Raw genomic sequence first — 230,214 nt, forward strand, 5'->3', positions numbered from 1 at the left:
GCCCGCTGCCGCACCACCAGCGCCCGTCGCCGGTGCGACGGCCGCCGGCTGCAGGGGCTGGCCACCCAGCCCGCCGCCACCGCCGCCGGATCCCCCGCCCGCGCCGCCGCCGGCTGACGCCGGGCTCACGCTCGGGCCGTCGGGCAGGCTCGGCATCTCCGGTTTGTCGCCGCCCAAGCCGCCGGGCATGCCTCCGCTCGGCGAACCCTGTCCTGAACCACCCGACGGCGAGCCGCCGCCGGAAGGCGAACCGCCAGAAGGTGATCCACCGCTCTCAGGCTTCTGGGCTCCGGCGCTCGCGGGACTGACGCTCGGCGATTCCGGCATCGACGGTTGTCCGCCACTCGGTGTCCCGCCGCCGCCTCCGGACGGCGAACCGCCGCCAGGTGTCTGACCGCGGCCGTCGCCGTTGTTCTTGTCGTCTTTCTTCGCCACATCCCCCGGCTTTACGGCCGGCGACTTGTAGCCCAGGTCGGGCGGGTGCGGCGGATTGATCGGTTGGAAGCTGGCCTGGGTGGCGTACGCCTTGCGGACATTGTCCGACCGCTCCTGGAACTCGGACATGCCGAGCCACTGGGCCCCGGTCTCCCACATGTCGTTGAGCAGTTGCTCGAAGTGGGCCACGTCCGCCAAGCTCGGATGTTCGTCGCGCTTGCCGCCGTGAATTTCGATGAGCGTGCTCGCCTGCTTGGCGACTTGCCCGGCGGTCTCGGACATGCCGTGCAGCCAGGTCCCGTAGTCCCGCATTGCCTTCTCTGCGGCCTCGGCAGCGTCGCCCTCCCAGTCGGTGCCTGCCATCGTGTACTTGTCTGCCATAGCAGCCAATTGCGTTGCGGTGGTATTCATCTGGGTGACGAAACTGCCGAGGGAGATGCCCTGATCGGTGGAGTTGATCTGCCGCGCGGCGTCCTGCCAATCCATCCCGTCGTCACCAGGCCCGTTAGGGCCGCACTTGCGATCTTCCGGAGCCGGAACGGCGACCGGCAGGTTGGCGCTGACCGGCGCCGGCGCGCTGTTGCCGCCCTCGATGTTTGCTTTGCCGCTGGCATCGGCGGCGTCGTACGCGTCGGCGGCGGCCCGTAGCATCGCGGCCAGCCGCTGATTCTGGCTGCGTCCGGCGGCGAGCATCTCGGACAGGTGGTTCAAGTTCTCTTTGATCAGATTGGTCGCGTCTTGCGAGATCTTCAGCGCGGACGGGGCCTGCGGGCCGGGCGGCAGCGTCGGCAGCGCCACGTCGACCTCGCTGGCCTTGGTCCTTAGGGTCTCCGAGGAGACTTTGACTTTTCCGGACATCTCCCTGCTCCCCCCTACTTCTCCAACGCCATCTGGAACCGGCTCTCTTCGCGCGGGTTGATCAGCTGGATGGGCAGCTGACGGTGACGCGGAGTGTCGATAAAGTTGTGGCGCAACAGAATTCGTGAAATTCCCGGATGTGGCCCCAGGTAGGTGGTGGCATTCGGCCACGCCACCTTGGGGACGTTCCCGATCCGGGCATTGATGAACCCCGCGAATTCCTTGAACTGCGGTGCCAGGGTGACGACGGCGCCCGCTGCCGCCGAGCGGACCACGAACTGCGTGAACAGGTGCGCGTCACCGAGGTTGATCGTGGAATCGACGTTGTCGAACGGCATGTACACCGGGTAGCGGTCGGCGGTCTCCCCCACCAGCACGCCGGCCGAGCCGATCGGCAGCTCGTAGTGCCGGTCGGTGATCGGGCTCAGCCCCTCCAGCGCGGCGCGCTGTCCACCGAACAGGCACGAGAACCCGCGGGGCGTCGTCGGCGTGGCCAGCGTCGTCAGCAGCACCGTCGCTGTCGGGGCCTGACCCGGCTTGACCCGCACTCGGGTGATCGTGTGGTCGGCCCGGGGCGGCCCCCGATCGCGGTCGCCCGATCGAATTCCTCGAAGCTGCGGGCCGGGCGGGCGTCGATGCCGTGACTCGCCAATTGGTCGGCGATCCGGGTCGTGGTCGCCACCAGGTAACTGGCCAGGCCGGACACCCCGGTGCCGCGGCGCATTGCCGAGCGGCGGGTCTCGTCGGGATTGGCTCGCAACACGATCCAGGTTCGACGGTTCGCCGGCGCGGCGTAGGGCCCGACCACCTGTTCGTACAGCGCGACGACGCTCGACGGGGCGGTCTTGCCGACGCGGTAGCCGGCCGAGACGATGTCGGCCTCCAGGTCGGGCGCATGCGCCGCGAGCAACTGCTCCACCAGCCGGGTGTTCAGGTTGTCGTCGGTGAAGGCCTCGCCGTTGACGATCACCGTCGGGGTGAACGACCGCGGTACCAACTCGACCACCGAGATCAGGTGATCTCCCAGCCAGCGCACGGCCACGTGATCGCCGGGCATGACCGTCGCGCCGACGGCCGGCTCGGACGGTGCGGGCAGGGCCACCTTGCGCCGGCGCTGCCACGCGAACATCGCGGCGATCCAGCCCGTCAGCCGTCGCCCGCGGATGGCGAGGACGGAGAACAGCGCGATCAGCACGCCCAGCGTGATGCCCAGCCACAGCAGGTCGAAATGCATGCACAGCAGCACGACGGCGGGCACGAGCGTCGCCGCCCACAGCAGGTGCCCCGTGGTGAAGCGGAACCCGAAGTGCCTCATCGGCGCCTCAGCGCCCGACGGGTCACCGCGCCCAGGCCGAGCAGCACGACCAGTGCGGCACCGGCCACCACGACCATCGTGATGGGTCCGCGGTCCGGCGGCGGGATGTATACCGGCGGCGGAATGCTCTTGACCTGGTAGGGCGCCTGCTTGGGGCCGGCGGGCACATCCCAGGTCAGCGCCGCCACCGGGTCGACGACGCCGGCCCCGACGTAGTTGTCTACCCCCCCACCGGGATGCCGCGCGGTCGCGGTGATCCGAGTGACGATCTGCGCGGCGGTCAGGTCAGGGAAACGCTGCCGTAGCAGGGCGGCCAGCCCCGAGACGTACGCCGCGGCGAACGAGGTGCCGTTGATGGGGATGGGGCCGTCCTGCCCGGTCAGTGCGTTGACCGGATTGCCGTCATAGCCCAGCGCGGTGGCGCCTTCGGCCGGCGCGGCGGCACCGACCCATGGGCCCGACATCGAGAAGGTGCTCGGCTGGCCCTGTGGCCCGACGCCGCCGACGGTCAGCACCAACGGCGAATACCAGGCCGGCGAGACGATGGTCTGCACCTGCTTCCAGCCCCGCGGGTCCGACGGCGTCGCGGCGTCCGGCGGCGGATTCTGGTTGCAGTCCTGGCCGGTGTTGCCGGCGGCCACGATGACCACGGCGTTCTTGACGTTCACCGCATAGGCGATGGCCGAACCCACAGTGGTCTCGTTGATGGCGCGGGTCACCTTGTAGCAGGCGGCCTCTGAGATGTTGATTACCTGGGCACCGAGATTCGCCGCGTGCACGATGGCGCGCGCCAGGCTGCGCAGCGACCCGGCGGTCTGGGTGGTGTTGGGGTCGTTCGGATCGCTGCGTGAGTCCTTCGGCTGGAAGGCCTCCGAGGTCTGGCGCAGCGACAGGATGCGGGCCTCGGGGGCGACGCCGATGAATGCGTCCGTCGGCGCCGGGCGGCCGGCGATGATCGAGGCCGTCAGGGTGCCGTGGGCATCGCAGTCCGACAGGCCGTTGCCGCCCTTGTCGACGAAGTCGCCGCCGGGTTCGGCGGGCACGCGCGGCGAGGCGTTCACGCCCGTGTCGATGACCGCGACGGTGACGCCCGCCCCGGTGGCGAATTTCTGCGCCTCCGCGAGGTGCAGATAGTCGGCCGCCCACGGCTTGTCGGCGAAGTTCGAGTTCGGCAGCACAGCCGGCGCGGAGCAGATCTTGCGCTGCTCCATCGCTTGATCGGGGCCGGTGTCGTCGGGAGGGACGGCGCCAGGGTCGATGGCCGGCGGTTCGATGGCCAGTGCGGGCGGCGCGCTGGCGACAGCCAGCAGCAACGCCGCAGCGACGGCGGCTAGACGACGCACGAGCTACCGCCCCCACCATGGGGACGACCGCTCGTGAACTTCCGAGTCCCCCGTGACATTTTCCCTGCTACGACATCTGCGTGAACCGCGATGCCTTCCCCGTAACCATGTAGCACGAATTCATACTAGTGGTGTGTAGCGGGGGCTCAGTGCGCTTTCTGTGGCCGCTGGGAGTGGCCCCGAGCGGTGCGCGTCAGGCGTCGAGGTCCTGCGACACCAGGTCGGCGACCACCGCGAGCGCGGTTTCGTCGTCCGAAGCCACCGTCACCTGGGCGCCGTTGCCGGCCCCGAGCGTCATGATCATGAGCGCCGAGCCGGCGTCCACGGGTTCGCCGCCGTCGACCGCGAGGGTTACCTGCGCGCCGGAGTTGACGACGGCCTCGGAGATGACGGCCGCCGGACGGGCGTGCAGGCCGATGGCGGATCCGACGGTGACGGTCTTGCTGGGCATGGCTTCTCCTTTGTGGGGTTGGGTTGGTTGTCTGATCTGGAAGTTGTTCAGCTGCCGGTGGGCTGCAGGGATGCGGTGGCTTCGGCCGTTGGGACTGCCCTGCCCGCGCTCTTGGCGACGATGACCGCCAGTGCGCTGCAGACGGCTCCGACGAGCACCGCCACGACGAACCAGATGAGGTGGTCGATGGCGAAGAAGACGAAGATGCCGCCGTGCGGCGCCTTGGAGGTCACGTCGAACGTCATCACCAGGGCCCCTGTGACGGCGCCGCCGAACATCATCGACGGGATGACCCGCAGCGGGTCGGCCGCGGCGAACGGGATGGCGCCCTCGGTGATGAAGCACGCGCCGAGAAGCCAAGCGGCCCTGCCGTTTTCGCGCTCAGGTTCGGTGAAGAGCCGGGGCCGGACGGCCGAGGCCAACGCCATGGCCAGCGGCGGCACCATCCCGGCGGCCATGACGGCGGCCATGATCCGCAGCGACGCGACGTCGCTCATGTTCAGTCCGGCGGCGGCGAAGGCGTAGGCCGCCTTGTTGACCGGGCCACCCAGGTCGAAGCACATCATCAGGCCGAGGATGACGCCCAGCAGGACCAGTGAGCTGCCGGTCATGCTGCCGAGCCAGTGGGTCAGGCCCGAGGTGACGGCGGCCAAGGGGCGGCCCAGCAGCAGGAACATCGACAGGCCGACGATCAGTGAGGCGCCCAGCGGGATCACCACCACCGGCATCAGGCCGCGGAACCACTGGGGCACTTTGAACGATCCGATCCACAGTGCGGAGAACCCGGCGATCAGCCCGCCGACGATGCCGCCGATGAATCCGCCCCCGACGGCGACGGCCACCGCACCGGCGGTGAAACCCGGTGCGATACCGGGACGGTCGGCGATGGCGAACGAGATGTAGCCCGCGAGGGCCGGGACGAGGAATCCGAAGGCCAGCCCGCCGAGTGTGAACAGCACCGCACCGAGGTACTGCGGGAGTCCGCCGGTCGGCAGGTTGGTCAGTGAATTGGTGGTCGCGATGATGTGCGCGAGTGAATCAGTTTGCCCGGCAGGCTTGTTGGCGATCTCGTAGCCCGCGAACAGGAACCCCAACGCGATCAGCAGGCCGCCGGCCGCGACGAACGGAATCATGTAGCTGACACCTGTCAGCAGGATCTGGCGCAGCCGCGTGCCCCAACCCAGCCCGCTGCGGGCATCGGTGGGCGCGGCGGCCGCTGCATCGCCCTGCACTCGGGCGGCCCGCGGATCCTTGGCCGCGGCAACGGCTTCGGCGATCATGGTGTCGGGTTCGTTGATGGCCCGCTTCACGCCCGAGGCGACGACGGGCTTGCCGGCGAACCGCTGCTTGTCCTTGACCCCGACATCGGTGGCGAAGATGACGGCGTCGGCTGCGGCGATGGTCTCGGCCGACAGTGGGGTCGAGCCGGACGACCCTTGGGTTTCGACGCTGAAGCGCACTCCCGCGCGGTCGGCGGCCAGTTTCAGGGCATCGGCGGCCATGTAGGTGTGCGCAATTCCGGTGGGACAGGCGGTGATTGCGACGAGTGAGGCGGCGGGCGCCGATTCGGGCGCAGGGGCCGGGGTCGGCGGTGCGACTGGGGCTGCGGGTGCCGGGCTGACGACGCCCTCGACGAGAGCGACCACCTCGGCGTCCGTGCCCGCGGCACGGAGCTGTTCGACGAAGTCCTTGCGCACCAGCGCCCGGGCCAGGCTGGACAGCAGCTTCATGTGCTCGGCACCGCCCGATTCCGGGGCCGCGATGAGGAACGCCAGGTCAGCGGGACCGTCGGGCGCGCCGAACGGGACCGCGGGTGCCAGCCGGGCGAAAGCGATGGTCGGGTCGTCGACATGGGGCGATCGGCAGTGCGGGATCGCGATGCCGCCGGGAAGGCCGGTGGCGGACTGGGATTCGCGCGCCAGTGCGGCCTCGATGAGTCCGTCGCGGTTGGTGGCGCGGCCGGCCGCGGCCATCCGGCCGGCCAGCAGTTCGATCACATTCTGCTTGTCTGGACCGGCGTCGACGTCGAGTGCGACGAGGTCCGAGGTGATGATCGGCATGGGTGTTCCTTTGATTAGAACGGGATCAGAGAATGGCTGAGGCAGAGGTGACTGCCTGTACGCGAACGGTTTTCACATCGATCTGCTCCGGGTTGGGCAGTGCGGAACCTGGCAACGAGGCAGCTGCGCTGCCGTAGGCAACGGCCGTCTGGAGCCGCTGCGCGGGCGGAGCGCCGGCGATGGTGGCGGCGAGATATCCCGCCAGCGATGCGTCACCCGCGCCGACAGTGCTGCGCGGCACGATGGACGGGGCCGTTGCCGCCCACACGCCGTCGTGGTCGACCAGGACCGCGCCGGCGCCGCCGAGGGTGACGAGCACGGTGTGCGCCCCGCGCGTGACGAGTTGCTGGGCGGCGGCGATCACCGGCAGTGGATCACCTTGTGCGGCAGCCTCTTCCAGCTCGTGTGCTGAGCGTCCGGTCAACCACGCGAGTTCCTCGGAGTTGGGCTTGATCAGATCGGGCGCCGCGGTCGCGAAGCCGTCGGCCAGTGCGGTGAGCGGCCGTTCGGAGGTGTCCACCGCGACGCGGCACGGCAGCGCCGCCAGCTGGGCGACGATGTCGGCGTACCAGCCGTCCGGAACGCCCGGCGGCAGCGATCCGGACAGCACCACCCAGGTGGCCCGCGCCGCGTGATCACGGACGACTGCGGTCAGCGCCGCCAGGGCGGCGTCATCCAGATGTGCCCCGGGCTCGTTGAGTTTGGTTGTGGTGCCGTCATTTTCGGTGATCGTCAGATTGCTGCGCACGGTGCCGGGGATGTCGATGTTGTGAAACGGCACCCCGCGGGTCCGCAGCTCCGCCAGGATCGGATCGTGGTCGGCGGCCGGCAGCAGGGCGACGGTGTCGACACCGTTCTGCGTCAGCGCGCGAGATACGTTGACGCCCTTGCCCCCTGGCTCGGTGGAGACGGGGATCAGGCGGTGTACCGCTCCCCTGGTCAGCGGTTCGTCGAGGGAGAGGGTGCGGTCCAGGCTGGGGTTGAGGGTGACGGTGACGATCACGAGCCGGCCTCCGCGCAGATGACGTCGACTCCGGCGTCGACGAGTTGGCGGCGCTCGTGATCGCGGATCTCGTTGTCGGTGACGACGGTCCGTACGGCCGACAGCGGTGCGAAACTGACCAGGTCCTCGCGGCCGAACTTGCTCGAATCAGCCGTCACCACAACGTGATTGGCGCACTTGACCATGGCGCGCTTGATGGCGGCCTCGTCACTGTCGGGGGTGGAGAAGCCGTGCCGGACGGTGATGCCGTTGGTGCCGAGGAAGGCGACGTCGACGCGCAGGGAGTCGAGGGTTCGCAGCGCCTGCTCCCCCACCACGGCCTGGGTCAGGCTGCGGACCCGGCCGCCCAGCAGTTGCAGGGAGATTGTCGGGTTGGACGTCAGCTTCGCGGCCGCGGGAATCGAGTTCGTGATGATGACCAGGTCGCGGTCGGTGGGGATGAGCTCGGCGATGCGCGCGGTGGTGGTGCCGGCGTCGATCAGCACCGTCCCGCCGGTGGCGGGCAGCAGGGCAACCGCCGCGGCGGCGATCGCGGCCTTCTGTTGGGTCTGGGTGGAATCGCGCTGGACCACGCCCTGCTCCACCAGGTGCAGTGTGCGGGCCGGCACCGCTCCCCCGTGCACGCGGCGGATGACCCCCGCTTTGTCGAGGACGTCGAGGTCGCGGCGCACCGTTTCTGTGGTGACGTCGTAGGCGTCTGCCAGTTCGTTGACCGAGGCGCGGCCGTCGGCGAGCACTCGCGAGGCGATGGCCTGCTGCCGTTCTTCCGCGTACATGACCCTCCAAGATTGTGGGAACACATCCGATTCGATCTTTGTATTGTTTGTTTTACGCTTGGATATGTTGACTTGTCAACGGTTCGGAGTAATCTACATCACATGAGCCAGACATCTGTGAGCCCGGCCCCGACGCCACAGCCAATGCCAGTCGACGTGGAAACCGGCGGCCCACCGGTGGTGCTGCGCGGAGTTCCCGCAGTCGGCGGAGTGCGTTACGCGCCGGTGCTGTGGCCAGGGGCGCGACCCACGCCCGAGGCCGACGCCGCGCCCGTTGAACTGGGGGAGCCGGAGCGCGCGGGGGAGCGGGATCGCTTCGCGGCCGCTTCGGTCACCGTCGCGGACCGCCTTCGGACCCGGGCGGCCAAGGCGACTGGAGCGGCCGCGGAGGTGTTGGCCACGACGGCGACGCTGGCGCAGGACCGGGCCTGGGCGGCGGCGACGGACAAGCGCATCGCCGACGGCATGTCCGCGGTGCGGGCCGTCGTCGCGACGGCAGACCAGTTCGTCGAGATGTTCACCCGGATGGGCGGATTGATGGCCGAACGGGTCGCCGACCTCAGGGATATCCGGGATCGCGTGATCGCCGAACTGCGCGGACTTCCCGAGCCGGGGGTGCCGGTGCCGGACGTGCCGTCGGTGCTGTGCGCCGAGGACCTGGCGCCCGCGGACACGGCCGGGCTGGACCCGCAGCTGGTGGTGGCGTTGGTGACCAGCCTGGGCGGGCCGACCAGTCACACCGCGATCATCGCCCGCCAGCTGGGCATTCCGTGCGTGGTAGCCGTTTCCGGTCTCGAGCAGGTGCGGTCGGGCGCGATGGTGCTGGTGGACGGCACCAACGGGACGGTGGCGATCGAGCCCGACGCGACCGCGGCTGCCGAGGCCGTGGCGCAGGCGCGGCGTGAGTCCGACCTTGCCGACAGCTGGCGTGGCCCCGGATCCACCGCTGACGGGCATCGGGTAGCGGTGCTCGCCAACGTGCAGGACGGCGCCGCCGCGCACGCGGCCGCCGCGACCCCGGCGGAGGGCATCGGGCTGTTCCGGACCGAATTGTGCTTCCTGAATCGGGATCTCGAACCGACCGTCGACGAGCAGGCGCAAATCTACGGAGACGTGCTGGCGGCGTTCCCGGAGCGAAAAGTGGTAGTGCGCACCCTCGACGCGGGTTCGGACAAGCCGCTGCGATTCGCCGGGCATGCCGATGAGGCCAACCCGGCGCTGGGGGTGCGCGGCATCCGCATCGCCCAGGGCAATCCGGAGCTGCTGACCCGACAGCTCCAGGCGATCGCGGCTGCGGCCGCGGCGACTGGACAGCGTCCGTGGGTGATGGCCCCGATGATCGCGACGCCGGCGGAAGCGAAAGCCTTTGCGGTGCAGGTGCGGTCTTTCGGTCTGACGCCCGGTGTGATGATCGAGGTGCCCGCCGCCGCGCTCCTGGCCGACCGGATCTTGCGGTACGTCGACTTCCTGTCGATCGGCACCAATGATCTGACGCAGTACACGATGGCGGCCGACCGGATGTCGGCCGACCTGGCGACGTTGAGCGACCCGTGGCAGCCGGCGGTGCTGGCGCTGGTGCACGCGGCGGCCAAGGCGGGCGAGGAGCAGGGCAAGCCGGTCGGCGTGTGTGGAGAGGCCGCGGCTGATCCGGCGCTGGCGTGCGTGCTGGTCGGGCTGGGCGTGACGTCACTGTCGACGGCGGCTGCCGCGGTCCGCGCGGTCGGTGCGGCGCTGTCGGGGGTGACGCTCGATCAGTGCCGGGCGGCCGCCGATGCCGCGCTGGCGGCGGAGTCGTCGGACGAGGCGCGCAGTGTCGCGATTGCGGCGCTGGCTGGGCGTTGACCTGCGCTGTTGCCATCCGGAATTAATCGGACTATGGTCCGGTTATAGGTGACATGCCTGCTATCACTGCTGACACGATCAGCTTGCCGCGTATTGCTCCCGCCGCACCGAGTGAGACAGAACGTCCGGTGCGGTCCATCACCACCGGCCCGCGTGGTTACGAGGGCGAGGGCTTCCCGGTGGTCCGCGCCTTCGCCGGGGTGAGCCCGGCCGACCTCGATCCGTTCGTCCACATGGACCAGATGGGTGAGGTCGAGTACGAGCCCGGCGAACCGACGGGCACCGACTGGCACCCGCACCGCGGCTTCGAGACCGTGACGTACATGATCGACGGCCGCTTCGCGCACCAGGATTCACACGGTGGCGGCGGCCTGATCACCGACGGCGCCACGCAGTGGATGACCGCCGGATCGGGCATCCTGCACATCGAGACGCCGCCTGCCGAACTCGTCGAGAGCGGTGGCCTGTTCCACGGCCTGCAGCTGTGGGTGAACCTGCCCAAGAAGGACAAGTTCGCCGCCCCCCGGTACCAGGCCATCGAGGGCACCGACGTGACCCTGTTGTCCTCCGACGACGGCGGCGCACTTGTGCGCGTCATCGCCGGTGAGATCGGCGACGCCACGGGCCCGGGTGGGACGCACACGCCAATCACCATGGCGCACGCCACAATTGCGCCCGGAGCTCGACTGGACGTGCCGTGGAACCGCAAGTTCAACGCGCTCGTCTACATCCTCTCCGGACGCGGCACGGTCGGACCCGTCGGGCACCCCATCCACCAGGGCCAGCTGGCCGTGCTGGGACCGGGGGACCGCATCACCGTCGCTGCCGATGCGGGCCAGGACTCCAACCGGCCCGCGCTCGAGGTGCTGTTGCTCGGGGGCCAGCCGATCCGGGAACCGGTCTTCCACTACGGCCCGTTCGTGATGAACTCCAAGTCGGAGCTCATCGAGGCGTTCGAGGACTTCCAGTCCGGCAAGTTCGGCCAGATTCCGCCGAATGCGTTGAAGCCGCACCGGCCCGGCCGCTGATCAAGAGGGCGCGGGGTAGAGCAGCTCCAACTCACCGAGGCTGGCCGCGACGGTCACCAGAGGCAGCGCGGCCTCGACCGACAAGGTTCCGCCTCCGGACTCGGCGCGCAGAGCCAGCACGAAGTCGTCACTGATCGGGCTGCGCTCTGCGGCGCCGGGATCTTCGGTGCCCGAGATTCGGGCGCAGATCGAGGCGGTGTGCTCTTCCAGTACGGCACGGGCAGCCGGGTACGGGGCCAGGGGCGGCGGCACGACGTCAGCGATGAGGTCGGCCGCCGCCCGCAACCGGACCGTCTGATTGGCGGCCCGGACCACCGGCGCCCGCAACTCCGTGGCCCCACTGCTCTCCGAAAGAAAGTGGCGCACAGCATCATCCACGGTGCGAGAGGCGGTCAGGGCGTCATGGCTCAGTGCGTGCACCCGGTCGGTGGCTGCCTCGGATGCGCCGCGGGTCACCCGCCGCACGGCGGCGATCAGGTACCGCGTGCCGGCGGTGCGCGCCGAGTCCAGCGTGCGCTGCACCACCGCCGCTGAACCTCGCGGCCACAGCAGCAGCGACACCACGACGCCCACCGCGGCGCCGACCAGGACGTTCTCGAGCCTGATCAGCCCGACCCGCCAGCCCGCCGGACTGAGCAGGTTGTAGATCGTGAGCACCAACATCGTGAACATCGCCTGGCCCGCGACGAACGAAAACACGTCGGGCACATAGGCGGAACCAAACGCCACGATCGGCAGGAGCAACCACAGCAGGACGGGATTCGCTCCGATCAGGTGGATCACCACGGTGCCGAGCAGGAACCCGATCGCGGTGCCGCCGACCGCACGCACGACGCGCGTCCCGGTGGTCAGCGCACTGCTGCGCAGCACGGACAGGGACGCCATGGCGATCCAGAATCCGTGCTGCAGGGGAAACAGATGAACGACCGCCACCGCCACGGCCAACCCGATGCCGGTGCGCAGGCTGTTCTGCACCACCACAGCCCGGGTCGCGACGAACCCCGACGGGATGGCGGACACGGCCTGGGATTCGGACAACACTCGGTCGAAGTTCCCGGATACCGGCAATCGCCGACCCAGGACGCGGGCCCACACCGGGCGGGCGTCGGCGTCGGCCGCCAACCCGATGACCCGGCCGGTGGCCCCCACACATGCCGAGAAGGTCCGTAGCCGCAACAGTTTTCGGCCGGCCGCGACGGCCAGGAGGTCGTCGGGCTCGCCCCGGATCAATTCGATGTCCTCGCGGTAGCGCCCGCGGGTCGCGGCCCGATGGGCGGTCAGCGCCTCGGCCAGATCGGCGCGGTAGCGATCGCGGCCCTCGGCCTGCGGCGTGCTCAGCACCCGGGCGCAGTCGTTCAATACCCGAATGGCCGGCCCACGGGTCTCCGCCAGCAGTGAGCCGGTGGCGTCGGTGGCACGGTCGCACAGCCAGCGCAGATCGTCGACCACCCGCACCAGGGCGCGACTGCCGGCGGTCAAACCGACCGGGCGGAAATCGGCGCCAAGGAAGTTGTCACCCAGCGCCTCCATCGCATCGGAGAGCTCCTGAGCCGTCGCCGACCCCTCCAGCCGGGCCGCCAGCAGCCGGCACACCTGCGCCGCGTGCTTGCGCAGGTCGTCGTGATGCGTGGGCGGCAGCAGGAACAGGGCGGCGGGGACGGCAATGGTCCAGGCCACCGCCCAGCCGAGCAGTCGATCGGGGACCGGGCCGGCCGGCGTGCACACCGGCAGCACGAACGTCATCAAGGTGGAGCGCTGGCCGGCGGCGATGATCTCGCTGAGGACACCGGAGAACGTCACCAGCACGCCGATGGCGAACATCGCCGGTACGGCGAGCCACGGATGCGGGGACAGCAGCGTGCCCAGGGTGATCAGGACCGCACCGTTGAAGCCGAGCCCGGCGTAGGCCAGCGCCCGCGCCGGCCGGTTGCCGGGAAAATCCACCACCACCAACAGCGCGACCGCGCCGAAGATGGCGAACAGCGTCGTCTGCGAACCGCTGCCGACGGCGGTACCGACCGCCAGTCCGACGACCGCGACGACCGGCAGCACCAATCCCGCACGGGTCGCCCGGCGCAGCGCGTCATGTTCGGGATCACCGTCGTGCGGCCGCGCACGCAGCTGCTGCCAGCGCACCGCCAGCGACTCTCGCGACACCACGCCCGCCATGGCGCCCAACATTAATTTGGCTGACGTCGTCGTGCGCCGGCAACGACACGCCACCGGGCCGGCTTTCTCCCGGCCGCCGCCGGTGCGGGGTCGTTCCTGGCCGGGCTACCGATCGGGACCGGCCGGCGGCCGCGAACCTGGCGCTGTGCAGCAATCGGTCATTGACATAACTGCAAGTTTGCTGGAAGAAGTAATTTTGGCGGCTGTGCTTCGCATACGAGCAGGGCCGGGCCGAGATCTGTGGCACAATTTGACGATGCCGTACATCGCCACCCGAGGCCCGGGTCGCCCTCCCGCGGCGAAGGCGGCCGAAACCCGTGAGCGCATCCTGCGCGCTGCCCGCGAGGTTTTCAGTGAACTCGGTTACGACGCAGCAACATTCCAAGCCATCGCCATCCGCGCGGATTTGACGCGCCCAGCGATCAATCATTACTTCGCGAACAAGCGGGTGCTGTACGGCGAGGTCCTCGATCAGACCAACGCCTTGGTGGTCGCTGCGGGCCGTCGCCGGGCCGAGGAGGAGACCACCTTCATCAGGCGCTTGTCGTCCTTCTTCGTCGCCGCCATCCAGGGTGACTCCGAGGACCGATCCGCCGCGGCGTTTCTGGTGACCTCGATTCTCGAGGCTCAGCGACATCCCGAATTGCGCCAGGAGGAGCACGACGCGCTCGTGGCCTCCCGTGACTTCGTGACCTGGGCTGTCACCGACGCCATCGAGCGCGGTGAGCTGGCCGTCGACACCGAGGTGCCCACCGTGGTGGAGATGCTGATCGCCGTCATGTGGGGGATGGGCTTCTACGCCGGATATGTCGGCAGCCATCAGGAGCTGACGGCCGTCATCGAGCGGCTCGAACTATTGCTCGCCAACAAGTTGTGGCGGGTCACCGAATAGGTCGGCGTCAGCTGGTACATCTAGTACATGGGCAGCGAACGCTCCGACGACGACACCTGGGATATCGCTAGCAGCGTCGGCGCGACGGCGGTGATGGTTGCCGCAGCGCGGGCCGGGGAATCCGAACGTGACGACGCGTTGATCCGCGACCCGTTCGCCAAGATCCTGGTCGCCGGCGCCGGCACCGGTGTGTGGGAGACGATCCTGGACGCCGACTTCAACAACCGGATGGCCGGTGCCGATCCTGAGGTCGCCGCGGTGCTCGAGCACATGGGCAACTACCAGGCTGTGCGCACGCATTTCTTCGACGCGTACTTCGCCGACGCCGCGGCCGCCGGCATTCGGCAGGTCGTGATCCTGGCGTCCGGGCTGGATTCGCGGGCCTACCGATTGGCTTGGCCGGCCGGCACGACGGTCTTCGAGATCGACCAGCCGAAGGTGCTGGAGTACAAGGACCAGACCTTGAAGGCGCACGGTGCGACGCCGGTCGCGGTATTGCACCAGCTGCCGATCGACCTGCGCAACGACTGGCCGAAAGCGTTGCGGGACGCGGGATTTGACGATTCGGCGCCGACCGCCTGGCTGGCCGAAGGGCTGCTGATGTACCTGCCGGCCGACGCGCAGGACCGCCTCTTCGACAACGTCACCGCGCTGAGTGCACCGGGCAGCCGCATCTCGGTCGAGACGGTCGGCGAGCACGCCGCCGAACGCCGCCAGCGGATGCGCGATCGGTTCGACAAGCTCGCCGGGCAGTTCGGCATGGGACAGGTCATGAACGTGCAGGACCTGATGTACGAAGACCCCGATCGCGCCGACGTGGCCCAATGGCTCGACTCGCACGGCTGGTCGTCCACGTCCGTCACCTCCCAGGATGAGATGCGCCGGCTGAATCGCTGGGTGCAGGTTGATGCCACCGATGACAAGGCGTTTTCTACGTTCGTGACCGCACTCAAGCGCTGATCCGGAGCGGCTGGCCCTTCTAACCAACCGGCCGGTTGGCTAGGATTCGAATGTTGCCTGGCTCACGTAAGGACGTTCGTCATGACCCTTGATTCAGCTGTATCCGTCGGCCCAACAGCTGCTGATATCCCGGCGGTTGTCGCCGGCCTACGCAAGACCTACGCCACCGGGCGCACCCGTGACCTGCAGTGGCGCAAGAAGCAATTGCTCGCGCTGGCCCAGGCGATGGAAGAGAACGAGACCGCCATCGCCAAGGCGCTCGAGGCCGATCTCGGCCGCAAGCCCTTCGAGGCCTGGCTCGCGGACAGCGTCGGCACCATCGCCGAGGCCAAGGACGCGGCCAAGAACTTGCACAAGTGGGCGAAACGTCGCTATCGCCTCTTGGAGCGCTCGCAACTGCCCGGCCGTGGCTGGGTGGAATACGAGCCTTACGGCACGGTGCTGATCATCGGCGCCTGGAACTTCCCGTTCTACCTCACGCTGGGCCCGCTCGTCGGTGCCATCGCCGCGGGAAACACCGTGGTGCTCAAGCCATCTGAGTTCGCTCCGGCCTCGTCGCGGCTGATGGTGGAGTTGGTCGAGAAGTACCTGGACACCTCGGCCGTCGCCGTGGTCGAGGGCGACGGCGTGGTCAGCCAGGAACTCATCGCGCAGGGCCTGGACCGCATCATGTTCACCGGTGGCACCGAGATCGGCAAGAAGATCATGGCGGCCGCAGCCGAGCACCTGACCCCGGTCACGCTGGAACTCGGTGGCAAGAGCCCGGTGATCGTCGCCGCTGACGCCGACATCGATGTCGCCGCCAAGCGCATCGCATTCGCCAAGGTGGTCAACTCGGGCCAGATCTGTGTGGCGCCGGACTACGTGGTGGCCGAGAAGCCGATCCGCGACGAGCTGGTCGCCAAGATCCGCGACGCCATCGTGGCTTTCACCGCCGACGACGTCGACGGCCTGCCGATCGTCAGCGAGCGGCAGTTCAACCGACTCAGCAGCTACCTGGGCACCGGCGGGGACGTCGTCACCGGCGGCGGAACCAACCCGGCGCGGCTCACCATGCAGCCGACTGTCGTGGTCGACCCGCCGCTGGACGCACCGGTGATGACCGAGGAGATTTTCGGGCCTATCCTGCCGGTGATCACCGTCGATTCGCTCGACCACGCCATCGCCTTCGTCAACGCCCGGCCCAAGCCGCTGGCCGCGTACCTGTTCACCAAGGCCAAGGCCGTCCGCGAGCGCTTCATCCGTGAGGTGCCTGCCGGCGGCATGCTGGTCAACCACCTGATCTTCCAGGTCTCCACGGCCCGGCTGCCGTTCGGTGGCGTCGGACCGTCCGGCATGGGTGCCTACCACGGTCGGTACGGCTTCCTGGAGTTCAGCCACGCGAAGTCGGTGATGACCAAGCCGACGCGGCCCGACCTGGGCAAGCTGATCTACCCGCCGTACACCGACAAGGCGTGGAAGATCGCGCGCAAGTTCTTCTAGGCCGGTCGACGTCAGACCGGACCCACCGATGCGGCGGCCAATCGGTCGCCGTATACACAAGGGGACGCCCACCGCGGTGTCCCGCTGACCTTCCATGAGAGGAAACCCATGCCCGGAGTGCAGGATCGCGTCATTGTCGTCACCGGTGCCGGTGGCGGCCTGGGTCGCGAATACGCGCTGACGCTGGCCCGTGAAGGCGCCTGTGTCGTGGTCAACGACCTCGGCGGCGCGCGTGACGGCACCGGTGCCGGCCACAACATGGCCGACCAGGTTGTCGAGGAGATCAAGGCCGCCGGCGGCCGCGCCGCCGCCAACTACGACAGCGTCGCCGAGGCCGAGGGCGCCGAGAACATCGTCAACACCGCGATCGAAGCCTTCGGCAAGATCGACGGCGTGGTGTCCAACGCGGGCATCCTGCGGGACGGCACCTTCCACAAGATGACCGCCGACCAGTGGGACATTGTGCTCAAGGTGCACCTGTACGGCGGGTACAACGTGATCCGTGCCGCCTGGCCGCACTTCCGCGAGAACGCCTACGGCCGCGTCGTGGTCGCCACCTCGACCAGCGGCCTGTTCGGCAACTTCGGTCAGGCCAACTACAGCGCCGCGAAGCTGGGTCTGGTCGGTCTGATCAACACGCTGGCCCAGGAAGGCGCCAAGTACAACATCAAGCTCAACGCCGTCGCGCCGATCGCCGCCACCCGGATGACCGAGGACATCGTGCCGCCGGAGGTCTTCGCGAAGCTGTCGCCGGAGTACGTGGCGCCGGTCGTGGCGCAGCTGTGCAGCGAAGAGCTGCCGGAGACCGGGTCGATCTTTATCGTCGGTGGTGGCAAGGTGCAGCGCACCGCGCTGTTCCAGAACGACGGTGTCACCTTTGACGACGTGCCCAGTGTCGACGAGGTCGCCGCGCGGTGGGGCGAGATCACCGATCTGTCTGCCGCCAAGGCCGCGTCGTTTGCGCTCGGCTGATAGGTGAAGGCGCTTGTTGCGCAGTCGCTGACCGGCCCCTCGGGCCTTGCCTACGCCGATATCGATGATGCCGGTGACCCTTCGGGCAATGCGGTGGTCATCGATGTCGGCGCGGCCGGCGTCTGCTTCCCCGATCTGCTGCTGATCCGCGGCGAGTACCAGCTCAAGCTGCCGCCGGGATTCACCCCGGGCATGGAGGTGGCCGGTACCGTCCGGTCGGCGCCGGATGGTTCCGGTTTCGTTGCCGGTCAACGGGTTTCGGCCTTCACGATGATGGGCGGCTATGCCGAACGGGCATTGGCTCTGCCGTCGTCGGTGATCCCCACGCCCGACGGCCTGGATGACGCCTCGGCGGTCTGCCTGCTCGGCAACTACTACACGATGTACTTCGCTTTGGCCCGCCGCGGCGGGCTGTTGGCGGGGGAGACGGTGCTGGTGCTCGGTTCGGCCGGCGGCGTCGGGGTCGCGGCCATCCAGATCGCAAAGGCCATGGGCGCCAAGGTGATCGCCATGGTGCACCGGGTCGAGGCGATGGATTTCGTGGCCTCACTCGGCGCTGACGTGGTGCTGCCGCTCACCGACGGCTGGCGCGACGCGGCACTGGCGGCCACCGACGGCCGGGGAGCGGACCTGGTGGTCGACCCGGTCGGCGGCGACGCCTTCGACGACGCGATTCGGGTACTGGCCACCGAGGGCCGGCTGCTGGTGCTGGGTTTCGCTGCCGGACAAGGTATTCCGTCGGTCAAGGTGAACCGGCTGCTGCTGCGCAACATCAGCGTGGTGGGCGTCGGGTACGGCGAGTTCATCAACCGGGTGCCCGGCTCGGCTGCCGAGATCGGCGCCGGCCTGGCGAAGCTGGTCGAGGCCGGGCTGCGACCGCCGGAGCCGACGCGCTTTCCGCTGGCCGACGGTGCTGCGGCACTACAGGCATTGGCCGACGGGAAGATTCACGGCAAGGCAGTCCTGGAGCCCTAGTCGTGAATACCTTGGGAACAGTGCTGGTTGCGCTGGCCATCGCGATCGGCCTGGTCGGCATCGTGGTGCCGGTGCTACCCGGCGGTTTGGTCGTATTCCTCGCGATCGCGGTGTGGGCGGTAGTCGTCCACACCGCGACGTCGTGGGTGGTGCTCGGGGTCGCGGCGGCGTTGTTCCTGGCCGGCGAGGTGATCAAGTACCTCTGGCCGATGCGCCGGATGCGGCGGGCCGACGTGGCCACCCGCAGCCTCGTTGTCGGCGGAATCCTCGGTGTCATCGGGTTTTTCGTGATTCCCGTGCTGGGACTGGCCATCGGCTTCGTGCTGGGGGTCTACCTGTCCGAGTACTCGGCACTGCGTGACAAGGGCCGGGCCTGGACGTCGACCAAGCACGCCATGAAAGGCGTTGCGTTGGCCATGGGGGTCGAATTGACGGCCGCGCTGCTCTCGACGGTCGCGTGGGTGACGGGATTGGTGTTGGGCAATTGACCCCTACGCAATGGAATCTCGGCGAAGCCGACGGCGAGCTACTGCTGCACACGGGCGTGACCGGCAGCGCGGCCCGGATGGGGCACCGATTGACCATCGCGTTGCGCTCGTGGCGGGCGACCGTGGACTGGGACGGAGACAAACCCGTCTCGGTCGAGGTGAGCGTCGAACTGAACTCACTCGAAGTGCTGACGGGCGAGGGTGGGATGACTCCGCTGTCCAGCGCGGAGAAGGCGTTGGTGCGGAGCAACGCGCTGAAGACGTTGCAGGTCAAGCGCTTTCCGCAGGCGACATTCCGCTCGTCGTCGATCGAACCCGATGCCGACTCGTGGCGGCTGACCGGAACCCTGGACCTCGGTGGACGCAGCAACGAGCAGACCGTCGACGTCGAGGCGGTGCGGGACGACGCCGGTTGGCGGTTGAGCGGAGCGGCGGTCGTACGGCACAGTGACCACGGCATCAAGCAGTATTCGATGCTGATGGGCGCGATGAAGGTGACGGACGACGTTCGGGTGACACTCACCGCGAGACGCGGCTAGGCACCGCCTCAGCCCCGCAGCACGCCCCGCAACCGCGTCAGCTGGTCCTCGGTAACCCCAATGGCGGCAAGGTAATTCGCCTGCGAACCGTACTCGGACTCCACGACATCGAGAGCCGCATCCAGGTACTCCTCGCGGACGCCGAGCACCTCTTCGGTGAGCCGGGCCTCGGCGAAGGTGACGACCTCGGCCGTCTGCCCGGCCCGGGTGCGGATGGTCTCCAGGATGCCTTCCCGCAGCTGCGGCACCGCGTCGTTGCTGCGCAGGAAGTCGGTCAGGATCGCGTCGCGCTCGACTCCGACGGCGCCCAGCACCGTCGCCACCGTGAATCCGGTGCGGTCCTTGCCGGCGAAGCAGTGCGCGATCACCGGGCGGGAGTCGGCGAGCATCGAAATGACCTGGCGCACCGCAAGATGCGCGCCCGGCAGGGTGGGGAAGCGGCGGTATTCCTCGACCATGAAGCGACCGGCAGCCGCCGCGACGTCCTCGTCGTCGGGCTTCTCCGTCATCATCTTCTCGAAGGCGTTCTCGTGCGGCGCCTCGGCTTCCTCGGTGCCGGCGGCGGCCAACTCGTGGAACGGCAGCAGGTGGATCGCAACGCCGTCGGGCACCTGCCCGGGACCTCGGCGCTCGACCTCGCGCAGCGACCGGAGGTCGGCGACATCACTGATTCCGAAACGCTGCAAGGCTTTACGGCCGTCGTCGTCCAGTCCGCTCAGCTCGCTGGAACGGAACAACCGGCCACCGGCGATGCCCGTCTCCTCGGCGACATCGCGGAAGTTCCAGGCGCCGGCGAGTTCCAGGCCAGTCGACCGCATCAGCGACCCAACGCCGCGGCCGCCAGTGCCGACTTCTCTCGGCCGAGTTCGGCGCGCGCGATGGTGCGCATGTGCACCTCGTCCGGGCCGTCGAACAACCGCATCGCCCGGTGCCAGCCGTAGAGCCGGGCCAGCGGGACGTCATCGCAGATTCCCGCGGCGCCGTGCACCTGGATGGCGCGGTCGATGACATCGCACGCGACCTGCGGGGCCACCGACTTGATCTGTGACACCAGCACATGGGCAGCCTTGTTGCCCTGCTGGTCGATGGTCCAGGCAGCCTTCTCACACAACAACCGGGCCTGGTCGATCTCGTTGCGGGACTTGGCAATCGACTCGCGCACCACGCCCTGCTCGGCCAGCGGCTTGCCGAACGCCACCCGCGTGGACACCCGGTCGATCATCAACGCCAGGGCCCGCTCGGCGGCGCCGATCGCGCGCATGCAGTGATGGATACGGCCCGGCCCCAGCCGCGCCTGCGCGATCGCAAACCCCGAACCCTCCTCGTGCAGCAGGTTCTCCGCCGGCACCCGGACGTTGTCGAAGACGATCTCGCAGTGCCCGTGCTGGTCCTGCCAGCCGAACACCGGCAGCGAGCGCTGGATGTCCACGCCGGGGGTATCGACGGGCACCAGGATCATTGACTGCTGCTGGTGTGAGGCCGCATCAGGGTTGGTGCGGCCCATCACGATCAGAATCTTGCAGCGCGGGTCAGCGGCGCCGGTGATCCACCACTTGCGGCCGTTGATGACATAGTCCCCGCCGTCGCGCAGCATCGTCGTCTCGATGTTGCGGGCATCCGAGGAGGCTACGGCGGGCTCGGTCATGGCGAACGCGCTGCGAATCTCCCCGGCCAGCAGGGGTTCGAGCCACTGCTTGCTCTGCTGCTCGTTCGCGAACAGGTGCAGGGTCTCCATGTTGCCGGTGTCCGGCGCCGCGCAGTTGATGGCCTCCGGGGCGATCTCCATGCTCCAGCCGGAAATCTCCGCCAGCGGGGCGTACTCCAGGTTGGTCAACCCGGACTCCGACGGCAGGAACAGATTCCACAGGCCACGCTTGCGGGCCTCGATCTTGAGCTCCTCGACCACCGGCGGCACCGTGTGGTCCTTCGGGCCCTTCTCCTCGCGATAGGCGTGGTAGGAGGCCTCGGACGGCAGCACGAGTTCGGTCATGAACTCGGTGAGCCTGTCCTGGTAATCCTGCGCTTTTGCCGACAACGCGAAATCCATGACCGCCACGATATGCCACCTGGTTAGACATGTGGAAGTGCGGTCCGCTCCTCGGGAATCAGGCGGATGTCACTGATGTCGATGGCCACCATGAGTTCGTCGGCCAGGGGACGGCCGGCAGCGTCGCATCGGTAGGCCCGGCGCCTCGTCGGCAGCTTGATGCCGTCGGTCTCGACCATCTCGCTGACGTAGTGCTGTGCCGCGAACCCACCGGCGACGTCGACGCGATAGTCGTGCCGCCGGATCAGGAAATCACTGCCGAAGTAGAACTCTTCTTCGCGGCTGTGACTGGCGATGCCGTCGGGGAAGCGCACCTGCAGCCCGCGCCACCGTTCGCCGTGGTCCATGATCGGGTCGATCTCGGTCACGACCATGCCCGGCAGCGCCATGAAGAACGGCGTCGTCAAGTACGTCCACAATGCGTAGCCGTTGAAGTACGCCCGCTGCAACGGATTCCACGGCGTCGAAAGGACATGGCTCGCGAACGTGGCCCGCGGATCGGTTTGTTCTGCCACTGTCTGGCCATCGAGTTTCTCGATGGCCACACGCTGCGGGGTGAAGTCGGTCCGTTGATCCGGGGCGCCGAACGGGTGCACCGACGCCCATTGCCGGTGCAGTGCAACGGACATCCGGCGCGGCACCGGGTCTTGCGGCTGCCGCTTGATACCCCACAGTTTGCCGCCGGTGACGATGGTCGCCTCCACGGCGCTGAAGCTGCGCCACCGGTCGAGTCCGCCGTGCGCGTCAAGCACCGAGTTGAGCAAGTTCGACGTCATGGCGGGCCTTTCTCGCAGGTTGCCTTCCGAAGAACGCGCAGCCGGCGATATCGGGTCCCACTCAGGGTGGTCCTGTCGCTACCAGGATCAACGGGGACCCGCTGGTACGGAATGCCGCCTCAGGTGTCCGCGCTGTTTGCCGATGACGACACCCACCACACGAAAGGACCGACCAGTGTCCACTATTCGATTCCAGGCAACCACCACCGCGACGCCGGAGCAATATGTCCAGGGGCTCACCGACTTTGGGCCTGGCCGCGAGGAAGTCTTTCCCAACAGTGCCGATTCCTACCTCGAAGTGCACAACCTCGTGCCCGGCCGCGCCGACGTGACCGAGGGATCGGGCGGCATCTGGGAGCGGCTCACGTACGACTGGACCGATCCCACGCGGGTGGTGCTGACGACGACCGACTCGAACGTGTTCGGTGGTGCCTCCGGCTACGTGTACACGCTGACTCGGCAAGGAGACGGCACGACGCACGTCGACCTCGAGATCGTGCGAGAGGGCAAGAACGCCAAAGGGAAAGCGTTGTCATGGGCGCTCGGCACGGTCGCCAAAGGTTCGTTGCGCAAGGCGTTCAACCGCAGTGTGCGGGCTATCGAAGTACGCAACGGGCTCGAAGTGCCGCGGCGTTTGTGACCAGCGGGTTCGGTCATGAAGGATATCGGTAAGAACAAGCGTCACAATTTATTACGAAGACGAGGCGGGTTTTCAGTGGCGCCGCACCGAGGCCGGCCGACCGCAGCGGACAAACGAACGCGACGACTTCAACCCGGTCTCGATGTGGGACTGAACAGCGTGATCGCTCCACCCCACAGCGCCCCCGGATTGATCCGGTCGCCGTGGAGGTTCAGCATCGCCGCATAGAAATCGGCTGCATCGGACGAGGATCGCAACAACCGCCGTGCATCCAGCAGGTAGCGACGGGTAGCTGCAATCTGAGCCGGGGAGTCCGGCGTATGGGGCTCCTTGTGTCCGGCGATCACCTGAGTGGGGTTCAGTGACTCCGCCACGTCCAGGGCGGCGAGCCAGTCGTCGATGCCGGCTGTGCCACCCGATTCGGTCAGGTACAGGTGCACGCCGTTGTAGACGACGTCGCCGGCGACCAGGAGGCCCGTCGCCGGCACGTACAGCATCGTCGTGGCTTCGGTATCGGTGTGTCCGACCTCGACGGGAATCAGTGCGGTGTCGTCGAGTTCGAGACCCTGCTGATCGATCACCGATACCTCGACCTCACCGGTGGGTAGCTGTCCGGGGAACACGCGGTCCCAGAACTCGGCGCGGAACTGCGGATCGTTCTGTGCCGCCATGAGTTCGGCAGTTCCCGCGGTGGCGTGGACGGCGACGCCGGGGAAGCGCTGCAAGAGCGGGATGGCACCGAACCAGTGATCGCCATGTCCGTGGGTGATGTAGATGTGTCGCAACGTGTGTCTGGACGCGGCGATCCAGTCGCCGACCTGCTCTGCCTGCCGGGTCGTCATCGGTGGGTCTACCAGCAATGCGTCTTGCTGACCTGTGATGAGCGTGGAGCTGATCGGAGACCACATCCGCGGGCTGCCGTCGGGTAGGGGTCCGCGGCCTGACTGTGGAATCTGTGCTGTGACAAAGACTTTGTGCTGCAGTGTGCGGGTCATGGGGTGGACTCTGTGAGTGCGTCGGTGAAATCGAGGATCATCGCGGCGACGGTGCCCGGGTACTCGACGTGTAGCCAGTGGCCGCCCTGGTCGACGACGTGGGTTTCGGCTCCGGCGAAGCGTGCCGCGATGGTTTCGGCGATAGCTGCGGTGACGAAAGTGTCTGCGCCGCCGCGGACGATCAACACCGGGCCGCCGTAGGAACTCCGGGCCGGCGCAGTGGGGTAGCCGGTATTCCACACGTCGACATAGTGAGCGGCGACGCCGGCGGCCACCGGGTTACCGACGGCAGTCAACCGGTCGAGTTGCGTGTCGGTGAGGCCAGGTGACAGTTCGGATCGGGCCGCACGCTGCGCGGCGCTGTCACCGTCGATGGCGCGGAACTGCGCGGCAACTTCGTCAGGCAATTGCGTACCGCCCAGCGGAACCGGGGTCAACAGCACGAGGCCGCAGACCTGATCCGGGTGCGCTGCGGCAACCAGTTCGGCGATCTGACTGCCGAGGCTCTGGCCGACCACCACGACCGGCCCGTCGAGTCCTGCAACGATGTCGCCGGCCTCGGCGGCCAACGCCTGCAACGTGATGGCGGCGGCGTCAGTTACCGATTCGCTGCGCCTCCCGAAACCGGGTAGGTCGTAGCTGATGGTGGTGATCTCACCGGCCAGCGCGTCGATCACGTCATCCCATACCGAGGCGTCGTCGAGGAACCCGTGAATGAGCAGTACGGTCGGGGCACCCGGGGCGGATGCGGGGGTTCGCCGGATGTGGAACCCCGTGGCATGCGTGGTCATTGCACGGCCGTCTTCGTCGAGCCCGACGGCGACCATTCGGCGGTGTCGATGGGGGAGTAGTCGCTCGAGTGTCCGTCGAGCCGGCCGGCGCGGAGTGCGCCGAGTTCGGCGACCAGTGGCTCGGGCAGCGGAGTGGTGAAGATGTTGTCCACCATGGTGTATTCGGCGGCGAGCCGGCCGAACACCCCCAGGGCGCCGACGTCGATGCGGCCCCGCTCGAGGTACAGGTCGTCGCGCACGTGGATGCGCTTCACCCGTCCCCACACCACGTGATCAGGCAGCGGCGGCATAGGGATGATGCGGTCCACGACACACTCGAAGGAAATCGGCGCACCCGCGATACGGGGCGCGGAAATGACTTCGGAAGGCGCCTTCTCCAGGCCCAGAGCCTCGAATTCGTCGACGTCGGTACCGAATTCGAATGCGGATCGGTGGACTTCGTCGGCCTGCCCGATGGTCGCGATGTTGACCACGAATTCGTTGGTGTCGCGGATGTTGACGAAGGTGTCCTTGAGGGTCACCCCGTCCGAACGCGGTTGCAGGCTGATCGACAGGATCGGCGGAAAGCGCCCGACCACCGTGAAGAACGAAATCGGTGCGATATTGCCAACCCCGGTGGTCGAGGCGGTGCTGACCCAGGCGATGGCCCGAGGCAGCACGCTGCCGATGAGGAGCTTGTAAGCCGAGGTGGGGTCCAGGTCGGCGGTGTCGATGATCATGGTTGTCGTCTCTCCCTGCGATCAGTTCTCGTGCAGCCACACGGTCTTCAGCGAGTCGCTGTCCGTCGGCACCGCCTGGATGGCGATGATCCGCCAGCCCTGGCTGCCGCGGGCCAGTTCGAAATGCGCTGCAATTCGTTCGATTTCGGTGCCATCGCCGCGGAGTCGAGCCCAGATCACCTCGATTGCCGCACCGTTGTCGTGGTAGACGGTCACCTTCCGGTCGGGAACCGCGGTGTCGGTGTAGCCGGCGGCGTTCAGTCGGGTGTGCAGTTCTCGCAGCACGGCGACCACATCGGCTGGCTCCCGAAGCCACCGACTGCCCTGCGGATCAGTCCAATTCAGCGGCGCCGACCAGTAGTCGAGGATGAAATCCGAGTCCCGGGCGACGGTGCCTGCGGCGACGCCGACCCAGGTCGGCAGATAGTCATCGAAGAACCACTGCGTCACCTCATCACGCACCGAGGAATCGCCAGCGCTTCCGGATAGCAGCGCGACGGCGGAGTACCACACCGGGCCGACGTTCAACCGGTCCGGGTACAGCGTGGTCATCTGCTCGAAATACTCTTGTGGACTGGGCTTCTGGTCGAGCAGCCGGCGGGCCTCGAGCAGGTATTCGCGGGTCTGGTCGATGATCGCGGCGTCGTCGGGCAGCACCTTGTTCTTATGGCCCGCGACCACGGCACGTGGCTTCAGCGCTGCCACCTTGTCCAGGGCCGCCAACCACGCCTCGACGCCGCCGTGCGCGCTCTCCAGGAGGTATTGGTGCACCCCGTTGTAGGCGACGTCGCCGGCCACGACCAGGCCGATGGAGGGCACGTGCAGGACGGTGGTGTCGTCGGTGTCGGTATGGCCGACCTCAACGGCTAGCAGCTGTTCGCCTTCCAGCGTGATACCGCTCTCCGGAACCTGCTGGTAGACAACGGGACTGGGCGGAATCTGACCGGGGAAATCGACGTCCCACATCTGAGCCCGGCCCTCGGTGCCCTGCTGATGCATCATTGCGATGGTTCCGCGCGTGGCATAGGCGACGACACCCGGAAAGCGTTGTAGCAGAAGTTCGGTGCCGAACCAGTGATCACCGTGGCCGTGGGTGGCGTAGATCGCGACCAGTCGTTTACCGGATTGCTGAATCCAGTCGCCGACGCGATAGACCTGCGCGTAGGTGAACGGTGGATCGACCAGGACGGCGTCGTGCTCACCGTAGATCAGGGTTGACGCGACAGGCGACGAGACGATGGGGCTGCCGTCGGGCAGGCGCTGCTCGCGGTGCCGGGGCAGTCCGTCGTTGACCAGGACGTCGTAGTGCAGTTCAGGCATGTCGAATTTCCTTCGGGTTCAATTGTTTTGGAGATGTTCGGTGAACCAGCCCGCCGCCGCGCCGCCGGCGGCGTCGAACTGGGTCTGGTAAGGGTCGAAATGGCCGCCGGCGATTGTGACGAGTTTCTTTGGCTGCAGTGCCTTTTCGTATCCGGCGAGGGCCAGGTCGGTCACGGTGACCGTGTCCTGCATCGCCACGACCATCAGCAACGGGGTGGGGGAGACGCGGCTGATGAAGGTGCCGGGCTCGTACATGCGTGCCGCGCGAGTCGAGCGCAACGTCACGGCGTTGTCCCACGTTCCCGACGGCACCTGCTGCGTGTAGAAGGCGACGGCGTCAGGACTGCGGTAGGCGGCGGGGACGGCGGGGTCCGCGCTTACCACCGCCTGCGTGGCCGGCGCAGATCCGCTGAATTGCCGACGGTCGTCCTCGGTGAAGGCGCCTTCGAGAGCTGAAACTTGATCGGGCGCAACGCGTCGCAGACTCTGCTGGTAGCCGCTGATGGTCGGGACCTGGGCCACCACGGCTCGCAGCCGCCGGTCGGTGGCGCCCAGCACGATGGCGTGCCCGCCGGCATAGCTGCTGCCCCACAGCCCGATTCGGTCCGGAGCGACGAGCGGGAGGCTCTCGAGAAACGAGATGGCGCGGCGCCAGTCGGCGATCTGCACCCAGGGGTTGATGTCGTTGCGCGGCAGGCCATCACTTGCGCCGAAGCCCCGGTGGTCATGTACCAGCACCACGAATCCGGCATCGGCGAATCGGCGGGCGAAACGCTCCAGGCCGTGCTCCTTCACCCCGGCGAATCCGTGGGCCATGGTGATGGCCGGATACGGGCCGGGGCCGTCGGGCGTAAACAGCCAACCCCGCAGTGTCACCCCGTCGTCGGTTGGGAATTCGACGTCCTGTCGCTGCATGGTCATTGCTCCCTTCTGTTGCCTTCAAGAGGCACAACATGAACGATGCCGTTGATCAATGCGGCCACGGGACACCGCAGTGACCCTGGTATCGCGGGGGCCAGGATGAGGAGGCCAGTGGTGGAATTGATGCCGTATTCGTGCCGTGGCCGCAGCTGTGGGCCATAGGGTGGTCGAATGGTCGACACCGATAACGCCCTCGGTGATTACCTGCGCGCCAGACGCGCCCAGGTACGTCCCGAAGATGTCGGACTGCCGCCCGGCGCGCGGCGACGGGTGGCCGGCCTGCGGCGCGAGGAACTGGCGACGTTGGCGGGGGTCAGTGCGGAGTACTACTTGCGGCTCGAGCAGGGCCGCGACAAGAACCCGTCGGCGCAGATCCTCGACGCGCTCGCGAAAGCGCTGCGGCTCGACATCAAAGCCACCGAATATCTCCACCAGCTCGTCGGCCCGACCGGGCGGCGGCATGGTCAGCTGAGTGCCAGTGAGGCCATCGACGACGTAGAGACGCTCATCGAACAATTTCCCATGCCTGCCATCGTGGCCAGTAGTTGTCTCGACGTGCTCGCCGCCAATTCCCTTGCCCGCGCGCTGTCTCCCGGCTTCGCCCCCGGTGAGAACTTCCTGCGGTGGCGACTGGTGGAGCCCGCGGCCCGCGAGCTCTACGTGGATTGGGACGAGTCGACCGACGTGGCGGTGAGCGGGCTACGGGAAGCCGCCGCGAGCAACCCCGACGACGCCCGATTGCGGGCGCTGATCGACGAATTGTCTGCCGTCAGTGAGCGGTTCCGGGAGCTGTGGGCACGTGCCGACGTCGGGTACCGGCCCGGTGTCATCCACATGCGCCATCCGGTGGTCGGCGATCTCTTCTTGCACCGCAACAGGTTCAACATCCCGCACTCCGGTGGGCAGCACATGCTGACCTATCGTGCCGATCTCGGCAGTCCCACCGCTACGGCGCTGGCTGAGCTGGGTGCGCTGCGCTCGCAGGCCGAGCGTGCTGGGGACACGCCGTAGCGGGTTCACACTCCGTCAGTCGCGACCGGCGCGCATGTCGAGCACGACCCGAAACCTGGCCTCGCCGGACATCATTCGCGCATAGGCGGCGGGTGCGTCTTCGAACGGGAAGACCTCGTTCATCGACGACACGTCGTGTGCGGCGCTGAACTGCAGGCCCGCCTCGTTCTCGATCGAGGTGCCGGTGAGGCTGCCCACGATCGAGCGGCCGCCGAAGATGACGTCAGCGGTATTGACGGCGAGCGGATCGTTCGCGGCACCGACCACCACCAGCTGACCGCGCGGCCGGAGCCCCGCCACCAGCGGCGACATCGACGCCCCGCTCGCAGCTGTCGCGACGATGGCAACGGCACCGCCCAGCTGTTGCAGCGCTTCGGCGGGATCAACTGCGGCGCTGTCGATGTAGTGGTGTGCACCCAACTTCCGGGCCAGCTCCGCCTTGCCGGGTCCGCGGGCGATGGCGGCCACCTGGTAGCCGAGCTTGTTGGCGTACTGCACGCCCAGATGGCCCAGCCCGCCGATGCCCTGGATCGCCACCAGGGCGCCAGGCTCGGCGTGCAGGTGCTGCAACGGGTTGAAGGTGGTGATACCGGCGCACAGCAGCGGTGCGGCGTCGAGCGAATCCATCTGGTCGGGGACCCGCACCAGTCCGCTGGCCCGGGCGTACAGCACCTCGGAGTAGCCGCCGTCTCCGGTCAGTCCCGTTTGGGGCTGGTTCTGGCAATTGACGAAGTCGCCGCGCCGGCACCACTCGCACTCACCGCAGTGGCCGCCCAGGAACCCCACACCGACGCGTTCGCCGACCTGCCACCCGTTGACCGCAGCCCCGATGGCCTCGATCACGCCGACCACCTCGTGTCCGGGGACCAACGGCTGCGTGGCGTCTGGGCGGAAGCCCTCGGCGGTGAACGAATCGGTATGACACACACCGCACGAGTCGACGCGGATGCGTACCTGCCCGGGCGCTGGTTCGAGCAGTTCGCGCTCGACGAGTTCGAACTGATGCTGTCCGGTCACCTGATAGGCCCGATAGGTCGACATTGGCGGAGCTCCTTCACGAGGTTGGTCGCAGTTACGTAGTCCACAACAATCCGGGCACCGCGTGCGGATTCCACTGATCCTGCCCCTGAGAGGGCCAGGACAGTCCGAAATGTCGGACCTGATGCGCGCGCTGACCTGGGTGCCAACCAGACGTTCGAAAAGGAGTGACGATGCGGAAGATCGCCACGATGCGGGCTCTCGTCGCCGACCGGGTGGGCGAGCCGGCCGAGGTCTTGCATCTGCAATCCCGCCCGATTCCAGAGCCAGGGCCAGGCCAGGTTCAAGTCCGGGTGACAGCTGCGCCGGTTCATGCCAGCGATCTCCACACTGTCCGTGGCAGGTACGGGTTCACCCCGGAGTTCCCCACTGTCCCCGGCATCGAATCCGTCGGTGTGATCGACGAAATCGGCAGCGGCACAGATGGTTTGACCGTTGGACAGCGCGTCATCACCGTCGGCGTCAGAGGTACCTGGCAGGAGTACGTCGTGGCCGATGCCGGGCGGGTCCGGCCTGTTCCGGACGGCATGAGCACGTCGACGGCAGCCCAGTTGCTCAGTAATCCGCTCACGGCGGTGATCCTGACCGGTGAAGTACTGGACGTCCGGCCGGGTGAATGGCTCCTGCAGACGGCGGCCGGTTCGACGGTGGGGCAGTCGGTGATCCAACTCGGCGCGCACATGGGCTTCAAGACTCTCAACGTGGTTCGCCGGCGCTCCGCGGTCGACGAAATTCTCGCGATGGGCGGTACCGCGGTGATCTCTACCGAGGATGAGGACCTACGTGAGCGAGTGGCCGAGATCGTCGGCGAAGACGGTGTCGCCAAAGCAATTGACAGCGTCAGCGGCCAGGTGGGGGCCGACGTGTCACGCGCGTTGGCACCCGATGGCGAGCTCGTCGTCTACGGAGCGCTGTCGACCCACCGCCAAACCGATACGGAAAAGCTCACCATCCCCGTTTTCGCGCGCTCCCTGATCTACGAGACCAAGACGGTACGTGGGTTCTGGTTGTTCCGATGGTTCAACCGGACGCCCCCGGATCGGCTGTCCGCAACCATCGACCGAACGATTCAGCTGGCGGACAGCGGTGTGTTGCAGGTGCCGGCGGGCCGGCCGATAGCCATTGAAAACTTCAGCAACGCAGTCTATTTGGCTGAAGCTCCGGCGCACGACGGCAAGCCGCTGCTGGTGTTCGAACCCTCAGAAGGATTGTCATGACCACATCAGATGAACCCAACCGCAAGCTGGAAAATCAGGCGCCCCACCTGACCTACTATCCGCACTGGCTGGACAACCTCGCAGACGACGTCATCCTCCAAGGTGCCGTGTTCAACGGCGAGCTACGCGGTGCCGAACAAGTCGGGAAGATGTTGAGTTTCGCTCGAAGTCTTTACGCATTCCAGGACTTTCGCTTCTATGGCCAGCGTGGTGAGCTCTTTCTCGAGGACTACCGGTCCACCATCCGCGGCACCGAGACCCTCCGTCCCGGCGGCGTGGAGATCTACAACTTCGTCGTCGTCTATTTCAATGATGCGGGTGAGACCAGTCAATTGGTGATGAATCACCGGCCGCAATCGGCCACCTTGCTGTTCTCGTCGTTGTTGAAAGAGCACTTCGGTGACACTTTCGATCCGGGCCTCTGCTACGGCGGCGACGCCACCGTTGATGTGCTCGATCACGACCTGTCGCGTGGTGAGTGGCCGCAGCCGGAGCACTGATCAACAGCGGATTCCCTCCCCGCGACGACTTCGGGGAGGGAATCCGGGTATGGGTCCGGTCAGCGGCCCTGCAGGGCGGCCACCCGGTAGACGCCGCGGTGCCAGATGGCGCCGGGCAGCGGCGTCCCCGCCGGCGGCGCGATGATCGACGGGGTCGCGACGATGTGCGGCGGGCGGACGTCGGGTCCGAGGGTGGTGGCGCCCGCGGCGCCGGCCAGGCCGAGTGCCGAGCCACCCAGGACGCCGGCGGCGATGATCGAGAAACCGAAGGTGCGGACGGTGATGCTCATTTGAATTCTCCTGTGTCAGTTAGCTTTTGAGGTCTTGCTCCGGTGTGTTCCGGTGATGACTCAAGAGTGCCGGGTCGGGGGTCTGATGTCTGTCCGGTGATCGGCCGGTCCACCGGTGGATTCGCGTGTCCCCTGATCGGGGGACACTAGGCCGCCAATTGGGGATCTTGTTACTTTTTCGCTGGCCGCCGTGCGACGCTGACGGCATGACCGACGAACGGGTTCGCGTTGTGGTGGGGGACGACCACCCGATGTTTCGCGACGGCGTCGTCCGCGCGCTGACGGCGAGTGGCGCCATCGAGGTACTGGCCGAGGCGGACGACGGGACATCCGCGCTCGAGGCGATCCGGACCCACAAACCCCAGGTCGCTCTGCTGGACTACCGCATGCCTGGCATGGACGGCGCCGAGGTGGCCGCGGCGGTGCTGCGCGACGGTCTGCCGACCCGGGTGCTCCTGCTCTCCGCCCATGACGAGGCGGAGATCGTGTACCGCGCCCTGCAGGAAGGCGCGGCGGGCTTCCTGCCGAAAGAGTCGACACGCAGCGAGCTCGTCAACGCGATCCTCGAATGCGCGAAGGGCCGCGACGTCGTCGCACCCAGCCTGGCCGCGGGGCTGGCCGGCGAGATCCGCCGTCGCGCCGAGCCGGACGCCCCGGTGCTCAGCCCGCGCGAACGCGAGGTGCTGCAGCTGATCGCCAAGGGCGCGAGCATCCCGACCATGGCGAAGGAGTTGTTCCTGGCGCCGTCGACGGTCAAGACCCACGTGCAGCGGCTCTACGAGAAGCTCGGGGTCGGGGACCGCGGGGCAGCCGTGGCCGAGGCGATGCGTCGCAAGCTGCTGGACTGACGTGAGCCCGACACTCAGCCGGATCGGCGAGTACCTGGCTGCCGAACCGGTGCGGATTTCGGCCGGGCTGCGGCTTCCGCTGATCGCGCTGATCGGCGTCCTGGTGTGGATCTGGGAGGTCGACCACTGGCTGCCCGTGCTGTACGCGGTGATCCTGGGGCTGTACGCCATCGCCGCGGTGATCTGGCTGGTGGCGGTGCTGCGCGGGCCGGTGCCACGCTGGGCGGATTGGGCGTCCACCGGCATCGACCTGCTGGTCATCCTGGCGCTGTGCCTGGTGTCGGGCGGTGCGACGGCGGCCCTGCTGCCGGTCTTTTTCCTACTGCCGATCTCGGTGGCGTTCCAGGACCAGCCGCTGATGACCGCGGCCATCGGCACGCTGACGGCCGCCGGCTATCTGTCGGTGTGGATCTTCTACTCGAAGCACGACGACCGCATGGGCCTGCCGAACATGGTCTATACCCACTTCGGGTTCCTGGTCTGGCTGGCGGTGGCCACCACGGTGTTGTGTTTCGTGCTGGTACGGCGCCAGGAAAACGTACAGGCCCTGCAGGAGGTGCGCCGCCAGCTGGTGTCCGAGGCCATGCAGTCCGACGAACGGCACAACCGGGAAGTCGCCGAAGGGCTGCACGACGGTCCGTTGCAGACGCTGCTGGCAGCCCGTCTGCAGCTTGACGAGGTCAGGGAACGGACCCCCGGGCCGGAACTCGATGCGGTCTACGCAGCGTTGGAAGACACTGCGGCGGCGCTGCGCTCGACGGTCACCGAGCTGCATCCGCAGGTGCTCGCGCAGCTCGGCCTGACCCCGGCGGTGCGGGAACTGTTGCGGCAGTTCGAGTCTCGTACCCACCTGGTGGTGCGTGCCGACCTCGAGGAGGTGGGCAAGCCCGATTCGCAGCAGCTGCTGTACCGCGCGGCCCGCGAGCTGCTGACCAATATCGGCAAGCATGCGCAGGCCACGGCGGTGTCGGTGCGGCTGGGCCCCATCGGCAATCGGATCGTCCTGACCATCGCCGACGACGGCGTCGGGTTCGACGCGGCGGTGGTCGCCCAGTACGTGGCCGACGGCCACATCGGCCTGGGCTCGCTGCTGGCCCGCCTGGACGCGATGGGTGGCTCGATGCTCGTCGACTCCGCGGCCGACGGCGGCACCCGCGTGACAGTGACGTCACCCCCCGAGCGCGAGCAGACGTGAAAACCCCCTATTTGAGCCTGATTTGGGGCTTTCACGTCTGCTCGGCAGAAAATGGTGTGCTTGCCAGCAGGTGGGGGCGGTAGCGTCGCGCCATGAAGCTACGCATTCTGGTCGGCCTGCTGGTCGCGGCGGTGGTGGCGTTGGTTGTGAACATGGTGGTCGTGGAGCGGACCAGCCGGGCGGCGGAACCGTTCGCCGGCGGTCATGTCCTCAAGCTCGATGGCCCCGACCTGAACGTCCGCGAGTATGGGCCGCCAGGTGACCGGGCAATCGTTCTGCTGCACGGCTATTCGGCTTCGATCGAGTGGTGGGAGAAGGTCGCACCGGCCCTGGCCGCGCATCAGCGGGTGATTGCGGTCGACCTCGTCGGCCACGGTGGTTCCGAGGCTCCGGCCGATGCCGCGCCGTATCACGCCGACGGTCAGGCAGAAGCCGTGCACCGGGCGCTCGAGGCGCTGGGTGTCCGGCACGCCGAGCTGGTCGGACATTCGATGGGCGGCAAGGTGGCCGCCGAGTTCGCCACCAAGTACCCGGAAATGGTTGAGCGCGTGGCGGTTTCGGATACCCCGGCAGCGGAGGATCTGGTCTCCATGCCATTGCTCGGCAGGATGCTGTGCTGGCCCGTGATCGGACCCGCGCTGGATCGTTTCCGCGGCATCGACGCGATCAGTGAAAGCTCGCTGCAGACCGGGTTCGCCGCCGACTACCCCGTTCCGCCGCTGGCATACCGCTCGTTGAAGCAGCTGAACTACGTGGGTGTGTGCGACTCAAAGGAAGCCGGACGTCCCGTCGTCGAGACGCTGAAGGGGCTGGGGAAACCGGTGCTGGTGCTGTGGGGCGACAAGGATGTCCTGACCCCGACGGCGTCCAACGTCGCGCGCTACACCGCCGCCGGTCTGCCGCCGCACCTCATCGCAGGCTCGGGGCACAGCCCCATGGTGGAGAAGCCCGACCAATTCCTCGCCGCGATTGGTGATTTCGTGCGCTGACGGGGTGCCGACACCATAGAAACCACAAAGCCGCCAATCCTGACGGAATGGCGGCTTTGTCGTGTACTGGGTTGCTACAGCGCAGCCAGGATGTCGTTGACGCGGTCGCGTGCGTCGCCGAAGAGCATCTGGGTGTTGTCGCGGAAGAACAGCGGGTTCTGCACGCCCGCGTAACCCGAGGCCATGGAGCGCTTGAACACGATGACGTTCTCGGCGTTCCAGACGGTGAGCACCGGCATGCCGGCGATCGGGCTGCTCGGGTCCTCGGAGGCGGCCGGGTTGACGGTGTCGTTGGCGCCGATGACGAGCACGACGGCGGTGTCGTCGAAGTCGTCGTTGATCTCGTCCATCTCGAGCACGATGTCGTAGGGCACCTTGGCCTCGGCCAGCAGCACGTTCATGTGACCGGGCAGGCGGCCGGCGACGGGGTGGATACCGAAGCGGACGTTGACGCCCTTCTCGCGCAGCTTGCGGGTCAGGTCGGCGACGCCGTACTGGGCCTGGGCCACAGCCATGCCGTAACCCGGCGTGATGATGACCGAGTCGGCGGAGCCCAGCAGCTCGGCGGCGCCTTCGGCGGTGATCTCGCGGTGCTCGCCGTAGTCCTTGTCCTCGGCCGGGCCGGCTTCGATGCCGAAGCCGCCGGCGATGACGGAGATGAACGACCGGTTCATGGCCTTGCACATGATGTACGACAGGTAGGCACCGGAGGAGCCGACGAGCGCGCCGGTGATGATCAGCAGGTCGTTGGACAGCAGGAAGCCCGACGCCGCGGCGGCCCAACCGGAGTAGCTGTTGAGCATCGAGACCACGACGGGCATGTCGCCGCCGCCGATGGAGGCGACCAGGTGCCAGCCCAGCAGCAGGGCCAGGGCGGTGACGCCGACCAGCAGCCACAGGTTCGGGGAGATGACGAACCAGACGGTCAGCGCGACGAACAGCACCAGCGAGCCGACGTTGAGGAAGTTCTTGCCCGGCAGCATCAGCGGGGAGGAGCTGATCTTGGCCGACAGCTTCAGGTTGGCGACGATCGAACCGGTGAAGGTCACCGCACCGATGAACACGCCGATGAACACCTCGGCGGAGTGGATGCCGAGCATGCCTTCCTTGGCGAGCTCGAGGGCGCCCTGGCTGTTCGGGTCGAACTCGGCGTGCAGGTAGCCGCTCCAGCCGACGAGCACGGCGGCCAGACCGACAAAGCTGTGCAGCAGTGCGATCAGCTCTGGCATGCCGGTCATCTCGACGACGCGGGCGCGCCACAGACCGATGGCCGCACCGACGGCCATGGCGCCGACCAGCAGCGCCAGGCCCAGCGGCTCGATCTTGTTGTTGATGGCCAGGACGATGGTGGCGATCAGTGCCACCCCCATGCCGGCCATGCCGAAGGCGTTACCGGCCTTGGAGGTCTCGTGCTTGGAGAGCCCGGCCAGAGCGAGGATGAACAACAGGGCAGCGACGACGTAGGCCGCGTTCGCCACGTTGGTGATGGTTTCTGCGTTGAACATGAATCCGTTCCAAAGGTCTCTGAGGTTCGCAGGCTCTAGCTGCGGGAGAACATGGCCAGCATGCGGCGGGTCACCGCGAAGCCACCGAAGACGTTGATGCTGGCGAGCAGAATCGCGACGCCGGCCAGGGCGGTGATCGGGGTGTTGTGATGCCCGATCTGCAGCAGCGCGCCGACCACGATGATTCCGGAGATCGCGTTGGTCACCGACATCAGCGGGGTGTGCAGGGCGTGGTGCACGTGCCCGATCACGTAGTAGCCGATCACGATCGCCAGCGCGAACACCGTCAGGTGGACCTGCAGGGCGGCCGGCGACGCGGCGATCAGGGCGAAGAGCACGGCTGCGGCGCCGAACGTCACACCGAGGCGACGCTGCGTCGACATCGGCTCCTTGACCTTGGACACCACCGGCGCGGCAGCGGCCGCGGCTTGCGCGGGGGCGGCGGAGACCTGCACCGGCGGCGGGGGCCAGGTGATCTCGCCGTCGCGCACGACGGTCACGCCGCGCTGCACCACGTCGTCGAAGTCCAGGACGACCTGGCCGTCCTTCTCCGGGGTGAGCAGCTTGAGCAGGTTGACCAGGTTGGTGCCGTACAGCTGCGAGGCCTGCGCAGGCAGGCGACCGGCCAGGTCGGTGTAGCCGATGATCGTCACGCCGTTGTCGGTGACGACGGACTGGTCCTTGACGGTGCCTTCGACGTTGCCGCCGTTGGCTGCGGCCATGTCGACGATCACCGAACCGGCCTTCATCGAGGCGACCATGTCCGCGGTGATGATCCGCGGCGCGGGACGGCCCGGGATCAGCGCGGTGGTGATGATGATGTCGACATCTTGGGCGAGTTGTGCGTAGAGCTCGGCTTCGCGGGCTTTGTAGTCGTCGCCCATCTCTTTGGCGTAGCCGGTGGCGGAGACTTCGCCGGCGTTGGGGTCGACCGAGACGTATTCGCCGCCGAGGGAAGCGACCTGGTCGGCGACCTCGGGGCGCGGGTCGGTCGCTCTCACGACCGCACCGAGCGAACCGGCGGCACCGATCGCGGCCAGACCGGCGACACCGGCGCCGACGACGAGGACCTTGGCCGGCGGGACCTTGCCGGCGGCGGTGACCTGGCCGGTGAAGAACCGGCCGAATGCGTGGGCGGCTTCGACGACGGCGCGGTAGCCGGCGATGTTGGCCATCGACGACAGCACGTCGAGGGACTGGGCGCGCGAGATACGCGGCACCGCGTCCATGGCCAGGACGGTGATCGGGCGCGTTGCCAGTTTCTCGACCAGTTCCGGCTTCAAACCGGGGGAGATCAGCGACACGAGGGTGGCGCCGTCCTTGACCGCGGCGATCTCGCCGTCGTCGGGGGCGTTGACCTTCAGCACGATGTCGGCGGCCCAGGGGGAGCCGATGTCGGCGCCGGCCTCTACATAGGCGGCGTCGGCGAAACTGGACAAGTTGCCCGCGCCGGACTCGACCACTACCGAATAGCCGAGCTTGATCAGCTGGCCGACAGTTGCAGGAGTGGCGGCAACCCGCGTCTCACCAGCCAGAGACTCGCGGGGAATCCCGATGATCATCGAATTCGATCCGATCTGTGTTGGTTTGCTTGCAAGAGTCTCCCCCATCCACGTCTGGATGGTGCTCTTACCCCCCTATACGAGTTAGCAATCGCTTATAAATTAGCAGTCGCTCATAAGTCCACCAAAAGCTCACTGCCGGGCATTGCCTGGATATGTCTACGTCACCGACGGGGGTTCGGGCACGCAAAATTCCGGCCGGTGGGACGACGTGCGTCTGACACCGGCCGGTTGGGTGAAACTGGTTGTACGTCTACACCGGGGGGTACGCCGGGGGCGGGTATACGCCGCGAATGCCCCACGGGACCCAGTTGAAGAAGTACTCGACCTCGTCGCTCGCGTCGTAATCCGGACTCGGATCCATCAGTACCTCCAGCCGACATGCTTGTTACTGCGGAGTTTAGCTGCTGGGGCCCGCCTGCGAGTGGCAGATCGGCTGTCGAGATGCCACGGCATAGACTGGCCAACCAGTTGATTGGGTCCCGGGCCGCGCGCCCGGCTGCATAGAGTTGAGCTGATATGTCCACAGAGTCGTCGGCAAAGGGTTCTGCGACGGGATCGGCCGCCTCAAACGGCTCGTCGCGGCGCGAGGAGTTGCTGGCGGTGGCCGCCAAGCTGTTCGCGGCCCGCGGCTACCACGGGACACGCATGGACGACGTGGCCGACGCGGTCGGGCTGAACAAGGCGACGGTCTACCACTACTACGCCAGCAAGTCGTTGATCCTCTGGGACATCTACAAGGCGACCGCCGACTTCACCGTCGACGCCCTGCACGACGACCCGACGGCCTCGGCGCGGGAGACCATCTTCAACTTCACCCGGCGGCTGCTCACCGGCATCGCCACGGACCTGGAACGCGCGGCGGTGTACTTCCAGGAGGGGCCGTACATCACCGAATGGTTCACCGAGGAACAGGTCGCCTACATCCGCCAGGCCGAGACCACGGTGTATGAACACGTCCGCGACGTCATCGACCGCGGTATCGCCAGCGGTGAATTCAGCGAGTGCGACTCGCATGTGCTGGCGCTCGGCTACATCGGGATGACGCTCGGCGCCTACCGATGGCTGCGGCCCCACGGCCGGCGCTCGGCCTCCGAAATCGCCGTCGAGTTCAGCACCGCACTGCTGCGTGGCCTGATCCGCGACGAGAAGATCCGCGCCGAGGACCCCCTCGGTGGCGGAGCATAGGACTGACCGCGCAATCGAGAGGTGACTGAGGTCCGATGAAATCTCTGCTGCTGTCCCGACGGGACCTCGACTTCCTGCTGTACGAGTGGCTCAAGGTCGACGAGCTGACCGGTCGCAAACGATTCGCCGACCATTCGCGCGAGACCTTCGACGGGGTCCTGGACCTCAGCGAGCAGCTGGCCGAACGCTACTTCGCACCGCACAACAAGAAGAGTGACGCCAACGAGCCCACCTTCGACGGGCAGACCGTCACCATGGTCCCGGAGGTCAAGGAGGCCTGGGACGCGTTCGTCGCGGCCGACCTGATCGGCATGTCGATGGAAGAGTCGGTCGGCGGGGCGCAACTGCCGGCGGTCGTCGCACAGGCGGCGTTCGCCTGGATCGCCGCCGCCAACGTGTCGACGTCGGGCTACCTGATGCTGACCATCGCCAACGCCAATCTGCTGACCAAGTTCGGTACGCCCGAGCAGATCGAGACCTACGTCAAACCCATGCTGGCCGGCCGCTTTTCGGGCACCATGGCGCTCTCGGAGACCCAGGCCGGGTCGTCGCTGGCCGACGTGGTCACCCGCGCCGAACCGCAAGACGACGGCACCTACCGGCTGTTCGGATCCAAGATGTGGATTTCGGGCGCCGAGCACGAGATCACCGACAACATCGTCAACCTGGTGCTGGCCAAGATTCCGGGTGGACCTCCCGGCACCAAGGGCATCTCGCTGTTCATCGTGCCCAAGTACCTAGTGAACACCGACGGGTCGATCGGCGAGCGCAACGACGTCGCCATCGCGGGCCTGAACCACAAGATGGGGCAGCGCGGCGTCACCAACACCGTGCTGAATTTCGGTGACACGCAATTCAATCCGGGCGGCGAGAACGGCGCGGTCGGTTATCTGGTGGGCGAGCCGCACCGCGGCATCGTCTACATGTTCCAGATGATGAACGAGGCCCGGCTGGCCGTCGGCATGGGTGCGGTGGCGTTGGGCTACACGGGCTACCTCAAGTCCGTGCAGTACGCGCGGGAGCGGCCGCAGGGCCGCCCGCTGGACGTCAAGGACCCGACGACGCCGCAGGTGCCCATCGTCGAGCATCCCGACGTCAGGCGAATGTTGTTGGCGCAGAAGGCGTATGTCGAAGGCGGGCTGGCGCTGGGCCTGTACTGCGCACGGCTGGTGGACGTGCAGCACAGCGCGGAGTCGGACGCCGAAGCCGACGCGGCCGGTCTGTTGATCGACATCCTGACCCCGATCGGCAAGAGCTGGCCGTCGCAGTGGTGCTTGGAGGCCAACAACCTGGCGATCCAGGTGCACGGCGGGTACGGCTACACCCGCGAATATGACGTCGAGCAGCATTACCGGGACAACCGGCTGAACCCGATCCATGAGGGCACCAACGGCATCCAGAGCCTGGACCTGTTGGGCCGCAAGGTGACTCAGCGCGGCGGGGCCAGCCTGGCGGCGTTGGGGCAGGTCATCTCGGAGACGGTCCGGGCGGCGAACGAACTGGGCGGCGATGGCGCCGAACTGGCGGCCGCGCTGGATGCGTCCTGGCAGCGGCTCGTCGCCGTCACCACCGGCATGTTCGGCTCGGGCGACATTCCTGCGGTGATGGCCAACAGCCACGTCTACCTGGAAGCGTTCGGGCACATCGTGGTGGCGTGGTTGTGGCTGGAACAGTTCGTGGCCGCCGCGGGCAAAGACGGCGACTTCTACGACGGTAAGCGGCAGGCCGCCCGGTACTTCTTCCGGTTCGAATTGCCCAAGACCGCACCGCAATTGGACCTGTTGGAGTCGCTGGACCGGACGACGCTGGAGATGCGGGACGGCTGGTTCTAGCCTTCGAACGTGAACTAGATTGCGAAGATTCGGCGAAATCACGCGATCTAGTTCACGTTCGGCGACTAGAACTCAACGATCTGCCGCACCGCGTGGCCCGAGGCCAGGGCGTCCATGCCGGTGTTGATGTCGTCGAGGGCGATGGTGTCGGACACCAGCTTCTCGACCGGCAGCCGTCCGGACCGCCACAGGTCGACGAAGCGGGGGATGTCCCGCGCCGGCACGGCCGACCCGAGGTAGCTGCCGATCAGCGAGCGGCCGTCCGCGACCAATGCCAACGGCGACACCGTGATTCGCGCGTCGGGGTGCGGCAGTCCGACCGTGATGGTCTTGCCGCCCGGGGCGGTCATGCCGATCGCGGTTTCGAGCGCTGCGGGATGGCCGGCAGCCTCGATCACGATGTCGGCCTTGAGGTCGCCGGGATCGGTGACGGCGTCGTGCGCGCCGAGTGCGCGGGCTTGATCGAGCTTGTCGGGCAACCTGTCCACCGCGACCACCCGGATGTCGTCGTGCGCCAGCGCGGTGAGCATCGCGGCCATCCCGACCCCGCCCATGCCCACGATGGCCACCGTCTGACCGGGTTTCGGCTGTCCGGCGTTGAGTACCGCGCCGCCGCCGGTCAGCACCGCGCAGCCGAGCAGCGAGGCGACGACGGGTGGCACATCCGCGTCGACGGGCACCACCGAACGGCGGTCCACCACCGCGTACGTAGCGAAGGCCGAGACCCCCAGGTGATGCAGAACCGTTGCGCCGCTTCGGGATAGCCGCGTGTCGCCGCCGAGCAGTGTGCCCGCGCCATTGGCGGCGCTGCCGGGAATGCAGGGCGCAAGGCCGTCCGTCGCGCAGGACCGGCACGCCCCGCAGCGCGGCAGGAACGTCATGACCACCCGTTGGCCGACTGCCAAATCCGAAGTGCCGCCGACTTGTTCGACGATGCCGGCGGCCTCGTGGCCGAGCAGCATGGGAACCGGCCGGACCCGGTTGCCGTCCACCACCGACAGGTCGGAGTGGCACAGCCCGGCGGCCTCGATGCGGACCAGCAGCTCGCCGTCGCCCGGCGCGGCCAGGTCCAGTTCACTGACGGTGAGCGGCCGCGATTCGGCGTACGGGCGGGGCCGCCCGATCTCCTCGAGTACGGCACCGCGAATCTTCATGGCCCCAGCCTGACAGACTGGCCGCCATGGAGCAGGCACTGACCACCGCGGACTTTCCGGTGCACTGGCCCGTGCAGACCCGGTGGACCGACAACGACATGTTCGGCCACCTCAACAACGCGGTCTACTACGAGCTGTTCGACACCGCGATCAACGCATGGATCAACACCACGCGCGACGTCGACCCGGTGGCCGCACCGTGGCTCGGGGTGGTCGCCGAATCGAGCTGCCGCTACTTCGCCGAGCTGAAGTTCCCGTCGCAGCTGGTCGTCGGGCTGGCGGTGAGCCGGCTGGGCAACAGCAGCGTCACCTACCGGACCGGGTTGTGGGCGGACGGCGACGGCACACCTGCCGCGGTCGGTTCCTGGGTGCACGTCTACGTCGACCGCGACACTCGTCGTCCGGTTCCCATCCCGGCGCCCATCCGGGAGCTGCTGGAGACCGCCGTCGTGAGCTGACTCTGTACTGAGGGCGCAAAAGCCCGAGTGACTTGCGCCCTCAGTTCAGGGTCAACGGATACACGCGCGGGATCGACGGAATCGCGGCCTCGATATGCTCTGGCCCATGCCGATCGTGAGCAAGACCGTCGAGGTCTCCGCACCAGCAGCGCAGATCCTGGGGATCGTCGCCGACTTCGAGGCCTACCCGCAGTGGAACGAAGAGGTCACCGGCTGCTGGATCCTGCACCGCTACGACGACGGCCGGCCCAGCCAGCTCCGTCTGGACACCAAGATTCAGGGCATGGACGGCTCCTACATCCAGGCCGTCTACTACCCGGGTGACGGCCAGATTCAGACCGTCATGCAGCAGGGCAACCTGTTCTCCAAGCAGGAGCAGCTGTTCTCCGTCGTCGACCTCGGGGCGAGCGCCCTGCTGACCGTCGACATGGACGTCGAGGTCGACATGCCGGGTATCCCGGCGATGATGATCAAGAAGGTCGTGGGCGACGCACTGGACCACCTGGCCGGCAACCTGAAGACGCGCGCCGAGCAGCTCGCCGCCAACTAGCCCGGCCACAACCCGAGTTCGTCCAGACGCCCGGTCAACCGCTCGGCGGCGTCGTCGAACTGGCGGCGGGTCTGCCGCACCACCTCGTCGATGTTCTTGTCCCGCAAGGCCGCAACCAATTCGCGGTGATTGGCAACTGTCGCGGCACCCCACTGCGGATCGGTGGCGTAGATGCGGACCGGCAGGTACCGGGCCGCGTGCAGCAGGAACCAGGCCAGTTTGGTCCGGCCGGCGGCGCGGTTGAACTCCTTGTGGAACAGGAACTCCGCCTGGGCGATCGCGTCGACGTCGCCCGCCGCGACGGCATGGGCCAGTTCGTCGGTGAGCCGGTCGAGTTCGGCGATGCCGGGTTCGGTGATCCGCCGGGCCGCGTTCGCGGCGATCTCGGTGGCGATGGTGGCCTGCAACCAGAAGATGTCGGCGATGTCGTCACGGGTGAACGCCGACACCACGTGACCGCGGTTGGGCTCGAGCTGGACCATGCCCTCGCCGCGCAGGGTGCGGAGTGCCTCGCGGACCGGCGTGATGCTCACGCCGAGTGCGGCGGCGGTCTCGTCCAGCCGGACGAAGGTGCCCGGCCGCAGGGTGCCCGACATGATGGCCGTTCGGAGATGGGCTGCCACCTCGTCGGACAGCTGTTCGCGCCGGCGCAGGCCGGGCAGCGGTTTCGCCGAGACGTTCACGGCATTCCTTCGGGTGGGCGGGGCAGGGGTACCCGGAGGTTGTCCGGATGGTGCGGTCGTCCTATTGTGACGGCGGCAACACTATATTTGATCAAATATCAGCATCGCTTGTCGCGACCACTCCATTTCCGCTGCGATGCCGATCGAGACACAGGAGTAGACCGTGTCATCCGCAGCACTCGAGCAGCCCTACCTGGCGCGTCGGCAGAACTGGACCACTCACCTCGCCCGCCACGCCCTCATGCAGCCGGAGGCGACCGCGCTGCGGTTCGTCGGCCAGGCGGTCACCTGGGGTGAACTGGAGCGACGCGTCACCAAGCTCGCGGGAGCCCTGAGCCGTCGAGGGGTCGGCTTCGGCGACCGCGTGCTGATCCTGATGCTGAACCGCACCGAATACGTCGAGGCATTCCTGGCCGCCAACCTCCTCGGCGCCATCGCGGTCCCGGTCAACTTCCGCATGACCCCGCCCGAGATCGCCTACCTGGTTCGGGACTGCGATCCGAAGGCCGTGATCACCGAGCAGGTGCTCGCCCCGGTCGCCACCGCGGTGCGGGAGCTGGAACCGTCGCTGGGCACCGTGATCGTCGCCGGCGGCGCGACCGACGGCGGCGTGCTGGGCTACGAGGACGTGCTCGCCGAGGAAGGAGCGCCACCCGCACCGGTCGATATCCCCGAGGACTCACCGGCGCTGATCATGTACACCTCGGGCACCACCGGATATCCCAAGGGTGCGGTGCTCACGCACGTCAACATCATGGGCCAGGGCATGACGGGCCTGTTCACCATCGCGCCGGACATCAACAACGACGTCGGCTTCATCGGTGTGCCGTTCTTCCATATCGCCGGCATCGGCAACATGATCAGCGGCCTGCTGCTGGGCCTGCCGACGGTGATCTACCCGCTCGGCGCGTTCGATCCCGGTGCCCTGCTCGACGTGCTGGAGGCGGAGGGCGTCTCGGCGATCTTCCTGGTCCCGGCGCAGTGGCAGGCCGTCTGTGCAGCGCAGCAGGCCCAGCCTCGCAACGTGAAATTGCGCGTCTTGTCCTGGGGTGCCGCGCCGGCGTCGGACACTCTGTTGAGGGAGATGGCGTCGACGTTCCCCGGCGCGCAGATCTTTGCTGCGTTCGGTCAGACCGAGATGTCGCCGGTGACGTGCATGCTGCTGAGCCAGGACGCGCTGCGGAAGCTGGGATCGGTCGGGCGGGTCATCCCGACCGTCGCCGCCCGCGTCGTCGACGACAACATGAACGACGTTCCGGTGGGTCAGGTCGGGGAGATCGTGTACCGGGCCCCAACTCTCATGGCCGGGTACTGGAACAACCCGAAAGCGACAGCCGAGGCGTTCGCCGGCGGTTGGTTCCATTCCGGTGACTTGGTTCGCCAGGACGACGAGGGTTACATCTGGGTCGTCGACCGTAAAAAGGACATGATTATTTCCGGCGGCGAAAATATTTACTGCGCAGAAGTAGAGAATATTCTGGCCGCGCATCCCGCGATTACCGAAGTCGCGGTCATCGGACGCCCACATGAAAAGTGGGGTGAGGTGCCGGTCGCGGTCGTTGCTGTGACGCCGAATACCAACGCCGAGAGCGAAAGTGCCCTGACCCTGGCGGATCTCGACGATTTCCTGACCGAACGACTGGCGCGGTACAAACACCCGAAGGCGCTGGAAATCGTCGACGCATTGCCCCGAAATCCTTCTGGCAAGGTCCTTAAAACGGAACTCCGCGAGCGGTTCGGTGATACAAGTGTGTCGTAAGCGTGGCAAGTGACGTCACGCTGACGAATTCGACCACCTGAGCGGAGGGCGGATGTGCCCATGTCGCGTTTGCTGAAACTGAACGCAATTATCCCTCAGTTGGGTCACGAGGTACGCGGTGTATCGGGTACTCTCCTGTGGTCCGTCTTACTACTCGGGAGTAGCGAGACAGAAATCACTCAGTTTGTGCTAGGGGCTAAGGAGGGGGCGTGCCACGCGTGAAACCGCGGAACGGCCGTATTCCGGAAGGGATGGCTGATCGGTGACAGCCTCAGACAACACCTTGGTCGGTTATCTCAAGGACCAGCTGGACAAGCCATTCACCAAGATCGGTGGCTTCGTCAAGATGTGCATCTTGACCTTCAAGGCGCTGGTCTCCCGGCCCTTCCAGTGGAAGGAGTTCGTCCTTCAGTGCTGGTTCCTGATCCGGGTGGCCTTCTTGCCCACGCTGGCGGTCTCCATCCCGCTGACGGTGCTCATCATCTTCACGCTGAACATCCTGCTCGCGGAGTTCGGTGCGGCTGACGTCTCCGGCGCCGGTGCCGCCCTGGGTGCAGTCACCCAGCTGGGCCCACTGGTGACAGTGCTGGTGGTCGCCGGCGCGGGTTCGACGGCCATCTGCGCCGACCTCGGCGCCCGGACCGTGCGTGAAGAGATCGACGCCATGGAGGTGCTGGGTATCGATCCGATCGAGCGACTGGTGGTGCCCCGCGTGGTCGCCTCCACGTTCGTCGCCTTCATGCTCAACGGCGCGGTGATCATCATCGGTCTGGTCGGTGGCTACTTCTTCGGTGTCTACATCCAGAACGTCAACGCCGGCGCCTACGTCTCGACGCTGACGCTGCTGACGGGCTTCCCCGAGGTCGTGATCTCGGTGCTCAAGGCCACCATCTTCGGTCTGATTGCCGGCCTGGTCGGCTGCTTCCGCGGGCTTACCGTGGCGGGCGGCTCGAAGGGTGTCGGTACCGCGGTGAACGAGACGCTGGTCCTCTGCGTCATCGCGCTGTTCGGGGTCAACGTGGTGCTGACCACGATCGGTGTCAAGTTCGGAACGCAGGCCGGGTAGCGATATGAGTACATCGACAGTTCTCCGGGGCCGGTTTCCCCGCGCCTTCTCCAAGGTCGCCGAAATCGGCGCCGCGCCTGCCCGGTTGTTCGACAGCCTGGGCCACGTCGCGGTCTTCGTGGTTTCGGCCGTCGGGCACATTCCGCACGCGTTCCGCTACTACCGCAAAGAGGTATTGCGCCTCATCGCCGAGGTCGGCATGGGTACCGGCGCCATGGCCGTCATCGGCGGCACGGTCGCGATCATCGGCTTCGTCACCCTGGCCGCCGGCTCCCTGATCGCCATCCAGGGCTTTGCCTCCCTGGGCAACATCGGTGTCGCGGCCTTCACCGGCTTCTTCGCCGCCCTGGCCAACATCCGCGTCGTCGCTCCGGTCGTGACCGGTCAGGCCCTGGCCGCAACGGTCGGCGCCGGCGCCACCGCCGAGCTCGGCGCCATGCGCATCAGTGAAGAGGTCGACGCGCTCGAGGTCATGGGCGTCAAATCCCTGTCCTTCCTGGTGTCGACCCGGCTGATTGCCGGCATGGTCGTCATCGTGCCGCTGTACGCGATGGCGATCCTGCTGTCGTTCCTGTCGGCCCAGCTGGTCACGACACTGTTCTATGGACAGTCAGTCGGTACCTACGAGCACTACTTCCACACCTTCCTCCGCGTCGACGACGTCATGTGGTCGTTCCTCGAGGTCATCATCATGTCGGTGGTCGTGCTCCTCAACCACGCCTACTTCGGCTACTACGCCAGCGGCGGTGCCGTCGGCGTGGGTGAAGCGGTGGGACGCTCGATGCGCACCTCCCTGATCTCGATCGTCACGGTCGTCCTGCTCTTCTCGTTGGCGCTTTACGGCACCGACCCGAACTTCAACCTGACGGTGTGACGCGATGACGAACTCGATGCCGACCCCACCCGTTGCCGCGGGCCAGGTCCATGCGCCGCTGAACAAGGACCGCACGCCGCCGTACAAGATCGCCGGCGTGATCCTGGCGGTCGTCGCCGCGGTGGTGCTGAGCCTGACCTGGGCCCAGTTCCGTGGATATTTCGACACCAAGGCCCAGCTCTACGTGCTGACCCCGCGCTCGGGGCTCTCGATGGACCCGGGCTCGAAGGCCACCTACAACGGCGTGCCGATCGGCCGGGTGAAGGACGTCCAGGTCGTCGGCCACGCAGGCCAGGCGCCGGAAGCCCGGCTGGTGCTCAACATCGACCCGCAGTACCTCAACCTGCTGCCCAAGAACGTCGACGTGAAGCTGCTGGCCACCACGGCCTTCGGCAACAAGTACGTCTCGTTCACCTCCCCGTCGAGCCCGGCGTCGCAGCGGCTGCGGGGCGGCGACACCATCGACGTCTCCAATTGCTCCCCGCCGACGCCGCCGACCGCGTGCGTGACCACGGAGTTCAACACGCTGTTCGAGACCATCACCGCGATCTCCGAGCAGGTCGACCCGATCAAGCTGAACGCGACGCTGACCGCGGCCGCCCAGGCGCTCGACGGGCTGGGTGAAAAGTTCGGTCAGTCGCTGGTCAACGGCAATACGATCCTGGCCGACCTGAACCAGCGGATGCCGACCTTCCGGCACGACACCAAGGCGATCGCCGACCTGACCGAGGTGTACGCCAAGGCGTCGCCGGATCTGTGGGACGGCCTCAAGAGTGCCGTGTCCACCGAGCGCACCCTGAACGATCAGCGCGGCAACATCGACCAGGCGCTGATGTCGGCGGTCGGGTTCGGCAACACCGGTGGCGACATCCTCGAGCGTGGCGGCCCGTACCTGGTCCGCGGCGCGCAGGACCTGCTGCCGACCGCCCGGGTGCTGGACAAGTACGCCCCTGAGCTCGACTGCCTGTTCCGCGGCTTCGCCGCCGGTGCACCGGCCGCGGCCAAGGGCCTGGGCGGTAATGGCTACTCGCTGGTGACGCACACCGAGCTCGTCGGTGCGGCCAACCAGTACGTCTATCCGGACAACCTCCCGCGGATCAACGCCTCCGGCGGTCCGATGGGTCGCCCGGGTTGCTGGACGGTTACCAAGGACATCCTCCCGATGCCCTACATGGTGATGGACACTGGCGCGTCGATCGCGCCGTACAACCACTTCGGTCTCGGCTCGCCTTTCGCGTCCGAATACGTCTGGGGTCGTCAAGACGGGGAGAACACGATCAACCCATGAGCATCAAGGGCACGGCGTTCAAACTCGCCATCTTCTCCGCAGTCCTGCTGGCCTTCACCGCAGGCATCTTCATCGTGTTCGGTCAGTTCCGGTTCAGCCGGAACAACGACTACTTCGCGATCTTCGACAACACGAGTGGCCTCAAGGCCGATCAGTTCGTGCGCGCCTTCGGCGTCGAGGTCGGCAAGGTCACCGAGGTCGAGCTGATCCCCGCCGGCAAGGTGCGGGTCCACTTCAACGTCGACAAGTCGGTTCCGCTGTACCAGAAGACCTCGGCGCACATCCGCTACCAGGATCTGCTCGGCAACCGGTTCCTGGACCTCAGCCGCGGCGACAGCAACCAGGTGCTGCCTCCGGGCGGCACCATCCCGGTCGAGCGCACCGAACCCGCCTTGGACCTCGACGCGCTGGTCGGTGGCTTCCGGCCGCTGTTCCGTTCGCTGGATCCGCAGAAGGTCAACACCATCGCCTCGTCGATCGTCACGATCTTCCAGGGCGAGGGCGGCACCATCAACAACATCCTGGACCAGACGGCGCAGTTCACCTCGACCGTCGGTGAGCAGGACCAGGCCATCGGTGAGGTGATCAAGAACCTCAACACGGTGCTGAACACCACGGTCAAGCACCAGAAGCAGTTCGACGACACGCTGAAGAACTTCGAGGCGCTGGTGACGGGGCTGAAGAACCGCTCCGACCCGATCGCCGACTCGGTCGCCAACATCAGCAACGCCGCCGGCTCGCTCGGTGACCTGCTGGGCGACAACCGACCGCTGCTGCACGACACCCTCGGCTACCTCGAGACGACGCAGCAGTCGCTGGTCGACCAGAAGGAACAGCTCAACGACACCCTGCAGAAGGTGCCGCAGGCGCTGAAGATTCTGGGCCGCTCCGGCGGTGTCTACGGCGACTTCTTCAACTTCTACGTCTGCGACATCGAGTTGAAGATGAACGGTCTGCAGCCTGGCGGGCCGGTGCGCACGGTCAAGCTCACAAACCAGCCGTCCGGAAGGTGCACGCCGAAGTGAGGACCATAGAAGGATCCGACCGGGTCCGCAGGGGCATGATGGGCCTCGCCGCCGTTGCGCTGGTCACCGCGGTCGGAGCGTCCGTCACCACCGTGCCGATGCTGTTCGCGGCGCCGACGTACTACGGCCAGTTCACCGACACCGGCGGCCTCGTCGTGGGTGACTTCGTCCGCATCGACGGCGTCAATGTCGGCCAGGTCAAGACCATGGACATCGACCGCGACAAGGTGATCATCGGCTTCCAGATCGGCACCAACACCATCGGTTCGGACAGCCGTGCGCTGATCAAGACCGAGACCATCCTTGGCCGCAAAGCCATCGAGATCGAGCCCAAGGGCGGCCACAAGCTGCCGCCGCGGGGCGTCCTGCCGCTCGGTCAGACGTCCACGCCGTACCAGATCTACGACGCGATCTTCGATGTCACCCGCGCCTCGCAGGGCTGGGACACCAAGACGATCAAGGACTCGCTCAACGTGCTGTCCGAGACCGCCGACCAGACGTCGCCGCACCTGACCGCGGCGCTCGAGGGCGTGCAGAAGCTCTCGGAGACCATCGGCAAGCGCGATGACGAGGTCCGGTCGCTGCTGGCCAACGCCAACAAGATCGCGACGGTCCTCAGCGACCGCAGTGGTCAGGTCAACGCGCTGCTGGTCAACGCCCAGACGCTGCTGCACGCCCTGAACCAGCGCGGCGAGGCCGTCGGCCTGTTGCTCGAGCGGGTCTCCAAGGTGTCGAACCAACTCCAGGCGACCATCGACGAGAACCCGAACATCAACCACGTGCTGGAGCAGCTCCGGACCATCAGCGACATCCTCGTCGCCCGCAAGCAGGACCTGTCCGACACGCTGGTGTCGGCGGGCAAGTTCGTGGCCTCGCTGTCGGAGGCCATCGCGTCGGGCCCGTACTTCAAGGTCATGGTCGAGAACATCCTGCCGCCGCAGCTCATGCAGCCGTTCGTGGACGCCGCGTTCAAGAAGCGCGGACTGAACCCCGAAGACTTCTGGCGCAGCGCCGGCCTGCCCGAGGCCCAGTGGCCCGATCCCAACGGCAAGCGCTTCGCCAACGGTGCGCCGCCGCCGGCACCGCCGAAGCTCGAAGGCACACCGGAGCATCCCGGCCCCGCGGTGCCTCCCGGCTCGCCGTGCTCGTACACCCCGGGACCCGGCGCCGACCCGTCGCCGGCCGATCCGTTGCCGTGCTCGCACCTCACCGTCGGCCCGTTCGGTAACAACCCGTACGGCGACAACTACGGCGCGCCGAATGTTATTGCGTCACAACCGAACCCGGCTGGTGTGCCCACCGGCCCGGGGGTGCCGTCGGCCGCCTTCCCGGGACAGCCGGCCGAGAACGTGCCCGGTACCCCGGTGCCGTTGCCGCCCGCTCCCGTCGGTGCCCGGACGGTTCCGCTGACGCCGCAGCCTGGCGACAGCGACATCGCTCCCGGATTCGCTCCGATCCCCGGGCCGCTGATCGCCCCGCCGGCGCCGCCGGGGCCGGGTCCCAACGCAGCACCGGCTGGTACCGCGCCGCTGCCGGGTAACCCGCCGTTCCTCCCGCCTGGGTCGCAAGGATAGGGCCGCCACGATGTCGACTGTTTTCAACATCCGGAACATCAAGAAGCCGAACCTGTCTCGGGGGACGCTCATCGGCGGCGCCGTCGCGCTCGTGGTGATCGTGCTCGCCGGGTTCTTCGGCCTGCAGGCGTACCGCAAGCTCACCACCACCACGGTGACGGCGTACTTCCCCGAGGTGCTCGCTCTGTACCCGGGCGACAAGATCCTCATCATGGGGGTCGAGGTCGGCGCCATCGACACGCTCGATACGCACGACGGCAAGATGAAGGTCGTCTTCCACTACTCGAACAAGTACAAGGTGCCGCAGAACGCGTCCGCCTCGGTGCTGAACCCGAGTCTGGTGGCGTCCCGCGTCATCCAGCTGTCCCCGCCGTACACCGGTGGGCCGGTCATGGAGGACGGCGCCGTCATCCCGATCGAGCGCACCCAGATTCCGATCGAGTACGACGAGCTGCGCAACCAGCTGACCCGCATCCTCGCCGAGCTCGGTCCGACCAAGGAACAGCCCAAGGGTCCGTTCGGCGACATCATCGAGTCGTTCGCCAACGGCTTCGAGGGCAAGGGCGCTCAGATCAACAAGACCCTCAAGGGCCTCTCTGATGCGGTGAACACCCTCAACCAGGGCCGCGGTGACTTCATCCAGGTGATCAAGAGCCTGGCGGTCTTCGTCAACGCCCTGCACAAGAGCGACCAGCAGTTCGTCTCGCTGAACAACGACCTGGCCTCGTTCACCAACAAGTTCACCAACACCGATCAGGAACTGGCCACCGCGCTCAAGGACCTGAACAAGGTGATGGCGACGACCCGCACCTTCCTGGACAAGAACGGCAGCGTCCTCGCTCACGACATCAACAACGTGTCCGAGGCGACGACGGCCATCCTGCAGCCGGAGCCGCGGGACGGTCTGGAGCGGGCGCTGCACGCCTACCCGAACTTCCTGGCCAACCTCGAGAACATCTACTCGCCGGCCACCGGCGGTCTGATCGCCTCCGGTGTCCTCCCGGGCATCACGAACTACTCGAACCCGCTGCAGTTCATCTGCAGCTCGATCCAGGCCGGCAGCCGGTTGGGCTACCAGGACTCCGCCGAACTGTGCGCGCAGTACCTGGCGCCGGTCATGGACGCGATCAAGTTCAACTACCTGCCGTTCGGCATCAACATGGCGACGACCGCCATGACGCTGCCGAAGCTGGTCACGTACTCGGAGCCGCGTCTGCAGCCCCCGGGCGGGTTCAAGGACACCACCGTGCCCGGTGTGTTCTCGCGGGACACCCCGTGGTCGCACGGCCAGCACGAGGCGGGCTGGATCACCGCTCCCGGTATGCAGGGGCTCAAGGTCGGGCAGTCGACCCAGGACCTGCTGACCCCGGAGTCGCTGAGTGAGCTCATGGGTGGGCCGGACATCATTCCGCCGACCGGTGGCGTCAACATGGCGGGTCCGCCGGATGCCTACAACGAGAGCAGCCCGCTGCCCCCGCCGTGGTACCCACAGCCGGGACCGGTCTCGCCGCCGCGACCGGGTAACGATCCGAGTCCGATGAGTGCCATGGCACCTGGGCCTGCCCCAGGACCGGCGCCCGCGCCGGCCGGACCTGCCCTTCCTGCCGAAGTTGGAGGCCAATGATGACCGGGTCGATCGATCCGAAGTCGGGGAGGTGGGCGCGTAACGCCCGCCGGGTCGGTGTGTTGTCGGCCGCGGCGCTGGTGCTCAGCTCCTGCGGCTGGCGCGGTATCGCCAACGTGCCGCTGCCCGGTGGCCCGGGCACGGTGGACGGCCATTCGACGATCTACATCCAGATGCCGGAAACGTTGGGCCTCAACGCCAACAGCCGGGTCCGGGTGGCGGACGTGTTCATCGGGCGCGTCCGGTCGATCGAGCTGAAGAACTGGGTTCCCACCTTGACGGTGGATCTGAACCCCGGCATCCACCTGCCGCGCAACGTGCAGGCCAAGATCGGTCAGACCAGCTTGCTGGGTTCACAGCACGTCGAGTTGGACGAGCCCGCGAACCCGTCGTCGCAGCAGCTGAAAAACGGCGACACCATCGAGCTGAAGAACTCGTCGGCCTTCCCGACCATCGAGCGGACGCTGGCGGGTATCTCCGGCATCCTGACCGGCGGCGGTGTGCCGAACATCGAGAAGATCCAGTCCGAGGTCTACAACATCCTCAACGGGCGCGCGGATCAGATCAAAGAGTTCCTGCACCGGTTGGACACCTTCACCGACGAGCTCAACCAGCAGCGTGACGACATCACGCGGGCGATCCGGTCGAGTGACACGCTGCTGAAGGTCGTGGCGGACCGCAACGACACCCTGGACCGGGTGCTGACCGAGACGCCGCCGCTGATCGAGCACTTCAACAAGACCCAGGACCTGTTCACCAACGCGGTGCTGGCGCTGGGCCGGTTGTCGAAGGCCGCTGACACGACGCTGTCGAACAGCAACGCCAACATCCACACCAACCTGGCGACGTTGCAGCGGGCGCTCAAGCAGATCGCCAAGACGTCACCGAACCTGGTGCCGGCCATGAAGCTGCTGTTCACGCTGCCGTTCCCGATCGACAACATCCCGAAGGTCATCCGCGGCGACTACATGAACATCTCGCTGCACCTCGACCTGACGCTGAGCGCGATCGACAACGGCATCCTGACCGGCACCGGCCTGTCGGGTATGGCCCGCGCCCTGGAGCAGTCGTGGGGCCGCGATCCGGCGACGATGATCCCGGATGTCCGATTCACCCCGAACCCGGCCACCGCGCCGGGCGGGCCGCGAGTGGAAAGGGGGGAGTGACAGATGCTCACCCGGTTTCTGAAGATGCAGTTGGTGATCTTCAGCATTCTCACGGTGGCCGCGCTCGTCGGCCTGTCCCTGATCTACCTGCAGTTGCCGACCTACCTCGGGGTGGGCATGTACCGGCTGTACGCCGACCTGCCGAACTCCGCCGGTCTGTACAAGACGGCCAACGTCACCTACCAGGGCATCACCATCGGCAAGGTGCTGGCGGTGGAGCCGACGGAGACCGGCGCCCGCATCAAGATGGACATCGACGACAAGTACAAGATTCCGGTGGACTCGGTCGCGAACGTCCACTCGGTGTCGGCGGTCGGTGAGCAGTTCATCGACCTGGTGTCGCCCGGTAACCCCAGCCAGGTGTTCAAGGAAGGCCAGACCATCACCAAGGGCACGGTGCCCAAGGAAGTCGGTCCGGCACTCGACTCGGCCGAGAACGGCCTGAAGGCGCTGCCCAAGGAGAAGATCGGGGCACTGCTCGACTACACCGCGGAGGCCGTCGGCGGGCTCGGTCCGTCACTGCAACACCTCATCGACGGCACCCAGGCGCTGGCGGGGGACTTCAAGGACAACATCGGTTCGGTCGACGACATCATCCAGAACTCGGCGCCGATCCTCGACAGCCAGGTCAAGTCCGGTGACGCCATCTCGCGGTGGGCCCGGAACCTGAACGTGCTGGCCGGGCAGTCGGCCCAGCAGGACGCGGCGCTGCGTGGCGCCATCCAGCAGGGTGCGCCGACGGCTGATCAGCTCAACTCGGTGTTCGGCGAGGTTCGGGACGCGCTACCGCAGTCGCTGGCCAACGTCGAGATCGTCCTGGACATGCTGAAGCGGTACAACAAGGGCCTCGAGCAGGTCCTCGTGGTGTTGCCGATGGCCGGTCCGATCGTCGACTCGCTGACCGCGGTCTACGAGAAGGAACTCCCGATCAACCTGGCGCTCGGCATCAACCAGCCGCCGCCGTGCCTCACGGGCTTCCTGCCTGCGGGCAAGTGGCGTTCCCCGGCGGACACGTCCACCGCGCCACTGGAATCTGGCCTGTACTGCAAGATTCCGAAGGACGCTCAGAACACGGTCCGCGGCTCGCGCAACCTGCCGTGTGTGGATGCACCGGCCAAGCGCGCGGCGAGCCCGATGGAGTGCCGCGACAACAAGCCGTACGAGCCGCTGGGCACCAACCCCTGGTACGGCAACCCGGACCAGATCGTGAACTGCCCGGCCCCGGCCGCGCGCTGTGATCAGCCCGTCGATCCGGGCAAGGTGATCCCGGCACCGTCGATCAACAACGGGATGAACCCGTTGCCGGCCAACATGCTGCCGCCCCCGGAGCGGGCGTCGGCTCCGTCCAGTGACCCGATCAGTGCACCGGGACAAGGCACCGTCGCCTGCAGTGGACAGCAACCCAACCCGTGCATCTACACTCCGGCATCAGGACCAGAGGCCACCTACAACCCGCAGAGCGGTCAAGTGGTCGGACCGAATGGTGTGAAGTATTCGGTCAGTAACTCGAGCAACCCAGGAGACGACGGATGGAAGGAGATGCTGGCACCAGCCAGCTGAACCCCACCGATGAGCAGGACGTCACGTCGCAGGACGTGGTGACGACAGAGCCGTCTGCCGAGGAATCGATCGAGGAGCCGGGCGTAACCGGTGAATCAGAGGGTGCACAGCGCCCCGCCCGGATCGGGCGGGGCATTGCCCTGACGGTGTGCGTGGTGCTCGTTGCCCTCGCTGCCGCAGTTGGCGCGGGCGGCTGGTTCGCGCTCAAGTCGCATCGGGAGAGCCAAACGCTCGCGGCGAACGAGACGGCCGCGATCGCTGCGGCCAAGGACTGCGTGACGGCCACCCAGGCCCCCGACACGTCGGCGATGATCGCTGCCCAGACGAAGATCATCGAGTGCGCCACCGGTGCGTACGCGACGCAGGCCTCGTTCATGAGTGGCATCACGCTGGAGGCGTACAAGGCCGCCAACGTGCAGGTGCAGATCTCGCAGATGCGGGCCGCCGTCGAGAAGCACAACGACGACGGATCCATGGACGTCCTGGTGGCGGTCCGCGTGAAGATCAGCAACAGCGCCGAGAAGGACAAGGAAGTCGGCTACCGGATGCGGGCGCAGATGGCGCCGGTCGACGGGAAGTACAAGGTGGCCAAGCTCGACCAGGTCACCTCGTGACGGTTGGTCACGAGACGACGAGTACCGAGTCAGTGAGCACCGAGTCCGAGTTCGAACCGGTCCCGGAGTTGGCCTCTTGGCCGGCGCGGGCCGGTGCCTTCGCTCTGGACGTCGTGCTGGGCGTGGCGGTCATCGCCGTGATGGCGCTGCTGGGCTATGCCGCTCGGGCCGACTGGACGCTGTGGGTGTACGCCTCGGTGGCGACCCTGGCGGCGGCCGCGATCCTGGTGAACCGGTGGCTGCTGCCGTCGATGACGGGATGGAGCCTGGGCCGTTCGCTGTTCTCGATCCGGGTGGAGCGGGTCCCCGACGGCGTCCCCGCGGGTATGGGCCGGCTCATTGTGCGGGACTTCGCGCATCTGCTGGACACCGTCGCGGTGCTGCTGGGCTGGCTGTGGCCGCTGTGGGATTCGCGGCACCGCACGTTCGCAGATCTGTTGCTGCACACCGAAGTTCGCGTTGCGCCGGCTCCTGAGCGCGACACCGGTCGGCGGGCGGGGCAGGTGCTCGCGGCCGGCGCGCTGGTCTGTGTGGCGGCGGTGGGGCTGAGTTACGGTGTGCAGTTCCGGCACGATCGCGCGGTCAACGAGGCGCGGCACCAGATTTCCGAGCAGGGTCCCAGGATCGTCGAGCACGTCCTGAGCTACGGCGTCGATACGTATCAGAACGACTTCAAGACCGCCCAGGCCTTGGTCACCGACGGCTACCGCGACCAGCTGGTCAAGCAGCAGCAGGTGGTGAGCAAGAAGCCGACGACCAATCAGTACTACGCGGTGAGCAGCGCGATCCTGAGCGCCGGCACCGACCAGGCCTCGATGCTGCTCGCGCTGCAGGGCCAGCGCGGCGTCGACACCAACTCGCTCCGGTTCATCACCGCCACCGTGCGGGTCGACTTCGTGAAGTCGCGAGACGGTAAGTGGCTGCTGTCGAATCTGACGGTCCTCAAGAGTCCGCGGGGAGGACGCTGATGAGCCCGCGCCGCAAGATCGATGCCGCCGAGCGTTTCGTCGCCGGGGACTACTTCAAGGCCGTGGCGGGCGCGCCCAGTCGGCTGGTGCTGACTGTCATTGCCTGCGTCACAACGGTTTTGGTGATCGCCGCGATCGCGGCCAGCACTTACCTGGTGGTCGAGCACGAGAAGGACGTGGCGAGTCAGGCCAAGTCGGCGGCCGTGCTGGGTTACGTGGAGGAGTTCATGAAGGGCTTCACCGCGGTCGACCCGTTCCACGCCAACGCCTACGTCGAACGCATCGCGGGGCAGGCCACCGGCGACTTCGCCAAGCAGTTCAAGGACAAGCACGACCAGATCCTGATGCAGGTGGCGCGCGCGCAGCCTGCGGAGGGAGCCGTCGAAGACGCAGGTGTGCAACGGTGGAATGACGACGGCAGCGCTGACGTGCTGATCGCGATGAAGCTGACGACGACGACGCCGGACGGCAACGCGACCGTGGAAAGCGGATCGCGTTGGGTGGTAACGGCTACGCAGGAAGGGCAGCAGTGGAAGATCAGCCGCATGAATCCGGTGATGTGACCCCCGGGGAGTCTGTGGCCGACGCTCCGCAGGGGACGGCCGACGCGCCGCAGGGCAAGGCTGCCCGGCGTCGGCATCGCCTGCCCCGGCATCAGACCGCCGACACGGCGCCTGCGGACGACGCAGCCGCCGAAGACACCGATGCCCCGGCCGATGTGGCTGGCGAGGCTGACGAGAAGACGGAAGATGCTGCCGCCCAGGATGATTCGGCAACCGAGACGGTTGACGAGGTAGCGGCGGACGAGGCCGAAACGGCCCCGGTGGTGCTGGTGCCGCACCGTCCTGCCGGGCGCAGGCTGCTGGCTGCGGGTGTGGTGGCGGCGGCGTTGTTCGTCGGCGCCACGGCGTTCGCGGGTGCCGCGGTACAGCCGTATCTGGCCGATCGTGCCCTGGTGCAGAACAAGTTCGAGGTCGCCAAGACCGCGGCCGCGGCGGTGACCACGCTGTGGTCGTACTCGCCGAACGACATGGACAAGCTGGCGGACCGGGCGCAGCAGTACCTGACCGGCAGCTTCGCCGAGGAGTACCGCAAGTTCGTCGATTCGATCGTCGCGAGCAACAAGCAGGCTCAGGTCACCAACCAGACCAAGGTGATGGGCACAGCGGTGGAAAGTATCGGTGCAAATGAGGCGACCGCCATCGTCTACACCAACTCGGTCGCGACCAGCCCGCTGACCAAGGGCATCCCCTCGCTGCGGTACTTGTCGTACCGACTGAGCTTGAAGCGTTCCGGCGCCGATTGGAAGGTCAGTCAGATGAGTGCCCTGACCAAATTGGATCTGACGCCGCAGCTGTAGCCGCGGGCCCAATTGGGCGTGTTTGCCTGAGTGGGCGCGCACTGCCTGTCAGCACACTGTGAACCAGCCGCCTTCGTCTCTTGGCGACGGCAGGTGACGGCTGCCGCCGGCGCATCGACTATGGCCTGAATCACGTTCGGACCTGCGGCGGGCGCCTGTCACAGTGACCGCGTGCGTCAATATTTGCCACGGCACGGCCCCGGCGGAGAGGTCCGCCGCCAATCCGTCAGCAAACTAATTTCCCGAGACGAAAATTAGCTGACCGCCTGGCGTTCACTTGGCGGTGTTGGCTCCGTTGGCCTGTTTGCCAGATTTGGGAAAGCGGCAGGTCAAGGTGCGTGTTGGAGCTGCGATGCATTAATGTTACCGTCCGGTTGATAACCGATTGTGGCGGCTGAGGGGACGGGGCAAATGGCTGTTACGCATCTGGCTGGGCGTGTTCAAGCAAAGCGGGCGGCATTGCTGGGGGTGACTGCCGCAACAGTTACCGCGATGACGGTCACGGCGTCGGTACCGAACCCGCCGGCCCCCAGGGTGGTGCCGTCGTCGCACTCGGCCGTCAACCTGTCCGCGTTCACCACGCCGTTCCCGAAGCCGGGCGTGCTGCCCGACATCACCTTCGGCGTCGGCAACGCCGCGTACAACCTGGCGCAGAGCGGCGTCGACGCGCTGCTCCCGCCACTGGTCCAGGCACTCAGCGGCATCGGCGGTCTCAGTGGCCTGAACCTCACCAACCTCATCAACCAGCTGCCGAAGAATCTGCTGAGCCAGATTCTCGATGCGCTGCCGATCAAGCTGACGCCGCTGCTCAATGCGGCGCTGGGCCCGCTCCTCACGGGCGCGCTGGTCCCGCTGCTGAGTGCGCTGGGCATCATGGACCCGCAGGGCAACGTGACCCTGAGTGGCCTGCTGGACGTGCTGGGCATCCACCTGGACAACATCCTCGACCTGAGCGGTCTGGACATCCCGGGCGTCAACATCGTCACCGCCGGACCGGTGTTCAGCCTGCTGAAGATCGCGGGTCTGGACCTGGGCTGGACCCCGGGCACCGCCAACGCGATTGCCAATGCGATCAACACCACCGACTACCTCGACGTCGGCGCCATGGGCCTGATCAACGAGGTACTGGATCGGGCCTCGAACCTCGGCGGTCTGGGCCCGCTGATCAGCGCCCTGCAGGTGGTGATCAACACCGTGGGCGGTGCCATCGGCCTGGACAAGCTGGATCTCATCGACGTGCGCGTGCCGCTCAGCGTCGGCTTCGGACTCGGCGCGTTCTCCATGGGCCAGGCGTATTCGAAGGTGCTGGCGGACCTGTCGAACCAGCCGGGTGGCACCACGCACGCCGGCGCCAGCCCGGTCCTCGGCAGCCTCACCGTTCTGCCGATGATCCTGCTGAACAACCTGGGCCGCGCCAACGGCGGCCTGCTGGCGCGCTTCTACCCGCTGGGCGACCTGCTGGGCATCAACCTCATCACCCCGGATGTTGCGGCAGCGCACAGCGGTGGCATCCCGCTGCTGAACACCGGCCTGTCCATCGGCGGCGCGAACCTGTTGCCGATCAAGGTCGACGCCACCCTCGAATACCAGCCGTTCTCGGACCTGGCGGCCTGGCCCAACCCGTTCAGCCTGGCCAACAACCTGGTCGCCGGCACCCTGCCGACCTACCTGCTGCGCGGCATCTCGACCGCGACGCTGACCAACCAGCTGACCACTCAGCTCGGCGCCCTCACCGGTGGCCTGCTGACCGGAAATCCGTTGGCCGTCAACATTTATCTGACGATCCCGACGAACACGCTGCCGTTGATGGAACCGATGTACCTGACCGGCGACGTGCTGAACATGGTCAGCTTCGGCACGTTGGGCAGCCCCGTCTACAAGTTGGCGAATGCACTCGCGCCGGCCATGACCAGCCTGGTGAACCTCGGCTACACCGACGTGGTGCGCAACCCCGACGGCACCTACAGCCGTACCCTGAACGACCCCGGCACCCCGACGCCGTTCTTCTCGTTCCCGAACGTCAACTGGCAGAAGGTGCCAGCGGACATCATGAATTCCCTGGTGGCGGGGTTCAAGAAGGAATTCTTCAGCGCCAACCCGACGGATGCGCCGGACAACGCGGTCGAGGCACTGCTCAAGCTGCTCACCGGCGGCAAGCTCAACGGCTTCAACCCGCTCGGCGGCTTGGCCGGCACGGTGCAGAACCTGCTCAAGAGCGTGCTGGGCACGGTGGGCGGCCTCACGCAGGGCGCGACGATCAACGCGCTGGCGGCGAAGGAGGGCGTCGTCAGCCCGACGGCCGCGACCGACATTCCGTCGACCACTCCGAAGCTGCAGTCGCTGTCTGCCAGCCTCACCGGGCTCACCGGCACCAGCAAGAAGGACGGCAAGCAGGCCACCGAGCAGACGGCAGCCGAGAAGGACAAGACCGGCACCGAGCCTGCGGCCGAAAATCCCAAGACCGACCCGAAGACGGACCCGAAGGCAGAGCCCAAGGCGGAGGACACCAAGACCGATCCGAAGGCCGACCCCAAGGCCGATCCGAAGTCCGACACCAAGACGGGCACCGAGGAGTCCTCGGGCAAGCACGCCGCCGAGGAAGGCACCCCGTCCACGCCGGACAGCGGCAAGAAGCCGAAGCATGCCGCTGACGATGCGGACGGCACACCCGCCGCGAGCAAGGACAAGAAGGACAAGAAGGCCGACAAGCCCGCGAAGTCCGACAAGGGCACGAAGGCCGCCAAGGACAAGTCCGAGAAGGCGACCAAGGCCGACACCTCGGACAAGACCGACGGCCCGAAGACCAAGCGGCAGAAGAAGGATGGCGCCGCGAAGGCGAGCTCCGGCACCGGCGGTGGCTCCGCCGCACACGCCGGCTGACCTACGGCAACAAAGACGCCCGACGTGAATCCACGTCGGGCGTCTTTGTTTCTCCGCTGGTCCTATCCGGCGAGTGTGCGCAGTTTCTCTGGCCGGGGTCTGCGTAATGACGTGCCGGGCACGCTGGTCGGTCTCGCGCTGGTCCGGCGAGCAGCTTGCCGGCGACGAACGCCGGCGCCGTCAGCCCGGCGGCCGTGATTCCGTTGACCGCTGCGAAGCCGGCGTCGCTGTCTTTCGGCGGGGCCGGCGTCAGTGGCCCGCCCGCGAAGAACGAGAACCACGGCCCCGAACAGTCGGCGGGCAACAACGACGAGGCCGACCAGCAGTCGGCCCAGCAGCCACAGGCACAGGCCAAGACCGACCCCGAGGGCGAGCCCGAGGCAGAAGAGCCCGAGGCCGATCCGGAGACCGATCCTCAGGCCGATCCGCAGGCACGCCGGGAAGCCTTCGATCTCGAGACCGATGACGGGAGGTCGGTGTCGGCGCCGGATGGCGGCGAGGACGAGTCGCGCCAGGCCGCGGGCCGAGGCGGGACGTCCCAGGCCGGCAGCCCCAAGTCCGAGCAGCAGTCGAAAAGCGCTGGCGCCGAGGCTGATTCCGGTGCCGAGAGCGGCACCGGTGGAGTGGCCTGACGCCTGACGCCTCAAGCGAAGCCGAGCCAGCCGGGTAGTGCGCGTTCGCGCGAGTCGCAGAGGACCGCCGGGGTGTCGCAGGAGCCGCGCGGGGTGCCGGACCCGGCCCAGCGGCCTCCGGTGTCGCGCCGCAGCACGATGGCCGACGAGCCGCCGCCGTCCAGGAGGATGGCGGTGTCGCTGCCGAGTGCCCGGAACAGATCCTGGATCTGGTCGGGGGTGTAGCTGCCGCCCTGGAAGATGTACATCTCGTCGCGGCTCCGCACGTAGGCGAGTGCCGTGCGGGCGGCGCTGGGGCCACCGTCGTTCAATTGGCTGGTGTCGCCGGGGGCCAGCAGGCCGATGCCGCTGACCGCGACGAACCGGGCGCCCTGGTTCACCAGATTGTTGATCGCTCCGGTCGCGGCGTTGAAATCGCTTGTGCTGCTGGGAGTTATCACGTAGGGCGCGCCGTCGGACGGGATGATCATGGTGCTCAGCGCGGTCCAGACCTCGTTGCCGCCGGACAGGCCCTGCTTGCCCGCATAGGGGATGGTGCCGGTGACCGCGGCGTTGGCGCGGCCCTGGCCGCGGGTGTTGTCGACGTAGGCGCCCAGCGGCGAGCTACATCCCGTGGAGGTCCACGACCCGCCCTGCTGACCGCGGATGTCGAAGAAGTTGGCGTTCACCGCGATGGTGGGCCGGCCCAGGGCCTGCCAGGCTTCCAGCGGCGTGAAGATCTCGGAGGCCTGAAACAGTCCTTCGCCGGTGCGGGCGCGGGGATCGCGCTCGCAGCGGGACTGGATGCCGCGGTGGGAGTCGACGAGTAGCCGCGGGTTCATGCGTTGGGACGCCGCTTTGATTACGGTCAGGTGCCCGCCATTGCCCGATTCGTACCAGTTGCCCGCGGCGTTGAGCAGCGGTGCGGGGTGATCGCCGCCGAAGTTGTACACCAGGAAGCTGCCGCGGTAGTTGGTGATGGCGTTGACCAGCAGAGCGCGGCCGTCGGCGGCGTGCGCCGCCGGTATTCCGACGGTGCCGACCAGGCCGGCGGTCAGGGTCAGAAGCATTGTGCGCCTGAGGATTTTCCGCGCGCGACGGAAGGTGTCGCGTCGGGGAATCGGCCCGAGAAACGACATTGTGGCCCTTCCTCCGGTCCGATACAACGACCTTCAGCGTAGCCACAGCAAACACTCTGTCAACTTTGGTCACGCCCGCATCACGGGGCGATGACGGTTGAATCACCTTGGTGGACAGGGCAATTGGCCCCACCGTCGACCGGGGCCGGGGTGGGGCCAATTGCGCTGGGCTATGAGCCGGACAGATCGGTGTGCATTTCCCACACCAGGATCTCGGCCGGCGTGGTGGCGGTGACGCGCTGCCCGCCCGACGCGGTGAGCCGCACCGCGTCGCCTTCCTGCAGCGGTCCGGCGCCCTCGAGCGCGACCTCGCCACGTGCCACGAACAGGTGCAGGTACTTCGCCGACGGCAGTTCGACACTGTCGCCCGGCTCCAGCCGGGCGCCGTGCAGTGCGGCGTTGCGCTGGCCGATGGTGATGGCGGTGTCATTGGAATGGCCCGGCATGCCCGAGGCGATGGTGACCAGCTTTCCGCGCAGCAGTTCGTCGTCGATCTCCAGCTGCTGGTAGCCGGGCGTCTTGCCGGACTCATCGGGAACCACCCACATCTGGACGAAATGCACGGGTTCGCTGTGTGATTCGGCTCCGGTGAGGCGCCAGGAGTCGTTCTTCTCAGAGTGCAGGATGCCGCGTCCGGCGGACATCCGTTGGGCCAGCCCGGGGTAGATGACCCCGGAGTTGCCGGTCGAGTCCTGGTGGACGAGCGACCCGCGCAGCACCCAGGTGACGATCTCCATGTCGCGGTGCGGATGGGTCTCGAACCCCGAGCCCGGGGCGACCCGGTCGTCGTTGTTCACCAGCAGCAGGCCGTGGTGGGTGTTGTCCGGGTCGTAGTGGCCGCCGAAGGAGAACGAGTGCTTGGAATCCAGCCACGAGATGCGGGTGGCGTCGCGGTCGGCGGCGCGCCGGATGTCGACGGTCTCGGTCATGTCAGCCCCTGTCGTTGTCGGTGAGCTTAGGTGTCGCTACTGGACGTCACAACATAAATGATGTGTCATGTATTTCATGTGGCTCACCGACGACCAGCAAGACCTCTGGCGTGGCTATCTGGCGATGAGCGGCCGCCTACAGGCGGAGCTCAACCGGCAGTTGCAGCGCGATCACGGGCTGTCGCTGGCGGACTACGACGTACTGGTCGCGCTCAGCGAGCTACCCGACTGCCGGATGGGTGAGCTCGGTGCCCATCTGGGGTGGGAGCAGAGCCGGGTGTCCCACCAGCTGACGCGCATGCGGTCCCGCGGTCTGATCGAGCGATCCGGGTCCGCAGATGACCGGCGCGCCGCCGTCGTCACCCTCACCGCGGGCGGGCGGGATGCGCTCGAGACTGCTGCGCCAGGGCACGCCGAGTTGGTGCGCTCGGTGGTGTTCGACAACATGAGCCGAACGCAGGCGGATGCGTTGCGGCGGTGGACCGCGACGGTCCTCGCGCGATTGGGCTGAACGGACCCTGTGAGTCGGAGTGAATTCGCGGCTACAGTAGGCACCGTGGGGTTTGCGGGGAGGATTCACGTGAAACATTCAGTCGCTGCCGTTGTGACGGGGGGCGCGCTGATGGCCGGGCTGGTGTCGTTGCCGGCGCCCCAGGCGCATGCCGAACGCTGCGTGCCCGTGGATGGCACGCCGATGGTGCTCAAGCGGGAAAAGAGCTTCGGCATCGGCAAAGACCTTCAGCTCCTCAGGACCTTTTCCTATAGCGATGGCATGGTGAACTGGAGCATCGAGCAGTCCGGCGGCATCAAGAACAACACCGGTTTCGGTTTCGGCGCGCGGATCAACCAGGTCTACATCCCCGAACTCGATTCGAGTGGATCTGTCCCGGGCAACCCCGGCGAATACGTGAACATCGATAGTTGGCACTTCCACGAGCGGGTCTTGATCTGCCCGCAGTAGTCCCCGCCGGCCGCCGGCACGTTTGCTGACCGGGCGGCACCCAATGTCGCCATATGACACAACCGTCAATTCTGCGGAAATTGCTGTTCTGCCGGTGTTAGCGTCCTGTCGTCGCAGTCAATATTGCGGGACGGGGCGGGGCACATGGGCGGTAGTCATCGCGAACTCGACGTACGCGGACCACGTTTGGCACTACTGGGCGTAGCAGCGGCCACGGCCACGGCCACCGCTGTCGCCGTGCCGGCTCCCACGCCCACGGCGTTGCTGGCACAGAGTCAGCGTGCGGTGAACCTGACGGCGGCCACCACGCCCTACCAAGCGTTCCAGCACACCGTCGACGCCGTCCTGCCGGCGCTGGTCAACCAGTTCGGCCGGCCGCCAACCGTCACCCTGCAGACACTGCTGGCGCAGATCCCGCCGAGCCTGCTGACCGACGTCCTCAACGCCAACGTCGGCAACATCAACGTGCCGTCGCTGCTGAATCTGCTGAGCCCCGACCTGGTCTCCGGCCTGACCTCGCAAGTGGGCTCCGGGACGACGTCGCAGCTGAGCTCGGCGATCAGCGCGGCTGTCAGCTCCGCGCTGACCAGCGCCCTGTCGGGCCTGACGGGCACGAGCTTCCTGAGCACGTTGCAGACGGGCCTGGTGAGCGCACTGGTCGCGCCCTTGCAAACCATGCTGGGCGGGCTGTCCATCACGGTGCCCCTCCTCGGGATACCGCTGAACCTCTCGGGTCTGGTCAACGTCTCCGGCCTCGCCACCACGGTGGCGAACCTCGTCGCCACCGACCTGATCGGTCAGCTGACCACCGGCATCACCAGCGGTCTGACCGGCAGCCTGTCCGGCAGCGCGCTCACCAACGGCCTCGGCGGCACCCTCGCCGGCGCGCTGAGTGGCATCGTCGCCGGCAATCTCGGTGATCTGGTGAATCCGCTGCTACAGGCCGCCGGCTTCGAGGACGCCGCGGGCAACATCGGCGTCGGCTCGCTGCTGAACCTGGCCGGGCTGAACCTCGGCAGCCTCGTCGAGAGCAATGCGATCTCCGTGACCACCGCAGGCCCAGCCTTCACCCTGGCCAGATTGCTGGGCGTCGATCTCGGCTGGACGCCCGGCACCGAGACGGCCATCGCCGACCGCGTCAACAACACGGCGTACTTCACCCTCGGCACGGACACCCTGAAGAACGCGCTCGCGACGAACCTGACCAACGCACTGGGCACCGGCGCGCTGGCGACCAGCCTGACGCCCATCCTGACGAGCGCCCTCACCAGCACCCTGACCAATTCGCTCACCACCTCGCTGACGACCGCGCTGACCAGCGCCCTGACCAGCACCGTGGACGGCACCGTTGGCAGCACCGGCACGCTGACCTCTGCGTTGACCACTGCCATCAGCACGGCCGTCGGCGACCTGGGGCTGAGTTACATCCCGCTGGTGGGTAGCGCGATCGACCTGACCGGCACGGTCGTGAATGCGCTCAATCCGCTGATCGGAGGCCTCGTCACGGGCCTGACCAGCGGGACGAGCATCAGCACGCTGGTCAACGCCACCGTGTCCAGCACCGTGACGAGCGTGGTCGGCAGCGTCGTCACCGGTGCCACCAGCGGGCTGTCGGGCACCGTGTCCAGCGCGCTGACGGGTGTGCTGAGCAGTGCCGTGCTCGGCGTCGTCAATGCGATCCCGTCGATCGACGTCGGGTCGGTGCGGATCCCGATCGTGGTGGGTACCGGCCTGGGCGCGTTCTCGGCCGGTGCGGCGTACCGGGACGTGCTGGCCAAGCTGTCGTCGCAGCCGGGCGGGCTGCACTACTCGGGTGCCACGTCGATCGCCGGCAGCCTGACGCTGTTGCCGGAGATTCTGCTCAACAACGCGGGCCGTGCGAATGGTGGTGTGCTGGCGCGATTCTCGTCGGTGTTGCAGTTGTTGGGCATCAATGCCGTCACCCCGGACGTGGCGATCACCAGTAGCGGCGGAACGGCGGTGGGCAGTACCGGCCTGGCGCTGGGCGGCGCGAACCTCGTTCCGGTGAAGGTCGACGCGACCGTCGAGTACCAGCCGCTGTCGGACTTCGCCGCCTGGGCGAATCCGGTGACACTGATGAACAACCTGGCCGCGGGGCTGCTGCCGACGTACATCCTGCGCGGCGTCGACCAGGCGACCACGGCCGGCCAACTGATCACGCAACTGGAGTCGATGGTCACCAATCTGCAGAACGGTGGCCAGACCAACACCAACATCTACCTGACGGCCGCGGCGAACCACCTGCCGCTGCTGGAGCCCGTCTACCTCGCGGGTGACGCGATGAACCTCATGGGCCTGACGCCCGTCGGGAACGCCGCCTACCGGTTGGGCAATGCGCTGTCGCCGGTCCTGACCAGCCTGGTGAACCTGGGGTACTCGGACGCGTACTGGGATCCCGCGTCGGGCCAGTACCTGCGCACCCTGAGTACCGCGGCCACGCCGGTGCAGTTCGGCACTCTGCCGAACATCGACTGGTCGAAGGTGGGGCCGCGCCTGTTCACGTCACTGGTCACCGGATTCGAGCACGCGTTCACCGGCCCGGTGTCGATGCCCAACGCCATCTCGCAGGCGATCTCGCTGATCAGCAAGGGCGGAAACCTGCTGAGTCTGGGTGCACTGCCGTCCACCACCGCAGCGGTCAAGGCGCCGACCGCGCTGCCGACGGCGGCCACTGCGCCGACCGCGACGGCCAACAAGCCGAAGACGCCGACGGCCATCGCGGCGGTGCCGACCGCAGCGGAGACCGGGAAGCCGACGACGACGACGGAGACCAAGCCGTCGGCGGAGACCAAGCCGTCGGCGGAGACCAAGACGGCGGCGGAGACCACGACAGCGGCTGAGGCCGAGTCACCGGCACCGAAGACCCAGGAACCGGCCAAACCAAAGCACGCCGCCGATGACGCGGACGCCGGAGCGACGGGGGTCGCCGGGGCTGCGAAGGACAGTGCCGCGTCGGATGACGGCAAGCCCGCCGCCGCGGGCAAGGACAAAGGCAAGGGTGAGCGCAAAGCGGGCAAGCCCAAGGGCACCAAGTCCCCGAAGCCGAAGGACAATGCCGCGACCGCGGATTCGTCAGCTGCTGCGGCAGACGGTGACAGCTCCGGAACGGGCCGGCACCGTGCCCCGTCGTCGACCGGCGGCAAACACCGTGCCCCGGAATCGGGCAGCGGCAAGCACGCTGCCTGAGCATTGCCAGGTCCGTCCCGCTGAGTGGATGGCCTCGCATACGCTGTCGGCGTGGATATCAATGGAGCTAGCGCGGTCGTCACCGGCGGCGCGTCAGGAATCGGTGCGGCTGTAGCCCGTCAGTTGGCCGCCAAGGGTGCCCGGGTCGTCATTGCCGACCTGCAGGCCGAGAAGGGCGAGGCGCTCGCCAAGGAGATCGGCGGCGTTTTCGTCACCGTCGACGTCACCAACACCGAGCAGATCATCGACGCGGTCAAGACCGCCGCTGACCTCGGCCCGCTGCGCGCCCTGGTGAACTCGGCCGGTGTCGGCTGGGCCCAGCGCACCATCGGCAAGGACGGCGAGTTCGAGTCGGCGCACAACCTGGACCTGTACAAGAAGGTCCTCGACATCAACCTGGTCGGCACCTTCGACTGCATCCGCATCGCCGCCACCCAGATGAGCAAGAACGACTTCACCGAGGCCGGTGAGCGTGGTGCCATCGTCAACATGACCAGCGTCGCGGCGTTCGACGGCCAGATCGGCCAGGCCGCGTACTCGTCGTCCAAGGGCGGCGTCGTGGGCCTGACCCTGCCGGTCGCGCGCGACCTGTCAGCAGTCGGCATCCGCGTCAACACCGTGGCTCCCGGCCTGATCGACACCCCGATCTACGGCGAGGGCGAAGCCTCGGAGGCCTTCAAGGCCAAGCTCGGCGAGTCCGTGCTGTTCCCGCACCGCCTGGGCAAGCCCGAGGAACTGGCCTCCATGGTCGTCGAGCTGCTGACAAACTCGTACATGAACGCCGAGGTCGTCCGCGTCGACGGCGGCATCCGGATGCCTCCGAAGTAGTTTTTCCCGGACCTTACGAAAACCCCCAATCTCCAACGAGATTGGGGGTTTTCGTTTGGGCGTAAGCGCCTCGAACGCAACCAGGTGGCGGAAAACCGGCGCAGAGCGCGCCGTGCGGCTGCGTTCGGCGCGACGGTCGCGCGAGCCTGACCTGACGGCGGAAAACCGCTTGAATTCAAGGCGCCGAAATTCGGCCTGCGGTCAGGCTCGGCGAAGCCGTGGCGCACTGGGGCGAGCTGGCTGCACGTTCGCCACGGAGATCCTGTGAAACGCTGCGTACGCTGGGATGGCATGACGCGCACGAGGTTCCGGCCGGTCGCTTTTCTCGCTCTGTTGATCGCCTCGCTGTGGCTGGTCGCCGGATGTGGCGGAAGTGGTCGGCATGCCGATTCCAGCGCGCCGGCGACCGCACAACTCAAAGCCGGCGCCCCGGACTCGAGCGGCATCGCCGGCAAGGGCGGGGCTCCGGAAGCGCCTGCGCCGCCCGTCGATCAGGCTCGGGACGTCGTCAAGACGGCGTCGTTGATCCTTGTCGCCGCGGACCCGGCGGCTGCGGCGGACAAGGCAACTGCGCTCGTCGACAAGGCGGGTGGACGCGTCGACGAGCGCTCGGACGACGCCGGGTCGACGTCCGGCCGGGCGAGCGTCCACTTGGTGCTGCGGGTTCCGGCGAATGGGCTCGACGCCGCGCTGGCCTCGCTCAAGGCGCTCGGGACCGTCCAGACGCTCGAGGTGAAGACCGACGACGTCACCGCACGGCGCGTCGACCTCGATGCTCGGATCACGGCCCTGAAGACGTCAGTGGACCGGCTGCTGGCGATCATGCGTGACTCCAAGGACCCCGATGCGTTGATCAAGGCCGAGGATGCGCTGTCGTCGCGGCAGGCCGAGCTGCAGAGCCTGCAGGCGCAGCGCGACACGCTCCGCGACCAGATCACCTACAGCTCCGTTGACGTCCAGATCACCGCCGAGCGTCAGGGCGGCCCGGCTCCGGTCCGCTATCACGGGTTCTTCGGGCAGATCGAACATGGTTGGGATACGTTGTGGGCCTTCGGTTCTCACCTGGTCCTGGCGCTCGGGTTCCTGCTGCCGTGGCTGCTGCCGCTCGCGGTCCTCGGCGGGGCCGTCTACGGGTTCATCAAGTGGACCGGTTCACGGCGCAACCGCAACGTGCCGGCGGAGCCTGCGTCACCGGCCAGTCCGCCGCAGGAGTAATCGGCAGCGGGAAGTCCACGGGGAAAGGTCCGCGTCGAGACGTACGTAGCTTCAATCACGAGGCGCGGGCAGCAACCCTGATTGAAGCCATGGACCAGTTCGTGCCGTCAGACGTCCCTGAGTGCAATAACCCTTGGCGGATCGTCTGCTGATTGCACTCCTGGACGTGTCCACCCGATCCGGTGTCGCCTGCACCCACGACGCGGTCCTCGGCCCTACGTCGAGCGTGGGCCTTGCCGCGGCGACACGCGCTCAGATGCCAACGGCAACCTTCACGTTCGGCGTAGCGCCGGCGCCGGGACCATACAGACCCCGCGGCCGCGGATCAGCTCGCGTCCAAACGTAAATGTCCCCGACACTCGGAAGGTGCCGGGGACATTTACGTCTGCTCGTGAGAAGCAGTTACCAGTCGGACTCGTCGAAGGTGACGACGCCACGAATGTTGTTGCCGTCCAGCATGTCCTGGTAGCCCTGGTTGATGTCCTCGAGCTTGTAGGTCCGCGTGATCATGTCGTCGATGTTCAGCAGACCGGACTTGTACAGCGCGGCCAGGCGCGGGGTCTCGATGTGCGAGCTGCCGCCACCGAAGATGTTGCCCTTCAACGTCTTCTGCAACATGGTGAACAGGAAGAGGTTCATCTTGACGTCGGCGTCCATCATCGAGCCCATGCCGGTCACGACGCAGGTGCCGGTCTTGGCCGTCAGGATCATGGCCTCTTCGATGTACTCGCCCTTCATCTCGCCGACGGCGATGATCACCTTGTCGGCCATCAGGCCCCAGGTCAGGTCGATCATCGGCGCGATGGCCTCGGCCATCGACGGGTAGACGTGCGTGGCACCGAATTTCAGCGCCTGCTCGCGCTTCCACGGGTTGGGGTCGATGGCGATGACGTGCTTGGCGCCGGAGATCACCGCGCCCTGCAGCGCGCTCATGCCGATGCCGCCGACGCCGACGATGGCGACCGACTCACCGGGCTGAACCTGCGCCACGTTGGTGGCCGAGCCGAAGCCGGTCGGCACCGCGCAGCCCATGATGGCCGCGGACTCGAACGGGATGTCCTTGTCGATCTTGACGACCGAGTCCTTGTGGACGGTCATGTACGGCGCGAAGGTGCCCAGCAGGTTCATGGCCGCGACCTCTTTGCCGCGGGCATGGATGCGGTTGGTGCCGTCGGCGATCGACTTGCCACCCAGCAGGACGGCGCCGCGGTCGCACAGCGAGCGGAAGCCCTTCATACACGGCGGGCAGGATCCACAGGCCGGGATGAACGCGAGGATGACGTGGTCGCCCTCTTCGATGCCGGTGACGTTCTTGCCGACCTTGGTGACGACGCCCGCGCCCTCGTGCCCGCCGAGGCAGGGCAGCGGCATCGGGGTGGCGCCGGTGGTCAGGTGGTAGTCCGAGTGGCACATGCCCGCGGCATGCATCCGGATCTGTACTTCGTCGGCGACGGGGTCACCGAGGTCGATCTCCTCGACCTGGAACGGGGAGTTCACTTCCCACAGCAGAGCACCTTTGGTCTTCATGACGAAGATCATAGCCACAAATCGAGAACACGTTCCAGAAAGATGCTATGGCAAGCACTCTACCTGCGCATATATGGCATCAGAACATGTCGTGCCAGCGCGCTGAAAACTAGCAGCAGTAGTGCGCAGGCCCTGTAGATACGCGTGCGGAAACCAAGGCGGGCGCGAACTCGGGCGGCCGTCAGAGGTGCGGCGGCAGCCCGAATTTCCCGAACAGCGTCGGGTCCATGAAGGCGACGACGTGCGAGATGCCGTCCGGCTTGATGTCCAGCACGTGCAGCTGGAACGCCTCGTGCCGGCCCGTCTCGGGGTTGCGCATGTACATGCCCGCGGCGGACTGCCCGTTGGCGGTGGTGACGACGAACCGCATGTCGCCCGGGTGTTCGGCGGGGCATTTGAACTTGGACAGCTCGACGATGTCCCGCGGGCCGGAGTACCAGGTGTCGAACGGGGGCATCTCCCACACCGAGTCGGCGGTGAACAGCTCGACCAGGGCGTCCATGTCGTACGACTCGAAGGCGTTGACGTAGCGCGCCAGCAGGTCCTTGGCTTCGTCGGAGTCGGGCGTGACCAGGACGTCGTCCTGGCTGGGGCCGACGGCGTCGAGTTGTGCGCGGGCCCGTTGCAGCAGGCTGTTCACGGCCGCGGTCGACGTTCCGACGGCCTCGCCGACTTCGGCGGCCTTCCACTGCAGGACGTCGCGCAGCACCACTACCGCGCGCTGGCGCGGCGAAAGGTGTTGCAGCGCAGCGATGAAGGCCAGGCGCACCGATTCGCGGGAGCCGACGATGGTCTGCGGGTCACCCGGTGCGTCGTGCACGTCGGGCAGCGGCTCGAGCCACGCGGTGTCGGTGCGCTCGGTGATCTCGGCCTGCGGATCGGCCGACGGCTGGCCGAGCCCGGACGGCAGCGGCCGGCGTTGACGGCCTTCCAGCGACGTCAGGCAGGTGTTGGTGGCGATGCGGTACAGCCACGTGCGCACCGACGACTTGCCCTCGAAGTTGTCGTAGGCCTTCCAGGCGCGCAGGTAGGTCTCCTGCACCAGGTCCTCGGCGTCGTGCAGGGAACCGGTCATGCGGTAACAGTGGGCCAGCAGCTCGCGCCGGTGCCGTTGGGCGTCGGCGAGGAACGCATCGCGGGACCGGGACGACGTGTCTGCTGCACCGGATTCGCTGAGGACACTCACCTGCCCCAGGGTACGCAGGGGGTGTGACATCCGGCGGGAGTCGCGGCGGCGACGGACGCGCCGACGGCAGACCCCAGATATTGTCTGTGCATGGCCACCACCCGCAGCGAACGCAGCTTCGACGGTATCGGCGGCACCAAGATCGTCTACGACGTCTGGGTGCCCAATACCGACCCGACGGGCGTGGTGGTGCTGTCCCACGGTTTCGGCGAGCACGCCCGCCGGTATGACCATGTGGCGCAGCGGTTCGGCGAGGCCGGGCTGATCACGTTCGCGCTCGATCACCGGGGCCACGGCCGCTCGGGCGGCAAGCGCGTGGTGGTCCGCGACATCTCCGAGTACACCGGGGACTTCCACCACCTGGTCGGCATCGCGACCGCCGAATACCCCGAACTCAAGCGGGTCGTACTCGGCCACAGCATGGGCGGCGGGATCGTCTTCGCGTACGGCGTCGAGCACCCCGACGACTACCACCTCATGGTGCTGTCCGGGCCCGCGGTCGACGCCCGGTCCCAGGTCAGCCTGCCGTTGGCGCTGGCGGCGAAGCTGCTGGGCTCCATCCTTCCTGGGCTGCCCGCGGAGAGCCTGCCATTCGACGCGGTGTCGCGTGATCCCGAGGTGGTCGCGGCCTATAACGCCGACCCGCTCGTGTACCACGGCAAGGTGCCCGCCGGGGTGGGCAAGGTGCTGATCGAGGTCGGCGAGACCATGCCGCAGCGCGCCGCCGCCCTCACCGCGCCGCTGCTGGTGGTGCACGGCGAGGCCGACAAGCTGGTGCCGGTCGCCGGCAGCCGCAAGCTGGTCGAGTGCGTCGGCTCGTCCGACGTGGCATTGAAGGTTTACCCGGAGCTGTACCACGAGGTGTTCAACGAGCCGGAGCAGGCAGTGGTGCTCGACGACGTCGTGAGCTGGATCGAAGTGCGCCTATGACCGGAGTATGCCCGTGAAATGGGTTGTCCGCCTGCTGATTTGGTTGACGGTGCTGGCGGTCGCCGCGTGTGGCTCGACCACCCAGGGAACCGACTGGGTCGATGAGGACGTCAGCTTCGTCGCTGATGGGCTGACCATCCACGGCAGCTACCGCCATGTGCCCGGCGCCGCCGCGGCCCCGTCGGTGTTGCTGATCTCCGAGAGCGGCCAGACCGACCGCAACGGCGACAACGCCGTCGCCGGCAAGGTCGGCAACATGCGACAGCTCGCCGAGTACCTGTCCGGCAAGAACGTCGACAGCCTGCGCTACGACAAGGTCGGCACCGGCAAGACCGGCGTGGGCCCGCATGCGCAGAACCTGCGGGACGTGGGCAGCGCCGTGTACACCGCCGGCGCGAAGGCGGCCGTGCGGTTCCTGTCCACGCAAAAGGGCACCGACACGTCGCGAATCTCGGTGTACGGCTTGGGCGAAGGCACCGTGCATGCGTTGGCGCTGGCGACCGATACCAGCGAGGGTGCCCCGAAGGTTCATTCCCTCGCGCTACTGCAACCGCTGGCCGGCCGGTATCTGGACGTCATCACCAATCGGGTGCGCTCCTCGGTCGACGCCGACGTGAAGGCCGGGGCCAAGACCCGGCAGCAGGCTGACCAGGTGATGGCGGACTGGGCGGCGGCGGTCGCGACGACGCGGGCCACGGGCACTCCGCCGGCCAAGCTGCCCGAGGGTCTGAGCGCGATCCTCAATGCGGCCAACGCGAAGGCGGTGCTGGAGGCGGACGCCATCGATCCGCTGGCGCTGGCCGCGAAGGTCCCGAACGGCACCCCCGTGCTGCTGACCTGCTCCGACTCCGACGTGCAGGCGTTCTGCGAGGCGGAGCAGCCGCTGATCAACGCATTGGCGCACACCGCGCTGACCGTGGTTCCGCTGAAGGGCGTCAGCCACGTCCTGCGCGACGATCCCAGCGACAACGTCGCCAACTACGCCAACAAGGCGCCCCTGTCTCCGCAGCTGGTCAGCGCGCTGGACGGATTTGTCGGCCGGTAGTCGTACACTGCCGCCATGGGGGATGAAACAAGCAACATGTATCTGAAAGGTCTTGTCGGACAAGGTAGTTGGCGACATGAGTGACGACAAGATGTTGGCCCGGATCGCGGCGTTGCTGCGGCAGGCCGAGAACACCGACAACGAGCACGAGGCCGAGGCGTTCATGGCTGCCGCGCAGCGGCTGGCCACCACCACCTCGATCGACCTCGCTGTGGCGCGGTCGCATGCGGCGACCAGGACCGCGGCGCAGGAGCCGGTGCAGCGCACCGTCACCATCGGGGAGGCCGGCACCCGGGGGCTGCGGACGTTCGTGCAGTTGTTCGTGCTGATCGCGCGGGCCAACGACGTGAAATGCGACATCGCGTCCAACTCGACGTTCGTCTACGCCTACGGGTTCGCCGAGGACATCGACGCCACGCACGCCTTGTACGCGAGTGTGGTGGTGCAGATGGTCAAGTCGTCCGACGCGTATCTCGCGACCGGTGCGCACCGGCCGACGCCGACCATCACCGCCCGGCTGAATTTCCAGTTGGCGTTCGGCGCACGGGTCGGGCAGCGCCTGGTCGACGCGCGGGACGAGGCCCGGCAAGCGGCGACGGTCGAGCGCGCGGATCGGCCGGGGACCGCGGTTGCGTTGCGCAACAAGGACCTTGAGCTGGTCTCGTTCTACAAGAAGACGTCGCAGGCGCGCGGTAGCTGGCGGGCGACGAGCGCGTCTGCCGGCTACTCGTCGGCGGCGCGGCAGGCCGGGGACCGCGCCGGGCGCCGGGCGCGGTTGGGACCGAGTCCCGAGTTTTCCGGTGCGCGTACTGCCCTGGAGAGGTGACCCGGTGGAGCGATGAGCCGGGACGCCCAACGGTCCGCGGTGTATGCCGCTGAGCAGTTCGTGCGCACGTTGTTCGACCGCGCATCCGAGCGTGGCAACCGGGCGGTCGAGTTCTTCGGAGCTCAGCTGACGTTGCCGCCCGAGGCCCGCTTCGGGTCCGTCGACGCGGTGCGGCGCTACGTCGACCAGGTGCTGACCATGCCGGCAGTGACGGCGCGGTGGCCCGACGCCGGTGCGGTGGCCGTGCGCGCCCGTCGGGGCGTGACGGCCGCGCACTACGAAGCCGGTGATGGCGGCGCGGTCATCGCGGTACCTGAACGCCAAACAACCTGGGCGCTAAGAGAATTGGTGGTGCTGCACGAGGTGGCGCACCACCTCTCTGCCGCGGTGCCGCCACATGGGCCGGCGTTCACCGCGACGTTCTGCGACCTGGCCGACGTGGTCATGGGTCCGGAGGTTGGGCACGTGCTGCGGGTGGTCTACGCCAAAGAGGGCGTGCGCTAATTCGCGCGCGCTCGCGGGCATCGAGCGATCGAAAATCAGTGCGGCGGGCCGAGATACGGGAAGACGTCCAGGACGTCGGTGTGTGGACTCAGGCCCGACGGCGGGCACTCGCCCTTGGTGAGTGACGCCAGGCGGTAGTCGATCACATCGTCGGTGAACACCCGCCCGTTCGGATACCTGGCCGGTTCGGCGGGGTTGAACGTCAGCATGTCGGGCAGGATGCCCTCGGCGTCGACAGCGGCGACGGCCTCCTCGTCCGAGTAACCGCCAGTGTGCCCGAGGAGGTGGACGAACATGGGCAGCCAGCGGTCGCGATCATGGATCGGCAAGCTGGCGTTGTACTCCTCCTTGGTGTCGTCGGTGTTGAAGAAGCTGCTGACCGACGGATGCCCGGCGCGGTCCACGTGGAGCAGCTCGCCGTCCCGGCGCACGCTGCAGCGGCCCCAGATCCGGATGTCCGGTGCGGCGCCCAGTTGCGCAGTCGGCAGTTCCAGGACCATCGAGCACACGTTGGCCTGCGTGTTGGAATCCACGCCGGTCCAGGGGAACTCACCGCTGAGATGGAGTGCGGTGAAATTGCGGCCACCCCTGATGTCGAACAGGTTCTTGATGCCGTCGAAGTCGAAGAAGAAGGCATCGCTGCGCGCGCCGGCGAAGAACTGGTATCCGTCCGACTCGGCGATCACGGGCTCTTTGCCGAATGACACCTCGACGCCCTCGAAGATCTTGTCGCCCACCGCTTCCGGTGACTCGGCGTCCTTGCCGGTCGCGAGATATACGTCGACCGTCTGGCGGCCGGCGATGGGCTCGGAAAACACATAGCTGAAGGCGATGTCGTTGCAGAGGTCGCCGTCGTTGTCGATGGCCAGCCGATAGATGGCATCCGGGTGCAGGGCGTCCGCGTTGGGGTTCGCGTTGAGGATCAGCACCGTGCGGGCCGGGTCGGCCGGCGATTGGAACGCGTACAGATCGCAGAGGTCCAGGCGCTGGTCGCCCAGCGGCGGGCCCAGGCTGAGCCCGGTGAAGTGATTCGACATAGGCGTCATTTAAGTCGTCGGGGGTCTGCCGCGAGCCCGAATCGGCCGATCACCGACGGGTTCCGCCCGCGCTAGCCTGGCTTTGTGACGGAACCAGATCCGAAGACTGTCGATGAGATGTTCAACCAGGTGCTGCGCACCGAGGACGAGGCGCTGGCTGCAGCCCGCCAATCTGCGGTGACGGCCGGGATGCCGGCGATCGAAGTGTCCGCGCAGCACGGAAAGTTGTTGTCGCTGTTGGCGACGATCAGCGGAGCCACCCGGGTGCTGGAAATCGGCACGCTGGCCGGCTACAGCACCATCAACCTGGCGCGCGGCGTCGGCGCGGCAGGCCGCGTGACGACGCTGGAATACGACGCTCGGCATGCCGGCATTGCCCGGGCCAACTTCGAGGCTGCCGGCATCGCCGATCAGGTCGAGGTGCTGGTCGGCGCGGCCCTGGACACGTTGCCGCAACTGGCGGAGCGCGGCGAGCAGTACGACTTCTTCTTCATCGACGCCGACAAGGAGAACAACAGCGCCTATGTGGAATGGGCGGTGCGGTTGGCGGTTCCGGGCGCGGTGATCGTCGTCGACAACGTGACCAGGATGGGTCGGGTGCTGGAACCCGCTGCTGATGACCTGCAGGCCCGCGGAGTGCGCGACATGCTGGAGCTCGTGGGCAACCACCCGCGGCTGCAGGCCGCCGCCATCCAGACCGTCGGCACCAAGGGCTGGGACGGCTTCGCCGTGGCCCGGGTGGGGGAGTAGTGAACCGGGCGGGGCTGAGAACGTCAGTGGCGGGATTGCTGCTGGCTATCGGTATCGCGCCGACGGCATCCGCCGATCCGACGCCGCTACCGGAAGCGCCCGTGTCGCCCGGAACGACGTTTGTCGACGATCCGGCGATCCTGGACGCGCACCCGCTGACGGCTGAGTCCTGGAGCCGGTTGGACCCGGAACCCGCGTTGGCGCTGAACATCTCGGTCGGATCGCCCGACTGCTACGGGGTGCACGCCGCCGTGCAGGAAACGGACCAGTCCGTGGCGGTCACGCTGACGTCCGGCCGCCGGTCTGACCGCGAGCGGATGGTCTGCACCATGATGATCATGCCCGGCAAGATCATTGTGCCGCTGAGCAATCCGGTCGGGGAGCGGACAGTGCTGGTTGCCGAATAGGGCCGTCGCACGCCGCGATCGGGGCCGCCCAAGGCTGACCTTTCCCGCCCCTCTCGACGCGCCAAATCCGCGTAACCTGGGCAGTGATGGATGGGTGCGGCGAGGCCGAACCCCTTGCCGCGTAACGGAAGGGGTATGAAATGACTACGGTCCATTCATCGATAGATCAACACCCCGACATCCTGGCGCTGCGGGCCCGCTACGACCGCGTCGCCGAATCGATGGCGGCGCAGGCGACCTTCGGGCTGACCCTGCTCACCGCGGTCTACGTCGCGATGTCGCCGCAGATCATCGGCTACCAGGGCTCCGCCAAGCTGACAGTCAACGCGCTGATCGTGGGCGGCACCATCGGGTTCCTGGCCATGTGCTTCGGCTGCGCGCTGGACCGGACCCACGGGATGACCTGGACACTGCCGGTTCTCGGTGTGTGGCTGGTGATTTCACCATGGATCTATGGCGGCGGACCCACTGCCGGCGTCATGTGGTCGCACGTGATCAGCGGTGTGTTGGTCGCGGTGCTGGGCATGTACGCGATGTACTTCGGGATGCGGGTGCGCAACTCGGACCGGCACGGGTGATCGCTACCTGCCGTAGGTAGGTCCCACGGCAGACTGCCCACCAGCCGAGCGTCAGCAGCTCGGCCGGCGGGCGGGTCTGTGCTCGGGCTGAGGGTCCCGCATTGCTAATTTGACGCGACGGCCAATTCCTGGTGCTACGTTTCGGTGAGGGTGGGCATCGAGGCGTGAGGAATCGCGGTGACAGCTTTGGCCGAGGTCCGACATTTCCGCCGCACCGATGCGGGCTATGACGAGGCCCGCCGCGCGACGGTGTGGAATGCGCGTGTGCCACAGCGCTTTCCGGACATCATCGTGCAGGCGTCCAGCAGTGCCGACGTGGTGGTGGCGGTCCGGTATGCCCGCGCGAACGGCCTGTCTGTCGGCATCCGTTCCGGTGGGCACAGTTGGGCGGCCAACCATCTACGCGACGGCGGCATGCTGCTCGACGTGAGCCGGCTCGATGTCTGCCGGGTCGATCGCGACGCGATGATCGCCGTCGTGGGCCCGGGTAAGGGCGGCAGCGTGCTGGCGACCGAACTGGAACGGCAGGGTTTGTTCTTCCCGTCCGGGCACTGCCGGGGCGTCGCGCTCGGTGGCTACCTGCTGCAGGGTGGCTACGGGTGGAACAGCCGGGTGCTCGGGCCGGCATGTGAAAGCGTGCTGGCGCTCGATGTGGTCACCGCCGACGGCGAGCAGATCCGCTGCGACGCCGAGCATCACCCCGACTTATATTGGGCCGCACGGGGATCCGGCCCGGGGTTCTTCGGTGTGGTGACGGCATTTCACCTGCGGCTCTACCTGAAGCCGCCGGTGTGCGGCAGCAGCCTCTACGTCTACCCCTTCGAGGCCGCCGACGACATCTACGCGTGGGCCCGCGCGATCAGCGCCGACGTCGACCGCCGGGTGGAGCTGCAGATCGTCGCCTCGCGGTCCATGCCGAGTTCGGGTCTGGATGCGCCCGGGATCGTGCTGGCCTCGCCGGTGTTCGCCGATACTGACGACGAAGCGAAAGATGCGGTGGCACTGCTGGATACGTGCCCGGCGCGGCCGCAGGCCCTGATGGGGGTGCCATACGCGCCGACGAACCTGCCCAGCTGGTACGAGGCGGTGATGAGTAACTACCTGAGTGACCACCGCTACGTCGCCGACAACATGTGGACGTCGGCCTCGGCGGCCGAACTGCTGCCGGGCGTGCGGAACATCCTCGAGACCATGCCGCCGCACCCGTCGCATTTCCTCTGGCTGAACTGGGGGCCATCGCCCGCCCGTCAGGACATGGCGTACAGCCTGGAAGACGAGGTTTATCTCGCGCTCTACTCCGGCTGGGCCGATCCCGCCGATGACGAGAAGTACGGAGACTGGGCCCGGTCCAATATGGCGGCGATGTCCCACCTGGCCACCGGGATACAGCTGGCCGACGAGAACCTGGGGGCGCGTCCGGCCCGGTTCGCCACCGATGCGGCCATGGCGCGACTGGACGCTGTGCGCGCACAATATGACCCGGACGGTCGCTTCTACGCGTGGATGGGTCGGACATGAGCTACCTGGGTTATCGCGACGACGACGCCGACACGGCATTCGGCAGGTTTTTCAACCCGGACATGGCGGCGCTGCCACGTCATGTGGTGCAGGCGCTCGAGCACGGACCGCAGGCTGCCCCGGTGCTGCCCGACTTCGATGAACCGCTGGCCGAGGACGGTTATCAGCAGACCGAGAACGGCTACGGCAGCCTGCCGGACGGCGGCTACACCGTCGCGGTGCGCACTGATATGCCGGGCGTGACGCCGCAGATGTGGGACTGGTGGTTCGGCTGGCACGGCTGCGATTCGCGCCGCTACAAGCTCTGGCATCCCCGGGCGCATGTGTCGGCGCAGTGGCGCGACGGTCGTGATGACCTCGCCTATGTCGGCCGGACATCGCTGGTCGAGGAGTATCTCGGGTCGGCGCTCAGTTCGGTGGCAATCCAATTCGTCGACCCGGCGTCCCAAGGGCACGCGGGGCTGGCCATCGCGGCCAGGCTGGGTTCGCCCGATATCCCGGTCGACATCGGGTGGCTGGTGCACCAGGTGCGGCCGACGCCGGACGGCGCCGAGATGCGCTCTCGATTCTGGATGGGCGGCCAACACGTCAGTTTCCGTGCCGGTAAGTCCTTGGCGGACCACGCATTTCGGGTACTTGCCGCGCGTCAGCTTCCTCGTCCACGGGATCTGCTGGTGCACTGCGCGCAGGAGATGAACCACCTCGCCGGCTTCCTTCCCGAGCTCCACGCCGAATTCGCCTGACCGCCGACTGGCCAGTTATGGCCCGCGAAACCTGGAAACGCGTGCCATAGCTGGCCGCTCAGCGGGTGTGGCTGACGCCACTGACACAAAACTATCAATCACGCTACGATCGTGTCATGAATGATAGTTTCGAGCGTGTTCGCCGCCGCCCTGGCTGGGTGCGTAGCACGCTGATCACGCTGGGCTGTGTCGTCGCGGTGCTGCTCTCGGCGGGCGGTTGGGTGCTCTACGCCAACAACTTCGCGATCCGCGAGCAGCGCGTCACCATCCCCGGGCCGGTGCAGCCGCTCGACGGTGTGCTGGCTCTGCCGAAAACCGGAACCGGGCCGTTCGGGCTGGTTGTGTTCGTGCACGGCGACGGGCCCGCCGACGCCAGCCGCGACGCGGTCTACCGGCCCATCTGGGAGTCGTTCGCGCGGGCCGGCTACGCGTCGTTGTCGTGGAACAAGCCCGGCATCGGTGGCGCCCCCGGCAATTGGCTGGACCAGAGCATGGCCGACCGGGCCGACGAGACGAGTGCCGCGATCGACTGGGCCCGCACCCGGGCCGACATCGATCCGCACCGGATCGGCGTCTGGGGTATCAGCCAGGGCGGCTGGGTGGTGCCCGAGGTGGCGGTGCGCAAACCCGACCTGCAGTTCGTGATTCTGGTTGGCCCAGCGATCAATTGGCTGCGCCAGGGCGAATACAACCTGCGGGCCGAGCTACGGGCGCGGCAGGCGCCGCAGTCGGAACTCACCGCGGCGCTGGACCGCCGGGAACGGACGAACCAGCTGCTGCGTAACGGCGCCACCTACCGCCAGTACCGCGCGGCGCACATCGACTCGTCGCCGATGTCCGCGGACCGTTGGGGCTTCGTCGCCCGCAACTACCGAGCCGACGTCACAGCCACGCTGCCTCGCCTCGCGGTCCCCGTGCTGCTGGAGCTCGGCGAGGACGATCTGAACGTCGACGTGGCCGAAACCGAGCGCGCCTACCGCGAACTGGTACGTCCGGAGCTGCTGACGGTCCAGACCTATCCGCACGCCTCACACAGCCTCGCCAGGGACGACCTGGAACGCAATCCCACTAGCGTAAAGGCCTACGCGATAGGAACTTTCGCGCCGCGGCAGATCTACGCACCCAGCTACCTGGACAACCTGCGGCGTTACGTCCAGGAACTACCGGCCGCCAAGGAGGCCCGATGAGGATTCTCGCGCTGGGTGGCCCAGGGGCGATGGGCGCCGTCGCGGTCCGGCTCGCCGCGCAACTGCCCGGGGTCGACGAGATCGTCATCGCGGACCGCGACGGCGCCGCCGCCGGCAGGCTGTGCGGACAACTCGCCGACACCCCGGTGCAGGTCAGCGCCGCCCAGGTCGACGTCACCGACGACGCGGCTCTCCGCGATGCGCTCGAGCCGGCCGACCTCGTCGTCAACACCGTCGGGCCGTACTACCGCTTCGGGCTCCCCGTGTTGCGGGCCGCGATCGCGACGGGGACGCACTACGTCGATATCTGCGACGACTGGGAACCGACGGTGCAGATGCTCGAACTGGACGAAACCGCCCGCGCCGCAGGCGTTTGCGCCGTCATCGGCATGGGGGCCAGCCCGGGCGTGAGCAATCTGCTCGCCGCGACTGCGGCCGCCGAACTCGACACGGTGCGCGATGTCTACACCGCGTGGCCGGTGGACGTACCCGGCACCGGCGACAACGGCGGCGAGGTGCTGTTGGGCCCGGACGGGCGGCCCTCGGCGGCGGCCGTGCACTGGATGCTGCAGAGCAGCGGCAAGATTTGTACCGTCCGGGCCGGGCAGTTGACGTTCGAGCGCCCGTTGCGCCCGATCGGGCTGACCTTGCCGCGCGGCCGCCACGGCACCGCATACTCGATCGGTCACCCCGAGCCCATCACGTTGCGGCGCACGCTCGGGCTGACCGGCGAGGCCGTCAACCTGATGGTGATCCGGCCGCAGACGCTGGCCTATCTCGACGTGCTGCGCCGCGACATAGACCGGCGTCGGTTGACCCACGAGGCAGCAGCGTTGCAGTTCGCGAAGCCGAACCTGTTGCGCTACTTGCGATCTGTCCCGTTGTCTCTGCGCAGCAACGGACCGGGCACGCTACCGCCGTTCTTCGCCGCGGTGTCCGGCGCCAGTTCCGGACGCGAGTACGTGGTGCTGACCCATCTCGATCTGTCCGGTACCGCGGCGGGCTTGTTCGGTGACATGGCCCGGGCCACGGGTATCCCGCTGGCCATGGGGCTTTCGCAGATCGTCGACGGGACGGCTCGACGTCCCGGGGTACATCCGCCCGATGCCGTCATCGATGCGCGGCGGTTCTTCGCGGACCTCGCCCGCCGGCTCGATCAGCCGGCCGATCGGCCGCTGGTCGTCATCGAACGGGACGAGCGTGCCTAGACTTGGGAGCCCCGCCGGTTGTGCCGCGGGCGCAAGGAGCTGACCGTTGGAAGACCCATCCATCGAGGTGCCGACCCGCACCCTCGTCGAGAGCATGCTGCGGGACGACGCGACCATCGACGCCGGTGCGCTGTATGACGTCGCGGGCGAGCTCGGCATGACGGACCAGCAGGTGCGGCTGTGCATCAAGCGGCTGGTCGCGGACGGCCAGTTCACGCAGGACGGGCGCGGCCGAAAGGCGGTGCTGCGCGCGACCGATGAGCTGCGCAGCACCATCACGCCGGATCGCGACTACATCCGGTTCATGTATGCCCAGGACCGGGGCGACGCTCCGTGGGACGGGCGCTGGCACGTGGTGGCGTTCGCCGTCCCGGAGTCGGTCCGGGCGGCACGTGATGCGATGCGTGACGCCATCGTGCGCCTCGGCGGTGCCGCCATTCAGGGCGGCCTCTACGTCTCCCCGAACGACTGGGACAGCGAGATATCGGCAGCGGCAGAGCAATTGGGAATCTCCGAGCACGTCACCACGATGACGACTGCGGATTTGGCCGTCGGCGACCTCATCGAGCCCCGTGCCCTCGCCGCTCATCTCTGGCCGCTGGACGAGATCGCCGAGCGGCACCGACGGCTGCTCGCCGTCGCGGACCGCGCACTGCTCGCCTTGTCGGACGCCACCCCGACCCGGCAGCTGACCATCGCGATCGAACTGGCCGCCGAGTTCACCCGCGCCGTCGAGCCCGATCCACTACTGCCGCTGGAGTTGTTGCCGCAGCCGTGGATCGGCGTTGCGGCGCGCGCGAAGGTGGCCGCTTGTTGGGCGGAAATGCTCAAAGGCGATGCGCCGCAACGCATCAAGCTGTTCCAGTGGTACTCCGAGGTGATCGATGAGGTGACCAAGGGCTAGGCGGGGCGGTCCGGTCGCGCCGGCCGATGACGACGCTGACGGCGCCCGCCGTGATCTTTCACTGAAGGCGGCGCAGCTCGACCGTCAATCCGTCCTTCGGCATGCCGAGGGTGGTCGGGTCGAATTTCCAGTGGTAGTCCGGGCGTACGGACCAGTCGTAGTTGCGCAGCAGGTTGTGCATGACTGTCTTGATCTCCATTTGCGCGAAGTACAGCCCGATGCACTTGTGCACTCCGCCGCCGAACGGAATCCAGGCGAATCGATGGACCTTGTCCTCGTGGCGTTCGGGTGCAAAGCGTTCGGGATCAAAATGATTGGGGTTGTGCCAAACGGCCGGGTTGAGGTGAACAGCGCGGGGTGTGACCGACACGAATGTGCCCTTCGGGATGAAGTACCCGTCGATCTCGGTGTCCCGCAGTGCTTCCCGCACGATTGTGGGAACCGGAGGGTTCAGGCGCAGCGACTCTCTCATCACGAGGTCGAGCACGTTCATCTGGTCGAGTGTGTCGTATCCGACTTCGGGACCTAACGTCGACGATTGTTCACGGGCCTGTTGCTGCCATTGTGGGTACCGGGCCAGGTGGTACGCCATGGTGGTCAATGCGGTGGTGGAGGTGTCGTGCGCGGCGAACAGCACGAAGATCATGTGATTGACGACGTCCTGATCGGTGAATGTGTGACCGTCATCGGATTCCGCGTGACACAGCACCGAGAACAAGTCGGGTGTCTGCGTGGCACGCTTGTTGGGTAGGTGCTGATAGAAAAACTCTTCGAGCACTCTCCGACCTTCGACGGCGCGACGCCATTTGCCGCCCGGGATCGGGTGGCGCACCAGTGCAGACAAACCTTCGAGGCAATGCATGAAGGCCTCGTTGACCTTGTTCGCATCCTCGCGTGGCAGTGTGACGCCGACGAAGGCCTCCAACGCCACGTCCAGGGTGATCGCTTTGAACTCGTCGCCCAGACGTACTGTCCCGGTTGGCAATCGGTTGACCCGTTGGGCGATCACGGGCTGCATCTCCTGTAGGTAGCCCTTGAGGTTGGTGTTCGTGAATGCTTGCTGCAAGATCGCCCGATGATGCCGGTGTTCATCGAAGTCCATCAGGAGGATGCCACGCCGGAACGCCACACCGATCAGGAAGTTCCATGCCGGTTCGTTGGCAAAAGCCTTGTCGCGATTGGTGGTAACGGTCTGCGCCCCCGAGGGAGACATCACTGAGACGACGTTCCGGCCGAAGAACGTGCTGTAAGTGATGTCACCGAATCGTTCGAGTTGCTTGCGAGTGCTCTTCTCCTGGTCCCGCAGCATCATGATCTGTTCGACCATGCCAGGGATGCAGGTGCCGTAAATCGGCTTCAAGCCCGATCCGGCGGGTACGTCGGCCATTTGCAGCTTGAGCATCGCATCTCCTCAATCGTCGATGGCGCGCGGCCGCGCAGTGATTGTTCGTGGGTCCACGTGCTCGCGTTCGAACCCGTCAACCGCTTGTTTCAGGTAGCGCATCCAGACCGGCGCGAGGCGTTCCCACACAGGGCCGAGGGCCCTGACCGTTGCACAGAATCGGCGATATCGGGCTTCTTGGCGGGCTGACCAGGGGATGCCGAGTTTGTCTCGTAGCGCTGGGTCCAGCCCGCCGGCGCCGAGGAAGGATCCGACCCGGTCCAGCACCGGTGCCAACAGCCGGTTCCAAAACAGGGGCGGGATCGGCTTCGGTACCGGAAATGCCCGGGAGAGGCCCTTGGTGATGTATCCGACGGTGTACTGCGCGACCTTGGTGTTGCCGACCAGCTCGTCGGCGACGACGCGGTCCCAATACTGGACGAACTCTGTGTAGGTCCGCGGCTGAAAGCTGTCGTCGACACCGTAGAGGCTGTACCAGTCCCGAGATTCGGCGAAGATCTGTTCCTTCTCCTGGAGGGTGAGTGGCTTGATGAATCTCTCGACGCCAGTGAGAAGTTGATCGATGAAGGTGGCGTGTGCCCAGTAGAACGTCTCGGGATCCAAACCCACGTAAGGGGTTCCGTGATATTTCGAGCCATCTGACATGGTGCCCGCGAGCGGCTTGTGAAAGTTCCTGATCTGCAGTCCGGTCTTGGTGGGCGCGTCGCCGTAGACCGTGTTGGCGATCGGCGGGAGGGATCGTCGTACCCGTTCGAACAGATCGGTGAAGATGACGGAGTGGTCCGAAACTGCCTGCCCGAGTTGCGGATACATGTTCTAGGTAGTCCCCGCTCGGCCGAGCAGGAGGTTGAGGCGGTGATCGCCGAAGTATTTCCAGACCAGTGAATCCGGACGTAGTGGCCGCTGGTTGCGCAAGGCCGGCGACAGCCGGCCGTCGCGGTCTCGCGCGCGCTCGACGCCGGTCGCCTCGTGGTCGATCGTCATGGTTTTGCCTCCCGACTTCTGGTTCGAGACAACACCCGGGTGGAACAGATGTCAACACCTGTGTCAGCGTGTCAGAGTGCTAGTGTTGGCCGATGCAGCGTGGGTGCGTCTGAATATGACGGCGGACGTCGGATCTGCGGGGCAATCGGGTCCCGCGGACGAGGTGGACGCGCTGCTCACCGCCGCGGCGTCCGAGTTCGAAGCGGTCGGGCTGAGCCGGGCCAGTCTTGATGTCATAGCCAGGGCCGCGGGGGTCAGTCGCAGCACACTGTATCGCCGGTTTGTCAACAAAGAAGCGCTGATTCTCGCGGTGCTGCAACGGATGCTCACCACGACAATGCACGACCTGGACCGGGCGACTCGCAATCACAGCCCGCAGGAGGCGGTCGTCGAGGCATTCGCCGGGGCGGTCAGGTCGCTCAATTCCTCCAGGCTGTACCGGCGGGTGTTCTTCGAGGAACAGGCCCTGGTGCGCGGTTTGGTCACCTCGGTTCGGGAGTGGACGGTGGGTGAGGTCGCCGCGCGGGTTCGTGATTCGTTGCGGCGCAGCGGTGCCCAGATGCCTGACGATGAGTTGCTGGTGGTCTCGGAGCTTCTGGTCCGGATCGCGCGGTCGTATGTGGAGATTCCGTCGAAACTCGTTGCGGTTGATGATGAGTCGGCGATGCGCGATTTCGCCAAGCGCCACCTGGCAGATCTCGTCTACTGACGACGGGGTCGTCGCACCGTCTCGTGGATCAACTTCTGTCAGAACGTCTTTGGCTCGCCCGGCCGGAGTAGGTCCGCAGCCTCGGTCTGATAGGCGTGTTCGGCCCATTCCAACGGCGTCGAACCGAACCGCGTATCGGTGATCGACGGGTCAGCGCCCGCCTCCAGCAGCCGCCGGATCAGCTCCAGATCGCCTTCCCATGCGGCCTGGTGCAGCGGCGTCGCCCCATCGTCGTCGCGGGTATTCGGATCGTCGGGAAAGGCCGGAACGACAACTGTGGCACCGGATACATCGATGCCGTGCCGGGCGAGCAGGTCGAGGCGATCGCCGAATCCGTGCTCGGCGGCCCAGTGAATCTGCCGCTGCCACAGCTGTTCCCGGGTCTCCATCGCCTCACCGAGTCGACGTTCCCACGGACTCGGCCCGGCGTCGGCCAAGCCGTGGGCGAACAGCAGCTCCAGGTGCGAATCGTCGGGGCGGAACATCCGGTTGTAGAGCGTCTGCTGATCGACCGGATGGGCGCCACGGCGCAGCAGCAGCGTCGCGAGTTCGGCTGCGTGGGGATGCCGGGGCTGACGGCGCGGTCCCTGTTCGCCTTCGCCGAACACCCCGGTCAACAGCGTGAACGGCGTCGACATGCCGCACCACAGATAGCCGGCGTTCGGGTCTGCGCCGGCGTCGAGTAGCACCGTGGCTGCTGTCAGGACGTCGTTTGCGCTGCGGTCCAAGGGGATACGTGAGTAGCACAGATACATCAGGGGCACCCAACCGAACGGCCCACCGCCGGCGTTCGCGAGCGCTGGTCGCCCGGCGAGATGGTCGGCGAGCGCGACCGGATCCGAAGCGCAGGCCGCGGCCCAGACGCTGCGGGAAACCAGCCCGGGATCGGCCGCGAGCAGGTCGGCGGCGGACTGCCAACGGGGTGGGGCGTCGGATTCGTTGTAGCGCAACGTCGCCCAGGAGCAGAACCAGTCGGCAGGGGAGAGGGCATCCTCGTCGACGGCGCCCGGGTCGACGCTCAGATCAGCGGCCAGCCGAAGGTAGTGCACCAGCGCGGGCCACCCGGTGAAGCCGTAGTTGCGGGCGACGGCGAACTGGGCGGCGTGTAGGGCAATGCCGTTCGCCCGTTGCAGCGTGCGTGCTTCGACGCGCAGCTTGTCCAGGGACGGATTGGTGGGCAGTGTGCTGGCCATGACGGCCTCCTCTCATGCGCCCGCGTCCGCGAATCGGGCCGAGAAGAGGTCGGTCACTAAAACTCAACAAGCAGGGAGGCTGAGCCCCTTCGAGCGGACGTCGGGCGGTCCTGCGCGCCCGATCGTCACTGTACCGGCCCGCGAGCGTGCGCGAAATGCACGCCGTTGGCGGCGTGTCCAAGTACAGACACGCACGCTCGCGGGCAGGGGACTCCTTAGTTGCAGACCGCGCCGACGGCGGCCGACTGGACCAGCTTGGTGTACTTGGCCAGCACGCCGGTCTTGTAGCGCGGCGGCAACGGCTCGAATCCTTCACGGCGCGAGGCCAATTCGGCCTCGTCGACGAGGAGGTCGAGCGTGCCGTTCGCGACGTCGAGCCGGATGCGGTCACCGTCGCGCACGAACGCGATGGGCCCGCCGTCGACGGCCTCCGGTGCGATGTGCCCGACGCACAGGCCCGTCGTCCCGCCCGAGAAGCGGCCGTCGGTCATCAGCAGCACGTCCTTGCCCAGGCCAGCGCCCTTGATGGCGCCGGTGATGGCCAGCATTTCGCGCATGCCCGGGCCGCCCTTGGGACCCTCGTAGCGGATGACGACGACGTCGCCGTGCGTGATGGTGCCGTCCTCCAGTGCGTCGAGGGCAGCGCGCTCGCGCTCGAAAACCCGTGCGGTGCCCTCGAACACGTCGGAGTCGAAGCCGGCCGACTTCACGACGGCGCCCTCGGGTGCCAGCGAGCCGTGCAGGATGGTGATGCCGCCGGTCGGGTGGATCGGGTTGTTCATCGCGCGCAGCACCTTGCCGTCTGGGTCGGGCGGGGCGATGTGGGCGAGATTCTCGGCCATGGTCTTGCCGGTGACGGTGAGGCAATCACCGTGCAGCAGACCGGCATCCAGCAGCGCGCGCATCACCACGGGCACGCCGCCGATCTCGTCGACGTCCTTCATCACGTGGCGGCCGAAGGGTTTCACGTCGGCCAGGTGCGGCACCTTGTTGCCGACGCGGGTGAAGTCGGCGAGCGTCAGCTCGACCTCGGCCTCGCGGGCGATGGCCAGCAGGTGCAGCACCGCGTTGGTGGACCCGCCGAACGCCATGACCACGGCGATGGCGTTCTCGAAGGCTTCCTTGGTCAGGATGTCGCGCGCGGTGATGCCGCGGCGCAGCATCTCGACGACGGCTTCACCGGACTTGCGGGCGTATTCGTCGCGGCGCTTGTCGATCGCGACGGGAGATGCGCTGCCCGGCAACGACATACCGAGGGCCTCGGCCGCCGACGCCATGGTGTTGGCGGTGTACATACCGCCACAGGCACCCTCGCCCGGACAGATGGCGCGCTCGATGATGTCGACGTCCTCGCGGGACATCAGCCCGCGGGCGCACGCACCGACGGCCTCGAAGGCGTCGATGATGGTGACTTCCTTCTCGGTGCCGTCGGTCAGCTTCGCCACGCCGGGCATGATCGAGCCGTTGTAGAAGAAGACGCTGGCCAGGTCGAGTCGGGCGGCGGCCATCAGCATGCCGGGGATGGACTTGTCGCAGCCGGCGAGCAGCACGGAGCCGTCCAGGCGCTCGGCCTGCATCACGGTCTCGACGCTGTCGGCGATGACCTCGCGGGACACCAGCGAGAAGTGCATGCCCTCGTGGCCCATCGAGATGCCGTCGGAGACGGAGATGGTGCCGAACTCCAGCGGGTAACCGCCGGCGGCGTGCACGCCCGCCTTGACGGACTGCGCCAGCCGCTGCAGCGACATGTTGCAGGGGGTGATCTCGTTCCACGATGACCCGACGCCGATCTGCGGCTTGACCCAGTCGTCGTCGCCCATACCTACCGCGCGCAGCATGCCTCGGGCTGCGGTTTTCTCGAGGCCGTCGGTGACGTCGCGGCTGCGGGGCTTGATATCGGGCTGATCTGCAGACATGCAGGTAATTATGCCCGCCGCCGCCAAGCGAAATTCCATTGGATACCCCTAAGGGGTATGCGGTACGCTGGGCTTATGACGGCAGACGAGTCGGGGGCCGCACGGGGCCACTCCGAGACTTCTCACGGCGATGCGCCGCAGGAGGCCCAACATGGCTATTCGCCGAACAAGGACAACTACGCCAAGAGGCTACGACGGGTCGAGGGCCAGGTTCGCGGCATCGCCAAGATGATCGATGAGGACAAGTACTGCATCGACGTGTTGACGCAGATCAGCGCCGTGAACAGTGCGCTGCAGTCGGTCGCGCTGGCATTGCTCGACGAGCACCTGGGGCACTGCGTGAGCCACGCGGTGGCAGCCGGCGGCGACGAGGCCGAGCAGAAGCTGGCCGAGGCCTCCGCGGCGATTGCGCGCTTGGTCCGGTCCTGAATCATCGTTGACCCTGGACCGGCGGCGTACTTGTGCGAGTAACCAGCGCCCCCGCTACAGAGGCAAGGTGGTCAATGCCCGGCGACGATGTCCGACTCGTCGACCGTGACCGGGTCGTTGGCGCCGGGTAACCGCGAATACCCGGCGCACACCAGACCGAAGAACAGGTAGCCCAGGGCCACCTGAGGATTGGCCGCCCACGACACCTCGGGTGCGTGGATCAGGCCGATGAACGACAGCGCCGCCCCGACGACCGATGCGATGGCCGCGTAGAGAAACTTCTTCTCCAGGATGAAGGTCACCATGGTGCCCAAGATCAGGCCGACCAGTACCGCGCCCTGGCCCAGGGTCTGCAGCCCCTGGTAGACCACGCCCGCGCCGTTGAGCTTGTCCATCCCCACCGCACCGGCCGAGGTGCCCGCGGCGTTCAGTGCGTTGTCGACCAGGCCGCCGGCCCACTGCGCCAGGTTCGGCAGCAGGGCGGCGACCACGGCGACGGCGTGTAAGCGCGGCACCGCCTGGAACGCCTGGGCACCGATCAGCAGACCGATGTAGAGCAGGATCGGGACGATCGCGGGTACCGGCAGCAGCGCGTCGAGCACGCCGAACAGGCCCAGGAAGCAGAAGATCCCGATCACCACACCGCTGGCCAGTGAGTACCCGGCCCGGCCGCCGGCGTCCTTCCAGCCGGGGTGGCCGATGTAGACGGCGGGTGGGAACGGTGAACCGAAGGCCGACCCGATCACCGCGCCCGCGCCGTCCGCGAGCAGCACGCTGCGCAAGTTGTAGTTGTCGCCTGCGGCGGCCGCGCTCTCCACATTGCTCATCGCTTCGGTGAAGTTGTAGACACCCAGGGGGATCGCGGTACCGAGCAGCGGGGCCAGATGCGACAGGCCGGAGAACAACATGCCGATCCGCAGGTCGGGCAGTCCGATCGCGATGTCGGACACCGCTTTGGCGACATCAGGGGGCGACATGAACCCGCCGATCCACCCGATGGCGGTACCGACGAGCAGGGCGGCCAGCCCCACCGGAATACCGAACGGCAGCTTCACGTCCGTGAAGAAGCCGATGAGGATGATCGCCAGCACGGGCAGACCGATCCAGGCGGCCTCCCACATCTGGGCGGCGGGCCGCATCGAGATGAACGTGATCGAGATACCGGCCAGGGTGCCCAGCATCGCCGCCCGCGGCGTCAGCTTGCGGATATAGGGCCCGACGAAGGCGCCGATCATCACGATGATGCCGATCATGAAGGCCCAGGCCAGTCCCGCCTGCCAAGCCTGCATCGCGTCCTTGGTCTTCAGGTACACCGGCAGCATCACCACGAAGACGACGATGAACATGTGCGGCACACTGGGTCCGTACGGCAAAGCCGTTACATCCGTGCGGTTTTCGCGCCGGGCGAGCCGGTGGGCCAGGAACGTGTAATAGAGGTTCCCGAGGATCAGGGCCACCCCGAGAGCCGGCAGGATGGTGCCCAGTACGTCACCGGCCGGAACCTTGACGACGCCGATCATGAGGCCCGTCAGCGTCAGCACGTTCACCAGGATGTTGAATCCCAGCCCGAAGAACGCGTTGGTGTCGCCGCGCGTCCACCACGGGATGGACGTGGCCGGCTTCGGGGTGTCGGCGGCCGGGGGATCGGAGACGTCGGTGGACATGGCGAAGGTCCTCTCTAGACCGCGGAAGGTGACGGAGCGGCGAGTTGCTGCAGTGCGGGAATGACCGCCGCGGTGTCTGCGACCCAGCCGAAAATGCCACCCTGCGCGGTGATCATCTCCAGTCCCACCCGCTGGAAATCCGGGAAATACGAACCGACGCAATCAGATACGACGAGGCACTCGTAGCCGCGGTCGTTGGCTTCGCGCGTGGTGGTGTGCACGCACACCTCGGTGGTGACGCCGGTGACGAGCAGTTGCGTGATGCCCGCACCGGTCAGCACGTCCTGCAGCTCGGTGGCGTAGAACGCGCCCTTGCCCGGCTTGTCGATCACCACCTCGCCGTCGATCGGGGCCAGCTCGTCGACGATGTCGTGACCGTATTCGCCGCGGATGAGAATGCGCCCGTACTTGCCGGGGTCGCCGATCCGTTTCGACGGTGCCCCGCGATTGAGCTTGGCGGGCGGGCAGTCAGATAGGTCGGGCTCGTGGCCCTCCCTGGTGTGGATCACCAGGATTCCGGCCTCGCGGGCCGCGGCGATGAGCGCGGCCAGCGGCGGCACCACCTTGAGCAGCTGTCCCACGTCGTTGCCCAGGCTCTCGCCGAACCCGCCGGGCAGCAGGAAATCGCGCTGCATGTCGATGACGATCAGCGCGGTCTGATCCGGCACGAGCGGGAACGGCGTGGGTTCGGCGGGGACGGCGACGGTCGTCATGCGAGTTCCTCGACCATCGACGCGGCGACCGCGGCCGACGGGCGGGGCTCATCGAGGATTCGCGCCGCCAAGGTCAGTGCGGTGTCGTCCGACAGCGCGTTGCCCAGCAGCATCGCGCTGTACGGACGTCCGTCACCGGTCGCTCCGAGCGGGACCGCGACGCCCACCAGGTCGAGCAGATTGCCGAAATGTGTGTAGTGGCCCAGCATCGTGTTGCAGTTGATCGGGTTCGCGAGCACCTGTTCGACGGTGAACGTGGTCCCGATGGTCGGCACCACGAGGAGGTCCATGGTCTGCCAGAGGCGGCCCACCTCGGCCTTGAGGTCCTGCAGTTTCTGCAGTGCGGCGAACGCGTCCACCGCGGTGTAGGTCAGCCCGCTGCGGAAGATCTCCCGCACCACGGGGTGGATCGAATCGGGTTGCTGGGCAAGGAAATCACCGAACTCGACCAGCCTTTCGGCCACCCACGGGCCTTGATAGAGCAGCGCTCCCGCGGCGAGGAACGGCTCGAGCGACACGTCCACGATCACGGCCTGGCGCTCGAGGTGTTCACGGAAACGCAGATGCGCCGCGCGCATGGCGTCGTCGCCGAAGAACTCCAGCTCGGCGACCGGAGGCAGCCCGACCTGGATCGGGCCGCCGTCGTGGCGCGGGCCCCGGTCGCGCGACCACGCGTCGGCGTCGTCGCGGGCGGCCATCACGTCGAACACCCGGTCCACGTCGTCGATGCAGCCGGCCATCACGCTGAGGCAGTCCAGCGACTTGCACGCCGGTACCAATCCGACCGTGCTGATCAGCCCGCGGGACGGTTTGAAACCCACCACACCGTTGAGGGCGGCGGGTACCCGTCCGGACCCTGCGGTGTCGGTGGCCACCGCGAACGGCACCTGGCCCAGCGCCACCGCCAGCGCGGAGCCCGAACTGGACCCGCCCGAGATGAGCCCACCACCGAAGACGCTGCGCGGCACCGGGTAGGGCGTGCGCGTGCCGTTGAGGCCGGTGGCGAACTGGTCGAGGTTGGTCTTGCCGACGTAGAGCGCACCCGCGTCGAGCAGGCGTTGCACCGCCGGTGCGGTGCGCTCCGCGACGTATGCGTAGTCGGGGCAGGACAGGGTGGTGGGCACCCCGGCGACGTCGATGCTGTCCTTCACCCCGAACGGCACGCCGTACAGCGGCAGGGTGCGGGCACCGGGCCTGTTCTCGATCTCGACCGCGGCCGCCAGCAGTTCCTCGCGGGGCACGACGGACAGCCAGGTGCCGTCGTCACCGCGGGCGGCGATGGCATCGGCGACGCGGGCCGCGGTCTTGGCCGGGGAACCGGTGCCACCGGCGTGGGAATCGAGGATCTCGGCCACCGACGGGCCGATCGTGGGACCGGTACTGATTCCCCGGTCGCTACGCTCCTGACCGCCGTGCGCATCTGAACCCATGCCTGACGATTGTCGGCAGAATAATGGCGCTGGCAGTACCGCCGTGTGTCGATCGTGTTAGCGGTCGCGGTGGAGCGAAATCCGGCTACCTGCCGAGTTCACTCTCGATGCGCTGGACCTTCGCGGTGAGCTGGCCGGTGTAGCCCGGGCGGATGTCGGCTTTGAGGACCAGACTGACGCGGGGCGACACCGCAGCCACCGCTTCTACGGCCCGTTTGACCACGGCCATCACCTCGTCCCATTCGCCCTCGATGTTCGTGAACATCGCGTTGGTCTCGTTGGGCAGGCCCGACTCTCGCACCACTCGCACGGCCGCTGCGACGGCCGCACCGACACCCCCGGCTTCGTCGCCACCCATCGGGCTGACGCTGAATGCAACAATCACATGGTCGATTGTGCGCGGATCGTTCGGCGATCGCCCGATTGGTGCGGCCCTAGCGGGTCGCGGGCCTTTGCGGCGCAGGTAACAGATGACGCCGCGCGGCCGATGAACAACCCAGGTCAGGGGGCATTCCCGCCTGACGTACTGCGGCTGCGCCGCAGGTCAGTCCCAGTAGCCGGCCAGATTGCTGTGCGACACTGGGGAAAGTTGTGAACTGGAGGTGGCGGATGCCGCAGTGGAAGAGCAAGCTCCTGACCGCGGTCGTGGCGGCCGGACTGGTCGCCGGGATGACCGTCGTAACTCCGTCGGCGCTGGCCGACCCGGATGCGCCGGACCCAGGCGTGGCAGCCGCGCCGCTCGACCCGGGTCTGCCCACCGAGGCGCCCCTGCCGCCGCCGATCCCGCCGATCGGTGACCCGTTCGCGCCCCTCCCACCCCCGGTCCCGGTTCCGGGCGCCCCGGTCCCCGGCGAACCGCAGCCGATCCCGGCAGGCACCCCGGCCGGCCAGAACCCGACGCCGTTCGTCGGCCAGCCGCCGTTCAACCCGCCGACCTTCAACCCGGTCAACGGGTCCATGGTGGGCGTGGCCAAGCCGATCTACATCAACTTCGCGCGGCCCATCGCCAACAAGCAGATGGCGCAGGACGCCGTGCACATCTCGTCGAACCCGCCGGTGCCGGGCATGTTCTATTGGGTGACCGACACGCAGCTGCGCTGGCGGCCCATCGCCTTCTGGCCGGCGAACACCGTCGTCAACATCGACGCCGCGGGCACCAAGTCCAGCTTCCGCACCGGTGACTCGCTGGTGGCGACGGCGGACAACGCCACGCATCAGATGACCATCAGCCGCAACGGCGTGGTCGAGAAGACCTTCCCGATGTCCATGGGCAAGGCCGGCGACGAGACCAAGAACGGCACCTACTACGTGCTGGAGAAGTTCGCGGACGTGGTGATGGACTCGTCGACCTACGGCGTCCCCGTCGACTCGCCGCAGGGCTACAAGCTGAAGGTGCAGTGGGCGGTCCGCATCGACAACAGCGGTGCGTTCGTGCACAGCGCCCCGTGGTCGGTGGCCGACCAGGGCAAGCGCAACGTCAGCCACGGCTGTATCAACCTGGCGCCCGACAACGCCAAGTGGTTCTACGACCAGTTCGGCAGCGGCGACCCGATCGTCGTGAAGAACTCGGTCGGCTTGTACAACTACTCGGACGGCGCGGGCGACTGGCAGTGGGGCATGCAGACCCCCGCGGCTCCGTCCACGGGCACCGGCTCGGGTTCGGGCTCCGGCACGCGCTGACCCGCCAATAACCGCGAAAACCCCCTATTTCCAAGGAAATAGGGGGTTTTCGCGGTTTGCAGCTAGTTCCAGATCCGCACGCGCTCGGTGGGCTCGAGGTAGAGCTCGTCGGAGGTGCTGACATCGAACGCCTCGTAGAACGAGTCGATGTTCCGGATGACGCCGTTGCACCGGAACTCCGGCGGCGAGTGCGGGTCGACGGCCAAGCGCCGAATGGCTTCGGCGTCACGGGATTTGGTGCGCCACACCTGCGCCCAGCCGAAGTAGACGCGCTGGACACCGGTCAGCCCGTCGATCACCGGGGCTTCCGCACCGCCCAGTGACAGCTCGTAGGCCAGCAGCGCGATGGACAGTCCGCCCAGGTCGCCGATGTTCTCGCCGACGGTGAACGCGCCGTTGACATGATGAGAGGCTTCCAGCGCGCGTGGTGAGAACGCCTCGTACTGCTCGATCAACGCCTTTGTGCGCAAACCGAATTCGGCGCGGTCGGCGTCGGTCCACCAGTCGACGAGGTTGCCGTCGCCGTCGTACTTGGCGCCCTGGTCGTCGAACCCGTGCCCGATCTCATGCCCGATCACCGCGCCGATGCCGCCGTAGTTGGCGGCATCGTCGGCGTCGGCGTCGAAGAACGGCGGCTGCAGAATGGCTGCGGGGAAGACGATCTCGTTCATGCCCGGGTTGTAGTAGGCGTTCACCGTCTGCGGCGTCATGAACCACTCGTCGCGGTCCACCTCGCTGCCCAGCTTGGCCAGCTCCCGGTCGTGCTCCACGGCCTGGCCGCGCAGGTAGTTGCCGTACAGGTCGCCGGCCTCGATCACCAGCGCCGAGTAGTCGCGCCAGCGCGCGGGGTAGCCGATCTTCGGGGTGAACTTGTCCAGCTTGGCCAGCGCGCGCTGCCGGGTTTCCGGCGTCATCCACTCCAGGTTGGTGATGCTGACCCGGTAGGCCTCGCGCAGGTTGGCCACCAGTTCATCCATGCGGGCCTTGTGTGCGGGCGGGAAATGCCGGTCCACGTACAGCTTTCCGACGGCGTCGCCCATCAGACCCTCGACCAGGCCGACGCCGCGCTTCCAGCGGTCCCGGATTTCCTCGGTGCCGGACAGGAGACGGCCGTAGAACGCGAAGTTCTCGGCGATCAGGTCGTCGGTCAGGATCGGGGCGCGGCCGCTGATCAGGCGCCAGCTCAGCCAGGCCTGCCAGTCCTCGAGCGGCTCGGCGGCCCACAACGCCGCGAACGCCACCAGGAAGTCCGGTTGCCGTACAACGACTTCCGCGACCACGTCGGTCGACGTACCCACCGCCGACAGCCAACCGGCCCAGTCGAAGCCGGGTGCCTCGTCGGCCAGATCGCTGAACCGCCGCAGGTTGTAGCTCAGGTCCGCGTCGCGGCGCTTCACCACATCCCAGTGCGCCGCGGCAAGTTTGGTCTCCAGCGCCACGATCCGGGCGGCCGTCTCGGACTGGTCGCCCCCGAACACCAGGCTCAGCATGCGCGCGATGTGCTCCGGGTAGGCGGCCAGCACCGCGGCGTGCGCCGGCTCGTGGTAGTACGACTCGTCGGGCAGGCCGAGGCCGGACTGCGTGAAGTGCAGCAGGTACCGGGTCGAGTCCTTGGAGTCGGTGTCGACGTACGCGCCGGCGCCACCACCGACGCCGGTGCGCTGCAGCCCGCCCAGCACGGCGGCCAAGGCGGCGGCGTCTGCGGCGTCCGAGACCAGAGCCAACTCAGCCAGCAACGGCGCCAGGCCGACGGCGTCGACCCGCGCGGTGTCCATGAAGCTCGCGTACAGGTCGCCGATGCGTTGAGCATCGGAGCCAACCGGGCCCGAGGCTGTCGTGATGAGATCGCGCACCTGTTCCTCGGCGCGGTCGGCCAGCAGCCGGAAGGCACCGTCGGTGGCCCGGTCGGCCGGGATGTCGTAGTCGGTGAGCCAGCGGCCGTTGACGTGACCGAACAGGTCGTCCTGCGGACGGGCCCCGGCGTCGAGGTAGCTCAGGTCGATACCGGATCGGGGAGAGGTAGCTTCGAGAGTCACCTCGCCATCCTGCCATCGCCGCTGCAGTGCCGGCGGGCGCTGCGGGTAGCCTCACGCGCATGCCCGACGAGCGCAGCGAAGACTCCGCCGAAACAGACGCAGCGGAAGACGCCGCGCCGGCCCGCGCGGCCACGGATGCCAAGCCCGCCGCCAAGGCCACGCCGCCGAGCGATCAGGCTGATCGAATCTTCAGCCCCTACGGCATCGCCTCGGCGGTGCTTGGCGTCATCGCGGTGGTGGCGGTAGCGGTCGCGACCTGGGTCTACCTGGGCCACCGCGCCGACGATGCGGAGCGCGCGCACGAGGCGCAGGCGATGAAGGCCGCCGCCGAGTGGGCCAGCCTGCTGATCAACATGACCAAGGACAACGTCGCCGTCAACGTGCCGAAGCTGCACGAGGGCACGGTCGGCCAGCTCAACGCCGACTTCGACGCGACGGTCGCGCCGTTCACCCAGCTGGTGCAGAAGCTGCAGAGCCAGACCGCCGGACAGATCGAGTCCGTCGCGCTGGAGACGCTGCATCACGTGCCGCAGGGGGAGCAGGGCAAACCGCCGGTCCAGCCGGAGCTGGCGGCCATCTCGTCGGACACCACGACGGTGATGGTGATCGCGACGTCCGTGAGCCAGAACGCCGGTGCCAAGCCGCAGACCGTGCGCTGGCGGCTGCGCCTCGGGGTGTCCGACGTCGGCGGCAAGATGCTGATCTCGCGATTGGAGTCGCTGCGATGAGGAACGCGTGGCGGGTACTGGTCTTTGACGTCCTGGCGCCGCTCGCGGTGCTGGCGAGCCTCGTCTACATCGGGCTGGCCCTGGAGCGGCCGCTGTGGTGGGTCGTGGTGGGCACGATCGTCGGGCTGCTGGTGCTGCAGGCGTCGGTGGTCAACTTCGTGCTCTTCCGCCGGGACGGCGTGACGATGGGCACCGATGACGACGCGCCCAAGCTGCGGCTCGCGGCCGTCGGGCTGACGGCGGTCGCCGTGGCCGCGGCCGCCATCGTGGGCTACACCAAGTGGACGGTGCCGGACCGCGCCACCAGCAACGACATGTCCACGGTTGTCGGTATCGCCAGCAGCGTCGCGGAGGCGTCGGCGACCTTCACCCCCGGCGCACCGAACGTCTCGATCGACCGCGCCACGTCGCTGATGGCGCCGCAACGCGCGGAGGCCTACCGCAACGAGTTCAATGCGGTCGCCAAGGATCTCACCAGTCGCGGGGTGGCCGGCCAGGCCAGCACCATCTCGGCCGGTATCGAGACCATCGGCCCGAATTTCGCGAGTGTCGCGGTGGTCATGCGGGCCACTCAGAACAGCCCCAACAAGCCTGCGCAGGCGACGGTCCTGGGCCTGCGGGTCACGCTGACCAAGCAGGACGGACACTGGCTGGTCATGGATGTGACCCCGATCGCGTCACGTTAGACGCGGTGGGACGCCCGCTCAGGAACGGGCGGAACGCATCCGGGCGAACCGGTCCGAGAGCCGGCGCATCCGCACCAGCAGCGCGGCCGACGGGCTGGTGGTACCGGCCACGTAGGCCGAAAGTTCTTGTGCGCCAACACCGATGCGGGACGCGAACTCGGTCTCGCTGAGGCCGGAGCGTTCCATCAGCAGCCGGATCTGGCGGGCCACCTCGGCGCATTCGTTGGCCTCGAGCTGGGTGCGGGTGCGGTCCAGCACCTCGGACAACGCCTTGGAGATGCCGTAGGGGTTGGTCGTCGCCAGGATCTCTTCGACCTGACGGGCCGTGCGGCCGAACGGGTCACGCTTGATGGCCACGACGATGCGCTGCCACACCGCCAGGTCGTCGTTCTCCAACGCGGCGCGGATGGCCGACGTCGACCAGAACTCGACGGGCTTCTCGCCGGGGGCCTGCGCCGGGAACGCGACGGTCGGTGCCCCGTTGGTGCCGGCTGCGGTAGAGGCACCGGGATCGTCGGCACCAGAAGGGGTGTCCCTCACTTCGGATGTCAACGTCACCTCGCCTCCTCCAACATGGCCACTGCCACCGCCAGACAACGCTGTTTGACGTCGGGCCAATCTGCCGTTTCCTGGTCGTCGAACGGGTGCGGGTCGGCCAACCTGCGGACCAACTGGGTGGCCACCCACTGGTTCTTCGACCGTTCTCCACAGTAATACCCGTCAATTCCGGCGAGAACCGCGGCCGCAGTCCGGATGTCCATGCATGACACCAGGTCGACGAAGTCGGCGTAGTCCTGGACGCTGTTGCGGGACATGATCAGGTAGCCCTTGAGCCGCAGCGTTTCGGCGCCCGTCGGGATCTCCAGCCGGTCGCCGGTGGGCAGCAGTACCGTCGTGGTCTCCACCGGGCTGCGGCGCTCGATGGCGGGGCCGTCGCTCTCGCTGAGCGACAGGGCGTCGAGCGCGACCGACAGCCGTCCGCCCCACATGGTGACCGGGTGCACGTCGGGGTTGTCCGACGCGGACCGGGACTGACCGTGCGAGCGGCGTCGCAGCAGTGCCAACCCGGTGCGCGACCCGTCCTTGCGGGCGGGTGCCGCCGCGATGCGGCGCGGCACGGCCCGCGGCACGTACTGCGGCTCGCCGGGCTCGCCGCCGCTGCACCCGCTGAACGCCAGCGGGTCGGAGACCGTAACCGTCTGTGCGGCAAGGTTTTGCAGCTTCGCCGCGGACTTGACGACGCTGCGCAGTTCGGAGCCGGAGGGGCCGAGGGCAGAGATGTCGTCGGGGATGATGACCAGGCTGCCGGTGTCGGTGGTGGGCAGCGGCTTCTCGAAATCCACCGACGGCAGCAGGCGGTCCAGCCACGCGGGCAGCCACCAGTTCCACTGGTCGAACATCGCCATCAGCGCGGGCACCAGGACCAGCCGCACGACCGTCGCGTCGACCGCGATGGCGACGGCGCACGCCACGCCCATCTGCGCCACCAGCGGCATGCCGGCGAATGCGAAACCGATGAAGACGGCGATCATGATCAGCGCGGCGCTGGTGATGGTCCGGGCGCTGGTGCTGACGCCGTACGCGACGGCGTCGCGGGTGTTGCCGGTCTGCAGGAAGCGTTCCCGGATGCGGGTCAGCAGGAAGATCTCGTAGTCCATGGACAGACCGAAGGTCATCGCCAGCACCAGCGGCGGAATGGTGGTGTCCAGCGATTCCAGGGGCTTGAACCCGAGCGCGCTGAACCAGCCCCACTCGAAGACGATCACCAGGCTGCCGTAGGCCGCGGCCACCGACAGCACCGTCATCAGGACGCCCTTGAGCGCCAGCACGACCGAGCGGATCGAGATCAGCAGCATCACGAACGCGATCAGCGACACGAAGACGAACACCAGAACCTCGGTGTTCGCGACGCGGTGGTCGAAGTCCATGATCAGCGCCGTCGGTCCGCCGACCGCGATCGCGACATTCGGGCCCGCGACGCCCGGCAGATGCTGCCGCAGCCACGTGATCGAGTCGCGGGCGACCAGATCCTCGGGATCGACCGCGAGCACGACCGAGAACAGGGCGCTGCGGTTGTCGTTGCTGAACACCGGCGGTGCCACCTGCGACACGTCGGGCGCCTGCGTCATGGTCTGGTGCAGCGCGTCGAGGGTCGCGGTGTTCTGCGGGTCGGAGGCCGTCGCGTCGGGGAACGTCGCCAGGACCCGGATCGGGCCGAGGGCACCCGGGCCCAGCGCTTCGGCCGCCGCGGCCACGCCGCCCCGGATTTCGTGGGTCGGCTGGAACTGCCGCAGCATGCTGTTGCCCAGCTGCATCCCGAACGACGGTGCCGCCAGAGCGATCAGGAAGACGGCGGCCAGCAGCGCCGACAGCCATGGACGCCGCATGGTGCGTTCGGTCCACTGGGTCCAGAACCGTGACTGCGTGACGTCCGGGCGGCGCGTGACGTGCAGCCACGACGAGCGTTTGGCGACCCGCTTGCCGAACGTGGCCAGCACCGCCGGGATCAGGGTGGTCGAGGTCAGCACCGCGACGGCGACGGCCAGGATGGCGCCGGTGGCCATCGACGACAGCACCGGCGTGCCGATCAGGTAGATGCCGGTGATCGAGGCGATCACCGTCAGCCCCGACAGCAGTACCGCGAGCCCGGACGTCGCCATCGACGCGTCGACGGCCTGTTCCGGGTCCCGGCCGGCACGGAGCTCCTCGCGGAAGCGCATGAGGATGAACAGCGAATAGTCGACGGCCAGCGCGATGCCGAACATCGACAGCGTCGTTGTCACGAAGACGCTCATGGTGACCCAGATGGACAGGAGGTAGACCACGCCCATCGTCACGATCACCGTGCAGGCGCCGAGCAGCATCGGCATGGCCGCGGCGGCGAGTGACCCGAACACCGCGAGCAGCACGATCAGCACGATCGGCAGGTTCCACTTCTCGGCCTCGGCGACGTCGTGCTTGGTGGTCTCACTGGCGGCCGCGCCGAGCGCACCCTGCCCGATGACGTACAGCCGGACCTTGCCGTCGGCGGTCTTACCGGGCTTGCCACCCTCGACGCCGACGGCCTTACGCAGCTTCTTGGCGATGTCGACGGCGCCGCTGTTGTTGAAGTCGAGCCGCAACGTCACGACGTAGGGTTTGCCGGCCTGCGGCTCGGCCTGTGTGGGGTCGGGCACGACCTTGACGTTGGAGAAGCCCGCGGCGATGCGTTTCAGCTCGTCGACGGCGGCGGTCATGTCTTCTTGCGACGCGTTGGCGTTCGGGGCCGCGACCAAGGCCAGCGGCGAGGCGCCCTCGTCGGGGAAGTGGTCCTCGAGCTCGTACTGGACGTGCAGGGACTGGGAGCCGGCGACTTCGAACCCGCCACCGCTGAGATTGCTGGACTGGGTCGCCGCGAGATACAGAGACGGCACCATGAGCAGCAGCCAGGTGGCGAAAACCGCCCAGCGCCAACGCCGAAGCAGACCGCTCAGCCGCATCATCAACTGCTGGATGGCGAACCTTCTTCCTGCGGTCGTCCCGGTTGCCACCGGAGTGTTTTTGATCGGCGTTGCGTGCGGCCGACCCTACCCCAGTATGGGGTAGGGTGACCGGCTCGCGAGCGCCGTTGAGGCGCCTGGCGGGAACCTTGATCCAACTGCAACCGGGCAATTTCGGGACCCGCCAGCAACCCTGGGTGTGACGGTTGGGGCGTCGCTCGGGCCGCAGCCAACCGGCCGGTGACCTGGATGTTTGCTGTGTGGATTGGGCAGTGACCCGGCGCCGATGGCAAGATGGCGGGAGCCCAATCCCGGATGCGGTCCGGCACGTCTTCAGGTGCCACCCCGGGAAAGCAGTGTTTGCCGAGTGTTTACACGGCCGTAGTTGGCCGGTAAACCCGTGAGGAGATTTGCCATGAAGACGACCAGTGTGACCGTTCGCCGTGGACTTGCCGGGGTGTTCGCTGTAACTGCGCTCGGCGGTGTCGTGGTGACGTCGTTCGGTGCCCCGTCGGCCGGTGCGGGCCAGGATCCGTGCGCGGCCAGCCAGGTCGCCAAGACCATCGGCATGGTGGCCACCTCGACCGGCACCTACCTGGATGCACACCCGGTCGCCAACCAGACCTTGACCACCATCTCGCAGCAGCAACCCGGCCCGCAGTCGTTGGCAGCGCTGAAGACCTACTTCGACGCCAACCCGCAGGAGGGTGCCGCGCTGCAGAACCTCCAGGCGCCGCTGGTGACGCTGTCCTCGCAGTGCAAGCTGCCGTTGACCTTGCCGCAGATGATGGGGCTGATGCAGTCGGCGCAGCAGAGCAGCGGCCTGCCGGCCACGCTGCCCGCGATGCCGAGCGTGCCCGGCGCCGTGCCGTTCACGCCCACCCTGCCCGGCGTGACGGTGCCGCCGGCCCAGGCGGTCTCGGCGGCGCAACCCGCCGCACGCTAGGCACAACAGGCGGTCAGCCAGCTCTTCTGCTTATCTTTGTGGGGCCGGTAGCCCCGTCGGGGTTCCGCTACCGGAGCTCTCGACGAAGGGGTTTGACCACATGATGCTCACCGCTCTGGCCAAGCGACGCGCTGTTGCCGGCTTCATCGGCGCCGGCGCGATCGCCGGCAGCGTGCTGTTCGGTGCCGCCCCGTCGGCCCTCGCCGACGATCTGCCGCCGAACTGCACCTCTGCGGACATAGCCGGCGTCAAGTCAGGCGTTGAGGCGTCGACCTCCGCCTACCTGTTCACCCACCCGGATGTGAACGACTTCTTCACCAGCCTGCGGGGCCTGTCGAAGGATCAGTCGCACGCCAAGGTCAAGCAGTACCTGGCCGCGAACCCGCAGACGAAGGCTGAGCTGCAGGGCATCCGGCAGCCGCTCAAGGACATCCGCGACCGCTGCGGTCTCCCCGGCCCTGCCGCCCGCTAACTAGGGATTTGTGCACGAAAATCCGCGGCCAGCGCGKATTTTCGTGCACAAATCACTTGCGGAATCGAGCCACGGCGCGCCAGCCGAGCAGCAGGATGGCCGTGACCGTCGAGGCGACGATCACAAAGCTGACCGCGACGCCCTGACCTGAGGCCTTGCGCAGCAGCATGCCGATCGCGACGGTGCTGACCCAGACCGCCAACCCGGTCGGGTTCAGCGCCGTCGGGCGGCGCCAGCCTCGCGACAGCGCCCAACCCGCCACGGTCCCGGTCAGGAACGGCCAGCTCGTCTGCGCCACCCCGGCCAGCGTGATGCCCTCGGCGTGACTGCGCCGGCCGATGGTGCAGAAGATCACCACGCACACCACGTCGGCGAGGAAAGCCATTGCGGCGCTGCGGTTTCCGGTGGCCTGCTCAGTTGTCATAGGTCATCACGTCCAGATTCAGTGGGCTGACATTGTTTTCGGTGCGGGCGGTGAAGCCGGGGCCCAGCCGGGCGGGGCCGCCGACTTCGAGGGCGTCGGCGGCCGCCATGTCGGCCAGTCGGCCGGTGAGTTTGAACGACCGGAAGACGAACGGTAGGCCGTCGGCGCGCAACGGATCGGGTGCGCTCATCACGTGGAAATGCAGGTGCGGCGCAGTGGAATTGCCGGTGTTGCCGACGTTTCCGAGGACTTGCGCGGTACCCAGGCGATCACCTGGCTTGACCTTGACGCTGCCGGTCTTCAGGTGCGCGTAGAACGCGAAGTTCCCATTCCCGAGGTCCTGGACGACGTGGTTGCCGCCGTACTGCGCCAGTGTGAGTCCGGTCGGGTCCACGCCGGGCACCTGTTCGGGCAGGCCGTCGAGCACGGCCACCACCGGGCCGTCGGCCACCGCGTGCACCTCGGAGCCGAAGTAGAGGTAGCTGTCCGTCTTCGCGCGGTCCCCGCTGAACAGTTGGCCGTCGGCCTGCAGCTGCACATAATCGATGGCGAATCGCTCTGCGGCCCAGAGCTTTCCGTCGATCGGGTTGAGGGCCATCCGGTGCGGCGTCATGTCGCAGCAGCTGTTGGCGTCGAGCCAGCCGGAGCCGCGCAGCGGCGGTTCGAGTTCGACGGGTTTGTGGTCGGACACCGTCACGGGCGCGACGTTCTCGGTCACCACCGGCGGCACGAGCGGCGGCATCGGCTTGGGCACCTTGACCACTACGCGGTGTGAAAGCTGTTGGGGTACCGCGCTTCCCGCGGTCAGGCTGACGTCCAGCCACACTATCGACCGCTGGCCGGGGCCCAGCTCGTTGGTGCTGACCCGGGTGCCCATGGTCCGGGTCCAGTAGCCGAGGCCGGCGCCGGACAGTTGCAGCAGGGGACCGGCCGGCCCCATGACGGCGACGGAGTCCACCGTCACGGGCTCGGGCGAGGTGTTGGTCAGCAGCAGTTCGTACGCCAGGTGCACGCGGCCGTCGGTGGCCGGAACGGGGACCGGTGCAGCCACGACGTCGGCCAGCACCGGCGTGACGATCGGCTCGGCCGAACTGGTGGAACTGCTTGGGGGAGTGGATGATTGAGCTGATTTCGGGACCGGTGCGCAGGAGGTCAGCGCGGCGACGAGCAGGAGCGCCGCCGCCCGGCTACCCGGTGTCATGCGGTGCCCCGGGCGCGTCGGGCGCTGGACCCGGTGCGGTGTCAGAGGAGCCGGGAGCATCTGGATCGAAGTCCTTCTCGGTGCGGAACAGGAAGAAGAACACCACCCAGCCGATCGCCGAGATGAAAATCCAGCTGACCAGTCGATAGATCAGCATCGTCGAGATGGCCGCCGCGAGCGTCATGCCGCTGGACACCAGGCCGGGCACCAGCACCGCCTCGACCACCAGCAGCCCACCGGGCATCAGGGGAATCGCCCCCACCGCGCGGGCCGCGGCGTACGCGACCGTCAGGCCGGCCAGCGACGGATGCCCGCCGGTGGCATAGGCCGCGCACGCCAGGCACGCGACGTCGGCGACCCAGTTGAACAGCGACCAACTGAACGCCACGGTCAAGGTCCGGCGGCTCAGGCTCACCGACTCCAGCTGGTTCAGGGTGCGGCGCCAGCCGTCCAGCCCGGTATCGGCGGGCTTGCCGCGCAACGAGTTGAACCACGACAGCAGCCGCACCCCGATGCCGTCGATCTGCTGCGGGTTGGCGGCGACGGTCTGGGCCAGCAGCAGCAGTGCCACGAAGCCGCCGACCGTGAAGATCAGCGACAGGGGGTTCTTGCTCGCGCCGAGCAGGACCGCGCCACCCAACCCCAGCAGGGCCAGGCCGACCACCTGCAGGGCCCCGGACATCACCAGCTGCCACGACGCCACCAACGGCGAGGCGCCCCACAGCCGCTGCTGGCGGTACACGAAGGTGGCCGAGAGCACCGGACCGCCGGGCAATGTCGTGGACAGCGCGTTGCCCGCGTAGAACGCGGCCTCGGACCGCCACTGCTTGACCTCGACGCCGGCCGAGCGGAGCAGGGTGCGCTGAATCTGCGCGAAGCTGTGCATGGAGGCCAGGGCCGCGACGGCCGCCGCGGCGACCCACCACCACTTCGCCGACAGCAGACTGCGCCACGCCTTGGCCAGTTGCTCCCACACCAGCACAACCTCGATGGTCAGCACGGCGACGGCGACGCCGATGAGAACCCAGCGCAGCCACCAGTACTTGCCGCGCGTCCGACCCGACTGCGGACGGGTGTCACCGCGACGGCACGCCATCCAGGAGCCGCGACGGCGAGCCGTCAGCGGACCTCCTGAAGCCTCGTGCGACACGCACACAGCGTATCCGGCGTGTCGTGGGCGGCTCGCCGTGTGCGGTAAGCATTGTGCAACAACGTCGCGGTGTCATCCCGCGGCGCTACGCTGGCGCCCATGTCACAAGCCGACGCAGCGGTCGATCCAGTGGTACGTAAGGCCGCAGCCTGGTCATGGCGGCTGTTGGCGATCTTCGGTGCGGTGCTCGCCGTGCTGTGGGTGGTCATCAAGCTCGAGGTCATCGTGGTGCCGGTGCTGCTGGCGACCCTGGCGGCGGCGTTCCTGTTGCCGGCCGTGGACCTGCTGACGCGGCGCGGACTGCCGCGCGGTGCGGCCGTCGCGGTGATGCTGCTGAGCTCCGTCGTGGTGATGGGCGGCATCCTGACGTTCGTCGTCTTCCAGTTCATCGACGGCGCCCCGGCGCTGGTCGAGCAGGTGGCCAAGAGCATCGACGGCGCCCGCAAATGGTTGACCGAAGGCCCGATCCTGCATCTGAGCAGCGATCAGATCAACAGCGTCGGGCAGACCGCCATCGACGCCCTGAAGAACAATCAGGCCAAGCTAACCAGCGGGGTCTTCTCCACCGCCGGTGCGCTCACCGAGATCATCACCGGGATGCTGCTGGTCCTGTTCACCCTGATCTTCCTGCTGCACGGCGGACGCGACATCTACGCCTTTGTCACCAGGATCTTCCCGGCCACGGTCCGGGACCGGGTGCGGGATGCCGGCCGGGCCGGGTTCGGCTCGCTGATCGGGTATGTCCGCGCGACGTTCGTGGTCGCTCTGGTCGATGCCGTCGGCATCGGCACCGGGTTGGCGATCATGGGGGTGCCCTTGGCCCTGCCGCTGGCATCCCTGGTGTTCCTGGGCGCGTTTGTCCCGCTGGTCGGCGCCGTGCTGACCGGTTTCGTGGCAGTGGTGGTGGCGCTGATCGCCAAGGGCTGGATCTACGCGTTGATCGCGCTCGGCCTGATCATCGCGGTGCAGCAGCTGGAGGCCCATGTGCTGCAGCCCATCGTGATGGGCCGCGCGGTGTCCGTGCACCCGCTCGCCGTCGTGCTGGCGATCGCCGGTGGCGGGGTCACCGCCGGCATCATCGGCGCACTGATCGCCGTGCCCATCGTCGCGTTCCTCAACAGCGCCATCCGGGTGCTGATCGCCAGCGATCCTGAGGCCACCGAGGCCGAGCTACTCGCCGAGGCCGGCGCGGTAGCCGCCGCGACGGTCTCGCAGGGGCCGACGCCGCCTGCTACAGACGGCCCTCGCGGCGCAGCAGATCCGCAGCGCTGACCCCGCCGCCGGTACCGCGACGCTGGGTCTCCCCGGTGTCGATCTTCTCGGTGGAATCCGGGGCATCGGCCGGCTGGGCGCGGAACGCCGTGGTCGGCTCGTTGCCCTGATCGGCAGGTGCGTCTGACGGAGTCTGGATCTGCGGCCCCGAGGCGCTGAGGTTGCCCCGCAGCTGGCCGAGCCACGACTCGATCTCCCGGTTGCCGCTGGCGCCCTGGCCCGGCTCTGCCGGCCGGACACCGCCCGGCGCGCGGAACGCCGTGGTGGCGGGATCGGAGGGCTGACCGAAGGCGGTGGTCGCCGGGTCGCCGATCGCCGCGGTCGGCGGCGTCGGGTCGTTCTGCGGGGTGACCGCGCGGGTCACGTTCGACACCACATTGCGGAAAGCGCCCTTGGCGGCGCTGAATCGCGTGGTCGCGGGCTCAGCGGGCTCAGTGGACTGAGCAAGCGAAGCCGGCGGGGCCGACGGCGGCACAGGCGGGGCCTGCGGGACCGGTGGCAGCGGGGGAGCGCTCGGCATCCGGTTGGTCGGTGCCTGACTCGGCGGCTGCGGCTGACCCGGGTTGATCCGGGTCGGGACGGCACGCTGGCCGGCAGCCGGATGCGTCGGATCGTGCGGCGCGCGGACCGGGGCCCCGGAGCCGACCAGGGCACGCGGGTCTTCGGGTTCGCGGACCGCGGGACGCTTGCGCTCGTCGGGCAACTCGGTCTCGCCGAGACCCAGCTTCTGCTGGACACGCTTCATCCACAGCGGCGCCCACCAGCAATCGTCGCCGAGCAGCTTCATGACGGCCGGCACCAGGAACATCCGGATCACGGTGGCGTCGAGCAGCAGCGCCATCAGCAGGCCGAACGCCAGGTACTTCATCATCACCAGGTCGGAGAACGCGAACGCGCCGACGACGACGGCCAGCACCAGCGCGGCGCCGGTGATCAGGCGACCCGTCGTCGCGGTACCGATCCGGATGGCCTCGGCGGTGGACATCCCGCGTTCGCGGGCCTCCACCATGCGGGACACCAGGAACACCTCGTAGTCGGTCGACAGACCCCAGATCACCGCGATGATCAGGCCGATCATTGGTGCCATCAGCGGCTGTGCGGTGTAGTTCATCAGCCCGGAACCGTGCCCGTTCTCGACGAACATCCAGGTCAGGATGCCCATTGTCGAGCCAAGGGTCAGGGCGCTCATCAGGGCGGCCTTGATGGGTAGCACCAGCGAGCCGAACGCCAGGAACATCAGCACGGTGGTGGTGACCACCAGGATCAACACCATCAACGGCAGCTTGTCGAACAGCGTGCTGATGCTGTCCTGCTCCAGCGCCGGCGTGCCGCCGACCATCACGTGGACGCCGTGCGGTTCCTGCAGGGTGCGCAGTTCGTGGATCTTCTCGGCGGCGTCGCCGCTGTTGATGAGGCCGTTGGACAGCACCCGGACGGACGGGTCCTTGGTGCCGCCTTCCTGGTACGTCCGTTCAGCCCACATCTTCGACTTGTCGTTGCCGTCCGGGGTCACGAACCCGCCGATGGTGCCGGCGTTGGCCCGCACCTGGGCGATCTGCTGGTCGGTGACGGGCTGCCCGTTGTCGCTCTTGATGACCAGGGTCAGGGCGTTGGTGCGGAAGCCGGGGAAGATCTGGTCGAACTCCTCCTGCGCGGTCCGGACCGAGTTGTCCGGCGGCAGGTACTTCTCGCTCATACCGGCGAGGGCCAGCTGTCCCAGCGGGATCACCAGCAGGATCATCCCGATGGTGATCGGCACGGCGAACGCCAACGGTCGTTTCATCACGACGTTGACCAACTTGCCCCAGAAGCCCTTCTCGACTTCTTCACGGGTCTTGGTCTTCTGCGTCTTCTCGGCGAACCAGTCGATGATCTTGCGCGAGAACGGCCAGTTCGCGAGGAACGGCACCTTCAACAGGGTGCGCACACCCAGCGCGTCGACGTTGGTGCCGAGGATGCCGAGGACGGCGGGCAGCACGGTGTTCGACAGGAAGGCGGCCAGCAGCACCGACGCGATGATCGCGTAGGTGATGGACCGCAGGAAGCCCAGCGGGATGAGCAGCAGCGGCAGCGACGACGCGACGATGATCACCGCGGAGAACGCGACGGTCCGGCCGGACGTCATGACGGAACGTCTGACCGCCGCTTCGACGTCATATCCCTCGGCCAGTTCTTCTCGGAACCGGCTCACTATGAACAGGCCGTAGTCGATGGCGATACCGAAGCCCATCATCGTCACGACGGGTTGGGCGAAGAAGTGCACCGGCCCGAACTCGGCGGTGAACCGCAGGATGCCGAGCGCGCCGCCGATGGTCAGACCACCGATGATCGCGGGCAGCGCAGCGGCGATCGCACCGCCGAAGACGAAGAACAGCACGACCGCGACCAGGGGCACGATCGCGAGCTCGGCGCGCTTCTGGTCGGTGCCGATGGTGCCGGTCAGCTCGCTCGCGAGCGGCTCCAGGCCGGCCAGCTTGATGTTGCCGCCGTTGACTTTGTACAGGTCAGGGGCGACGGCCTGGTAGTTCTTCAGGATCGCGTCGTCGTTGTCGCCCTTGATCGGGACGGTGATGAAGGTGTGCCGCAGGTCCTGCGTCGTCATCTTCTTCAGGCCGTCGCCGGGGGCCTTCAGCCACCCGACCCAGGCCACGACCTTGTCCTTGTGGTCGGTGACGAAGGTGTCCAGCTCGGCGCTGACCTTCTTCTGCCACGCCGGGTCGGTGATCTTCTTGTCGTCGGGCGGCGTCAGGATTGCCACCACGAGGCTCGTCCGGTCGCGGCCGTAGACCTCGTCACCGAGGACCGACGCGGCGACGGACTCGCTGCCTTCGTTGTAGAAGCCACTCTGTGTGACATGCTCGCCGAGGCTGGACCCGTATACGGCGCCACCCAGGCACAGTGCGACCATGACACCGATCACTATGTATCGGAATCGGTACACCGTTCGACCCCACCAGGCGAACACGTCAGCTCCTCACGATTATCTGCATAAAGTCCTGCTCAAAGTTGTTGCCATTTTTGGCCACCGCACACGTCATCTGTAGTTGTTCCTAAACGCGCGAGCTCAGCAGCGCGGACAACGGCCGGAAGGGCTGCAGCCACGCGCCCTGATCAGGCAGCGAATCCAAGCCGATTCGCGGCAGCGGCTCCCGGAAGACACCAGGGATGTCTTCCAGGTCGACGAAGTCCAAGGTATCCGACGCTAACGCCCAACTGGCATGTTCGCGAAATCCGACCACGGTCGCGGGAGTGCCGTCATGGGCGATGTCTTCGAGCGGTTGCCGGAACGCCTGGCCGTCGGCTGAGGCCACATAGATGCCGGCCAGACCCTCGCTGCGGCGCAGCGCGATGTGCGCGAGCATGTCGCTGTCGACGTCGCTGCCCTCGTCGAGTTTGGGCTTGGCGAACACCGCGAAACCGACGTTGCGCAGCGCCTCCACCCACGGCCGCACGACATCGGCGCTACCAGGGGCGATGTTGGTGAAGACCGTCGCCTCGGGCTCCAGGGCCACCGGCGGCTGGTCCGGCCGCCTGCCGCTGGCGATCTCGTTGGTGCGGGCCAGCAGCCACCGGCCCAGCGCGTCGAATCGCGGTCGGTGAGCGGCGGTCGGCCGGCCGCCGAGGATCGACCCGAGGCCCATGTCGAGGTTCGGTGCGTCCCAGACCAGCAGCACCCGGTGCGGCCGGGGTCCCGGCGGCGGGGTGGGCGGGTAAGGCTTGACCTGTGGGATGGCCTCGGTGATCGTCACTCGGGCTTCTCCCAGATGAGTTCGGTGATGGGACTGCCCATCCGCATGCCCCGCGCCTCGTATTTGGTCGTGGGCCGCTGCACCGAGATGGGCAGGTCGGCGTCGACCGAGGTGCGCTTCAACGTCGGCTCGGCATCGCCCACCTCGGCGATCTGCACGGCGTAGTCGGCGTGGTCGGTGGCCGCGTGCAGGATGCCGCCCGGCTTGAGGCGGCTCGAGATCAGCGCCACGGTCTCCGCCTGCAGCAGCCGGCGCTTGTGGTGCCGGGCCTTGGGCCAGGGGTCGGGGAAGAACACGCGGACCGCCGTGAGGCTGCCCGGCGAGATCATGTGTTCCAGCACGTCGACGCCGTCGCCGCGGACGAATCTCACATTCGTCAGGCCGGCCCGGTCGACGCCGCCGAGCAGTTGGGCCATGCCCTTGCGGTAGACCTCGACCGCGATGACGTCCAGGTGCGGTTCTTCCTGCGCCATGGCCAGCGTCGAGATGCCGGTGCCGCTGCCGATCTCCAACACGACGGGTGCGGTGCGGCCGAACCAGGCGGCGGTATCGATCAGCGGTGCGGGTTCGCCGTCCTCGGACCGGGCGACTTTGCCCAGCTCAGGCCAGCGACGGTCCCACGTGCTCTGCTGTCCGGTGGACAGGCTCGACCGGCGGGACCGGAAGCTGGTCACGCGCCGGTGCTGGTGTGCGGGGGCCGCCGTGGTTTCGGAGACGGACTCGAAATCGGCCGCCGAGGCGCCGGCCGACGAGGCAGCGTCGTCCTCGCGCTGGGCATACATCCGTCCATCGTCTCTCATCTGGCTGTGAGAGCCCGCATCGTGGTGCAGATTGATACCCAACAGTTGCCTGAAAAACGGCGTCGGTCACACCTGCGCGGAGGTGCGACGATGGCATCGGGCGGGCATCTGGGGGGCGTGTTGTCAGGGGATGTTTGGCAGCGGTTCACCGCTGCGCTGGACGAGTTGGTGACGGACGTTCCGGGCCTGGCGCACGTCGCCTCCGGTCCCGATGCCGGTGATGCCGCCGGCCGGTACCGGGCGATTTGTGTGGCGATGAGTGAAATCGCCTTGGCTGCAACAGAATTGGATGACGACCGCGTGCGGCACTGGCTGGCGTCCGACGCGACGGCGGCACTGGTCACCGCGGCCGCAACGGCGGCGCTGGCAGCCGACGGCCTCGTCGTCGACCCGGCCATAGACGCCGACGCCCATCTGCGCCGGGCGCTGCACTGGCGCCGCTACAGCCGCCGTGCCGCCGACGACCTGCACCGTCGCTGCGCCGCCGACATCAGCCGGGGCTCGCTGCGGTTGCTCGCGCAGTCCGGCGCGTGGCCCGGGACGTCCCGGCTGGAACTGCAGCGGCTCCGGCTGGAGCTGGTCCGGGAGGCCCGCCGACGGTACGACGACGCGCGCGCCGACCTGCTCAGCCGGGTGCCGTCCGGCCGGGATGCGGCCGAGGGCTTCGAGGCCGACGCCCGCGACCGGCTGGCCACGGTCGCCGACGGGGTTCGCGAAGCCACCGCCGCCGCGCTGGGCAGCCCCGGCCCCGGGCGGCGATGGCCATCGCCCGAGGTCACGGGCCCGGTGCTGGCCCAGCGTGCCGACGAGATGTGGTTGGGCATCGTGCTGGGCGCGGGTTTCGGTCTGGGGGCGGCATTGGGGCTGGCCAGGATGGCGACCGGGGTGGCCGGGGTGCCCGACGGGATCGGCGGCGCACTGGGATTGGCCCTGGGCCTGGCGCTGACCATGACCGTCATCGGCGTCCGCGCACGGCTGCATCGTCGGGCGATGCTGGACCGCTGGGTCGGGACGGCTGTCGCGGCGGCACGGCAGGCGACCGAGGAGGAACTGGCGTACCGGTTACTGGAGGTCCAGGCGGGCCTGGCGTCCGCAGATCACAAAACGAGAAATTGAGCGATTTTGGAATTGCGCGGAGCGAGGCTCTCGCGCTACTGACCGGTAACCGTCCGCCACCCGCCCCGAATCGCGGTACCAGCGGATACAGGACTGCCGATTGAGCTTTCTGAATCGTTCTTGTGAGAGATCGGACAGCCGCCCGATTGTCCACTTGTATGTCACTCACGTTAACCTCTAAAGAGGTATAGCTGCGATTTGCGAGCAGGAGAATTTGATGACCTCAGCGACCATTCCCGGTCTCGACGCCGCTCCGACCACTCACGCCGGGCTGCTGGCCTGGGTGCGTGAAGTTGCGGAGCTGACTCAGCCAGACCGGGTCATGTTCGCCGACGGCTCGGCCGAGGAGTACGACCGCCTGGCCGCTCACCTCGTCGCGGCAGGCACCTTCCAGAAGCTGAACGACGAGAAGCAGCCGAATTCGTATCTCGCGCTGTCGGATCCGTCGGACGTCGCGCGCGTCGAGTCGCGGACCTTCATCTGCTCGGAGCGCGAAGAGGACGCCGGCCCCACCAACAACTGGATGGCCCCGGCCGAGATGCGCGGCATCATGACCGACCTCTACCGCGGCAGCATGCGCGGCCGCACCATGTGGGTCGTGCCCTTCTGCATGGGCCCGCTGGACGCCGAGGACCCCAAGCTCGGTGTCGAGATCACCGACTCGGAGTACGTCGTCGTCTCGATGCGCACGATGACCCGCATGGGCGCCAAGGCGCTGGCCAAGATCGGCGACGACGGCTTCTTCGTCAAGGCGCTGCACTCCATCGGTGCGCCGCTGGAGCCGGGCCAGCAGGACGTGCCGTGGCCCTGCAACGAGACGAAGTACATCACTCACTTCCCCGAGACCCGCGAGATCATGAGCTACGGCTCGGGCTACGGCGGCAACGCTCTGCTGGGCAAGAAGTGCTACTCGCTGCGCATCGCCTCGGCCATGGCGCACGACGAGGGCTGGCTCGCCGAGCACATGCTGATCCTCAAGCTGATCTCCCCGGAGAACAAGGCGTACTACGTCGCCGCTGCGTTCCCGTCGGCGTGCGGCAAGACCAACCTCGCGATGCTGCAGCCCACCATCCCGGGCTGGCGCGCCGAGACCGTCGGTGACGACATCGCCTGGATGCGCTTCGGCAAGGACGGCCAGCTGTACGCCGTCAACCCCGAGTTCGGCTTCTTCGGCGTCGCGCCGGGTACCAACTGGTCGTCGAACCCGAACGCCATGAAGACCATCGCCGCCGGCAACACCGTCTTCACCAACGTCGCCAAGACCGACGACGGTGACGTCTGGTGGGAGGGCCTGGAAGGCGAGCCCGAGCACCTGATCGACTGGAAGGGCCAGGACTGGATCCTCCGGGAGACCGAGACCAAGGCCGCGCACCCGAACTCGCGCTACTGCACCCCGATCTCGCAGTGCCCGTCGGTCGCCCCCGAGTGGGACGACCCGCAGGGTGTGCCGATCTCGGCGATCCTGTTCGGTGGCCGTCGCAAGACGACGGTGCCGCTGATCACGCAGGCCCGCGACTGGCAGCACGGTGTGTTCATCGGTGCCACCCTGGGCTCCGAGCAGACCGCGGCCGCCGAGGGCAAGGTCGGCACCGTGCGCCGCGACCCGATGGCCATGCTGCCGTTCCTGGGCTACCACGTCGGTGACTACTTCCAGCACTGGATCAACATCGGCAAGAACGCCGACGAGTCCAAGATGCCGAAGATCTTCTTCGTCAACTGGTTCCGCCGTGGCGACGACGGCCGCTTCCTGTGGCCGGGCTTCGGCGAGAACAGCCGGGTGCTGAAGTGGGCCATCGAGCGCATCGAGCACCAGGCCGAGGGCAAGAGCACCCCGATCGGCATCGTTCCCACCGCCGCTGACCTGGACCTGGAGGGTCTGGACGTGTCGGCCGCCGACGTCGACGAGGCGCTGGCCGTGCGTGTCGACGAGTGGCAGAACGAGCTGCCGCTGATCGAAGAGTGGTTCGAGTTCGTCGGAGAGAAGCTGCCGACCGGCATCAAGGACGAGTTCGACGCCCTCAAGCACCGCTTGGCTGAAGAGGCCTAAGGCTCTCCTCGTACTAACACACAACCCCCGTCTCCCAAGGAGATCGGGGGTTTTGTGTATTTGTGCCTGGTTCTGTGGCGACTGTGTGTCCAGAGACGTTGAGCCTGCGCTGAGGGTGCAAAAGGTCGAGTGGCGAGAGCCGCAGGCGCAGTGTCAACGCGATCCAGTGGCGAGGCCCTTCGCGCCCGTTCGTCGACCCCTCACCACATTCGATCTTGATTAGCCATACATTCAAGTTAGGGTGACCGAACTTGAAACATTCAGGACGCTGACCAGCAAATTCAGTACCGCAATCCACAGTAATTCGTAGCAACGCTAAGTTGCTGAGGCGATTTCTGGTGGGTACCGTCTGCGACGTGACCAGCATCCGATCAGCCAGCCCGACCGCGCGTCGGCCGCTTGTGCGATCCCTGCTGCTGGCCGCTGTGTTCGTCGCTCCGGCGGTGGCATTGCGCCTCACGGGCATGCATCCGAACCCCGTCGTCTCGCTGCTGGCCTACGGCGCGGCCGTCGTCGCCGCCAGCTTCGTGCTGGCCTGGGCGGCGGAAGCGGCGCAGGTCGACGTGTCCGGTGGCCTCGCCATCGCCGTGCTGGCCCTGATCGCGGTGCTGCCCGAGTACGCCGTCGACCTCTACTACGCCTACGTCGCCGGCCACAACGCCGAGTACGTGCAGTACGCCGCCGCCAACATGACCGGCTCCAACCGGCTGCTCATGGGTATCGGCTGGCCGGTCGTGGTGATCGTCGGGCTGTACGTCGCGCGGCGCATGTCGGCGGACAAGACCAGCAAATCGATGCTCGCGCTGGAACCCGGCAACCGGGTCGAGCTGGGCTTCCTGCTCATCGCCGGACTCGTCGCGTTCATCATCCCGACCACCGGCCGCATCCACCTGGTGCTCGGCGTCGCGATGCTGGCCTGGTTCGGCTTCTACCTGTACAAACTGACTCGCGGCGAGCCGGAAGAGCCCGAGCTCGTCGGTACGGCCGCGGCCATCGGTGCGCTGCCGGACTGGGCCCGCCGGATCACCGTCGTGACGCTGTTCGTCGTGTCCGGAGCGGTCATCCTGATGTGCGCGGAGCCGTTCGCGAACAGCCTGATCAACGCCGGTACCGAACTGGGCGTCGACCGGTTCCTGCTGGTGCAGTGGCTGGCGCCGCTGGCCTCGGAGGCGCCGGAGTTCATCATCGCGACGATCTTCGCCGCGCGGGGCAAGAGCACCGCCGCGATCGCCATGCTCATCTCGTCCAAGGTCAACCAGTGGACGCTGCTGATGGGCTCGCTGCCCATCGCCTACCTGGCTGGCGGCGGTGGTACCGAGCTGGTGCTCGACGGCCGGCAGATCGAAGAAGTGCTGCTGACTGCCACCCAGACCATGATGGGCGTCGCGCTCATCCTGTCGCTGCGCTTCCACCGGGCGACGGCATGGCTGCTGTTGGCGCTGTTCGTGGTGCAGTTCCCGATCACCTCGACCACCGGCCGGCTGGTGCTGTGCGGCATCTACGGTGCGCTGACGGTCGTGGGCTTGATCATCAACCGTCGCCATGTCGCCGCGACGCTGCGGGCGCCGTTCGCCTCGTCGGACGACGATGCCGGCGAGTTCACGATCGATGGCAGGGAACTGATTCCCGCCGGTCGCTGACGCCACTTGACAGGTGTCAATTCGCCTGTCGTAGAGTGCCGTCATGCAGATTCGCCAGCACGTGGGCAATGGAAAACCGGCCGTCATCCTGCACCCGTCAGGCACCGTGGTGACATTCGACGAACTCGAGGCCCGCGCCAACCGGCTGGCACACCACTTCCGCGCCAATGGACTCGTCGAAGGTGACGTCGTCGCCATCCTCATGGAGAACAACGAGCACATGCATGCCGCGATGTGGGCGGCGCGGCGCAGTGGCCTGTACTACGTGCCGATCAACATCCACCTGACGGCAGCCGAAGCCGCGTACATCATCGAGAACAGCGGAGCCACCGCCGTGATCAGCTCGGCGGCCCTGAGCGACACCTGCGCCGGCCTGGCCGAGCACCTCGACGGCGGACTGCCCAAGCTGCTCCTCATCGCCGGCGGCGAACTGCCGGGCTGGGACAGCTACCCGGAATGCGTTGCCTCCCAACCCGACACACCGATCGCCGACGAGATCGAAGGCGACCTGCTGCAGTACTCGTCGGGCACCACCGGCCGCCCCAAGGGCATCAAGCGGGAGCTGACGCACCTGCCGCCCGCCGAGGTGCCCGGGCTGATGAAGATGCTGATGAGCTTCTGGCTGCCCAAGGACGCCGTCTACCTCAGCCCGGCGCCGCTGTATCACACGGCTCCGTCGGTGTGGTCGATGCAGATTCAGGCCGAGGGCGTCACCACCGTCGTGATGGAGAAGTTCGACGCCGAGGGCTGTCTGGACGCCATCGCGCGCTACGGCATCACGCACGGCCAGTTCGTGCCCGTGATGTTCACCCGGATGCTGAAACTGCCGCAGTCCGTGCGGGATTCGTACGATCTGTCGTCGCTGAAGCGCGTCATGCACGCGGCCGCCCCGTGCCCGGTGGAGATCAAGAAGCAGATGATCGACTGGTGGGGACCCATCGTCGACGAGTACTACGCGTCGTCCGAAGCGATCGGCTCCACCCTGATCACCGCCGAGGACTGGCTGACGCATCCCGGGTCGGTCGGCAAGCCGATGCTGGGCGTCCTGCACATCCTCGACGAGGAGGGGAACGAGCAGCCGCAGGGCGTGCCCGGCGAAATCTACTTCGAGGGCGGGAACACCTTCGAGTACCTGGACGACGCCGAAAAGACCGCGGCTTCACGGGATCAGCACGGCTGGGCCACCGTCGGCGACATCGGCTACCTCGACGAGGACGGCTACCTCTACCTCACCGACCGGCGCCACCACATGATCATCAGTGGCGGCGTGAACATCTACCCGCAAGAAGCGGAGAACGTCCTGGTCACCCACCCCAAGGTGATGGACGCCGCGGTGTTCGGCATTCCGGACGCCGAGATGGGCCAGAGCGTGAAAGCGGTTGTGCAGACCGTGGATCCAGCGGACGCCACCCGCGAGTTCGGCGGCGAACTGCTGGCCTGGCTGCGGGACCGGCTGACGCACTACAAGTGCCCGCGATCCATCTCGTTCGAAGAGCAACTGCCGCGGACGGACACCGGCAAGTTGTACAAGCAATCGCTGATCGAAAAGTACTCTGTCTGACATGTCGGGCCAAACAGCCGCTGGTGGACCGTTTTTCGAGGACCTCAGCGTAGGTCAGGTCTTCGACTGGGCGCCGGGCATGACGCTCACGGCCGGCGCGGCGGCGGTACACCAGGCGATCCTCGGCGATCGTATGCGGCTGCCGCTGGACGCCGGATTGTCCGCGGCCGTCACCGGATCAGCGCGGGCCCTGGCGCATCCGGCGCTGGTCTGTGACGTCGCGATCGGTCAGTCCACGCTGGTGACCCAACGGGTCAAGGCGAATCTGTTCTACCGCGGCCTGCGGTTCCATCGCTTCCCGCATATCGGCGACACCATCACCACCCGCACCGAAGTAGTTGGCCTCAAACAGAATTCGGCCAAGCCGGGTAAGCCGCGCACCGGGTTGGCCGCGCTGCGGATGATCACCATCGACCAGGACGGCCGCACGGTGCTCGATTTCCACCGGTGCGCCATGCTGCCATTGCGCGACGACGCCGCCGACACCGGCCGCGCCGACGACCTCAGCACCATCGGCGCCGACGTGCCGGGCCTGCCGGACCCCGCCGCGGAGTGGAACGTCGACGCCTGGCGCTCCGCGGTGCCCGGCCCGCAGTTCGATCCGGCACTCGCCGGCCAGCTGCTGACCAGCACTGCCGATGTTGTCAGCAGCGCCCCGGAGCTGGCCCGGCTGACACTCAATATTGCTGCCACGCACCATGATTCGCGGGTGGCGGGCAGCCGCCTGGTGTACGGCGGGCACACCATCGGCCTCGCGCTGGCCCAGGCCACGCGGCTGTTGCCGAACATCGTCACCGTCCTCGGCTGGGAGTCCTGCGACCACACCGGACCTGTGCACGAGGGCGACACCCTCTACAGCGAGCTGCACATCGAGGCGGCCCACACGTCGTCGTCGGGCCGCGGCGGCACGCTGGATCTGCGGTCGGTGGTGTTCGCGGCCGCCACCGACGGCCCGGACCGGCAGGTACTGGACTGGCGGTTCAGCGTCCTGCAGTTCTGAGCATTGTCAGAATGGCGGCGTGAGCGCGTTGCGGTTGTCCGAGCTGGGCAGTGACCCGGAGTCGGTGCTGCGGCTCGTCCGGTTCTTCGACGATCTGGACGCCACCGGCGTCGACGCGGTGCTGGAGGCGGCGCGGGGCGTGGCCGGGTGTCCCGTCCACGTGCGCTGGGACGGTCCGGCGCCGGAGGTCTGGCTGGAGCGCGACGCCCCGGCCCACCCGCTCGACGGTGTCCTGCTCGACCGGGTGCGGCACACGCTGGGGGCCATCGGTGCCCGGGTGCCGCCGAGCTTCGGTGACCCGGCGCTCGTCGAGGTGGTGCTGTCGAGCCGGGAACGCCCGGAGGACCGGGCGCGGGCGATCAGGCTGCTGGGGCTCGACGAGTCCCGCGAGGTTCGCGTGCTCGCGGTGTCGGCGCAGTCGTCGCCGGAAGCGTTGCGGGTCATCACGTCGGCACTGACGTCGGTGTCGGTGCGGACCGCAGACCTGGGTACCGCGACGGCGGTGGTGTGCCAGGGCCGGACCGACACTCGCGCCCTGTCCGACGAGCTGGACCAGGCGATCGTCACCGCGTTCCCGGCGCCGCTGCCCGTCGGCGCCGACCGCGGGCCGTGGGTCGGGCTCGGCGCGGCCGGCGGCGTGTTCGCGGCACCGACATCATGGGGCCAGGCGCTGCGGGCGTTGCGGTTCGCATCGTCGACCGGCTTCGGCCGGCGCGCCGTCGCCTTCGAGCGGTTGAGCGCGCTGGAGTTGCTGGCCGAGCTGCCGCCCGACGCCACGCGCGGTAATCACGCGCTGACCCGGATCAACGAGATCGCCGCGACCCCCACCGGCCTCCTCCAGGTTGAGACGGCGGAGGCGTTCTGTGTGTTCGGGTCACTGAGGCGGACCGCCGAGGAACTGCACGTGCACCACAGCACGGTGGCCGCGCGACTGGCGCACATCGAATCCCAATTGGGCTGGGACATGGACGATCCGCTGGACCGGTTCTCGGCGACGCTGGTTCTGATGATCCGGCGGATCGCGCTGTCATCGGCCGAGTTGACGGACTGAATCCGAGCGGCGCCGCGTCGTCAGCCGTCGAACGGGACGATCATGAACGTCGCCGTCGACCGCGCCAGGACTCGCTCGGATGCGTCGACGATCGTGCATTCGCAACTCAGCAGTCGGCGGCCGACATTCACCACCTGAGCTTCCGCGACGAGCGGGCCGCCATGCGGCTGCCGGTAGTAACGGACGTGCATGTCGGTCGTCACCGGGATTTCTGATTCGAGGTCGAAGAAGCCTTCGAGGCAAAAGCCGGAAGCGGCGTCAGCGAGCGTCGCCAGCATCCCGCCGTGGACGCTGCCCGGTGCGAGCCCTTCCAGGTCCGGCGCGAGCGGCATCGACAGGATCGCGACGCCCTGCTCCTGCGACACCACGCTGAGCTGCATGTGTTGATGCACGGGGGATCGGCGCAGGTCTTCGGTCGCTTCGAGCGGATCGCGGATCGCGTGCGCCATGGCCGGCACCTCCTGTCGCCCCGGAAATTCGCATGCTATCGCCTTCAGCAACGACCAGCGACGTTTACGGATATCCGACGATCGTCGGAGAATTTGGGGCAACAACCCGACGTACGTCGGATGACCGGGGGTGGTCGGGTTCGTGATGATGGCCACACAAGCTGAACAGCCCACGCTCGGTGACAGACCCAAGGAGTACCCACATGGCCATCATCGACCCCACCAAGACCTGGGAACTCGTCGAAGAACGCCTGTCGCGCACCACCAACGAGCGCCATCGCCAGGTGCTGAGCATCGTGCTCGAGCACATGCTGGCCGAGGCGGTGCCGGACATGGACCGCCTGATGGCCACGTTGTCCCCGAACCCGGACTACCACTTCTGGTACGCCAACACCGACATGGGCCCCAAGACCACCGAGGGCGTGCGTGCCTACTACGAGGCGTTCGTGGCCAGCGGCGCCAATCACCTCGTCTTCGAGATCGATCGCCTCGCCGTGGACGATGATCTGGTGATGACCGAAGGCTGGATGAAGATGATCTACCCGGGTGCGGCCGCGCAGGCGATCGGCGTCGACGTCGAGGATCCGAACGGCGACTACCTGCTGGTGTTCCGGCAGCTCATCAACTGGCCGATCGACGTCGACGGCCTGATCATCGGCGAGGACGCCTACCAGACCGGCCCGGTCAGCGTCACCAAGCTGAGCCTCGAAGACCTGCCGCAGGAGTACATCGACCAGAAGGCCGCCGCCGCCAATGCCTGAGCCCCGCGAGGACATCGCGGCCCTGCTGCTCGACCGCCTCGGCGACGAGCGGTTGGGATTGCGCACCCGGAACCAGGACTGGACCTGGGACGAGGTGGTCCGTGAGTCCGCCGCCCGCGGCGCTTACGCCGCGGAGTTGCGGGCTGACGGCCCCTTCCACATCGGTGTCCTGCTGGACAACGTGCCCGACTTCATCTTCTGGCTGGGCGCTGCAGCCCTGTCGGGGGCGACGATCGTCGGCATCAACCCGACGCGCGGCAACGACGAACTGGCCGGCGAGGTCCGGCACGCGGACTGTCAGCTGATCGTCACCGATTCGGCTGGGCGGGAACGGCTTTCGGGCCTGGACCTCGGCCTGACGCCCGACCGTATCTTGGTCGTCGACGACCCGGCCTATCAGGACGCGATTTGTGCACGAAAATCCGCGGCAGGCGCGGAAAATCGTGCACAAATCAACGCCATCATGGCGTTGTGGGCCCCGGCTTTGGCCGTCGGCGCGACGGTCTGCCTGACCCCGAGCTTCTCGGCGTCGGGTTTCCTGCCGGACGTGCGGTACTTCGGCGCGACGTTCTTCACCTACGTGGGCAAGGCGCTCGGCTACCTGCTGGCCACGCCCGAACAGCCGGACGACGCCGACAATCAGCTGGGCCGCGGGTTCGGCACGGAGGCCTCCCCCGAGGACCAGGCCTACTTCAAGCGCCGCTTCGGCGCCGATCTCTATGAGGGCTACGGCTCGAGCGAGGGCGGCGGCGCCGTCGTACTCGACCCCGACCAGCCCGAGGGCGCCCTCGGCCGGCCGGCCCATCCGGGTGTCGCGATCGTCAACCCTGAAACCATGATCGAGTGCGTCCCAGCGGTTTTGGATCAGCACGGCCGCATCCTCAACCCCGACGACGCCGTCGGCGAGATCGTCGACAAGCTCGGCACCAAGAAGTTCGAGGGCTACTACAAGAACGACGCCGCCGACGCCGACCGCATCCGGGGCGGCTGGTACTGGACCGGCGATCTCGGCTACCTCGACGAGAACGGGTTCATCTACTTCGCCGGCCGGCGCGGTGACTGGATCCGGGTCGACGGCGAGAACACCTCGGCGCTGTCAATCGAGCGCGTGCTGCGGCGTCATCCCGAGGTGATCGCCGCGGGCGTGTACGCGGTGCCGGACTCCCGCTCGGGTGATCAGGTGATGGCGGCCATCGAGGTCGCCGACCCGATCCTGTTCGACGTCGACAAGTTCGTGAAGTACCTGAACGACCAGGATGACCTGGGTAAGAAGGGCACGCCGCGCTTCCTGCGGATCTCGGACTCGCTGCCGGTCACCGGCTCCAACAAGGTGCTCAAGCGCGAGCTGCAAGCGGACAAGTGGCACACCGAGGAACTGGTGTACCGCTGGGTGGGTAGGGGCGTACCGGATTACCGACCCATGACTGACGATGCGAAGCGCGCGTTGGACGATGAGTTCACGCAGTACGGACGGCAGCGATACCTATAGGGAGTTTGGGCATGACGGACTGGGACTCGACGGTTGACGTGCTGGTGGCGGGCTCTGGTGGCGGTGGCGTCACCGGTGCCTACACCGCCGCGCGTGAGGGACTCGAGGTGCTGCTGGTCGAGGCCACCGACAAGTTCGGTGGCACCACCGCCTACTCCGGTGGCGGCGGGGTGTGGTTCCCCTGCAACCCGGTGCTGCAGCGGGCCGGCACCGACGACACCATCGACGACGCGCTGGAGTACTACCACGCCGTCGTCGGTGATCGGACGCCGCGCGAGCTGCAGGACACCTATGTCCGCAGTGGTGCTCCGCTGATCGAGTACCTGGAAACCGATCCCAACATCAAGTTCGACATGCTGCCCTGGCCGGACTACTTCGGGAAGATGCCGAAGGCCCGGGCGGACGGTCAGCGGCACGTCGCGGCCCGCCCGCTGAAGATCGAAAAGGCGCCTGAGTTCAAGGAATTGGTGCGCGGCCCGCTGGACAACGACCGGCTCGGCGTCCCGCAGCCCGACGACTACTTCATCGGCGGCCGGGCGCTGATCGCCCGTTTCCTGGTGGCACTGAAGCAATACCCTTCGGCCGCAACGCAACTGGGCACCGCACTGGTGGAGCTGGTGACCGAGGACGGTGCCGTCGTGGGTGCCGTCGTCGAAACCGACGGGGTCCGTAAGGCGATCAGGACGCGCAAGGGTGTGCTGCTCGCGGCCGGCGGCTTCGAGGGCAATGACGAGCTCCGGCACAAGTACGGCGTGCCGGGTGAGGCGCGAGACACCATGGGGCCCTGGGGAAATCTCGGCCAGGCGCATGAGGCGGGCATCGCCGTCGGCGCCGACACCGACCTGATGGAGCAGGCCTGGTGGTCACCCGGCCTCACGCACCCGGACGGCCGCAGCGCATTCGCGCTGTGGTTCACCGGCGGCATCTTCGTCGACCAGGACGGCAAGCGGTTCGTCAACGAGTCCGCGCCGTACGACCGGATCGGCCGCGTCGCCGTGGACCGCTTGGCCAAGGGCGAGATGACGCTGCCGTTCTGGATGGTCTACGACGACACCGATGCGGGCGTGCCACCGATCAAGGCCACCAATGTCTCGATGGTGGAAACCGAGAAGTACGTCGACGCCGGGCTGTGGCACACCGCCGACACCCTGGAGGAGCTGGCCGCCAAGATCGGTGTGCCCGCCGAGCAGCTGGTCGCGACCGTCGCGCAGTTCAACGAATACGCCGACGCCGGTTCCGACCCGGACTTCGGCCGCGGCGACGAAGCCTACGATCGCGCCTTCTCCGGTGGCGCCTGCCCGATGGTCCGCATCGACAAGGCGCCGTTCCACGCCGCCAAGTTCGGCATCTCCGACCTCGGCACCAAGGGCGGTCTGCGCACCGACACCACCGGCCAGGTGCTCGACACCGCAGGCAACCCGATCACCGGCTTGTACGCGGCGGGCAACACCATGGCCGCCCCGAGCGGCTACGCGTACCCGGGCGGCGGCAACCCGATCGGCACCAGCATGGTGTTCTCCCATCTGGCTGTGCTCGACATGATCGGCGAAGCGGGGTAGACGAATGCAAGCGTGGCGGTTACACGGCGCGGCTGACGCCCGGCTCGACGAGATTCCCGAGCCCGACGTCACCGCCGGCAAGGTCAAGATCCGGGTTGCGTGCAGCGGCATCTGCGGCTCGGACCTGTCCCTGTACGAGACCGCGCCGGTGCCGGTGGACTGGCCGCATCCGCTCGTCGGGCAGCCCGGACCGCACGTCCTGGGCCATGAGTTCGCGGGCTACGTCACCGAGGTCGGTGACGGTGTCGACGGCATTCCGGTCGGCGCGCTCGTCGCCGTCCAACCGAGTTTCGAAGACGGCACCTGCGCCGCCTGCCTGCGTGGTGAACCGAACCTGTGCGAGCAGTTCGGCTTCCTCGGCGTCAACGGCGGCGGTGGCGGTTTCGCCGAGTACGTCGTCGCCGCGGCGGACAAGGTGTTCGTGCTGCCCGACGGCTTCACGCCCGAGACCGGCGCGCTGGTCGAGCCGCTGAGCGTCGCGCTGCACGCCGTGCGGCTCAGTGGCATCGGCGCCGGACAGACGGCGCTCGTCGTCGGCGGCGGACCCATCGGCCTCGGCCTGCTGCTGTGCCTGAAAGCGCAAGGCGCGCAACGCGTTATCGTCAGCGAGATGAGCACCGCCCGGCGTGAGCTGGCGGCGGCCCTCGGCGCCGACGTCGTGGATCCCCGCGCGACCGACCTCGGTGGCTTTGTCCACGAGCTGACCAAAGGCCAGGGCGTGGACGCTTCGTTCGACGCCGCGGGGGCGGGCCAGGCCACGTTCGACACCGCGGTCAACGCGCTCCGCAAGGGCGGCACGACCGTCGTCGTCGCGATGTACCACGCCGACGTGACGTTCAACCCGAGCCTCTTCATGATCACCGAGAAACGGGTTACGGGAAGTTTCGCCTATTCCCGGGACGACTTCCGTACGGTTATCGACATGATCGCCGACGGGCGACTGGACCCCGTGCCGCTCGTCACCAGCCGCATCAAGTTGGCCGACGCTCTTGAAAAAGGCATTCACGCCCTGCAGTCGACGGGCCGGGATACCGAAGTGAAAATCCTGGTCAACCAGGAGCAATTCGGAAGGGACGCAACATGACTGAGGCTGAAGTCAGGCACATCGACGCGGGCGTGGAGATGACGCGGTTTGCGCGCGGCTGGCACTGCATCGGATTGGCCGAGTCGTTCCGCGACGGCAAGCCGCACCCGATCGAGGCGTTCGGCACCAAGTTGGTGGTGTTCGCCGATTCGCAGGGCCAGCTCAAGGTGCTGGACGGCTACTGCCGGCACATGGGCGGAGACCTGTCGCAGGGCACCGTCAAGGGCGACGCGGTCGCGTGCCCGTTCCACGACTGGCGCTGGGGCGGCGACGGCAAGTGCCAGCTGGTGCCGTACGCCAAGCGCACCCCGCGGCTCGCTCGCACCCGCGCCTGGCAGAGCACCGAGGTCAATGGGCAGCTGCTGATCTGGCACGACCCCGAGGGCTCGACGCCCGCACCGGAGCTGACGCCGCCGACCATCGACGGCTACGAGGAAGGCCGATGGTCGCCGTGGCAGTGGAACTCGCTGCTGATCGAGGGCTCGCACTGCCGCGAGATCGTCGACAACAACGTCGACATGGCGCACTTCTTCTACATTCACCACGCCTACCCGACGTACTTCAAGAACGTCATCGAGGGCCACACCGCCAGCCAGTTCATGGAGTCCAAGCCGCGGCCGGACTACGCGACGCGCGAACTGTGGGACGGTACCTACCTGCGGTCGGAGGCCACGTATTTCGGGCCGGCGTACATGATCAATTGGCTGCACAATGACCTGGCCCCGGAGTTCACGGTGGAAATCGCGCTGATCAACTGCCACTACCCGGTAACGCATGATTCGTTCGTGCTGCAGTGGGGCGTCGCGGTGCAGAACAACCCGGCGTTGCCGGCGGAGAAGACCGAAAAGCTGGCCGCGACGCTGAGCCGCAGCTTCGGCGACGGCTTCATGCAAGACGTCGAGATCTGGAAGAACAAGACGCGCATCGAGAACCCGCTGCTGACCGAGGAAGACGGCCCGGTGTACCAGCACCGCCGCTGGTACGAGCAGTTCTACGTCGACGCCGCCGACGTCAAACCGGACATGGTCGCCCGGTTCGAGCAGGAAGTCGACACCACCCACGCCAACGACCTGTGGCACGAAGAGGTGGCCCAGAACCTGGCCAACCGCACACCGGTCGGCAAGGCGCACGCCACCCAATAGTCGCCGAATAGCACTGAGCCGCCCTCGATTTCGAGGGCGGCTCAGTGCTCAGCTGGGTATTGGGGCCTAGCGGGCCGGGTGTGCCTGCGGCACCTGCGGGCTCTGCACGATGGCGGCGAGCTGGCCCAGGTTCTGCAGCTTGTCCAGGTCCGGGGCGGACGGGACGGGGACTGCGGAGAACGTCGGCAGCACCGGGTCGGCCGGCTTGTCCTGCAGCATGCCGAGGGCCATGTAGCCGGCCACGCCCAGACCTGCCGCCGTCAGCACCACCACAGCGGTGGATCGCCGGAACAGCTGCCGCAGGGGGCCGATGTTTTCGGTCGTCTGATGGGTCAGGGTGGTCATTGCCGTGCCTCTTCTCGGTGAAGATCAGACCGTTGTGGTCGTTGGTCTGTTCAACAACCATGCGCCCCGAAATGCTTCCCCGCAAGGGTTTATTTGATCGGCTAATTTCTTGAAAACAGTGTTTGACCTGCGTAAACATCAATTAGATAGCATAAGCTAAGTAACGAAGATCACGCTCGCGCGACCACTGCGGCACGGGATCGGCAGTGCCGCAGTGGGGTTACGGCAGCTGTGTGACCGGCGTGGGCAGCCGACGAGTTAGCCGACGGGGCTAGCCGACGACGGCCGGGTTCAGCATCGGCCGCAGGAATTGCACCTGACTGGCAAAGAACGCGCGAGCCACCTGAGTCTTGGCGGCGACGCCGTCGAACCCGTGGTACGCGCCCGGCACCACTTCCAGTTCGCACGGGACACCCGCCGCGCGCAACCGCTCGGCATAGTCGATATCCTCGTCGTGGAAGACGTCCAAGGTCCCGACGCCGACCCAGGCCGGCGGCAGGCCGGACAGATCGGTCCGTCGGGCAGGGACGGCGACCGCGGGATCGGCACCGCCGAGGTAGGCGCGCCAGCCGAAGCGGTTCGACTTCTGGGTCCACAACCGGTGTCCGGGATGGTCCAGTCCGGGCCGGTCGCCCGACCGGTCGTCGATCATGGGGTACACCAAAAGCTGTGCCGCCAAAGCAATTTCACCGCGGTCATACGCCAGCTGAGCCAACGCCGCGCTCATGCCACCGCCGGCACTGGAGCCGCCGACCGCGACCCGGGCCGGATCCACGGCCGGCAGCTCGACCAGCCAGCGCAGCGCCGTGTAGCAGTCCTCCAGCCCGGCCGGATACGGATTGTCGGGCGCCAACCGGTACTTGACCGCCGCCACGGTGATGCCCAGTTCGTTCGCGAAACGCCGGCACAGCACGTCGTCCTGCGCCGGACTGCCGATCAGGTAGCCGCCACCGTGAATCCACAGCAGCGCGCCGCCACGGTCGGTGCCGGCAGGTGGCCGGTGCAGCCGAATCCCGACGCCCGACGGCAGCGTCAGCACCTCGGTGCCCTCCGGAGTCTGGCGTTCCAGCAGGTTGGACAGCCTTCGGACGAAGCGGAGGTTCCACGGCGTGATGGGGCTGCGCGGCATGAACCGTGCGGCACGTGCCAACTCGGGGTGGAACTCGACTGTTTGGGAGATGCCCGACATCTGACCGACATTACTGACCCGAGCCCGTTGTGGACACGCCTGTGTTCACACACAGGAAACCGGTTGGCCTGCGCGAGACTGCGCGTCGGTGTTCACTGAATCGCTATGACTGCCACGCCGCATACGCATGTCGAGCCACCCGGTCTGACGGCCGAAGACGCCGGCTACCACCACACCCTCAAGCCACGCCAGCTGCAGATGATCGCGATCGGCGGTGCCATCGGTACCGGCTTGTTCCTGGGCGCCGGTGGCCGGTTGCACAACGCGGGGCCGGGTCTGTTCCTGGTCTACCTGATCTGCGGCGCGTTCGTGTTCCTGATCCTGCGGGCGCTCGGCGAACTGGTGCTGCACCGGCCGTCGTCCGGGTCGTTCGTCTCGTACGCGCGTGAATTCCTCGGTGAGAAGGCGGCTTACGTCGCCGGCTGGATGTACTTCCTGAACTGGGCCATGACGTCGATCGTCGACTCGACCGCCATCGCCACCTACTTCCACTACTGGAAGGCGTTCGACGCCATCCCGCAGTGGCTGATCGCTTTGATCGCGCTGGCCATCGTGATGGGCATGAACCTGATCTCGGTGACCCTGTTCGGCGAGCTCGAATTCTGGGCGGCCCTGATCAAGGTCGTTGCGCTGGTGACCTTCCTGGTGGTCGGCACGGTGTTTCTGGCGGGCCGGTTCAAGGTCGACGGCCAGACCACCGGCTTCAGCGTCATCTCGGACAGCGGCGGGCTGTTCCCCACCGGGTTGCTGCCGCTGGTGGTGGTGACCTCGGGCGTCGTCTTCGCTTATGCCGCAGTCGAACTCGTCGGCACCGCGGCGGGCGAGACCGCCGAACCGCACAAGATCATGCCGCGGGCCATCAACTCGGTGATCTTCCGCATCGCACTGTTCTACTGCGGGTCGCTGGTGCTGCTCGGGCTGCTGCTGCCGTACACCGCCTACAAGGCCGGCGAGAGTCCCTTCGTCACGTTCTTCTCGAAGATCGGTTTCGAGGGTGCGGGCACCCTGATGAACGTCGTCGTACTCACCGCGGCGTTCTCCAGCCTGAACGCCGGGCTGTACTCGACCGGCCGCATCCTGCGCTCCATGGCGATGAACGGCAGCGCCCCGAAGTTCACCGGCGTCATGTCCAAACGTGGTGTGCCGTATGGCGGTATCTGTCTGACGGCCAGCATCGGGCTGCTCGGCGTCGTGCTCAACGGCGTGGTGCCCGCCCAGGCGTTCGAGATCGTGCTGAACATGGCCGCCCTCGGCATCATCGCGTCGTGGGCCACCATCGTGATCTGTCAGTTGCAGCTGTTCCGCTGGTCCGAGCGGGGTGAGATGGAGCGGCCGTCGTTCCGGATGTGGGGCGCGCCGTACACCGGGTACGCGACGCTGGTGTTCCTGGCCGCGGTGCTGGTGCTGATGGCGTTCGACAAACCGGTCGGCACCTGGACGGTGGGGACGCTGGTGATCATCATCCCGGCGCTGATCATCGGCTGGTACGCGGCGCGTGGCCGGGTCCTGGAGATCGCCAAGCAACGGCAGGGCTTCACCGGCCAGTTCCCGGTGGTCGCCAACCCGCCGCCGCCGGGCGAACGCCAGCCCTGACGCGGCAACCTGGTCCACCGCCCGCCGAATAGGGGTTTACTTGGCGGGTGGAGATCATGTCGCCAACCGATGCAATGTTCCTGCTCGGAGAATCCCGGGAGCATCCGATGCACGTCGGCGGCCTGCAGCTGTTCACCCCGCCAGAGGGCTCCGGGCCGGAGTTCATCCACGATCTGTATCGGGACATGTTGGCGCACACCAACTTCAACCCCACCTACCGCAAGCGCCCGGCACGGTTCTTGGGCGGCATCGCCAGCTTCGGCTGGACGTACGACGACGACATCGACGTCGACTACCACCTGCGCCGCTCGGCGCTGCCCTCCCCGGGACGAGTACGTGAACTGCTCGACCTCTGCGGGCGGCTGCACACCAGCCTGCTGGACCGGCACCGTCCGCTGTGGGAGACGTACCTGGTGGAAGGTCTCGAGGACGGCCGGTTCGCGATCTATTCGAAGGTGCACCACGCGCTGCTCGACGGGGTGTCCGCACTGCGGATGACGATGCGCACGCTGTCCGACGACCCGGCCGAGCCGGAGGTGCGGGTGCCGTGGGACCTGCCGTCCCGCAAGCGGGCGCCGAAGCAGAGCTCATCTCTGATCGGTTCTGCGGTGGGCGCCGTCGGCGCGGCGGCCGGTCTCGCGCCGTCGACGTTCCGGGTGGCGCGTGCCGTCTTGTTGGAACAGAACCTGACCCGGACGTTCAGCGCGCCGAAGACCATGTTCAACGTCAAGATCGGCGGCGCCCGACGGGTGGCGGCCCAGTCTTGGCCGATCGACCGCATCAAGGCCGTCAAGCAGGCCGCCGGCGGTGTCACCGTCAACGACGTCGTGCTGGCCATGTGCTCGGGGGCGCTGCGGGGCTACCTGCTCGAGCAGAGCGCCCTGCCCGACGCACCGCTGATCGCGATGGTCCCGGTGAGTCTGCGGTCCGAGGCCGACGCCGATGCCGGCGGCAACCAGGTGGGCGCGATCCTGTGCAACCTTGCCACCGACATCAAGGATCCGGCGACGCGGTTGCAGGCCATCTCCGATTCGATGCGCGGCAACAAGCAGGTGTTCGCCGGGCTGTCGAAGACGGAGTCGATGGCCCTGTCGGCGCTGCTACTGTCGCCGATCGCGCTGTCCACCGTGCCCGGTTTCGTCGACGCCACCCCGCCGCCGTTCAACATCGTCATCTCGAATGTGCCGGGACCACGGGTGCCGATGTACTGGAAGGGTGCGCGGCTCGACGGGAACTATCCGCTGTCGATCGCACTGGACGGGCAGGCGCTGAACATCACGCTGGTCAACAACGGCGACAACCTCGACTTCGGGCTCGTCGGCTGCCGGCACAGCGTGCCGCACCTGCAGCGGCTGCTCGGCCACCTGGAGGACTCCCTGGCCGACCTGGAGGCTGCTGTCCGCTAGCCGCCGAGCGTGAAGAAGATGGCGACTTTTCGCCTCGTTTTCGCCATCAAGCTCACGTTCGGCGAGTGGACTACAGCGGCGGCGGCGCCCAGGGCAGGGTGATCGGGGCGAAGCCCGGGATCTCGAGCACGTGCGACGGCGCCGCGGGCTCGGCCGGGGGTGCCGGCTCGGCAGGATGTGCCGGCTCAGCCGGGGGAGCCGGCGGCGGATGCGCCGGGTTGTCGACGGGTGAGGCCGGGGCTGCAGGTGGCGCCGTGGTTTCGGTGACGGAAGCGCTGGGCGCCTCGGCTGCCTGCGATGCCACCGACGACGAGGACGACGAGGACGACGGTGCCGCCGCAGTACTCGGAGCGACCGCCGGAGCCGCGACGGTGGTCGGGGCGCTGCTGGTCGGGGCGATGGTCGTGGCGGTGGTGACGGGCGCCTGCGCCATCGGGCGCGGGGCGACGGGAGCGGGTACTGCCGACGCGGCGCCGGGGGACTTCACGCTGCCGGTCAGGGGGCCGGGCGTCCGCGATGCCAGCGCGCACAGCGTCTGGTGGCTGCCGGCGGACCAGCTGGACGGGCCGATGGGTCGGTAGTTCAGGGTCAGGTCGCTGGCCGACAACGTCTTCGGCGCCAGGTACGCGGTGGTCATCGTGCTGCAGGTGGGGCGCAGCACCGCCTCCTGCTCGGCGTCCGATGGCGGCGGGCCGTCGTGGAAGTGCGCGCCGAGATCGACGGGCCCGACGGCCTCGACCGAATGCGGCTCGGCGCAGTCCACGGGCACCAGGCCAGTCTGACCGCCCTTCATGTCGGCCCCAAGACACGTGCCCGGTGGCCACACCCGCGACTGATCCTGCTCGGCGACCTGCCCGCGGAACGGCAGCTGCTGGCCGTTCGGGCCGGGTAGTTGCAGTCCGCACAACGCGATGTGACTGCCGGATCCGGAACCGCCAGAGCTCACCGAGCGCAGCAGGCCGTACGCGAACCGGCTGTTCGGGTCGAAGCGTGGTCCGAGGTACCGGCGTCCTGACACTGCGCAGGCGCCCTGATCGCCGTCGCCTTCAACAGAGTTGACGACCTCGAACAGGTGCGGGCTGCTGCACTGCACGAAGGCGGGCCGCTGGGGCGGTTCAGGTTGCCAGGTCAGGCAGCTGCCGGCGTGGGCACTGCGGAACACGGCGTCGGTGTGGTCGTCATCGGTCGCGCTGCCGGCGGACGGGCCGACGGCGGCCACGGTCACCACCCCGGCGATCAGCTGGGCACACAGCACCGCCGCCAGCAAAGCGCGGCGGGACACCCAGGACGTGACCGATAGCAAACTCATCGGTCCATAGCGTGACATATCTGACCGATCGGCGCAGCGTGGCGAAGCGATCTTCGCTAAGTCTCAACCGACTCGTGATGCGTAGCGACCTACTTGAGCAAAGGATCGCGGGGCAGGCCGAGAATTCGTTCGGCGATGGTGTTCCGGGTGATCTCCGAGGTGCCGCCCGCGATGGTCATGGCACGGTAGCCCAGGTAGGCCTGGGTGAGCGCCGGAGTTTGCCCGGTCACGGCCGCGGGGCCGGCGAGCTTCATCCCCAGCTCGGTCTGACGCTGCCCTTGCTCGGCGACCACGAGTTTTGTGACATTGCCCTCGGGTCCCGGGCCGGTGCCCGCGATGGCCCGGCTGATCCGCCGCAGATTCAGCAGCCGCAGGGTGTGTCCCTCGGCGATCACCGCGCCGGCGCGGTCGCGCAGCCCGGCGGCCAGCTCCGGCTGGGCAGCGTCCAACAGCGCGATGAGATCGTCCGCGGTGAAGCCGGATTGCGCACCGGATCCACCGCCGATCGACAGCCGCTCGTTGCCCAGCGTCGCCCGCGCCACCAGCCAGCCCTTGTTGACGTCGCCGACCACGTCGGCGTCCGGGACGAACACCTCGTCGAAGAACACTTCGTTGAAGTGCGCGTTGCCGGTCAGTCCCTTGAGGGGGTTGACGGTCACGCCGGGGGCTTTCATGTCGATCGCCATCATCGTCACGCCGGCGTGCTTGGGGGCGTCGGGATCGGTGCGCACGGTGGCCAGGCCCCACTGGCAGTACTGGGCCAGGCTGGTCCACACCTTCTGGCCGGTCACCAGCCAGCCGCCGTCGACCTTCTTGGCGCTGGTGCGCACCGCGGCCGCATCCGAGCCGGCCTCGGGCTCGGAGAACAACTGGCACCACATGATCTCGCCGCGCAGCACCGGATACACCCAGCGCTCGCGCTGATCGTCGGTGCCGGCCTGGGCGATGGTCAGCGTCACCCAGCCGGTGATGCCGAGGTCGGGACGCTCGACATCACGGAACTCCTCCTCGATGGCCAGCTGCTCCAGCACGCCGGCATCCCGGCCCCACGGCTTGGGCCAGTGCGGCACCAGATAACCGGAATCGACAAGAAAGTCCCGCTTCTTGTCCTCGGCCAGCGACTGCAGCGTCGCGACGGCGTCGCGGGCGGCGGTGCGGTATTCGGCCGCTTCCTCGGGGAGCGCGAACGACGCACCGTGGGCTCGGCCGGTGCGTTGCCCGTCGACCACATCGGCCAGGGGGTCGGCGCCGGCCCCGGTCAGCGTGGCCAGTGTGAGGGCACGGCGCAGGTACAGGTGCGCGTCGTGTTCCCAGGTGAAGCCGATGCCGCCGTGCAGCTGAATGTTGTTCTCGGCGTTGAAGACCTGGCTGTGGATCGCCTGGACAGCGGCGACGGCCGCGCCGAACCAGGCGTCATCCAGATCGTCGGCGCGCGCTGCGTCCCACGCGGCCGCGGTGGTGAGTTCTGCCGCCACCAGCATGTTGGCGGCATGGTGTTTGACGGCCTGGAAGGTGCCGATGGTGCGGCCGAATTGCTCACGCACCTTGGCGTATTCGACGGCCATCTCCAGCGCCGCCCAGCTGACCCCGACCGCCTCGGCGGCAGCGAGAATGCGAAAAGCAGTGTGCGCCTTGGTCGCAGCGCCGCGTAGTACCGCGGTCGCCTCGACCTGGTCCAGGGTCACCGAGCCGATGCTGCGCGTGGTGTCCGCCCCGTCCAGCGGTGTGACGGTGACGCCGGTGGCGTGGGCATCGACGACCACGACGTCATCGCCGGCGACCAGGACCAGCACGTCGGCATCCGGGGCGCCGAGCACGGTCGGGCTTTCCCCGAACACGGTGTGGCCGGCGATGTGAACGTGTCCGGACAAGCCCAGGGCGGCGGTGGTGCTGCCGTCGGCCAGCCCGGGCAGCAGTGCGGCGCGCAGCTCTTCGGTGGCGCATCGGTCGATGACGACGGCGGCGGCGACGGTCGGCAGGAACGGTCCGGGGCACAGCTCGCGGCCCTGTGCCTCCAGTACCACCGCCAGTTCGGGCAGTCCGAATCCGGAGCCGCCGTAGGCCTCGGGGATGGCCAGCCCCTGCCAACCCAGATCGGCTGCAGCCGTCCAGAATCCGGCCGGATGCGACGGCCCGCCCTCCAGCGTGGCGCGGGCCGCGGCCCGGCTGCCAAGCCGGTGCAACAGTCCGGTGGCCGAGTCCGCGAGGTCGTTGTGGTCGTCGGTGATCGCCAGCGCTGAGGTGCCCATGGCTTGACTGTAAGCACGACGGTACGTCTTCGAATAGCCCCTGATCAGCTGTGATGCACTTCACAAGTGAACAGTCTCCGAAATGTGACCACGAACTTGCCGTGGCCCCGAAAGCGCGTGGTCAGCGCGGTGTACGCTCGCGAAATGACGGCTCGACCGGACAATGACGTTCACAGCCCTTCACTGGCGACCAGGCTGCGCTGGTTCATGGCTGCCAAGCCCTCCGATCACCTGTTGGCGATGGCAACGGCCGCCGCCTCGTTGCCGGTGATCGGCAAGAGCCTCGAGCCGCTCGGCGGGGCGACCGCGATGACCCTGTGGGGCATGCGCCACGTGCCGAGCTTCTGGGCGTCGACCTCCAAGGCGCTGTTCACCCCGAGCGTCGCGGAGATTCGTCGGGCCGAGCGTGATTGCACCAACGAGGTGGTCCGGGCCGCGCTGACCGGGGTCGTGCCGCCCGCCGAACTCGACATCGAATGGCCTGCGCCCGAGCGCACGCCGCCGTTCTGGCGGGCCCGCGAACACCGGCGTCAGGTGCACCGCACCTCGGTGCGCTACGGCGACAACCCGTCGCAGCTCCTGGACGTCTGGCGCGCCGACGACCTGCCCAGCGAGCCGGCCCCGGTCCTGATCTACCTGCCCGGTGGGGCCTGGGTGCACGGCAGCCGGCTGCTGCAGGGCTACGCGCTGATGAGCCACCTGGCCCAACAGGGCTGGGTCTGTCTGTCCATCGACTACCGCGTGGCCCCGAACCACCGTTGGCCGCAACACATCACGGACGTCAAGACCGCGATCGCGTGGGCCCGGGCGAACGTCGACAAGTTCGGTGGTGACCGCGACTTCATCGCGATCTCCGGTGGCTCGGCCGGTGGGCACCTCGCCGCGCTGGCCGGCCTGACCGCCAACGATCCCGAACTGCAGGCCGACCTGCCTGAGGGCGCCGACACGTCGGTCGACGCCGTCGTCGGTATCTACGGCCGCTACGACTGGGAGGACCGGTCCACCAAGGAGCGCGAGGAGTTCGTCGACTTCCTCGAGCGCGTCGTGGTCCGGCGCCGGATCGACAAGCACCCGGAGATCTACCGTCAGGCCTCTCCGATCGCGCGGGTGCATCGAGATGCGCCGCCGTTCCTCGTGATCCACGGCAGCGGCGACAGCGTCATCCCGGTGGCGCAGGCGCGCGACTTCGTGCACGAGCTGCGCGCGGTGTCCGCGTCGACTGTCAGTTACATCGAATTGCCCGGTGCCGGACACGGTTTCGACATGACCGATGGTGCCCGCACGGCGTCGATGGCCACTGCCATAGGGTTGTTCCTCGACGAGGTTCACCGGAACCAGAACCAGCAGTGTGTCGAAGAGGTCGTCTAGACCGTTCGACTGGCCGAGGTCTGACCGAAGCGCAGGAGAGGTCGAGTGAAACGACTCAGTGGGTGGGACGCGTTCCTGCTGTATTCGGAAACGCCCAACGTGCACATGCACACCCTCAAGATTGCCGTAATCGACCTTGCCGGACTGGGTGATCGCACCTTCGGGATCGACGAATTCCGTCGTGTACTCCGGGAACGACTGCACAAGCTGGACCCGTTCGGCTATCAGCTCGTCGACATTCCGTTCAAGTTCCACCACCCGATGTGGCGCGAGCACGCCGAAGTCGATCTCGAGTACCACGTCCGGCCGTGGCGGGTGGCGGCACCGGGTGGCCGTCGCGAACTGGACGAGGCGATCGGCGAAATCGCCAGTACCGCACTGGATCGCAGCCGGCCGCTGTGGGAGATGTACCTCGTCGAAGGCTTGGCCAACGGGCGGGTGGCCGTGGTCGGCAAGATCCACCACGCGCTGGCGGACGGGGTGGCCTCGGCCAACCTGCTGGCCCTCGGCATGGACATCACCGAAGGGCCGCAGCGCGATCAGGACCTCTACATCGCCGATCCGGCCCCGTCCCGCGGCGAGCTGGTGCGGTCGGCCTTCGTCGATCACCTCCGGCAGATCGGCCGGATTCCGGGCGTGGTCAAGTACACCGCCGACGGCATGGCACGGGTGCGCAAGAGCACCCGCAAGCTGTCACCGGAACTGACCCGGCCGTTCACCCCGCCGGCGAGTTTCATGAACCACGTGCTCACGCCCCAACGGCGTTTTGCCACAGCCACTTTGGCGCTTGCCGACGTCAAGGAGACCAGCAAGAAGCTGGGCGTCACCATCAACGACCTGGTGCTGGCCATGTCGTCGGGCGCGCTGCGCGAGCTGCTGCTGAAGTACGACGGCAAGGCCGACCACCCGCTGCTGGCGTCGGTGCCGATGAGCTACGACTTCTCACCGGATCGCATCTCCGGCAATCGATTCAGCGGCGTGCTGATCGGGCTGCCGGTCGACGTGGATGACGCCGAGCAGCGCGTCAGGCAGGCCCGGGAAGCCGCCATGCTGGCCAAGGAGAGTCACCAGTTGGTCGGCCCGGAACTGGTGGCCCGGTGGGCCGCCTACATGCCGCCGGCGCCGATGGAGTCGATGTTCCGCCGGCTGTCCAACATGGACGGCCAGAACAAGGTGCTGAACCTCAACATCTCCAACGTGCCGGGGCCCCGGGAACGCGGCAAGGTGGGTGGCGCCACTGTCACCGAGATCTACTCGGTCGGCCCGCTCACCGCGGGCAGCGGCCTGAACATCACCGTGTGGAGCTACGTCGACCAGCTCAACATCTCGGTGCTGGCCGACGGCGCGACCACCGACGACCCGCATGAAGTGACCGCGGGCATGATGGAGGACTTCAAGAAAATCCGAAGGGCCGCAGGGCTTTCCGAGGAGCTGACGGTCGTCGAGACCGCGATGGCGCAGTAGGGGCCGCGGTACTCGCCACCCGGACCTGGCGCCGCGACTTCACCAGCGGCTAACCGACACCCTCAGAGTCACCCTCGGCGTCAACGACCCTCGCCTTCTCGGCGCGCACCCACTCCAGGAACCGGGTGATCGCCTCGGCGGCGTAGCGGCCGTGCGCCGAGCCGAAGATGTCGAATGCGTGCTGTGCGTGCGGGATCTCGGCGTACGCCACCGGCGCCGGTGATCGCTCTCGCAGCGCGGCGACGAAGTCCCGTCCCTCCTGCACGTGGATCAGTGTGTCGTCGGTGCCGTGCAGCACGAAGAACGGCGGGGCGTCGGGACCTATCCGCTTGATGGGCGAGGCGTCCAGGAAGACCTGGGGATCGGTGGAGAACCGCTTCTTGATGATCAAGTGCTGCAGGGCGTGCATCATCTCCGGACGCCCGGGGCCGTCGAAGCTGAACCAGTCGTAGCGGCCGTACACGGGCACCGCGGCCACCACCGAGGTGTCGGCATCCTCAAAGCCGGGCTGCCACTGGGGATCTCCGGGAGTCAACGCGGCCAGCGAGGACAGGTGACCGCCCGCCGAGCCTCCGCTGATCGCGACGAAGTCGGGGTCGCCGCCGTAGTCGGCGATGTTCTCCTTGATCCAGGCGAGGGCCTGCTTCACGTCGATGATGTGTGCCGGCCACTGGTGTTTCGGGCTGACGCGGTAGCCGATGGACACGCAGATCCAGCCGCGGTCGGCAAGGGTGCCCATCAGCGGGTAGGCCTGCGGCCGACGGTCGCCGAGCATCCACCCACCGCCCGGAACCTGCAGCAGTACAGGGGCTTTGCCGTCGAGCGGCAGGTCGGGGCGGCGCCAGATGTCGGCCAGGTTGGCGCGGTGCGGACCGTACTTGACGGTCTTCTTGTTGTACCTGCGGCGCGACAGCATGGTGCGCGCGATACCGGGCAGGCGCGGGACGCCCGGATCGGCCGGGTTGCCCGGACCGATCACGTCGCGCAGTGGCTCTTCGAACGTCGGCCGGGAACTGCGGCTGCGGCCGACGATCAATCCCAGGATGGCCCAGGTGATCACATTGAGCACCAACGCGATTCGGCCGCTGGTACCGGAGAACGCGCCGCGCCGACCCCGGCGGATCGTGGACAGCACCGAGGAACTGAGCACGAATCCGGCCGCTTCACTGGATGGCCAGCCGTACGCGAAGGTGAGGATGCCGGGGTTCCCGGCGCGGGCCAGTGGGCGAGCCGCGTTGGTGGCGTTGACGAGGCCGAGGACGGCCCGCAGCAGGGTCACCGATTTACGCGCCATTGGCCAGCGCCTTCAGTTCGCGGCGGTCGATCTTGCCGGTACTGTTGCGCGGCAATTCGGCGAGCACCGTAATCGACCGTGGCACTTTGTAATTGGCCAGGTTGTCGCGCACGTGCTGCTTGAGGGATTCCTCGGTGGCGGTCGCGCCATCGGTCAGCACGACGAACGCCGCGAGGCGCTGGCCGTACTGCTCGTCGTCGACACCCAGCACGGTGGCTTCGGCCACGTCCGGGTGGGTGGACAGCGTCTTCTCCACCTCGATCGGGTACACGTTCTCACCGCCCGAGACGATCATCTCGTCGTCGCGGCCCACCACGAACAAGCGGCCGGCGACGTCGAGGTATCCCAGGTCGCCCGAGGACATGTAGTCCTGGTGGAAATCCTTTGTGGCGCCGGAGGTGTAGCCGTCGAACTGGGTCGAGTTGCGTACGTAGATGGTGCCCACCTCGCCCGCCGGCAACTCCTGGAAATCGGCGTCCAGGATCTTGATCTCGGTGCCCTCGGCGGGCCGGCCGGCGGTGTCGGGGGCGGCGCGCAGGTCGGCCGGTGTCGCGGTGGCGATCATCCCGGCCTCGGTGGCGTTGTAGTTGTTGTAGATGACGTCGCCGAACTGGTCCATGAACGAGGTGACGACGTCGGGGCGCATGCGCGAGCCGGAGGCCGCGGCGAACCGCAGCGAGCGGCCGCTGTAGCGGTTGCGGATGTGATCAGGCAGTTCCATGATGCGGTCGAACATCACTGGGACAACACACAATCCGGTCGCCTGGTACTTGTCGACCAGGGCCAGGGTGGCCTGCGGGTCGAACTTGCGGCGAGTGACGACGGTGCAGGCCATCGACGCCGCGAACACCAATTGTGAGAAGCCCCAGGCGTGGAACATCGGAGCGACGACCACGGTGGTCTCCTCGGTACGCCACGGCGTGCGGTCCAGAATCGCCTTCAACGCGTCCAGGCCGCCACCGGAATGCTTGGCGCCCTTGGGAGTTCCGGTGGTCCCGGAGGTCAGCAGGATCACCCGGCTCTTCTCGCCGGTGCGTCGCGGCTGCAGCCCCAGGTGGTCGATGATCAGGGACTCGACGGTCAGTGGGTGGTCCTCGGTGTCGGTCCACGCCACGATGCGGGTGACGGGAGGCCGGCCCGTCCGACCTTGATCCTGCAAGGCGCGGTCCACCGTCGCGGTGAACTCTTCGTCGTAGATGATGACGTCGACGTTCTCGCGGTCCACGACCTCGGCCATGGCGGGCCCGGCGAAGGAAGTGTTCAGTAGCAACACATCTGCGCCGATGCGGTTGGCCGCGATCAGTGCGTCGACGAAGCCGCGGTGGTTGCGTGCCATGATGCCCACGACCTTGGCCGAGGGCAGCAGCTGCAGGGCGGCGGCGAACGCGTCGCCGCGCTTGTCGAGCTCGCTGAAGGTCAGTGTGCCCAATTCGTCGATCAGGCCCGGACGGTTACCGCAGCGCTGCGCGGAACTGGCGAAACCTGATGTGACGCTCATGTTTTCGCGTGCCATGGCGCCGGCGATCCGGACGTACTTGTCCGGCCGCAGTGGGGCGATGACGCCGGCCCGGACCATGGTGTTGACCAGGCCGGCGGTGGCGGCCAGCTTGTCGGTGATACCCACGGGCGGTCAGCCTAGTACCGGGAAGCGCCGCTCTTCGGCGAGTTCGTCGAGAGCGTCCTGCATGACCTTGCGGACGCGTGCGTCGACCGCGTCGATGTCGGGCTCTTCACCGAACTCGGCCTCGATGTTGATGGGCGGCAGCACCTGCATGACGATCTTCGACGGCAGCGGCACATTGAACGGCAGCACGGCGGACAACCCGAACGGCAGGCCGACGGACAGCGGCACCACCTTGGCGCGGGCGGCGCGCGCGATGGGGCCGAGGGCCTTGGCGATGCGCTCACCGCGGGTCAGGAACAGCTGGGTCTCCTGGCCGCCGATGCCGACCATCGGCACGATCGGCACGCCGGCATTGATCGCGGCCTTCACGTAACCCTTGCGGCCGTCGAAGTCGATCTTGTTGGCGTCGGTCGACGGCCGGTAGACGTCGTAGTCGCCGCCGGGGAACACGACGACGAGGCCGCCGGAGCGCAGCGCTTCGTCGGCGTTCTCGTGGCTGGCCAGGATGTAGCCGGTCTTCTTGAAGAAGTCCGCGGTCGGGCCGACCATCAGCATGGCGTGGCTGAGGGTGTAGACGGGACGGTCGTAGCCGTACTTCTCGTAGAAGTGCGACGAGAAGATCGGCACGTCCATGGGCAGCATGCCGCCGGAGTGGTTGCTCACCACCAGCGCGCCACCCAGCGGAATGTTCTCCAGTCCGCGGACCTCGGATCGGTGATAGACCTTCAGCAGCGGTCGGAGAATCCCCATGACCTTCTCGGTCAGGTCCGGGTCGAATTTGGTGATTTCGGGCAGCTTGACCACGGTTTCTCCTCTGACTGCGGCAAAAACTAGAACATGTTCTAATTTTTGATTATTCACTGGTTGACCGCCGGACGCCAATCCCCTGTGGCTAGCATCACCGTCGTGACCGAAGAAGCCACCAGCGAAGATGCCGTCCTCGTCGAACAGCGCGACCGCATACTGATCATCACCATCAATCGGCCCCAGGCCAAGAACGCTGTCAACTCAGCGGTCAGTAAGGGCCTGGCCGCAGCCGCGGACCGCCTTGACGAAGACCCGGGACTGTCCGTGGCCGTGCTGACGGGAGCCGGCGGCTCGTTCTGTGCCGGCATGGATCTGAAGGCTTTCGCCAAGGGCGAGAACATCCTCTCGGACCGTGGCCTCGGCTTCACGCAGCGTCCGCCGGCCAAGCCGCTGATCGCCGCGGTCGAAGGTTACGCGCTGGCAGGCGGCACCGAGCTGGCCCTGTCGGCAGACCTGATCGTCGCCTCCAACGCGGCGGCATTCGGTATCCCCGAGGTAAAGCGCGGCCTGGTCGCCGGTGCCGGCGGCTTGCTGCGCCTGCCGCGGCGCATCCCGTACGCCATCGCCATGGAACTCGCGCTCACCGGCGAGAACCTGACCGCAGCGCGGGCGCACGAGCTGGGCCTGGTCAACGAACTGACCGAGCCGGGTGCCGCACTGGATGCCGCCCTCGCGCTGGCCGAGCGGATCACCGCGAACGGCCCGCTCGCGGTCGCTGCGACCAAGCGGATCATCGTCGAGTCGTCCGACTGGTCCGACGCCGAGAAGTGGGACAAGCAGGGCGCCATCCTGGGACCGGTCTTCATGTCGAAGGACGCGCGCGAGGGCGCGGTGGCCTTCGCCGAGAAGCGCGCTCCGCAGTGGACCGGTAGCTGACCGGCCCTACTTGGGTTTCTTCTCCGACCGCTGCACCGGGCACTGCTGCTCAACCCAGTTGTTGAGGGTGCGGCTGAACTGAGTGCGGTCGGGATCGCTGGAGTGCAGGCCGTTGGTCTTGACGAAATGTGTCACGGCGGCCTGCACATCGGCGGGCGGGTGGAAGCCGTTGATGGTGTCCCCGGCCGTCTTGGCGTCGTCGGGGGACGCGCCGGACATCAGGTTCACCACCGCGCCGGTGAGTTGCAGGCAGGTCCCGCCGTCGAGCTGACGGCTGGTGGGGGACGGCGGCGCTTCGGCTGCTGGGGTACTCGGGGCGGCAGCGGTGCTCGGCGCCGGAGCGCTCGACGACGAGGTGGTCGGCTGCGGTGGCTGCTTGTCGCCCGAACATCCGGCCAGCAGCAGAGCGGCTGCCAGTACTGCGGCCTGACGGCCATTGAATCGCCGCGACGTCACGATCTCCCGGTAGGACATGTGTTTGTTCTACCGGGAAGATCGTTTGTGCCGGCTGCTGGGGTCGAACAATGGTCAGACTGCGGCGACGAAGTCGCTGCTGTAGAACTCGGCCGGGGACTGCGAATGCGGCGCGGGCAGATCAACCTGGAGCCACACACCGGTGGTGCCGGGAGCCACGTTGAGCTGCACGGTGGAGCTGCCGTTGCCGAAGCCGTCGGTGCTCAGCGTGCCGGTGCCGATGCTCGGGTCGCCGGCCAGGCAACCGAGCGGGGCATGCGGGGCCGGGATCAGCCGGACCACGTACCGCGCGTCGCGCGCGCCGTCGAGCATGTCGATATGGGCGACGGCGGTGCGGCCGTCGGAGGTGATCTCAGCCGTCGGCGCGGCCGGAAAACGGAACTTCATGTAGTTGATCGGCTGCCGGTCGCAGGTGTACGACCGCGACATGAGGGTCATGCGGTGGGTGCCGGCGGCCTGGGCGGGCGCGGCGACCGCGGTCGCCGCGGGCAGGGTCTTTCGGCGCGGATATTGACCTAGGTCACAACGACTTTCAGAAGCGGCCCACCGTCACATCCCACGGATCGGTCGTCGCGGTGCGGGCCGCGAGCCTGCGGGCGTGCCAACTGGTGCTGCCGAACTCGTCGGCCCAACTACGGGCCCGCAGGGTCGCTCGCCACAACGGATGTTCCGCGGTGGTGCCGATGGCGCCGTGCAACTGGTGGGCGATGGTCGTCACCGGGGCGACGGCCCGGCCGACGGCGATCTTGGCCACGGTCGTGGCGTAGCCGGTGCGATCGTCACCGAAGCCGTACTGCGCGGCTGCGGTGACAGCCAGAGTGGTTGCCGCCCTGGCCCGTTCGATCTCGCCGAGCAACGAGGCCAGTGAGTGCTGCACCGCCTGGAAGGCGGCGAGCGGCCGGCCGAACTGCACCCGTGTTTCGGTGTGCGCGACGGTCAGCTCGGCGGCGGCATCGAGTGCGCCGACGATCTGGACGCTGCGGCACCAGGCGCCGCGGACGGTCAATTCGTCGGCGACCGTCAGCGGCAGCTGTACGACATCACTTGCCGCGGTGTCGAATTCGATGGTGGCCCGGGGCTCCCCGGCGAGATTGTGTCCACCGTTGATGGGCGTCGGTGAGTCGCGCAGTGCGACGTACAGGGCGTCCGGTCCGCGTTTGGTCACCAGCACCGGCCCGCACTGCGGCCAGGTGGCGACCTGATCGACCGCCAGGGTCAGGGGCCCGGAATCCGGCACCGCGAGACCGGCCTCTGCCGCCAACCACGTTGCCAGCACGTCGGTTTCGGCGATCGGCACCGCAGCGGCGTGCCGCGCCAAGGTGCCCAGCACGACGGCCGTCGCGGCGGGACCGGCGTCGGCGTCGCTGCTCAACCGGGTGAGGCCGGAGGTCTCGGCGGTGCGCCACAGGGCGTCGTCGAAGGTCAGCGGCAGGGTGCGGGCGGGCTGTGCGGACTGCCCGATCTGGTCGGCCAGTTCGCGCAGTTCGGCCAACTCATCCGAATGCTGTTTGGCGGCAGCCTGTTTGGTCCAGTTCTTGGCGACGATGCCGCGCAGCACCTCATTGGTGCCGCCGCGCAGGGTGAACAGCGGCGCATGCACCCGAGCGGTGTCCAGCATCGCCTGCAGCCGCGGACGGTCGGGACCGTCGTACCGGTCCAGCAGCTCCGCGGCGATCTCCACGGAGTCCTGCTCGAATCGGGTACCCAGGTCTTTGACCAGCGCGGCGGGGACGGCGGCGTCCTGGCCGGCGGTCAACGCGCGGGCGACCGAGATGGAGAGCTGACGCAGCGAGATCATCCGTGTCAGCAGATCGCCGATGTCCGCACGGGGGTCGTCCCGCAGCGCCTCGATGAGTGCGAAAAGCAATGTGGCCGTGGACAGGAAGCGCTCCGGTCCGCTGCGCTCGAAACCCAGTTCCGAGGTCACCTGGTGCCAGCCCGCGCCGACGGTGCCGAGCAGATCGGCGTCGGTCAGCGCGACGTCGTCGAACAGCACCTCGTTGAAATGGTGTTCGCCGTTCATCTGGACGATCGGCTCGATGGTGACGCCCGGGGCGTCGGTGGGCACGATGAACTGGCTGAATCCCGCGTGCCGATGCTTGGGGTCCAGGGGGCTGGTGCGGGCCAGCACCACGATCTGGTGTGCCAGGTGTGCGCCGCTGGTCCACACCTTGCTGCCGTTCAGCAGCCAGCCGGCGTTGGTGCGGGTGGCCTTCGTGGCGACCGCGGCGAGGTCGGAACCGGCCTCGTGCTCGCTCATGCCGATCGCGGAATACAAAGTACCGGAAGCGATTCGGGGGAGCAGTCGGCGCCGCTGATCTTCGCTGCCGTAAGTCAGCAGGGCCGGTGCCACCTGCCGGTCGGCGATCCAGTGCGCGGCCACCGGTGCGCCGTGGGCGAGCAGTTCTTCCGTGACCACGTATCGGTGCATGTGGCTGCGGCCGTGGCCGCCGTACTCGACCGGGATGGTGAGGCCGACGAAGCCGGCTGCCGCCAGCCGCATGCTGAAGTCGGCGTCCCACTTCGACAGCCAGCAGTCGACGCCGGGTTCCCAGCCGAACTCCTTTGCGTCCTGGGCCAGGAACCGGCGCAGGTCCGCACGCAGTTCGGACAGGTCGCCGTCGTCGGCGCGGAGGGCGTCGAAATCGTCCATCCGGCAACAGTAATCGGGGCGCCTCGGATTGTCGGTGCCTCGCGGCATACTCGGAGCGATGGCGACCATTTACTACACCGCATCGAGCTTGGACGGCTTCATCGTCGATTCTGCCGGCAGCCTGGACTGGCTGCTCTCGCGTGACATCGACGTCGACGGACCGTTCGGCTACAAAGCCTTCGAGCAGTCGGTGGGTGCCCTGGTCCTGGGGTCGACGACGTACCGGTGGATCGTCGAGAACGAACCAGGTGACTGGCCGTACCCCCAACCGACGTGGGTGCTCACGTCGCGGCCGGACGTCGTCGTCGAGGGGCACCCCGTGTGCCCGGTCAGCGGCGATGTCGCGCAGCTGCATCCGGCGCTGGTCGAGACGGCCGGCGAGCGTGACGTCTGGATCGTCGGCGGCGGGGACGTCGCAGCGCAGTTCGTGACGGCCGGCCTGGTCGACGAACTGGTGGTGTCCTATGCGCCGTGTTCCCTGGGTGCCGGCGCACCCGTATTGCCGGTGCGCTCGGAATGGCGCTTGCTCGAGTCCGCGGTCAACGGGGACTTCGTCTGTGCACGCTGGGCTCGCGCGGACGGCTAGCTGCCGGCGGTGGGCAGGCCGTTGTTCTTGACGAAAGCCTTTGCCTTGATGAGGAATTCGAGTTGAGTAGCGACGTCGTGCAGCGGAGCGACGCTCTGCGACGACCGGCTCAACACCACCGCGCCTTCCAGCGCGGCCAGGCAGGTGACAGCCAGGGCCGACGCGTCGGAATCGCTGAATCCCTCGGCGGTGAAGGAGTGTCCGAGCGCGGTGCGCCACCGGTCGAAGATCTCGGCGGCGATGGGGGTCAATGTCGGCGCTTCGTCGCCCGACCCGACCGCGGCGGCGACCACCGGGCACCCCGCGGTGAAGTCGCTGTCGGCCAGAATCTGGTCCCAGAAGGTGACGAATCCGCGCACGAGTGCGATGCCGCCGTACGCCGCGGAGCCGTCGATGTGGGCGGCGATCGCGTCGCCGGCGAACTGCAGTGCTTCGATCAGCAGCTGGCTGCGGCCCTCGGGAAAGTGGTGGTAGACCGACCCGCGCGGTGCGCCGCTGCGGACCAGTACCTCGTCGATGGTCAGGCCGGCGGCGCCGCGCTCACGCAGTACGGCGGCGGCGCTGCGCACCATCCGTTCCCGGGTGGCGCCGCGCTTGTTGACCGTCTTGATGGCAGGCGCTGCCGCGCTCAATGCGTGACCCGGTTCCGAAACTGCGTCATCCGGTCCTGTACCCCGCGAGCTGCTTCACGCAGCCGTTCGTTGGCGCCCAGGACGGTATGCGTGAAGCGATGGCCTTTCACGTTGACCTCGACCACCCACATGCTGCCCTCCTCGATATGGGGCTCAGCATAAAACGCCCAACACATCGGACCAAAGAATGTATTCCAGGTCACAGCTGTCCGGGATTTCGGGCGCTGCGGGGTCTGCGTTTCCTCCAAACTATGGTTAATTACATAATTGTGTGATCGGGAGTTCACTGCTCGCATGACGACCGATCTCGATCCGCAGACCGTCACGCTCGAACGGGCATGTTGTGGTGATGGACCTGGGCCGGCCTGAGAAGCGCAACGCCTTCGACCGCACCATGTCCGCTTCGCCCAGATCGAGGTGCTGCGGGCGACCCTTGACTTCAACCTCGGTTGAGGTTCTAGCGTCGTCGAAGGGGGCGAACCGCGGGACTTGGCTGGGTCCGTGCGGCTGACATCAAATTCGGTGCGCCTGGCGCACACGCCACCCGACGCGGTTCGCAGTGCGTCGTTTCTATATGTCGGCTGACAGTGAGGGAAAGATGAAGATTGTTGCGCTGGAGGAGCACTACGTGACCGCGGAAGTTGTCGCGGCATGGGACCGGGTCGACGCCCGGTGGCGAGACCCGATGGTGGACTTGGCCCCCACGCCCGAGATCGGTCGCCGGCTGGCATTCCTCGATGAGGAGCGCCTGGCGATCATGGACGGCGCGGGCGTCGACGTCCAGGTGCTGTCGCTCACGACACCCGGCTTGTTCGACCTGGAACCGGCCGAGGCGGCCGCACTGCAGATCGCGGTCAACGATCAAGTCGCCGAAGCGGTGAAGTGCAACCCTGCGCGCCTACAGGGATTTGCAACCCTGGCTCCGCAACGGCCGGAAGACGCTGCAGCGGAACTCGAACGCGCAGTCCGGCATCTCGGATTCCACGGAGCACTGGTGTTCAGCCGAGTGCGTGACGAACCGATTGATCACCAGCGATTTTGGCCGGTCTTCGAAGCCGCTGAAGCGCTGCAGGCGCCGCTGTACCTGCATCCGCAGAGCCCGCCGGCCGCGGTTCGCCAGGCGTGCTACAGCGGCTTCGGAAACCCGGTCGATCTCGCTCTGTCCACCTACGGCATCGGTTGGCATTACGACGCCGGCCTGCAATTCCTGCGACTCGTGTTGGCCGGTGTCTTCGACCGGTTCCCCAATTTGCAGGTGATCCTGGGGCACTGGGGTGAAATGTTGCCGTTCTTCCTGGATCGCGTAGACAACATCGCCGCGACAGCGGGGCTTCAGCGCAGCATCACCGAGTACGTGACGAACAACGCCTTCCTCACACCGGGAGGAGTATTCAGTCAGCGGTATCTGGGTTGGGCACTCGACGTGGTCGGCAGCGACCGCATCATGTTCGCGGCCGACTACCCATACGTCCCCACCGACGGCGGCGTCGCGCGCGCATTTCTCGACGAGGCCGACCTTTCTGAGCAGACTCGACACGACATTGCGTCGGGTACCTGGGACCGGCTGTGTGCGCAGATACGTCGGTGAAGCGCCCGGCAGCGCACCGTCAACATCTCTGAAACGTCAACGGGCGCCGGGTCTTTGCAGACCCGGCGCCCGCTCGGCGGCACGGTTGCCGGACTCAGCCGGCGTTCTCCAGCGCGACGAGCGCGGCGGCCACGGCGAAGTACTTGTTGGCACCGAGCTGGCGCACGGTCTTGATGTTGAACGCCGCGGCGAGGTGCTCGGCGTCGGAATCACTGACCCCGGCGAGCGCGGCGGGCGATGCGTCGAGGATGTCATTGAGGGACTTGTCCTCGTAGGCCTTGTCGAGCGACTTCTCGAGATCTACAGAAACTGCCATGGGTTGCCTCCCAGATTGTTTGCCAACGACCTTCGAACGGGCGTGACGGTATCAGCGATTACTGGGGTTCGCCTGGGATAAAACACCCGTGCTGAAAAGCCGAATGGCCACCCGGCCGAGTCCCCCGAGGGGTGAAGGACAACGGCGCGGGCGGCCATCCGGACGAAGGCGGAATTACGCCGGGGTGTAGCCGAACGGCATGAGCACGCTCTTGGCCTGGCAGTAGGCCTCGATGCCCTCGGGGCCGTTCTCGCGGCCGATGCCCGAGTTCTTGTAGCCGCCGAACGGAGCGCCCGGATCGAACGCGTACATGTTGACCGCGTAGGTGCCGGTGCGAATCTGTGCGGCGATCTTCATGGCCTTGGGCACGTCGGTGGTGTAGACGCTGCCGGCCAGGCCGTAGTCGGAGTCGTTGGCGATCCGGATGGCTTCCTCTTCGGTGTCGAAGGGGATGATCGCCAGCACCGGGCCGAAGATCTCTTCCTGGGCGATGGTCATCGAGTTGTCGACGTCGGCGAACACCGTCGGCTGCACGAACCACCCGGAATCCAGGCCCTCGGGACGGCCGCCGCCGGTGGCGATGCGCGCGCCCTCTTCGACACCCTTCTTGATGTAGCTCTCGACCCGCTCGCGCTGCTTCTCGCTGATCAGCGGGCCGATCATGGCGGCCGGGTTGTCGGGCAGGCCGACCTGCATGGCGGCCGCGCCCGCGGCCACCTTCTCGACGACCTCGTCGTACCGCGACCGCGGGGCCAGGATGCGGGTCTGGCCGACGCAGGCCTGGCCGGTGTTCATCAGGCCGGAGAACAGCAGCATCGGGAGGGTGGAGTCCAGATCGGCATCCTCGAGGATGATCGCCGCGGACTTGCCGCCCAGTTCCAGGGTGCAGGGCTTGAGCCGCTCGGCGGCGACCTTGCCGATCTCCTTGCCGACAGCCGAGCTGCCGGTGAAGGTGAACTTGTCGATCTCCGGGTTGGCGGTCAGCGCGCGCCCGGTGTCCGGGCCACCCGGCACGACGGACAGCACGCCCTCGGGCAGGCCGGCCTCGGCGAAGGCCTGGGCCATGGCGAACACCGACAGGGGCGTCTCGGCGGCGGGCTTGAGCACGACGGTGCAGCCGGCCAGCAGCGCCGGGCCCAGCTTGTTGGCGGCCAGGAAGAACGGCACGTTCCACGCGGCGACGGCGGCGACGACGCCGATGGGCTCGCGGGTCACCAGCGTCTGGCCGTAGATGCCGTCGCGGATGTCGCTCCACTGGAACTTGTCGGCAGCGCCGGCGTAGTAGTTGAACGACGACATCGCCGCGCCGTACTGCATCATGTCGACGATGCTCGGCGGCTGGCCGGTCTCGGCGGAGAGCAGGAACTTCAGCTCGTCAGCGCGCTCGGTCATGATGCGCGACGCCTCGGCGATCACCGCGGCGCGCTCGGCCGGCGTCATCTTGGGCCAGGGGCCCTCGTCGAACGCCTTGCGGGCGGCGGCACACGCGGCATCCACGTCGGCCTTGGCGGCCAGCGGCACCTTGCCGACGAGCTCGCCGGTGGCCGGGGAGTGCACCTCGATGACGTCCGACGTCGAGGGTGCGGTCCACTGACCGCCGATGAACAGCTGGTCCCACTCGGTTTTGAATGCCGTGCTCTGTGTCATGGGCGTCACATTACCCAGTTTTCAGCGAAACGAGAACATGTTCCAATTAGGTCGCTCAGCTGGGCTTGAGCACCAACACCAGGTTACTCGTCAAGAACTCCTGTAACACCGGTACAGAAGTCGCACGCCAGGCCCATTGGGGGTGGTAGCGGGGGAATGCGGCGACCAGCGCTCCGGTGCTGCGTGCCCACTCCAGTCCAGCTGCCGCCGATACCGCGAACAACGACGACCCGTAGTCGTTCTTCGGCCGGTGACCGTGTTTGCGGGTGTACATCTCCGCGGCCCGCCGGCCACCGAGGTAGTGCGTCAGCCCCATCTCGTGGCCGCCGAAGGGGCCCAGCCACACCGTGTACGACAAGATCACCAGCCCGCCCGGCCGCGTGACCCGCAGCATCTCCCGGCCCATCAGCCAGGGTTCGCGGACATGTTCGGCGACGTTCGACGACAGGCAGACGTCGACACTGCCGTCGGCGAAGGGCAGCGCCATGCCCGACGCGCGCACGAAGGTGCCGGCGCCGTCCGGTTGGGCGGCGGGGCCGGCGTGCATCTCCCGCGGGTCAGGCTCGACGCCGATGTACGTCATTCCGGCGCCGGAGAATTCGGTGGCGAAGTAGCCGGGACCGCCGCCGACGTCGAGCACGGTTGCGCCCTCGGGTGCGGTTCCGTTGAGGTCGCGCCACAGACCGTCCACCAGAGCGACGGTGTCTCGGGCGAGGGCGCCGTAGAAGCGGGCCGGGTCGCTCTGCTCGAATCGGAACTCACCGAGCAGTCGGATCGAGCGGGCGAGGGTGGCTCGCCTGCGGGTGGTGACCAGTCCTTTGGCTGCCCAGCGATTCACTCCGCAACCCTACTGACCGGTACCCTGCATTCGATGCCAGACCACCCCCAGCAGCCTGCTGGATCTCCTGACGAGATCCGGTCGGTGCTGCTGCTCTGCTGGCGCGACACGGGCCACCCCCAGGGCGGCGGCAGCGAGACGTATCTGCAGCGCATCGGCGCCCAGCTGGCCGAGTCCGGAGTGCGAGTGACGCTGCGGACCGCCCGGTATCGCGGGGCATCGCGCACCGAGGTCGTCGACGGCGTCCGGATCAGTCGCGGCGGCGGCCGCCTTTCCGTGTACATCTGGGCCGGGTTGGCCATGGTGCTGGCGCGGGTCGGCGTGGGTCCGCTGCGTGGCGTGCGGCCCGACGTGGTGATCGATTCACAGAACGGCATTCCGTTTTTGGCCCGGCTGGCCTACGGCCGGCGGGCCATGGTGCTGGTGCACCACTGCCACCGCGACCAGTGGCCGGTTGCCGGACGGTTGATGAGCAAGTTTGGCTGGTTCGTGGAATCGCGGCTCTCGCCCCGGCTGCATCGGGACAACCAATACGTGACGGTGTCGCTGCCGTCGGCCCGGGACTTGGTGGATCTGGGGGTCGACGCTTCGCGGATCGCCGTCGTCCGCAACGGGGTCGACCTCGCTCCCGCGGCGTCCCTGGCGCTGCCTCGGGCCGCCGAGCCCCGCATCGTGGTGCTGTCGCGACTGGTGCCGCACAAGCAGATCGAGGACGTGCTCGACGCGGTCGCCCTGCTGGCGCCGGTGGTGCCGGGGCTGCGCCTCGACGTCGTCGGTGGCGGCTGGTGGGACGAGCGGCTGGTCGCGCACGCGCGCAGGCTCGGCATCAGCTCCGCGGTGACCTTCCACGGCCACGTTGACGAGATCACCAAACACGAAGTGCTGCAACAAGCTTGGGTGCACGCACTGCCGTCGCGCAAGGAAGGCTGGGCGCTGGCCGTCATCGAGGCCGCGCAGCACGGCGTGCCGACGGTCGGCTACCGGTCGTCGGGTGGCCTGACCGACTCCATCGTCGACGGTGTGACGGGCCTGCTGGTCGACGACCACCGCGGCCTGGTCACCGCGCTCGAGACCCTGTTGACCGACGATGTCCTGCGCGCCCAACTGGGCGTCAAGGCTCAGGTCCGGGCCGCCGAATTCTCGTGGCCGCAAAGCGCTTCCGCGATGCTGACGGTTGCCGAAGCGGTCCGGGACGGCCAGTTCGTCAACGGGATCGTCTGACGGTTCACCGCTGCCGCGACGACGCGGCAGGCGGGCAGCAAGCCCGCTTTCAGAAATTCTTCGCAACGACGATTCAAATCCGTCGTTTTGCTGTTGGACGCGACCATGACGCATAAACTGACGCCAAGGTCAAATTTAATAGCAATGAGGGCCGCTCGCGGATTTCCGGCTTTCGGGTGTCCCTCCTGATTAGCGGATCCAGGCAACTGGGCCCGGTGATGTAGTGCGTTCGAACTCCGTTCTCATTCAATGTAATTGGATATCCCCGCTCCATCGATGTACCACCGGGTCTGAGGAGTTGAACATGTGGAGTTGCCGATGACGCTCTCGACATTCGGACTCACGCGCATCTCGAATTCCCGCGTGGTGTGGCAGCCGTACTACGCGCGTCGGGTGCTGATCACCGACGCCGTGACGATCGTCCTCGCCATGTTGTTCGCGCAATGGGCCCGATTCGGCGGAGCGGGCTACGGCCCGTCGGCCTCCATGCTCTACACCGCGTACTCGCTGGTGCTGGCGTGCCTGTGGCTGGGCGTCCTGACCTTGCACCGCGCCCGTTCCGCCTCGATCCTCGGCTGCGGCATCGAAGAGTACCGCCGTGTTGTCGCCGCATCCTTCTGGACGTTCGGGGTGATCGCGATCGTGGCCTTGCTCGCGCGGCTCGAGATCGCGCGCGGCTACCTGGCCATCGCATTCCCGTTGGGCACGATCGGACTGTTGATCGGGCGCAAGGTGTGGCGGCGCCGGGTTCGTGCGCGCCGGCAGGCGGGCGATTGCCTGACATCCGTTCTCGCCATTGGTGATCGGGACGCGATCGCCGTGCTGGCCACCGAACTCATGAACGATCCCGGCGACGGTTACGTGGTGGTCGGCGCGGGTATCCCGGGCGATCCGGACGCGCGCGGTGACGTCATCAGGATCGGCGATCGGGTGATCCCGATCTTCGGCGACGAGAACGACGCCCTCGGCGCGCTCGGCGACCGATGCGCCGCTGACACCGTGGCACTGACCGACGCAGAACATTTCGGGGTGGCCGGAATCCAGCGGCTCACCTGGCGTCTCGAGGCCTCCGACGTCGACCTGGTGGTGTCGCCCGGCCTGCTCGACGTGGCGGGAGCGCGACTCGCGATGCGGCCGGTGGCCGGCATGCCGCTGCTGCACGTGGAGAAGCCGCAGTACCAGGGCGCCAAGAGTTTCCTGAAGAAAGCGTTCGACTTCGGGTTTGCGCTGGCGGCGCTGATCGGGACCGCGCCGCTGCTGCTGCTCGCGGCGGTCGCCATCAAGATGACGAGTCGTGGCCCGGTGTTCTACCGGTCGGAACGCATCGGCCTGGACGGTGAGCCGTTCACCATGATCAAGTTCCGCAGCATGGTCGTCGACGCGGAAGACCGTCTCGGCGACCTGCTTCCGTCCAACGAGATGGCCGGCGGCGTCATGTTCAAGATGCGGGAGGACCCGCGGGTCACGTTGGTCGGAAAGGTCTTGCGCCGCTACAGCATCGATGAGCTGCCGCAATTCATCAACGTGCTCAAGCAGGACATGAGCGTGGTCGGTCCGCGGCCGCCGCTGCGTCGGGAGGTCGAGTCCTACAACGGGGACATCAGGCGCAAGCTCCTCGTCAAGCCGGGAGTGACGGGGCTGTGGCAGATCAGCGGGCGGTCGAACCTCACCTGGGACAAGGCTGTGCGCCTTGATCTTTCGTACGTCGACAACTGGTCGATGGTCACCGACGTCGGGATCATCCTGAAGACGATCAGTGTGGTGGCTCGCGGCGAAGGGGCGTACTGAGTCCCCGCCACCGCGCAATGCCCATCGCGGCCAACCCGCCGATCAGCATCCCCAGCCACACCAGGTGCGCGGCGATCAGCAGTGGCCGACCCGAAGCGGCGGGCGTCGACCCACCTACCCGATACAGCGTGATGTCGTTGTCCCGGTAGGCAATTGGTAGCGACAATGTGGGAGCCGCGCCCTCCACGACCACCCAACCGACCCCGGCCGCGGCCAACTGGTGCACGTCGGCGCCGCGCAGCAGCAGGTCCTGTACCCGCCGTGCCCGCGCACCTTCGCCGGGCACGGTCCGTCCCCCGATCACCAGGTCCCCGGTCGCCAGCACATCGGCGGAAACCCAGCGGGGCAGCGGGTCCAGCACCGGCGTCGGCCCGGCCCACGGGAACTGGCGGATGACGTCGGGCGGTAGTACCGCGACGGGCTTGGGGTCCGAGTTGATCTGCGCTGCCACCGAATACCAGCCGGCCGGATACTGCACCGACCGCAACTGACTGCCGACGCCCCAGGCCAGGTCCGGCAGTGCGGCCAACACCACCACACAGCACCCTGCGGCAGCGAAAGCTGGTGGTAGCCAACGCCGAAGCGCCGTCACCGCGGCGGCACCGGCCAGCGCATAGCCGGGCATCGCGAGGGCCACCCACTTCTGCCCGTCACGCAGCACGCCGGTGCTGGGAACGGTTCGGATGAGCCAGTCGAGGAACGCCGATCCCGCGTCCGTCGCCAGCAGCGCGGGCACCACCACCGCGACGACCGCGAGCACCAGCAGCGGCCGGGCCGCCGCCACGGACCACGCCTTCCGCGCACCGAGGGCCACCACAGCCAGCAGCGCCACTGTCCCGGCCACGGCGAACAGCGTCGTCCGGGACACCGGCACCGCACCGGCGTTCCAGATGCCACCGAGCCCGGCCAGACTGCCGAGCGTGCCGAGGCCAGGCTCCGCCCGCGCCGCGAACGCCGGCACCCCGGCGCTGGCCACCGGCAGCACCGAGCGGGCCACCACCGTCGCCACCAACCAGGGCAGCGCGGCACCGATCGACGCCGCCAGCGCCACCCCGACGCCGCGCCACGTCCGCGAACACACCAGGGCCACGACCAGCGCCAGCAGCAACCCGGTCGGTGTCAGCCCGGCCAGCGCGATCCAAAACACGAGGTGCGGTAGTCGGAACCGCAGCGCCGAGACCGCGACCCAGGGCAGGCAGCCGTAGCCGACCAGCAGACTCCAATGCCCCTGCAACAACCGCTCGGCGACGTAGGGGTTCCACACCGCGATGGTGACGGCCACCAACTGGCCGCCGAGACCCACGTCGAGAACCGCAGCGGCCAACCGCGCCGCACCCCAGCCGGCGAACCACAGGCCGAGGATCAGCAGCGCCTTGACCAGCACGCCGCCGTCGACGACGCCGGAGAAGACGGCCAGGAAGAAGTCCTGCGGCAAGGCCCGCGGCGCAGCCTCGGACAAGCCCAGGGCCGCATCGGACAGGTAGGACCGCGGTGTGGAAACCGCGTCACGCAGCAGCAGATAACCAGGCGCCAGCAGGGGCGCGGTGACAGCGAGCGTCAGCCCCAGCGCGTACAGCGCCGGCAGGGCACGACGAAAAGCGATCAGATCCGGTCCGGTGGCAGATCGGTCGGCCGCTGAGTGGGCAGCTTCTCGGTCATGGCCTCGGCGGCGGGCATCGGGCCGGAATCGGTATCGCGCCGGCCGAAGAAGCCGTGCCCGGCAGCGTCCAGGCCGGGATCGATCAACGCGGCTTGCGACCGCAGGCTGTACGCGGCCAGTAGCGCGCCGCCGACCAGGAAGACCAGCCCCAGGCCACCGAAGGTGATGGGCAGGATGCGGTTCCACAGGGCCAGCTTGTCGCGCTCGTCGTGGGCGGCGGCGACCTGCGACTCGACCGTCTGCTCGTTCGAGGTGACGGTGAAGTCGGCGAACGTCACCTCAGGCTTGAGGGCGTCGCGCGAGTAGTAGTGGAAGCCGCGGTCCTTCTCTTTGACGATGGTGCCGGAGACCGGGTCCACCCAGAAGGTGCGGGCAGCGGCGTAGTAGCGCTGCATGGTGATCGGGTCGGTGGGCTCGGCGGACGGCACGCCCCACAGCTCGGCCCGGGCGGTCACCGAGCCGTCTTCGTCCTTGTCGTACAGCGACGAGAACTTGATCGGCTCGACCAGCTTGCCGTCGGCGTCGAAGCCGACGTTCTGGGTGAACTTGTAGACCGACAGCCCGTTGACGTCTTCTTCGCCCTCGTAGTTGGCGTCGTACGCCTTCTGCGCGATCGGGTCGAACACCTGGTAGGTCTTCTTCTCCGTGCTGAACGGGAAGCGGTAGCTCAGTCCGGTGTGGGGCAGCGCGACGTTGGTCGGCGGGTTCGGGTCCTCGATGGTGCGCGGCTTCTGCACCGAGCCGGCCGCACCCGTCACCGCGGCGGCGGTGGTGCGGTTGAGCGTCACGGTGTCGACGAGCGCCAGCAGGAGGCCGTTGTCCTGCTGCTTGTCGGTGCGGCGGACGGTGTTGCCGACCTGCAGCGTCACGACGTCGGCGTTCGCCGGGTTCTCAACGCTGAGCTGGCGCTGCAACACCACGGGAACGTTCTTGTTGACGACGAACTTCTCGCCCAGCAGCGACGCCGGGTCCAGAGCGGTGCCGGTGCCGTTGCTGACCAGAGTGGTGTCGATGTCGAGCGGAATCTTGGCGATCTTGCCCGACGTATAAGTAGTCAACAGCAGAGCAGCAATCAGCAGGGCCGCGCCGAGCCCCATCAAGACGCATGCTGCGATTCGCAACCCCACAGCGCGGTTCAACCCGTGCTCCTCACTTTGTCTGCCAGCCACACAGCAACCCGACTGACCCTAACAGCCCTTACTAAGGCACACCCTCATAGTGGTGTCGGGGTGGAAGTGAGATTCGCCGCCGAGTACGGGCACCCGGCACACTGGGTTCGTGGGCGACGAAGGACACGACACCGCGGACATCGCTCGGGTGAGCGGCACCCGCAGTTTCCTGCCCGCTGTCGAGGGCCTGCGGGCCTGCGCCGCCATGGGCGTCGTGCTGACTCACGTGGCGTTCCAGACCGCCAACAGCAGCGGCTGGTACGGCCGGTTGTTCACCCGTTTCGACCTGGCGGTCGCGGTGTTCTTCGCGCTGTCGGGGTTCCTGCTGTGGCGGGGGCACGCGGCCGCCGCGCGAGGGCTGCGGCACCGGCCGCCGACGGGCCACTACCTGCGGTCCCGCGTGGTCCGGATCATGCCGGGTTATGTGGTGGCCGTCGTGGTGATCCTGGCGCTGTTGCCTGACGCCCACGCCGATCTCACGGTGTGGCTGTCGAACCTCACGCTGACCCAGGTCTACGTGCCCCTGACGCTGACCGCCGGGCTGACCCAGATGTGGAGCCTGGCCGTCGAGGTCAGCTTCTATCTGGTGCTGCCCGTGCTGGCGCTGCTGGCCCGCCGACTGCCGGTGGACTGGCGGGTGCCGGCCATCGCGGTGCTCGGGGTGGCGAGCTTCGCCTGGCCCGCGCTGCCGTGGCACCTGCCGTTCGGCGTCAACCAGATGAACTGGCTGCCGGCGCTGTTCTCCTGGTTCGCCGCGGGCATGCTGCTGGCGGAGCTGACGGTCATGCCCGTCGGCCGGATGCACCAGCTGGCCCGGCGGCGGTGGGTCATGGCCGCCATTGCCGGGGTGGCGTTCGTCATCGCGGCGACGCCGCTGGCCGGCAACATCGGGCTCGCGCCGGGCACCGTCAGCCAAGTCGTGGTCAAGACCGCGATGGGCGCCGTCGTCGCCGGGGCGTTGTTGGCGCCGCTGGTGCTGGACGCGCCTGGAACCCCGCACCGGATCCTGGGCAGCACCGTGATGGTGACGTTGGGCCGGTGGTCCTACGGTCTGTTCATCTGGCACCTGGCGGCGCTGGCCATGGTGTTCCCGGTGATCGGCGAGTTCCCGTTCAACGGCCACATGCCGATCGTGCTGATCCTGACCTGGGTTTTCGGGTTCGCGATTGCCGCAGTCAGCTACGGGCTGATCGAGTCGCCCTGCCGGGAGCTGCTGCGCCGCTGGGAGTCCCGGCATGCCCCGTCGCCGCGGGACAGCTCGATCACGGACGTGCCGGAGCCTGCTGCGGTGGGTTAGCCGGCGCATCCCACAGTGACGCCGCGAGTGCGGCCACCGAGATGAGCGCCAGGAACTGCACCCACGGCGAATGCCCGACGTAGCCGTCCACCGACCGCCACGGGTACGCACTGAGCACCGCCCCCGCGCCGATCAGGCCGCTCGCCGAGGCGATGACGGTCCACCCGTCCAGCCACTGCTCGCGCGAGCGCAGCAGGTACCGGATGCCGATGGCCGCCGCGACGGTCACCAGGCCGGCCCATCCGGCCACCAGGAATCCGAACCCGGCCAGGGCCACGCCGACGACTGCGGGACGCGGCTGCCAGGTCTGTGTCGGTTCGTCATCGACGGGCCGACGCATCGGTAGCAGCGCCAACAGCGCCAGCAGTGGGAGCAGGGCGAGCCCGCCGAACAGGCCGATGCGGTAGGGGGTGTTGAGCGCGAACGTCAGCGTGACGATGCCGCCGGTACCGGCCGGCAGCACCCAGCCCTGCTGCCAGCCGTTGATGGTCACCGGGGTGAGGATGGCGCCGTTGGCAGTGTGGGCGGTCCAGCCCGGGTTCACGCTCTCGGGGACGACGAGCACGCGCTGCACCGGCGACGGGGTCACCTGTACTTCGCGGTGATCGGACGTCCACTTCTTCAACTGCGCGGGAGTCGTTGGGGCGCTGTGGATGTGGGCCGCGAGCGGGCCGGTCAGCCGGGCGCCGATGACGGTGAAGTCGGGACCCGGGTTGATCAGGAACTCCTGTTGCCCGGCGGGCAGTTGCAGCGGCGCGGACTGGCATGGCTGGGCCGCGATGGGCTCACCGTCGAGCAGCGCGCCGACGGTGGTGTGTATCGAGGTCTGCAGGAACTGGCCGGCGATGGCGACGATCGGGCCGCGGCCACACGGCACCGTGATGGCCCGACGCCGGTTCGCGGCCGCGTCGGCGGGAGCGATCGGTGTGCCGCGCTCGTCGAGGGCGGTGACCTCGGCCAGGCCGGGCGGCTTCACCTGGTCGAATCCCAGTGCGGTGCGGTCGATCAGGTCGTGCCAATCCAGGATCGACAGCTTGATGGTGTCGGTTTTCGCGGGGGCGAGCTTGATGGTCTGTGGCCCGTCGCCGATCCGTCGCACCTGCGGCCCATTGCCCAGGTCCACCGCGACGACGGTCGGGTGGGCCGGCAACTCGGAGGCGCTCGGCACCAGGCGCAGGGCGCTGACAGTCGTCGGGGCCGGCAGGTGCACGGTCAGGTTCGCGCCGTCGCGGAACTGCACGATGCTCTGCGGGGCCACCCAGGCGGTGCGCGGGTCGCCGTCGGTGGCGGCGTAGGCCGAACCTGCGACGTCGATCACGTCGGCGTCGCCGGTGGCCCGGGTGGTGCCCGGCTGGCTGACCAGATCGGCCAGGTGCGGACCCTGCCGCGCCTGCACCCACACCGTCGGCACGACGGCCATCGGCGCCGGCACGGTGAGGGTGCGGCTCATGTTCACGGGCTCTTCGGGCGACTGGGCCATGGTGGCGGCGCACCGGACCCCGTTCGGTCCCTCGGCGCAGCCGGGCCGGCCCAGCTGGTCGTTACCCAAATCCCATTGCGCCACAGCCGATCCGGCGGGAGGTCCGGGCACGTCGACGGTGTGTCGCAGGCTCACCGCATGGGCGAAGCCGGACGCGTCGTACTGGGTCACGGAGAAGTCGGTGATGCCGAACTGCACGCCCGGTGAACCGTCGTCGGTGCCGATCGCGGTGAACCGGACCCACGAGGTCTCGCCGTAGGGCAGGGCGGCGACCAGCGGCTTGCCGGGCTGGTCGAAGCGAATTGTGCTGGTGCCGTTGGCTGTTGCCACTTCGACGCGGCGCACCTGGGCGCCGACGGCGGTCGCACTGGGCGTCAGGGTGACGGTCGCGTTGGTCACCGGATGGTCGAAGTCGACCTGAAGCCATTGCCCCACAGCGGTTTGCAGCGAGTTGGACACCCAGCTGGTCGAAGAGTCGCCGTCGATGGTGGCGGCCGCCCCGGCTGCCGTGGACACGTTGGGCAGCGCGGTGGAATCGGACGACGAACTCGAGGTGGTGATCCGTCCGCCCGGCCACTGGCCGTACGCGGGAGTGGCGCCGGGGCTGGGGTAATCCATGACGCGGTTGTAGGTGCGGCGCGGATCGTCGGGGGCCCGCACGGCCGATGAATGGTCATCGACGCGCCCATAGTCGGTCTCCCGGACCAGCGGGGTGTCGGTGACGGTCACCTCGGGCACCGGGAGTCCGGCTCGTTGCGCATCGGAGGTCAAGATCATGGGGCCCAACGGGTTTCGGCCCATCAGGCGGCGACGCTCGTCGATGCGCAGCAGTGATTCGGGTCCGCCGTCGATGCGGGCCATGGTGTCGGCGTCGGCCAGGTACGGCTGGGTGCTGGCGGCGCCGGTCACCCGGTAAATCTCGACCGCGGGGTAGCGGGGCCGCAGGCCGCTGTCGGAGACGAAGCCCTCCAGCAGGCCGGGCCCGACCGGGTCGCCGAACTGGGCCACCTTCGTCAGGCCGCGGGACCCCTCGATGGCCCGGTGTACCAGCAGCGGCCGGGCGGACCGGGAGTTGTCGGGGTCCAGGTCATTGCGCACGACGACGAACGAGATGCCTTGGCGGGCAAGGGTGTCGGCCAATCCGGCGGATGGTCGTCCGGTGGCGAACAGGCGCTGCACGGAATCCAGGGCGCGGATGGTCGCGGGCGGGGTCAGCGGAATCGAATCGCGCACGCCCCAGGCGCCGCGCTCCAGTACCTGCAGCGGCTCGTCGTGCGTGTTGCCCCACACCTGGTTGGCGAACGGCGCGCCCGGCGCGACCAGCACCCGGCCCGGCGTCTCGGCGTTGTGCGCGTCGAGCCAGTCCGCGGTCTGGTGCCAGTACTGCGGGATCGCGCGGTAGGTACCGGGCGCGGCGAGGCGGCCCGTCCATGCCAGTGAGGTCCCGGCGGCCAGCGCCGTCAGCAGCACCACCGCGACAGCCATCCGCTTGTCCCGCTCGAGGTGGGCGAACGCGTTGATCCACTCCCGGCGCGGTGCGGTGCCCGGCAGTGGAATCCGGCCCAGCACGTGGGCCAGGCCCAGCGCCAGCGGCAAGCGCAGGATGGGTTCGAGCTTGTGCACGTTGCGCAGCGGGGTGCCGCCGGCGTCGAGGAAGGCCCGTACCTGGTGCGCGATCGGGGAGCCCAGCCCGCCCGCGTACGCGACCGCGAGCAGCAGTAGGCCGATCAGCAGCATCGAGATGAGCCGGCCCCGGGCCGGCATGCTGCGCATCGCCAGGCCGGCCAGGCCGCCGGCCGCGACCAGCGTCGTGGCCAGCACCGCCACCGAGCCGGTGACCAACGACGAACCGGCCGTCGCGTTGGTCGCGACGAACGCCGTCCAGCCGTAGGTGCCGCGCAGCACCTCGGTCAGCGACAGCCACTGGGTCGTGACGCCCGACGATTCGATGAAGTCCAGGAACGGCGGGCTGATCCGGCCGAGCAGCAGCAGCGCCACCGCCCACCACAGGATGGCCAGCAGCGTGCAGCCGAACCACCACGCCGTGAAGCGCCACCAGCGGCGGTTGGGCCGGTGCGCCGCCCACCAGATGATCGCGGCCAGACAGCCGGTCAGGGTGGCGACGGCGTTCACCGCGCCCATCAGTGCGACGGCGGCCGCCGAGCGGGCCGCGAGCTGCCGGATTCGCGGGTCGCCGCGCAGCGCCAGGATCACCGGCAGCAGCACCCACGGCGCCAGCATCATGGGCAGCGTCTCGGACGAGATGGCGCCCAGCGTCGTCAGCGCGCGCGGCGACAAGGCGAACGCCACAGCGGCAAGCACCCGAGAGGATCGGCTGCCGATGCCCAGCGCCTCGGCGACCCTGATGACCCCCCAGAAGCCGACGACCAGCAGTAATGCCCACCACAGTCGTTGGATCACCCAGCCGGGCAGGCCGATGACGTCACCGGCGAGGAAGAACGCGCCGTGCGGGAAGAGGTAGCCGTAGGCCTGGTTCTGCGACTGGCCGAAGGGGAGGTCGCTGCTCCACAGGTTGGCTGCCCGCGCCAGGAAGCGCGCAGGGTTGGCGGTGAGATCGAGTTTGGTGTCGGGCGAGACCCGGCCCGGTGACTGGGCGAACGTCAGGACCAGTGCGGCCGCGCTGACGACCCATAGGCAGCGCCGGGAGAGCGGCGCTGCGGGATCAGCTGCGGTTGCCGTATTCGACCCGGTTGAGCACCGATGACGCTGGATCGCCCGATTGCAGCGTCGGCTTGGTGTCCTGCTCCAGCATCAGCGTGGTGCCGAAGACCGCTGCGGCGCCGAGCAACAGACCGACCACGATGCTGGCTCCGGCGGGCACGAGGAAGCGGTCCATGGCGCCCAAACTAGCATGACGACCTGCCCGCTTCCGTGTTCGCCAGCCCGCTACCAGGTCATCGCGGGACCCGGGCGCCGCTGTCGCGCGGCTAGGCTCGGTGCCCATGTCCTTGCCCCGAACCCTTGGCGCGCTCGCACTGGTGTCTGGATTGGTAGCCGGTTGCTCGTCGTCGTCCGACCACCCCGCCGCGTCCAGCACGTCCAGCCAGGCCAAGAGCACAGCCGCGTCGAGCAAGCCGATGGACGCGCCCGCCCCGACCGCCCCGCCGTGTGATCCGCACGCTCTGCTGAGCACCCTGACGCTGCGGCAGAAGCTGGCCCAGTTGCTCATGGTGGGCGTCAAGGACGCTGCCGATGCCCGTGCCGCCGTGACGGAACAGCAGGTCGGCGGCATCTTCATCGGTAGCTGGACGGACCTGTCCATGCTGTCGGACGGCAGCATCCCGGCACTGCAGGCCGCGTCCGGTGCGCTGCCGCTGGCGGTCAGCATCGATGAAGAGGGCGGCCGGGTGTCCCGGCTGAAGAAGCTGATCGGCCCGCAGGAATCGGCGCGGGTGCTGGCGACGACCAAGACGCCTGCCGAAGTCCAGGCCATCGCGCGGGACCGCGGGCAGCAGATGAAGGACAAGTTCGGCATCACCGTCGACTTCGCGCCCGACGCCGACGTCACCGAAGAGCCCGACGACGAGGTGATCGGCGACCGCTCCTTCGGTTCGGACCCGCAGAAGGTGACCGAGTACGCCGGCGCGTATGCCGCGGGTCTGCGCGAGGCGGGACTCGTTCCGGTGCTCAAGCACTTCCCCGGTCACGGACACGGCTCGGGCGACTCGCACACCGGTGGCGTGAAGACCCCGCCGCTGGCGGCGCTGAAGGACAACGACCTGGTGCCGTACCGGACGTTGACGACGCAGCAGCCCGTCGCGGTGATGGTCGGCCACCTGCAGGTGCCCGGACTGACGCTCGGCGACGACCCGGCCAGCCTGAGCAAGCCCGCCTACGACCTGCTGCGCAGCGGCGAGTACGGCGGCCCGCCGTTCGACGGTGTGGTGTTCACCGACGATCTGACCGGCATGGCGGCCATCACGCAGCATTTCGGCGTCGCCGACGCGGCGCTCAAGGCGCTCCAGGCCGGCGCCGATGTCGCCCTGTGGATCACCACCGACGGCATTCCCGACGTGCTGGACAAGCTGGAAGCGGCCGCGCAGGCCGGGCAGCTGGACCAGGCTCAGGTCGACAAGTCGGTCCTTCGGGTGGCGGCCATGAAGGGGCCGGGCGCCAAATGCGTGAAGTGAGCTGCGCGTTGCCCAGCCCGAATTGCCGCGCTCCTCAACGCGGCTCGTTCCTCACCGCTTGATCGTCGTCCGGCTACCCTGTTCCGATGGCAGGAGGAACGAAGCGGCTGCCGCGGGCCGTCCGCGAACAGCAGATGCTCGACGCTGCCGTGCAGATGTTCTCGGTGAACGGCTATCACGAGACCTCGATGGACGCGATCGCCGCGCAAGCCGAGATTTCCAAGCCGATGCTGTACCTCTATTACGGCTCGAAGGAAGAGCTGTTCGCCGCGTGCCTGGATCGGGAGCTGACGCGCTTCGTCGACACCGTCCGGGCCGACATCAACTTCGCGCAGAGCCCACGCGACCTGCTGCGCAACGCGGTGCTGTCGTTCATGACGTACATCGACCGCAACCGGGCGTCCTGGATCGTGCTCTACACGCAGGCCACCAGCTCGCAGGCCTTCGCCCACACGGTGCGCGAGGGCCGCGAGAAGATCATCGACCTGGTGGCCCGGCTGCTCAGTGCTGGTACGCGAAACCCGGAGCCGGACAGCGACTTCGAGATGATGGCCGTGGCCCTGGTGGGCGCGGGTGAGGCCATCGCGTCACGCGTCAGCGCCGGCGACACCGATGTCAACGACGCCACCGAGCTGATGATCAACCTCTTCTGGCGCGGCCTGAAGGGCAAGCGCGCCGAGCCGTAGTCGCCAGGGCGGTGACCCTATCGGCGCTGGTATGGTCCGCTTGAGCCAGTCGAACCCAACGCGGTTGGGTCAGGGAATCCGGTGTGAACCCGGAACTGACGCGCAGCGGTGAGGGGGACAGGCGGAGCAACGGCCACTGGCCCCACGGGGGCTGGGAAGGCGCTCCGGCTGGATGATCCCGAGTCCGAAGACCTGCTGGCTCGGGCTCTCGTGGCCTGGCGGCGCGAGGACCCCCACGGATGGACTCCGCGACCAGAGTCCCGGATCGGAAGGCCCCGCCGTGTTTGTCCGCACCATTGTGCTTGTCTCACTGGTTGTTTCGCTCATCTGCTCCTGCGGCGGTCCGCCGGCCGTGGAGTCCCCTGCTGCCGGCACCGGCGGCTATCCCGTCACGCTCGAGAACTGCGGACGTCAGGTGACGGTGAAATCGCCGCCGCAGCGTGCGGTTTCGATCAACCAGCCGGCCAGCGAACTGCTGCTGTCGCTCGGCCTCGCCGATCGCATGGCCGGCACCGCATCATGGAGCGACGCCGTGCGCTCCGACCTCGCCGCCGACAACGCCAAAGTGCCTGTGCTGAGCCGGGATTTCCCGTCGTTCGAGCGGGTGCTGAAGGAGAAGCCCGACTTCGTCTACGCGACGTTCGACTGGTCGTTCACCGACCAGGGCGTGGCCCCACGAGATCGCTTCGAGCGCCTCGGTGTGCCGACGTACCAGTCGTCGAGCGAGTGCGGTGGTCAGGATGCCGCACAGCAGCGCGCGTTGACGCTCGACGACATGTACGCCGAAATCGGGGACATCGCAAAGATATTCGGTGTGCCCGAGCGCGGCGACAAACTGGTCTCGTCGCTGCGTGCGCGGATGGCGACCGCGACCAGCGGACTCGACGCAGACGGCGTCTCCCTGATGTGGTGGTACGCCGGTACCAGAACCCCGTACATCGCGGGCTGCTGCGGGGCGCCCGGCATCATCACGACCGCGGTCGGGGCGCGCAACGCGTTCGCCGACAGCCGGCAGCTGTGGCCGGAAATTTCGTGGGAGGCGATCCTGCAACGCGACCCTGACGTGCTCGTCCTCGCCGACCTCACCCGAGGCGACGACGGCGACAGCGTCGCCGCCAAGATCAAGTTCCTCGAAACCGATCCGGCCGCAAGCAAGTTGAAGGCCGTGCGCGAACGGCGGTGGATCGTGTTGCCGGGCAGTGCGATGGACCCGTCACTGCGCAACGTCGGCGCAGTCGAGACCGCCGCGGCCGGGCTGCGCTCGTTCGGGCTGGGCGGGAAGTCCTGACGGCGGTGCGCACCGCCGGGATGGTGATGTTCGGCCTGACCGGGCTGGCGCTGTCGATCGCGGCGGCCATGATCATCGGGCCTGCCGACCTCGGGATCGGCGACGTGTATGCGGTCGTCGCGCAACATCTTTGGGGCCGCTCGGCGGACATCGCACCGATCGATGACGGCATCGTCTGGGAACTGCGCCTGCCACGGGCGTTGTTGGCTGCCATCTGTGGGGCGGGCCTGGGTATCTGCGGGGCGATCCTGCAGTCGTTGATGCGCAACCCACTGGCCGACCCGTTCATGCTGGGCATCTCCTCCGGCGCGTCCACGGGAGCGGTGCTGGTCGTTGTGGTGGGTATCGGTGGCGCGCTGACGCTGTCGGGCGGCGCGTTCGTGGGTGCGGTGATCGCCTTCGTGGTCGTGCTGGCCCTCGCGGCGGCCGCCGGCGGCGGACCGGACCGGGTGGTGCTCGCCGGAGTCGCTGGTACCCAGCTCTTTTCGGCGACGACGGCGATGGTGGTGTTCTCGTCGGCCGACGCGCAACAAACCCGTGGGGTGCTGTTCTGGTTGCTGGGGTCGCTGGGCGGCGCGAGCTGGCATCAGGTGGCGATGTGCGGCCTCGTCTGCGCGGCCTGCCTCGGTGTCTGTTGGCTGCAGTCGGATGCGTTGGACGCGTTCGCCTTCGGTCGTGACGCGGCCGCTGCGCTGGGCGTCTCGGTGCGGCGGGTCCGGATCATCCTGCTGCTGACGACGGCGCTGCTGACGGCCGTGTTGGTGAGTGCCGCGGGCGCAATCGGTTTCGTCGGGCTGGTGTTACCGCACGCGGCGCGGATGATCGTCGGGCCGTCGCACCGCCGACTGCTGCCGGTCACCGCCATCGCCGGCGCCATCTTTCTGGTCTGGGTCGACGCTGCGGCCCGCACGGTGTTCGCGCCGCAGGAACTGCCCGTCGGTGTGGTGACCGCACTCGTCGGCGTGCCGATCTTCATGTGGATTCTGGCCCGCCGCAGGAGGATTCGGTGACGAGGCCGCTTGCTGCGGAATCCGTCAGCTGGTCGGCCGGCGGACGGCTCGTCATCGACGGGGTGTCGGTGGTGGTGGCCGACGGCGAGACGCTGGGCCTGCTCGGGCCCAATGGCGCCGGCAAGTCGTCCCTGCTGCGGCTGCTCGCCGGACTACGGCGCGCCGACGGTGGGGCTGTGCTGCTCGACGGTCGTCCGCTCGCCGACATCCGGCGGCGGGCCGTCGCGCAGCGTATTGCCGTGGTCGAGCAGCAGGTCAGCACCGACCTGGACCTGACCGTCGAGCAGATCGTCCGGCTGGGTCGAATTCCGCACCGCGGCATCTGGTCTGGCAATGCCGACGCGGACGATCGCGCCGTCGAGCGGGCGCTTGAGCAGACCGAGACGACGGCCATGCGCGACCGGGATTGGCGGACGCTGTCGGGCGGGGAGCAGCAACGGGTGCAGATCGCCCGGGCGCTCGCGCAGGAGCCCCGCGAGCTGCTGCTCGACGAACCCACCAACCATCTCGACATCCGGCACCAGTTCGAGCTGTTGGCGCTCATCCGGGCGCTGCCGGTGACGGCGGTGGTGACGCTGCACGACCTCACCCTCGCGGCATTGTTCTGCGACCGGCTCGTCGTGCTCGATCAGGGCCGTGTCGTCGCGGCCGGAACTCCCGCCGAAGTCCTGACCGCCGAACTGATCTCGTCGGTCTACGGCGTCGCTGCCCGCGTCACGCCCGACGGAGCCGGCGCAGGCCGTCCCACCATTCAGCTCCTCCCGCCGGGACCCGAAATTGCCGACCGGTAGCACCACTTCGGGCACCTAGTCTGGACATGTGCACAAACGCGCATGGCGCATCCTGCTGGTCGTCGCTGCCCTGGTGATGGTGGGCGTCGCCGGGCTGGCCGGGTATCGCGGCTACCGCGAGCACGTCGCCCGGCCGGACTTCCCCGCCGTCGACACCTCGCAGCTGAGCCCCGGGCGCGCAGCCGTCGTGCACATCCTGGCCCAGGAGTACGCGGCCCAATCGAGCATGTCCAAGTACTCGGAGGGCAACGACGAGCCCTGGTGCGCGGACTTCACCAGCTGGGTGATGCGGGAATCTGGAAAACCCTTCACCAATCCCAATTCCGGGCACTGGCGCATCCCGGGCGTCATGACGCTCACTGACTACCTGCACTCCGAGGGGCGCTGGGAGTCACCGGACTATTCGCCACTGCCCGGCGACATGGTGCTGTACGACAAGCCGAGCCCGAAGGGTCAGCACGTCAACATCGTGCTCATCAACGACAACGGCACGCTCACCACGGTCGGCGGGGGCGAGGGCACCAACGTGGGCCTGTCGACGTACAAGATCGCCGACGATCCGGGCATCCGCGGCTTCGGCCGCTACGAATGACCCGCTTGAATTCTGCGCCGAACGTGAAGTCGATGGCGAGATTTCACTGGGATCTCGCCATCAACTTCACGTTGGAAACGGCAGAAGCATCGGCTCCAAATCGCAAGTGCCACAGGAGAGCCGACGCGCCCGGGCGTGCGACGAGAGCTACAGCTCAGTGACCGTCGCCGTCAGGTGCGGGTAGCCCTTCGACAGGTTGCGCAGCGCCAGCTCCCAGCCGCCGTCGATGGGTTCGACGTACAGCCCGACCTTCGCCGGCAGCAGCACGGGCTTGCCGAACTTGACGGAATACCGAACCGCATCCGGTAGCTGGCCCTCGACGTTGGCCAGTACCGCTGCGGCGCTGAACATTCCGTGCGCGATCGCGGTCGGGAAGCCGAACAGCTTGGCGCCGATGGAGCTGGTGTGGATCGGGTTGTGGTCGCCGCCGACGTCGGCGTAGTGCCGAATCTGACCCGGCGTGATGCTGATGACCGCGTTGGGCGGCGGCAGCTTCGGCTGCTTGACCGGCTCCGGCTTCGGGCCACCCGACAGGCTGGTGCGCTGCTGGTGCAGGAACGTGGTGACCTGGTTCCACACCAGGTCGTTGCCGACCTTGATGTCGGTCACGATGTCGACCAGCAGGCCCTTGCGGTGCTCGCGCAGGTTCTCCGCCCGCACCGCCACGTCCAGTTTGTCGGTCACCTTGATGGGCCGGTACTGGGTGATGTGGTTCTCGATATGCACCGAACCCATTGCGGCGAAAGGGAAGTCGAACCCGGTGACCAGCGACATCATGGTCGGGAAGGTCAACGCGAACGGGTAGGTGAGCGGCACGGTGTCGCCGAACCGCAGGCCGGTCACCGCGGCGTACTCGGCCACGTTGGTCGGGTCGATGGTCAGACCCGACACCTTGACCGTCCGCACCGGCAGGGTGGAACCCCGCGACACGAACGGCAGCGCACCAGCCACCGCCCGTGCCATGTTCAGAAGACCGTTGGGCTGCGACATGTCAGGCACCCAACAGAGCCTGGCCGCAGACCCGAATCGTGTTGCCGGTGACGGCATTCGACGCGGGGCTGGCGAAGTACGCGATCAGCTCGGCGACGTCGACCGGCAGGCCGCCCTGGAACAGCGAGTTGAGGCGACGGCCGACCTCGCGGGTGGCCAGCGGGATGGCGTCGGTCATCTTGGTCTCGATGAAGCCCGGTGCGACGGCGTTGATGGTGACGCCCTTTTCGCCGAACACCTCTGCATACGCGTCGGTCATGCCGATCATGCCGGCCTTGGTGGCGGCGTAGTTGGTCTGGCCGCGGTTACCGGCGATACCGGCCATCGAGGACAGGCCGACGATCCGGCCGCCGTCACCGATGGCGCCGTTCTCCACCAGGCCCTGCGCAAGGCGTTGCGGCGCAAGCAGGTTCACGGCGATGACCGAGTCCCAGCGGGCATCGTCCATGTTGGCGAGCAGCTTGTCGCGGGTGATGCCGGCGTTGTTGACCAGCACGTCGGCCTTGCCGCCGTGGTGCTCGGTCAGGTGCGCGACGATCTGGGCGACGGCGTCGTCGGCTGTCACGTCCAGGGTCAGCGCGGTGCCACCGACTGCGGCGGCGGTCTCGGTGAGCGCGTCGGCCGCCTGCGGGACGTCGATGGCGACGACGGCAGCGCCGTCCCGCGCGAACACCCGGGCGATCTCGGCGCCGATGCCGCGGGCGGCGCCGGTCACCAGCGCGACCTTGCCGGCCAGCGGCTTGTCCCAGTCGGCCGGGGCGACGGAGTCGGCGGCGCCGACGTAGAACACCTGGCCGTCGACGTAGGCCGACTTGCCCGACAGCAGGAAGCGGACGGTCGACTCGATGCCGGAGGCGGCCGGCGAGGCGCCCGCCGACAGGTAGACCAGGCCGATGGTGGCGCCGCGCTGCAGCTCCTTGCCGAGCGAACGGGTGAAGCCTTCGAGGGCGCGCTGGGCGATGCGCTCGTCGATGCTGTCGGTCTCATCGGGCGTGGTGCCGACGACGACGACGCGGCTGTTGGCGGCCAGGTTGCGCAGCACCGGGGTGAAGAACTCGTGGAGCTGCTTGAGCTGCTCGGGCTTGGTGATGCCGGTGGCGTCGAACAGCAGGCCACCGAACGAGTCGGCCCAGCGGCCGCCCACGTTGTTGCCGACCAGGTCGTAGTCGTCGGCCAGCGCCGCGCGCAGCGGCTCGGCGACGCGGCCTGCGCCGCCGATCAGCAGCGGACCGGCCAGGGCGGGCTCGCCGGCCTTGTAGCGGCGCAGCGGCTGGGGCTGCGGCACGCCGAGTTGCTTGGCCAGGAAGGAACCCGGACCGGAGGTGAGGACTTGGGAGAGGACGTCAGCCATTGCAAGCCTTTCTGCGGACGTATTTGCCAGAGACGGAAGCGTCTTGTCACAGACGAACTTACTCCAGAGTAAGAACGGTGGGTAATATAGGCGTCAAGAGACATCTTGCCTCAGTCATCCAACGTCAACGAACTGGAGAAATACCGTGGCCGAGACCAACAGCCGCCGCCGCGTGGCAGTCCTGGGTGGTAACCGCATTCCCTTCGCACGATCCGACGGTGCGTACGCGAACGCCTCCAACCAGGACATGTTCACCGCTGCACTGGACGGTCTGATCGACCGCTTCAACCTCAAGGGTGAGAAGCTCGACATGGTGATCGGCGGCGCCGTCCTCAAGCACAGCCGTGATTTCAATCTCATGCGTGAGTGTGTGCTGGGCACGTCGCTGTCGCCGTACACCCCGGCGTTCGATCTGCAGCAGGCCTGCGGCACCGGTCTGCAGTCGGCCATCGCGGCCGCTGACGGTATCGCTGCCGGCCGCTACGAGGTGGCCGCGGCCGGTGGTGTGGATACCGCTTCGGACGCGCCCATCGCCCTCGGCAACGACCTGCGCCGGGTGCTGCTGAGCCTGCGCCGGGCCAAGTCGAACGTCGACCGTCTCAAGCTCGTCGGCAAGCTGCCGTCGGCCGTCGGCGTCGAGATTCCCGTCAACAGCGAGGCCCGCACCGGGCTGTCGATGGGCGAGCACGCCGCCATGACCGCCAAGGAAATGGGCGTCAAGCGCACCGACCAGGACGCCCTGGCCGCCGCCAGCCACCAGAACATGGCCGCCGCCTACGACCGCGGCTTCTTCGACGACCTGGTCAGCCCGTTCCTGGGCCTGTACCGCGACAACAACCTGCGTGCCGACTCGTCGACCGAGAAGCTGGCCAAGCTCAAGCCTGTCTTCGGTGTGAAGCTGGGTGACGCCACCATGACCGCGGGCAACTCGACCCCGCTGACCGACGGCGCCTCGGTGGCGCTGCTGTCCACCGATGAGTGGGCGGCCGAGCACAACATCCCGGTGCTGGCCTACTTCGTCGACTCCGAGACCGCCGCCGTCGACTACGTCAACGGCAAGGACGGCCTGCTCATGGCCCCGACCTACGCCGTGCCGCGCCTGCTGGCCCGCAACGGCCTGACGCTGCAGGACTTCGACTTCTACGAGATCCACGAGGCCTTCGCCTCCGTGGTGCTGGCCACGCTCGCGGCCTGGGAGTCGCCGGACTACTGCAAGGGCCGCCTGGGCCTGGACGCTCCGCTGGGTGCCATCGACCGGTCCAAGCTCAACGTCAACGGCTCGTCGCTGGCGGCGGGTCACCCGTTCGCCGCGACCGGCGGCCGCATCGTGGCCCAGCTGGCCAAGCAACTCGCCGAGAAGAAGAAGGAGACCGGCAAGCCGGTTCGTGGCCTGGTTTCCATCTGCGCCGCAGGTGGACAGGGCGTCACCGCGATTCTCGAGGCGTAATTCTCGGGGCGTGTAACGCCCCGAGAAGCCTCAGCGATACCCCAAGTGCCTCGTGTTTCCGTCTGACCCCCGACCTGACGGAGACACGGGGCACTCTCGTGTTCGGGGTCGGGTCAGCCCGCGGAGGTTGGTATGCGCTCCGCGCGCTCCTCTGTCGAATGTGCAGCTTTTGGTGGCCAGACTCGAGATCTGGCGCGAAAAGCTGCACATTCGGCATAGCCCCGCGGATCGGGTAGGCGACCTGTGCCGCCCACCCCAACCCCCGAACGTTCAGAGCAACGCCGCCAACACCGGCACGTGGCTGATGGCGAGGTCCTTGGCCGAGGTGGTCAGCGTCACCGGACCCATTGCCCGGAGCTTCGCCAACTCGTCCGAGTCGGCGAGTTCCTCCCGGTAGCGGGCCGCGAAATCCTCGTACTGATCCAGATGCGCGTGGTACCACTTGCGCAGCTCATTCGACGGCGCGACGTGCGGCATCCAGGTGCCGACCCTGGGGTCTTCCTTGTGAATTCCCCTGGGCCACAACCGGTCCACGGTCACCCGGGGCGGCTGGGCTGGATCAATCGGGTCGTACACCCGAGCAGTGTCGATCATTTCGGGTCCTTGTGAATGGCGGCCGGGGCAGGCGGCGGGGTGAACAGGCTGCCTCCGACGCTGCCACGCAGTGTCCGCACCGCGACCAGCCCCCAGGTGCACAGCAGGAAGGCGTACGCCAGGACCGCGGCGACCCGGAACGCCGGCAGGCCGGTGTGTGCGGCGAGTTGCGACGTGCCGGTGACGAAGGTGCCGACGGGGAACGTCAGGCTCCACCAGGTCAGCGCGAAGGGCATACCGCGCCGCATGGTCCGCACCGTCAGGGCGCTGGCCAGGCTGATCCACAGCACCGCGAAACCCCACACCGGAACGCCGAACAGCACCGCGAAGATGTTCATGCCCGACGCCAGCTCCGGGCTGACGGCCAAGGTCGCCGCTGTTCCGAGCAGTCCCGCGGCGGTGATGCCCTGCCCCAGCGGACCCAGCACGATCCACAACGTGGGGACCCGCGCCGATCCCGAGGTGCCGTAGTGCGCCAGCCGGCTCCAGATCATCGTGATGATGATCAGTGCGGCGACCAGCGACAGCCCGAACATCGCGAAACAGCCGTAGAACATCGTGGTTCTGCCCGTGCCCGGTGGCAGATACTGCAGCAGCAGGGCGCCGGACGCCGCCGACACCATCGGCGGCACGACGGGCATCAGCCAGCCACCGAACGCGGCGTCCGGCCCGACTTCCAGCTGCGTGAACATCAGGAACGGGATGGTCATCGCGGTGAACAGGCCGCCGATGGTGCCGGCGGTCCACAGGATCCAGTCCAGGTCGACGGCCAGGCGCGTGCCGATCAGGTCTTTCCCGAGCAGCAGGGCGCCGAGGCCGACGGTCATCAGCGCCATCGGTGCCGCGCCGTAGAAGTGCGTCATCTGTGGGTTGCGGACCTGACCGCGCGCCACCTTGGGGTGGCGCACCCACTGCACCGACACCGCGACGATCAGCAGCACCAGCAGGGCGGTGGCGATCACCCACACGCCTTCGGCGAAGCCCCGCAGCCCCGGCAGGTGCACCGGCAGGGACGCCGCTGCGGTGGCGACGATGCCCGTGCCCATCACCGACGCGAACCAGTTGGGTCCGAAATATTGCAGTCGGGCGGTCTCTGGTGCATCGGTGCTCATGGTTCGATACTCACAGGTGACGTAACCCGGACTCAAGGAGCATCCCGTGCAGATCAGCATTTTCGGTTCGTTGAGTGGTCTCAAATCTCCCGTCGATGACACCGTCGCGTACCTGAATCAGCTGCGCGACGAGGGTTTTCGCCGGGCCTGGTTCGCCCAGATGCCTTATGAACCAGACCTTCTCACGGTGCTGACGGTCGGGCTGCGCGAGGTCGACGGCATCGAGGTCGGCACCGGCGTGCTGCCCATCCAGAATCAGCATCCGATGCTGCTGGCTCAGCGCGCGCTGACCATCAGCCAGATGTCGGGTGGACGGCTGCTGCTCGGGCTCGGCATGACGCACCAGGCCGTCACCGAAGGCATGTGGGGCATCCCGTGGGACAAGCCGGTGCGCCGGCTCAACGAATACCTCGACGGACTGCTGCCGCTGCTGAACGGCGAGAAGGCCGGCGCCACCGGCGAGACCGTCACCACCCGCGGTGCGCTGATGATCCCCGGGGCACCGACGCCGCCGGTGTACATCGCCGCGCTCGGGCCGAAGCTGCTGCAGATCGCCGGACGACGTTCGGCGGGCACCGTCACCTGGATGACGGGGCCGAAAACCCTTGCCGGACATGTCGGTCCGACCTTGCGCCAGGCGGCCGCGGACGCCGGCCGCGCCGATGCCGTCCGAGTGGTCGCCGCTATCCCGGTGTCCGTGACCGACGACGTCGACGGCGCCCGCAAGCAGGCCGCCGAGCAGTTCGCGATCTACGGGCACCTGCCGTCGTACCGGGCCATGCTCGACCGCGAGGGCTATGCCGGTCCGGAGGACATCGCGATCATCGGCGACGAGCAGACGGTGCGCGACCGGCTCGCCGAAATCGAGGCCGCCGGCGTCGACGAATACGTCGGCGTGACCTTCGATCCGTCCGCCGAGGGCCGGGCCCGCACTCGCGCGGTGCTCAAAAAACTGGAATCCTGAGCAGGTTTGGCAAGGCTTCATTGGCTGGCGAATCGGCGCGAGCCCGCATAGCGTTGCAGGAATGGCGATCTCGTCCCATGATGCCGAACCCCATGCGGGTTCGGTTGCCTCGAAACTGAACTGGTTGCGTGCCGGCGTGCTCGGCGCCAACGACGGCATCGTGTCGACCGCCGGCATCGTCGTCGGTGTCGCGGCAGCGACGGCGGAGCGCGGGCCGATACTCACCGCCGGTATGGCCGGATTGGTGGCCGGTGCGGTGTCGATGGCCTTGGGCGAGTACGTGTCCGTGAGTTCCCAGCGTGACACTGAACGGGCCCTCCTGGCCAAGGAGAAGCGCGAGCTCAAGGAAGACCCCGCGGCTGAACTCGACGAACTGGCCGGCCTGTTGGAGGGTAGAGGGCTGTCGATGTCGACGGCCCGCACCGCAGCCGAGGAACTCACCGATCACAACGCGTTCGCGGCGCATGCGGCCGTCGAATTGGGCATCACGCCAGGCGATTTAGCCAACCCATGGGCGGCTGCGTTCTCGTCGGCGGTGTCGTTCACCGTCGGAGCATTGTTGCCCTTGATCGCGATCCTGCTGCCCCCGACGGCGCTCCGCGTACCGGTGACCATGTTCGCGGTGCTCCTGGCGTTGGCGATCACCGGGGTGGTGTCGGCTCGGCTTGGTGGGGCTCCGGTCGGAAAGGCCGTGGCACGCAACGTGATAGGCGGCGCCCTGGCGCTGGGCGCCACCTATGCCGTCGGCCACCTGGTCGGCACGTTCGTCTGACGTTCGACAGCTACGCCCGCGCTCCTGGCTCGCCGAGGAACGTGGCGATCACCGGCGCCAACTCGGTGGCGTTGGTGATGAGATCGACGTGCCCGCCGGAATGCAGATGCAGCTGCGAGTGCGGCATCAGGAAATTCATGATCCGCGCGTTGGCCACCGGGATGATCGGGTCGTCGGTGCCGGCCACGATCAGGGTTTCCTGACGGACCGCGGGCAGCGCGTGGATGCTCGTCCACACCGCGCCGGCCAACAACTGGTGCAGGTAACCGATCTTCGAACCGGCGTGCAGCTGCTGCAGGAACAGCTTGGCGATGTCGTCGCCGTGCTGGCGGACGGTGCCGCCATAGAGTTCTCCGGCGATCGAGGCCGCATACCCGGCATTCGAGAACCGTTTCGGCGTGACCATTTTCGCCAGGACCCTCGGGTGTCCGGGGATCATCACGGCGCCGGTTCCGGTCGCCACCAACACCAGCCGCCGGCAGCGCCTCGGGTTCTGGAACGCGAACTGCTGGGCCAGCGCCCCGCCCCAGGACAGGCCGAGGATGTCGACGACCGTGAACCCCAGCTTGTTGAGCAGGCGGCCCAGCACCCAGGCCAGGTAGGGAAAGCCATAGGGCGCGAACGACGTTGGTGACCCGCCGGTCCCGGGCACGTCGAACCGGATCACCGTGGTGCCGGGGAGGTGCTCGACGAAGGGGTCGAGCACCTCGAGGCTGGCGCCGATACCGTTGCACAGCACCAGTGGAACCGCGTTGGGGTCAGTGCCTCGGTCGACCCGGACCCGCAGCCGCTGGCCCCCGACCGACACGTACCGCTCCGTCGTGGTCATTTCTGCAGCACGTAGGTGCCGGGCGCCGGACCGGTGGCGACGAAGCCCCCGGCGCCCAGCGTCGTCGGTGCGTCGACGTCGTCGCCGCTGCGCTCGGCCAGCCATGCGACGTAGTCGGGCCACCAAGAGTCACTGGACTTTTCGGCTTCGGTCAGCCATTCCTCGGGCGTCCCGTCCTGCACCTGGGCAATCCGGTACGACGCCTTCGGGTTGCCCGGCGGATTGACCAGCGCCGCGATGTGGCCACTGGTGGACAGCACGTAACGGTTGTCCTTGCTGCCCAACAACTTCGCGCTGCGGTAGGTCGCCTGCCACGGTGAGATGTGGTCGGCGATGCCGCCGATGACGTACGCGTCGCAGGTGATCTTCGACAGGTCGATGGGCGTGCCGAGCATGCTGATCGCGCCCGGGGTGACCAGCGAATTGTTCAGGCCCATCAACACCATGTCGCGGTGCAGCGCGGCCGCCATGCGGGTGGTGTCGGCGTTCCAGAACAGCACGTCGAACGCTGCCGGGCTGCGGCCCTGCACGTAGTTGTTCACCCAGTATCGCCAGACCAGATCGGTTGGTCGCAGCCAGGCGAACATCTCAGCCATGGCCTTGCCGTCCAGATAACCCTTGCGGGCCGAGGTGGCGATCGCAGCCTGGGCGGCGCGATCACTCATTGCGGCAGAAGCGAATCCGGCCCGATCCTGATCCAGCACCGTCACCGCGAGGGTGAGGCTCGCGACCTTGTCGCCGTCACCGGTCTCGGCCAGATGGGCGGCGGTCATGGCGGTGATGATGCCGCCGGAGCAGCTCGCCATCAGGTGGGTGCCGGCCGCGCCGGTGATGGTCCGCACCGCGTCGATGGCCTCGATGATCGCCGCGCCGTAGGCATTGATGTCCCAATCCTTGTGCCGGGCTTGCGGATTGCGCCACGATATCGCGAACACCTGCTGGCCCTGCTGCACGAAGTACTCGATCATGCTGCGTCCGGGCGCGATGTCCATGATGTAGTACTTGTTGATCACCGGCGGCACCATCAGCAGCGGCACGGTGTGCACCGTCGGGGTCTGGGGTGCGTACTGGATCAGCTCGAACATGCGGGTCTGCAGCACCACCGCACCTTTGGTGACGGCCACCGTCTCGCCGACGGTGTAGGCGTCCGGCTCGACCATGGCCGGCACCCGCGGTGACGACATGATGTCGCGGGCAAAGGCTTTCAGTCCGCGGACGGCGCTGAGCCCGCCGGTGTCGATCATTGCCTTCCAGCCCAGCGGGCTGATCAGTGGGTTGTTGGTGGGGGCCAGGCCTTCGATGGCATTGTCGAAGACGAACCGCATCCGCGCTTCGTCGCGCCAGTCCAGGTCGGCGTCGGAGAACAGCTTTTCGGCGGTGTCCGATGCGGCCAGGTAACCCTGCATGATGCGGTGCAGCACCGGATTCTGTTGCCACGCAGGGTCGCTGAATCGCTTGTCGGCACGCTGCGGGGCCCGGTCGCAGTCGCCATTGGCGATGCTGCCGAGCTCACGTGCCAGTTCCTTGCCGCGGTCGAGCACGGTGCCGGGCTGCTTGGCCAGGCTGACGGCCATCCGGGCCCAGGCCTGGTCGGGCAGCATCCGGCGCGCGAACGGTTTGGTGGCGCTGGTCAGCAGCAGGTCCAGTGGTGCGGCGAGTTCGTCGGGGTGCAGGGTTGCCATGTCAATTGTCGCTTTCCGTTGTGGGGATGGTGATTTCGCGACGGAGGAGCTTGCCGGTCGGGCCCTTGGGCAGGTCGTCGAGGAACCAGATGCGTCGCGGGTACTTGTAGGCCGCCACCTGGCTCTTGACGAACTCGCGGAGTTCGTCGGCGGCGACCTCGATGCCAGGTTTGAGGCTGACGGCGGCGCCGACCTCCTCGCCGAGCGAGTCGTGCGGGATGCCCACCACAGCCGCCTCGGCGACCGCCGGGTGGGTGTAGAGCACCTCTTCGATCTCGCGGGGGTAGACGTTGAAACCGCCGCGGATGATGAGCGCCTTCTTGCGGTCGACGATGTAGTAGTAGCCGTCCTCGTCGGTCCGCGCGATGTCACCGGTGGCGAACCAGCCGTCGGCGTTGATCGCTTCGGCCGTGGCGTCGGGCAGGTTCCAGTAGCCCTTCATCACGTTGTGGCCGCGGATCTGGATTTCACCGGGTTCGCCCTGCGCCACCTCGGCGCCGTCGTTGTCGACCACGCGCATCTCGATGCCCTCGACGGGTGTGCCGATCGAGCCGGGCTTGCGCGGGCGGTCCGGGTGGTTGAACGCCGCCACGGGCGAGGTCTCGGACAGCCCGTAGCCCTCCAGCACCGGGCAGTCGAAGGTCTTTTCGAAGTCCTGCAGCACCTGGACCGGAATCGCTGCGCCGCCCGAGACGGCCACCCGCAGCGTGTCCGTCGACGCCGAACCGGCCGCTGCCAACAGCGCCGAGTACATCGTCGGGACGCCTTCGAAGATCGTCACGCCGTCCCGCTCGATGAGCTCGAGTGTCTTGGCCGGATCGAAGCGGGGCAGCAGGCTCAGGGTCGCCCCGGCCAGCACCGCCGAGTTGAGGCCGCACGTCAGGCCGAACACGTGGAACAGCGGCAGGCAGCCCATCACCACGTCGTCGAGCCCGATGTTCATCAGGGTCCGCACGCAGACGTCGGCGTTGCGGCCCAGGCCGCCGTGGGTGAGCTCGGCGCCCTTGGGCTTGCCCGTCGTGCCGGAGGTGTGCAGGACGACGGCGGTGTCGTCGTCGGCGCGCTCGACCGGCGCGGCTTGTGCGGGCAGGTCCGCGATCAGTGCCGCCAACCCGGCGTCGTCGACCACCCAGCAGCCCGCACCCGCGGCCTCGGCACCCGCCTGCGCTTCACCGGCGAAGGCCGGCGGTGCGAACAGCGCCTTGGCTGTCGTGTTCGACAGGTAGAACTCGATCTCCGGGGCCTTGAGCAGCGGGTTCATCGGCACCGCGACGGCGCCGGCGTACAGGATCCCGTAGAACGCCGCGGCGAAGGCCGGCCCGTTCGGCAGCATGACGCCGACGCGGTCACCGGGCTCGATGCCGGCCTGCTGCAGCAGCGTGGCTACGCGGGCGGCGGCGTTGTCGAACTCGGCGTACGTGTACGTCTGGTCGTCGCAGCGGAGGGCGACGTGGTCGGGACGACGGGTTCGGCTCGCGACGAGGTTCTGGCTCAGGTTGGTCATGCATTCAAGCGTGATTCCAGGCGGCCCCAGAGGCGATGGTGGCGGGAACAACAGTGGCCACCGCTGAATGTGGCCGACCACAATCGGCACCTCACCTAAGGTTGGCTGATGGCCGGGGTCGACGAGGACATGCTGGAACTCAGCCGGATCATGCTCACGCGGGTGGAGGCTCTCGGTGAGCAACTGGCCGACCGCATCTACAGCCGGATCGACGGCTACCGGGCGACGCCGTCAGCCCGCGACAATGTGCGCGAAAGTTGTGTCGCCAACATGACTTTCGTGTTCCACACCCTCTGTAATGACGGCGAGGCGGACCTGTCGCCGGCCGAGGCGACCGGCCGGCAGCGGGCCGTCGAGGGCATTCCGCTGGCGGCGGTGATGACGGCCTACCGCATTGGTTTCCGGTACATGTGGGAGAGCAGCGTCGCGGCCGCACGGGAGGCGGGCATCCCGACCGAGTCCATCCTGGAGGCCAGCGCGCGCATCTTCCTCAGCCAGGACGAGTTCACCCAAGCGATGACCGGCACCTACCGGGAACAGCTCACCAGCCAGATCGTGGACCGGGAAGAGGAGCGTTCGGCTCTGGTGGAGGCGGTGCTGCTCGGCCGCATCACCGACAACCAAAGCCTGTGGGAGGCAGCCGATCTGCTGGGCCTCCCGACAACGGGCCCGTATGTGGTTGCGGCAGCCGAGATTCCGGCGATCGGCAAGCTGGGGTTGCCCGAGATCACGAGCAAGCTCGCGGCCCGCGACATCCGGTCGGCCTGGCGCCTGCTGCCCGATCTGCAGGTCGGTGTCGTGCACCTGCGGCAGGACGCGACGTACGGCGTGCTGGTCGAGGTGCTGCGCAAGATCGCGACGGCGCGGGTCGGCTTGAGCCCGGCGTTCACGAGTCTGGCGGCGACCGGCGAGGGCCTGCGGCTGGCCCGGCTGGCGGTGACGGGTAAGCCGGGGCGCGACGGTTGGGTGAGTGCGTTCGACGACGCCCCGCTGGCGTTCGCCGCCGTCAGCGCGCCGGAGGTGATGAACCGCATCGAGGAGTCGGTTTTGGGCGGGCTCCGTGAGCTGCCGGCCGAGGAGCGGGCCATCCTCTCCCAGACGTTTCAGGCCTGGCTCGACGCCGGCGGCTCGGCCAACGAGGCGGCGGCCGCAATCTTCTGCCACCCCAACACCATTCGGCACCGGCTGCACCGCATCGAGGAGCGGACGGGACGGTCCCTGTCCCGCCCTCGCGACGTCGCCGAGCTGTGCCTGGCCTTCGAGATCAGCCAGCGCCTCCCCGACTAGCCGTTGACCCTGCGCCCACGCACACCGCTACTCGCACAAATCCGCCCGCAGCGCGGAGTGAACACAAAAGAAAACGGCCCCCGCCGAAGCGGGGGCCGTTCACTTTGACACGGATCAGAAGGACGCTTCGTCCAGCTCCATGGTCTCGTTGTCGATGGACTCGATGACGGTGCGGGTGCTGGTGAGCAGCGGCAGCATGTTCTTCGCGAAGAACGATGCGGACGCGATCTTGCCCTCGTAGAACGCGCGGTCCTCGCCGGTGGCGCCGTTGTCCAGCGCCTTGATGGCGACAGCAGCCTGCTTGAGCAGCAGCCAGCCGATGACCAGGTCGCCGACCGAGAGCAGGAAGCGGACCGAGCCCAGACCAACCTTGTAGATGGCCTTCGGGTCTTCCTGAGCGGCCATCAGGTAGCCGGTCAGGGTGGCGGCCATGCCCTGGACGTCGCCCAAGGCGGTGGCCAGCAGCTCGCGCTCGGCCTTCAGGCGGCCGTTGCCGTCCTGGTTCTTGATCAGCGACTCGATCTCGCCGGCGACGAATGCCAGGGCCTGGCCCTTGTCGCGGATGATCTTGCGGAAGAAGAAGTCCTGCGCCTGGATGGCGGTGGTGCCTTCGTACAGCGAGTCGATCTTGGCGTCACGGATGTACTGCTCGACCGGGTAGTCCTGCAGGAAGCCGGAACCACCGAAGGTCTGCAGCGACTCGGTCAGCTTCTCGTAGGCCCGCTCCGAACCAACGCCCTTGACGATCGGGAGCATCAGGTCGTTGACCTTGAAGGCCAGCTCGGCGTCCACACCGTGGACGGCCTTGGCGACCTCGGGGTCCTGGAACGACGCGGTGTACAGGTACACGGCGCGCAGGCCCTCGGCGTAGGACTTCTGGGTCAGCAGCGCCCGGCGAACGTCCGGGTGGTGCATGATCGAGACGCGCGGGGCCGTCTTGTCCATCATCTGGGTCAGGTCGGCGCCCTGGATGCGGGTCTTGGCGTACTCGAGAGCGTTCAGGTAGCCGGTCGACAGGGTCGCGATGGCCTTGGTGCCGACCATCATGCGGGCCTGCTCGATGACGTCGAACATCTGCGCAATGCCGTTGTGCACCTCACCGACGAGCCAACCGACGGCGGGGGTGCCGTGCTGGCCGAGCGTCAGCTCACAGGTGGCCGAAACCTTCAGACCCATCTTGTGCTCGACGTTGGTGACGAAGGCACCGTTGCGCTCGCCGGGCTCACCGGTCTCGGGGTCGAAGTGGAACTTCGGCACGAAGAACAGCGACAGACCCTTGGTGCCCGGTCCGGCGCCCTCGGGGCGGGCCAGCACCAGGTGCATGATGTTTTCGAACAGGTCGTCCGAGTCGGCCGAGGTGATGAATCGCTTCACACCGTCGATGTGCCAGGTGCCGTCGGCCTGCTGGGTGGCCTTGGTGCGGCCGGCGCCAACGTCAGAGCCGGCGTCGGGCTCGGTCAGCACCATGGTGGCGCCCCAGCCGCGCTCGGCAGCGAGGACGGCCCACTTCTTCTGCTCGTCGGTGCCGTTGTTGTAGAAGATTTCGCACATGCCCGAGCCCATGGCGTACATGTAGGCGGCCGGGTTGGCGCCGAGGACGTGCTCGATGAGCGCCCACTGCAGCGCGCGGGGCATCGGCATGCCGCCGAGCTCTTCCTTCAGACCGACCTTGTCCCAGCCGCCGTCGAGCAGTGCGCGCATCGACTTCTTGAAGGGCGCGGGCAGGGTGACGGTGTGGGTCGCGGGGTCGAAGACCGGCGGGTTGCGGTCGCCGTCGGCGAACGAATCGGCGATCGGGCCCTCGGCGAGGCGCGCGATCTCGTTGAGCATTTCCCCGGCGGTGTCGGCGTCCAGGTCGGCGAACTTGCCTTCACCCATCGCCTTGTCTACGCCGAAGACCTCGAACAGGTTGAACACCTGGTCACGGACGTTGCTCTTGTAGTGGCCCACGATTTCTCCTCGATGAGATGGACTGTAGGGGTTGGGTACTCAGGGCTAAGTTACCCACCAGTAACTGGGGCTAACTATACCGCCGGGTAACTTCATCGCAAAGCAGTCAAGAGCAAATTTTTCGCAGCTAACCAACCCAGTGGTTGAACGGGGTGGTTTGGTGGCCGGTTTATGGCCACTGACCTGCAGTTTAGTCCGAATGTGATGTCCGCCACCGGAAACTTCCGGAACTGAGGATGACGTGTCAGTTGGGGCCAATGGGGGCCGTGTTGTGGCGTCTTCGCGGTGCATGCGAAGGCTTGCGTCCACTGTGATCGCAGCCCCGGATCGGCGCGGTCTGACGGCAATCCTGGGGGGTCGCTGTGAGGCGGGTCACCATGCCGTGGTTATGTGAGGTATGCGTCGGGTAGCGGTGTGGGGTACAGGCAACATGGGGGCCACGGCGATCCGCTCGGCGGTCGCGTTCCCGGGGCTCGAGTTGACGTCGGTCATCACCTCGAGTGCGGACAAGGCCGGTCGCGACGCGGCGACGTTCGCCAACCTGGACACCCTGACCGGCAAGGTCGCCACCACCGACATCGACGCGGCCCTGGCTGACTGCGACGCGGTGGCCTATATGTCTTCCGGAGATATCCGCCCGGAGGAGGCCATCGCCGAGATCGAGCGCTGTCTGCGGGCGGGCAAGCATGTCGTGACGCCGTCGCTGTACTCCCTGTATGACCCGGCCTCGGCGCCGGCTGAGTGGGTTGAGCGACTCTCTGACGCCGCTGAGGCGGGCAACGCCTCATTGCTGGTGTCGGGGGTCGATCCCGGGTGGGGCAACGACGCGCTCGCCGTGACGGCGGCCGGCTTGTGCACCCGGATCAAGACCATCAGGTGCCAGGAGATCTTCGACTACTCGACCTACAACCAGCCCGAAGCGGTGCGGGTGCGCTGCGGTTTCGGCGGCTCGATGGATGAGACGCCGCTGATGCTGATCCCGACCATCCCCACCATGGTGTGGGGCGGCAACGTCCGGCTCATCGGCCGCGGGCTCGGCATCGAGATCGACGACATCACCGAGACCTGTGAGCGGCTACCGCTGACCGAGGCCGTCGAGAACGTCATGGGCCGATTCGAAGCCGGCACCCAGGGCGCCTTCCGGCTGGAGGTCATCGGGTGGTCGCAAGGTGTGCAGCGCGTGATCATCGAACACATCACCCGTATCGACCCGTCGTGTGCGCCGGACTGGCCGCAGCCCGACGAGGGCGTGGGCGACCACCGGGTGATCATCGACGGCGATCCACAGCTGACCATCGTGGTGCGCGCCGACGTGCCTGGCGGTACCCGGGCCGACGGCGGCAACACCACCGCGGCCAACCGGCTGCTCGGCGCGATCGAGTGGCTTGCCACCCAGAAGCCGGGCATCTACGACGGGCTGGACGTGCCGCTGCACGCGCCGCTGCCGGCCGAGGTCGAAGCGACCCGCTGGGCCTGACCGGCCTAGGGGCGCAGGGTGAGGACGGGCGGCAGTAGCGCGGCGATCTGCTCGCCGACTGCCTCGAAGGTGTCGAGGTCCTGGCCGATCGGATCAGCGATTTCCACGGGTTGATGTTCGGGCAGGTGGAGGCGTAGTGGCGCGAGGTCGGCCACCGTGTGTGCGCCGTACGTCGCAGTCAGCAGGGAGGCTGCGCCGAGGGTGAAGGTCTTTCGAAACTGACGCGGCGCGAGTTCGAGTACGGCAGTGCGCTGTGCCGCGGTCATCGTCAGAACAAGGTCCGCATCGGCGGCGATTCGCGGAGTCAGCTGTCGCGCAGCGAAGTTCGCGGGGTCGCCGCCGAGTCCGATCAAGACCTCAGCAGCGAATCGATGGACCGGATGTCCGATCACTGCGTGGATTCCCGCGCTGGACGCGGCGAAGTTGGGGATGCCCATCTGTTCGGCCGAAGCGGTCGAAAGTCGTTCTGCGGTGGGCGATCTGCAGATATTACCGGTGCAGACGAACAGGATGCGCAAGGAACCTCCCAGAAGAGTCTTAACGCAAACGTCAATAATCCAGTGTGCACGGTCCTGACGTGCCACGATAAGCCCGTGAAGGGCATCATCCTAGCGGGCGGGTCGGGCACGAGGCTGCACCCGATCACCCTAGGTGTGTCCAAACAGTTGATCCCGGTCTACGACAAGCCGATGATCTACTACCCGCTTTCGACACTCCTGCTGGCGCATATCCGGGACATACTCGTGATCACCACGCCCTTCGATGCGCCCAGCTTTAAACGATTGTTGGGCGATGGTTCGCGGTTCGGAGCATCGATCACATACGCCCAGCAGCCATCGCCCGAAGGGCTTGCGCAGGCGTTCTCCATCGGCGCCGACTTCATCGGGTCCGGGAAAGTCGCGTTGATACTGGGCGACAATCTGTTGTATGGCCCGGGGTTGGGCACTCAACTCCAGTGCTTCACGGAGATCGACGGCGGCGCGATTTTCGCCTATCGGGTCGCCGAGCCCAGTCAGTATGGCGTCATCGAATTCGATGAAGACGGTATGGCCGTATCGCTGGAAGAAAAGCCCAAGATTGCCAAGAGCAACTATGCGGTTCCTGGCCTGTATTTCTATGACCACAATGTTGTCGATATTGCGCGGGATCTGCGGCCGAGTGACCGCGGGGAGTACGAGATCACCGACGTCAACCGTCGGTACCTGGAACAGGGCCGGTTGCATGTGCAGGTGCTGCCTCGCGGAACGGTGTGGCTCGACACCGGCACGGTCGACAGTATGACGGACGCTGCTGACTTCGTCCGCACCATGGAACGGCGCAGCGGATTGAAAATCGGTGTGCCAGAGGAGATCGCATGGCGACAGGGATTTCTCACCGATGACGAGCTCCGGGAGTGCGCCGAGTGTCAGGTGAAGTCCGGCTACGGCTGGTATCTGCTTGACCTGTTGGACCGGGAATCGAGCCGGCCGCGTTCCGCGGTGAGTGCCCTAGGGCGTTGATCTGAGGCCCGAGGGTGTCGACGTGCGTGCGCCTCTTTCGCTGATCCCTCGCCCTTGGCGGAGGGGCGAATGACATTGCTTCCTGAATGGCTTCGTTACGATCCAAGCCGTTATCCACTCGGCTACAACCCCGGACTTGACGGCCTGCGAGGGACGGCGACGCTTTGCGTTCTGGCGGCACACCTCGATATCAGTTGGTGCCCAGGCGCTTTCCTGTACATGGACATGTTCTTCGTGATGAGCGCCTATCTGATAACTTCGTTGCTGCTGAAGCGGTGGACAAAGACGGGAAGCGTCGGATTCGGCACCTTCTACCTCCGGCGCGTCCTTCGACTGTTTCCGGCCAACTACGCCATGATTCTGACCTTTGTCGTGGTCGCGTACCTGGTCCTCGACAACTTCCGCGGCCAGTTGAAGCAGGCAGCCGTCGCGGCCACCTACATCTCGAACTGGACCAGAGCCTTCGAGGTTCCGATACCCGGCTTCCTCGGTCACACGTGGTCGCTGGCGGTGGAAGAGCAGTTCTATCTGATATGGCCCGTCGTCCTGACGCTGCTGTTGAGGACCGTCGGACTTCGGATGCGGCTAGTCGCGCTAATAGTGCTGCTGGCGTTCGGATTTGCGGGCTGGCGCAGCTGGCTCGCTGCCCACGGAGCATCCATCGACCGGCTGTACAACGGAACCGACATGCGCGGCGACGCCCTTCTGATCGGCTGCGCGTTGGGTGTCGCAATGGCCATTCCCCGGGTGCACCAAAGTGCCGCCCTTCAGCGCACCGCGAAGCTCTTGGCAGTGCCCTCCGTTGTCGCACTGGCTGTCGGTGGATTCGCAATGGATCAGCAGAACCGGGCTATGTATGGCGGGATTTCATTGTTCTTCACCTTGGCTTCGGCATGCTTGATCACTGCACTCGTACTTCCAGAGCAGACGATTCCCCATTACATTTTCCGCTCGCCGCCCTTGGTTTTCCTGGGACGAATCTGCTACGGGCTATATATCTGGCATTACCCGATATATATGGTGATCCTCTTTGGGTTTGGAATTGCTAACCCGCTGTCGCTGGGGATGATTGGGGTTCCCCTGACGTTTGCGGCTGCGCTCTTGTCCTGGCGGTTCATCGAAAGCCCGTTCCTGAAGGCGAAGGACCGACTGTCGCTCGAAGGCGCGAAACGCCCAGCGCACCAACATTGATCCACTTGATCAAAGGTCATGGGGACGACCGAAACCGGCACGGTCAGCGCAGCCTCGTTGAAGGTGCTCGCCGAGCCGATCGGTGACTGCAGGTGCGACGGTCGGAGCCTTCCGTCCGGATGCGCCGGCATCGCTGTGCACTCCGTGACAGCGGGCACTTCCGAGTGGTCTGTCGGCACCCCGGGGCTCCCCCTGGCCCCACTGATCTCATTGGCATCAGACCGGGGCGACGCATTGGGATGTTGATCGCAACGACGTGCTCCTGGAGCGTGCCGAAGGGGGTGGTCAACTCGGGCTACTGCGGGTCAACATTCGACCAGGTTTTGTTGCAACGCTGCGGATGGTCGGGGTAACCAGACTCATTGCTGAAGCTACCTGTGGCTATGGCGGGAAAGTCGGGTCAGGTCCTGTCGACCTCCGGGATCGTCGGTCTCAAATCCACATTTACCAGTAGGTATCAGCTGTGTAGTGGCATCAATCGCCAGTGCAGCCGTCATCCCGGAAAGCATGCGGCTGAGTGCTGCAAATGTCTATGAAATTGCCACGAACCCCAGGAATCTTTGCTATTGACGCTGTGGTAAAAAACTTTGGCGAATCGCCCTCCTGCGCGGATGGAGCCGCATAGCATTTTCGGCAGAAGCACACCAGAGTCCGTGTGCGCTAAGGACCTGCTAACACGCGAGGTTTCATGTCCGATCCGGTAGAAGAGCGAGCGACGGTCCGCATACTCGGGACGCACGGCGTGCCGGCCGAGTACGGCGGATTCGAGACTGCAGCAGAGAACGTCGGACGTTACCTCGTCAGTCGCGGCTGGCGCGTAATTGTGTACTGCCAGACGGCTCATCAACAGCCTGTTTATGAGGATGTTTGGAATGGCATCGAACGGGTCAACATCTCGGTGCCCAATATGAGGTGTACGGGCACTGCGAAGTTCGACTGGCTATCGATTCGGCATGCACTCAAACATTCGGACGTCTGCCTCACTTTCGGATATAACACAGGAGTTTTCAATATCTTGCTCCGGCTTCGCGGTATACCGAGCATCGTCAACATGGATGGCATCGAGTGGTCACGCAAACGCTGGGGCATCTTCTGGCAGAGTGTCCTCTATATCAACGAGCGTCTCGCCGCATGGTTTGCAAACGAACTTATCGCCGACCACCCTGAGCTCAAAACCTATCTGCGGACTCGGGCTCCAGAACGCAAGATCACGACGATCACGTACGGAGCGCATCGGGTCGACGACGCACCGACGGGTCCGATTCGGGCTCTCGGCTTGGAGCCCAGGAAGTATCTGACACTCGTTGCGCGGCCGCTCCCCGAAAATTCGATTCTTGAACTTGTGCAAGCATTTTCGGCCAAGGCGCGGGGCGTCACGCTCGCCGTTCTGGGCGACTACAACGGTGACGCTGACTCCTATCATCGAGCGGTACTAGAGGCTGCCAGCGAGGAAGTCGAATTTCTAGGGGCCATCTACGACCCATCCGTCGTTCAAGCACTGCGTTACCACTCACTCGGTTACCTACACGGTCATACCGTAGGCGGCACAAATCCGTCCCTTGTTGAAGCACTGGCCGCAGGAAACCCCGTTATCGCGCACGACAACAAGTACAACACCTGGGTAGCGGGCAGTGCCGGTCTGTATTTCAGTTCGCCGGCTGAGGCGGAAAAGTGCATCGATGAACTCCTCACAAATCCTGAGCTCGCGGCGACATTGAGTCGCAGCGCATTAGCGCGCTTTGACAGCGAGTTCACGTGGCACCACGTTGCCTCGCAATACGAGGCACTGCTGCTCAGTAGCATGCGCCCCCGTGAGTCGCGAACTGGATTGAGAAGGAGGGAAATTCAGTGGTCAACGTAGGGGTGGTTGGTCTAGGGAAAATGGGGCTATCCCATTTTTCGATCATCAATGCGCACCAAGATGCCAAAGTAGTTGGTCTTTGTGATTCAAGCGGATATATCCTCGATATCCTCACAAAATATACGGGAGTCAATACGTACTCCAATCTCGAAGAGATGCTCGATCGCGCAGATGTAGAGGCCGTGGTGATCGCAACTCCGTCGAAATACCATGCACCGATGGTGCGCACCTGTCTTGAGCGCGGTCTTCACGTCTTCTGCGAGAAGCCATTCTGCCTCGACCCGGCTGACTCGGTTGCCCTTGCTCAATTGGCGAGTGACAAACGACTCGTCACACAGGTCGGATATCACAACCGTCACCTCGCAACATTTCGCGAAGTTAAACGACTCCTTGAGTTAGGGGCATTGGGAACGGTCACCCACGCCCTAGCCGAGGCCTACGGGCCAGTGGTTCTGAAGCCCAAAGGTGGTACTTGGCGCAGTAAGAAAGAGGAGGGCGGCGGTGCTCTATATGACTATGCTGCGCATCCGGCGGATATATTGACCTGGTACTTCGGGCGACCAGAATCAATTTCAGGAACCATACTGGCGAAGGTGTTTTCGGCGGAAACCGAGGACGAAGTGTTTACGACACTCAGTTGGCCCGGCGGTGTCACTGGGCAACTTTCGGTCAGTTGGTCGGACGAATCGCATCGAAAAATGACGACGTCTGTATCGATTTGGGGCACTAACGGCAAGATCGTCGTCGACCGCCAAGAACTCAGACTCTATCTGCGTGACGCTGCACATGCGCCAGAGGGTTACGCCAAGGGTTGGACGGTTCGATACACCACTGAATTGACAGACGAAGTCGACTTCTACGTTCGTGGGGAGGAATATTCGGCGCAGGTAGATGTGTGGTTGAAGCGCATCAATGAATTCGCTGTTCGCGGAACTGCGGATTTCATCGAGGCCAGCGTGACCGATGAGGTTCTGAATGCCATTAGCAACAACACCGACGGAAGCATGCGGCATCTCGACGCGCTAGCGGACATCGGTGACGGGAAATCAGCTGCCGCAGCACGGACCGGGTTCTGGACCCGGCTGAAGAATCAACCCCGCAATCACCGATTGCACACAGAGAGTAGGTCTCGATGATGGATCGCTTATTGTTCGGTGACAACCAATTCTTCGGCGTAAATCACATGTCGGAAGAGAAAGCGCGCGCACAAGCGATGCGTTTCCAGTCGTTGGACTCAATCATGTCGGTATTGGACGCGGCGTACGACGCGGACTTGACGACTTTCATGTGTACAACGCATGATCGAATCGCCGACGTCGCAGCTCGTTTCCGGGCGGAACCGGAGCGCTACTCGAGGCAAGCGGTGTACCCGTGCATGCCCTACGCACACAAATATGCGAACGCGATGACGGAGGCCGGCATATTCGGTGCGATCCGGCAGTTCCTGCCCAGTGAAGGCTTGTTAGATGCCGCGATGCGCGGCGGAAAATCGTTCGCTAACAAGGACATTGAGGGTGTCATCACGCTCCTGATCGATGCCGAAATGAAGATGTTCAGGGGCCTCAACACGCCGGTGATCTTCCTGCAGAACGTCGTCGTCGACTTTCTGCTCGGTATGGGGTTCACTGAGGCGTTCCGGATATTCGCCGACCATGTGTCGAGTAGGTACAACGCGGAACCGGGATTCATCACCATGAACATGCCGCGCCTTCTCGTCGCTCTCGATGCAGTTGGCATTGAGAATCCGATCGTTTGCACGAGCATCAACAAGCTTGGGTTCCGCATGTCCGGCGGACTGGACAGCTACTTGGAGGCTCTGCACAACAGGCGGTTTCGTGCAGTCGCGATGTCGGTCTTCGCGTCAGGGGCGATTCGCGCCGACGAAGCGATCGAGTGGGTGGCTTCGCTGCCGAACATCGAATCGATGGTGTTTGGCGCCTCAAGCCGTATGAATATTGAGTCGACGGCTCAGCTCGTCACGAAGTATTGGTCCAGGACGCCGGAATTGCTTCGGACTGCGTGAGCGAGATGTTCAGGTCCGCTGCGCCAACCGCCGGCAGGGCGGCGGCGAGAGCACACCGCAATGGTTCGCACGTGTCGTAACAAGGGTCTTCAGGAGCTACTCGTGGGCAAGACAATTGGTTTCGCTCTGACGTTGTCATTGATGGCCGGGGCGCTGGCGGGCGCTGGCGCGGCTGCGGCAACGATCCCTTCGATGGTGGGCAAGACATACGGCGAAGCGGAGGCGATGTTATCGCAATGGAAGTTTGCGTCGGAGATCTCAACCACCTTCGGAACTGAGCTGTCCCGAAATGATTGCATCGTGGTCAATCAGGTGCTTCGTCCGGCTTCGCACTTCGGCTCGACAAACACACCGGCCAAGTTGCTTCTATCGTTGGATTGCACGGCCGTAGTCGCGGATGCAACCCACCCCGGTAACTCTGCCGGCAGCCCCGAAGGCCGCCATGCAAAGCAGGAAAAGATTCTCGAGTGGTGGCGGACGAACACCCCAGAAGGGCAAGCGTGGTGTGCGACGAACCATACCGCCCACCCCAATTGGGATTGGAAATTGGTCAAGGGTTGCCCCGAATAGCGAAGTAACTCGGAATCAAGGCGATGTGCCTCTTTCTGGGGTGGTGCTATCAATTGATGTGTTTATTGTGCTACCCGAGTGAATAATGCTCGGTAGGCTCATCCTCAAATCTGTATGGCATCCGTGCGCGGAGTCCGCGCATCGGCAGGAAGTCGGCTTAACGCGTAACGACACTCCGGAGAGAGGAACGAGGTGCGTACATGGCAGACGGCCTGATTGTTGTAGGAGTTGGTCGCAGCGGCACATCGACTGCAACCGCGTTCGCTGAAGTTGCCGGGCTGCGTCTGCCGAACGATGTGCTACCCGCCGACGAGTGGAACGCTGACGGGTATCTGGAAAGTCGCAGCCTTATTGAGTTCAATGACTACCTGTTGGCCGCCAGCGGACAGACGTGGTGGAAGCCGCGTCGTGCCGACGGTAGCCACGTGACGGAATACCATTGCATGCGCCGCGCTTCGCGGGTATTCACGAGGGCGTTCGGGAACGGACGGGGCTGGGTTTGGAAGGATCCGCGACTACCCATGCTGCTCCCGTTCTGGGATCAAGTGTTGGGCGTACAGCCGGCCATGGTTCCATATCGAGACCCGGTCGCAGTAGCTGCGAGCATCTCGCGGCGCGACAGGGTGAGTATTGATGTCTCCCTGGCGATTTGGGAGCGTCATTCACGCCAAATGCTCTCTTCGATCACACATCGTCCAGTTCTGTTCACCGCTTATGCTGAACTCACAGAACGACCCGAGAAGTGGTTCCGGCAGCTTGTAGATTTCTGTGCGGAATCCGGGTTAGACGTGGTCAACCCAGAAGTTGATTTCAACTCCCGAATTCGTCAAATCGTTCGGCCTGCCATAGAGAAGCGGCCAACCGTCAATCAGATTGAGCTGGCTGAACTGATTGCCAGTCTCGAAGGTCCGCACCCAGAGTTTCAAATACCCACATTGCCTGAAGAATCGCCCAGTACGCAGCGGCTTATCGACTCCGTCAAGGATCCGCGGATGATCTCGCGTATCCGCGCGGTACTCGTCACGAGGCCGAAGCATGTTGTGCGACAGGGCGCCACGAGCGTCAAAGCCGCGATTGATGGCTGAGGTGCGCGGCACGTCGTCGCTAGCGGGATGGACATCTCGCAGCTGCCTGCCAAGTCGACTTACTTCCAATTGCGCAGCCTGGTAGGTCGACATGGCGCACCCGAATCGCGGTATTCAATCGCTCAAGGCCGGTTCCGCGGCGCAGGTTGCGTCGATCGTTGCGGGCTTCGGAGTGCAGCTCTTCACGACCCCATATGTGCTCTTCAAACTTGGTCTTCATGACTTCGGTGTGTGGTCAATCACCGGCGCAATAGCTCAGTATGGCGCCTTGTTCGATCTGGGAGTTTCGCGAGCCGCGAGCCGCTACGTGGCGGCCTTTCATTCAAAGGGCGATGTGCGGAATGAAGGCAGGGTCGTTGCGGTATGTGTAGCGACGCTGTTCGTCGTGGCTGCGATACTCAGTGGTCTTGTTCTGTTGACATCGCAGCTCATTGCTCCAGTGCTTGGTCTGCGGAACCCTGGGCAGGCCGGCACGCTGTTGCTGGTCGCCGTCGCGATCCTGTTCGTGGGGCTACTTGCGCGAGTGCTCGCGGCGGCATCGATCGGCAGGGGGCGAACCGTACCCCCGTTGACTGCAGTCGCAATCATGTCTGCGTTGCAAGCAGTGGGTGGAGTCGCCGTTCTTGCAGTAGAGCCATCGTTGTTGGGATTCGCCTACGGGACTTTGGCTGGGATTTCTCTAGGGCTCGTCGTGGTCGTCGTCGTTATCTTGGCTGACGAAGGACGAATCACCTTTGCCATGCCCAACCTGGAAATTGCACGCGAAATCTTTACCTACGGGATATCGTCGCAGATCGCAGCCCTCGGAGATCTGTTGCTGTTCCAATCTGGAAAGTTGGTCGCTGGAGCGCTGATTGGACCGTCTGCCGCCGGAATCTACGAGCTTGCCAGCCGGCCGGCGATGGCCGCGCAGGTTCTGGGAGCGTCTCCTGGAACTGCGTTGATGCCGCACCTGACCCGGATCTATGTCTCTGGTGGGGTCGGTGGGATTCTGACCGAGTACGAACATTTGACGCGTCGCAATACTTCAGTGGCATTACTCATTCCGTTCGCAATGGCGGCGACCGCGGTGACCGCCATTCCCGTCTGGTTGGACGGGCCTCATCCGGATGTGGTGGCGGTCCTGCTCGCCCTACTGATCGGTATCTCGGTCAACGTTTCGACCTCGACGTGTACTTGCACGCTCATGGCGATGGGTCGCCCACTGATGATTGCGAAGGTTACGGCGGTGGCCGGGGTCCTTCAGTTGATTGCCGCAGTACTCGCAACCAAGTTCTTCGGTTTCGTGGGTCTTACGGTGGCGATCGCGATTGGCGTGCCCGTCACAAAATTCGCGGGCCTGTGGCTCATGCAGGCGAGCGCAGGTATCCCACAAAGATTCTATCTTCGTGCGGCCGGTGGGCCCTATGCGGTAGCTTTTCTCGCCGCATTCTCGGCGTTGCCGATTGGCCTACTGACGATGCCCCAGAATCGCCAGTCGGCGATAGTTCCCTTCATCGCCGGTGCGCTTCTATATTTATTGATCTACGTCGTACTCGGCTGGCGTTGCGGCTACCTACCGCGAGCGTCGAATCAATCAAGCGAACTACGACCGAATCGACGCCGTGCCACGCCGACGTCGCGTGTGATCGATGTAGTCGCGGTACGGCTTCGAGGTTTTAGGAGTGGGATGCCACCAGCTACTCCTCATCCCAGTCATACGTCACACCATCGGTGGTCGCATCTATCTGGCCGTACAGGTAGTGACCCCCTGAACACACCTAGACTCCCTCGCCGAAAGGAGCGTACGCCGCATTGAGGTTGATCTATGCCTGAGGATAATCAGGATTTGACCGCACAGTGTCTCCAGGTGCTTGACGTTCGGCGCGCCCGTCAGGCGCTAGATATCTGTCTCGACGGAGCCGCGTCCGCGTCTCCACGATCGCATCGGGTCCGCCGAACGCCGCGGTCATGAGAATCCTATTTGACGCACACTGGTGGGTCGACGGGCCGCGCTCGGGCCGTAATGTGTTGCGGGGATTGATAGGCGGTTGGTCCCGTGCCTTCCCCGATGACGAAATCACGCTACGCGCTCAGCGTCGCCATATTTCGTTGGTGAGAGAAGATGTTGGACAGAGACAGCTCAAGGTTGAGGTCAGCCACTACCCGACGTGGGCCCGCTACCACGCCGTGGCTGTTGCCACGATTGCGGCGCGTAGGGGCGAATACGACGCCGTATTGACGCAGAATTTCTGTTCGCCGCTATCAACGGCTCCAAGAGTGGTTCTGTTACACGATGCCCTTTTCGTGACGAATCCGGAGTGGTTTACGAAGACAGAACTGCTCTACCTGAGCGCAATACGCCCATCGCTCCGTTGGGCTACTAACATCCTGACCACATCCAATTCGGAGACCGCGCGGATCGGCGCCGTGTGGCCCGAAGTGCGGGCTCGACTTGCGAAAGTTGGTCTGGGCGTCCCCGATGGAATACTTGAGGCCCATCCGAGGCGTCCGTCGAGTCTTTCCGACGAAGTGCCATTTGTTTTGGCGGTTGGACGGCTTAATGTGCGCAAGAACTTGGCTGGACTGATCGAAGCGTTCATTCGCATCGCCCGTGACGACCCGAAGAGACACCTGGTCATCGCTGGGAGCGTCGACGGAGCGTACGCGCCAATTGTGGTTCCGGATGAGATGAGTGCGCGGATACATTTCTTGGGGCACGTCGCCGATGACGAACTTCGATGGCTTTACGAAAACTGCGACCTATTCGTGTGCCCCTCGCTGGACGAAGGCTACGGGTTACCTCTCATCGAGGCGAACATTCTCGGCACGCAGGTGATCGCGAGTGACATTCCAGTATTTCGAGAGTTGGCCATTGCCGCTGCATACTTCGATCCTAGGTCAATAGCCGAGATTGCTGCTGCCATCCGCCGGGGTCTGGATAGAGTCGGTCCGACCGTGGCGAGACAGTTGACGTGGGAAGACGTGGTACAGAACATCCGTGCGGCCATAGAGAAGTGAAGTCGCTGGTCAAACGCGGCGAATCCACAGCGAACCAGGCTCCCAAAAATCAATCTGCTTTCCGAATACAGGACAAGAATCCGCTAGCTCGGTCGGGTGGTGGTGCTTGAGAAAGTTCAGAGCTGCCACGACCTGATATTGACTATTGAAACTCAAGAAAGCCTCTACCAGATACTGCTCGTTCCAGAACCGCATCTCTCGATCTAGCCAAGCCGGCCAGTAATCCTTGGGCGTCCGGATGTCGTGAATGTGCACGAAGACTCCAGAGTTCAGTATCGGCAGTAGTTCTAAATACTCAAACAGTACGTCGCCCTGCGGTCGGATCATGTGCGATGAATCGATGAACAAGATGTCGTTCGCCTCAAGTTCTGCGAAAACTGAGAGGTCTACCCGCTCCACGGGGGTGCGAATAAGTTCGACGTCCAGTTCTTTCAACCAAGCATTCTCATATGGCTCAATACAGATATGTCTGCACGTGTACGAGGAATCATCGGCATTGTTGGCCTTGATGGCGTTTCGCGCCATGAGTGTGGAATGGCCGCTTCCAATTTCGATTATGCGTCCTGGTTTGGTATGGCGAATGATGTTGTAGAAGATCTCTGCGTCGCCGGGTCCGAATGCATTATTGTCGTAATAGAAGCTCAATTCGGATTCACGATTCATCGGAAACGCGACTAGCTCGTCGCTGTATGAGAAGTTCTTTAGGAGGTCAAGTTGACCACTGACGTTTAGATCGACCGCAGTGAGTTCCCGGTCCTCTTCCAAGGGGCGACGCAACGTATTCGTTTCGAACAGGGGCTCGTAGTAGTGATTGCGGATCGGATACACGCCCAGCGCCCTGAAGAGTCTCCGTGCCCGCGGTAGACGACCAATTCCGAGACGACGCACGAACTTCAGTGCCAGTCCGGCTAGAAAGACGATTGGTAAGACGGCGATGTCGATCAGTGGTGCCAAGAATTCGACAAGCTTGCGCACGGCGACCCTTCCTGCCGATCAGTTGTGGGATTCCAGCCGGTACAGCATTGGGAAATAGGGTTCAGCTTATCTCTAGCGCGCGGCGACCACGGAGTTTCTGCATCACCTGCGCCGCACGAAAACCACCGCGTGGACCTACCGGCTTAGTGCTTGAATGGGCCTCCCCGACCCAAGAAAACGCCAAGGCGGAGAAGTGCACCATGGGGAACGTAGCCCAAGCGGCATGAGTGATGGGCGGCCGAGCCACGATTTGGCGGACGCATTTCGACCGCGACCAAGCAAACAGCAGGCCAGACCCTGCTGATCGGACGAGCGGCGGCTCGTGAGCCCATCTGGCTACGCACAAGTAAGTTCGACGGCCAGGTATGGGGCCAGTGGTGTTGCCCCGAGCCAGCCGGGCAGGTGATTCATATAGAGGCGAGCCGCCGGCACCAACCACCCAGCACGCGCTGCACCTACGTGCGCAAATTCGAAATAGTTCGCCATGTTGAGAGGTCGAATCTTGCGCACGCCCGAAGCGCGGGCCATTCGCCGAACTTCGCTGAACGACACTAGCGGGTGCGGGCCCCATATCGCGTGCGGGTACAGGTGGGTGCGCTCGAAAAGGCGGTGGCCGAAGGCTGTTGCCGACCAATCAAAGGGAGTGGTTGACCAATCATGAGCTGGATCGATCGGGAATAGCTTATTCGGTGCCGCGATTATTGCTCGGCCGCCCGGCCTGAGAACGCGCATCATTTCACTGATGTAGCGCATGCGATCAGCGTCGCGCGCTGCCGGTGGGTCCGGTTCGCCGATGTGCTCAATTACGCCGATAGACCACACCAGGTCGAACATGTCGGACTCGAACGGAAGATCAAGCGCAGATCCGGCCACCACGCGCTCAGGGTCCACTCCGGCGGACTGCCAGCCCGGAAGGTTGCTTGGAAGGTCGACTCCCCAGACGTCGATAGTCGGAAACAACTCGGCGATAACCTTGCCGATGGATCCCGTTCCGCAGCCGATGTCCAGAGCACTGCGGTCCCCCGGACACAACTGGCGTGCGAGCCAGCGTTCGGCGCGCTCGGCCCCGCGGTCGATCTGGTCTGCCAAGTAGTCTTCGGACGGAACAATCGCAATTGTTGAAGAACGCGGCATTAAATTCAGGTAGCCCCCGTTGAGAATTGGGTAAGTGGCCGAACAGGACTGGCAGTCGGCCCCAACCTCGTGACGGTCAATGCTTCCGTGGCATTCGGGGCAGGCTACGGGACTCACGAGAGGGAGCCTTTCGGCCGTACCTTCAAAGCTCATTGCTGAAGTATGTCACGCACGTCGCATCTGGACCGCCAGTTCGTATGTCTGAATGGCTGCGTAAATCCAAAACGAAGATGCTGATGTGCCCGTGAAACCGTCGCCGGATGCAGCTCCTCGGGACATTGCTAGCGACTGGAGGAGAAGGCTGTGGCGGTGCGCATGGTCTGATGTGGCGCAGGAGTTGGATTCCAGGCAGGGCACGGTGTTCCGGGCGGCACGCCAACTCGTCTGCGGGATGCAATCGGTGCGTGAGGCCGACATCGTGAAGGTGCCCGCTTCGCGGCCACGAGATCGTATTGCCCTTCACCTCATAGGTTTTGACCGTCGTGATGTTGCCGCCAACTTTGCCCGCGTGTGCGGTGCTTGCACGTCCAATGGCGCCATCTCCCGGCTCACCGGCAGGTTCTCCGATAGATGACCTACCAGGTGTTGGGGGCGGTGTATCCGGTGACTTGCATCGATGACGACCGCCTCAAGTTCCTTGGAACGGGGTCGGCCGGCACCCGGCGGTCGTGTCACGCATCAGGGGACTTCGTGAATCTACGGCTGACTCTGGGTCGCCAGTTGATGTGTGAGGTCGCTGGCCCAAAGGTGTGGCCGAACGGCGGCGCGGCAGAACATAAAAGTTCTGCGACACAAAGTATCTCGGCCCCATGAGGCGACTGCCGCTGGGAAGCGTCCCGATGGTTGACTCAGGTATTTATCGCTACGGTCAATTTAGGGTGGCAGCCCTTTCGGTTGTGTTTTACTGGCAAGGTGTCGACGACTGCACAGGCGTTGCTACTTAGCTGCCCAGCATGCGGTGGGCAGGCTGCTCACGCTTGGACAGCGCCTGCGGGAGAAGTGGGACTTAGTGGTTTCGGGGTCGCAATCTGTTCGACGTGCGGCACTGGGGTAACTGAAGGCGAATTTCCCGGCGAGGCGGAACTTTACGAGACGGGTGCTTATGCCCCCGAACGCGCGCGCGGAGCCGGTTTGGCTGCGCCGATACTTCGACAGTTCGATCGACGCCGGCTGCAGTTCATCAGTTCGCGGTTCAAAGCGCCGGCGCGGGTGGTTGATGCAGGCTGCGGCCGCGGGCGTTTTGTCGCGGCGGCAGCCGCCGCCGGGTTCGAAGCCGCGGGTGTCGAACCCAGCGAACGAGGTTCCATCGGGGCTCGCGATATGTACGGGATTGAACTCATAAAGGCCGAGATCGAAACGGCGCCTATCAAGACGGGGTCGTGTGACGTCGTCACGTTGTGGCACGTCCTCGAGCATGTTCGTGACCCCGGCCAGACCGTCGAAGTTCTAAAGAACTGGCTCAGACCTGGCGGCGGGCTTCTTGTCGGGGTGCCCAACTTCGACAGTGTGCAGGCTCGGGTGGCCCGCACTCGCTGGTACCACCTGGACTTGCCCCGGCACCGGACCCACTTCACCGAGGCTGGGCTTCACACGCTGCTCACCCGACACGGGCTCGTTGTTGTGCAGTCCGACCACCAGATGATGGAGCACAACTGGTTCGGCATGTGGCAGACGGCGGTCAGCCGCTTCACCAGCCGACCCAGTTACTTGTTTCATCTCCTCAAGCGAAATGCACCTGTCAAGTCCCTCGACTTGGTCATATCGTTGTTGGCGCTGCCCTTCATTCCGCTCGCGATCCTCGCCGAAATCGTTTGTGGGGCGCGCCGTTCCGGAGGATCCATTGCTGTGCTGGCGATCAAACCCAACTCAGCTACTGACGATTGAATTGCTTCTGACGCAGAACCGCGTCCGGCCAGCAGAACCTGATCCGACCGAATCAGGTTTCAGGTCAACCTTATTCGTGGTCTGTATATCCGGGATGTGGGTTGATTGTGGCGGCCAGGCTCGCCAGAGTAGTCAACGCGCGTGATCGGTTGGTGCAGAAGTGTCAGGTCAAGCAAGTGGAATGCCGGCGGCCGTCAGGCTTTTCGGCGACTGTAGGGGAGATCTTGCCGGCGTACGGAGGCGCGGTGCGTGTCGCATCGACCCGCGCAGGCGTAGTACCAACGAAACTTGAGCACAGCTCGATGGAGTGTGGGGTGACCAGCGACCATGGTTCAGCAGTCAGAGTCAGAGTCAGAGTGTCACCGCTAGCTTCTGCTCGATCCCAGCTCGCGCGCACCAGAGAGCCTAGATTCTTCCCCCGGCATTGCGGACAGCATCGGCGCTGGTTGCCTGCGGCATGGACCCGGTTTCGCCTCGGATACCGCGTGGCTCGGATGCTTCTTTCTGCGTCGTCTGTTCAGTTCTTCCTAACTGCACCGCTAATCCGGCAACGATGAAGATCAGGCTTTCGTACTGGGTCAGGAGGGCTACCGTCAAAAATAGTGGTATTTGCCCCGCCAATGCGATCTCCGCCGCAGATGCGCGAGAGGCCACGACTCGTAAGACCACAACTAGTAGTGGTAGCACGATGATTCCGGTGATTATCCAGCCCCAATTGAGGCCGATGTACAGCAGTGCGCTGTCAATAGAGTCCTTCAACGCGTTGCTATTGAAGAAATCTGGCGCTCGTCCGAACCACTGAATCTTGGGCAGGTAGGTCTCGTACAGGTAACTACGGAAGTAGGCGCTACCTTGCTCTTCCATCGAGGCGCCTGCCGCCCAATCTTCAATGGCTGGCACTAGTTGTGGTCCGACGAGAAGTGCTGTGCCGGCTGCCACGAGCATCGCGAGAATCCGGTTGGCTTGATCTCTTGCGGTATATATCCAGGTCAGGATTCCCGTGAGCGCTGCCGCCAACAGTGCGCCTCGGCTTCCGGTGGTGATGATGCCGACGCCGACTGTGACAAGCATCAGGACCTTCCACCCATTTCGAAATGATGCACTCGCAATCAGTGGTATCGACAGCGCCAAAGAGCCGCCAAGCGCGATTGCGTGTCCGAATGCCCATGTGCTGCGGTCGCTTCCAGCGCGTGTCTGTACGTGGTGCCAGGTTTGGTACTCAGTGGATTTTGCGTTCCACTCGACTGTCCAGGAGACGAACGGATGCCAGGACAGGAGAAACTCGATCAGGGCCAACCCGCCTACGATTGCGAGCATCAGGCTGATCGCATCAATCGTGAACTGGATTCCTGCGGCCGGCGCCAGGATGCGGATCGCAAAATATGGGATGAGCCAACGAATCACGAACTCCGCGAGCATGCCCTGATTGACGTTATCGACCGCGAGGAGCGCCACGCCGACGATGAGTATGAGATAGCCGTCAAAAATATGGAACTCAATGCGATGGCCGTCGATGGCAACTGCGATGATCATCAACAGTGCGACCACGCAATGGATCGGAACCGTGGCAATGAACCGGATGCTGATCCAGATCGGCACCATGGCGATGGACAGCAGCCATATCAGCAGTGCCAGTTGTGGACGAGTCAGCTTCCTAGACGAAAGTGTGTGCATCCTGCTTCGCACTCCTGTCGTATTGTCGCAAACCGTCCCACACCCCGCGGACAGCCGAACGTATTTTCGGAAGCCTTCGCTCATGCTCGAGCGCTGCCATGGCGATCAGGCGGATGGATTCCAGTCCGCCGCTACCGGCCAGGAGCCGCTTTCGGGGAACCCCGGTGTCGCGCGCGTACACGAAGCGATTCCGGGCCGACCAATAGTAGGTAGTCGTCGAGATCGATTGCTGTGCTTGGCCGCCGGACGAAGCGCCACCCGCGTGCCACAGGCGCGCGGTGGGCACTACGCCAAGGCGTAGGCCCACTTGGCCAGCTTTCCAAGAAAGGTAGGTATCTTCCCAATAGAGGAAGTAGTTGTCTGGGAACCCCCCAAGATCGCGAAATGTCGACGCACGCAGCATGGGCGCCGCTCCCGTGACGAAATTGGTTTCGAATACATCGCGCCTAGCGTCGGACAGCGGCACTTTGTAGTCGAGATGCTGCACTCGAATCGACTGCCGATCGATCGATCCACCGCAATACCAAATCCAAGCGTTTTGACGATCGCCACTGAATATGAGAGGCGAGATGATCGAGAAGGTACCGACGTCCAGCTCCTCTTCAAGGCGCTCCAAGCAATGGGTATCAAGCCTGGTGTCCGGGTTGAGAAGCCACAGGATGTCGATCGATTCGATGTCACTGCGGGCGGCAAGTAGATTGATCCCGGCGCCGAAACCGATGTTGGCGTCACTTGTTTCGATTGTTGCGTACTGGATCTCGCTCAGATTGGAGCGGAGTGTCTTCAGATTCGCCGCTGTTGATGAATTGTCCAATATGTGGACCAGCAATCGACGTCCGCGCGGCGTTCTGCGGGGCATCTCCCGTACCAAGGTAGACGTCATTTCTGGAGTGTTGAAATGCACGATGAGTACGTGCAATGTACCGTCTGGTGCGCTGCGTACCTTCATTTTTCGCGCTGTCTCCCTACCGTCCGTGCTCTAGGAATGGCCTGCGTCAGACGAGGACGCTGCGGTCGGTAGCGTCGGCTGGCCGTCCTCGAGAGCCCAGACTTTGTCGAAGTCGAAGACTTCGCCGGCCGGTGTTTTGATCGGATACTCGCGCCAGAATCCGAAAGAGCCAGGCGCGATGGGCACTGTCAGAGGTTTAGATACGGAAATTCCGGGGCCGGCGACGCTAACGTGGTCACCCGTGGAGCTAAGGACGAACCTATAGACGCGGTCGCGGTCCAAAGGCGGCGCAAAGCCGCCAACTGCTATCGTCTTGAGCTTGCCGTTGGCCAGTCGGCTTTTGACTTCCCACGAATCGCGATCAGCAAGAAACAGCACCACGTTATCTGCGATGTTGACGTCCCCGGCTATGCCGATGGACATTGAGGTCCCACCCTTCGAATCGTCGCGTCGACGAAACTGGCCCTCTGCACCGATCTCACGTACCACGCCTCGAAACTGGCGTACCGCGATGACGTCGCTTTTTCCGTCGTAGGTGAAGTGTCCGTCCGCGACGTATCCGTCGGTCGACGGTGGCAATGGTGAGTCGTCCGTCGGTGCGCCTCGTAGCTCCCAGTCGTTGCCGTCCCGGTCGAATTCGTCAATGAACGTAGCGTCGATGGGGATCGAGACTGGCGCGCCAGGTACAGGCATCACCGTTTGGGTTGTGGAGGCAGGAAAGGGCGCCACTCGAGATTCATACTGGGGAGGTTCAGGCGCGCATGCCGTGAGTACCAACATGATACCGATCAGGCACCAGCTTCGCTTGGTCGCGGATAGTGTGTACTCCAAAGCGAAGTTGGCACGTGATACGTCGATATCCCGGAGAGTCATGGTCTGACCAAGCGTCGCGCTGGCTGGGTATGTCAGCTCGAACGGCGAGAGCCGTAGTAGTTGTAACTGCTGCCGTACTCCGAACGATCACGCGGAGGCGTCATTGTCAGTACCGTGCCGAGCAGAGTGGCACCTACGCTCCGCAGGGCGTCCGTCGCGTTCCGGAGCTGATCACGCTTCGTCTGGCCGTATCGTCCGAGCAGTAGCGCACCGTCTGAATTGGCAGCCAGCAGGGCCGCGTCCGTGACAGCAAGTAGCGGGCATGAATCAACGATCACATAGTCGAATTTGCCGCGAAGCTCCTCGAGCAGGTTTTTGGCTGCGTGAGAAGCTAGCAATTCGCTGGGATTCGGAGGTGTTGCGCCGGCTGCCAAGACGGTAAGGCCGGAGAATTGCGTCTCCTGCAAGGCATCTGAAAGAGATACAGCACCACTGAGCACTGTGCTCAAGCCCACTGCGCCTTCTAAGTTCAGATGCTTGTGTGCAACGGGCCGACGCATATCTCCGTCGATAAGAAGTACGTTGTTTTCAAGCTCAACCAAGGCGAGGGCGATGTTAATCGCTGTTATGGACTTGCCGTCATTGGGAATGGAGCTCGTCACCACAATTACCCGCGGTGGATTATCGACCGCTAGAAAGCTCAGATTGGTGCGCAGCTTCCTGAATGATTCGGCGATGCGGGTATTTTCGTTACCGAACGCGATGGCTGGTGCTGATCGGCGGGCTTTGTCGACAGGGATCTCGCCAATGGTCGCCGCACCGGTGATGTCCTCCAGATCTTCCCGCTTCTTTACGGTGTTGTCGATGATGTTTCGCGCCATCGCGAGTGCGATGCCGAGCAATACGCCAGAAACCAATCCCAATGCGAGGTTCCGAACCAAATTCGGCACTGCCGGAACGGTAGCGGCCACGGCAGGCTGCTCCACCACTACCCGGGTATCGGGGAGGCTGCCATCTGCCGGGGTTTCCAGTTCTCTGACCATCTTGACGAACTGGTCTGAGAGCGTATTCGCGATATCGCGCGCCCGAATTGGGGACGGGTCAAGCACCTCCACGGCGATCAGGACCGTTCCGGCTTTGGATCGCGCGGTGATTTCCTCGCGCAATTCCTGCGGGGACATATCAAGATGTAGCGCGTCTATCGTGCGCCGGGCAAGCGCTTCGCCCGTGAGCAATATGGTGTACGAACTGATCCTTTCCTGGGAAAGGAGATTGCCTTGGTAGGTGTCGGACAGCGAACTGCCCGCGTAGGTCGCCACGAATAGCCGGGTTGACGATTTATAGAGTGGGGTCGTGGTGGCGGTGATGATGACGGCTGCCAGCACCGCCAGAACTATCGTCGCGCAGATCGTCAGCCATCTCAGCCGCAATATCTTCAGAAAATTCTGCAGATCCATGCCGCTCACTCCTTGTAATCGTCTGGCGCATCTGCCTCGCACGATTTCGGGTGTGCGTTGCAGTCAGCCTCCAAGGTCCTCAACGCGTCGTTGTTGCTACCTAATGTATGTCAATGCGACCGGCAAATTAGCGGAACCGTCATTATTTGTGGGGGCACTCGGGGACCGTGATGGTGGGTGCGGTTGTAGCGACGAGGGGCTGTGCTGGTACCTGTGCTGCGCCAGGAGCTGTGGGCTCGGAGAGACGAAACGTCAGTTCGCCCAATTGCCTTGGCGGAATCGCTACCTGGACCTCGAAGGTCGGGTGCCCTCGATCCGACCCGGCGAACACGGGTATCTGCTCGCCGTTGGAGAATGCTCCAACCAGTACTGCGCCCTTGGTGGCTACAAGTCGCACAGACGTCAGCATGGAGCCTGTCGGCAACGTGATGGGGACATTTTGGTTGAGCTTGAGGCCCGCGGCGCCCGCCACGTAGTCGGGTAGCGGTGTATCCGGTACCACGTTTCGCAGCTTCACCGTCACCGTGGTGTTGCGGGTGGCGCCCCCGCAGCTCTCAGCCTGGTACGTGACATCCTGTCTCAGGTAGTAGTCAACCTTGTTGCCCGCGAGGTTGTTGACGATGACTGCGGCATATGGCGAGGCGTCATCTGGGATGGTGTGGGCAAGGGGTGTCTCCTCCAAGAGCTTTTGTTCTTGTGGGGACGCGCTCCATATGGCAATTCGCCGCTCACTGACCGCCCTGGCCAGTGCGTCCAGCAGGCGGCGGGGGGATTCCACTGCTCCCGTCATTTTCTTGACGACAGCATTGGCGATGACCTGGAGATACTTCTTGCGCGCGGTCTGATCGTCCGGGAAACGTTGGTACGCAGTCGATTCAGTAAGCTCGACGACATTTCCTTGGTTGATGACTTCGCCATCCTGCATCGTGATTGGCCCCGTCGCGCCTAGAACGTAGCTCAAAGCTACTGGGTCCAGCGCGATGACGCCGTCGACTTCCTGGCCGGACTGCTGCGCCCACATGGAACGCCATATCTGTGCGGTGTATGGAAAGTGTGAGCTGAGATTGCTGTTGCGCCAGTCGGTACTTGGATTCGTGTAGCCGTATTCCTGATTGAACTCGGGTCCAAGGTCCAGCGGTTTGAACGGTCCGGTCAGTTCGGTGTTGGGGCCCAGCGCATCTACGGTCGGCGTGCCGTTATCGAATCGGAGAATCCCGAACCCGCCGAGTATGCCGCCGGTTGCTCTGGCTTCGGCGTTGGTCTGAAAACCCATGAAGTAGGTGCGCGGCCCGTCGACACCCATCATCAGCGGAGCGAGCTTTGCCGTGAGAGTGGCCTTGTCGAGGAGGTCGGAGACTTTGACCATCTGTGTTTGGAGTTCCGCGCGCGCGTTCCGCAGGGCTGACAGGTAGGTCGGCTCAGAGATCGCGGCGGCGTCCGCCTCGAGACGTCTTGCGTCCGAAGCGATCTTGGCCAGGCCCGGCTCCTTCTCTCGTAGCGCTTGAACGTCGACGTGCGAGCCCTTGATCAGATGGGCTGGGGAGAGCACTGTGCCCAACTCCGCCGCCGGCTTCAATACGTTGGATGCCATTCCCAGAACGACGTGCGAGACCTGTCGGGCGGTCTCGAACGGACTGCCCAGCCATGGAACATGGGCGGCGACTGTCCACGGTATGGAACGCACGGAGTCATTCGCCTTCTTGGCGTCTGTTTCTGCCGCGGAGGCGAGCCGTACCGCTGCTTCAACGTCGCCGGCAGACAGCGCTTCCTTCGCGTGCTGCGCGCTGGCGCGTGCCCGATCCAGGCTGGATTTCGCTGAATAGCCTTCGAAGCCCAGCCAGGACAGGAATCCGACTGCGACGAGTATTACGCCTAGCGCGATGACACGAAAGCGGCGACGGTGCCACACTTTTCGATACCGCGCAGTTCCGCTGTCGGATTCGTCTTCGTCGCCGCCGATCGGTTCATCCGCTGCCATGGGGTCAGTATTGTTGCTCACTCAGGAACATCCCGCAGTTGGCCGACGGCTCTGCTGCATCAACAGAACGAATCGCCCGCGCGGGTCTAGCAGCCCCGAGTCAGTGAAACGGTGATGGTGCCGTACGGCCCGATCTTTGCGCCTGCTCCGAATACGCAGACCGAGAGATTGATGTTGGCCGTGAGGCGCTTCCATGGCTCTTGGAGGAAGCCCGGGATGATCGACAACGGTGTGAACGTCCCAACCAGAATCGGCGCCCCGGGGCTTGGGTTCGGTGTGTTCCCTACCCACCACCAGGGATCGTTCTGCCACCAAGTGGCCTCTGCCAGGAAATGTGGCGCCTGGGCGACGTTGTCCAAGACGTGCGTGATTGGCGCGAGTGGAGCTGGCGCGGAGATGTCCGCCTGCGCCATCGCGGGAGTCAGGATGGCGGCCCCGGCAACTGCACAGGCGGCCGTGCCGGCCTGCAACTTGGCTTTGGTGTTCGAAACATGCATCGCGAGAACAGACATTGTCCGAGCCTTCCGCCGATGAGATCGATCCTCATAGGAGCCTGACAGAATTGCCGGTGTACGTCAATAACTAATTGACGTCTTTGCGGGGTATTTCTGGGCTGGTCTGGCGGCCGATTGGCCAGGGAGTGGGGTGTGCACGCAGTTTGCTCGAGACAGCGTGCACACCCGTCACAGTCGTCACTCCTGTGCGGCAGGCGCCTCGGGTTCAGCCTCGCCGGCAGCCTCCGCAGCCGCCTCCGCGGCAGGAGCCTCAGCCGGCGCCTCCGGTGCGTCCGACGGCGGCAGCTGTGACGCCAGGTGCCCGGCGAGTTCGCCGAGGGTCGGGTAGTCGAAGATCGCCGTCGGGCTGATGTCGAACTTGCCGCCGAACTGCCCGAACAACCGGTTGCGGAGCTCGACCGCCATCAGCGAGTCGGTGCCGAGATCCAGGAACCGGCTCGTCGCGGCGGGCGGCTGGGCCAGGCGCAGGAAGCCCTGCACCTCTTTCTGCAGGAACTCGGTGATGAACCCGGCGCGCTGGGCGTCGGGAATCTCCTGCAGCTGACGGAGCAGCTCGCTGTCACCGGTGGCTGCCGCGTCGCTGGTCGGCAACACCTGATCGAGCAGCGGCGGACGGATGCCGCCGAGCATCTTGGCGGCCCGCTGCCAGTTGGCCTTGAGGACCGTCGCCTGCGCGGCGCCATGCCGGATGACCTCGCCGAGCGCAGCCAGGGCCGCCGAGGGCTCGAGCGGCATCATGCCCTGCGCACTCAGGTTGGCCGTGGCTGCCTGCGAGCTGGCCATGCCGCCCCGGCCCCACGGGCCGAAGTTGACGGCCGTCGCCGGCAGGCCCAGCGCCCTGCGGTGCGCGACGAGTCCGTCGAGCAGCGCATTGGCGGTGGCGTAGTTGGCCTGCGCCGGTGAACCCAGCACCGCTGACGCCGACGAGTAGACGATGAAGAAGTCGAGATCGTCGTCCTGCGTCAACTTGTGCAGGTGCAAGGCGCCGAAGGCCTTGGGGCCCAGGGTCTTCCGGAAGCGCTCCAGATCCTGCTGGGGGAGCAGGGCATCGTCGAGCACACCCGCGAGGTGAGCCACGCCGGCCAGCGGCGGCAATTCCGTGCGGATCCGGTCGAGCAACGCCGTAACCGAGGACTCGTCACCGACGTCACCGGAGAAGACGTGCACCCGGCAGTGGAAGCGCTCCATCATCGCGTCGATGGCGCGCTGCGCGTCGGCGTCCGGCTCCCGTCGGCTGGTCAGCACGATGTCGCCGGCACCCAACTGGGCCAGGTAGGCGGCGGTGTGCAGACCGAGTGCGCCGAGACCACCGGTCACCAGGTAGGTCCGATCACCGTGCGGCTGCAGCGGTTTCGGCATCTGCACCACGATCTTGCCGATGTGCCGGGCCTGCTGCATCCGGCGGAACGCGGTCTTGGCCTCCGTCAGCGGGTAGACCTCGGCCTGCACCGGCGTCCACTCGCCCTTGGTCAAGCCATCCGACACCTCTTCCATGAGGCGCTGGATGTGTGCGGGGTCGGTCATCATCGTGACGTCGAGCGCGACGATCTCGTAGTTGATGTCCGGGCGAACTTCCGCCATGCGCTCGGGGGTCCAGATGTCGCGCTTGGCGATCTCGGCGAACCGGCCACCCTGGGCGGTCGCCCGCACCGTGGCCTCGACGAAGCCCTCGTTGGTCAGGCTGTTGAGCACCACGTCCACGCCCTCGCCGTCGGTGTCGGCGAGAATCTGGTCCGCGAAATCGGTTGTGCGCGAGTCGTAGACGTACTCGACACCCATCTTGCGCAACGTCGCGCGTTTGTAGGTGCTGGCGGTGGCGAAGACGATCGCGCCCTTCTGGCGCGCCATCTGCACTGCCGCCAACCCGACACCACCACTGGCGGCGTGGATCAGCACGCGGTCGCCCGGCTTGAGCTGCGCCCAGTCGAACGCGAGCCGGACCGTCAGCGCGGCCGCGGGCAGCGTCGCCGCATCGACCGGGGTGATGCCCTCCGGCACCACCGCGAGCAACTGCTCCGGCACGTTCAGGCGGCTCGAGAAGGCGCCCTGCATGGAACCGAAGACGCGCTGGCCGACCTCGAATCTGGTCACCTCCGAACCCAATTCGGTGATGACACCGCACAGGTCACCGCCGATGGGCCCGGGATCACCCGGGTAGAGGCCCAGCACGTTGAGCACGTCACGGAAGTTGAGGCCGGCTGCCTCGATCCGGACCTGCACCTCGTGCGGCGCGGGCGGCGTCACGTCCTTCTCGGTCAGCCGCAGGTTGTCGATCGCACCACGCTCGGTGGGAGCCAGCACGTAGTCGTCGGAGCGCGGCATCGGCAGGTGGCCGCTGCGCGCCCAGTGCATCAGCCGCGGCACGAGGAACTTGCCCTGCCGCAGTGCGAATTCCGACTCCGTCACCGGAGTGCCCAGAATGCCGGTCAGCCAGTTGGTGGCGTTGTCGTCGGCATCGTCGAGGTCGACGAGCCGCAGGCGCAGGGTCGGCTGCTCGTTGATGACGGTGCGGCCCAGGCCCCACAGCGCGGCCTGCACCGGGTCGACGGGCTCGCCGGGCTCGGTCGCCACCGCGCGTTCGGTGACGATCCAGAGTCCGCCGGTGAGGTTCAGCTTTTCCTCGGCGAGGGCGGTCTGCATGGCCCCGAGCACGGTGCCGACCTCGGACTCCAGCCGCGCCGCGATGTCGGCGTCCTGTTGTCCCGAAGCGCGCCAGACGATTCCGGTGACCGGGGAGCCGCTTTCGGCGGCTGCCGCGATCGCCTGCTGCCAGGCGGCGGCGTCCACCGTCTGATCGAGCGTGACCGCGCCGGGCAGACCGGCAGCCAACTCGTCGAAGCCGGCGATCAGCCAGGTGCCGGTGGTCTTGCTCTCTGCCTCGTCCGCGGCGCTCGGTGCGGCGCCCTCCTGCCAGCCCAGCGTGTACAGCAGTCGGGTGGTGTCGCCACCGAGCCCGCGCAGCAGTGCCTCACGCGGCGCCCGCTTCACGGTGAACTCGGTGATGCCGCCGAGCCGCTTGCCGTCGCGATCGAGGAAGTCGATGTCGAAGACCTGCGTCTCGTTGGTCAGCTCGCTGGTGTGCCAGCGCGCCCGCGCATAGAACCGCCGGGGCATCTTGTCGCGCAGCTCGACCTGGCCGTACCGCAGCGGCAGGAACAGGTCGTGCATGCCGTGTTCGGCGGCCAGCAGCGCCGGGAAGGCCGGGAAGGCCACGCCGGTGCACAGGTCGAGCAGCACGGGATGGATGGGCTCGGTGCTGAGGTGCTCGGCGAGTTCGTCGCCGACCGACACGTCTCCGATGGCCATGCCGTCGCGCACCCACAACGACTTGAGCGACGTGGACCACGTTGGGCCCCAGGCCAATTCCATGTCGTTGAACGTCTCGAACAGCTGTTGCGGACGCAGCCGCTCCATGCGCTCGACGACATCTTCCATCGAACCGGCGACATCGTCCGAGGCGTCCGCTTCACTGGCACCGGCCAGCAGGGTGCCGTCGGCGTTCAACGACCACTCGGCTTCGCGAACCCCGTTCGGTCGGCTGTGCACCTGGAACTTCCAGCCTTCGCCGCCCTCCAGGGAGCGGATGGTCAGCTGCGTCTCGCGAGCCGCCTTGTCCGGCAGGATGATCGGCTCGTAGAAGAAGACTTCCTTCACCCGAGCCGGTGCTCCGACCGAGGCCAGGGCCATCGCCGCGTACGTCGCGCCCGGCACCACGACGGTGCCGTAGATGACGTGGTGCGACAGCCAGGGCTGCGTCTTGACCGACAACACGTTGCTGTAGATCGTGTCGCCGGTGGCCAGATCCTTTGCGCTGCCCAGGATTCCGGACGTGGCGGCAGACCCGCCGGAACTCATGCCCACGACATTCGCGGTCTTGGGCCAGAAGCGGCGGCGCTGGAACGGGTAGGTCGGCAGTTCGACCCGCTGACCGCGGTTCTTGGCCGCGAAATCAGGCCGGTGTCCGGTGATATACGTGGTGGCCAGCGCTTCGGTGATCTGCCGCTGTGCGTTGGCGCCCTTGCGCAGGGAGACGATGGCCCGCGGGGTCTCCGAAGACTCGGGCCAGCACTGCAGGGCGGCCGCGGTCAGGATCGGCTGCGGGCCGATCTCCATCAGCACCGAGCAGCCCAGCGCCGCGACGGTCTTGACGCTTTCGGTGAACTGCACCGGCTGACGCGAATGCCGACGCCAGTACGGCGCGTTCAACGGCGTCTCGGCGGTGAGCACCGCGCCGGTGCGGTTGCAGATCAGCGGCAGGGTCGGCACGGCGAACTGGAACTGCGTTGCGAAGGACTCGAATTCGTCGAGGACCGGGTCCAGCAGCTCCGAGTGGAAGGCATGGCTGGTCTCGAGCCACGTGCAGCGCGTGGCGTCCTCGCTGCAGGCGGCGACGATCTGCTCCAGATCCTCACCCGGGCCCGACAGCACGGTGTTGCGGCCGTTGTAGGCGCCGATGGACACCCGCGGGAATGCCTCGGCGGCGCGCTCCACGTACTCGGGATCGGCGAACACCGCCACCATGCGGCCGCCGGCCGGCAGGCTGCCGAACAGCCGGCCGCGCTCGGCGATCAATCGGACGCCGTCCTCCAGGCTGAACACCCCGGCGACACAGGCCGCCGCGTACTGGCCGACGCTGTGGCCCAGCACCGCATCCGGTTCGATGCCCCACGACTGCCACAACCGGGCCAGGCCCATCTCGACGGCGAAGATCGCGGGCTGCGCAAATGCGGTGTTGCGCAGCGTTTCTGCCGCTTCCCGATCGTTGCCGAACATGACCTCAAGCAGGGGGCGCGGCAGGATCGGGTCCACTGCTTCTGCGCACCGGCGCACCACGTCGGCGAAAACCGGTTCGGTGTCGAACAATTCGCGGGCCATGCCCGGGTACTGGCTGCCCTGACCGGGGAAGAACCACGCGGTGGTCGGCGGGTCGGCGCACTCGCCCTTGAGCACGCCCGGCCGCAGCTTGTTCGCCACCAGATCTTCCAACAGGTTCTTGGCATCGTGGACGGTGTTCGCGACCACCGCGGCGCGATGCTCGAAGTGTGAACGCCCCGAGCCTGCGGTGAAGCACACGTCGGCGATCGAGGCGTCGGGGTGCTCGTCGAGCCACTCGCGGTACCGCTGCGCCAGCGCCGTCAGGCCCTGCGCCGAGCGCGCCGACAGCGGCAGCACGCTGATGGGTTCGGTGGCAGGGGCGTTGGTCGCGTCGTCCGCAGTGATCTCGTCGGTGTCCTCATCGGAGGTCACCACCGGGGCCTCTTCCAACAGCACGTGCGCGTTGGTGCCGGTGAACCCGAAAGAGCTGACGCCGGCGCGGCGCGGGCGGCCGTCGGTGTGCCACGGCGTCGGCTTGTCCACCACCTGCACGGGCAGCGAGTCCCACGGGATGTGCGGCGACGGCTTGTTGAAATGCAGGGTCTGCGGGAGCATTTCGTGCTCCAGCGACAACACGACCTTGACCAGACCGGCGACGCCGGCCGCCGACTCGAGGTGGCCGATGTTGGTCTTGGCCGTGCCCATCAGCAGCGGCCGGTTCGGGTCGCGGCCCGCGCCGTACGCGGCCGCCGCGGCCTGGACCTCGATCGGGTCACCGAGCGGGGTGCCGGTGCCGTGCGCTTCCAGGTAGTCGACGTCGCCGCCGGCCAGGCCGGCCCGGCTCAGGGCCATGTTGATGAGCCGTTGCTGCGCACCGCCATTGGGCACGGTCAAGCCGCTGGATGCACCGTCCTGGTTGACCGCGCTGCTGCGGATGATCGCCGCGATGCGGTCCCCGTCGCGCTGCGCGTCGCTGAGCCGCTTGAGGACCAGGACGCCGCAACCCTCACCGCGGACGTAGCCGTCGGCAGCGGCGTCGAATGTCTTGCAGCGGCCGTCGGGCGCCAGCATGCGGGCGCGTGACGCGGCGACGATGGACGCCGGGCTCAGCAGCACGTTGACGCCACCGGCCAGAGCCATGTCGCAGTCGCCCGAATGCAGGGCCTGTGTGGCCTGGTGCACGGCCACCAGCGACGAGCTGCAGGCAGTGTCGACCGCCATGGCCGGCCCTTCCAGGCCCAGCGTGAACGACACGCGGCCCGCGATGGCGTTGAGCGCGTTACCGGTGATGAAGTGCGGTTCGAGGTTCTCCACCGAGCCGCCCGACAACAGGTGCGAGTACTCGTTGGCGCCGACACCGACGAACACGCCGGTGCGGCTGCCGCGCAGCGATGACGGGGCGTACCCGGCTCTTTCCAAGCCCTCCCAGGCGATTTCGAGCATCAGTCGCTGCTGCGGGTCGATCCACACGGCCTCGCGCGGCGAGATGCCGAAGAACTCGGGATCGAACGTGTCGACGCTCTCCAGGTAGCCACCGGAGCGGGTGTAGATCTTGCCCGGCGTCATGGCGTCGGGGTCGTAGAACTCGTCGACGTCGAAGCGGTCCTCGGGAATCTCGCTGATCGCGTCGACGCCCTGGGACAGCACCCGCCAGAACGCATCCGGGTCGGGCGAGCCGGGGAAGCGGCACGCCACGGAGATGATGGCGATGGGCTCGTCGGCCGCGGCGAGCGACTTGACGGCGCTGACGGCCTTCGGACCGGCCTTCTCGTTGAGGTTCAGGATGTCGCTGAGCAGGTAGTCCGCGACGTCGGTGAGCCGCGGGTGGTCCATGGCGAGAGTCGCCGGAAGTTCCTTGCCGACACCCTGTTCCAGCCGGCGACGCAGTTCGACGGCCATCAGCGAGTCCATGCCGAGGTCGAAGAAACCGGTCTCCTCGCGAATCTCGGCGGCCTCGATGCGCGTCACCTCGGCGACGGCGTCGCGCAGGTACTCCAGCACCAGCTTCTTGCGCTGCTGCACCGGTGCGGCGATGAGCTGCTCGACAAGGCGCGTGTTCCCGGACGCGCCGACCGCGCCGGAAGCCCCCGCGGACTCGGGCACCTCGCGGGCCACCTCGGCCAGCAGGGCGCGCGACCCGGCCTGCGAGTAGATGGGCAGGAACTTGGCCCAGTCCATCCGTGCCACAACGGCTTCCGCGGGGGAGCCGCCGGCCACCAGGATGTCGGCCATGCCGGTCAGGGCGTCGGTGGGGGACAGGGTGCGGACGCCGCGGCGCTCCAGCTGGGCGCGGGCATCGGGGTCGGCCATACCGGCGGACCACGGACCGAAGTTGACGCTCATGCCGGGCACACCCTGCTCGCGCAGGCGCCAGGTCAAGCCGTCGAGGAACGCGTTGGCCGCGCTGTAGGCGGTCTGGCCGTAGCTGCCCCACACCGCCGAGATCGACGAGGTGGACAGGAAGAAGTCCAGCGTCAGGTCGGTGACGGCCTCGCTGAGATACCAAGCACCCCAGACCTTTCCGGAGAACACGCGCTCCAGCTCGGCGCCCTCCAGGGTGGCCAGCGGCGTGGTGCTGTTCTCACCGGCCGCGTGCACGACACCGGCCAACGGCGGCAACTCGGCGCGCAGGGTGGACATCAGGCGGGCGACGTCGTGCGGATTCGCGACATCGGCGGTGATAACGCGGGCCTCGCAGCCGTGCTGCTCGCGCAGCGCGTCAATGCGCTGCTGCGCGGCCTCACTCGGCGCGCGCCTGCTGGTCAGGACCAGCCGCTTTGCACCGTGCGCGGCCAGGTACTCCGCGATCTCCAGCCCGAGCGACCCGAGTCCACCGGTCACCAGATACGTGGCGTCAGAACGCAATTCGAGCTGCGTCGGGTTCGGCTGCCCGGTCCGGCGGACGAGGCGCGGCACGTGCACGCCCTCGGCGCGCAGCGCGATCTGGTCCTCACCGCGCGGGGCCGCGACCACCTGGGCGATCAACCGTGCCCACTCGTCGGCGCTGCCCTCGGCGAGGTCGGCGAGGCCGCCCCACACCTGCGGGTACTCCAGCGCGGCCGAGCGGCCGAAGCCCCACAGGCTCGTCTGCTCCGGTGCGACGGTGTCGGTATCGGTAACCCGTTGGGCGCCACGCGTGGTCACCCAGATCGGTGCCCGTAGTTCGGCGGTGGCCGCCGCGCGGAAGAGGCGCTGCGTGCCGTTGAGGACGCGGTGCTGCATGCGCAGGACCGCTTGCATCGAGGCGGCATCGGTGTCGAGGGCCGCGACGTGCAGGATGCGCAGCGTCGGCTCGTCTTCGACGGCCGCGCGCAGGTCGGCTGCCAGCTGCTGCTCATCGGCGTCGGACCCCGGCAGCCCGAGGATGCGGTGCCGGTGGCCGAGCCGGGTCAGGGCCTCGGTCAGCGGCTCGAGCACCGCAGCGTCGTCACCGATCAGGACCCACGCCGAGCCTTCGCCGATCTCCGACGAGGACCCAGCCGCGGCTTTCTCCCAGCGGATTTCGTACCGGGCATCCGAGACGGACTGCGCGGTGCGCTGCCGGTTGTGTTGCGCGGCAAACTTGTTCAGCACATCAATGGTGGACTGATTGCCGGCAGTGTCACCGGCCACGCCGCCCAGCAGGGTGGCGAGCTCGTCGATGCGGCCGTCTTGGAGCAGCTGGACGGCTTCGGTGGTGGCGCCACCGGTCTGATGCGAGGTCCACGTCGGCTTGATCCGCTCGTCGGTGAACCAGTAGGCCTTGCGCTGGAACGGGTACGTCGGCAGGTCGAACTTGTGCGGCGAGCCGGGCCGGACGGCGGCGAAGTCGGGCAGGTGCCCGGCGGTGTAGGTGGTGGCCAGCGCCTCGGTGATCTGCCGGTGGTCGGCGCCCTTGCGGCGCAACGACGCAATGGCCCGCGGCGCGGTCGCCGGGTCGGGCCAGGCGCGCAGGGCCGCGGCTGTCAGCACCGGCTGCGGGCCGACTTCGAGCAGTACCGCGCAGCCGAGCTTGGCGAGCGTCTCGACGCCCTTGGCGAATTCGACGGGCTGACGTGCGTGCCGGCGCCAGTACTGGCCGTCGAGTTTCGCGGTGCGGCCCAGGGTGTCGCCGGTCCGGTTGCACACCAGCATCCGCTGCGGCGCGTTGAACGTGAATTGGTTTGCGTACGACTCGAATTCGTCGAGCGCCGGATCGAGCAGTGCCGAGTGGAAGGCGTGGCTGGTCTCCAGCCAGTCGCAGCGGACACCGTCGCCGGTCAGTCCGGCGACAGCACGTTCCAGGTCGGCGCCGGGACCGGAGAGCACGGTGTTGGCGCCGTTGTACGCGGCGACCGACAGGCTCGGGTACTCATCGGTGAGGCGCTCGACGCGCTCGGGCGCGGCGAAGATCGCCGCCATCCGGCCGCCCGCGGGCAGGTTGCCGAACAGCCGGCCGCGCTCCGCGAGCAGCCGCATACCGTCTTCCAGGCTGAACACGCCGGCGACGCAGGCCGCGGTGTACTGGCCGACGCTGTGGCCGAGCACCACGTCGGGCTCGAAGCCCCACGACTGCCAGAGCCGGGCCAGGCCCATCTCGACGGCGAAGATCGCCGGCTGGGCGTAGCTGGTCTGCCGGAGCGCCTCCTCGGCGCCGGGGCCGTCGTCGAAAATGACGTCCAGCAACGGCTTTTCGAGTAAGTCAGCGACCGCGGCAGCGCACTGCTCCATGGTCGCGGCGAAGACCGGCTCGGTCTCGAACAGTTCCTTGGCCATGCCGGCGAACTGGCTGCCCTGTCCCGGGAACAGCCAGGCGGTCTTCGGCTTGTCCGCGGAAGTTCCGCGCACCAGGCCCGGCGCCGGACGGTCGTCGGCCAGCGCGCCGAGCAATTCACGTGCGGACTCAAGGGAATTCACCACGAGCGCGGCGCGGTGCTCGAAGTGGGCGCGGCCCGCACCCGCGGTGATGCAGACGTCCGAGAGAGTGGCCTCAGGGTGTGCGGCCAACCAGCCGCGGTAGTCCTCGGCGGACTGCAGCAGGGCGGCCGGGGTCCGCGCAGACAGGGGCAGCACCATGAATCGCCGGTCGTCGGGCTCCTCGACCGGGCTCTCCGAGGGAACCACGGAAGGCGCTTCCTCAAGCAGGACATGGGCATTGGTGCCGGAGAAGCCGAACGAACTGATGCCCGCGACGCGCGGCCGGTCGCCGCGTGCCCAGGTGGTGGCCTCGTCGACGACCTTCAAGGGGATGCGGTCCCACGGGATGTGCGGCGACGGGTTTGTGAAGTGCAGGTGCTTCGGCAGTTCCTGGTGCTCGAGCGACAGGATCACCTTGATGATCCCGGCGACGCCGGCGGCGGCCTCGAGATGTCCGATGTTCGTCTTCACCGAGCCGATCAGCAGCGGATCGGTCGCATCGCGTCCGGTGCCGTAGGCCGCTGCCGCGGCCTGGACCTCGATCGGGTCGCCCAGCGACGTGCCGGTTCCGTGCGCCTCCAGGTAGCCGACGTCGCCGGGCGTCAGGCCCGCGCGCTCCAGTGCCTCGGCGATAACCCGTTGCTGCGCAACGCCATTGGGCACGGTCAGGCCGCCCGAGGCGCCGTCCTGGTTGATGGCGCTACCGCGAATGACGGCGCGGATCCGGTCGCCGTCGCGGATGGCGTCCTCGAGTCGCTTCACCACGATGACGCCGCAGCCCTCACCGCGGACGTAGCCGTCCGCGGAGGCGTCGAAGGTCTTGCACTTGCCGTCGGGGGCCAGCATGCGCGACTGCGAGAAGGTGATCATGGTGGCCGGGCTGAGGATGACGTTCGCGCCACCGGCCAGCGCCAGGTCGCACTCGCCGAGCTGCAGGGCCTGGCAGGCCTGGTGGACGGCCACCAGCGACGAGCTGCATGCGGTGTCGACGGTGACGGCCGGACCCTGCAGGCCAAGGCGGTAACTGATGCGGCCGGCGGCCGCGGCGCCCGAGGTGCCGATGGCCATGTAGGCCTCGATCTCCGGGTAGGTCAGCTCGCCCGAGGCCATGCCCAGGTAGTCGTGAGTGGCCAGGCCGATGAACACACCGGTCTGCGTGTTGGCCAGGGCAGACGGGGCGGTGCCCGAGTGCTCGACCGCGCGCCACGCCATCTCGAGCAGCAGGCGCTGCTGCGGATCCATCATCTTGGCTTCGCGGGTGGACACCCCGAAGAACGGTGCGTCGAAGCCGACGGCGTCGTCGAGGAAGCCGGCGCGGCGGGTGATGATCTTGCCGCGGGCGTCCGGGTCGGCATCGAAGAACTCGTCGACGTCCCACCGGTCCTGGGGCACCTCGGATACGGCGTCCCGGCCCTCGTGCAGCATCTCCCAGAAGGATTCGGCGTCGGTGGCTCCGGGGAAGCGCGCGGCGTAGCCGACGATCGCAAAGCTGGACGTTTCCGGAGCTTCGATCCTTGCCATGAAAAAGTTGTCCTCCCGCGTTTGCCGGTGACGTCCGGTCCCATGCAGGAGACCGTGTTCAGCGCCAGAAATTATGTGCGAAGGGCCGGCCCTATCGACTGGTCGGCAGATCTACTGAACGGCCTCGGCCAGTTGATCTTCCGAACGGCCACGGCCAGCTCATCTTCTGCGGGCCAGTATTACATGTAGGTTGCTGAAGCACGAGGATTATGCGCAGCGGTGGTGGTTGGTCAGCGAGGACCGTCCTACCAGGCGTAACGGCGCCCGCAAAGGTTGCCGGGGTATGTTGATGACGCCAACAGCGTTGCCGGGCCTCAGTGTGTCCAGACCTGGGAGGAAAGTAATTGCGCATCGGGAAAATCACGATCGGAAAGATCGATGATTGGACGCCGATCCCAGGTGTTCTGACCTCTTGGCACCCGACCGAGGCGGCTCGTGAAGTAGCCCGGCAGGCACCTGTGAGTTCGGTGCCGGTCAGCTACATGCAGGGCCAGCACATCCGCGGCGTCGTCGAGCGCACCGGCTCGGGTCTCGAGTACTCCCGGCAGATCATCGCGACGTGCGAAGTTCCTGGTCAGTGCGATATCGCGGCCATGAACGAGGCGCTCAACTCCTATCTGCGCAGGCACGACACCTACCGCAGCTGGTTCGAGTACACCGACGCCGGTGACATCCTCCGGCACACCCTGACCGATCCCGATGACCTCGAGTTCGAGCCCGTCGATCACGGTGAATTGGCGGTCGAAGACGTCCGCAAGCATCTGGTGGACATCCCGACGCCACTGGAGTGGGGCTGCTTCTCCTTCGGCATCGTGCAGAGCGAAGACAGTTTCAACTTCTACGCCGCCATCGATCACGTCCACGGCGATGCGGCGCTCATCGGCATCACCATGCTGGAGGCTCATGGCCGGTACACAGCATTGACAACAGGGGGCTCAGCGTTTGCTCTGCCGGACGCCGGCAGCTTCGACGAATGGTGCGTCCGGGAGCACGAGCGCACCTCGGCGCTGACCGTCGATTCGCCCGAGGTGCAGGCCTGGATCGAGTTTGCTGAGAACAACAACAACAGCATGCCGGAGTTCCCGTTGCCGCTGGGGAACGCCATGGAGCCGTCGGTCGGCGACATGGTCGGCGAATCACTGTTGGACCCGGACCAGACGGCGCGGTTCGAGGCCGCCTGCGAGGGAGCCGGCGCCCGGTTCGTCGGTGGCCTGTTCGCGTGCATGGCCCAGGTCGAGCACGAATTGACCGGTGCCGCAACGTATTACGGCCTCACGCCGCGGGACACCCGGCGCACGTCGGACAACTTCATGACGCAGGGCTGGTTCACCGGCCTGGTGCCCATCACCGTGCCGATCGCCGCGGCGACCTTCAACGAAGCCGCCTGGTCGGCGCAGGAATCGTTCGACGGCAACCTGAACATGGCGCGGGTTCCGTACTACCGCGTGCTCGAGCTGGCACCGTGGCTGGACTGGCCGCGGCCCAACTTCCCGGTGTCGAACTTCCTGCACGGCGGCGCGGCCCCGCTCAACACAATTCTTGCGGCGACCGAGATGGGGTACGCCAACAACATCGGCATCTACTCCGACGGCCGGTACTCCTACCAGCTGACCATCTACGTGTTCCGGTACGAAGGTGGCACGGTCATGGAGGTCATGTACCCGGACAACCCCATCGCCAAGAAGTCCGTGACCAGGTACCTGGAAGCGATGAAGTCGGTCTGCTCGCGGATCGCCGACGGCGGGAACTGGTGACCCGTCGGGCGGGCTCGACAAGGGGCCTCAGTTGCGACGGCTAGCCGATTTTGTGGTGCGGTGGCCGTTGGTGGTGATCGGCCTGTGGATCACGCTCGCCGTGGCCCTGCCGCTGGCTGTGCCGAGCCTCAACGACATGGCCCAGAAGCATCCGCTGGCCATGCTGCCCGCCGACTCCCCGTCGAGCGTCGCCGCCCGGCACATGACCGAGGCGTTCAAGGAACCCGGCACCGACGACCTGCTGCTGGTGGTTCTCGTCAACGACCGCGGCCTGGATCGGGCCGACGAAGCCACCTACCGCAAGTTGGTGGACGCCCTGCGCGACGATCCGCACGACGTCGTCATGCTGCAGGACTTCATCAGCACCCCACCCCTGCGGAACTTTCTGACCAGCAAGGACAAGAAGGCCTGGGTGTTGCCGGTCGGTTTGACCGGCGCGCTGGGCACGCCGCAGTCGTACGCCGCCTACAACCGGGTGGCCGACATCGTCAAACACAGCACCGCGGGCAGTCCGCTGAAGATTCAGCTCGCCGGGCCGGCGGCCACCGTCGCCGACCTCACCGTCGCGGGTGAGAAGGACCGGATGCCCATCGAGATCGCCATCGCGGTCCTGGTGCTCCTGGTCCTGCTGGTCGTCTATCGAAACCCCGTCACCATGATGTTGCCGCTGGCCGGCATCGGCATGTCTCTGGTGATCGCGCAGGCCGCGGTCGCCGGGCTGTCCCAGCTGACCGGGCTGGGGGTGTCGAACCAGGCCATCATCCTGCTGAGCGCAATGATCTTCGGCGCGGGCACGGACTATGCGGTATTCCTGATCAGCCGCTACCACGACTATGTGCGGCAGGGCGACGAGTCAACCGACGCGGTGCGCAAGGCGCTGACGTCCGTCGGCAAGGTCATCACCGCGTCGGCGGCGACGGTCGGCGTCACCTTCCTCGGCATCAGCTTCGCCAAGATGGGCGTCTTCTCCACCGTCGGGGTGTCGTCGGCGATCGGTATCTTGGTGGCCTTCCTCGCCGCGGTGACGCTGCTGCCCGCGATCATCACGCTCGTCGGGCCGAAGGGCTGGATCAAGCCGCGAAACGAGATCACCGCACAGCTGTGGCGCCGGTCCGGCGCCCGCATCGTCCGCCGCCCGCGACTGCACCTGGTGGCCAGCCTGCTGGTGCTGATCCTGCTGGCCAGTGCCGCGAGCTTCGCGAAGTTCAACTACGACGACCGCAAGGCCGTCGCCTCGTCGGCCCCAAGCTCCGTCGGGTACGCCGCGCTCGAGAGCCACTTCAACGTCAACCAGTCCGTGCCGTCGTACGTCCTCGTCCAATCGCCGCGTGACGTGCGCACGCCACAGGCCCTCGCGGACCTGGAGCAGATGGCGTCACGCATCAGCCAACTGCCGGACGTCGCCATGGTCAGCGGCATCACCCGTCCCCTCGGTGAGGTGCCGCCGGAGTTCCGGGCCACCTTCCAAGCGGGCCTGGTCGGCGACCGGCTGACCGAGGGCGCCGGCATGATCGGCGAGCGCACCAACGACATCAACCGGCTGGCGAAGGGCGCCGACACGCTCGCGACCAACCTCAGCGACGTGCGCGGCCAGGTCGGTCAGATCGCCACGCAACTCCAGACGACGCTGGATGCCTTCACCGCGATACGCAGCCAGTACGGCGGCAACAAGCTGGTGCAGAACGTCGAAGTCGCGGCCAAGCTCGTCAACAGCGTCAGCAAGCTCGGCAACACCCTGGGGCTGAATTACACGGCAGCCAAAGACATGTTCGGTTGGGTGGGTCCGGTGCTCGCGGCGCTGCAGAACAACGCGGTATGCGACCTCGACCTGTCCTGCGCCGAAACCCGCGGCCACTTCCAGCGGCTCGAACAGGCGCGCCAGGACGGCACCATCGACGAGATCAACAAGCTCGCCGGGCAGTTGCAGACCATGCAAGATCAGAAGACGCTCAACGCGTCGGTGGCCCAGCTCCAGAGCGCGATGACCAACCTGACCAAGGTGATGCGCAGCATGGGGATGGACAGCCCCGCCGGCGCGCAGGCCAACCTGACCAAACTGCGGCAGGGCGCCGATCGTTCGGCGACCGGGAGCCGCGAAGTCGCCAACGGGGTGGACGAGGTCGTCGACCAGATCAAGCTGATGCGTTCGGGCCTCGACCAGGCCGGGGCGTTCCTGCTGTCGATGAAGCAGAACGCGGCCGGTCCGACCCAGGCAGGATTCAACATCCCGCCCGAGGTGCTGCAGCTGGCGGCCTTCAAGTCGGCGTCCAAGATGTTCATCTCGCCCGACGGACACTCGGTGCGGTACCTGGTCCTCACCAAGCTCGACCCGTTCAGCTCCGCCGCGATGGATCAGGTCAACACCATCCGCGACACCGCCCGCGGCGCCCAGCCGAACACGTCGCTGTCCGATGCGACGGTGTCGATGGGCGGATATCCGGTGGCGCTCAAGGACACTCGCGACTACTACCAGAACGACATCCGGTTCATCATCATCGTCACCATCGCCGTGGTGCTGCTGATCCTGATGCTGCTCCTGCGGTCGCTGATCGCGCCGCTGTATCTGGTTGGCTCCGTGGTGCTTTCGTACTTCGCCGCGCTCGGTATCGGGGTCGTGGTGTTCCAGTACCTGTTCCACGAGCCGTTGCACTGGACCGTCCCACCACTGGCTTTCGTGGTGCTGGTCGCCGTCGGCGCCGACTACAACATGCTGTTCGTCTCGCGCATGCGTGACGAATCGCCACATGGCATGCGGTACGGCATCATTCGCACGCTGTCGTCGACCGGCGGCGTGATCACCGCAGCCGGCCTGATCTTCGCGGCCTCGATGTGGGGTCTGCTGTTCTCCAGCATCGGCACGGTGATCCAGGGCGGATTCGTCATCGGCGCCGGCATCCTGCTGGACACCTTCCTGGTGCGGACCATCACCGTGCCCGCCATGGCCACCCTCGTCGGAGAGGCGAACTGGTGGCCGTCACGACCAAAACCGCAGGGGAGCAACGCATGAAGAAGCTACTTGCCAGCTCGTTGGCAATTGCCACCACGCTGCTGACGGTCGGTGCCTCAGGGCCCCTCGCGGATTGGATCGCGACGGCCGACGAGCCTTCGGCCGGCTCCGGGTCCGGCGACACGATCGTCCCCGCCATTCCGCCGATCGGTACCCCCGGCCGCGGGTACGCCCTCGGCGGCGCCCACGTCATGGGTATTCCGTACGACGAGTACATCCGTCGCACCGGCGCGGACTGGTTCCCGGGCCTGCAACGCGAGATCGTCGACTACCCCGCCGGTCAGGTTCAGGGCCACGTGCTCAGCTTCATCCCGGGCGTCGAGGAACTGCACCAGAAGATGCCGGAGATCGGGTTGAACGGCCCGAGCATCGGTGAGTCCGTCGACATCGGGCAGGACAACGTCATCCGCCGGGTCCGTGAAGGCGGCCCTGGCACCGTGATCGGCCTGTCGGAAGGCGCGATGGTCGTGCACGCCGTGCAGGACCGGCTCGCCTATGACCCGGCTGCGCCGGCGCCGAACGAGCTGTCGTTCGCCACCTACGGCGACCCCCTCACGGTCAACCCCTGGACCCAGAGCTTCCTGCGGCAGACCTTTCCCGTCGGCAGCACGGTGCCCGCGCTGGACTTCCTGATGCCGCCGGCGGTCGACAGTCAGTACGACACACACCAATTCGTCTCCGCATACGACAGCATCGCCGACTGGCCGGACCGGCCGGACAACCTGATGGCACTGGCGAACGCGGTCGTCGGCCTGGCCACCGGCCACACCGCGGTGGCGTTCACCAACCCGAAGAACGTGCCGCCGCAGAACATCATCACTACCGTCAACTCCCGCGGCGCCAAGACCACGACGTACCTGATCCCCGAGCAGCACCTGCCGCTCGTGGTGCCGTTCAAGTACCTCGGCATGTCCGAAGCGGACATGAATCACCTTGACGCCGTGATGAAACCGATGATCGACAGCGGTTACTCACGCAACGACGACCCGGCGACCGCGCCCATCGAGGTCGACCCGGTGCACGGCTACGACCCGGCCGCCGCCACCGCCCCGGCCACGCAGGCCGCCTTCGGTGGTGCCGCCGACCCGGTCTCCCAGCTGATGTCGGGCATCAACTACGTGCTGAGCCACGGGCCGAGCGCGCACTAGGGGTCAGATCCCCAGCGCACCCGCCGCGACCAGCACCACGCCGACCGCCGCCAGCAGCCCAGCGACTTCGTGCCGCTGCCGGGCGCGAATCCAGTTGTGCAGCTTGCTCATTGCCGCGCGCGTGCGTTGCGGCGCGATGAGGTAGGCCAGCAGCGGGACCTCGACCAACGAGAACGCCACCACGTTGAATGCCACCAGAGCGCTCATCCGGACGTCGGCTTCGACACGCGCGGCGGCGATCACGGCCAGCGCGGCCAGATAGTCGACCGAGGGCAGTGCGATGCCCAGACCCGCGACGCCGGCGACCCACAGCGACCGGCCGTCGAGCAGTCGGCTCAGCCACTCCGGCACCTGGCGGTCGCGCCCTGTCGTGACCGCCAGGAACAACGACGCCACCAACGCCAGGACGCCGATGGCGATCTGCACGGTCGGCAGATTGAAATGCGCTGAGGCCCAAGCGGGTAACCGGGACTCGAGGACGAACAGCACCACCGCGCCGACGGTCAGACCCATCAGGAAACCGCCGCACAGGAAGGCGGCCAGCTGCAGGTGCGGGCGCGGCCGGTTCAGCATGACGACGGACATGCCGATCCGGAACGGCTCCAGGCTGACCGCGACCGCCATCACCAGCAGGGTGATCCACATCGGGGCGCGGGCTACGCGTCCAACCGAGTGAACTGCCCTTGCCGGTACTGCTCAGCGCAGGCCGAGCGGCGCATCTTGCCGCTCGTGGTGGTCGGGATCGAACCCGCTTCCACCAGCACCACGTCGGCGACCTGCAATCCGTGCGCCCGCGAAATCGCGGCGACCACATCGTTTTTCATCACCGTGAGCTCGTCGGCGTCGGCCCGCGCCTTGAGTTCGATGATGGTGACCAGCTGGTCGGTGTGGTCGTCGGTCACGGCGATCGCCGCCACCCGGCCGCGGCTGATCTTCTGCACCGTTGCTTCGATGTCGTCGGAGTAGTGGTTGCGGCCGCGCACGATCAGCATGTCCTTGATGCGGCCCACGATGAACAGGTCACCGTCGGAGATGAAGCCCTGGTCTCCGGTGCGCAGCCAGCCCGTCTCGGGTGTGCCTTCGGGGGCGTCCGCCAGGGTCGCGCCGAATGCGGATCCGGTCTGCTCGGGCTTGCGCCAGTAGCCTGCGGAGACGTTGTCGCCGCAGGTCCAGATTTCGCCGACGACGCCGTCAGGGCAGGGCTGGCAAGTATCGGCATCGACGATCTGCAGCAGCGGTGCGGCCGCCCGCCCGTACCGCATGAGGGGGGTGCCACCCGCTTTGCGCAGCGCGATGCCCTGGGTCAGTTCGTCGGCGGCGAACTCGACGACCTCCGGCGGACGGCCGTGGGCGCCGCTGGCCACGAACAGCGTCGCCTCGGCCAGGCCGTACGACGGCACCATCATCTCGGGCCGGAAGCCGACGGCCGCGAAGCGATCGTCGAACTTCACCAAGGTCGGTGGGTGAATGCGCTCGGCACCGTTGTTGATGCCGATGACGCCGCTGAGATCGAGTTCGGCCATCTCGGCCGCGGTGACGCGCCGGGTGGCGAGATCGAACGCGAAGTTCGGGGCGGCCGACCACGCGGGGTTGTTCCGGGACAGCGCCTGCAGCCAGCGGACGGGGCGGGTCAGGAACGCGATCGGACTCATCAGGTCGGCCTGGTGGCCGGACAAGATGGGCACCGCGATCCCCAGCACCAGGCCCATGTCGTGGTAGAAGGGCAGCCACGAGACCAGCGTCGACCCCGGCGGCAGCGCCCCGCCGTGCTGCGACAGCAGATCGGCGAGCAGTTGCTCGATGTTCACCCGCAGGTTCTTGTGCGAGATCATCACGCCGGCCGGCAGCCGCGTCGAGCCCGAGGTGTACTGCAGGTACGCGATGTCCGGGCCCGCGGGCACGTCTTCGTCGGCATCTCGGTCGGCGTCCAGATCGAGGGTGTCGACGGCGATCACGGCGACCATGGAGGCGCCGTCGTCCACGTTCTGCGCCGCGATGTCGAACGCGGCGGCGGTGGTCAGCACGACCGTCGGCGACGTGTCGGTGATGACGGCGCTGACGCGTTCGTCGTGCGAGCCAGGTAGCGGCACCGACAGCGGTACCGCGATGAAACCCGCCTGCATGGCGCCCAGGAACCCGACGATGTACGCGAGCCCCTGCGGCGCGATGATCAGCGCCCGGTCGCCGGGGGCGCCGTGCATGCTGAGCTCGTGCGCCACGTTGAGGGTGCGGCGGTACAGCTGGGCCCAGGTCAGGCTCTCGGTGACGCCGTCCCAGTCGTGGTCGTAATCGGTGAAGGTGAACGCCACGTCGTCGGGAGTCAGGCCGGCGCGCTCTCGCAGCACAGAGAGGATCGACGCATCGGACATGGCGCCAAGGCTACTCAACTCCCATGAGAGCGGTGGTAGCTGGTTTGGCGGCCAGGTGCTACATCCGGCGGGCGGTGCTATGACGAATGTGCAGGTTTGGCTGGCAAAAGCGCGAAATCTCAACCGGAACATGCACATTCGCCGTAGCACCCCGGCTCTGCTGGTTGTAGAGACAGGCCGCCGTGGCCAGCAGCGCCGCCCTTGTGGATAACCGTAGGCAGAGGCAGCCGACTTGTCGGTGGGCGCAGCGATGCTCGACGCATGGACCAGCCACTCGCCCGCGTCTTTCCCGGTGCGCGACCCGCCCCGTTCCTCGGAAGCGCGGCGTTGGCGGCCGGAGTACTCACCAAGCACGAGCTCCGTGCCGAGTACCGCGCCATCTATCGGGGCGTCTATCTCGCCAACGAGGTGACCTTGACGCCGATGTTGCGCGCGCAGGCGGCGTGGCTGTTCGCCGGGCCCGACGCCGTGTTGTGTGGGCTCTCGGCGGCGGCAGTGCACGGCACGAAGTGGCTTGACGTGAGCGCGCCGGCCGAGGTTGTGCGGACCAACCGTCATGCACCCGCTGAATTCACGGTGCGCTCATATGCCCTCGCGCCGGACGATGTCTGCGAGGTGCACGGTATGCGGGTGACGACTGCGGCGCGCACGGCCTTCGATTTGGGGCGACTGCTTCCTGAGGTCCAGGCGGTGCCGATCCTGGATGCGTTGTTGAACGAGACCGGCCTTGACCCTGCGCGCGTCTGGTCGCTGGCCGAGACACATCGGGGAATTCGGGGTATCGACCGACTGCGGATATCGCTGGGACAGGCCGATGGCGGTTCCCAATCGCCGCTGCAGACTCAGACTCGGCTACTGCTGCGGCGCACAGGGGTTCCGGGTCTCGAAACGCAAATCCCGTTCTACGACGAGTGGGGATTGGTTTGCACTCGGGCGGCAATGGGCTGGCCGCGGTGGAAGGTGGCCGTCGACTGCGACGAAGAAGCGGATTCTCCGGGGTATCGCGAGTGGGTGCACAGCCACACGGCGGAGCTGGAATCCCGGGGGTGGGGCGTCATATGGGTGACACAGTCGACGGCGCAAGGTCGAGGAAGCCCGGGGATGGTGGTGCTGTGGGTGCGGGAGAAGCTGTTGGCGGCGCAGCGCAGGCGGGTGAGCTGAATCGCGCGTCTGTCCCCCAATCGGAGGACACCGATTTCGTCCGGTCGGGGGCCCGATCAGCGGACTGACCTGGGGCGTCAATTCCGCGAAGGTTGCTTCAACACCGAAGCACGCCCCAAACCTTCAGGAGACAAGATGACCACCACGACCGTGACCACCCGCTCCCGCTTCACCCGCCGGATCGCGGCCGCCGCCGCCATGGTGATAGCGCCGGCGCTGGCCTTCGGTCTCTCGCCCATGGCGCACGCCGAGACGGGCACGCAGCACTACCAGGGCTGCGACAACGGCAAGGACGATCCCATCTGGGACGGCGTCCGGCCGCCGACCCACGGGCACCCGCTGGAGCACTCGCCGAAGCACCCGGGCCGGAACTTCGACATCCAGTGGCCGGCCCACGACTCGACGCGTGGTTGGGCAGTGCACCCGGGCGTCGACATGCAGAAGACGCAGGATCTGCTGGTGGTGCCAACTGTCCGCGAGACCGGCATCGAATGCGACAACCTGCTGCGTAGCGATGCCCCGAACTACTTCAAGCACGCCTACGACTCGGTTCATTTCATGACGGGCGGCCCGGACTGGGCACTCGGGCTCAACTCAGCGGACGGCCGCCGGCTGAACCAGCTGCACATCCACCTGACCCGGCTGTACGGTCCGGCGCGCGACGACATCGCTCAGGCGATCAAGGCCGGCAAGGTCGGCAACGACGAGCACAAGTGGATCGATCAGGTCATCGAGGTCACCGGCCACAAGGACGACAAGTTCATCAAGTCCGAGGACAGCAAGCACCAGTACCGGGTCTGGAGCACGGACAACATCGACGTCAACTTCT

General features: G+C 66.8%; 191 protein-coding genes, 3 pseudogenes and 1 riboswitch (1 of these 195 only partly in view). Of the genes and pseudogenes, 107 read left to right on the forward strand and 87 right to left on the reverse strand.

What is annotated here, in order from left to right; genetic code table 11:
- The 7 genes and pseudogenes from AC1U2B_RS23565 to AC1U2B_RS23595 all read right to left on the reverse strand — a co-directional run.
- Positions 1 to 1,293 (reverse strand): PPE domain-containing protein (locus AC1U2B_RS23565; protein WP_480218689.1); only part of this gene is annotated, 1,293 nt, incomplete at its 3' end.
- Positions 1,294 to 1,307: 14 nt separating this feature from the next.
- Positions 1,308 to 2,608 (reverse strand): annotated as a pseudogene (gene eccE / locus AC1U2B_RS23570) (type VII secretion protein EccE).
- Complete coding sequence (mycP, locus tag AC1U2B_RS23575) at positions 2,605 to 3,951, reverse strand: type VII secretion-associated serine protease mycosin (RefSeq protein ID WP_480218690.1); 1,347 nt, start codon at positions 3,949 to 3,951, stop codon at positions 2,605 to 2,607. The pseudogene eccE and the gene mycP overlap by 4 nt, the downstream one beginning before the upstream one ends.
- A 193-nt stretch (positions 3,952 to 4,144) precedes the next feature.
- Positions 4,145 to 4,402: an HPr family phosphocarrier protein gene (locus AC1U2B_RS23580; RefSeq protein ID WP_260934609.1), complete on the reverse strand. Its 258-nt coding sequence runs from the start codon at positions 4,400 to 4,402 to the stop codon at positions 4,145 to 4,147.
- A 47-nt stretch (positions 4,403 to 4,449) separates the two neighbouring features.
- Entirely contained in the window at positions 4,450 to 6,462 is a 2,013-nt protein-coding gene (locus tag AC1U2B_RS23585) for a PTS fructose transporter subunit IIABC (protein WP_480218691.1), read from the reverse strand.
- 25 nt (positions 6,463 to 6,487) lie between these two features.
- Positions 6,488 to 7,465, reverse strand: coding sequence for a 1-phosphofructokinase (gene pfkB / locus AC1U2B_RS23590; RefSeq protein WP_480218692.1), 978 nt, complete (start codon positions 7,463 to 7,465; stop codon positions 6,488 to 6,490).
- Positions 7,462 to 8,241, reverse strand: a complete 780-nt coding sequence (locus tag AC1U2B_RS23595; RefSeq protein ID WP_480218693.1) for a DeoR/GlpR family DNA-binding transcription regulator — start codon at positions 8,239 to 8,241, stop codon at positions 7,462 to 7,464. The genes pfkB and AC1U2B_RS23595 overlap by 4 nt, the downstream gene beginning before the upstream one ends.
- Positions 8,242 to 8,343: 102 nt before the next feature.
- On the opposite strand from AC1U2B_RS23595, the gene ptsP reads away from it, so the two are divergent.
- Positions 8,344 to 10,083 (forward strand): phosphoenolpyruvate--protein phosphotransferase, encoded by a 1,740-nt coding sequence (gene ptsP / locus AC1U2B_RS23600; RefSeq protein WP_480218694.1) that lies wholly within the window; start codon positions 8,344 to 8,346, stop codon positions 10,081 to 10,083.
- A gap of 53 nt (positions 10,084 to 10,136) precedes the next feature.
- Positions 10,137 to 11,111: a pirin family protein gene (locus AC1U2B_RS23605; protein ID WP_133760115.1), complete on the forward strand. Its 975-nt coding sequence runs from the start codon at positions 10,137 to 10,139 to the stop codon at positions 11,109 to 11,111.
- On the opposite strand, the gene AC1U2B_RS23610 is transcribed toward AC1U2B_RS23605, so the two are convergent.
- Positions 11,112 to 13,280 carry an FUSC family protein gene (locus tag AC1U2B_RS23610; RefSeq protein WP_480218695.1) on the reverse strand — a complete coding sequence of 723 codons (2,169 nt, stop codon included), beginning with the start codon at positions 13,278 to 13,280 and terminating at the stop codon, positions 11,112 to 11,114.
- Between the two features lie 256 nt (positions 13,281 to 13,536).
- On the opposite strand from AC1U2B_RS23610, the gene AC1U2B_RS23615 reads away from it, so the two are divergent.
- The 7 genes from AC1U2B_RS23615 (at position 13,537) to AC1U2B_RS23645 (ending at position 19,588) form a co-directional block, all read left to right on the forward strand.
- Positions 13,537 to 14,172 carry a TetR/AcrR family transcriptional regulator gene (locus AC1U2B_RS23615; protein WP_043391310.1) on the forward strand — a complete coding sequence of 212 codons (636 nt, stop codon included), beginning with the start codon at positions 13,537 to 13,539 and terminating at the stop codon, positions 14,170 to 14,172.
- Between the two features lie 27 nt (positions 14,173 to 14,199).
- Positions 14,200 to 15,132, forward strand: a complete 933-nt coding sequence (locus tag AC1U2B_RS23620; RefSeq protein ID WP_480218696.1) for an SAM-dependent methyltransferase — start codon at positions 14,200 to 14,202, stop codon at positions 15,130 to 15,132.
- An 81-nt stretch (positions 15,133 to 15,213) separates the two neighbouring features.
- The gene (locus AC1U2B_RS23625; RefSeq protein ID WP_480218697.1) at positions 15,214 to 16,614 is read left to right on the forward strand and encodes an aldehyde dehydrogenase family protein; all 1,401 of its coding nucleotides are present in this window, start codon (positions 15,214 to 15,216) and stop codon (positions 16,612 to 16,614) included.
- A gap of 108 nt (positions 16,615 to 16,722) precedes the next feature.
- Positions 16,723 to 17,586 (forward strand): SDR family oxidoreductase, encoded by an 864-nt coding sequence (locus AC1U2B_RS23630; RefSeq protein WP_043391304.1) that lies wholly within the window; start codon positions 16,723 to 16,725, stop codon positions 17,584 to 17,586.
- 3 nt (positions 17,587 to 17,589) lie between these two features.
- On the forward strand, positions 17,590 to 18,561 hold the full coding sequence (locus AC1U2B_RS23635; RefSeq protein ID WP_480218698.1) for an NADPH:quinone oxidoreductase family protein: 972 nt from the start codon (positions 17,590 to 17,592) through the stop codon (positions 18,559 to 18,561).
- A gap of 2 nt (positions 18,562 to 18,563) precedes the next feature.
- Complete coding sequence (locus AC1U2B_RS23640; RefSeq protein ID WP_480218699.1) at positions 18,564 to 19,049, forward strand: DUF456 domain-containing protein; 486 nt, start codon at positions 18,564 to 18,566, stop codon at positions 19,047 to 19,049.
- Positions 19,046 to 19,588 carry a YceI family protein gene (locus tag AC1U2B_RS23645; RefSeq protein ID WP_480218700.1) on the forward strand — a complete coding sequence of 181 codons (543 nt, stop codon included), beginning with the start codon at positions 19,046 to 19,048 and terminating at the stop codon, positions 19,586 to 19,588. The genes AC1U2B_RS23640 and AC1U2B_RS23645 overlap by 4 nt, the downstream gene beginning before the upstream one ends.
- A gap of 8 nt (positions 19,589 to 19,596) precedes the next feature.
- Here AC1U2B_RS23645 and AC1U2B_RS23650 read toward each other — a convergent pair whose 3' ends face one another.
- From AC1U2B_RS23650 to AC1U2B_RS23660, 3 genes are read right to left on the reverse strand one after another with little or no spacing between them, the layout of a single operon-like run.
- Entirely contained in the window at positions 19,597 to 20,406 is an 810-nt protein-coding gene (locus AC1U2B_RS23650; protein WP_480218701.1) for a tyrosine-protein phosphatase, read from the reverse strand.
- A complete protein-coding gene (locus tag AC1U2B_RS23655) occupies positions 20,406 to 21,635 on the reverse strand; it encodes an acyl-CoA dehydrogenase family protein (protein WP_480218702.1) in 1,230 nt (409 codons plus the stop codon). Before AC1U2B_RS23655 ends, AC1U2B_RS23650 begins: the two co-directional genes overlap by 1 nt.
- A gap of 23 nt (positions 21,636 to 21,658) precedes the next feature.
- Positions 21,659 to 22,411, reverse strand: a complete 753-nt coding sequence (locus AC1U2B_RS23660; protein WP_480218703.1) for a hypothetical protein — start codon at positions 22,409 to 22,411, stop codon at positions 21,659 to 21,661.
- A 175-nt stretch (positions 22,412 to 22,586) separates the two neighbouring features.
- Here AC1U2B_RS23660 and AC1U2B_RS23665 point away from each other — a divergent pair, with 175 nt between their 5' ends.
- The gene (locus AC1U2B_RS23665) at positions 22,587 to 23,051 is read left to right on the forward strand and encodes a hypothetical protein (protein WP_480218844.1); all 465 of its coding nucleotides are present in this window, start codon (positions 22,587 to 22,589) and stop codon (positions 23,049 to 23,051) included.
- 128 nt (positions 23,052 to 23,179) lie between these two features.
- Here AC1U2B_RS23665 and AC1U2B_RS23670 read toward each other — a convergent pair whose 3' ends face one another.
- The 5 genes from AC1U2B_RS23670 to AC1U2B_RS23690 are packed head-to-tail and all read right to left on the reverse strand — an operon-like array spanning position 23,180 to position 27,797.
- A complete protein-coding gene (locus tag AC1U2B_RS23670) occupies positions 23,180 to 24,046 on the reverse strand; it encodes an MBL fold metallo-hydrolase (RefSeq protein ID WP_480218704.1) in 867 nt (288 codons plus the stop codon).
- Positions 24,043 to 24,837 carry an alpha/beta fold hydrolase gene (locus AC1U2B_RS23675; protein ID WP_480218705.1) on the reverse strand — a complete coding sequence of 265 codons (795 nt, stop codon included), beginning with the start codon at positions 24,835 to 24,837 and terminating at the stop codon, positions 24,043 to 24,045. Before AC1U2B_RS23675 ends, AC1U2B_RS23670 begins: the two co-directional genes overlap by 4 nt.
- Positions 24,834 to 25,556 (reverse strand): flavin reductase family protein, encoded by a 723-nt coding sequence (locus tag AC1U2B_RS23680; RefSeq protein WP_480218706.1) that lies wholly within the window; start codon positions 25,554 to 25,556, stop codon positions 24,834 to 24,836. Before AC1U2B_RS23680 ends, AC1U2B_RS23675 begins: the two co-directional genes overlap by 4 nt.
- 21 nt (positions 25,557 to 25,577) lie before the next feature.
- Entirely contained in the window at positions 25,578 to 26,876 is a 1,299-nt protein-coding gene (locus AC1U2B_RS23685; protein ID WP_480218707.1) for an MBL fold metallo-hydrolase, read from the reverse strand.
- Between the two features lie 18 nt (positions 26,877 to 26,894).
- The gene (locus AC1U2B_RS23690; protein ID WP_480218708.1) at positions 26,895 to 27,797 is read right to left on the reverse strand and encodes an alpha/beta hydrolase; all 903 of its coding nucleotides are present in this window, start codon (positions 27,795 to 27,797) and stop codon (positions 26,895 to 26,897) included.
- A gap of 171 nt (positions 27,798 to 27,968) precedes the next feature.
- On the opposite strand from AC1U2B_RS23690, the gene AC1U2B_RS23695 reads away from it, so the two are divergent.
- Positions 27,969 to 28,808 carry a helix-turn-helix domain-containing protein gene (locus tag AC1U2B_RS23695; RefSeq protein ID WP_480218709.1) on the forward strand — a complete coding sequence of 280 codons (840 nt, stop codon included), beginning with the start codon at positions 27,969 to 27,971 and terminating at the stop codon, positions 28,806 to 28,808.
- A 15-nt stretch (positions 28,809 to 28,823) separates the two neighbouring features.
- Here the strand turns inward: AC1U2B_RS23695 and AC1U2B_RS23700 are convergent, their stop codons facing one another.
- Complete coding sequence (locus AC1U2B_RS23700) at positions 28,824 to 29,849, reverse strand: alcohol dehydrogenase (protein ID WP_480218710.1); 1,026 nt, start codon at positions 29,847 to 29,849, stop codon at positions 28,824 to 28,826.
- A 188-nt stretch (positions 29,850 to 30,037) separates the two neighbouring features.
- Here AC1U2B_RS23700 and AC1U2B_RS23705 point away from each other — a divergent pair, with 188 nt between their 5' ends.
- Entirely contained in the window at positions 30,038 to 31,063 is a 1,026-nt protein-coding gene (locus tag AC1U2B_RS23705; protein WP_480218845.1) for a zinc-dependent alcohol dehydrogenase family protein, read from the forward strand.
- Positions 31,060 to 31,563: a hypothetical protein gene (locus AC1U2B_RS23710; RefSeq protein WP_480218711.1), complete on the forward strand. Its 504-nt coding sequence runs from the start codon at positions 31,060 to 31,062 to the stop codon at positions 31,561 to 31,563. Before AC1U2B_RS23705 ends, AC1U2B_RS23710 begins: the two co-directional genes overlap by 4 nt.
- A 59-nt stretch (positions 31,564 to 31,622) precedes the next feature.
- Here AC1U2B_RS23710 and AC1U2B_RS23715 read toward each other — a convergent pair whose 3' ends face one another.
- Positions 31,623 to 31,853 (reverse strand): hypothetical protein, encoded by a 231-nt coding sequence (locus AC1U2B_RS23715; protein ID WP_071288597.1) that lies wholly within the window; start codon positions 31,851 to 31,853, stop codon positions 31,623 to 31,625.
- Between the two features lie 206 nt (positions 31,854 to 32,059).
- On the opposite strand from AC1U2B_RS23715, the gene AC1U2B_RS23720 reads away from it, so the two are divergent.
- From AC1U2B_RS23720 to AC1U2B_RS23730, 3 genes are all read left to right on the forward strand, one after another.
- Positions 32,060 to 32,701 carry a response regulator gene (locus AC1U2B_RS23720; protein WP_043391282.1) on the forward strand — a complete coding sequence of 214 codons (642 nt, stop codon included), beginning with the start codon at positions 32,060 to 32,062 and terminating at the stop codon, positions 32,699 to 32,701.
- A gap of 1 nt (position 32,702) precedes the next feature.
- On the forward strand, positions 32,703 to 33,896 hold the full coding sequence (locus tag AC1U2B_RS23725; RefSeq protein ID WP_480218712.1) for a sensor histidine kinase: 1,194 nt from the start codon (positions 32,703 to 32,705) through the stop codon (positions 33,894 to 33,896).
- A gap of 92 nt (positions 33,897 to 33,988) precedes the next feature.
- Complete coding sequence (locus AC1U2B_RS23730) at positions 33,989 to 34,885, forward strand: alpha/beta fold hydrolase (protein ID WP_480218713.1); 897 nt, start codon at positions 33,989 to 33,991, stop codon at positions 34,883 to 34,885.
- 74 nt (positions 34,886 to 34,959) lie between these two features.
- Here the strand turns inward: AC1U2B_RS23730 and pntB are convergent, their stop codons facing one another.
- The 3 genes and pseudogenes from pntB to AC1U2B_RS23745 all read right to left on the reverse strand — a co-directional run.
- Positions 34,960 to 36,390: a Re/Si-specific NAD(P)(+) transhydrogenase subunit beta gene (gene pntB / locus AC1U2B_RS23735; protein ID WP_043987466.1), complete on the reverse strand. Its 1,431-nt coding sequence runs from the start codon at positions 36,388 to 36,390 to the stop codon at positions 34,960 to 34,962.
- Between the two features lie 35 nt (positions 36,391 to 36,425).
- Positions 36,426 to 37,952 carry a Re/Si-specific NAD(P)(+) transhydrogenase subunit alpha gene (locus AC1U2B_RS23740; protein ID WP_043391272.1) on the reverse strand — a complete coding sequence of 509 codons (1,527 nt, stop codon included), beginning with the start codon at positions 37,950 to 37,952 and terminating at the stop codon, positions 36,426 to 36,428.
- A 253-nt stretch (positions 37,953 to 38,205) separates the two neighbouring features.
- Positions 38,206 to 38,322: pseudogene (locus AC1U2B_RS23745) on the reverse strand (CAP domain-containing protein); the annotation flags it as partial.
- 149 nt (positions 38,323 to 38,471) lie between these two features.
- On the opposite strand from AC1U2B_RS23745, the gene AC1U2B_RS23750 reads away from it, so the two are divergent.
- Both AC1U2B_RS23750 and AC1U2B_RS23755 read left to right on the forward strand, forming a co-directional pair.
- On the forward strand, positions 38,472 to 39,140 hold the full coding sequence (locus tag AC1U2B_RS23750) for a TetR/AcrR family transcriptional regulator (RefSeq protein WP_480218714.1): 669 nt from the start codon (positions 38,472 to 38,474) through the stop codon (positions 39,138 to 39,140).
- A gap of 35 nt (positions 39,141 to 39,175) precedes the next feature.
- Positions 39,176 to 40,972 (forward strand): acyl-CoA dehydrogenase, encoded by a 1,797-nt coding sequence (locus AC1U2B_RS23755; RefSeq protein ID WP_480218715.1) that lies wholly within the window; start codon positions 39,176 to 39,178, stop codon positions 40,970 to 40,972.
- Between the two features lie 65 nt (positions 40,973 to 41,037).
- Here the strand turns inward: AC1U2B_RS23755 and AC1U2B_RS23760 are convergent, their stop codons facing one another.
- Entirely contained in the window at positions 41,038 to 42,126 is a 1,089-nt protein-coding gene (locus tag AC1U2B_RS23760; protein ID WP_480218716.1) for an alcohol dehydrogenase catalytic domain-containing protein, read from the reverse strand.
- Positions 42,127 to 42,152: 26 nt separating this feature from the next.
- Between AC1U2B_RS23760 and AC1U2B_RS23765 the strand changes: the two genes are divergently transcribed.
- Positions 42,153 to 42,584, forward strand: a complete 432-nt coding sequence (locus AC1U2B_RS23765; protein ID WP_043987461.1) for an acyl-CoA thioesterase — start codon at positions 42,153 to 42,155, stop codon at positions 42,582 to 42,584.
- A 106-nt stretch (positions 42,585 to 42,690) separates the two neighbouring features.
- Positions 42,691 to 43,134 (forward strand): SRPBCC family protein, encoded by a 444-nt coding sequence (locus AC1U2B_RS23770; protein ID WP_043391893.1) that lies wholly within the window; start codon positions 42,691 to 42,693, stop codon positions 43,132 to 43,134.
- On the opposite strand, the gene AC1U2B_RS23775 is transcribed toward AC1U2B_RS23770, so the two are convergent.
- Entirely contained in the window at positions 43,131 to 43,817 is a 687-nt protein-coding gene (locus AC1U2B_RS23775; protein WP_480218717.1) for a GntR family transcriptional regulator, read from the reverse strand. The two genes, AC1U2B_RS23770 and AC1U2B_RS23775, sit on opposite strands and share 4 nt — an antisense overlap.
- A gap of 163 nt (positions 43,818 to 43,980) precedes the next feature.
- Between AC1U2B_RS23775 and fadD5 the strand changes: the two genes are divergently transcribed.
- From fadD5 to AC1U2B_RS23850, 15 genes are all read left to right on the forward strand, one after another.
- Positions 43,981 to 45,576, forward strand: coding sequence for a fatty-acid--CoA ligase FadD5 (gene fadD5, locus AC1U2B_RS23780; protein WP_480218718.1), 1,596 nt, complete (start codon positions 43,981 to 43,983; stop codon positions 45,574 to 45,576).
- A 262-nt stretch (positions 45,577 to 45,838) separates the two neighbouring features.
- Positions 45,839 to 46,642: an MlaE family ABC transporter permease gene (locus AC1U2B_RS23785; RefSeq protein ID WP_043391256.1), complete on the forward strand. Its 804-nt coding sequence runs from the start codon at positions 45,839 to 45,841 to the stop codon at positions 46,640 to 46,642.
- A gap of 4 nt (positions 46,643 to 46,646) precedes the next feature.
- Complete coding sequence (locus AC1U2B_RS23790; protein WP_043391254.1) at positions 46,647 to 47,516, forward strand: MlaE family ABC transporter permease; 870 nt, start codon at positions 46,647 to 46,649, stop codon at positions 47,514 to 47,516.
- Between the two features lie 4 nt (positions 47,517 to 47,520).
- Positions 47,521 to 48,804, forward strand: coding sequence for an MCE family protein (locus AC1U2B_RS23795; RefSeq protein ID WP_480218719.1), 1,284 nt, complete (start codon positions 47,521 to 47,523; stop codon positions 48,802 to 48,804).
- Positions 48,801 to 49,829: a virulence factor Mce family protein gene (locus AC1U2B_RS23800; protein WP_480218720.1), complete on the forward strand. Its 1,029-nt coding sequence runs from the start codon at positions 48,801 to 48,803 to the stop codon at positions 49,827 to 49,829. Before AC1U2B_RS23795 ends, AC1U2B_RS23800 begins: the two co-directional genes overlap by 4 nt.
- Positions 49,826 to 51,403, forward strand: a complete 1,578-nt coding sequence (locus tag AC1U2B_RS23805; protein WP_192830210.1) for an MCE family protein — start codon at positions 49,826 to 49,828, stop codon at positions 51,401 to 51,403. Before AC1U2B_RS23800 ends, AC1U2B_RS23805 begins: the two co-directional genes overlap by 4 nt.
- A 10-nt stretch (positions 51,404 to 51,413) precedes the next feature.
- A complete protein-coding gene (locus tag AC1U2B_RS23810; protein WP_480218721.1) occupies positions 51,414 to 53,027 on the forward strand; it encodes a virulence factor Mce family protein in 1,614 nt (537 codons plus the stop codon).
- A complete protein-coding gene (locus AC1U2B_RS23815) occupies positions 53,027 to 54,193 on the forward strand; it encodes a virulence factor Mce family protein (protein ID WP_110797410.1) in 1,167 nt (388 codons plus the stop codon). Before AC1U2B_RS23810 ends, AC1U2B_RS23815 begins: the two co-directional genes overlap by 1 nt.
- A gap of 3 nt (positions 54,194 to 54,196) precedes the next feature.
- Positions 54,197 to 55,753, forward strand: coding sequence for a virulence factor Mce family protein (locus AC1U2B_RS23820; protein ID WP_071288604.1), 1,557 nt, complete (start codon positions 54,197 to 54,199; stop codon positions 55,751 to 55,753).
- Positions 55,723 to 56,367: a hypothetical protein gene (locus AC1U2B_RS23825; protein ID WP_043391240.1), complete on the forward strand. Its 645-nt coding sequence runs from the start codon at positions 55,723 to 55,725 to the stop codon at positions 56,365 to 56,367. Before AC1U2B_RS23820 ends, AC1U2B_RS23825 begins: the two co-directional genes overlap by 31 nt.
- 32 nt (positions 56,368 to 56,399) lie before the next feature.
- Positions 56,400 to 57,335 (forward strand): RDD family protein, encoded by a 936-nt coding sequence (locus tag AC1U2B_RS23830; RefSeq protein WP_480218722.1) that lies wholly within the window; start codon positions 56,400 to 56,402, stop codon positions 57,333 to 57,335.
- The gene (locus AC1U2B_RS23835) at positions 57,335 to 57,898 is read left to right on the forward strand and encodes an Rv1363c family protein (RefSeq protein ID WP_480218723.1); all 564 of its coding nucleotides are present in this window, start codon (positions 57,335 to 57,337) and stop codon (positions 57,896 to 57,898) included. The genes AC1U2B_RS23830 and AC1U2B_RS23835 overlap by 1 nt, the downstream gene beginning before the upstream one ends.
- Positions 57,865 to 58,695, forward strand: a complete 831-nt coding sequence (locus tag AC1U2B_RS23840) for a mammalian cell entry protein (protein ID WP_480218724.1) — start codon at positions 57,865 to 57,867, stop codon at positions 58,693 to 58,695. The genes AC1U2B_RS23835 and AC1U2B_RS23840 overlap by 34 nt, the downstream gene beginning before the upstream one ends.
- A 492-nt stretch (positions 58,696 to 59,187) precedes the next feature.
- Complete coding sequence (locus AC1U2B_RS23845; protein WP_480218725.1) at positions 59,188 to 61,575, forward strand: alpha/beta hydrolase family protein; 2,388 nt, start codon at positions 59,188 to 59,190, stop codon at positions 61,573 to 61,575.
- Positions 61,576 to 61,730: 155 nt separating this feature from the next.
- Positions 61,731 to 62,207, forward strand: a complete 477-nt coding sequence (locus AC1U2B_RS23850; protein WP_480218726.1) for a hypothetical protein — start codon at positions 61,731 to 61,733, stop codon at positions 62,205 to 62,207.
- 11 nt (positions 62,208 to 62,218) lie between these two features.
- Here AC1U2B_RS23850 and AC1U2B_RS23855 read toward each other — a convergent pair whose 3' ends face one another.
- A complete protein-coding gene (locus tag AC1U2B_RS23855) occupies positions 62,219 to 63,256 on the reverse strand; it encodes a phosphodiester glycosidase family protein (protein ID WP_480218727.1) in 1,038 nt (345 codons plus the stop codon).
- 239 nt (positions 63,257 to 63,495) lie between these two features.
- Entirely contained in the window at positions 63,496 to 64,254 is a 759-nt protein-coding gene (locus AC1U2B_RS23860; RefSeq protein WP_480218728.1) for a pirin family protein, read from the reverse strand.
- Positions 64,255 to 64,321: 67 nt separating this feature from the next.
- On the opposite strand from AC1U2B_RS23860, the gene AC1U2B_RS23865 reads away from it, so the two are divergent.
- The 5 genes from AC1U2B_RS23865 (at position 64,322) to AC1U2B_RS23885 (ending at position 70,465) form a co-directional block, all read left to right on the forward strand.
- The gene (locus AC1U2B_RS23865; RefSeq protein ID WP_480218729.1) at positions 64,322 to 64,765 is read left to right on the forward strand and encodes a MarR family winged helix-turn-helix transcriptional regulator; all 444 of its coding nucleotides are present in this window, start codon (positions 64,322 to 64,324) and stop codon (positions 64,763 to 64,765) included.
- Positions 64,766 to 64,810: 45 nt separating this feature from the next.
- Entirely contained in the window at positions 64,811 to 65,215 is a 405-nt protein-coding gene (locus tag AC1U2B_RS23870) for a hypothetical protein (protein ID WP_480218730.1), read from the forward strand.
- Between the two features lie 144 nt (positions 65,216 to 65,359).
- Positions 65,360 to 68,422 carry a hypothetical protein gene (locus AC1U2B_RS23875; protein ID WP_480218731.1) on the forward strand — a complete coding sequence of 1,021 codons (3,063 nt, stop codon included), beginning with the start codon at positions 65,360 to 65,362 and terminating at the stop codon, positions 68,420 to 68,422.
- A 51-nt stretch (positions 68,423 to 68,473) separates the two neighbouring features.
- The gene (locus AC1U2B_RS23880) at positions 68,474 to 69,250 is read left to right on the forward strand and encodes an SDR family NAD(P)-dependent oxidoreductase (RefSeq protein ID WP_043985653.1); all 777 of its coding nucleotides are present in this window, start codon (positions 68,474 to 68,476) and stop codon (positions 69,248 to 69,250) included.
- 291 nt (positions 69,251 to 69,541) lie between these two features.
- Positions 69,542 to 70,465 carry a DUF4349 domain-containing protein gene (locus AC1U2B_RS23885; RefSeq protein ID WP_480218732.1) on the forward strand — a complete coding sequence of 308 codons (924 nt, stop codon included), beginning with the start codon at positions 69,542 to 69,544 and terminating at the stop codon, positions 70,463 to 70,465.
- Between the two features lie 402 nt (positions 70,466 to 70,867).
- Here AC1U2B_RS23885 and AC1U2B_RS23890 read toward each other — a convergent pair whose 3' ends face one another.
- Positions 70,868 to 71,992 (reverse strand): NDMA-dependent alcohol dehydrogenase, encoded by a 1,125-nt coding sequence (locus tag AC1U2B_RS23890; protein ID WP_043391875.1) that lies wholly within the window; start codon positions 71,990 to 71,992, stop codon positions 70,868 to 70,870.
- Positions 71,993 to 72,173: 181 nt separating this feature from the next.
- Complete coding sequence (locus tag AC1U2B_RS23895) at positions 72,174 to 73,208, reverse strand: sigma-70 family RNA polymerase sigma factor (protein ID WP_480218733.1); 1,035 nt, start codon at positions 73,206 to 73,208, stop codon at positions 72,174 to 72,176.
- Positions 73,209 to 73,268: 60 nt separating this feature from the next.
- Between AC1U2B_RS23895 and AC1U2B_RS23900 the strand changes: the two genes are divergently transcribed.
- The 4 genes from AC1U2B_RS23900 (at position 73,269) to AC1U2B_RS23915 (ending at position 76,483) form a co-directional block, all read left to right on the forward strand.
- Positions 73,269 to 74,108 (forward strand): alpha/beta hydrolase, encoded by an 840-nt coding sequence (locus AC1U2B_RS23900; protein ID WP_480218734.1) that lies wholly within the window; start codon positions 73,269 to 73,271, stop codon positions 74,106 to 74,108.
- A 13-nt stretch (positions 74,109 to 74,121) separates the two neighbouring features.
- Positions 74,122 to 75,153: an alpha/beta hydrolase family protein gene (locus AC1U2B_RS23905; RefSeq protein WP_480218735.1), complete on the forward strand. Its 1,032-nt coding sequence runs from the start codon at positions 74,122 to 74,124 to the stop codon at positions 75,151 to 75,153.
- A gap of 76 nt (positions 75,154 to 75,229) precedes the next feature.
- Positions 75,230 to 75,979: a DUF2786 domain-containing protein gene (locus AC1U2B_RS23910; protein ID WP_043391212.1), complete on the forward strand. Its 750-nt coding sequence runs from the start codon at positions 75,230 to 75,232 to the stop codon at positions 75,977 to 75,979.
- Between the two features lie 12 nt (positions 75,980 to 75,991).
- A complete protein-coding gene (locus tag AC1U2B_RS23915; RefSeq protein ID WP_480218736.1) occupies positions 75,992 to 76,483 on the forward strand; it encodes a TIGR04338 family metallohydrolase in 492 nt (163 codons plus the stop codon).
- Positions 76,484 to 76,518: 35 nt separating this feature from the next.
- Here the strand turns inward: AC1U2B_RS23915 and AC1U2B_RS23920 are convergent, their stop codons facing one another.
- The gene (locus AC1U2B_RS23920; protein WP_480218737.1) at positions 76,519 to 77,520 is read right to left on the reverse strand and encodes a DUF4331 family protein; all 1,002 of its coding nucleotides are present in this window, start codon (positions 77,518 to 77,520) and stop codon (positions 76,519 to 76,521) included.
- Between the two features lie 117 nt (positions 77,521 to 77,637).
- On the opposite strand from AC1U2B_RS23920, the gene AC1U2B_RS23925 reads away from it, so the two are divergent.
- From AC1U2B_RS23925 to AC1U2B_RS23960, 8 genes are all read left to right on the forward strand, one after another.
- Complete coding sequence (locus AC1U2B_RS23925; protein WP_071289478.1) at positions 77,638 to 78,270, forward strand: O-methyltransferase; 633 nt, start codon at positions 77,638 to 77,640, stop codon at positions 78,268 to 78,270.
- Between the two features lie 26 nt (positions 78,271 to 78,296).
- Entirely contained in the window at positions 78,297 to 78,677 is a 381-nt protein-coding gene (locus AC1U2B_RS23930; protein ID WP_480218738.1) for a hypothetical protein, read from the forward strand.
- 140 nt (positions 78,678 to 78,817) lie between these two features.
- The gene (locus AC1U2B_RS23935) at positions 78,818 to 79,255 is read left to right on the forward strand and encodes an SPW repeat protein (RefSeq protein ID WP_260934478.1); all 438 of its coding nucleotides are present in this window, start codon (positions 78,818 to 78,820) and stop codon (positions 79,253 to 79,255) included.
- 177 nt (positions 79,256 to 79,432) lie between these two features.
- Complete coding sequence (locus tag AC1U2B_RS23940) at positions 79,433 to 80,773, forward strand: FAD-binding oxidoreductase (protein ID WP_480218739.1); 1,341 nt, start codon at positions 79,433 to 79,435, stop codon at positions 80,771 to 80,773.
- The gene (locus tag AC1U2B_RS23945) at positions 80,770 to 81,516 is read left to right on the forward strand and encodes a DAPG hydrolase family protein (RefSeq protein ID WP_480218740.1); all 747 of its coding nucleotides are present in this window, start codon (positions 80,770 to 80,772) and stop codon (positions 81,514 to 81,516) included. Before AC1U2B_RS23940 ends, AC1U2B_RS23945 begins: the two co-directional genes overlap by 4 nt.
- A gap of 116 nt (positions 81,517 to 81,632) precedes the next feature.
- Entirely contained in the window at positions 81,633 to 82,703 is a 1,071-nt protein-coding gene (locus AC1U2B_RS23950) for an alpha/beta hydrolase family protein (RefSeq protein ID WP_480218741.1), read from the forward strand.
- Positions 82,700 to 83,911 carry a saccharopine dehydrogenase family protein gene (locus AC1U2B_RS23955; protein ID WP_480218742.1) on the forward strand — a complete coding sequence of 404 codons (1,212 nt, stop codon included), beginning with the start codon at positions 82,700 to 82,702 and terminating at the stop codon, positions 83,909 to 83,911. Before AC1U2B_RS23950 ends, AC1U2B_RS23955 begins: the two co-directional genes overlap by 4 nt.
- Positions 83,912 to 84,005: 94 nt before the next feature.
- Positions 84,006 to 84,815, forward strand: a complete 810-nt coding sequence (locus tag AC1U2B_RS23960; RefSeq protein ID WP_480218846.1) for a PaaX family transcriptional regulator C-terminal domain-containing protein — start codon at positions 84,006 to 84,008, stop codon at positions 84,813 to 84,815.
- A gap of 58 nt (positions 84,816 to 84,873) precedes the next feature.
- On the opposite strand, the gene AC1U2B_RS23965 is transcribed toward AC1U2B_RS23960, so the two are convergent.
- The 3 genes from AC1U2B_RS23965 to AC1U2B_RS23975 are packed head-to-tail and all read right to left on the reverse strand — an operon-like array spanning position 84,874 to position 87,201.
- Positions 84,874 to 86,217 carry a cytochrome P450 gene (locus AC1U2B_RS23965; RefSeq protein ID WP_480218743.1) on the reverse strand — a complete coding sequence of 448 codons (1,344 nt, stop codon included), beginning with the start codon at positions 86,215 to 86,217 and terminating at the stop codon, positions 84,874 to 84,876.
- A 9-nt stretch (positions 86,218 to 86,226) separates the two neighbouring features.
- Entirely contained in the window at positions 86,227 to 87,030 is an 804-nt protein-coding gene (locus tag AC1U2B_RS23970) for an oxygenase MpaB family protein (RefSeq protein ID WP_480218744.1), read from the reverse strand.
- A gap of 3 nt (positions 87,031 to 87,033) precedes the next feature.
- Positions 87,034 to 87,201 (reverse strand): hypothetical protein, encoded by a 168-nt coding sequence (locus AC1U2B_RS23975; RefSeq protein WP_480218745.1) that lies wholly within the window; start codon positions 87,199 to 87,201, stop codon positions 87,034 to 87,036.
- Between the two features lie 85 nt (positions 87,202 to 87,286).
- Between AC1U2B_RS23975 and AC1U2B_RS23980 the strand changes: the two genes are divergently transcribed.
- The gene (locus AC1U2B_RS23980; RefSeq protein WP_480218746.1) at positions 87,287 to 87,910 is read left to right on the forward strand and encodes a TetR/AcrR family transcriptional regulator; all 624 of its coding nucleotides are present in this window, start codon (positions 87,287 to 87,289) and stop codon (positions 87,908 to 87,910) included.
- Between the two features lie 38 nt (positions 87,911 to 87,948).
- Here AC1U2B_RS23980 and AC1U2B_RS23985 read toward each other — a convergent pair whose 3' ends face one another.
- On the reverse strand, positions 87,949 to 89,103 hold the full coding sequence (locus AC1U2B_RS23985; protein WP_480218747.1) for an ankyrin repeat domain-containing protein: 1,155 nt from the start codon (positions 89,101 to 89,103) through the stop codon (positions 87,949 to 87,951).
- A gap of 215 nt (positions 89,104 to 89,318) precedes the next feature.
- A complete protein-coding gene (gene ilvD, locus AC1U2B_RS23990) occupies positions 89,319 to 91,019 on the reverse strand; it encodes a dihydroxy-acid dehydratase (protein ID WP_043391197.1) in 1,701 nt (566 codons plus the stop codon).
- 75 nt (positions 91,020 to 91,094) lie between these two features.
- Here ilvD and ricR point away from each other — a divergent pair, with 75 nt between their 5' ends.
- Positions 91,095 to 91,448, forward strand: a complete 354-nt coding sequence (gene ricR / locus AC1U2B_RS23995; protein WP_480218748.1) for a copper-sensing transcriptional repressor RicR — start codon at positions 91,095 to 91,097, stop codon at positions 91,446 to 91,448.
- A gap of 71 nt (positions 91,449 to 91,519) precedes the next feature.
- Here the strand turns inward: ricR and AC1U2B_RS24000 are convergent, their stop codons facing one another.
- The 4 genes from AC1U2B_RS24000 to AC1U2B_RS24015 all read right to left on the reverse strand — a co-directional run bounded on the left by AC1U2B_RS24000 (position 91,520) and on the right by AC1U2B_RS24015 (position 95,640).
- Positions 91,520 to 93,112 (reverse strand): SulP family inorganic anion transporter, encoded by a 1,593-nt coding sequence (locus tag AC1U2B_RS24000; protein ID WP_480218749.1) that lies wholly within the window; start codon positions 93,110 to 93,112, stop codon positions 91,520 to 91,522.
- 14 nt (positions 93,113 to 93,126) lie between these two features.
- A complete protein-coding gene (locus tag AC1U2B_RS24005) occupies positions 93,127 to 93,825 on the reverse strand; it encodes a cysteine hydrolase family protein (protein WP_480218750.1) in 699 nt (232 codons plus the stop codon).
- The gene (locus AC1U2B_RS24010; protein ID WP_480218751.1) at positions 93,822 to 95,255 is read right to left on the reverse strand and encodes an allophanate hydrolase; all 1,434 of its coding nucleotides are present in this window, start codon (positions 95,253 to 95,255) and stop codon (positions 93,822 to 93,824) included. The genes AC1U2B_RS24005 and AC1U2B_RS24010 overlap by 4 nt, the downstream gene beginning before the upstream one ends.
- An 85-nt stretch (positions 95,256 to 95,340) precedes the next feature.
- A complete protein-coding gene (locus AC1U2B_RS24015; protein WP_043985609.1) occupies positions 95,341 to 95,640 on the reverse strand; it encodes an MTH1187 family thiamine-binding protein in 300 nt (99 codons plus the stop codon).
- Positions 95,641 to 95,864: 224 nt separating this feature from the next.
- On the opposite strand from AC1U2B_RS24015, the gene AC1U2B_RS24020 reads away from it, so the two are divergent.
- Positions 95,865 to 96,935, forward strand: coding sequence for a L,D-transpeptidase (locus tag AC1U2B_RS24020; RefSeq protein WP_480218752.1), 1,071 nt, complete (start codon positions 95,865 to 95,867; stop codon positions 96,933 to 96,935).
- 62 nt (positions 96,936 to 96,997) lie between these two features.
- Here AC1U2B_RS24020 and AC1U2B_RS24025 read toward each other — a convergent pair whose 3' ends face one another.
- Positions 96,998 to 98,971: a M13 family metallopeptidase gene (locus AC1U2B_RS24025; RefSeq protein WP_480218753.1), complete on the reverse strand. Its 1,974-nt coding sequence runs from the start codon at positions 98,969 to 98,971 to the stop codon at positions 96,998 to 97,000.
- 59 nt (positions 98,972 to 99,030) lie between these two features.
- On the opposite strand from AC1U2B_RS24025, the gene AC1U2B_RS24030 reads away from it, so the two are divergent.
- Both AC1U2B_RS24030 and AC1U2B_RS24035 read left to right on the forward strand, forming a co-directional pair.
- On the forward strand, positions 99,031 to 99,699 hold the full coding sequence (locus tag AC1U2B_RS24030; protein WP_480218754.1) for a hypothetical protein: 669 nt from the start codon (positions 99,031 to 99,033) through the stop codon (positions 99,697 to 99,699).
- Complete coding sequence (locus AC1U2B_RS24035; protein WP_480218755.1) at positions 99,696 to 100,385, forward strand: hypothetical protein; 690 nt, start codon at positions 99,696 to 99,698, stop codon at positions 100,383 to 100,385. The genes AC1U2B_RS24030 and AC1U2B_RS24035 overlap by 4 nt, the downstream gene beginning before the upstream one ends.
- 18 nt (positions 100,386 to 100,403) lie before the next feature.
- On the opposite strand, the gene AC1U2B_RS24040 is transcribed toward AC1U2B_RS24035, so the two are convergent.
- Together AC1U2B_RS24040 and AC1U2B_RS24045 are read right to left on the reverse strand one after the other, a co-directional pair.
- Positions 100,404 to 100,943: a helix-turn-helix domain-containing protein gene (locus AC1U2B_RS24040; protein WP_260934454.1), complete on the reverse strand. Its 540-nt coding sequence runs from the start codon at positions 100,941 to 100,943 to the stop codon at positions 100,404 to 100,406.
- Entirely contained in the window at positions 100,940 to 103,867 is a 2,928-nt protein-coding gene (locus tag AC1U2B_RS24045; protein WP_480218847.1) for an MMPL family transporter, read from the reverse strand. Before AC1U2B_RS24045 ends, AC1U2B_RS24040 begins: the two co-directional genes overlap by 4 nt.
- 412 nt (positions 103,868 to 104,279) lie before the next feature.
- Here AC1U2B_RS24045 and AC1U2B_RS24050 point away from each other — a divergent pair, with 412 nt between their 5' ends.
- Both AC1U2B_RS24050 and AC1U2B_RS24055 read left to right on the forward strand, forming a co-directional pair.
- Positions 104,280 to 104,810 (forward strand): hemophore, encoded by a 531-nt coding sequence (locus AC1U2B_RS24050; RefSeq protein WP_260934453.1) that lies wholly within the window; start codon positions 104,280 to 104,282, stop codon positions 104,808 to 104,810.
- A gap of 100 nt (positions 104,811 to 104,910) precedes the next feature.
- The gene (locus AC1U2B_RS24055) at positions 104,911 to 105,282 is read left to right on the forward strand and encodes a heme-binding protein (protein WP_260934451.1); all 372 of its coding nucleotides are present in this window, start codon (positions 104,911 to 104,913) and stop codon (positions 105,280 to 105,282) included.
- 52 nt (positions 105,283 to 105,334) lie between these two features.
- Here AC1U2B_RS24055 and AC1U2B_RS24060 read toward each other — a convergent pair whose 3' ends face one another.
- The 3 genes from AC1U2B_RS24060 to AC1U2B_RS24070 are packed head-to-tail and all read right to left on the reverse strand — an operon-like array spanning position 105,335 to position 108,003.
- A complete protein-coding gene (locus AC1U2B_RS24060; RefSeq protein WP_480218756.1) occupies positions 105,335 to 105,706 on the reverse strand; it encodes a DUF3054 domain-containing protein in 372 nt (123 codons plus the stop codon).
- Positions 105,696 to 106,907: a M23 family metallopeptidase gene (locus AC1U2B_RS24065; protein ID WP_480218757.1), complete on the reverse strand. Its 1,212-nt coding sequence runs from the start codon at positions 106,905 to 106,907 to the stop codon at positions 105,696 to 105,698. The genes AC1U2B_RS24060 and AC1U2B_RS24065 overlap by 11 nt, the downstream gene beginning before the upstream one ends.
- On the reverse strand, positions 106,894 to 108,003 hold the full coding sequence (locus AC1U2B_RS24070) for a lysylphosphatidylglycerol synthase transmembrane domain-containing protein (protein WP_480218848.1): 1,110 nt from the start codon (positions 108,001 to 108,003) through the stop codon (positions 106,894 to 106,896). The genes AC1U2B_RS24065 and AC1U2B_RS24070 overlap by 14 nt, the downstream gene beginning before the upstream one ends.
- Positions 108,004 to 108,156: 153 nt before the next feature.
- Between AC1U2B_RS24070 and AC1U2B_RS24075 the strand changes: the two genes are divergently transcribed.
- Entirely contained in the window at positions 108,157 to 109,329 is a 1,173-nt protein-coding gene (locus AC1U2B_RS24075) for an AI-2E family transporter (protein ID WP_480218758.1), read from the forward strand.
- Here AC1U2B_RS24075 and mmpL3 read toward each other — a convergent pair.
- From mmpL3 to trmB, 3 genes are all read right to left on the reverse strand, one after another.
- Positions 109,289 to 112,294 (reverse strand): trehalose monomycolate exporter MmpL3, encoded by a 3,006-nt coding sequence (gene mmpL3 / locus AC1U2B_RS24080; RefSeq protein ID WP_480218759.1) that lies wholly within the window; start codon positions 112,292 to 112,294, stop codon positions 109,289 to 109,291. The two genes, AC1U2B_RS24075 and mmpL3, sit on opposite strands and share 41 nt — an antisense overlap.
- A gap of 85 nt (positions 112,295 to 112,379) precedes the next feature.
- On the reverse strand, positions 112,380 to 113,078 hold the full coding sequence (locus AC1U2B_RS24085) for a PIN domain-containing protein (RefSeq protein WP_377041977.1): 699 nt from the start codon (positions 113,076 to 113,078) through the stop codon (positions 112,380 to 112,382).
- Complete coding sequence (gene trmB, locus AC1U2B_RS24090) at positions 113,075 to 113,878, reverse strand: tRNA (guanosine(46)-N7)-methyltransferase TrmB (protein WP_480218760.1); 804 nt, start codon at positions 113,876 to 113,878, stop codon at positions 113,075 to 113,077. The genes AC1U2B_RS24085 and trmB overlap by 4 nt, the downstream gene beginning before the upstream one ends.
- 90 nt (positions 113,879 to 113,968) lie before the next feature.
- Here trmB and AC1U2B_RS24095 point away from each other — a divergent pair, with 90 nt between their 5' ends.
- The 6 genes from AC1U2B_RS24095 to AC1U2B_RS24120 all read left to right on the forward strand — a co-directional run bounded on the left by AC1U2B_RS24095 (position 113,969) and on the right by AC1U2B_RS24120 (position 122,293).
- Complete coding sequence (locus AC1U2B_RS24095) at positions 113,969 to 114,994, forward strand: hypothetical protein (RefSeq protein WP_480218761.1); 1,026 nt, start codon at positions 113,969 to 113,971, stop codon at positions 114,992 to 114,994.
- A gap of 217 nt (positions 114,995 to 115,211) precedes the next feature.
- Complete coding sequence (locus AC1U2B_RS24100; RefSeq protein WP_043391155.1) at positions 115,212 to 117,041, forward strand: phosphoenolpyruvate carboxykinase (GTP); 1,830 nt, start codon at positions 115,212 to 115,214, stop codon at positions 117,039 to 117,041.
- A gap of 425 nt (positions 117,042 to 117,466) precedes the next feature.
- The gene (locus AC1U2B_RS24105) at positions 117,467 to 118,681 is read left to right on the forward strand and encodes a calcium:cation antiporter family protein (RefSeq protein WP_480218849.1); all 1,215 of its coding nucleotides are present in this window, start codon (positions 117,467 to 117,469) and stop codon (positions 118,679 to 118,681) included.
- 43 nt (positions 118,682 to 118,724) lie between these two features.
- Positions 118,725 to 120,242 carry a fatty-acid--CoA ligase FadD4 gene (gene fadD4, locus AC1U2B_RS24110; RefSeq protein WP_480218762.1) on the forward strand — a complete coding sequence of 506 codons (1,518 nt, stop codon included), beginning with the start codon at positions 118,725 to 118,727 and terminating at the stop codon, positions 120,240 to 120,242.
- Position 120,243: 1 nt separating this feature from the next.
- Complete coding sequence (locus tag AC1U2B_RS24115) at positions 120,244 to 121,242, forward strand: MaoC family dehydratase (protein WP_480218763.1); 999 nt, start codon at positions 120,244 to 120,246, stop codon at positions 121,240 to 121,242.
- 19 nt (positions 121,243 to 121,261) lie between these two features.
- Positions 121,262 to 122,293, forward strand: coding sequence for a PucR family transcriptional regulator (locus AC1U2B_RS24120; protein ID WP_480218764.1), 1,032 nt, complete (start codon positions 121,262 to 121,264; stop codon positions 122,291 to 122,293).
- A 20-nt stretch (positions 122,294 to 122,313) separates the two neighbouring features.
- Here the strand turns inward: AC1U2B_RS24120 and AC1U2B_RS24125 are convergent, their stop codons facing one another.
- The gene (locus AC1U2B_RS24125; protein WP_157850368.1) at positions 122,314 to 122,742 is read right to left on the reverse strand and encodes a PaaI family thioesterase; all 429 of its coding nucleotides are present in this window, start codon (positions 122,740 to 122,742) and stop codon (positions 122,314 to 122,316) included.
- Positions 122,743 to 122,945: 203 nt separating this feature from the next.
- Here AC1U2B_RS24125 and AC1U2B_RS24130 point away from each other — a divergent pair, with 203 nt between their 5' ends.
- Genes AC1U2B_RS24130 through AC1U2B_RS24150 form a run of 5 tightly spaced genes read left to right on the forward strand, consistent with a single transcriptional unit; the run spans position 122,946 to position 128,777 of the window.
- The gene (locus AC1U2B_RS24130) at positions 122,946 to 123,503 is read left to right on the forward strand and encodes a nuclear transport factor 2 family protein (protein ID WP_480218765.1); all 558 of its coding nucleotides are present in this window, start codon (positions 122,946 to 122,948) and stop codon (positions 123,501 to 123,503) included.
- The gene (locus tag AC1U2B_RS24135; RefSeq protein WP_480218766.1) at positions 123,496 to 124,992 is read left to right on the forward strand and encodes an AMP-binding protein; all 1,497 of its coding nucleotides are present in this window, start codon (positions 123,496 to 123,498) and stop codon (positions 124,990 to 124,992) included. Before AC1U2B_RS24130 ends, AC1U2B_RS24135 begins: the two co-directional genes overlap by 8 nt.
- 11 nt (positions 124,993 to 125,003) lie before the next feature.
- Complete coding sequence (locus tag AC1U2B_RS24140) at positions 125,004 to 126,551, forward strand: FAD-binding protein (protein WP_480218767.1); 1,548 nt, start codon at positions 125,004 to 125,006, stop codon at positions 126,549 to 126,551.
- Positions 126,552 to 126,555: 4 nt separating this feature from the next.
- Positions 126,556 to 127,635 (forward strand): 2,3-butanediol dehydrogenase, encoded by a 1,080-nt coding sequence (locus tag AC1U2B_RS24145; protein WP_480218768.1) that lies wholly within the window; start codon positions 126,556 to 126,558, stop codon positions 127,633 to 127,635.
- A complete protein-coding gene (locus AC1U2B_RS24150; RefSeq protein WP_480218769.1) occupies positions 127,632 to 128,777 on the forward strand; it encodes a 3-ketosteroid-9-alpha-monooxygenase, oxygenase component in 1,146 nt (381 codons plus the stop codon). Before AC1U2B_RS24145 ends, AC1U2B_RS24150 begins: the two co-directional genes overlap by 4 nt.
- A gap of 66 nt (positions 128,778 to 128,843) precedes the next feature.
- Here AC1U2B_RS24150 and AC1U2B_RS24155 read toward each other — a convergent pair whose 3' ends face one another.
- A complete protein-coding gene (locus AC1U2B_RS24155; RefSeq protein WP_043391134.1) occupies positions 128,844 to 129,122 on the reverse strand; it encodes a hypothetical protein in 279 nt (92 codons plus the stop codon).
- Positions 129,123 to 129,393: 271 nt separating this feature from the next.
- On the reverse strand, positions 129,394 to 130,311 hold the full coding sequence (locus AC1U2B_RS24160; RefSeq protein WP_480218770.1) for an alpha/beta hydrolase: 918 nt from the start codon (positions 130,309 to 130,311) through the stop codon (positions 129,394 to 129,396).
- 105 nt (positions 130,312 to 130,416) lie between these two features.
- Here AC1U2B_RS24160 and AC1U2B_RS24165 point away from each other — a divergent pair, with 105 nt between their 5' ends.
- A complete protein-coding gene (locus tag AC1U2B_RS24165; protein WP_480218771.1) occupies positions 130,417 to 131,904 on the forward strand; it encodes an amino acid permease in 1,488 nt (495 codons plus the stop codon).
- 47 nt (positions 131,905 to 131,951) lie between these two features.
- Positions 131,952 to 133,310: a WS/DGAT/MGAT family O-acyltransferase gene (locus AC1U2B_RS24170; RefSeq protein ID WP_480218772.1), complete on the forward strand. Its 1,359-nt coding sequence runs from the start codon at positions 131,952 to 131,954 to the stop codon at positions 133,308 to 133,310.
- A 70-nt stretch (positions 133,311 to 133,380) separates the two neighbouring features.
- Here AC1U2B_RS24170 and AC1U2B_RS24175 read toward each other — a convergent pair whose 3' ends face one another.
- Positions 133,381 to 134,619, reverse strand: coding sequence for a septum formation family protein (locus AC1U2B_RS24175; RefSeq protein WP_480218773.1), 1,239 nt, complete (start codon positions 134,617 to 134,619; stop codon positions 133,381 to 133,383).
- Positions 134,620 to 134,708: 89 nt separating this feature from the next.
- On the reverse strand, positions 134,709 to 136,868 hold the full coding sequence (locus tag AC1U2B_RS24180; RefSeq protein WP_480218774.1) for an acyl-CoA dehydrogenase family protein: 2,160 nt from the start codon (positions 136,866 to 136,868) through the stop codon (positions 134,709 to 134,711).
- Between the two features lie 144 nt (positions 136,869 to 137,012).
- Between AC1U2B_RS24180 and AC1U2B_RS24185 the strand changes: the two genes are divergently transcribed.
- Together AC1U2B_RS24185 and AC1U2B_RS24190 are read left to right on the forward strand one after the other, a co-directional pair.
- Complete coding sequence (locus tag AC1U2B_RS24185; protein ID WP_480218775.1) at positions 137,013 to 138,236, forward strand: alpha/beta hydrolase fold domain-containing protein; 1,224 nt, start codon at positions 137,013 to 137,015, stop codon at positions 138,234 to 138,236.
- 45 nt (positions 138,237 to 138,281) lie between these two features.
- Positions 138,282 to 139,700, forward strand: coding sequence for a WS/DGAT/MGAT family O-acyltransferase (locus AC1U2B_RS24190; RefSeq protein WP_480218776.1), 1,419 nt, complete (start codon positions 138,282 to 138,284; stop codon positions 139,698 to 139,700).
- 49 nt (positions 139,701 to 139,749) lie between these two features.
- On the opposite strand, the gene AC1U2B_RS24195 is transcribed toward AC1U2B_RS24190, so the two are convergent.
- The 3 genes from AC1U2B_RS24195 to AC1U2B_RS24205 are packed head-to-tail and all read right to left on the reverse strand — an operon-like array spanning position 139,750 to position 143,368.
- Positions 139,750 to 140,994 (reverse strand): alpha/beta hydrolase, encoded by a 1,245-nt coding sequence (locus tag AC1U2B_RS24195; RefSeq protein WP_480218777.1) that lies wholly within the window; start codon positions 140,992 to 140,994, stop codon positions 139,750 to 139,752.
- The gene (fadD12, locus tag AC1U2B_RS24200) at positions 140,984 to 142,600 is read right to left on the reverse strand and encodes an acyl-CoA ligase FadD12 (RefSeq protein WP_480218850.1); all 1,617 of its coding nucleotides are present in this window, start codon (positions 142,598 to 142,600) and stop codon (positions 140,984 to 140,986) included. The genes AC1U2B_RS24195 and fadD12 overlap by 11 nt, the downstream gene beginning before the upstream one ends.
- A gap of 24 nt (positions 142,601 to 142,624) precedes the next feature.
- Positions 142,625 to 143,368, reverse strand: coding sequence for a lysophospholipid acyltransferase family protein (locus AC1U2B_RS24205; protein ID WP_260937979.1), 744 nt, complete (start codon positions 143,366 to 143,368; stop codon positions 142,625 to 142,627).
- A 147-nt stretch (positions 143,369 to 143,515) separates the two neighbouring features.
- Here AC1U2B_RS24205 and AC1U2B_RS24210 point away from each other — a divergent pair, with 147 nt between their 5' ends.
- On the forward strand, positions 143,516 to 144,301 hold the full coding sequence (locus AC1U2B_RS24210) for a crotonase/enoyl-CoA hydratase family protein (RefSeq protein WP_480218851.1): 786 nt from the start codon (positions 143,516 to 143,518) through the stop codon (positions 144,299 to 144,301).
- Between the two features lie 6 nt (positions 144,302 to 144,307).
- Here the strand turns inward: AC1U2B_RS24210 and AC1U2B_RS24215 are convergent, their stop codons facing one another.
- From AC1U2B_RS24215 to AC1U2B_RS24230, 4 genes and pseudogenes are all read right to left on the reverse strand, one after another.
- Entirely contained in the window at positions 144,308 to 144,775 is a 468-nt protein-coding gene (locus AC1U2B_RS24215) for a hypothetical protein (protein WP_135357739.1), read from the reverse strand.
- A gap of 54 nt (positions 144,776 to 144,829) precedes the next feature.
- Positions 144,830 to 145,213 (reverse strand): hypothetical protein, encoded by a 384-nt coding sequence (locus tag AC1U2B_RS24220; protein WP_480218778.1) that lies wholly within the window; start codon positions 145,211 to 145,213, stop codon positions 144,830 to 144,832.
- A gap of 94 nt (positions 145,214 to 145,307) precedes the next feature.
- Complete coding sequence (locus AC1U2B_RS24225) at positions 145,308 to 146,333, reverse strand: acyl-CoA dehydrogenase family protein (protein ID WP_480218852.1); 1,026 nt, start codon at positions 146,331 to 146,333, stop codon at positions 145,308 to 145,310.
- Positions 146,310 to 147,428: pseudogene (locus AC1U2B_RS24230) on the reverse strand (acyl-CoA dehydrogenase family protein); the annotation flags it as partial. The gene AC1U2B_RS24225 and the pseudogene AC1U2B_RS24230, both read right to left, overlap by 24 nt.
- Before the next feature lie 58 nt (positions 147,429 to 147,486).
- Here AC1U2B_RS24230 and AC1U2B_RS24235 point away from each other — a divergent pair.
- Positions 147,487 to 148,014 (forward strand): dihydrofolate reductase family protein, encoded by a 528-nt coding sequence (locus tag AC1U2B_RS24235; protein WP_480218779.1) that lies wholly within the window; start codon positions 147,487 to 147,489, stop codon positions 148,012 to 148,014.
- Here the strand turns inward: AC1U2B_RS24235 and AC1U2B_RS24240 are convergent.
- Positions 148,011 to 148,586, reverse strand: coding sequence for a TetR/AcrR family transcriptional regulator (locus AC1U2B_RS24240; protein WP_043985663.1), 576 nt, complete (start codon positions 148,584 to 148,586; stop codon positions 148,011 to 148,013). The two genes, AC1U2B_RS24235 and AC1U2B_RS24240, sit on opposite strands and share 4 nt — an antisense overlap.
- Before the next feature lie 56 nt (positions 148,587 to 148,642).
- Entirely contained in the window at positions 148,643 to 148,777 is a 135-nt protein-coding gene (locus AC1U2B_RS24245; protein ID WP_260934362.1) for a hypothetical protein, read from the reverse strand.
- A 467-nt stretch (positions 148,778 to 149,244) separates the two neighbouring features.
- Between AC1U2B_RS24245 and AC1U2B_RS24250 the strand changes: the two genes are divergently transcribed.
- Positions 149,245 to 150,234 carry an amidohydrolase family protein gene (locus AC1U2B_RS24250; protein WP_480218780.1) on the forward strand — a complete coding sequence of 330 codons (990 nt, stop codon included), beginning with the start codon at positions 149,245 to 149,247 and terminating at the stop codon, positions 150,232 to 150,234.
- Between the two features lie 94 nt (positions 150,235 to 150,328).
- On the opposite strand, the gene AC1U2B_RS24255 is transcribed toward AC1U2B_RS24250, so the two are convergent.
- From AC1U2B_RS24255 to AC1U2B_RS24265, 3 genes are all read right to left on the reverse strand, one after another.
- On the reverse strand, positions 150,329 to 150,550 hold the full coding sequence (locus AC1U2B_RS24255) for a hypothetical protein (protein ID WP_480218781.1): 222 nt from the start codon (positions 150,548 to 150,550) through the stop codon (positions 150,329 to 150,331).
- Positions 150,551 to 150,724: 174 nt separating this feature from the next.
- Positions 150,725 to 152,197 carry an aldehyde dehydrogenase gene (locus AC1U2B_RS24260; RefSeq protein ID WP_480218782.1) on the reverse strand — a complete coding sequence of 491 codons (1,473 nt, stop codon included), beginning with the start codon at positions 152,195 to 152,197 and terminating at the stop codon, positions 150,725 to 150,727.
- 55 nt (positions 152,198 to 152,252) lie between these two features.
- Entirely contained in the window at positions 152,253 to 153,011 is a 759-nt protein-coding gene (locus AC1U2B_RS24265; protein WP_480218853.1) for a class I SAM-dependent methyltransferase, read from the reverse strand.
- Positions 153,012 to 153,068: 57 nt separating this feature from the next.
- Between AC1U2B_RS24265 and AC1U2B_RS24270 the strand changes: the two genes are divergently transcribed.
- On the forward strand, positions 153,069 to 154,256 hold the full coding sequence (locus tag AC1U2B_RS24270) for a glycosyltransferase family 4 protein (protein WP_480218783.1): 1,188 nt from the start codon (positions 153,069 to 153,071) through the stop codon (positions 154,254 to 154,256).
- A gap of 318 nt (positions 154,257 to 154,574) precedes the next feature.
- On the forward strand, positions 154,575 to 156,044 hold the full coding sequence (locus AC1U2B_RS24275; protein WP_480218784.1) for a sugar transferase: 1,470 nt from the start codon (positions 154,575 to 154,577) through the stop codon (positions 156,042 to 156,044).
- Here the strand turns inward: AC1U2B_RS24275 and AC1U2B_RS24280 are convergent.
- Both AC1U2B_RS24280 and pgfA read right to left on the reverse strand, forming a co-directional pair.
- Positions 156,010 to 157,650, reverse strand: a complete 1,641-nt coding sequence (locus AC1U2B_RS24280) for an MmpA family trehalose lipid delivery protein (protein ID WP_480218854.1) — start codon at positions 157,648 to 157,650, stop codon at positions 156,010 to 156,012. The genes AC1U2B_RS24275 and AC1U2B_RS24280 overlap by 35 nt on opposite strands.
- Positions 157,647 to 158,843: a cell envelope lipid trafficking protein PgfA gene (gene pgfA, locus AC1U2B_RS24285; RefSeq protein WP_043391098.1), complete on the reverse strand. Its 1,197-nt coding sequence runs from the start codon at positions 158,841 to 158,843 to the stop codon at positions 157,647 to 157,649. Before pgfA ends, AC1U2B_RS24280 begins: the two co-directional genes overlap by 4 nt.
- Before the next feature lie 139 nt (positions 158,844 to 158,982).
- Between pgfA and AC1U2B_RS24290 the strand changes: the two genes are divergently transcribed.
- Positions 158,983 to 160,170 carry an acyltransferase family protein gene (locus AC1U2B_RS24290; RefSeq protein ID WP_043391095.1) on the forward strand — a complete coding sequence of 396 codons (1,188 nt, stop codon included), beginning with the start codon at positions 158,983 to 158,985 and terminating at the stop codon, positions 160,168 to 160,170.
- Here the strand turns inward: AC1U2B_RS24290 and AC1U2B_RS24295 are convergent.
- Together AC1U2B_RS24295 and AC1U2B_RS24300 are read right to left on the reverse strand one after the other, a co-directional pair.
- Positions 160,136 to 164,281 carry an alpha-(1->3)-arabinofuranosyltransferase domain-containing protein gene (locus tag AC1U2B_RS24295; RefSeq protein ID WP_480218855.1) on the reverse strand — a complete coding sequence of 1,382 codons (4,146 nt, stop codon included), beginning with the start codon at positions 164,279 to 164,281 and terminating at the stop codon, positions 160,136 to 160,138. The genes AC1U2B_RS24290 and AC1U2B_RS24295 overlap by 35 nt on opposite strands.
- Before the next feature lie 52 nt (positions 164,282 to 164,333).
- Entirely contained in the window at positions 164,334 to 164,507 is a 174-nt protein-coding gene (locus AC1U2B_RS24300) for a DUF2613 domain-containing protein (protein WP_020103457.1), read from the reverse strand.
- A gap of 106 nt (positions 164,508 to 164,613) precedes the next feature.
- Between AC1U2B_RS24300 and AC1U2B_RS24305 the strand changes: the two genes are divergently transcribed.
- The 6 genes from AC1U2B_RS24305 to AC1U2B_RS24330 all read left to right on the forward strand — a co-directional run bounded on the left by AC1U2B_RS24305 (position 164,614) and on the right by AC1U2B_RS24330 (position 170,168).
- On the forward strand, positions 164,614 to 165,801 hold the full coding sequence (locus AC1U2B_RS24305; RefSeq protein ID WP_260934332.1) for a glycoside hydrolase family 3 N-terminal domain-containing protein: 1,188 nt from the start codon (positions 164,614 to 164,616) through the stop codon (positions 165,799 to 165,801).
- A gap of 86 nt (positions 165,802 to 165,887) precedes the next feature.
- The gene (locus AC1U2B_RS24310) at positions 165,888 to 166,487 is read left to right on the forward strand and encodes a TetR/AcrR family transcriptional regulator (protein ID WP_043391090.1); all 600 of its coding nucleotides are present in this window, start codon (positions 165,888 to 165,890) and stop codon (positions 166,485 to 166,487) included.
- 29 nt (positions 166,488 to 166,516) lie between these two features.
- Positions 166,517 to 166,701, forward strand: a riboswitch (cobalamin riboswitch).
- 66 nt (positions 166,702 to 166,767) lie between these two features.
- Positions 166,768 to 167,775, forward strand: coding sequence for an ABC transporter substrate-binding protein (locus AC1U2B_RS24315; protein ID WP_480218785.1), 1,008 nt, complete (start codon positions 166,768 to 166,770; stop codon positions 167,773 to 167,775).
- Positions 167,776 to 167,795: 20 nt separating this feature from the next.
- Positions 167,796 to 168,785, forward strand: coding sequence for a FecCD family ABC transporter permease (locus AC1U2B_RS24320; RefSeq protein WP_480218856.1), 990 nt, complete (start codon positions 167,796 to 167,798; stop codon positions 168,783 to 168,785).
- Positions 168,782 to 169,576 (forward strand): ABC transporter ATP-binding protein, encoded by a 795-nt coding sequence (locus AC1U2B_RS24325; RefSeq protein ID WP_480218786.1) that lies wholly within the window; start codon positions 168,782 to 168,784, stop codon positions 169,574 to 169,576. The genes AC1U2B_RS24320 and AC1U2B_RS24325 overlap by 4 nt, the downstream gene beginning before the upstream one ends.
- Before the next feature lie 76 nt (positions 169,577 to 169,652).
- Entirely contained in the window at positions 169,653 to 170,168 is a 516-nt protein-coding gene (locus tag AC1U2B_RS24330; RefSeq protein ID WP_480218857.1) for a CHAP domain-containing protein, read from the forward strand.
- A 147-nt stretch (positions 170,169 to 170,315) separates the two neighbouring features.
- On the opposite strand, the gene AC1U2B_RS24335 is transcribed toward AC1U2B_RS24330, so the two are convergent.
- Both AC1U2B_RS24335 and AC1U2B_RS24340 read right to left on the reverse strand, forming a co-directional pair.
- A complete protein-coding gene (locus tag AC1U2B_RS24335) occupies positions 170,316 to 171,158 on the reverse strand; it encodes a MaoC/PaaZ C-terminal domain-containing protein (RefSeq protein WP_480218787.1) in 843 nt (280 codons plus the stop codon).
- Position 171,159: 1 nt separating this feature from the next.
- Entirely contained in the window at positions 171,160 to 172,509 is a 1,350-nt protein-coding gene (locus AC1U2B_RS24340) for a 3-oxoacyl-ACP reductase (RefSeq protein ID WP_480218788.1), read from the reverse strand.
- A gap of 145 nt (positions 172,510 to 172,654) precedes the next feature.
- Between AC1U2B_RS24340 and AC1U2B_RS24345 the strand changes: the two genes are divergently transcribed.
- Positions 172,655 to 173,956 (forward strand): acetyl-CoA C-acetyltransferase, encoded by a 1,302-nt coding sequence (locus AC1U2B_RS24345; RefSeq protein WP_418003922.1) that lies wholly within the window; start codon positions 172,655 to 172,657, stop codon positions 173,954 to 173,956.
- A 270-nt stretch (positions 173,957 to 174,226) separates the two neighbouring features.
- Here the strand turns inward: AC1U2B_RS24345 and AC1U2B_RS24350 are convergent, their stop codons facing one another.
- Both AC1U2B_RS24350 and AC1U2B_RS24355 read right to left on the reverse strand, forming a co-directional pair.
- Positions 174,227 to 174,550 carry a DUF488 domain-containing protein gene (locus AC1U2B_RS24350; protein ID WP_480218789.1) on the reverse strand — a complete coding sequence of 108 codons (324 nt, stop codon included), beginning with the start codon at positions 174,548 to 174,550 and terminating at the stop codon, positions 174,227 to 174,229.
- Positions 174,547 to 175,662: a TDT family transporter gene (locus AC1U2B_RS24355; protein WP_480218790.1), complete on the reverse strand. Its 1,116-nt coding sequence runs from the start codon at positions 175,660 to 175,662 to the stop codon at positions 174,547 to 174,549. The genes AC1U2B_RS24350 and AC1U2B_RS24355 overlap by 4 nt, the downstream gene beginning before the upstream one ends.
- A 46-nt stretch (positions 175,663 to 175,708) precedes the next feature.
- Here AC1U2B_RS24355 and AC1U2B_RS24360 point away from each other — a divergent pair, with 46 nt between their 5' ends.
- Together AC1U2B_RS24360 and AC1U2B_RS24365 are read left to right on the forward strand one after the other, a co-directional pair.
- Complete coding sequence (locus AC1U2B_RS24360) at positions 175,709 to 176,626, forward strand: TIGR03564 family F420-dependent LLM class oxidoreductase (RefSeq protein WP_480218791.1); 918 nt, start codon at positions 175,709 to 175,711, stop codon at positions 176,624 to 176,626.
- A 61-nt stretch (positions 176,627 to 176,687) separates the two neighbouring features.
- Positions 176,688 to 177,398: a VIT1/CCC1 transporter family protein gene (locus AC1U2B_RS24365; RefSeq protein WP_480218792.1), complete on the forward strand. Its 711-nt coding sequence runs from the start codon at positions 176,688 to 176,690 to the stop codon at positions 177,396 to 177,398.
- Positions 177,399 to 177,408: 10 nt separating this feature from the next.
- Here AC1U2B_RS24365 and phaZ read toward each other — a convergent pair whose 3' ends face one another.
- From phaZ to AC1U2B_RS24380, 3 genes are read right to left on the reverse strand one after another with little or no spacing between them, the layout of a single operon-like run.
- Positions 177,409 to 178,227 (reverse strand): poly(3-hydroxyalkanoate) depolymerase, encoded by an 819-nt coding sequence (gene phaZ, locus AC1U2B_RS24370; RefSeq protein ID WP_480218793.1) that lies wholly within the window; start codon positions 178,225 to 178,227, stop codon positions 177,409 to 177,411.
- Positions 178,224 to 179,909, reverse strand: a complete 1,686-nt coding sequence (locus AC1U2B_RS24375; RefSeq protein WP_480218794.1) for a PHA/PHB synthase family protein — start codon at positions 179,907 to 179,909, stop codon at positions 178,224 to 178,226. Before AC1U2B_RS24375 ends, phaZ begins: the two co-directional genes overlap by 4 nt.
- 1 nt (position 179,910) lies before the next feature.
- Positions 179,911 to 181,413: a long-chain-fatty-acid--CoA ligase gene (locus tag AC1U2B_RS24380; RefSeq protein ID WP_480218795.1), complete on the reverse strand. Its 1,503-nt coding sequence runs from the start codon at positions 181,411 to 181,413 to the stop codon at positions 179,911 to 179,913.
- A 108-nt stretch (positions 181,414 to 181,521) separates the two neighbouring features.
- Between AC1U2B_RS24380 and AC1U2B_RS24385 the strand changes: the two genes are divergently transcribed.
- A complete protein-coding gene (locus tag AC1U2B_RS24385) occupies positions 181,522 to 182,700 on the forward strand; it encodes a PucR family transcriptional regulator (RefSeq protein ID WP_480218796.1) in 1,179 nt (392 codons plus the stop codon).
- Between the two features lie 114 nt (positions 182,701 to 182,814).
- On the opposite strand, the gene AC1U2B_RS24390 is transcribed toward AC1U2B_RS24385, so the two are convergent.
- The gene (locus AC1U2B_RS24390; RefSeq protein WP_480218797.1) at positions 182,815 to 184,650 is read right to left on the reverse strand and encodes an acyl-CoA dehydrogenase; all 1,836 of its coding nucleotides are present in this window, start codon (positions 184,648 to 184,650) and stop codon (positions 182,815 to 182,817) included.
- 397 nt (positions 184,651 to 185,047) lie between these two features.
- Between AC1U2B_RS24390 and AC1U2B_RS24395 the strand changes: the two genes are divergently transcribed.
- A complete protein-coding gene (locus AC1U2B_RS24395) occupies positions 185,048 to 186,127 on the forward strand; it encodes an NAD(P)H-dependent amine dehydrogenase family protein (protein ID WP_480218798.1) in 1,080 nt (359 codons plus the stop codon).
- A 5-nt stretch (positions 186,128 to 186,132) separates the two neighbouring features.
- Here AC1U2B_RS24395 and AC1U2B_RS24400 read toward each other — a convergent pair whose 3' ends face one another.
- A complete protein-coding gene (locus AC1U2B_RS24400; protein WP_480218799.1) occupies positions 186,133 to 186,645 on the reverse strand; it encodes an arsenate reductase/protein-tyrosine-phosphatase family protein in 513 nt (170 codons plus the stop codon).
- A 75-nt stretch (positions 186,646 to 186,720) separates the two neighbouring features.
- On the opposite strand from AC1U2B_RS24400, the gene rfbA reads away from it, so the two are divergent.
- The 9 genes from rfbA to AC1U2B_RS24445 all read left to right on the forward strand — a co-directional run bounded on the left by rfbA (position 186,721) and on the right by AC1U2B_RS24445 (position 197,356).
- On the forward strand, positions 186,721 to 187,626 hold the full coding sequence (rfbA, locus tag AC1U2B_RS24405; RefSeq protein WP_480218800.1) for a glucose-1-phosphate thymidylyltransferase RfbA: 906 nt from the start codon (positions 186,721 to 186,723) through the stop codon (positions 187,624 to 187,626).
- Between the two features lie 69 nt (positions 187,627 to 187,695).
- Positions 187,696 to 188,817, forward strand: coding sequence for an acyltransferase family protein (locus tag AC1U2B_RS24410; RefSeq protein WP_480218801.1), 1,122 nt, complete (start codon positions 187,696 to 187,698; stop codon positions 188,815 to 188,817).
- A 688-nt stretch (positions 188,818 to 189,505) separates the two neighbouring features.
- The gene (locus tag AC1U2B_RS24415; protein WP_480218802.1) at positions 189,506 to 190,678 is read left to right on the forward strand and encodes a DUF1972 domain-containing protein; all 1,173 of its coding nucleotides are present in this window, start codon (positions 189,506 to 189,508) and stop codon (positions 190,676 to 190,678) included.
- Positions 190,666 to 191,814 (forward strand): Gfo/Idh/MocA family protein, encoded by a 1,149-nt coding sequence (locus AC1U2B_RS24420; protein WP_480218803.1) that lies wholly within the window; start codon positions 190,666 to 190,668, stop codon positions 191,812 to 191,814. Before AC1U2B_RS24415 ends, AC1U2B_RS24420 begins: the two co-directional genes overlap by 13 nt.
- Positions 191,814 to 192,701, forward strand: coding sequence for a hypothetical protein (locus AC1U2B_RS24425; protein ID WP_480218804.1), 888 nt, complete (start codon positions 191,814 to 191,816; stop codon positions 192,699 to 192,701). The genes AC1U2B_RS24420 and AC1U2B_RS24425 overlap by 1 nt, the downstream gene beginning before the upstream one ends.
- Before the next feature lie 102 nt (positions 192,702 to 192,803).
- Entirely contained in the window at positions 192,804 to 193,271 is a 468-nt protein-coding gene (locus AC1U2B_RS24430) for a hypothetical protein (protein WP_480218805.1), read from the forward strand.
- Positions 193,272 to 193,471: 200 nt separating this feature from the next.
- Positions 193,472 to 194,356, forward strand: a complete 885-nt coding sequence (locus AC1U2B_RS24435; protein WP_480218806.1) for a sulfotransferase family protein — start codon at positions 193,472 to 193,474, stop codon at positions 194,354 to 194,356.
- Positions 194,357 to 194,447: 91 nt separating this feature from the next.
- Positions 194,448 to 196,154 (forward strand): lipopolysaccharide biosynthesis protein, encoded by a 1,707-nt coding sequence (locus tag AC1U2B_RS24440; RefSeq protein WP_480218807.1) that lies wholly within the window; start codon positions 194,448 to 194,450, stop codon positions 196,152 to 196,154.
- Between the two features lie 296 nt (positions 196,155 to 196,450).
- Positions 196,451 to 197,356, forward strand: coding sequence for a glycosyltransferase family 4 protein (locus AC1U2B_RS24445; protein WP_480218808.1), 906 nt, complete (start codon positions 196,451 to 196,453; stop codon positions 197,354 to 197,356).
- A 9-nt stretch (positions 197,357 to 197,365) separates the two neighbouring features.
- Here the strand turns inward: AC1U2B_RS24445 and AC1U2B_RS24450 are convergent, their stop codons facing one another.
- Positions 197,366 to 198,331 (reverse strand): class I SAM-dependent methyltransferase, encoded by a 966-nt coding sequence (locus AC1U2B_RS24450; protein ID WP_480218809.1) that lies wholly within the window; start codon positions 198,329 to 198,331, stop codon positions 197,366 to 197,368.
- Positions 198,332 to 198,667: 336 nt separating this feature from the next.
- Positions 198,668 to 199,618 (reverse strand): class I SAM-dependent methyltransferase, encoded by a 951-nt coding sequence (locus AC1U2B_RS24455; protein ID WP_480218810.1) that lies wholly within the window; start codon positions 199,616 to 199,618, stop codon positions 198,668 to 198,670.
- A 978-nt stretch (positions 199,619 to 200,596) separates the two neighbouring features.
- On the opposite strand from AC1U2B_RS24455, the gene AC1U2B_RS24460 reads away from it, so the two are divergent.
- Entirely contained in the window at positions 200,597 to 201,349 is a 753-nt protein-coding gene (locus tag AC1U2B_RS24460; RefSeq protein WP_480218811.1) for a class I SAM-dependent methyltransferase, read from the forward strand.
- A gap of 405 nt (positions 201,350 to 201,754) precedes the next feature.
- Here the strand turns inward: AC1U2B_RS24460 and AC1U2B_RS24465 are convergent, their stop codons facing one another.
- The 7 genes from AC1U2B_RS24465 to AC1U2B_RS24495 all read right to left on the reverse strand — a co-directional run bounded on the left by AC1U2B_RS24465 (position 201,755) and on the right by AC1U2B_RS24495 (position 219,946).
- Positions 201,755 to 203,023 (reverse strand): O-antigen ligase family protein, encoded by a 1,269-nt coding sequence (locus tag AC1U2B_RS24465; RefSeq protein WP_480218812.1) that lies wholly within the window; start codon positions 203,021 to 203,023, stop codon positions 201,755 to 201,757.
- Positions 203,004 to 203,972 (reverse strand): glycosyltransferase family 2 protein, encoded by a 969-nt coding sequence (locus AC1U2B_RS24470; protein ID WP_480218813.1) that lies wholly within the window; start codon positions 203,970 to 203,972, stop codon positions 203,004 to 203,006. Before AC1U2B_RS24470 ends, AC1U2B_RS24465 begins: the two co-directional genes overlap by 20 nt.
- A gap of 30 nt (positions 203,973 to 204,002) precedes the next feature.
- On the reverse strand, positions 204,003 to 204,845 hold the full coding sequence (locus AC1U2B_RS24475; RefSeq protein ID WP_480218814.1) for a hypothetical protein: 843 nt from the start codon (positions 204,843 to 204,845) through the stop codon (positions 204,003 to 204,005).
- 32 nt (positions 204,846 to 204,877) lie between these two features.
- Complete coding sequence (locus AC1U2B_RS24480) at positions 204,878 to 206,242, reverse strand: tyrosine-protein kinase domain-containing protein (protein WP_480218815.1); 1,365 nt, start codon at positions 206,240 to 206,242, stop codon at positions 204,878 to 204,880.
- Between the two features lie 142 nt (positions 206,243 to 206,384).
- Complete coding sequence (locus tag AC1U2B_RS24485; protein WP_480218816.1) at positions 206,385 to 208,220, reverse strand: DUF4012 domain-containing protein; 1,836 nt, start codon at positions 208,218 to 208,220, stop codon at positions 206,385 to 206,387.
- Positions 208,221 to 208,306: 86 nt separating this feature from the next.
- Positions 208,307 to 208,732: a hypothetical protein gene (locus tag AC1U2B_RS24490; protein ID WP_480218817.1), complete on the reverse strand. Its 426-nt coding sequence runs from the start codon at positions 208,730 to 208,732 to the stop codon at positions 208,307 to 208,309.
- A gap of 180 nt (positions 208,733 to 208,912) precedes the next feature.
- Positions 208,913 to 219,946, reverse strand: coding sequence for a type I polyketide synthase (locus AC1U2B_RS24495; RefSeq protein WP_480218818.1), 11,034 nt, complete (start codon positions 219,944 to 219,946; stop codon positions 208,913 to 208,915).
- Between the two features lie 344 nt (positions 219,947 to 220,290).
- Here AC1U2B_RS24495 and AC1U2B_RS24500 point away from each other — a divergent pair, with 344 nt between their 5' ends.
- The 3 genes from AC1U2B_RS24500 to pe are packed head-to-tail and all read left to right on the forward strand — an operon-like array spanning position 220,291 to position 225,855.
- Positions 220,291 to 221,700 carry a condensation domain-containing protein gene (locus tag AC1U2B_RS24500; protein WP_480218819.1) on the forward strand — a complete coding sequence of 470 codons (1,410 nt, stop codon included), beginning with the start codon at positions 220,291 to 220,293 and terminating at the stop codon, positions 221,698 to 221,700.
- A gap of 31 nt (positions 221,701 to 221,731) precedes the next feature.
- Entirely contained in the window at positions 221,732 to 224,707 is a 2,976-nt protein-coding gene (locus AC1U2B_RS24505; protein ID WP_480218820.1) for an MMPL/RND family transporter, read from the forward strand.
- Positions 224,704 to 225,855, forward strand: a complete 1,152-nt coding sequence (gene pe, locus AC1U2B_RS24510; RefSeq protein ID WP_480218821.1) for an acyltransferase PE — start codon at positions 224,704 to 224,706, stop codon at positions 225,853 to 225,855. The genes AC1U2B_RS24505 and pe overlap by 4 nt, the downstream gene beginning before the upstream one ends.
- Positions 225,856 to 225,858: 3 nt before the next feature.
- On the opposite strand, the gene AC1U2B_RS24515 is transcribed toward pe, so the two are convergent.
- The gene (locus AC1U2B_RS24515; protein ID WP_480218822.1) at positions 225,859 to 226,500 is read right to left on the reverse strand and encodes a GAP family protein; all 642 of its coding nucleotides are present in this window, start codon (positions 226,498 to 226,500) and stop codon (positions 225,859 to 225,861) included.
- An 11-nt stretch (positions 226,501 to 226,511) separates the two neighbouring features.
- The gene (locus AC1U2B_RS24520; protein WP_480218823.1) at positions 226,512 to 228,224 is read right to left on the reverse strand and encodes an AMP-binding protein; all 1,713 of its coding nucleotides are present in this window, start codon (positions 228,222 to 228,224) and stop codon (positions 226,512 to 226,514) included.
- A gap of 261 nt (positions 228,225 to 228,485) precedes the next feature.
- Between AC1U2B_RS24520 and AC1U2B_RS24525 the strand changes: the two genes are divergently transcribed.
- Together AC1U2B_RS24525 and AC1U2B_RS24530 are read left to right on the forward strand one after the other, a co-directional pair.
- Complete coding sequence (locus AC1U2B_RS24525) at positions 228,486 to 229,385, forward strand: type IV toxin-antitoxin system AbiEi family antitoxin (protein WP_480218824.1); 900 nt, start codon at positions 228,486 to 228,488, stop codon at positions 229,383 to 229,385.
- Positions 229,386 to 229,520: 135 nt separating this feature from the next.
- Positions 229,521 to 230,214, forward strand: partial view of a CDP-diacylglycerol diphosphatase gene (locus tag AC1U2B_RS24530; protein ID WP_480218825.1) — the 5' portion only. Its footprint extends 185 nt past the window's final position; the window shows 694 of its 879 coding nt (coding positions 1–694); it begins with the start codon at positions 229,521 to 229,523; its stop codon lies off the right edge, out of view.

This window comes from Mycolicibacterium sp. P4_G11 (genome assembly GCF_056555145.1).

What these genes read in the sequence shown, in the direction of transcription:
- AC1U2B_RS23580 (WP_260934609.1), bottom strand. Translation starts at nt 4,402, where the DNA reads ATGCCCAGCAAGACCGTCACCGTCGGATCCGCCATCGGCCTGCACGCC.
- AC1U2B_RS23585 (WP_480218691.1), bottom strand. Translation starts at nt 6,462, where the DNA reads ATGCCGATCATCACCTCGGACCTCGTCGCACTCGACGTCGACGCCGGT.
- AC1U2B_RS23595 (WP_480218693.1), bottom strand. Translation starts at nt 8,241, where the DNA reads ATGTACGCGGAAGAACGGCAGCAGGCCATCGCCTCGCGAGTGCTCGCC.
- ptsP (WP_480218694.1), top strand. Translation starts at nt 8,344, where the DNA reads ATGAGCCAGACATCTGTGAGCCCGGCCCCGACGCCACAGCCAATGCCA.
- AC1U2B_RS23605 (WP_133760115.1), top strand. Translation starts at nt 10,137, where the DNA reads ATGCCTGCTATCACTGCTGACACGATCAGCTTGCCGCGTATTGCTCCC.
- AC1U2B_RS23610 (WP_480218695.1), bottom strand. Translation starts at nt 13,280, where the DNA reads ATGGCGGGCGTGGTGTCGCGAGAGTCGCTGGCGGTGCGCTGGCAGCAG.
- AC1U2B_RS23615 (WP_043391310.1), top strand. Translation starts at nt 13,537, where the DNA reads ATGCCGTACATCGCCACCCGAGGCCCGGGTCGCCCTCCCGCGGCGAAG.
- AC1U2B_RS23620 (WP_480218696.1), top strand. Translation starts at nt 14,200, where the DNA reads ATGGGCAGCGAACGCTCCGACGACGACACCTGGGATATCGCTAGCAGC.
- AC1U2B_RS23625 (WP_480218697.1), top strand. Translation starts at nt 15,214, where the DNA reads ATGACCCTTGATTCAGCTGTATCCGTCGGCCCAACAGCTGCTGATATC.
- AC1U2B_RS23630 (WP_043391304.1), top strand. Translation starts at nt 16,723, where the DNA reads ATGCCCGGAGTGCAGGATCGCGTCATTGTCGTCACCGGTGCCGGTGGC.
- AC1U2B_RS23650 (WP_480218701.1), bottom strand. Translation starts at nt 20,406, where the DNA reads ATGCGGTCGACTGGCCTGGAACTCGCCGGCGCCTGGAACTTCCGCGAT.
- AC1U2B_RS23655 (WP_480218702.1), bottom strand. Translation starts at nt 21,635, where the DNA reads ATGGATTTCGCGTTGTCGGCAAAAGCGCAGGATTACCAGGACAGGCTC.
- AC1U2B_RS23660 (WP_480218703.1), bottom strand. Translation starts at nt 22,411, where the DNA reads ATGACGTCGAACTTGCTCAACTCGGTGCTTGACGCGCACGGCGGACTC.
- AC1U2B_RS23670 (WP_480218704.1), bottom strand. Translation starts at nt 24,046, where the DNA reads ATGACCCGCACACTGCAGCACAAAGTCTTTGTCACAGCACAGATTCCA.
- AC1U2B_RS23675 (WP_480218705.1), bottom strand. Translation starts at nt 24,837, where the DNA reads ATGACCACGCATGCCACGGGGTTCCACATCCGGCGAACCCCCGCATCC.
- AC1U2B_RS23680 (WP_480218706.1), bottom strand. Translation starts at nt 25,556, where the DNA reads ATGATCATCGACACCGCCGACCTGGACCCCACCTCGGCTTACAAGCTC.
- AC1U2B_RS23685 (WP_480218707.1), bottom strand. Translation starts at nt 26,876, where the DNA reads ATGCCTGAACTGCACTACGACGTCCTGGTCAACGACGGACTGCCCCGG.
- AC1U2B_RS23690 (WP_480218708.1), bottom strand. Translation starts at nt 27,797, where the DNA reads ATGACCATGCAGCGACAGGACGTCGAATTCCCAACCGACGACGGGGTG.
- AC1U2B_RS23695 (WP_480218709.1), top strand. Translation starts at nt 27,969, where the DNA reads ATGGTCGACACCGATAACGCCCTCGGTGATTACCTGCGCGCCAGACGC.
- AC1U2B_RS23700 (WP_480218710.1), bottom strand. Translation starts at nt 29,849, where the DNA reads ATGTCGACCTATCGGGCCTATCAGGTGACCGGACAGCATCAGTTCGAA.
- AC1U2B_RS23705 (WP_480218845.1), top strand. Translation starts at nt 30,038, where the DNA reads ATGCGGGCTCTCGTCGCCGACCGGGTGGGCGAGCCGGCCGAGGTCTTG.
- AC1U2B_RS23710 (WP_480218711.1), top strand. Translation starts at nt 31,060, where the DNA reads ATGACCACATCAGATGAACCCAACCGCAAGCTGGAAAATCAGGCGCCC.
- AC1U2B_RS23715 (WP_071288597.1), bottom strand. Translation starts at nt 31,853, where the DNA reads ATGAGCATCACCGTCCGCACCTTCGGTTTCTCGATCATCGCCGCCGGC.
- AC1U2B_RS23720 (WP_043391282.1), top strand. Translation starts at nt 32,060, where the DNA reads ATGACCGACGAACGGGTTCGCGTTGTGGTGGGGGACGACCACCCGATG.
- AC1U2B_RS23730 (WP_480218713.1), top strand. Translation starts at nt 33,989, where the DNA reads ATGAAGCTACGCATTCTGGTCGGCCTGCTGGTCGCGGCGGTGGTGGCG.
- pntB (WP_043987466.1), bottom strand. Translation starts at nt 36,390, where the DNA reads ATGTTCAACGCAGAAACCATCACCAACGTGGCGAACGCGGCCTACGTC.
- AC1U2B_RS23740 (WP_043391272.1), bottom strand. Translation starts at nt 37,952, where the DNA reads ATGATCATCGGGATTCCCCGCGAGTCTCTGGCTGGTGAGACGCGGGTT.
- AC1U2B_RS23750 (WP_480218714.1), top strand. Translation starts at nt 38,472, where the DNA reads ATGTCCACAGAGTCGTCGGCAAAGGGTTCTGCGACGGGATCGGCCGCC.
- AC1U2B_RS23755 (WP_480218715.1), top strand. Translation starts at nt 39,176, where the DNA reads ATGAAATCTCTGCTGCTGTCCCGACGGGACCTCGACTTCCTGCTGTAC.
- AC1U2B_RS23760 (WP_480218716.1), bottom strand. Translation starts at nt 42,126, where the DNA reads ATGAAGATTCGCGGTGCCGTACTCGAGGAGATCGGGCGGCCCCGCCCG.
- AC1U2B_RS23765 (WP_043987461.1), top strand. Translation starts at nt 42,153, where the DNA reads ATGGAGCAGGCACTGACCACCGCGGACTTTCCGGTGCACTGGCCCGTG.
- AC1U2B_RS23770 (WP_043391893.1), top strand. Translation starts at nt 42,691, where the DNA reads ATGCCGATCGTGAGCAAGACCGTCGAGGTCTCCGCACCAGCAGCGCAG.
- AC1U2B_RS23790 (WP_043391254.1), top strand. Translation starts at nt 46,647, where the DNA reads ATGAGTACATCGACAGTTCTCCGGGGCCGGTTTCCCCGCGCCTTCTCC.
- AC1U2B_RS23795 (WP_480218719.1), top strand. Translation starts at nt 47,521, where the DNA reads ATGACGAACTCGATGCCGACCCCACCCGTTGCCGCGGGCCAGGTCCAT.
- AC1U2B_RS23800 (WP_480218720.1), top strand. Translation starts at nt 48,801, where the DNA reads ATGAGCATCAAGGGCACGGCGTTCAAACTCGCCATCTTCTCCGCAGTC.
- AC1U2B_RS23810 (WP_480218721.1), top strand. Translation starts at nt 51,414, where the DNA reads ATGTCGACTGTTTTCAACATCCGGAACATCAAGAAGCCGAACCTGTCT.
- AC1U2B_RS23815 (WP_110797410.1), top strand. Translation starts at nt 53,027, where the DNA reads ATGACCGGGTCGATCGATCCGAAGTCGGGGAGGTGGGCGCGTAACGCC.
- AC1U2B_RS23820 (WP_071288604.1), top strand. Translation starts at nt 54,197, where the DNA reads ATGCTCACCCGGTTTCTGAAGATGCAGTTGGTGATCTTCAGCATTCTC.
- AC1U2B_RS23825 (WP_043391240.1), top strand. Translation starts at nt 55,723, where the DNA reads ATGGAAGGAGATGCTGGCACCAGCCAGCTGAACCCCACCGATGAGCAG.
- AC1U2B_RS23835 (WP_480218723.1), top strand. Translation starts at nt 57,335, where the DNA reads ATGAGCCCGCGCCGCAAGATCGATGCCGCCGAGCGTTTCGTCGCCGGG.
- AC1U2B_RS23845 (WP_480218725.1), top strand. Translation starts at nt 59,188, where the DNA reads ATGACGGTCACGGCGTCGGTACCGAACCCGCCGGCCCCCAGGGTGGTG.
- AC1U2B_RS23855 (WP_480218727.1), bottom strand. Translation starts at nt 63,256, where the DNA reads ATGCTTCTGACCCTGACCGCCGGCCTGGTCGGCACCGTCGGAATACCG.
- AC1U2B_RS23860 (WP_480218728.1), bottom strand. Translation starts at nt 64,254, where the DNA reads ATGACCGAGACCGTCGACATCCGGCGCGCCGCCGACCGCGACGCCACC.
- AC1U2B_RS23865 (WP_480218729.1), top strand. Translation starts at nt 64,322, where the DNA reads ATGTATTTCATGTGGCTCACCGACGACCAGCAAGACCTCTGGCGTGGC.
- AC1U2B_RS23875 (WP_480218731.1), top strand. Translation starts at nt 65,360, where the DNA reads ATGGGCGGTAGTCATCGCGAACTCGACGTACGCGGACCACGTTTGGCA.
- AC1U2B_RS23885 (WP_480218732.1), top strand. Translation starts at nt 69,542, where the DNA reads ATGACGCGCACGAGGTTCCGGCCGGTCGCTTTTCTCGCTCTGTTGATC.
- AC1U2B_RS23890 (WP_043391875.1), bottom strand. Translation starts at nt 71,992, where the DNA reads ATGAAGACCAAAGGTGCTCTGCTGTGGGAAGTGAACTCCCCGTTCCAG.
- AC1U2B_RS23895 (WP_480218733.1), bottom strand. Translation starts at nt 73,208, where the DNA reads ATGTCACACCCCCTGCGTACCCTGGGGCAGGTGAGTGTCCTCAGCGAA.
- AC1U2B_RS23900 (WP_480218734.1), top strand. Translation starts at nt 73,269, where the DNA reads ATGGCCACCACCCGCAGCGAACGCAGCTTCGACGGTATCGGCGGCACC.
- AC1U2B_RS23910 (WP_043391212.1), top strand. Translation starts at nt 75,230, where the DNA reads ATGAGTGACGACAAGATGTTGGCCCGGATCGCGGCGTTGCTGCGGCAG.
- AC1U2B_RS23915 (WP_480218736.1), top strand. Translation starts at nt 75,992, where the DNA reads ATGAGCCGGGACGCCCAACGGTCCGCGGTGTATGCCGCTGAGCAGTTC.
- AC1U2B_RS23920 (WP_480218737.1), bottom strand. Translation starts at nt 77,520, where the DNA reads ATGTCGAATCACTTCACCGGGCTCAGCCTGGGCCCGCCGCTGGGCGAC.
- AC1U2B_RS23925 (WP_071289478.1), top strand. Translation starts at nt 77,638, where the DNA reads ATGTTCAACCAGGTGCTGCGCACCGAGGACGAGGCGCTGGCTGCAGCC.
- AC1U2B_RS23935 (WP_260934478.1), top strand. Translation starts at nt 78,818, where the DNA reads ATGACTACGGTCCATTCATCGATAGATCAACACCCCGACATCCTGGCG.
- AC1U2B_RS23945 (WP_480218740.1), top strand. Translation starts at nt 80,770, where the DNA reads ATGAGCTACCTGGGTTATCGCGACGACGACGCCGACACGGCATTCGGC.
- AC1U2B_RS23950 (WP_480218741.1), top strand. Translation starts at nt 81,633, where the DNA reads ATGAATGATAGTTTCGAGCGTGTTCGCCGCCGCCCTGGCTGGGTGCGT.
- AC1U2B_RS23955 (WP_480218742.1), top strand. Translation starts at nt 82,700, where the DNA reads ATGAGGATTCTCGCGCTGGGTGGCCCAGGGGCGATGGGCGCCGTCGCG.
- AC1U2B_RS23960 (WP_480218846.1), top strand. Translation starts at nt 84,006, where the DNA reads ATGCTGCGGGACGACGCGACCATCGACGCCGGTGCGCTGTATGACGTC.
- AC1U2B_RS23965 (WP_480218743.1), bottom strand. Translation starts at nt 86,217, where the DNA reads ATGCTCAAGCTGCAAATGGCCGACGTACCCGCCGGATCGGGCTTGAAG.
- AC1U2B_RS23970 (WP_480218744.1), bottom strand. Translation starts at nt 87,030, where the DNA reads ATGTATCCGCAACTCGGGCAGGCAGTTTCGGACCACTCCGTCATCTTC.
- AC1U2B_RS23975 (WP_480218745.1), bottom strand. Translation starts at nt 87,201, where the DNA reads ATGACGATCGACCACGAGGCGACCGGCGTCGAGCGCGCGCGAGACCGC.
- AC1U2B_RS23985 (WP_480218747.1), bottom strand. Translation starts at nt 89,103, where the DNA reads ATGGCCAGCACACTGCCCACCAATCCGTCCCTGGACAAGCTGCGCGTC.
- ilvD (WP_043391197.1), bottom strand. Translation starts at nt 91,019, where the DNA reads ATGTCTGCAGATCAGCCCGATATCAAGCCCCGCAGCCGCGACGTCACC.
- ricR (WP_480218748.1), top strand. Translation starts at nt 91,095, where the DNA reads ATGACGGCAGACGAGTCGGGGGCCGCACGGGGCCACTCCGAGACTTCT.
- AC1U2B_RS24000 (WP_480218749.1), bottom strand. Translation starts at nt 93,112, where the DNA reads ATGTCCACCGACGTCTCCGATCCCCCGGCCGCCGACACCCCGAAGCCG.
- AC1U2B_RS24005 (WP_480218750.1), bottom strand. Translation starts at nt 93,825, where the DNA reads ATGACGACCGTCGCCGTCCCCGCCGAACCCACGCCGTTCCCGCTCGTG.
- AC1U2B_RS24010 (WP_480218751.1), bottom strand. Translation starts at nt 95,255, where the DNA reads ATGGGTTCAGATGCGCACGGCGGTCAGGAGCGTAGCGACCGGGGAATC.
- AC1U2B_RS24020 (WP_480218752.1), top strand. Translation starts at nt 95,865, where the DNA reads ATGCCGCAGTGGAAGAGCAAGCTCCTGACCGCGGTCGTGGCGGCCGGA.
- AC1U2B_RS24030 (WP_480218754.1), top strand. Translation starts at nt 99,031, where the DNA reads ATGCCCGACGAGCGCAGCGAAGACTCCGCCGAAACAGACGCAGCGGAA.
- AC1U2B_RS24035 (WP_480218755.1), top strand. Translation starts at nt 99,696, where the DNA reads ATGAGGAACGCGTGGCGGGTACTGGTCTTTGACGTCCTGGCGCCGCTC.
- AC1U2B_RS24045 (WP_480218847.1), bottom strand. Translation starts at nt 103,867, where the DNA reads ATGATGCGGCTGAGCGGTCTGCTTCGGCGTTGGCGCTGGGCGGTTTTC.
- AC1U2B_RS24050 (WP_260934453.1), top strand. Translation starts at nt 104,280, where the DNA reads ATGAAGACGACCAGTGTGACCGTTCGCCGTGGACTTGCCGGGGTGTTC.
- AC1U2B_RS24055 (WP_260934451.1), top strand. Translation starts at nt 104,911, where the DNA reads ATGATGCTCACCGCTCTGGCCAAGCGACGCGCTGTTGCCGGCTTCATC.
- AC1U2B_RS24060 (WP_480218756.1), bottom strand. Translation starts at nt 105,706, where the DNA reads ATGACAACTGAGCAGGCCACCGGAAACCGCAGCGCCGCAATGGCTTTC.
- AC1U2B_RS24065 (WP_480218757.1), bottom strand. Translation starts at nt 106,907, where the DNA reads ATGACACCGGGTAGCCGGGCGGCGGCGCTCCTGCTCGTCGCCGCGCTG.
- AC1U2B_RS24070 (WP_480218848.1), bottom strand. Translation starts at nt 108,003, where the DNA reads ATGGCGTGCCGTCGCGGTGACACCCGTCCGCAGTCGGGTCGGACGCGC.
- AC1U2B_RS24075 (WP_480218758.1), top strand. Translation starts at nt 108,157, where the DNA reads ATGTCACAAGCCGACGCAGCGGTCGATCCAGTGGTACGTAAGGCCGCA.
- trmB (WP_480218760.1), bottom strand. Translation starts at nt 113,878, where the DNA reads ATGAGAGACGATGGACGGATGTATGCCCAGCGCGAGGACGACGCTGCC.
- AC1U2B_RS24095 (WP_480218761.1), top strand. Translation starts at nt 113,969, where the DNA reads ATGGCATCGGGCGGGCATCTGGGGGGCGTGTTGTCAGGGGATGTTTGG.
- AC1U2B_RS24100 (WP_043391155.1), top strand. Translation starts at nt 115,212, where the DNA reads ATGACCTCAGCGACCATTCCCGGTCTCGACGCCGCTCCGACCACTCAC.
- fadD4 (WP_480218762.1), top strand. Translation starts at nt 118,725, where the DNA reads ATGCAGATTCGCCAGCACGTGGGCAATGGAAAACCGGCCGTCATCCTG.
- AC1U2B_RS24115 (WP_480218763.1), top strand. Translation starts at nt 120,244, where the DNA reads ATGTCGGGCCAAACAGCCGCTGGTGGACCGTTTTTCGAGGACCTCAGC.
- AC1U2B_RS24125 (WP_157850368.1), bottom strand. Translation starts at nt 122,742, where the DNA reads ATGGCGCACGCGATCCGCGATCCGCTCGAAGCGACCGAAGACCTGCGC.
- AC1U2B_RS24130 (WP_480218765.1), top strand. Translation starts at nt 122,946, where the DNA reads ATGGCCATCATCGACCCCACCAAGACCTGGGAACTCGTCGAAGAACGC.
- AC1U2B_RS24135 (WP_480218766.1), top strand. Translation starts at nt 123,496, where the DNA reads ATGCCTGAGCCCCGCGAGGACATCGCGGCCCTGCTGCTCGACCGCCTC.
- AC1U2B_RS24140 (WP_480218767.1), top strand. Translation starts at nt 125,004, where the DNA reads ATGACGGACTGGGACTCGACGGTTGACGTGCTGGTGGCGGGCTCTGGT.
- AC1U2B_RS24145 (WP_480218768.1), top strand. Translation starts at nt 126,556, where the DNA reads ATGCAAGCGTGGCGGTTACACGGCGCGGCTGACGCCCGGCTCGACGAG.
- AC1U2B_RS24150 (WP_480218769.1), top strand. Translation starts at nt 127,632, where the DNA reads ATGACTGAGGCTGAAGTCAGGCACATCGACGCGGGCGTGGAGATGACG.
- AC1U2B_RS24155 (WP_043391134.1), bottom strand. Translation starts at nt 129,122, where the DNA reads ATGACCACCCTGACCCATCAGACGACCGAAAACATCGGCCCCCTGCGG.
- AC1U2B_RS24160 (WP_480218770.1), bottom strand. Translation starts at nt 130,311, where the DNA reads ATGTCGGGCATCTCCCAAACAGTCGAGTTCCACCCCGAGTTGGCACGT.
- AC1U2B_RS24165 (WP_480218771.1), top strand. Translation starts at nt 130,417, where the DNA reads ATGACTGCCACGCCGCATACGCATGTCGAGCCACCCGGTCTGACGGCC.
- AC1U2B_RS24175 (WP_480218773.1), bottom strand. Translation starts at nt 134,619, where the DNA reads ATGAGTTTGCTATCGGTCACGTCCTGGGTGTCCCGCCGCGCTTTGCTG.
- AC1U2B_RS24180 (WP_480218774.1), bottom strand. Translation starts at nt 136,868, where the DNA reads ATGGGCACCTCAGCGCTGGCGATCACCGACGACCACAACGACCTCGCG.
- AC1U2B_RS24185 (WP_480218775.1), top strand. Translation starts at nt 137,013, where the DNA reads ATGACGGCTCGACCGGACAATGACGTTCACAGCCCTTCACTGGCGACC.
- AC1U2B_RS24195 (WP_480218777.1), bottom strand. Translation starts at nt 140,994, where the DNA reads ATGGCGCGTAAATCGGTGACCCTGCTGCGGGCCGTCCTCGGCCTCGTC.
- AC1U2B_RS24205 (WP_260937979.1), bottom strand. Translation starts at nt 143,368, where the DNA reads ATGGGGATTCTCCGACCGCTGCTGAAGGTCTATCACCGATCCGAGGTC.
- AC1U2B_RS24215 (WP_135357739.1), bottom strand. Translation starts at nt 144,775, where the DNA reads ATGTCCTACCGGGAGATCGTGACGTCGCGGCGATTCAATGGCCGTCAG.
- AC1U2B_RS24220 (WP_480218778.1), bottom strand. Translation starts at nt 145,213, where the DNA reads ATGACCCTCATGTCGCGGTCGTACACCTGCGACCGGCAGCCGATCAAC.
- AC1U2B_RS24235 (WP_480218779.1), top strand. Translation starts at nt 147,487, where the DNA reads ATGGCGACCATTTACTACACCGCATCGAGCTTGGACGGCTTCATCGTC.
- AC1U2B_RS24240 (WP_043985663.1), bottom strand. Translation starts at nt 148,586, where the DNA reads ATGGTGCGCAGCGCCGCCGCCGTACTGCGTGAGCGCGGCGCCGCCGGC.
- AC1U2B_RS24245 (WP_260934362.1), bottom strand. Translation starts at nt 148,777, where the DNA reads ATGTGGGTGGTCGAGGTCAACGTGAAAGGCCATCGCTTCACGCATACC.
- AC1U2B_RS24250 (WP_480218780.1), top strand. Translation starts at nt 149,245, where the DNA reads ATGAAGATTGTTGCGCTGGAGGAGCACTACGTGACCGCGGAAGTTGTC.
- AC1U2B_RS24255 (WP_480218781.1), bottom strand. Translation starts at nt 150,550, where the DNA reads ATGGCAGTTTCTGTAGATCTCGAGAAGTCGCTCGACAAGGCCTACGAG.
- AC1U2B_RS24260 (WP_480218782.1), bottom strand. Translation starts at nt 152,197, where the DNA reads ATGACACAGAGCACGGCATTCAAAACCGAGTGGGACCAGCTGTTCATC.
- AC1U2B_RS24270 (WP_480218783.1), top strand. Translation starts at nt 153,069, where the DNA reads ATGCCAGACCACCCCCAGCAGCCTGCTGGATCTCCTGACGAGATCCGG.
- AC1U2B_RS24275 (WP_480218784.1), top strand. Translation starts at nt 154,575, where the DNA reads ATGACGCTCTCGACATTCGGACTCACGCGCATCTCGAATTCCCGCGTG.
- AC1U2B_RS24300 (WP_020103457.1), bottom strand. Translation starts at nt 164,507, where the DNA reads ATGGACCGCTTCCTCGTGCCCGCCGGAGCCAGCATCGTGGTCGGTCTG.
- AC1U2B_RS24305 (WP_260934332.1), top strand. Translation starts at nt 164,614, where the DNA reads ATGTCCTTGCCCCGAACCCTTGGCGCGCTCGCACTGGTGTCTGGATTG.
- AC1U2B_RS24310 (WP_043391090.1), top strand. Translation starts at nt 165,888, where the DNA reads ATGGCAGGAGGAACGAAGCGGCTGCCGCGGGCCGTCCGCGAACAGCAG.
- AC1U2B_RS24320 (WP_480218856.1), top strand. Translation starts at nt 167,796, where the DNA reads ATGGTGATGTTCGGCCTGACCGGGCTGGCGCTGTCGATCGCGGCGGCC.
- AC1U2B_RS24330 (WP_480218857.1), top strand. Translation starts at nt 169,653, where the DNA reads ATGGTGGGCGTCGCCGGGCTGGCCGGGTATCGCGGCTACCGCGAGCAC.
- AC1U2B_RS24335 (WP_480218787.1), bottom strand. Translation starts at nt 171,158, where the DNA reads ATGTCGCAGCCCAACGGTCTTCTGAACATGGCACGGGCGGTGGCTGGT.
- AC1U2B_RS24340 (WP_480218788.1), bottom strand. Translation starts at nt 172,509, where the DNA reads ATGGCTGACGTCCTCTCCCAAGTCCTCACCTCCGGTCCGGGTTCCTTC.
- AC1U2B_RS24350 (WP_480218789.1), bottom strand. Translation starts at nt 174,550, where the DNA reads ATGATCGACACTGCTCGGGTGTACGACCCGATTGATCCAGCCCAGCCG.
- AC1U2B_RS24355 (WP_480218790.1), bottom strand. Translation starts at nt 175,662, where the DNA reads ATGAGCACCGATGCACCAGAGACCGCCCGACTGCAATATTTCGGACCC.
- AC1U2B_RS24365 (WP_480218792.1), top strand. Translation starts at nt 176,688, where the DNA reads ATGGCGATCTCGTCCCATGATGCCGAACCCCATGCGGGTTCGGTTGCC.
- phaZ (WP_480218793.1), bottom strand. Translation starts at nt 178,227, where the DNA reads ATGACCACGACGGAGCGGTACGTGTCGGTCGGGGGCCAGCGGCTGCGG.
- AC1U2B_RS24375 (WP_480218794.1), bottom strand. Translation starts at nt 179,909, where the DNA reads ATGGCAACCCTGCACCCCGACGAACTCGCCGCACCACTGGACCTGCTG.
- AC1U2B_RS24380 (WP_480218795.1), bottom strand. Translation starts at nt 181,413, where the DNA reads ATGACCAACCTGAGCCAGAACCTCGTCGCGAGCCGAACCCGTCGTCCC.
- AC1U2B_RS24385 (WP_480218796.1), top strand. Translation starts at nt 181,522, where the DNA reads ATGGCCGGGGTCGACGAGGACATGCTGGAACTCAGCCGGATCATGCTC.
- AC1U2B_RS24395 (WP_480218798.1), top strand. Translation starts at nt 185,048, where the DNA reads ATGCGTCGGGTAGCGGTGTGGGGTACAGGCAACATGGGGGCCACGGCG.
- AC1U2B_RS24410 (WP_480218801.1), top strand. Translation starts at nt 187,696, where the DNA reads ATGACATTGCTTCCTGAATGGCTTCGTTACGATCCAAGCCGTTATCCA.
- AC1U2B_RS24415 (WP_480218802.1), top strand. Translation starts at nt 189,506, where the DNA reads ATGTCCGATCCGGTAGAAGAGCGAGCGACGGTCCGCATACTCGGGACG.
- AC1U2B_RS24425 (WP_480218804.1), top strand. Translation starts at nt 191,814, where the DNA reads ATGGATCGCTTATTGTTCGGTGACAACCAATTCTTCGGCGTAAATCAC.
- AC1U2B_RS24435 (WP_480218806.1), top strand. Translation starts at nt 193,472, where the DNA reads ATGGCAGACGGCCTGATTGTTGTAGGAGTTGGTCGCAGCGGCACATCG.
- AC1U2B_RS24440 (WP_480218807.1), top strand. Translation starts at nt 194,448, where the DNA reads ATGGCGCACCCGAATCGCGGTATTCAATCGCTCAAGGCCGGTTCCGCG.
- AC1U2B_RS24455 (WP_480218810.1), bottom strand. Translation starts at nt 199,618, where the DNA reads ATGAGCTTTGAAGGTACGGCCGAAAGGCTCCCTCTCGTGAGTCCCGTA.
- AC1U2B_RS24465 (WP_480218812.1), bottom strand. Translation starts at nt 203,023, where the DNA reads ATGCACACACTTTCGTCTAGGAAGCTGACTCGTCCACAACTGGCACTG.
- AC1U2B_RS24470 (WP_480218813.1), bottom strand. Translation starts at nt 203,972, where the DNA reads ATGAAGGTACGCAGCGCACCAGACGGTACATTGCACGTACTCATCGTG.
- AC1U2B_RS24475 (WP_480218814.1), bottom strand. Translation starts at nt 204,845, where the DNA reads ATGACTCTCCGGGATATCGACGTATCACGTGCCAACTTCGCTTTGGAG.
- AC1U2B_RS24480 (WP_480218815.1), bottom strand. Translation starts at nt 206,242, where the DNA reads ATGGATCTGCAGAATTTTCTGAAGATATTGCGGCTGAGATGGCTGACG.
- AC1U2B_RS24485 (WP_480218816.1), bottom strand. Translation starts at nt 208,220, where the DNA reads ATGGCAGCGGATGAACCGATCGGCGGCGACGAAGACGAATCCGACAGC.
- AC1U2B_RS24490 (WP_480218817.1), bottom strand. Translation starts at nt 208,732, where the DNA reads ATGTCTGTTCTCGCGATGCATGTTTCGAACACCAAAGCCAAGTTGCAG.
- AC1U2B_RS24495 (WP_480218818.1), bottom strand. Translation starts at nt 219,946, where the DNA reads ATGGCAAGGATCGAAGCTCCGGAAACGTCCAGCTTTGCGATCGTCGGC.
- pe (WP_480218821.1), top strand. Translation starts at nt 224,704, where the DNA reads ATGAAGAAGCTACTTGCCAGCTCGTTGGCAATTGCCACCACGCTGCTG.
- AC1U2B_RS24515 (WP_480218822.1), bottom strand. Translation starts at nt 226,500, where the DNA reads ATGTGGATCACCCTGCTGGTGATGGCGGTCGCGGTCAGCCTGGAGCCG.
- AC1U2B_RS24520 (WP_480218823.1), bottom strand. Translation starts at nt 228,224, where the DNA reads ATGTCCGATGCGTCGATCCTCTCTGTGCTGCGAGAGCGCGCCGGCCTG.
- AC1U2B_RS24525 (WP_480218824.1), top strand. Translation starts at nt 228,486, where the DNA reads ATGGACCAGCCACTCGCCCGCGTCTTTCCCGGTGCGCGACCCGCCCCG.